The sequence below is a fragment of the Streptomyces sp. NBC_01176 genome (assembly GCF_045039825.1).
GTDB lineage: Bacteria > Actinomycetota > Actinomycetes > Streptomycetales > Streptomycetaceae > Streptomyces.
Genome location: NZ_CP108600.1, coordinates 7,813,407 through 8,044,092, shown reverse-complemented (window position 1 = coordinate 8,044,092; position 230,686 = coordinate 7,813,407). Strand labels below are relative to the sequence as shown.

The 230,686-nt window shown below is 71.5% G+C and carries 204 protein-coding genes, 3 rRNA genes, 3 pseudogenes and 2 riboswitches (1 of these 212 running past the window's edge); of the genes and pseudogenes, 100 read left to right on the top strand and 110 right to left on the bottom strand.

Annotation, left to right across the window (positions count from 1 at the left end; translation table 11 throughout):
* The first annotated feature begins 93 nt into the window (after positions 1-93).
* A complete protein-coding gene (locus tag OG199_RS34980) occupies positions 94-1,047 on the top strand; it encodes a cytochrome c oxidase assembly protein (protein ID WP_356806942.1) in 954 nt (317 codons plus the stop codon).
* A gap of 109 nt (positions 1,048-1,156) precedes the next feature.
* Positions 1,157-1,315, top strand: coding sequence for a hypothetical protein (locus tag OG199_RS34975; protein ID WP_266697170.1), 159 nt, complete (start codon positions 1,157-1,159; stop codon positions 1,313-1,315).
* 12 nt (positions 1,316-1,327) lie between these two features.
* Here the strand turns inward: OG199_RS34975 and OG199_RS34970 are convergent, their stop codons facing one another.
* From OG199_RS34970 to OG199_RS34955, 4 genes are all read right to left on the bottom strand, one after another.
* Entirely contained in the window at positions 1,328-2,542 is a 1,215-nt protein-coding gene (locus tag OG199_RS34970; protein WP_401806319.1) for a sensor histidine kinase, read from the bottom strand.
* Positions 2,539-4,281, bottom strand: a complete 1,743-nt coding sequence (locus OG199_RS34965; protein WP_356806938.1) for a cation acetate symporter — start codon at positions 4,279-4,281, stop codon at positions 2,539-2,541. The genes OG199_RS34970 and OG199_RS34965 overlap by 4 nt, the downstream gene beginning before the upstream one ends.
* 150 nt (positions 4,282-4,431) lie before the next feature.
* The gene (locus OG199_RS34960; RefSeq protein ID WP_356806936.1) at positions 4,432-4,791 is read right to left on the bottom strand and encodes a hypothetical protein; all 360 of its coding nucleotides are present in this window, start codon (positions 4,789-4,791) and stop codon (positions 4,432-4,434) included.
* Between the two features lie 11 nt (positions 4,792-4,802).
* Positions 4,803-5,558: a LytTR family DNA-binding domain-containing protein gene (locus OG199_RS34955; protein WP_356806934.1), complete on the bottom strand. Its 756-nt coding sequence runs from the start codon at positions 5,556-5,558 to the stop codon at positions 4,803-4,805.
* 77 nt (positions 5,559-5,635) lie between these two features.
* Between OG199_RS34955 and OG199_RS34950 the strand changes: the two genes are divergently transcribed.
* The 4 genes from OG199_RS34950 to OG199_RS34935 all read left to right on the top strand — a co-directional run bounded on the left by OG199_RS34950 (position 5,636) and on the right by OG199_RS34935 (position 9,153).
* Positions 5,636-6,148 (top strand): Lrp/AsnC family transcriptional regulator, encoded by a 513-nt coding sequence (locus OG199_RS34950; protein ID WP_266697175.1) that lies wholly within the window; start codon positions 5,636-5,638, stop codon positions 6,146-6,148.
* A 122-nt stretch (positions 6,149-6,270) separates the two neighbouring features.
* Complete coding sequence (gene ddaH, locus OG199_RS34945; RefSeq protein ID WP_356806931.1) at positions 6,271-7,092, top strand: dimethylargininase; 822 nt, start codon at positions 6,271-6,273, stop codon at positions 7,090-7,092.
* Entirely contained in the window at positions 7,089-8,315 is a 1,227-nt protein-coding gene (gene rocD, locus OG199_RS34940; protein ID WP_405832819.1) for an ornithine--oxo-acid transaminase, read from the top strand. The genes ddaH and rocD overlap by 4 nt, the downstream gene beginning before the upstream one ends.
* A 112-nt stretch (positions 8,316-8,427) precedes the next feature.
* Positions 8,428-9,153, top strand: a complete 726-nt coding sequence (locus tag OG199_RS34935) for a lysophospholipid acyltransferase family protein (protein WP_356806927.1) — start codon at positions 8,428-8,430, stop codon at positions 9,151-9,153.
* A gap of 119 nt (positions 9,154-9,272) precedes the next feature.
* Here OG199_RS34935 and OG199_RS34930 read toward each other — a convergent pair whose 3' ends face one another.
* The 8 genes from OG199_RS34930 to OG199_RS34895 all read right to left on the bottom strand — a co-directional run bounded on the left by OG199_RS34930 (position 9,273) and on the right by OG199_RS34895 (position 16,637).
* Entirely contained in the window at positions 9,273-10,883 is a 1,611-nt protein-coding gene (locus OG199_RS34930; protein ID WP_356806926.1) for an alpha/beta hydrolase, read from the bottom strand.
* A gap of 130 nt (positions 10,884-11,013) precedes the next feature.
* Complete coding sequence (locus tag OG199_RS34925; RefSeq protein ID WP_356806924.1) at positions 11,014-11,772, bottom strand: urease accessory protein UreD; 759 nt, start codon at positions 11,770-11,772, stop codon at positions 11,014-11,016.
* Positions 11,769-12,452, bottom strand: a complete 684-nt coding sequence (ureG, locus tag OG199_RS34920) for an urease accessory protein UreG (RefSeq protein ID WP_405832817.1) — start codon at positions 12,450-12,452, stop codon at positions 11,769-11,771. Before ureG ends, OG199_RS34925 begins: the two co-directional genes overlap by 4 nt.
* Positions 12,453-12,685: 233 nt before the next feature.
* Positions 12,686-13,360 carry an urease accessory UreF family protein gene (locus OG199_RS34915; protein ID WP_356801472.1) on the bottom strand — a complete coding sequence of 225 codons (675 nt, stop codon included), beginning with the start codon at positions 13,358-13,360 and terminating at the stop codon, positions 12,686-12,688.
* Positions 13,360-15,081, bottom strand: a complete 1,722-nt coding sequence (locus OG199_RS34910) for an urease subunit alpha (protein WP_356801474.1) — start codon at positions 15,079-15,081, stop codon at positions 13,360-13,362. Before OG199_RS34910 ends, OG199_RS34915 begins: the two co-directional genes overlap by 1 nt.
* Positions 15,074-15,385, bottom strand: coding sequence for an urease subunit beta (locus OG199_RS34905; RefSeq protein WP_405832814.1), 312 nt, complete (start codon positions 15,383-15,385; stop codon positions 15,074-15,076). Before OG199_RS34905 ends, OG199_RS34910 begins: the two co-directional genes overlap by 8 nt.
* 16 nt (positions 15,386-15,401) lie before the next feature.
* The gene (locus tag OG199_RS34900; protein ID WP_356801478.1) at positions 15,402-15,704 is read right to left on the bottom strand and encodes an urease subunit gamma; all 303 of its coding nucleotides are present in this window, start codon (positions 15,702-15,704) and stop codon (positions 15,402-15,404) included.
* A 654-nt stretch (positions 15,705-16,358) separates the two neighbouring features.
* On the bottom strand, positions 16,359-16,637 hold the full coding sequence (locus OG199_RS34895; RefSeq protein WP_356801480.1) for a type II toxin-antitoxin system Phd/YefM family antitoxin: 279 nt from the start codon (positions 16,635-16,637) through the stop codon (positions 16,359-16,361).
* Positions 16,638-16,934: 297 nt separating this feature from the next.
* Between OG199_RS34895 and OG199_RS34890 the strand changes: the two genes are divergently transcribed.
* From OG199_RS34890 to OG199_RS34880, 3 genes are all read left to right on the top strand, one after another.
* Positions 16,935-17,591 (top strand): ATP-dependent Clp protease proteolytic subunit, encoded by a 657-nt coding sequence (locus OG199_RS34890; RefSeq protein WP_405832811.1) that lies wholly within the window; start codon positions 16,935-16,937, stop codon positions 17,589-17,591.
* 7 nt (positions 17,592-17,598) lie between these two features.
* Positions 17,599-17,904, top strand: coding sequence for a hypothetical protein (locus OG199_RS34885; protein WP_356801483.1), 306 nt, complete (start codon positions 17,599-17,601; stop codon positions 17,902-17,904).
* 366 nt (positions 17,905-18,270) lie between these two features.
* Positions 18,271-18,434, top strand: a riboswitch (cyclic di-AMP (ydaO/yuaA leader).
* 3 nt (positions 18,435-18,437) lie between these two features.
* The gene (locus OG199_RS34880; protein WP_356801485.1) at positions 18,438-18,911 is read left to right on the top strand and encodes a C40 family peptidase; all 474 of its coding nucleotides are present in this window, start codon (positions 18,438-18,440) and stop codon (positions 18,909-18,911) included.
* Between the two features lie 60 nt (positions 18,912-18,971).
* Here OG199_RS34880 and OG199_RS34875 read toward each other — a convergent pair whose 3' ends face one another.
* Entirely contained in the window at positions 18,972-19,676 is a 705-nt protein-coding gene (locus OG199_RS34875; RefSeq protein WP_405832808.1) for a LysE family translocator, read from the bottom strand.
* A 116-nt stretch (positions 19,677-19,792) separates the two neighbouring features.
* Between OG199_RS34875 and OG199_RS34870 the strand changes: the two genes are divergently transcribed.
* The gene (locus OG199_RS34870) at positions 19,793-20,704 is read left to right on the top strand and encodes a LysR family transcriptional regulator (RefSeq protein ID WP_356801488.1); all 912 of its coding nucleotides are present in this window, start codon (positions 19,793-19,795) and stop codon (positions 20,702-20,704) included.
* A 34-nt stretch (positions 20,705-20,738) separates the two neighbouring features.
* Here the strand turns inward: OG199_RS34870 and OG199_RS34865 are convergent, their stop codons facing one another.
* On the bottom strand, positions 20,739-21,197 hold the full coding sequence (locus tag OG199_RS34865) for an ATP-binding protein (protein ID WP_356801490.1): 459 nt from the start codon (positions 21,195-21,197) through the stop codon (positions 20,739-20,741).
* Positions 21,198-21,409: 212 nt separating this feature from the next.
* Between OG199_RS34865 and OG199_RS34860 the strand changes: the two genes are divergently transcribed.
* Both OG199_RS34860 and OG199_RS34855 read left to right on the top strand, forming a co-directional pair.
* On the top strand, positions 21,410-22,267 hold the full coding sequence (locus OG199_RS34860; RefSeq protein WP_356801491.1) for a helix-turn-helix transcriptional regulator: 858 nt from the start codon (positions 21,410-21,412) through the stop codon (positions 22,265-22,267).
* A 12-nt stretch (positions 22,268-22,279) separates the two neighbouring features.
* Positions 22,280-22,504 (top strand): DUF397 domain-containing protein, encoded by a 225-nt coding sequence (locus OG199_RS34855; RefSeq protein WP_356801493.1) that lies wholly within the window; start codon positions 22,280-22,282, stop codon positions 22,502-22,504.
* Between the two features lie 12 nt (positions 22,505-22,516).
* On the opposite strand, the gene OG199_RS34850 is transcribed toward OG199_RS34855, so the two are convergent.
* The gene (locus OG199_RS34850) at positions 22,517-23,650 is read right to left on the bottom strand and encodes an 8-amino-7-oxononanoate synthase (protein WP_356801494.1); all 1,134 of its coding nucleotides are present in this window, start codon (positions 23,648-23,650) and stop codon (positions 22,517-22,519) included.
* A 163-nt stretch (positions 23,651-23,813) separates the two neighbouring features.
* Between OG199_RS34850 and bioB the strand changes: the two genes are divergently transcribed.
* The 4 genes from bioB (at position 23,814) to OG199_RS34830 (ending at position 27,765) form a co-directional block, all read left to right on the top strand.
* Positions 23,814-25,007: a biotin synthase BioB gene (gene bioB, locus OG199_RS34845; RefSeq protein ID WP_356801496.1), complete on the top strand. Its 1,194-nt coding sequence runs from the start codon at positions 23,814-23,816 to the stop codon at positions 25,005-25,007.
* Positions 25,000-26,280 carry an adenosylmethionine--8-amino-7-oxononanoate transaminase gene (locus OG199_RS34840; RefSeq protein ID WP_356801498.1) on the top strand — a complete coding sequence of 427 codons (1,281 nt, stop codon included), beginning with the start codon at positions 25,000-25,002 and terminating at the stop codon, positions 26,278-26,280. Before bioB ends, OG199_RS34840 begins: the two co-directional genes overlap by 8 nt.
* Before the next feature lies 1 nt (position 26,281).
* Positions 26,282-26,992: a dethiobiotin synthase gene (gene bioD / locus OG199_RS34835; RefSeq protein WP_405832804.1), complete on the top strand. Its 711-nt coding sequence runs from the start codon at positions 26,282-26,284 to the stop codon at positions 26,990-26,992.
* 74 nt (positions 26,993-27,066) lie between these two features.
* A complete protein-coding gene (locus OG199_RS34830) occupies positions 27,067-27,765 on the top strand; it encodes a class I SAM-dependent methyltransferase (protein ID WP_401806335.1) in 699 nt (232 codons plus the stop codon).
* Between the two features lie 62 nt (positions 27,766-27,827).
* Here the strand turns inward: OG199_RS34830 and OG199_RS34825 are convergent, their stop codons facing one another.
* Together OG199_RS34825 and OG199_RS34820 are read right to left on the bottom strand one after the other, a co-directional pair.
* Positions 27,828-28,202 (bottom strand): fic family toxin-antitoxin system, toxin component, encoded by a 375-nt coding sequence (locus OG199_RS34825; RefSeq protein WP_356801503.1) that lies wholly within the window; start codon positions 28,200-28,202, stop codon positions 27,828-27,830.
* Between the two features lie 4 nt (positions 28,203-28,206).
* Positions 28,207-28,446, bottom strand: coding sequence for a toxin-antitoxin system HicB family antitoxin (locus OG199_RS34820; protein ID WP_385085882.1), 240 nt, complete (start codon positions 28,444-28,446; stop codon positions 28,207-28,209).
* Between the two features lie 148 nt (positions 28,447-28,594).
* Here OG199_RS34820 and OG199_RS34815 point away from each other — a divergent pair, with 148 nt between their 5' ends.
* From OG199_RS34815 to mug, 10 genes are all read left to right on the top strand, one after another.
* Positions 28,595-29,563 carry an ABC transporter ATP-binding protein gene (locus OG199_RS34815; RefSeq protein ID WP_401806337.1) on the top strand — a complete coding sequence of 323 codons (969 nt, stop codon included), beginning with the start codon at positions 28,595-28,597 and terminating at the stop codon, positions 29,561-29,563.
* A 7-nt stretch (positions 29,564-29,570) separates the two neighbouring features.
* Entirely contained in the window at positions 29,571-32,138 is a 2,568-nt protein-coding gene (locus tag OG199_RS34810; protein WP_405832800.1) for an FtsX-like permease family protein, read from the top strand.
* A gap of 58 nt (positions 32,139-32,196) precedes the next feature.
* Positions 32,197-33,087 (top strand): LLM class F420-dependent oxidoreductase, encoded by an 891-nt coding sequence (locus tag OG199_RS34805; RefSeq protein ID WP_356801508.1) that lies wholly within the window; start codon positions 32,197-32,199, stop codon positions 33,085-33,087.
* Positions 33,088-33,292: 205 nt separating this feature from the next.
* Positions 33,293-33,718 (top strand): GNAT family N-acetyltransferase, encoded by a 426-nt coding sequence (locus OG199_RS34800; RefSeq protein ID WP_356801509.1) that lies wholly within the window; start codon positions 33,293-33,295, stop codon positions 33,716-33,718.
* A gap of 220 nt (positions 33,719-33,938) precedes the next feature.
* On the top strand, positions 33,939-35,267 hold the full coding sequence (locus OG199_RS34795) for a hemolysin family protein (RefSeq protein ID WP_401806341.1): 1,329 nt from the start codon (positions 33,939-33,941) through the stop codon (positions 35,265-35,267).
* Complete coding sequence (locus tag OG199_RS34790) at positions 35,264-36,277, top strand: hemolysin family protein (protein ID WP_356801512.1); 1,014 nt, start codon at positions 35,264-35,266, stop codon at positions 36,275-36,277. The genes OG199_RS34795 and OG199_RS34790 overlap by 4 nt, the downstream gene beginning before the upstream one ends.
* A 197-nt stretch (positions 36,278-36,474) precedes the next feature.
* Positions 36,475-37,257: an SGNH/GDSL hydrolase family protein gene (locus tag OG199_RS34785; protein ID WP_356801514.1), complete on the top strand. Its 783-nt coding sequence runs from the start codon at positions 36,475-36,477 to the stop codon at positions 37,255-37,257.
* A 255-nt stretch (positions 37,258-37,512) separates the two neighbouring features.
* Positions 37,513-37,851: a DUF4326 domain-containing protein gene (locus OG199_RS34780; RefSeq protein ID WP_401806345.1), complete on the top strand. Its 339-nt coding sequence runs from the start codon at positions 37,513-37,515 to the stop codon at positions 37,849-37,851.
* 96 nt (positions 37,852-37,947) lie between these two features.
* Positions 37,948-39,390, top strand: coding sequence for an adenylosuccinate lyase (purB, locus tag OG199_RS34775; RefSeq protein WP_356806069.1), 1,443 nt, complete (start codon positions 37,948-37,950; stop codon positions 39,388-39,390).
* The gene (mug, locus tag OG199_RS34770; protein ID WP_401806463.1) at positions 39,387-39,944 is read left to right on the top strand and encodes a G/U mismatch-specific DNA glycosylase; all 558 of its coding nucleotides are present in this window, start codon (positions 39,387-39,389) and stop codon (positions 39,942-39,944) included. The genes purB and mug overlap by 4 nt, the downstream gene beginning before the upstream one ends.
* A 9-nt stretch (positions 39,945-39,953) precedes the next feature.
* Here the strand turns inward: mug and OG199_RS34765 are convergent, their stop codons facing one another.
* Both OG199_RS34765 and OG199_RS34760 read right to left on the bottom strand, forming a co-directional pair.
* Positions 39,954-40,679 carry an ABC transporter permease subunit gene (locus OG199_RS34765; protein WP_405832796.1) on the bottom strand — a complete coding sequence of 242 codons (726 nt, stop codon included), beginning with the start codon at positions 40,677-40,679 and terminating at the stop codon, positions 39,954-39,956.
* Between the two features lie 2 nt (positions 40,680-40,681).
* Positions 40,682-41,617: an ATP-binding cassette domain-containing protein gene (locus OG199_RS34760; protein WP_405832795.1), complete on the bottom strand. Its 936-nt coding sequence runs from the start codon at positions 41,615-41,617 to the stop codon at positions 40,682-40,684.
* Positions 41,618-41,725: 108 nt separating this feature from the next.
* Here OG199_RS34760 and OG199_RS34755 point away from each other — a divergent pair, with 108 nt between their 5' ends.
* The 3 genes from OG199_RS34755 to OG199_RS34745 all read left to right on the top strand — a co-directional run bounded on the left by OG199_RS34755 (position 41,726) and on the right by OG199_RS34745 (position 44,963).
* Positions 41,726-42,874 (top strand): sensor histidine kinase, encoded by a 1,149-nt coding sequence (locus tag OG199_RS34755; RefSeq protein ID WP_405832793.1) that lies wholly within the window; start codon positions 41,726-41,728, stop codon positions 42,872-42,874.
* A gap of 169 nt (positions 42,875-43,043) precedes the next feature.
* Positions 43,044-43,706: a response regulator gene (locus OG199_RS34750; protein ID WP_405832792.1), complete on the top strand. Its 663-nt coding sequence runs from the start codon at positions 43,044-43,046 to the stop codon at positions 43,704-43,706.
* Positions 43,707-43,805: 99 nt separating this feature from the next.
* Entirely contained in the window at positions 43,806-44,963 is a 1,158-nt protein-coding gene (locus tag OG199_RS34745; protein WP_356806078.1) for an ROK family transcriptional regulator, read from the top strand.
* A 214-nt stretch (positions 44,964-45,177) separates the two neighbouring features.
* On the opposite strand, the gene OG199_RS34740 is transcribed toward OG199_RS34745, so the two are convergent.
* Together OG199_RS34740 and OG199_RS34735 are read right to left on the bottom strand one after the other, a co-directional pair.
* On the bottom strand, positions 45,178-45,939 hold the full coding sequence (locus OG199_RS34740) for a GntR family transcriptional regulator (protein ID WP_401806350.1): 762 nt from the start codon (positions 45,937-45,939) through the stop codon (positions 45,178-45,180).
* Positions 45,940-46,189: 250 nt separating this feature from the next.
* Positions 46,190-47,074 carry an RNA polymerase sigma-70 factor gene (locus OG199_RS34735; protein ID WP_405832791.1) on the bottom strand — a complete coding sequence of 295 codons (885 nt, stop codon included), beginning with the start codon at positions 47,072-47,074 and terminating at the stop codon, positions 46,190-46,192.
* A 247-nt stretch (positions 47,075-47,321) separates the two neighbouring features.
* Between OG199_RS34735 and OG199_RS34730 the strand changes: the two genes are divergently transcribed.
* Complete coding sequence (locus OG199_RS34730; protein ID WP_401806355.1) at positions 47,322-48,152, top strand: alpha/beta fold hydrolase; 831 nt, start codon at positions 47,322-47,324, stop codon at positions 48,150-48,152.
* Positions 48,153-48,272: 120 nt separating this feature from the next.
* On the opposite strand, the pseudogene OG199_RS34725 reads toward OG199_RS34730, so the two are convergent.
* Positions 48,273-49,058 (bottom strand): annotated as a pseudogene (locus tag OG199_RS34725) (DMT family transporter); the annotation flags it as partial.
* 47 nt (positions 49,059-49,105) lie between these two features.
* On the opposite strand from OG199_RS34725, the gene OG199_RS34720 reads away from it, so the two are divergent.
* Together OG199_RS34720 and OG199_RS34715 are read left to right on the top strand one after the other, a co-directional pair.
* Positions 49,106-50,617, top strand: coding sequence for a PLP-dependent aminotransferase family protein (locus OG199_RS34720; protein ID WP_405832790.1), 1,512 nt, complete (start codon positions 49,106-49,108; stop codon positions 50,615-50,617).
* A gap of 231 nt (positions 50,618-50,848) precedes the next feature.
* Positions 50,849-52,447, top strand: a complete 1,599-nt coding sequence (locus OG199_RS34715; protein WP_405832788.1) for an alkaline phosphatase D family protein — start codon at positions 50,849-50,851, stop codon at positions 52,445-52,447.
* A gap of 55 nt (positions 52,448-52,502) precedes the next feature.
* On the opposite strand, the gene OG199_RS34710 is transcribed toward OG199_RS34715, so the two are convergent.
* Positions 52,503-52,625, bottom strand: coding sequence for a hypothetical protein (locus OG199_RS34710; RefSeq protein ID WP_405832786.1), 123 nt, complete (start codon positions 52,623-52,625; stop codon positions 52,503-52,505).
* A 370-nt stretch (positions 52,626-52,995) separates the two neighbouring features.
* On the opposite strand from OG199_RS34710, the gene OG199_RS34705 reads away from it, so the two are divergent.
* Positions 52,996-54,486 (top strand): GNAT family N-acetyltransferase, encoded by a 1,491-nt coding sequence (locus OG199_RS34705; protein ID WP_356801172.1) that lies wholly within the window; start codon positions 52,996-52,998, stop codon positions 54,484-54,486.
* 130 nt (positions 54,487-54,616) lie between these two features.
* Here the strand turns inward: OG199_RS34705 and OG199_RS34700 are convergent, their stop codons facing one another.
* The gene (locus OG199_RS34700; RefSeq protein WP_405832784.1) at positions 54,617-55,942 is read right to left on the bottom strand and encodes a trans-sulfuration enzyme family protein; all 1,326 of its coding nucleotides are present in this window, start codon (positions 55,940-55,942) and stop codon (positions 54,617-54,619) included.
* Between the two features lie 81 nt (positions 55,943-56,023).
* On the opposite strand from OG199_RS34700, the gene OG199_RS34695 reads away from it, so the two are divergent.
* Positions 56,024-56,530, top strand: coding sequence for an Lrp/AsnC family transcriptional regulator (locus tag OG199_RS34695; protein WP_356801174.1), 507 nt, complete (start codon positions 56,024-56,026; stop codon positions 56,528-56,530).
* 63 nt (positions 56,531-56,593) lie between these two features.
* Positions 56,594-58,285 (top strand): DUF885 domain-containing protein, encoded by a 1,692-nt coding sequence (locus OG199_RS34690; RefSeq protein ID WP_405832782.1) that lies wholly within the window; start codon positions 56,594-56,596, stop codon positions 58,283-58,285.
* Between the two features lie 118 nt (positions 58,286-58,403).
* Here the strand turns inward: OG199_RS34690 and OG199_RS34685 are convergent, their stop codons facing one another.
* Positions 58,404-58,916 (bottom strand): rhodanese-like domain-containing protein, encoded by a 513-nt coding sequence (locus OG199_RS34685; RefSeq protein WP_401806369.1) that lies wholly within the window; start codon positions 58,914-58,916, stop codon positions 58,404-58,406.
* Between the two features lie 136 nt (positions 58,917-59,052).
* Here OG199_RS34685 and OG199_RS34680 point away from each other — a divergent pair, with 136 nt between their 5' ends.
* On the top strand, positions 59,053-59,499 hold the full coding sequence (locus OG199_RS34680) for an Lrp/AsnC family transcriptional regulator (RefSeq protein WP_405832779.1): 447 nt from the start codon (positions 59,053-59,055) through the stop codon (positions 59,497-59,499).
* Between the two features lie 69 nt (positions 59,500-59,568).
* On the opposite strand, the gene OG199_RS34675 is transcribed toward OG199_RS34680, so the two are convergent.
* The 3 genes from OG199_RS34675 to OG199_RS34665 form a co-directional block, all read right to left on the bottom strand.
* Positions 59,569-62,571: an AAA family ATPase gene (locus tag OG199_RS34675; RefSeq protein WP_401806371.1), complete on the bottom strand. Its 3,003-nt coding sequence runs from the start codon at positions 62,569-62,571 to the stop codon at positions 59,569-59,571.
* 211 nt (positions 62,572-62,782) lie between these two features.
* A complete protein-coding gene (locus tag OG199_RS34670; protein WP_356801179.1) occupies positions 62,783-63,946 on the bottom strand; it encodes an exonuclease SbcCD subunit D in 1,164 nt (387 codons plus the stop codon).
* A gap of 69 nt (positions 63,947-64,015) precedes the next feature.
* On the bottom strand, positions 64,016-64,642 hold the full coding sequence (locus OG199_RS34665; RefSeq protein WP_356801180.1) for a YigZ family protein: 627 nt from the start codon (positions 64,640-64,642) through the stop codon (positions 64,016-64,018).
* Positions 64,643-64,821: 179 nt separating this feature from the next.
* On the opposite strand from OG199_RS34665, the gene OG199_RS34660 reads away from it, so the two are divergent.
* Positions 64,822-66,858, top strand: coding sequence for an amino acid transporter (locus OG199_RS34660; RefSeq protein ID WP_356801181.1), 2,037 nt, complete (start codon positions 64,822-64,824; stop codon positions 66,856-66,858).
* Positions 66,859-66,861: 3 nt separating this feature from the next.
* Here OG199_RS34660 and OG199_RS34655 read toward each other — a convergent pair whose 3' ends face one another.
* From OG199_RS34655 to OG199_RS34640, 4 genes and pseudogenes are all read right to left on the bottom strand, one after another.
* Positions 66,862-67,407, bottom strand: coding sequence for a histidine phosphatase family protein (locus OG199_RS34655; protein WP_356801182.1), 546 nt, complete (start codon positions 67,405-67,407; stop codon positions 66,862-66,864).
* Complete coding sequence (locus OG199_RS34650; protein ID WP_405832776.1) at positions 67,404-68,234, bottom strand: hypothetical protein; 831 nt, start codon at positions 68,232-68,234, stop codon at positions 67,404-67,406. The genes OG199_RS34655 and OG199_RS34650 overlap by 4 nt, the downstream gene beginning before the upstream one ends.
* Before the next feature lie 158 nt (positions 68,235-68,392).
* On the bottom strand, positions 68,393-69,058 hold the full coding sequence (locus OG199_RS34645; protein WP_266697256.1) for an SDR family NAD(P)-dependent oxidoreductase: 666 nt from the start codon (positions 69,056-69,058) through the stop codon (positions 68,393-68,395).
* 85 nt (positions 69,059-69,143) lie between these two features.
* Positions 69,144-69,305: pseudogene (locus tag OG199_RS34640) on the bottom strand (alcohol dehydrogenase); the annotation flags it as partial.
* A 121-nt stretch (positions 69,306-69,426) separates the two neighbouring features.
* On the opposite strand from OG199_RS34640, the gene OG199_RS34635 reads away from it, so the two are divergent.
* From OG199_RS34635 to OG199_RS34625, 3 genes are all read left to right on the top strand, one after another.
* Entirely contained in the window at positions 69,427-70,311 is an 885-nt protein-coding gene (locus OG199_RS34635; RefSeq protein WP_356801184.1) for a helix-turn-helix transcriptional regulator, read from the top strand.
* 172 nt (positions 70,312-70,483) lie between these two features.
* Positions 70,484-70,891, top strand: a complete 408-nt coding sequence (locus tag OG199_RS34630) for a CoA-binding protein (RefSeq protein ID WP_356801185.1) — start codon at positions 70,484-70,486, stop codon at positions 70,889-70,891.
* A gap of 76 nt (positions 70,892-70,967) precedes the next feature.
* A complete protein-coding gene (locus OG199_RS34625) occupies positions 70,968-71,408 on the top strand; it encodes a GNAT family N-acetyltransferase (protein WP_356801186.1) in 441 nt (146 codons plus the stop codon).
* Positions 71,409-71,563: 155 nt separating this feature from the next.
* Here the strand turns inward: OG199_RS34625 and OG199_RS34620 are convergent, their stop codons facing one another.
* Together OG199_RS34620 and OG199_RS34615 are read right to left on the bottom strand one after the other, a co-directional pair.
* On the bottom strand, positions 71,564-72,121 hold the full coding sequence (locus OG199_RS34620) for a YbaK/EbsC family protein (protein WP_356801187.1): 558 nt from the start codon (positions 72,119-72,121) through the stop codon (positions 71,564-71,566).
* 43 nt (positions 72,122-72,164) lie between these two features.
* A complete protein-coding gene (locus OG199_RS34615; protein WP_356801188.1) occupies positions 72,165-72,737 on the bottom strand; it encodes an XRE family transcriptional regulator in 573 nt (190 codons plus the stop codon).
* A 93-nt stretch (positions 72,738-72,830) separates the two neighbouring features.
* Between OG199_RS34615 and OG199_RS34610 the strand changes: the two genes are divergently transcribed.
* A complete protein-coding gene (locus tag OG199_RS34610) occupies positions 72,831-73,688 on the top strand; it encodes an EamA family transporter (RefSeq protein ID WP_401806382.1) in 858 nt (285 codons plus the stop codon).
* A gap of 141 nt (positions 73,689-73,829) precedes the next feature.
* On the opposite strand, the gene OG199_RS34605 is transcribed toward OG199_RS34610, so the two are convergent.
* On the bottom strand, positions 73,830-74,627 hold the full coding sequence (locus OG199_RS34605) for an acyltransferase (RefSeq protein WP_356801190.1): 798 nt from the start codon (positions 74,625-74,627) through the stop codon (positions 73,830-73,832).
* A gap of 119 nt (positions 74,628-74,746) precedes the next feature.
* Between OG199_RS34605 and OG199_RS34600 the strand changes: the two genes are divergently transcribed.
* On the top strand, positions 74,747-75,286 hold the full coding sequence (locus OG199_RS34600; RefSeq protein WP_405832772.1) for a gamma carbonic anhydrase family protein: 540 nt from the start codon (positions 74,747-74,749) through the stop codon (positions 75,284-75,286).
* 84 nt (positions 75,287-75,370) lie between these two features.
* On the opposite strand, the gene OG199_RS34595 is transcribed toward OG199_RS34600, so the two are convergent.
* The 3 genes from OG199_RS34595 to OG199_RS34585 all read right to left on the bottom strand — a co-directional run bounded on the left by OG199_RS34595 (position 75,371) and on the right by OG199_RS34585 (position 77,288).
* A complete protein-coding gene (locus OG199_RS34595; RefSeq protein ID WP_356801192.1) occupies positions 75,371-76,018 on the bottom strand; it encodes a DedA family protein in 648 nt (215 codons plus the stop codon).
* 147 nt (positions 76,019-76,165) lie between these two features.
* Positions 76,166-76,609, bottom strand: a complete 444-nt coding sequence (cynS, locus tag OG199_RS34590; RefSeq protein WP_266697267.1) for a cyanase — start codon at positions 76,607-76,609, stop codon at positions 76,166-76,168.
* Positions 76,610-76,850: 241 nt separating this feature from the next.
* Positions 76,851-77,288, bottom strand: coding sequence for a DUF4442 domain-containing protein (locus OG199_RS34585; protein ID WP_405834764.1), 438 nt, complete (start codon positions 77,286-77,288; stop codon positions 76,851-76,853).
* 164 nt (positions 77,289-77,452) lie between these two features.
* On the opposite strand from OG199_RS34585, the gene OG199_RS34580 reads away from it, so the two are divergent.
* Together OG199_RS34580 and OG199_RS34575 are read left to right on the top strand one after the other, a co-directional pair.
* A complete protein-coding gene (locus OG199_RS34580; protein WP_356801193.1) occupies positions 77,453-78,493 on the top strand; it encodes a hypothetical protein in 1,041 nt (346 codons plus the stop codon).
* Positions 78,494-78,626: 133 nt separating this feature from the next.
* A complete protein-coding gene (locus OG199_RS34575; protein WP_405832770.1) occupies positions 78,627-79,943 on the top strand; it encodes an MFS transporter in 1,317 nt (438 codons plus the stop codon).
* Here OG199_RS34575 and OG199_RS34570 read toward each other — a convergent pair.
* The 3 genes from OG199_RS34570 to tuf all read right to left on the bottom strand — a co-directional run bounded on the left by OG199_RS34570 (position 79,905) and on the right by tuf (position 82,555).
* Positions 79,905-80,750: a fused MFS/spermidine synthase gene (locus OG199_RS34570; protein WP_356801195.1), complete on the bottom strand. Its 846-nt coding sequence runs from the start codon at positions 80,748-80,750 to the stop codon at positions 79,905-79,907. The two genes, OG199_RS34575 and OG199_RS34570, sit on opposite strands and share 39 nt — an antisense overlap.
* Positions 80,729-81,058, bottom strand: coding sequence for a hypothetical protein (locus OG199_RS34565; RefSeq protein WP_405832768.1), 330 nt, complete (start codon positions 81,056-81,058; stop codon positions 80,729-80,731). Before OG199_RS34565 ends, OG199_RS34570 begins: the two co-directional genes overlap by 22 nt.
* Positions 81,059-81,385: 327 nt before the next feature.
* The gene (tuf, locus tag OG199_RS34560) at positions 81,386-82,555 is read right to left on the bottom strand and encodes an elongation factor Tu (RefSeq protein WP_401806390.1); all 1,170 of its coding nucleotides are present in this window, start codon (positions 82,553-82,555) and stop codon (positions 81,386-81,388) included.
* A 760-nt stretch (positions 82,556-83,315) separates the two neighbouring features.
* Here tuf and OG199_RS34555 point away from each other — a divergent pair.
* Entirely contained in the window at positions 83,316-84,095 is a 780-nt protein-coding gene (locus OG199_RS34555) for a VTT domain-containing protein (RefSeq protein ID WP_356801197.1), read from the top strand.
* A 284-nt stretch (positions 84,096-84,379) separates the two neighbouring features.
* Here the strand turns inward: OG199_RS34555 and OG199_RS34550 are convergent, their stop codons facing one another.
* A complete protein-coding gene (locus OG199_RS34550; protein WP_405832765.1) occupies positions 84,380-85,549 on the bottom strand; it encodes a thiolase family protein in 1,170 nt (389 codons plus the stop codon).
* A 102-nt stretch (positions 85,550-85,651) separates the two neighbouring features.
* Between OG199_RS34550 and OG199_RS34545 the strand changes: the two genes are divergently transcribed.
* A complete protein-coding gene (locus tag OG199_RS34545; protein WP_356800361.1) occupies positions 85,652-86,113 on the top strand; it encodes a helix-turn-helix domain-containing protein in 462 nt (153 codons plus the stop codon).
* A 138-nt stretch (positions 86,114-86,251) separates the two neighbouring features.
* Here the strand turns inward: OG199_RS34545 and OG199_RS34540 are convergent, their stop codons facing one another.
* From OG199_RS34540 to OG199_RS34530, 3 genes are read right to left on the bottom strand one after another with little or no spacing between them, the layout of a single operon-like run.
* On the bottom strand, positions 86,252-86,986 hold the full coding sequence (locus OG199_RS34540) for a cupin domain-containing protein (protein ID WP_405832763.1): 735 nt from the start codon (positions 86,984-86,986) through the stop codon (positions 86,252-86,254).
* On the bottom strand, positions 86,980-87,921 hold the full coding sequence (locus tag OG199_RS34535) for a PmoA family protein (protein ID WP_405832761.1): 942 nt from the start codon (positions 87,919-87,921) through the stop codon (positions 86,980-86,982). The genes OG199_RS34540 and OG199_RS34535 overlap by 7 nt, the downstream gene beginning before the upstream one ends.
* On the bottom strand, positions 87,918-89,174 hold the full coding sequence (locus OG199_RS34530; RefSeq protein ID WP_405832759.1) for a Gfo/Idh/MocA family protein: 1,257 nt from the start codon (positions 89,172-89,174) through the stop codon (positions 87,918-87,920). The genes OG199_RS34535 and OG199_RS34530 overlap by 4 nt, the downstream gene beginning before the upstream one ends.
* A gap of 355 nt (positions 89,175-89,529) precedes the next feature.
* On the opposite strand from OG199_RS34530, the gene OG199_RS34525 reads away from it, so the two are divergent.
* On the top strand, positions 89,530-90,405 hold the full coding sequence (locus tag OG199_RS34525) for an undecaprenyl-diphosphate phosphatase (protein ID WP_356800357.1): 876 nt from the start codon (positions 89,530-89,532) through the stop codon (positions 90,403-90,405).
* 240 nt (positions 90,406-90,645) lie between these two features.
* Positions 90,646-90,825 (top strand): hypothetical protein, encoded by a 180-nt coding sequence (locus OG199_RS34520; protein ID WP_266697525.1) that lies wholly within the window; start codon positions 90,646-90,648, stop codon positions 90,823-90,825.
* Positions 90,826-91,043: 218 nt separating this feature from the next.
* Here OG199_RS34520 and OG199_RS34515 read toward each other — a convergent pair whose 3' ends face one another.
* Both OG199_RS34515 and OG199_RS34510 read right to left on the bottom strand, forming a co-directional pair.
* Positions 91,044-92,510 carry a DUF4157 domain-containing protein gene (locus OG199_RS34515; RefSeq protein WP_405832756.1) on the bottom strand — a complete coding sequence of 489 codons (1,467 nt, stop codon included), beginning with the start codon at positions 92,508-92,510 and terminating at the stop codon, positions 91,044-91,046.
* Positions 92,511-92,722: 212 nt separating this feature from the next.
* Positions 92,723-93,463: a glucose 1-dehydrogenase gene (locus OG199_RS34510; protein WP_356800355.1), complete on the bottom strand. Its 741-nt coding sequence runs from the start codon at positions 93,461-93,463 to the stop codon at positions 92,723-92,725.
* A 156-nt stretch (positions 93,464-93,619) separates the two neighbouring features.
* On the opposite strand from OG199_RS34510, the gene OG199_RS34505 reads away from it, so the two are divergent.
* From OG199_RS34505 to lnt, 4 genes are all read left to right on the top strand, one after another.
* Positions 93,620-95,065, top strand: a complete 1,446-nt coding sequence (locus tag OG199_RS34505) for a glyceraldehyde-3-phosphate dehydrogenase (RefSeq protein ID WP_405832754.1) — start codon at positions 93,620-93,622, stop codon at positions 95,063-95,065.
* A gap of 247 nt (positions 95,066-95,312) precedes the next feature.
* A complete protein-coding gene (locus OG199_RS34500) occupies positions 95,313-96,308 on the top strand; it encodes an LLM class flavin-dependent oxidoreductase (protein ID WP_405832752.1) in 996 nt (331 codons plus the stop codon).
* Between the two features lie 93 nt (positions 96,309-96,401).
* A complete protein-coding gene (locus OG199_RS34495) occupies positions 96,402-96,887 on the top strand; it encodes a nuclear transport factor 2 family protein (RefSeq protein WP_356800352.1) in 486 nt (161 codons plus the stop codon).
* Between the two features lie 69 nt (positions 96,888-96,956).
* Complete coding sequence (gene lnt, locus OG199_RS34490; RefSeq protein WP_405832750.1) at positions 96,957-98,549, top strand: apolipoprotein N-acyltransferase; 1,593 nt, start codon at positions 96,957-96,959, stop codon at positions 98,547-98,549.
* Here lnt and OG199_RS34485 read toward each other — a convergent pair.
* Complete coding sequence (locus tag OG199_RS34485; RefSeq protein WP_401806408.1) at positions 98,467-99,378, bottom strand: Gfo/Idh/MocA family protein; 912 nt, start codon at positions 99,376-99,378, stop codon at positions 98,467-98,469. The genes lnt and OG199_RS34485 overlap by 83 nt on opposite strands.
* A 164-nt stretch (positions 99,379-99,542) precedes the next feature.
* Here OG199_RS34485 and OG199_RS34480 point away from each other — a divergent pair, with 164 nt between their 5' ends.
* Both OG199_RS34480 and OG199_RS34475 read left to right on the top strand, forming a co-directional pair.
* Complete coding sequence (locus tag OG199_RS34480; RefSeq protein WP_401806411.1) at positions 99,543-100,055, top strand: DinB family protein; 513 nt, start codon at positions 99,543-99,545, stop codon at positions 100,053-100,055.
* Between the two features lie 170 nt (positions 100,056-100,225).
* Positions 100,226-100,699: a hypothetical protein gene (locus OG199_RS34475; protein WP_401806412.1), complete on the top strand. Its 474-nt coding sequence runs from the start codon at positions 100,226-100,228 to the stop codon at positions 100,697-100,699.
* Between the two features lie 431 nt (positions 100,700-101,130).
* On the opposite strand, the gene OG199_RS34470 is transcribed toward OG199_RS34475, so the two are convergent.
* Positions 101,131-101,694 carry a hypothetical protein gene (locus OG199_RS34470; RefSeq protein ID WP_356800364.1) on the bottom strand — a complete coding sequence of 188 codons (564 nt, stop codon included), beginning with the start codon at positions 101,692-101,694 and terminating at the stop codon, positions 101,131-101,133.
* A 144-nt stretch (positions 101,695-101,838) separates the two neighbouring features.
* Positions 101,839-102,522 carry a uracil-DNA glycosylase gene (gene ung, locus OG199_RS34465; RefSeq protein WP_401806414.1) on the bottom strand — a complete coding sequence of 228 codons (684 nt, stop codon included), beginning with the start codon at positions 102,520-102,522 and terminating at the stop codon, positions 101,839-101,841.
* 540 nt (positions 102,523-103,062) lie between these two features.
* On the opposite strand from ung, the gene OG199_RS34460 reads away from it, so the two are divergent.
* The 3 genes from OG199_RS34460 (at position 103,063) to OG199_RS34450 (ending at position 105,941) form a co-directional block, all read left to right on the top strand.
* Positions 103,063-104,028: a 3-hydroxyacyl-CoA dehydrogenase NAD-binding domain-containing protein gene (locus tag OG199_RS34460; protein ID WP_405832748.1), complete on the top strand. Its 966-nt coding sequence runs from the start codon at positions 103,063-103,065 to the stop codon at positions 104,026-104,028.
* A 52-nt stretch (positions 104,029-104,080) separates the two neighbouring features.
* On the top strand, positions 104,081-104,983 hold the full coding sequence (locus OG199_RS34455; protein WP_405832746.1) for a 3-hydroxyacyl-CoA dehydrogenase: 903 nt from the start codon (positions 104,081-104,083) through the stop codon (positions 104,981-104,983).
* 160 nt (positions 104,984-105,143) lie between these two features.
* Complete coding sequence (locus OG199_RS34450) at positions 105,144-105,941, top strand: crotonase/enoyl-CoA hydratase family protein (RefSeq protein WP_356800344.1); 798 nt, start codon at positions 105,144-105,146, stop codon at positions 105,939-105,941.
* A 200-nt stretch (positions 105,942-106,141) separates the two neighbouring features.
* Here the strand turns inward: OG199_RS34450 and OG199_RS34445 are convergent, their stop codons facing one another.
* From OG199_RS34445 to OG199_RS34430, 4 genes are all read right to left on the bottom strand, one after another.
* The gene (locus tag OG199_RS34445; protein WP_266697549.1) at positions 106,142-106,903 is read right to left on the bottom strand and encodes an SDR family oxidoreductase; all 762 of its coding nucleotides are present in this window, start codon (positions 106,901-106,903) and stop codon (positions 106,142-106,144) included.
* 17 nt (positions 106,904-106,920) lie between these two features.
* Complete coding sequence (fabG, locus tag OG199_RS34440) at positions 106,921-107,682, bottom strand: 3-oxoacyl-ACP reductase FabG (RefSeq protein WP_356800343.1); 762 nt, start codon at positions 107,680-107,682, stop codon at positions 106,921-106,923.
* Between the two features lie 159 nt (positions 107,683-107,841).
* The gene (locus tag OG199_RS34435; RefSeq protein ID WP_356800342.1) at positions 107,842-108,225 is read right to left on the bottom strand and encodes a DUF3037 domain-containing protein; all 384 of its coding nucleotides are present in this window, start codon (positions 108,223-108,225) and stop codon (positions 107,842-107,844) included.
* Positions 108,222-109,085 carry a HipA family kinase gene (locus OG199_RS34430; protein ID WP_405832744.1) on the bottom strand — a complete coding sequence of 288 codons (864 nt, stop codon included), beginning with the start codon at positions 109,083-109,085 and terminating at the stop codon, positions 108,222-108,224. The genes OG199_RS34435 and OG199_RS34430 overlap by 4 nt, the downstream gene beginning before the upstream one ends.
* Before the next feature lie 353 nt (positions 109,086-109,438).
* Here OG199_RS34430 and OG199_RS34425 point away from each other — a divergent pair, with 353 nt between their 5' ends.
* Entirely contained in the window at positions 109,439-110,155 is a 717-nt protein-coding gene (locus OG199_RS34425; RefSeq protein WP_356800340.1) for an N-acyl homoserine lactonase family protein, read from the top strand.
* 128 nt (positions 110,156-110,283) lie between these two features.
* On the opposite strand, the gene OG199_RS34420 is transcribed toward OG199_RS34425, so the two are convergent.
* From OG199_RS34420 to OG199_RS34400, 5 genes are all read right to left on the bottom strand, one after another.
* A complete protein-coding gene (locus OG199_RS34420) occupies positions 110,284-111,072 on the bottom strand; it encodes an ABC transporter permease (RefSeq protein ID WP_405832742.1) in 789 nt (262 codons plus the stop codon).
* Positions 111,069-112,067 (bottom strand): ATP-binding cassette domain-containing protein, encoded by a 999-nt coding sequence (locus OG199_RS34415; protein ID WP_405832740.1) that lies wholly within the window; start codon positions 112,065-112,067, stop codon positions 111,069-111,071. Before OG199_RS34415 ends, OG199_RS34420 begins: the two co-directional genes overlap by 4 nt.
* A 66-nt stretch (positions 112,068-112,133) precedes the next feature.
* Positions 112,134-112,979, bottom strand: coding sequence for a DUF4097 family beta strand repeat-containing protein (locus tag OG199_RS34410; protein ID WP_405832738.1), 846 nt, complete (start codon positions 112,977-112,979; stop codon positions 112,134-112,136).
* Between the two features lie 86 nt (positions 112,980-113,065).
* Positions 113,066-113,596 (bottom strand): hypothetical protein, encoded by a 531-nt coding sequence (locus tag OG199_RS34405; protein WP_401806426.1) that lies wholly within the window; start codon positions 113,594-113,596, stop codon positions 113,066-113,068.
* Positions 113,597-113,920: 324 nt separating this feature from the next.
* A complete protein-coding gene (locus OG199_RS34400) occupies positions 113,921-114,448 on the bottom strand; it encodes a YbhB/YbcL family Raf kinase inhibitor-like protein (protein ID WP_405832736.1) in 528 nt (175 codons plus the stop codon).
* Positions 114,449-115,132: 684 nt separating this feature from the next.
* On the opposite strand from OG199_RS34400, the gene OG199_RS34395 reads away from it, so the two are divergent.
* Positions 115,133-115,609: a Rieske (2Fe-2S) protein gene (locus OG199_RS34395; RefSeq protein WP_356800333.1), complete on the top strand. Its 477-nt coding sequence runs from the start codon at positions 115,133-115,135 to the stop codon at positions 115,607-115,609.
* Positions 115,610-115,621: 12 nt separating this feature from the next.
* On the opposite strand, the gene OG199_RS34390 is transcribed toward OG199_RS34395, so the two are convergent.
* On the bottom strand, positions 115,622-116,260 hold the full coding sequence (locus tag OG199_RS34390; protein ID WP_405832735.1) for a cysteine hydrolase: 639 nt from the start codon (positions 116,258-116,260) through the stop codon (positions 115,622-115,624).
* Between the two features lie 143 nt (positions 116,261-116,403).
* On the opposite strand from OG199_RS34390, the gene OG199_RS34385 reads away from it, so the two are divergent.
* A complete protein-coding gene (locus OG199_RS34385) occupies positions 116,404-116,871 on the top strand; it encodes a pyridoxamine 5'-phosphate oxidase family protein (RefSeq protein WP_356800331.1) in 468 nt (155 codons plus the stop codon).
* A 132-nt stretch (positions 116,872-117,003) separates the two neighbouring features.
* On the opposite strand, the gene OG199_RS34380 is transcribed toward OG199_RS34385, so the two are convergent.
* A complete protein-coding gene (locus OG199_RS34380) occupies positions 117,004-117,906 on the bottom strand; it encodes a LysR family transcriptional regulator (protein ID WP_356800330.1) in 903 nt (300 codons plus the stop codon).
* 75 nt (positions 117,907-117,981) lie between these two features.
* Here OG199_RS34380 and OG199_RS34375 point away from each other — a divergent pair, with 75 nt between their 5' ends.
* The gene (locus OG199_RS34375) at positions 117,982-119,019 is read left to right on the top strand and encodes a DMT family transporter (protein ID WP_405832733.1); all 1,038 of its coding nucleotides are present in this window, start codon (positions 117,982-117,984) and stop codon (positions 119,017-119,019) included.
* A gap of 1 nt (position 119,020) precedes the next feature.
* Here OG199_RS34375 and OG199_RS34370 read toward each other — a convergent pair whose 3' ends face one another.
* Positions 119,021-120,352, bottom strand: coding sequence for an aminotransferase class I/II-fold pyridoxal phosphate-dependent enzyme (locus OG199_RS34370; protein WP_405832731.1), 1,332 nt, complete (start codon positions 120,350-120,352; stop codon positions 119,021-119,023).
* Positions 120,353-120,387: 35 nt separating this feature from the next.
* On the opposite strand from OG199_RS34370, the gene OG199_RS34365 reads away from it, so the two are divergent.
* Positions 120,388-121,077, top strand: coding sequence for a pyridoxamine 5'-phosphate oxidase family protein (locus tag OG199_RS34365; protein WP_405832729.1), 690 nt, complete (start codon positions 120,388-120,390; stop codon positions 121,075-121,077).
* A gap of 117 nt (positions 121,078-121,194) precedes the next feature.
* On the opposite strand, the gene OG199_RS34360 is transcribed toward OG199_RS34365, so the two are convergent.
* Together OG199_RS34360 and OG199_RS34355 are read right to left on the bottom strand one after the other, a co-directional pair.
* A complete protein-coding gene (locus OG199_RS34360; protein WP_401806437.1) occupies positions 121,195-122,232 on the bottom strand; it encodes an EamA family transporter in 1,038 nt (345 codons plus the stop codon).
* 129 nt (positions 122,233-122,361) lie between these two features.
* Positions 122,362-122,922, bottom strand: coding sequence for a Clp protease N-terminal domain-containing protein (locus OG199_RS34355; protein WP_405832727.1), 561 nt, complete (start codon positions 122,920-122,922; stop codon positions 122,362-122,364).
* Between the two features lie 329 nt (positions 122,923-123,251).
* Here OG199_RS34355 and OG199_RS34350 point away from each other — a divergent pair, with 329 nt between their 5' ends.
* Positions 123,252-123,680 (top strand): SRPBCC family protein, encoded by a 429-nt coding sequence (locus OG199_RS34350; RefSeq protein WP_401806440.1) that lies wholly within the window; start codon positions 123,252-123,254, stop codon positions 123,678-123,680.
* 93 nt (positions 123,681-123,773) lie between these two features.
* On the opposite strand, the gene OG199_RS34345 is transcribed toward OG199_RS34350, so the two are convergent.
* Complete coding sequence (locus OG199_RS34345) at positions 123,774-124,436, bottom strand: PadR family transcriptional regulator (protein WP_405832725.1); 663 nt, start codon at positions 124,434-124,436, stop codon at positions 123,774-123,776.
* A 384-nt stretch (positions 124,437-124,820) separates the two neighbouring features.
* Here OG199_RS34345 and OG199_RS34340 point away from each other — a divergent pair, with 384 nt between their 5' ends.
* On the top strand, positions 124,821-125,636 hold the full coding sequence (locus tag OG199_RS34340; protein ID WP_356800323.1) for a PhzF family phenazine biosynthesis protein: 816 nt from the start codon (positions 124,821-124,823) through the stop codon (positions 125,634-125,636).
* A 138-nt stretch (positions 125,637-125,774) separates the two neighbouring features.
* Here the strand turns inward: OG199_RS34340 and OG199_RS34335 are convergent, their stop codons facing one another.
* The gene (locus OG199_RS34335; RefSeq protein WP_405832724.1) at positions 125,775-126,575 is read right to left on the bottom strand and encodes a CPBP family intramembrane glutamic endopeptidase; all 801 of its coding nucleotides are present in this window, start codon (positions 126,573-126,575) and stop codon (positions 125,775-125,777) included.
* 195 nt (positions 126,576-126,770) lie between these two features.
* Here OG199_RS34335 and OG199_RS34330 point away from each other — a divergent pair, with 195 nt between their 5' ends.
* Positions 126,771-128,540: a substrate-binding and VWA domain-containing protein gene (locus OG199_RS34330; RefSeq protein WP_405832723.1), complete on the top strand. Its 1,770-nt coding sequence runs from the start codon at positions 126,771-126,773 to the stop codon at positions 128,538-128,540.
* Positions 128,541-128,746: 206 nt separating this feature from the next.
* On the opposite strand, the gene OG199_RS34325 is transcribed toward OG199_RS34330, so the two are convergent.
* Positions 128,747-130,264, bottom strand: coding sequence for a glutamate--cysteine ligase (locus OG199_RS34325; protein ID WP_356800320.1), 1,518 nt, complete (start codon positions 130,262-130,264; stop codon positions 128,747-128,749).
* A gap of 539 nt (positions 130,265-130,803) precedes the next feature.
* Between OG199_RS34325 and OG199_RS34320 the strand changes: the two genes are divergently transcribed.
* The 3 genes from OG199_RS34320 to OG199_RS34310 all read left to right on the top strand — a co-directional run bounded on the left by OG199_RS34320 (position 130,804) and on the right by OG199_RS34310 (position 133,660).
* A complete protein-coding gene (locus OG199_RS34320; protein ID WP_356800319.1) occupies positions 130,804-131,388 on the top strand; it encodes a hypothetical protein in 585 nt (194 codons plus the stop codon).
* Between the two features lie 421 nt (positions 131,389-131,809).
* Positions 131,810-132,016: a DUF5999 family protein gene (locus OG199_RS34315; RefSeq protein ID WP_266697573.1), complete on the top strand. Its 207-nt coding sequence runs from the start codon at positions 131,810-131,812 to the stop codon at positions 132,014-132,016.
* 543 nt (positions 132,017-132,559) lie between these two features.
* Positions 132,560-133,660: a M23 family metallopeptidase gene (locus tag OG199_RS34310; protein WP_405834761.1), complete on the top strand. Its 1,101-nt coding sequence runs from the start codon at positions 132,560-132,562 to the stop codon at positions 133,658-133,660.
* A gap of 157 nt (positions 133,661-133,817) precedes the next feature.
* Here the strand turns inward: OG199_RS34310 and gcvP are convergent, their stop codons facing one another.
* Entirely contained in the window at positions 133,818-136,703 is a 2,886-nt protein-coding gene (gene gcvP / locus OG199_RS34305; RefSeq protein WP_401806448.1) for an aminomethyl-transferring glycine dehydrogenase, read from the bottom strand.
* Between the two features lie 178 nt (positions 136,704-136,881).
* Positions 136,882-136,977, bottom strand: a riboswitch (glycine riboswitch).
* Between the two features lie 114 nt (positions 136,978-137,091).
* Here gcvP and OG199_RS34300 point away from each other — a divergent pair.
* A complete protein-coding gene (locus OG199_RS34300) occupies positions 137,092-137,463 on the top strand; it encodes a PRC-barrel domain-containing protein (protein WP_401806451.1) in 372 nt (123 codons plus the stop codon).
* A 110-nt stretch (positions 137,464-137,573) separates the two neighbouring features.
* Here OG199_RS34300 and OG199_RS34295 read toward each other — a convergent pair whose 3' ends face one another.
* From OG199_RS34295 to OG199_RS34235, 13 genes are all read right to left on the bottom strand, one after another.
* Positions 137,574-138,980 carry a DNA polymerase IV gene (locus OG199_RS34295; protein WP_356807422.1) on the bottom strand — a complete coding sequence of 469 codons (1,407 nt, stop codon included), beginning with the start codon at positions 138,978-138,980 and terminating at the stop codon, positions 137,574-137,576.
* A 142-nt stretch (positions 138,981-139,122) separates the two neighbouring features.
* Positions 139,123-139,797, bottom strand: a complete 675-nt coding sequence (locus OG199_RS34290) for a MerR family transcriptional regulator (protein WP_405832720.1) — start codon at positions 139,795-139,797, stop codon at positions 139,123-139,125.
* 269 nt (positions 139,798-140,066) lie between these two features.
* The gene (locus OG199_RS34285; protein ID WP_006123076.1) at positions 140,067-140,540 is read right to left on the bottom strand and encodes a bifunctional nuclease family protein; all 474 of its coding nucleotides are present in this window, start codon (positions 140,538-140,540) and stop codon (positions 140,067-140,069) included.
* A gap of 85 nt (positions 140,541-140,625) precedes the next feature.
* Positions 140,626-141,366 carry a MerR family transcriptional regulator gene (locus OG199_RS34280; protein ID WP_356807418.1) on the bottom strand — a complete coding sequence of 247 codons (741 nt, stop codon included), beginning with the start codon at positions 141,364-141,366 and terminating at the stop codon, positions 140,626-140,628.
* A 42-nt stretch (positions 141,367-141,408) separates the two neighbouring features.
* Complete coding sequence (locus OG199_RS34275; RefSeq protein ID WP_266697580.1) at positions 141,409-142,374, bottom strand: FHA domain-containing protein; 966 nt, start codon at positions 142,372-142,374, stop codon at positions 141,409-141,411.
* A gap of 61 nt (positions 142,375-142,435) precedes the next feature.
* On the bottom strand, positions 142,436-143,296 hold the full coding sequence (locus OG199_RS34270; protein ID WP_356807416.1) for a DUF881 domain-containing protein: 861 nt from the start codon (positions 143,294-143,296) through the stop codon (positions 142,436-142,438).
* A 5-nt stretch (positions 143,297-143,301) separates the two neighbouring features.
* Entirely contained in the window at positions 143,302-143,634 is a 333-nt protein-coding gene (locus OG199_RS34265) for a small basic family protein (RefSeq protein ID WP_148007916.1), read from the bottom strand.
* Positions 143,631-144,536, bottom strand: coding sequence for a DUF881 domain-containing protein (locus OG199_RS34260; protein ID WP_405832718.1), 906 nt, complete (start codon positions 144,534-144,536; stop codon positions 143,631-143,633). Before OG199_RS34260 ends, OG199_RS34265 begins: the two co-directional genes overlap by 4 nt.
* Positions 144,537-144,680: 144 nt before the next feature.
* Positions 144,681-147,176, bottom strand: coding sequence for a mannose-1-phosphate guanyltransferase (locus OG199_RS34255; RefSeq protein WP_266697583.1), 2,496 nt, complete (start codon positions 147,174-147,176; stop codon positions 144,681-144,683).
* A gap of 116 nt (positions 147,177-147,292) precedes the next feature.
* Positions 147,293-147,901: a CDP-alcohol phosphatidyltransferase family protein gene (locus tag OG199_RS34250; protein ID WP_356807409.1), complete on the bottom strand. Its 609-nt coding sequence runs from the start codon at positions 147,899-147,901 to the stop codon at positions 147,293-147,295.
* Between the two features lie 186 nt (positions 147,902-148,087).
* Positions 148,088-148,204, bottom strand: a 5S ribosomal RNA gene (rrf, locus tag OG199_RS34245).
* A gap of 86 nt (positions 148,205-148,290) precedes the next feature.
* Positions 148,291-151,412: ribosomal RNA gene (locus OG199_RS34240) — 23S ribosomal RNA — on the bottom strand.
* 314 nt (positions 151,413-151,726) lie between these two features.
* Positions 151,727-153,252 (bottom strand): 16S ribosomal RNA (locus OG199_RS34235).
* Together the 16S, 23S and 5S rRNA genes form the textbook arrangement of a ribosomal RNA operon.
* A 669-nt stretch (positions 153,253-153,921) precedes the next feature.
* On the opposite strand from OG199_RS34235, the gene OG199_RS34230 reads away from it, so the two are divergent.
* Positions 153,922-154,371: a PTS glucose transporter subunit IIA gene (locus tag OG199_RS34230; RefSeq protein ID WP_356800786.1), complete on the top strand. Its 450-nt coding sequence runs from the start codon at positions 153,922-153,924 to the stop codon at positions 154,369-154,371.
* A 77-nt stretch (positions 154,372-154,448) separates the two neighbouring features.
* Entirely contained in the window at positions 154,449-156,119 is a 1,671-nt protein-coding gene (gene ptsP, locus OG199_RS34225; RefSeq protein ID WP_356800787.1) for a phosphoenolpyruvate--protein phosphotransferase, read from the top strand.
* A 72-nt stretch (positions 156,120-156,191) separates the two neighbouring features.
* On the opposite strand, the gene OG199_RS34220 is transcribed toward ptsP, so the two are convergent.
* Together OG199_RS34220 and OG199_RS34215 are read right to left on the bottom strand one after the other, a co-directional pair.
* On the bottom strand, positions 156,192-157,085 hold the full coding sequence (locus tag OG199_RS34220) for a hypothetical protein (protein ID WP_405832717.1): 894 nt from the start codon (positions 157,083-157,085) through the stop codon (positions 156,192-156,194).
* A 253-nt stretch (positions 157,086-157,338) separates the two neighbouring features.
* Positions 157,339-159,306, bottom strand: a complete 1,968-nt coding sequence (locus OG199_RS34215) for an acetoacetate--CoA ligase (protein WP_356800789.1) — start codon at positions 159,304-159,306, stop codon at positions 157,339-157,341.
* A gap of 213 nt (positions 159,307-159,519) precedes the next feature.
* Between OG199_RS34215 and OG199_RS34210 the strand changes: the two genes are divergently transcribed.
* Positions 159,520-161,886, top strand: coding sequence for a TIM-barrel domain-containing protein (locus OG199_RS34210; protein ID WP_405832715.1), 2,367 nt, complete (start codon positions 159,520-159,522; stop codon positions 161,884-161,886).
* A gap of 26 nt (positions 161,887-161,912) precedes the next feature.
* On the opposite strand, the gene OG199_RS34205 is transcribed toward OG199_RS34210, so the two are convergent.
* Positions 161,913-162,446 carry an NUDIX domain-containing protein gene (locus OG199_RS34205; protein ID WP_356800791.1) on the bottom strand — a complete coding sequence of 178 codons (534 nt, stop codon included), beginning with the start codon at positions 162,444-162,446 and terminating at the stop codon, positions 161,913-161,915.
* Between the two features lie 127 nt (positions 162,447-162,573).
* Positions 162,574-163,383 (bottom strand): M15 family metallopeptidase, encoded by an 810-nt coding sequence (locus tag OG199_RS34200; RefSeq protein ID WP_405832713.1) that lies wholly within the window; start codon positions 163,381-163,383, stop codon positions 162,574-162,576.
* A 278-nt stretch (positions 163,384-163,661) separates the two neighbouring features.
* On the opposite strand from OG199_RS34200, the gene OG199_RS34195 reads away from it, so the two are divergent.
* From OG199_RS34195 to glpK, 5 genes are all read left to right on the top strand, one after another.
* Entirely contained in the window at positions 163,662-164,087 is a 426-nt protein-coding gene (locus tag OG199_RS34195; protein ID WP_356800810.1) for a zinc ribbon domain-containing protein, read from the top strand.
* Positions 164,088-164,113: 26 nt separating this feature from the next.
* On the top strand, positions 164,114-165,304 hold the full coding sequence (locus tag OG199_RS34190; protein WP_405834759.1) for a lipid-transfer protein: 1,191 nt from the start codon (positions 164,114-164,116) through the stop codon (positions 165,302-165,304).
* A gap of 99 nt (positions 165,305-165,403) precedes the next feature.
* The gene (locus tag OG199_RS34185) at positions 165,404-167,029 is read left to right on the top strand and encodes an EAL domain-containing protein (protein WP_405832711.1); all 1,626 of its coding nucleotides are present in this window, start codon (positions 165,404-165,406) and stop codon (positions 167,027-167,029) included.
* A 509-nt stretch (positions 167,030-167,538) separates the two neighbouring features.
* A complete protein-coding gene (locus tag OG199_RS34180; RefSeq protein WP_405832710.1) occupies positions 167,539-168,279 on the top strand; it encodes an MIP/aquaporin family protein in 741 nt (246 codons plus the stop codon).
* 13 nt (positions 168,280-168,292) lie between these two features.
* Positions 168,293-169,813: a glycerol kinase GlpK gene (glpK, locus tag OG199_RS34175; protein WP_405832708.1), complete on the top strand. Its 1,521-nt coding sequence runs from the start codon at positions 168,293-168,295 to the stop codon at positions 169,811-169,813.
* 118 nt (positions 169,814-169,931) lie between these two features.
* Here the strand turns inward: glpK and OG199_RS34170 are convergent, their stop codons facing one another.
* From OG199_RS34170 to OG199_RS34150, 5 genes and pseudogenes are all read right to left on the bottom strand, one after another.
* The gene (locus OG199_RS34170) at positions 169,932-170,537 is read right to left on the bottom strand and encodes an ATP/GTP-binding protein (protein ID WP_356800796.1); all 606 of its coding nucleotides are present in this window, start codon (positions 170,535-170,537) and stop codon (positions 169,932-169,934) included.
* A pseudogene (locus tag OG199_RS34165) lies at positions 170,518-174,151 on the bottom strand (hydantoinase B/oxoprolinase family protein). The gene OG199_RS34170 and the pseudogene OG199_RS34165 overlap by 20 nt, the downstream one beginning before the upstream one ends.
* Positions 174,152-174,175: 24 nt before the next feature.
* Entirely contained in the window at positions 174,176-174,571 is a 396-nt protein-coding gene (locus OG199_RS34160; protein ID WP_356800797.1) for a DUF742 domain-containing protein, read from the bottom strand.
* Positions 174,572-174,580: 9 nt separating this feature from the next.
* Positions 174,581-175,021, bottom strand: coding sequence for a roadblock/LC7 domain-containing protein (locus OG199_RS34155; protein ID WP_153291761.1), 441 nt, complete (start codon positions 175,019-175,021; stop codon positions 174,581-174,583).
* Entirely contained in the window at positions 175,018-177,927 is a 2,910-nt protein-coding gene (locus OG199_RS34150; RefSeq protein ID WP_405832705.1) for a nitrate- and nitrite sensing domain-containing protein, read from the bottom strand. The genes OG199_RS34155 and OG199_RS34150 overlap by 4 nt, the downstream gene beginning before the upstream one ends.
* Positions 177,928-178,540: 613 nt before the next feature.
* Here OG199_RS34150 and OG199_RS34145 point away from each other — a divergent pair.
* Positions 178,541-179,236 carry a hypothetical protein gene (locus OG199_RS34145; RefSeq protein ID WP_405832703.1) on the top strand — a complete coding sequence of 232 codons (696 nt, stop codon included), beginning with the start codon at positions 178,541-178,543 and terminating at the stop codon, positions 179,234-179,236.
* A 248-nt stretch (positions 179,237-179,484) separates the two neighbouring features.
* Here the strand turns inward: OG199_RS34145 and OG199_RS34140 are convergent, their stop codons facing one another.
* Positions 179,485-180,750, bottom strand: a complete 1,266-nt coding sequence (locus tag OG199_RS34140) for an NAD(P)/FAD-dependent oxidoreductase (protein WP_405832701.1) — start codon at positions 180,748-180,750, stop codon at positions 179,485-179,487.
* A complete protein-coding gene (locus OG199_RS34135) occupies positions 180,747-181,067 on the bottom strand; it encodes a bifunctional 3-phenylpropionate/cinnamic acid dioxygenase ferredoxin subunit (RefSeq protein ID WP_356800801.1) in 321 nt (106 codons plus the stop codon). Before OG199_RS34135 ends, OG199_RS34140 begins: the two co-directional genes overlap by 4 nt.
* A 214-nt stretch (positions 181,068-181,281) precedes the next feature.
* Between OG199_RS34135 and OG199_RS34130 the strand changes: the two genes are divergently transcribed.
* From OG199_RS34130 to OG199_RS34095, 8 genes are all read left to right on the top strand, one after another.
* Positions 181,282-182,103, top strand: a complete 822-nt coding sequence (locus OG199_RS34130) for an IclR family transcriptional regulator (RefSeq protein ID WP_356800802.1) — start codon at positions 181,282-181,284, stop codon at positions 182,101-182,103.
* A gap of 373 nt (positions 182,104-182,476) precedes the next feature.
* Positions 182,477-183,562, top strand: coding sequence for an S-(hydroxymethyl)mycothiol dehydrogenase (locus OG199_RS34125; RefSeq protein ID WP_405832700.1), 1,086 nt, complete (start codon positions 182,477-182,479; stop codon positions 183,560-183,562).
* A gap of 265 nt (positions 183,563-183,827) precedes the next feature.
* Entirely contained in the window at positions 183,828-186,281 is a 2,454-nt protein-coding gene (locus OG199_RS34120; protein ID WP_405832698.1) for an FAD-dependent oxidoreductase, read from the top strand.
* 38 nt (positions 186,282-186,319) lie between these two features.
* Positions 186,320-187,474 (top strand): N-methyl-L-tryptophan oxidase, encoded by a 1,155-nt coding sequence (gene solA, locus OG199_RS34115; RefSeq protein ID WP_405832696.1) that lies wholly within the window; start codon positions 186,320-186,322, stop codon positions 187,472-187,474.
* Positions 187,475-187,485: 11 nt separating this feature from the next.
* Positions 187,486-188,631, top strand: a complete 1,146-nt coding sequence (locus OG199_RS34110) for an aromatic ring-hydroxylating dioxygenase subunit alpha (RefSeq protein WP_405832694.1) — start codon at positions 187,486-187,488, stop codon at positions 188,629-188,631.
* On the top strand, positions 188,624-190,084 hold the full coding sequence (locus OG199_RS34105; RefSeq protein WP_405832692.1) for an aldehyde dehydrogenase family protein: 1,461 nt from the start codon (positions 188,624-188,626) through the stop codon (positions 190,082-190,084). The genes OG199_RS34110 and OG199_RS34105 overlap by 8 nt, the downstream gene beginning before the upstream one ends.
* 197 nt (positions 190,085-190,281) lie before the next feature.
* The gene (locus tag OG199_RS34100) at positions 190,282-191,844 is read left to right on the top strand and encodes an amino acid permease (RefSeq protein WP_356800808.1); all 1,563 of its coding nucleotides are present in this window, start codon (positions 190,282-190,284) and stop codon (positions 191,842-191,844) included.
* Between the two features lie 49 nt (positions 191,845-191,893).
* Positions 191,894-193,444 (top strand): GMC family oxidoreductase, encoded by a 1,551-nt coding sequence (locus OG199_RS34095; protein WP_405832690.1) that lies wholly within the window; start codon positions 191,894-191,896, stop codon positions 193,442-193,444.
* 99 nt (positions 193,445-193,543) lie between these two features.
* Here OG199_RS34095 and OG199_RS34090 read toward each other — a convergent pair whose 3' ends face one another.
* The 4 genes from OG199_RS34090 to OG199_RS34075 form a co-directional block, all read right to left on the bottom strand.
* Positions 193,544-198,286: a hypothetical protein gene (locus tag OG199_RS34090; protein WP_405832688.1), complete on the bottom strand. Its 4,743-nt coding sequence runs from the start codon at positions 198,284-198,286 to the stop codon at positions 193,544-193,546.
* Between the two features lie 62 nt (positions 198,287-198,348).
* Positions 198,349-199,230: a hypothetical protein gene (locus OG199_RS34085; RefSeq protein ID WP_356809616.1), complete on the bottom strand. Its 882-nt coding sequence runs from the start codon at positions 199,228-199,230 to the stop codon at positions 198,349-198,351.
* Between the two features lie 133 nt (positions 199,231-199,363).
* Positions 199,364-200,881, bottom strand: coding sequence for a hypothetical protein (locus tag OG199_RS34080; RefSeq protein ID WP_356801723.1), 1,518 nt, complete (start codon positions 200,879-200,881; stop codon positions 199,364-199,366).
* A gap of 116 nt (positions 200,882-200,997) precedes the next feature.
* Entirely contained in the window at positions 200,998-201,702 is a 705-nt protein-coding gene (locus OG199_RS34075) for a GntR family transcriptional regulator (RefSeq protein WP_401802553.1), read from the bottom strand.
* A 193-nt stretch (positions 201,703-201,895) separates the two neighbouring features.
* Here OG199_RS34075 and OG199_RS34070 point away from each other — a divergent pair, with 193 nt between their 5' ends.
* From OG199_RS34070 to OG199_RS34050, 5 genes are all read left to right on the top strand, one after another.
* A complete protein-coding gene (locus OG199_RS34070) occupies positions 201,896-203,215 on the top strand; it encodes an MFS transporter (protein WP_405832685.1) in 1,320 nt (439 codons plus the stop codon).
* Between the two features lie 149 nt (positions 203,216-203,364).
* Positions 203,365-204,162 carry a putative hydro-lyase gene (locus OG199_RS34065; RefSeq protein WP_356801724.1) on the top strand — a complete coding sequence of 266 codons (798 nt, stop codon included), beginning with the start codon at positions 203,365-203,367 and terminating at the stop codon, positions 204,160-204,162.
* Positions 204,163-204,191: 29 nt separating this feature from the next.
* A complete protein-coding gene (locus tag OG199_RS34060; protein ID WP_405832683.1) occupies positions 204,192-204,950 on the top strand; it encodes a LamB/YcsF family protein in 759 nt (252 codons plus the stop codon).
* The gene (locus OG199_RS34055) at positions 204,947-205,561 is read left to right on the top strand and encodes an allophanate hydrolase subunit 1 (RefSeq protein ID WP_405832682.1); all 615 of its coding nucleotides are present in this window, start codon (positions 204,947-204,949) and stop codon (positions 205,559-205,561) included. The genes OG199_RS34060 and OG199_RS34055 overlap by 4 nt, the downstream gene beginning before the upstream one ends.
* Positions 205,561-206,430, top strand: coding sequence for a biotin-dependent carboxyltransferase family protein (locus OG199_RS34050; RefSeq protein WP_405832680.1), 870 nt, complete (start codon positions 205,561-205,563; stop codon positions 206,428-206,430). The genes OG199_RS34055 and OG199_RS34050 overlap by 1 nt, the downstream gene beginning before the upstream one ends.
* Positions 206,431-206,471: 41 nt before the next feature.
* Here the strand turns inward: OG199_RS34050 and OG199_RS34045 are convergent, their stop codons facing one another.
* The 5 genes from OG199_RS34045 to OG199_RS34025 all read right to left on the bottom strand — a co-directional run bounded on the left by OG199_RS34045 (position 206,472) and on the right by OG199_RS34025 (position 212,014).
* Positions 206,472-207,452 carry an SGNH/GDSL hydrolase family protein gene (locus OG199_RS34045; RefSeq protein WP_405832678.1) on the bottom strand — a complete coding sequence of 327 codons (981 nt, stop codon included), beginning with the start codon at positions 207,450-207,452 and terminating at the stop codon, positions 206,472-206,474.
* Entirely contained in the window at positions 207,449-208,603 is a 1,155-nt protein-coding gene (locus tag OG199_RS34040) for a glycosyltransferase (protein WP_356801713.1), read from the bottom strand. The genes OG199_RS34045 and OG199_RS34040 overlap by 4 nt, the downstream gene beginning before the upstream one ends.
* On the bottom strand, positions 208,600-209,763 hold the full coding sequence (locus tag OG199_RS34035) for a glycosyltransferase family 1 protein (protein ID WP_356801712.1): 1,164 nt from the start codon (positions 209,761-209,763) through the stop codon (positions 208,600-208,602). The genes OG199_RS34040 and OG199_RS34035 overlap by 4 nt, the downstream gene beginning before the upstream one ends.
* 139 nt (positions 209,764-209,902) lie before the next feature.
* On the bottom strand, positions 209,903-211,321 hold the full coding sequence (locus OG199_RS34030; protein ID WP_405832675.1) for a HEAT repeat domain-containing protein: 1,419 nt from the start codon (positions 211,319-211,321) through the stop codon (positions 209,903-209,905).
* Between the two features lie 300 nt (positions 211,322-211,621).
* Positions 211,622-212,014, bottom strand: coding sequence for an ankyrin repeat domain-containing protein (locus OG199_RS34025; RefSeq protein WP_356801710.1), 393 nt, complete (start codon positions 212,012-212,014; stop codon positions 211,622-211,624).
* A gap of 386 nt (positions 212,015-212,400) precedes the next feature.
* On the opposite strand from OG199_RS34025, the gene OG199_RS34020 reads away from it, so the two are divergent.
* Positions 212,401-212,595, top strand: a complete 195-nt coding sequence (locus tag OG199_RS34020) for a hypothetical protein (RefSeq protein WP_168527119.1) — start codon at positions 212,401-212,403, stop codon at positions 212,593-212,595.
* Between the two features lie 37 nt (positions 212,596-212,632).
* Positions 212,633-214,198, top strand: coding sequence for a hypothetical protein (locus OG199_RS34015; protein WP_405832672.1), 1,566 nt, complete (start codon positions 212,633-212,635; stop codon positions 214,196-214,198).
* 45 nt (positions 214,199-214,243) lie between these two features.
* Here OG199_RS34015 and OG199_RS34010 read toward each other — a convergent pair whose 3' ends face one another.
* Positions 214,244-215,743 carry a PLP-dependent aminotransferase family protein gene (locus OG199_RS34010; RefSeq protein ID WP_356801707.1) on the bottom strand — a complete coding sequence of 500 codons (1,500 nt, stop codon included), beginning with the start codon at positions 215,741-215,743 and terminating at the stop codon, positions 214,244-214,246.
* A 138-nt stretch (positions 215,744-215,881) separates the two neighbouring features.
* Here OG199_RS34010 and OG199_RS34005 point away from each other — a divergent pair, with 138 nt between their 5' ends.
* The 4 genes from OG199_RS34005 (at position 215,882) to OG199_RS33990 (ending at position 219,504) form a co-directional block, all read left to right on the top strand.
* Positions 215,882-216,694, top strand: coding sequence for a YitT family protein (locus tag OG199_RS34005; RefSeq protein WP_405832670.1), 813 nt, complete (start codon positions 215,882-215,884; stop codon positions 216,692-216,694).
* Complete coding sequence (locus OG199_RS34000; RefSeq protein ID WP_401802573.1) at positions 216,691-217,458, top strand: glycerophosphodiester phosphodiesterase; 768 nt, start codon at positions 216,691-216,693, stop codon at positions 217,456-217,458. The genes OG199_RS34005 and OG199_RS34000 overlap by 4 nt, the downstream gene beginning before the upstream one ends.
* A 63-nt stretch (positions 217,459-217,521) precedes the next feature.
* A complete protein-coding gene (locus tag OG199_RS33995) occupies positions 217,522-218,874 on the top strand; it encodes an MFS transporter (RefSeq protein ID WP_405832668.1) in 1,353 nt (450 codons plus the stop codon).
* A gap of 255 nt (positions 218,875-219,129) precedes the next feature.
* On the top strand, positions 219,130-219,504 hold the full coding sequence (locus OG199_RS33990; protein ID WP_405832667.1) for an RNA polymerase-binding protein RbpA: 375 nt from the start codon (positions 219,130-219,132) through the stop codon (positions 219,502-219,504).
* A 515-nt stretch (positions 219,505-220,019) separates the two neighbouring features.
* Here OG199_RS33990 and fxsA read toward each other — a convergent pair.
* The 4 genes from fxsA to OG199_RS33970 all read right to left on the bottom strand — a co-directional run bounded on the left by fxsA (position 220,020) and on the right by OG199_RS33970 (position 224,157).
* Complete coding sequence (gene fxsA, locus OG199_RS33985) at positions 220,020-220,604, bottom strand: FxsA family membrane protein (RefSeq protein WP_401802579.1); 585 nt, start codon at positions 220,602-220,604, stop codon at positions 220,020-220,022.
* 107 nt (positions 220,605-220,711) lie between these two features.
* On the bottom strand, positions 220,712-221,506 hold the full coding sequence (locus OG199_RS33980) for a polyprenol monophosphomannose synthase (RefSeq protein ID WP_356801699.1): 795 nt from the start codon (positions 221,504-221,506) through the stop codon (positions 220,712-220,714).
* A 540-nt stretch (positions 221,507-222,046) separates the two neighbouring features.
* Complete coding sequence (locus OG199_RS33975) at positions 222,047-223,669, bottom strand: amidohydrolase (RefSeq protein WP_405832665.1); 1,623 nt, start codon at positions 223,667-223,669, stop codon at positions 222,047-222,049.
* Between the two features lie 47 nt (positions 223,670-223,716).
* The gene (locus OG199_RS33970; protein WP_168527124.1) at positions 223,717-224,157 is read right to left on the bottom strand and encodes an Lrp/AsnC family transcriptional regulator; all 441 of its coding nucleotides are present in this window, start codon (positions 224,155-224,157) and stop codon (positions 223,717-223,719) included.
* Between the two features lie 268 nt (positions 224,158-224,425).
* Between OG199_RS33970 and OG199_RS33965 the strand changes: the two genes are divergently transcribed.
* A complete protein-coding gene (locus OG199_RS33965; protein ID WP_356801694.1) occupies positions 224,426-224,863 on the top strand; it encodes a hypothetical protein in 438 nt (145 codons plus the stop codon).
* Between the two features lie 11 nt (positions 224,864-224,874).
* On the opposite strand, the gene OG199_RS33960 is transcribed toward OG199_RS33965, so the two are convergent.
* Both OG199_RS33960 and OG199_RS33955 read right to left on the bottom strand, forming a co-directional pair.
* The gene (locus OG199_RS33960) at positions 224,875-225,987 is read right to left on the bottom strand and encodes a phosphotransferase family protein (RefSeq protein WP_401802586.1); all 1,113 of its coding nucleotides are present in this window, start codon (positions 225,985-225,987) and stop codon (positions 224,875-224,877) included.
* Positions 225,988-226,016: 29 nt separating this feature from the next.
* Positions 226,017-227,144: a hypothetical protein gene (locus tag OG199_RS33955; protein ID WP_356801691.1), complete on the bottom strand. Its 1,128-nt coding sequence runs from the start codon at positions 227,142-227,144 to the stop codon at positions 226,017-226,019.
* A 410-nt stretch (positions 227,145-227,554) separates the two neighbouring features.
* On the opposite strand from OG199_RS33955, the gene OG199_RS33950 reads away from it, so the two are divergent.
* Positions 227,555-227,758 carry a hypothetical protein gene (locus tag OG199_RS33950; RefSeq protein ID WP_405832662.1) on the top strand — a complete coding sequence of 68 codons (204 nt, stop codon included), beginning with the start codon at positions 227,555-227,557 and terminating at the stop codon, positions 227,756-227,758.
* Between the two features lie 319 nt (positions 227,759-228,077).
* Here the strand turns inward: OG199_RS33950 and OG199_RS33945 are convergent, their stop codons facing one another.
* Entirely contained in the window at positions 228,078-228,737 is a 660-nt protein-coding gene (locus OG199_RS33945; RefSeq protein ID WP_356801690.1) for a TetR/AcrR family transcriptional regulator, read from the bottom strand.
* Between the two features lie 122 nt (positions 228,738-228,859).
* Complete coding sequence (locus tag OG199_RS33940) at positions 228,860-229,006, bottom strand: SCO1431 family membrane protein (RefSeq protein WP_356801689.1); 147 nt, start codon at positions 229,004-229,006, stop codon at positions 228,860-228,862.
* Positions 229,007-229,231: 225 nt separating this feature from the next.
* Here OG199_RS33940 and OG199_RS33935 point away from each other — a divergent pair, with 225 nt between their 5' ends.
* Positions 229,232-230,686 carry the 5' portion of a M1 family metallopeptidase gene (locus OG199_RS33935; RefSeq protein WP_401802592.1) on the top strand. It continues 45 nt past the right edge of the window, so the window shows 1,455 of its 1,500 coding nt (coding positions 1-1,455); its start codon is at positions 229,232-229,234; the stop codon falls past the right edge of the window.

Below are 230,686 nucleotides of genomic sequence, written 5' to 3'. Positions count from 1 at the left end.
CGCGGAGGCCGACCCCGGCCACAGCGGGAACCGGGGCCGGTTCTACTCTGGTGCGGACAGACAGCACAACCCGTACTAATCAGGAGCCGGCGGATGGAACACAGCGGGCACGGCATGACCATGGATCTGCCGCCGTTCACGCTGGGGCGGGGGCTCGAATGGTCCGCGGACCCGTTCTTCCTCATCGCCTGTCTGGTGGGGCTCGGGCTGTACGGCTGGGGGGTCGTACGGCTCGTCCGCCGCGGTGACAAGTGGTCCGCGGGACGGACCGTCTCGTTCGTCCTCGGTGTGCTGACCGTGCTGCTGATGATGTGCACGAGACTGAACGACTACGGCATGGTCATGTTCAGCGTGCACATGGTGCAGCACATGGTGATCAGCATGCTGTCACCCATCCTGATCCTGCTCGGGGCACCGGTCACGCTCGCGCTGCGCGCCCTTCCGGTGGCGGCCAGGCGGGGCACCAAGGGGCCGCGTGAACTGCTGCTGATGTTCCTGCACAGCCGCTACATGCGGATCATCACGCACCCCGCGTTCACGATCCCGCTGTTCATCGCGAGCCTCTACGGCCTGTACTTCTCCCCCGTCTTCGACCTCCTGATGGGATCGAAGTCGGGGCACACCCTGATGATGTGCCACTTCCTCGCCGTCGGCCTGGTCTTCTTCTGGCCGATCATGGGCGTGGACCCCGGACCGCACCGGCCGGGCTACCTGATGCGGATGCTGGAACTGTTCGCCGGCATGCCGTTCCACGCGTTCTTCGGTATCGCGCTGATGATGGCGTCCACGCCGATGGTCGACACGTACAAGAACCCGCCCGCCTCGCTCGCCATCGACGCGCTCACCGACCAGAACGCGGCGGGCGGCATCGCCTGGGCGTTCAGCGAGATCCCCTCCGTCCTCGTGCTGCTCGCGCTGCTCTTCCAGTGGTACGGCTCCGAGCAGCGGCAGGCCCGCCGCACGGACCGGGCGGCGGACCGCGACGGCGACAAGGAACTCGAGGCGTACAACGCCTATCTGGCCTCGCTCAACGCCCGCAGTCACTGAATCACCTTCCGACCGCTGAATCAGCCCTGGCGAACCGTCTCCCGCCGGGTGAAAATGGCCGCAGGCCACGGCCCGCACAGCGGACCCGCCGGGAGAAGGGTGTGCCGCGATGCCCGGTTCGACGAAGACCATGGGGGTGCTCACCGTCGGTGGGCTGGTTGTCGTGACGGCCTATACGGTCGCGCTCGGCAGCAACGGCTGGCTGTGGTTCGGCTGGGTGGTGCTCGGCCTGATCATGATCGCGATGGTCGCCGCCCGCGGAGCGTGACACGCGCCGCGCTCACTGCCGGGGCAGCCGTCCCGCCGAGTGCACGCCCGGCTGGTACTTGGGCAGCCGGGCCGTGATCTTCATCCCCGCCCCCACCGCGGTCTCGATGACGAGGCCGTAGTCGTCCCCGTAGACCTGGCGCAGCCGGTCGTCGACGTTGGACAGACCGATGCCGTCCGAGGGGCTGACCTCGCCGGTGAGGATGCGGCGCAGCCGTTCGGGGTCCATTCCGGTGCCGTTGTCCTCGATGACGACCAGCGCCTCGGCGCCCGCGTCCTGCGCGGTGATGCTGATGTGGCTCTTGTTCGACTTGTCGGTCTTGCCCTCCAGGCCGTGTTTGACGGCGTTCTCCACCAGGGGCTGGAGGCAGAGGAAGGGCAGCGCGACCGGCAGCACCTCGGGCGCGATCTGCAGGGTCACCGAGAGCCGGTCCCCGAAGCGGGCCCGCACGAGCGCCAGGTAGTGGTCGATGGCGTGCAGTTCGTCGGCGAGGGTGGTGAAGTCGCCGTGCCTGCGGAACGAGTAGCGGGTGAAATCCGCGAACTCCAGCAGCAGTTCGCGGGCGCGCTCCGGATCGGTGCGGACGAACGAGGCGATCACCGCGAGCGAGTTGAAGATGAAGTGCGGGGAGATCTGGGCGCGCAGGGCCTTGATCTCGGCCTCGATCAGGCGGGTACGGGACCGGTCGAGGTCGGCGAGTTCCAGTTGCACCGAGACCCAGCGGGCGACCTCGCCGGCGGCCCGGACGAGCACGGCGGACTCGCGGGGCGCGCAGGCCACGAGCGCTCCGTGCACCCGGTCGTCGACGGTGAGCGGCGCGACCACGGCCCAGCGCAGCGCGCAGTCCGGCTCGTCGCACCGGAGCCGGAAGGCCTCACCGCGGCCGGTCTCCAGCGGGCCGCCGAGCCGGTCCATGATCTCGGTGCGGTGGTGCTCCCCGGCGCCGTCCCAGGCCAGGACGGAGTCCTGGTCGGTGAGGCAGAGCGCGTCGGTGCCGAGCAGGGTGCGCAGCCGGCGCGCGGACCTGCGGGCGGTCTCGCCGGTGAGGCCCGCGCGCAGCGGGGGTGCGGCGAGCGAGGCGGTGTGCAGGGTCTCGAAGGTGGCGTGCTCGACGGGGGTGCCGAGTCCGCCGAGGTTCTCGGGCCGCGCGGTCCGCCTGCCGAGCCAGAACCCGGCGGCGAGCAGGGGGAGCACGGCCACGCACAACCCGGCCAGGAATCCGCTCACGCGTCGGCCTCCTTCGTGTGCGCGGCCGCGCGCACCTGGCCGTCGGACAGTTCCTCGGGAAGGTGGAACCGGGCCAGGATCGCCGCCGTGCCGCCCGGCACCCGGCCCGGCGTCGCCAGCGACACCAGGATCATGGTGAGGAATCCGAGGGGAACCGACCAGAGCGCGGGCCAGGCGAGCAGCGCGTGCAGCGCGCCGGAGCGCGGGTAGCCCGCCATGGTCGCGGCGACCGCCACGAAGGCCGCGCCGCCGCCGACCAGCATGCCCGCGCCCGCGCCCGGCGGGGTCAGCCGCCGCCACCAGATGCCGAGGACGAGCAGGGGGCAGAAGGAGGAGGCGGACACGGCGAAGGCGAGTCCCACGGCGTCGGCGACCGGCAGTCCGCCCACGATCATGCTGGCGGCGAGCGGCACCACCATGGCGAGCACGGTGCCGAGCCTGAAGTGGCGCACGCCGCGCGAGGGCAGCACGTCCTGCGTGAGGACCCCGGCCACCGCCATGGTCAGTCCGGACGCGGTGGACAGGAACGCCGCGAAGGCACCGCCCGCCACCAGCGCGCCCAGGAGGTCCGCGCCGAGTCCCCCGATCACCCGGTCCGGGAGCAGCAGCACGGCGGCGTCCGCGTTCCCGGTGAGGCTGAGTTCGGGGGCGTACAGCCGGCCCAGCGCCCCGTAGACGGGCGGCAGGAGGTAGAAGGCGCCGATCAGGCCGAGGACGGCGACGGTGGTGCGGCGGGCGGCGACTCCGTGCGGGCTGGTGTAGAAGCGGACGACCACGTGCGGGAGTCCCATGGTGCCGAGGAAGGTGGCGAGGATCAGTCCGTAGGTGGCGTAGAGGGGGCGTTCCTCGCGGCCGGCTGCGAGCGAGGTCGACATGCCGCCGTTGTCGGCGCGGTCGGCGGCGGGTACCGGGTCCCCCTTCCCGAAGGTCAGCCGGGTGCCGCGCGCGATGCGGTGGACGCCGGCCGGGAGCCGGACCCGCTCGCTCCGGTAGCGGTGGCCGTCGACGGTTCCCGTCGCGGTGACGGCCAGTGGGTCCGACAGTCTCAGGTCGAGGGTGCCGTCGATACGGACGACCCGCTGCGCGCGGAAGGTCGCCGGTTCGTCGAAGGCGTCGCGCGGGGCGCCGTCGCTCTGCCAGGCGAGGACCAGGAAGATCGCCGGGACCAGCAGGGCGGTGAGCTTCAGCCAGTACTGGAAGGCCTGGACGAAGGTGATGCTGCGCATGCCGCCGGCCGCGACCGTGGCGACCACGACGACCGCGACGAGCACACCGCCGAACCAGCCGGGCGCGTCGGTCAGTACCGCCAGCGTGAGCCCCGCGCCCTGGAGTTGGGGCAGCAGGTAGAGCCAGCCCACGCCGACGACGAAGGCACCGGCGAGCCGCCGGACCGCCTGCGAGCCGAGCCGCGCCTCGGCGAAGTCGGGCAGCGTGTAGGCGCCGGAGCGGCGCAGCGGGGCCGCGACGAACAGGAGCAGTACCAGGTAGCCCGCCGTGTATCCGACGGGGTACCAGAGCATGTCGGGGCCCTGGACGAGCACCAGGCCCGCGATGCCGAGGAAGGAGGCGGCGGAGAGGTACTCCCCGCTGATCGCGGCGGCGTTCAGCCGTGGGCCCACGGTGCGCGAGGCGACGTAGAAGTCGGAGGTGGTCCGGGATATGCGCAGGCCGAACGCCCCGACCAGGACGGTCGCGACGACGACGAGGGCGACGGCGGGCACGGCGTAGTTCTGGTTCACCGGGCGGGGCCTCTCGCGCCACGACCGCCGGGAGCCCTCGTCGCGCGTCCCGCGCATCCCCTCACGCCGCGCCCCTCGACGGTCCTCGACCGCGTCTCGGCGGCCTTCGTCGGTCCTCGCCGCACTTCGATGACGGTCCTGGGCGGTTCCTCAACGGTCCTCGACCAGACGCACGAAGTCCCTCTCGTTGCGCTCCACGCGGCGCACGTACCAGCGGGCCAGCAGGACCAGGGGCGGGTAGACGCAGAAGCCGAGCACGGCCCATTCCAGGCCCGCGCCGTCCGGGATCGCGGCGAAGACCAGGGGCAGCGGTCCGACCAGGAGGACCAGGACGGCGAACACCACGATGGCGACGCGGAGTTGACTGCGCATGAGTGAGCGGACGTAGGTGTGGCCGAGTGTGGTCTGTTCGTCGATCTCGGTCCTGGGCCGGTAGTAGCCGGACGTCCTGCGGGTGCGCCGGGGCGCTCCGGTGACGACCACCCGGCGTTCGGTCGGATCCTGCGGCACGCCGTTCCCCCTCAGCCGGTGGTCCGGCGCATCAGCAGGTCACGCAGTTCGCGCGTGTGCCGACGGCTGACCTGGAGTTCGACGGAGTCCACGAGAACGCTCACCGTACCCGCGTCCAGCCGGAGTTCGCCTATGTGGCGCAGGGCGACGAGGTGGCGCCGGTGGATGCGGACGAAGCCGCGGGACCGCCAGCGTTCCTCCAGGGTGGACAGCGGTATGCGGACCAGGTGGCTGCCCTGGGCGGTGTGCAGGCGCGCGTAGTCGCCGTGCGCTTCGGCGTGGGTGATGTCCTCCACGGCCACGAAGCGGGTCACCCCGCCGAGTTCGACGGAGATGTGGTCCGGGTCGGGTTCGTGGACGGGTATCAGCGGTGCGGTGCGCCGGAGTTGGTCCGCCCGGCGGACGGCCTCGGCGAGCCGCTCCCTGCGCACCGGCTTCAGTACGTAGTCGACGGCCTTGAGGTCGAAGGCCTGGACGGCGAAGCCCTCGTGCGCCGTGACGAAGACGACGAGCGGCGGATGGGCGAATCCGGTGAGCAGCCGGGCCAGGTCGAGGCCGTCGAGTCCGGGCATGTGGATGTCGAGGAAGACGACGTCGATGGCCTCGGGCCCGTCGGGTCCCGAGGCGAGGGCCCGGTTGATCCGGCGCAGCGCCTCGGTCGCGTCGCTCGCGCCCTCGGCGCCGGCGACCCGGGGATCGGCGTTGAGGAGATAGAGAAGCTCCTCCAGGGAGGGTTGTTCGTCGTCGACGGCGAGCACGCGCAGCATGGAAGTGGAGTGTAAGAGCGAATCGTACGTCTGGACATGTGCGGGGCATGGACGTTCTCGCTGGATACAGTGCCGCCATGAACAGCAAGTCCGGGATGTTCGACGAACTCGACCGCAAGATCATCACAGCCCTGATGGCCAATGCCCGGACGAGCTTCGCCGAGATCGGCGCGGCGATCGGGCTGTCGGCGACCGCCGTCAAGCGGCGAGTGGACCGGCTCCGCGAGACCGGCGTGATCACCGGGTTCACGGCGACGGTGAAGCCCACGGCGCTCGGCTGGCGCACGGAGGCGTACGTCGAGGTGTACTGCGAGGGCGCGGCGCCGCCCCGGCGGCTCGCGGAGGTGGTGCGCAACCATCCGGAGATCACCGCCGCCATGACCGTGACCGGGGGCGCGGACGCGCTGCTGCATGTGCGTGCCACCGACGTGGACCACTTCGAGGAGGTCCTGGAGCGGATCCGCACCGAGCCCTTCATCCGGAAGACGATCAGCTACATGGTGCTGTCCCATCTGCTGCCGGAGGCCCCCGAGGCGGGCGCGACCCATGCCGCCCCGGAGGAGGCCCAGGACGCATCAAACGTGCGCTGACCATCGCGATTGCGCAGCGATACTGCGCACACACGCAGCTCTCGTCGCTTGTCGCCCGTATCCCCCGTTTCCTACCTTTGAGGCACCCCCGTCATCACCGCAGGAAGCGGAGGAACCTCTCTGTGCCTGACAGCCGTGTGCCGCGTCCCCGGCGCTTCCTCGTCTGCGAACCCAGACACTTCGCCGTGCAGTACGCGATCAACCCCTGGATGCACCCCGACACCCGGGTGGACGTCGATCTGGCCCATGGCCAGTGGAAGGCGCTGATCAGCGCCTATCGTGCCCACGGGCACACCGTGGACACCGTGGAGCCGGTGGCGGATCTCCCGGACATGGTGTTCGCGGCGAACTCCGCGCTCGTCCTCGCGGGCCGTGTCTTCGGTTCGCTCTTCCACGCGCCCCAGCGCCGCCCGGAGTCCAGCGCCTACGAGACCTGGTTCAAGGCCGCCGGCTTCGACGTCTACCGTCCCGAATCCGTGTGCGAGGGCGAGGGCGACCTCGTTCCGGTGGGCCGCTACCTCCTGGCGGGCACCGGCTTCCGTACGACCCCGGAGGCGCACCGCGAGGTCCAGGAGTTCTTCGGCGTCCCGGTGATCAGCCTCCAGCTGGTGGACGCGCGCTTCTACCATCTGGACACGGCCCTGTTCGTCCTGGAGGAGGGGCCGCGGGCGAACATCGCCTACTACCCGGAGGCGTTCTCGCCCGGCAGCCGCGAGGTGCTGGCACGGCTCTTCCCGGACGCGGTGGTCGCGACCCGCGAGGACGCGATGACCTTCGGTCTGAACTCCGTCTCCGACGGCCGTCACGTCTTCATCTCGCCGCGTGCCGAGGCCCTCGCCGACCAGCTCGCCCGGCACGGCTACGTCCCCGTCCCCGTCGACCTCTCCGAGTTCCACAAGGCCGGCGGCGGCATCAAGTGCTGCACCCAGGAGATCCGCTCATGACCGCTCCCGCCCGTACGCGTACGTCCGCCGAACTGATCCGCGCCGAGGCCCCGGTCCTCGCGCACAACTACCACCCGCTCCCCGTCGTCGTCGCCCGCGCCGAGGGCACCTGGGTCGAGGACGTCGAGGGCCGCCGCTACCTCGACATGCTGGCGGGCTACTCGGCCCTCAACTTCGGCCATCGCAACCCCGTGCTGGTCGAGGCGGCGCACCGCCAGCTCGACCGGCTCACCCTGACCTCCCGCGCCTTCCACAACGACCAGCTGGCCCACTTCGCCGCGTCCCTGGCCCGGCTGACGGGCCTGGACATGGTCCTGCCGATGAACACCGGCGCCGAGGCGGTGGAGAGCGCCGTCAAGGTGGCCCGCAAGTGGGCGTACGAGGTGAAGGGCGTGGCCCCGGACCAGGCCACGGTCGTCGTGGCCGCGGACAACTTCCACGGCCGTACGACCACGATCGTCAGCTTCTCCACGGACGAGACGGCCCGGAGCGGCTTCGGCCCCTTCACCCCGGGCTTCCGGATCGTTCCGTACAACGATCTCGCGGCGCTCGAAGCGGCCGTCGACGAGACGACCGCGGCCGTGCTGATCGAGCCCATCCAGGGCGAGGCGGGCGTCGTCATCCCCGACGACGGCTATCTGGCCGGTGTGCGCGAGCTGACCAGCAGGGCCGGCTGCCTGTTCGTCGCGGACGAGATCCAGTCGGGTCTGGGGCGGACGGGCACCACCCTCGCCGTCGACCACGAGGGCGTCGTCCCGGACATGCTGCTGCTCGGCAAGGCGCTCGGCGGCGGCATCGTGCCGGTCTCGGCGGTGGTGGCGCGTCGCGACGTGCTCGGCGTACTGCGGCCCGGTGAGCACGGCTCCACGTTCGGCGGCAACCCGCTCGCCGCGGCGGTCGGCTCGGCGGTCGTCGAGCTGCTGGAGACGGGTGAGTTCCAGCGCCGGGCGGCCGAGCTGGGCATGATCCTGGAAGGCGGTCTCAAGGGACTCGTGGGCAGAGGGGTGGAGGGCTTCCGCTCGCGCGGGCTGTGGGCGGGCGTCGACATCGACCCGGCCATCGGCACGGGCCGCGAGATCAGCGAGGGCCTCATGCGCGAGGGGATCCTGGTCAAGGACACCCACGGTTCGACCATCCGGCTGGCTCCGCCGCTGACCATCACCGCCGACGAACTCCACTCCGCACTCGCGGCCCTGGAGAAGGTGGTGACGCAAGGGGTCTGATACCGGCCACGGGGCCGCAGGGAGTGATTCCCGAACGGTTACCCCCGGCGACGGGCACGCCTAAACTGATCGCTCCCCGGGGAGGACCCGGAGGAACAGAGGAGCGCCTCAGGTGTTTTATTACGTGCTCAAACATGTGCTTCTGGGTCCGCTGTTGAGGCTGGTGTTCCGGCCTCGGATCGAGGGCCTTGAGCACGTACCGCCGTCGGGGGGCGCCATCGTGGCGGGCAACCACCTGTCCTTCTCGGACCACTTCCTGATGCCCGCGATCCTCAAGCGGCGGATCACCTTCCTCGCCAAGGCGGAGTACTTCACCGGGCCGGGCATCAAGGGCCGTCTGACAGCCGCGTTCTTCCGCAGCGCCGGGCAGATCCCGGTGGACCGGTCCGGCAAGGAGGCGGGACAGGCCGCGATCCGGGAAGGGCTCGGTGTGCTGCGCCAGGGCCATCTGCTCGGCATCTACCCGGAGGGCACCCGCTCGCACGACGGGCGCCTCTACAAGGGCAAGGTCGGCGTCGCGGCCATGGCCCTCAAGGCCCGGGTACCGGTCGTCCCCTGCGCGATGATCGGCACCTTCGAGGCGCAGCCGCCGGGCCAGAAGATCCCGGACCTGCACCCTGTGGTGATCCGCTTCGGCGAGCCCCTCGACTTCTCGCGCTACGCCGGTATGGAGAACGAGAAGGTCATCCTGCGTGCCGTCACCGACGAGATCATGTACGCCATCCTCGCCCTCTCCGGGCAGGAGTACGTCGACCGGTACGCGGCCGACGTCAAGGCCGAGGCGGCCGCCGAGAGCGCGGACAAGGCGCGCAGGTTCCCGCGGATGCCGCTGAGCTGACGGTCCGGCGGGCCGGCGGGACCAGCGGGACCGGCGGGACCGGGGTGGGAGCGCCACCGACGCGCCACAGACGCGAAAGGGGCGGCCGGAGGACCGGCCGCCCCTTCGTGTGCGGTGTGTTACGGCGCCGGCGTGGCGTGCGGCGTGCACGTCACATCGGCCTTGTCCGTCCTGCCGGTGAGCAGGTAGGTGTCCACCCGCGTGTTGATGCACGGGTTGACCAGGCCGGTCACACCGTGCGAGCCCGCGCCGTTCTCGGTGATGAGACGGGAGCCCTTGAAGCGCTTGTGCAGTTCGACCGCGCCCTGGTAGGGGGTGGCGGCGTCACGCGTGGACTGCACGATCAGGACGGTCGGCAGCCCCTTGCCGGTCCTGACCTCGACCGGGGTCTGCTGCTTGACCGGCCAGGTGGCACACGGCAGGTTCATCCACGCGTTGGCCCACGTCATGAACGGGTAGTCCTTGTTGAGCCGCGTGTTGTCCTTGTCCCACTTGTTCCAGCTGGTGGGCCACTTGGCGTCGGTGCACTCGACCGCGGTGTAGACCGCGTTGCCGTTCTCCGAGCTGATGTTGCCCGCGGTGTCGGAGAGGTCCGGAGCGGCGGCGTCCACCAGCGCCTGGGTGTCACCGGCGACGTACTTGCTGAACACCGACGCGACCGGTACCCACGAGGAGTCGTAGTACGGGGCGCTCTGGAAGAAGGAGATCAGCTCGGCGGGTCCGACGACCCCGCCCAGCGGGCTCTTCTTCGCGGCGGCACGCAGCTTCAGCCACTGGTTCTGCACCTTGGCGCGGGTGTCGCCGAGGTGGAAGGCCGCGTCGTTCTTGGCGACCCAGTCCTCCCAGTCCTTCCAGCGGCCCTCGAAGGCCACGTCCTGGCCCAGGTTGGCCTCGTACCAGATGTTCTCCCGCGCCGGGTTGACGACGCTGTCCACGATCATGCGGCGGACGTGCCCCGGGAAGAGCGTGCCGTAGACGGCGCCGAGGTAGGTGCCGTACGAGACGCCCAGGTAGTTGAGCTTCTTCTCACCGAGTGCGGCGCGGATGACATCCAGGTCGCGGGCGGTGTTGGGCGTGGTCATCTGCTGCAGGACGGCCTTGCCACTGCGCTCGGCGCAGCCGTCCGCGTACTCGGCGGCGAGCTTGCGCTGGGCGCGCTTGTCGGCCTCGGAGCCCGGGACCGGGTCGGCCTTGGGCGCCTTCACGAACTCCTGCGGGTCGATGCAGGAGATGGGTGCCGAGTGGCCGACGCCGCGCGGGTCGAAGCCCACGAAGTCGTAAGCCTTCGCGGTGTTGGTCCAGAGCGGGTTCTTGCCGGTGACCCGGGTCGGGAAGCGCATGCCGGAGCCGCCGGGGCCGCCCGGGTTGTAGACGAGGGCGCCCTGACGCTCGGCCTTCGTCCCGGTGCTCGCGACGCGGTCGACGGCGAGCTTGAGCTTCTTGCCGTTCGGGTGGGCGTAGTCCAGCGGAACGCTGACCCAGCCGCACTGGATGGGCTTCGCGAAGCCCCAGTCCGCCGGGCAGTCCTGCCAGTCGATCCCCGCCTTGGCGGCCCGGTCCGCGGCGACCGCGGCACCGCGCTGCTCGCGGCTCTGCCCATGGCTCCGGCCCTGACGTGAGTCGGCGGTGGCCGACGGGGCCGCGACGGCTCCGGCTATCAGGGTCGCCGTGACGAGCACGCCGGCCGAACCGAGCGCCGTCACCCGCTTCGTCGGTCTCTTGGACCTCAAGTGGGACCTCCCCGTACATCGTTGCGATTGGTACGGGGATCCTTTCGGCTGTGAGGTCCCTGAGAACAGGGGTGACCGGGCTTCTTTACTAATCCGATAAGCGGTGTACTGAGCCCCGTTGAGCGGATTCTCAGCCGAACGACCCCAACGCGCCGTCCAGAACCCGTCTCAGTTCGAGCGCGTCCGGCGCCAGCGCGCTCACCAGAACAGCCGGTCCGGCCAGCGGATTGACGGCCGCGCACTCCCCCAGCAACCGCGCCGACGGCATCCGGTCCTCGAACTCCGGCCGCACGATCAGAAGTTGTCCCAGGGCCCGGTGACCCCCCAGGACCGCCGGCCCGTCCCAGCCGCCCGGCGCACCGGGGCCGCACGCCAACTCCTGGTCCAGCAGCGTCCGTCCGCCGAGCCGCAGGGTAAGTCGGCTGGTGAGACGCCCCGGTTGCTCACCGGCACGACCGAGTACCTGCTCCTCACGGAACACGAGCCGCGCGCCACGCTCGAGGTCGATCTCCGAGGCGACGTGCAGGTCACTCCCGTTCGCCGAGATCAACTGCTCCGGAAGCCACCGCAGTTCACCTCCACCGGCGACGCGCAGCCGTACGGCGTAGCGGGCCTCCCCCTTGGCCTGCCCCGGCAGGGCGATGGTCGCGGCGGCCGAACCGACATGCAGGCACGCCCCTGCGCCGACGGTCGCCTCCACGGCGAAACGGTCGTTGCCGAGCGGGCCGCTCATCGCGCCGACGAGCATCACCCGTGCCTCGTCGCCGTGTGCCCGGGTGCGGCGCGGCGCGATCGGTCCCTCGCCGTCCAGCACGGGCAGCGAGGTGCCGCCCCTGCCGTCGGCGCGTGCCCCGATCCGCGCGGTGGCCCGCACGCCCGTTGTCGTCATGCCGTCCACGCGGCGAGCCGCTCCCGTACCCAGTCCGTGACGGCCGTGACGCCGCTCTCGGTCCTCAACGACTGGAGAACCACAGGGAGTTCGGCTCGTTGCGCCTTGGCGTCGGCGGCCATCCGCGCCAGGTCGGACCCCACGTAGGGCGCGAGGTCGGTCTTGTTGACGACGAGCAGATCGGCGGTGGTGACTCCCGGCCCGCCCTTGCGCGGGATGTCGTCGCCGCCCGCCACGTCGATCACGAAGATCTGGGCGTCGACCAGCCCTCTGGAGAACGTCGCCGTGAGATTGTCGCCCCCGGACTCGACCAGGATCAGGTCCAGCGGCCCGACCTCGTCCTCCAGGTCCTCCACCGCTTCGAGGTTCGCCGAGATGTCGTCCCGGATCGCGGTGTGCGGGCAGGCCCCCGTCTCGACGGCGGTGATCCGCTCGGGCGGCAGCACCGCCTCCCGCAGCAGGAACTCGGCGTCCTCGCGCGTGTAGATGTCGTTCGTCACGACCGCGAGGGACAACTCGTCGCGCAGGGCCCGGCAGAGTGCCGCGACGGTCGCGGTCTTGCCGGATCCCACGGGCCCACCGAGCCCGATCCGCAGGGCCCGACGCGAGCCGTCGGGACGCCGCGCGTCGGCACTCACGGCGGACGCCCCGTCGTGACCGTGACGATGGTCGAGATGCATGATTGCGGCTCCGTTTCCCGGCCGAGACCGAATTCCGACGTTTTCGAACCTTCCGGCGCCCGGACGATCCGGACGCCTCGGGCCCTTTGCTGAGCGTGGGACCCTTTGCCCGCGGGCGCTCCGGCCGGCACACCCAGCCCGTCCGGCGTCTGCGGACGAGCCCTTCGGGCGACCCGGGGGTCCGGGGGCGGAGCCCCCGGCGGACGCGCACAGCGACGTCCACCCCGGGCCCACTACGACGCGAACAACCGCACAGCCCAAGCGGCATGCGCCTCCGCACTGATCTCCAGCAACGGAGCACCCCTGACGGGCAGCGCGTCGACACCGTCGACCACCACGCGCCGCGCCGCCTCGGCCGCCTGGTGAGCCACCCGGTCCAACTCCGGCGCCAGCCGGGCGAGTACCGCCGTGGCGTCGAAGGGATCCAGGCTGAGCAACCGCACGGTCGCCGTCGCCGGCCCGCTGACACTCTCGTACACGGAGCAGTACGCGGCGTCCTCGGGCCCGAGCCCGGCACCCCGAGCCGTCACCCCGAGCACCACGGGCTGGTGCGCTCCCTTGGGGAACTCCCGTGCCAGCGCGTCGAGTTCCGTGGACGGCCAGGCCGCCCGCGCCGCCCGCATCAGCTGCCGTCCGAGCCGCCGCGCGGCCCCGCGCAGGGCGGGTGACGGCGTCCGGGCGTCCGCGGCCGAGTCCAGGGCCACCGGGTCGACGCCCAGCGCCGCCGCGGCGGCGAGGGCGGCGGACACCAGCCCCGTCGTGTGCAACCGCCCCAGGCAGAAGTTCTCCAAACTCGCCGCCCCGCTGATCCGCCCCGCCTTGACCGCCGCCTCGGCCCCGCCGGAGTGGGCATGCCCTCCGGCGGGGAAGCGGCCGTCCGCCAGGACGAGGAGTGCCGCGCGGGACATCAGAAGAGGAAGTAACGCTGGGCCATGGGCAGTTCCGCGGCCGGTGTCGCCTCGACCAGCTCGCCGTCGATGTGCACCGCGAAACTGTCGGGATCGACCTGTACGCGCGGCCGGGCGTCGTTCTCCCGCATGTCGGCCTTGGTCACCCCCCGGGTCGAGTCGATCGCCATGAACCTCTTGCTCAGCGAGAGCCGTTCCGGCAGCCCGTCCTCGATCGCGAGCGGTGCCACGAAGTTGAACGAGTTCGCGGCGGGCGCCCGTCCGATCGCCCCGAACATCGGCCGGGGCAGAATCGGCTGCGGCGTCGGAATGGACGCGTTGGCGTCGCCCATCTGCGCGTACGCGATCTGCCCGCCCTTGATGACGAGCTGCGGCTTGACGCCGAAGAACGCGGGCTCCCACAGCACGAGGTCGGCGAGTTTGCCGGTCTCGACGGAGCCGATCTCGCGTGCGAGGCCCTGCGCCAGCGCCGGGTTGATCGTGTATTTGGCGACATAGCGACGTACACGGTGGTTGTCGGCCCGTCCGTCGCCCGGCAGGGCCCCGCGCCGCCGCTTCATCACATGGGCCGTCTGCCAGGTCCGCAGGACGACCTCGCCGACCCGGCCCATCGCCTGGGAGTCGGAGGAGATGATCGAGATCGCGCCGAGGTCGTGCAGGATGTCCTCGGCCCCGATGGTGGACGGCCGGATACGCGACTCGGCGAAGGCCAGGTCCTCGGGGACGGCCGCGTTGAGGTGGTGGCAGACCATCAGCATGTCGAGGTGTTCCTCGGCGGTGTTGACGGTGTACGGCCGGGTCGGATTGGTGGAGCTCGGCAGCACGTGCGGCTCGGAGACCACCGTCATGATGTCCGGTGCGTGCCCGCCGCCGGCGCCCTCGGTGTGGTACGCGTGGATGCCGCGCCCACCGATCGCGGCGAGCGTGTCGCCGACGAACCCGGCCTCGTTCAGCGTGTCGGTGTGGATGGCGACCTGGATGCCGGTGCGGTCGGCGACGGTCAGCGCGGCGTCGATGACGGCGGGCGTGGAGCCCCAGTCCTCGTGCAGCTTCAGTCCGAGCGCGCCGCCGCGGATCTGCGACAGCATCGCGTCGTGCGAGACGGTGTTGCCCTTGCCGAGCAGTCCGAGGTTGAGCGGATACCCCTCCATCGACTCCAGCATCCGGGCCAGATGCCACGGGCCGGGCGTGACGGTGGTGGCCTTGGAACCCTCGGCGGGACCGGTGCCACCGCCCACCAGGGTCGTGATGCCGGAGGCGAGTGCCTCGTCGGCGATCTGGGGGCAGATCAGGTGGACGTGCGCGTCGATGGCGCCCGCGGTGACGATCCGTCCGTTGCCCGCGATGATCTCGGTCTCCGGGCCGATGACGAGGTCGGGGTGGACACCGTCCATGGTGTCGGGGTTGCCGGCTTTGCCGATGCCGGTGATCCGGCCGTCGCGGATGCCGATGTCGGCCTTGACGATCCCCCAGTGGTCGATGATCACGACGCCCGTGACGACCGTGTCCGGAGTGCCCTCCGCGCGTGTGGCGCGCGACTGGCCCATGGACTCCCGGATGACCTTGCCGCCGCCGAACACGGCCTCGTCACCGGCGCGCCCGGGGCCGCCGGAGCGGTCCTCCTCGATCTCGACGAGCAGGTCGGTGTCGGCGAGCCGGATGCGGTCGCCGGTGGTGGGGCCGAACAGATCGGCGTACGCGCCGCGCGAGAGCTCAGGCATCGAGGGCACCTCCGGTCTCGCCGCGCAGACCGGGTACGACACGGGCGCCGGCGAGCGGTACGAGTTCGACGTCGACGGGGATCCCGGGTTCGAAGCGCACGGCGGTGCCGGCGGCGACGTTGAGCCGCTTGCCGCGGGCGCCGGCGCGGTCGAACTCCAGGCCGGGGTTGGCCTCGGCGAAGTGGTAGTGGGAGCCGACCTGGACGGGTCGGTCGGCGGCGTTGAGGACGGTCAGCCGGGTGACTTCGCGGCCTTCGTTGAAGGTGACGGTTCCCTCGGCGAAGAGGATCTCTCCGGGAATCACGGTGCTCGCTCCCCCGTCAGACGATCGGGTCGTGGACGGTGACGAGCTTGGTGCCGTCCGGGAAGGTCGCCTCGACCTGGACGTCGTGGATCATTTCGGGGATGCCCTCCATGACGTCGTCGCGGGTGAGGATCTTGCGCCCGGAGGACATCAGCTCGGCCACGGTGCGGCCGTCGCGGGCGCCTTCGAGGATGTGCGACGTGATGAGGGCGACGGCCTCGGGGTGGTTCAGTCTCACTCCGCGGGCCCGGCGCTTCTCGGCCACGTCGGCGGCCACGTGGATCAGCAGCCTCTCTTGCTCGTGCGGGGTCAGTTGCACGGCGTCCCACCTCACAGTCCTCGCTCCGGACCGTGCGGGGTCCGGTGGCCGCAGCCACCAAAACCCCTGGTGGCATGGATGCGCACGCTAGTTGGCCGTCGTTTCGTGGACGTTAACCGGCCTGTGGTCCACACATGCCGACCCGATGGGCGCCCCGGGGCCGCCCGGGGGTCCGGTGACCGATGGACCCCGACGATCTTCACTCGAACCGCCCGCACCTCGGCGGAGCGGCGCGCCGGGTCACGGCAGACGCGGGACCGCTCGGCGTTCCGGCCCCTCTCGCGACGAACGGCCGGCCGCCTCAGGCGCGGGCGTGGCCGACCTGGGCGCCCGCGGGAACCGGACCGTATACGGCGCGCCCTCGGTCCGCGCGGGTCGACGCCGTGCACGACATGCCGCGCGGGGGCTTCCCACGCACGGCAGACCCAGATCTTTCGCCGCGCACGGCAGACCCCAGGCCCTTCGCCACGCACGGCAGACCCCAGGCCCTTCACCGCGCACGACAGACCCCAGGCCCTTCACCGCGCACGGCAGACCCCAGGCCCTTTGCCACGCATGGCACACCGCACGGGTCTCTCACCGCGTGCGGCACTCTCCGGGAGTCCGCGGCGCCCGGCCCGTGGCTGTCCGCCGACGTCCCCGATCGCCCTTCCCTTACGAGACGTTGGGCCCCTGGTGCTCCGCGGCGATACCGAAGCGCTGGCGCTCCCGCGGCGCGGACGTGACCTCGCGGACGCTGGAGAGCGAGCTGACCACCTGCTCCTCCGCGGACTCCCGGAGCTCTTCGAGCCGCTCCAGGTCGGCGGCGGAGACGAGGGCGACGAGAGGCTTCCCGTGACGCGTCACGACGACACGCTCGCCCCCGTACACCACCCGGTTGATCAGATCGGCGAGCTCAGCCCTGGCTTGCGTCACCGGAATCTCGTAGGCCATGCCCACCAGCTTAAACCGGACCCCCGGCACTCTCCCGAAACGGACGGCGCCCACCGGATCCACCGAAACCGGCACCCCCACCCCCTACGACACCCGCCCCCCGCGTCCCTTCCGCACGGCCGACGCCGCCCCCGCGGAGCACCTCCCTCCTCTTCTCCGCGTACTCCGCGTACTCCGCCTCCGCGTTCTCCGCGGGGTTTTTCGCTGTCGGCCGATTCCCTCGACATGATCTGTACGTCCTGTACGTTTTTTACAAGGAGCGACACACAGGGGAGTCGCCCGGAGGAGGCGCCAGCCATGTACGAACCGTCCGCCCGCCACGTCCTGCCCGAGTTCACCGAGCGCACGACCACGGGACACCGGACCCTCGACCCGTACTCCAAACTGCTCGACGAGCGCATCGTGTTTCTCGGGACACCGATCGACGACACGTCGGCGAACGACGTGATGGCCCAGTTCATGCACCTCGAACACCTGGCGCCGGAGCGGGACATCTCGCTCTACGTCAACTCCCCGGGCGGCTCGTTCAGCGCGATGACGGCGATCTACGACACGATGCGGTTCGTCACCTGCGACGTGGAGACCGTGTGCCTGGGGCAGGCCGCCTCGGTCGCCGCCGTCCTGCTGGCCGGCGGCACCCCGGGCAAGCGGTTCGCCCTGCCGGGCGCCCGGGTGCTGATCCGTCAGCCCTCGCTCCCCGGACCGATCCAGGGGCAGGCGAGCGATCTGGCCCTCCAGGCCGCGGAGTTGACGCGCACTCGGAAGATGCTGGAGGACATGCTCGTACGGCACACGGGGCAAAATCCCGAACAAGTCGCCGCCGACATCGAGCGGGACACGATTCTGGACGCGCAGGCCGCGCTGGCGTACGGGCTGGTGGACGGGATCATCCCGAGCCGCAAGAACTCGCGCACCGCGCCCGGTGCGAGGAACGCCACACCCGACGCGAGGTGATCCGCCGATGGTGCCCGAACTGCCCCCACTGCCCGCACTGACACACGCCGAGGCCGAGCTGATAGACCGCTACCTCGACGTGGTCGACCTGCTCGGCCGCATCAACCCGGCCCGCCCGGGAGACACCTATCGCGGACTGCGCGCCGCCCAGGCACTCGTCGGCAAGGCGACCGCGCTGCGCGACGCCCTGGCCCTGATGCACCAGCGGGGCGAGAGCGAGGTGCACGCGCCGACCCTGGCGCAAGCCCTGCGAGTTCTGGACGGCGAGCGGCGGGCCGCCCGCGTCACCCTGCCGCCCGACTCCGGCAGTTGAGGCATCCACGCCCGGGCCGCCGCTCACGCGATCCGCGGAGCGACCGGCCCGGGTTTCAAACGGACCAGTCGGCGTACCCCCCAATGGCGTAGACGCGCGTCCTTCCGGGTGGCCCCGGAAGTTGCGCAACACGCGTAGCCAAAAGGCGGAATGAAACGTTCCGGTGCTGGTAAGAGCGTTGCCGACGTCCCCAACACCCCTCGAACAGAGGAGTGTCCACCCGAACGGGTGAGTGGTGAGTAACCCCACAAATCACCGGTTCCGCTCGGATTTTCCGACACGCATGCGTGAAGATCCCTTCCGACGACAAGCCCCCGCCACACCGGCGGGGCGGTCCGGGCGGACGCCGAGTCCTGCCGCCGCCCGGATGACCGGTCGACAGATGTGCATCGGCAGGAGTGGAGGACCCAGCAAGACGGGCCGCCGGAGAGATCCGGGCGGTCCTTGGGGTGAAGCCGCGCACGCGGCCGGGCTACTTCGCCAGCCCGAATCCGACAGGTCATCCTTCACAGGCGGTTGACGAAGGGTTGCGCATGACTGCGCTGAATCGTGTCCCGTCGCTGTTGACCCGGGCCGGTACGGCCTCGGCTCTGACCATCGCCGCCGTGGGCGGCAGCCTCGTGGTCCCGGGCGTCGCAGGCGACGCCGAGGCGGCCACACCGGCGACGAGGGCACTCCAGGTCGCGGCATCCAAGAAGGGTGCCCCGTACATGTACGGGGCCACGGGGCCGCGCCGCTTCGACTGCTCCGGGCTCACGCTGTACTCGTACAAGAAGGCGGGCAAGAAGCTGCCTCGTACGGCCGCGGGGCAGTACAACAAGAGCCACCACATCTCCGCCTCGCACCGCAAGGCCGGTGACCTCGTGTTCTTCCACTCGGGCCGGAACGTGTACCACGTCGGCATCTACGCCGGGAAGGGAAAGATCTGGCACTCCCCGAAGAGCGGGGAGGTCGTGAAGCTCCAGAAGATCTGGACGAAGAGCGTCTGGTACGGCCGGGTCAGCTGACCTGTCCGAGGGGCGGCGGCGCCGGGCCGCCGTCCCTCGGGGCACGAACCCGAGAGGCCCTCAGGCCGTCAGGGGCTCCAGGAGGAGCACCAGGCCGAGCACCGCGAGCGCACTCCCGGTGACCGTCTCCACGGCGCGGGCGGCACGCGGTCCGCGCAGCCACCGGCCGAGCCGGTCGACCAGCAGGGCGACCGCCGGGAACCACACCAGGGCGAGGGCCACCACGATCAGGGCCAGCACCAGGGTGCGGGGCATCGCGGGGCTGCCCGCGGGCACGAACTGCGGCAGCAGGCTCAGGAAGGTGATCGGCGCCTTCGGGTTGAGCGCGTTGGTGACGAAGCCCTGCCGCAGCGGCCGGCTCCCGTCCCCCGGCACGCCGGCCTCGGCCCCTGCCCCTGCCCCTGCCCCGCCGGGCGGCGTGCCGCCGGGCAGCGTCTCGCCGGACACCGCCGAGCGCTCCCGGTCCGGCTCCCGCTCGCGCTGCCGTCGCAGACCGGCCAGCGTCCGCACGCCGAGGTACAGCACGTAGCCGCCGCCGAGGAGCTGCAGCGTCCGGAACAGCGCGGGCACGGCCGCGAGGACGGCGGCGACGCCGGCGACGGCCATCGCCGTGTGCAGGAGCAGGCCGCCCGCGACCCCGAGCGCGCACGCCACCCCGGCCCGGCGGGAGACGAGGGCGTTGCGTACGACGACGGTGAAGTCCGCGCCGGGCATGGCGACCATTCCCGCGGCCACTCCGGTGAAGGCGATGAGCTGTGCGTCCATCGCACCAGAGTGTCCGGCTCGGGCCTTCAGCAGGTATGTCGAATATCCTGGGTCTGCCTTAAGCAACCGTTTAGACCTGGGCTCCTCCGTGGGCCCCCGACCCGGGGAGCCGTTCGATGTACGACCCGACCCGGCTGGCGGCCCTGGTGGCGGTGGCCGAGGCGGGATCCATCACCCGGGCGGCCGAACGCCTCGGCTACAGCCCGCCCGCCCTCTCCCAGCAGCTCGCCAAACTGGAACGGGAGGCGGGCGCGCCCCTGCTGGTGCGGTCCCATCGCGGGGCACGGCTCACGGACGCGGGCGAGCTGCTCGTGGCACGGGCCCGCCGGGTGCTCGACGAGATGGAGCGGGCCCGGCACGAACTGGCCCGTCTGACCGGCCTGTCGGGCGGCACCCTGCGGCTCGGCACCTTCCAGACGGCGGGCATCCATCTGCTGCCGCCGGTGCTCAGCGCCTTTCGGCGGGCCCACCCGGACGTGGAACTCACGGTCGCGAACTACGAGCCCCCGGACGGTGTCTCGGCGGTCGCGGCGGGCGAGGTGGACCTCGCGTTGACGCACACCTACGAGCCCGCGGACCCGGTGTCCCTCCCGTCGTCGGTGCGCGCGGAACCGGTGCTGGTCGAGGAGTTGGTGCTGGTGACCGCTCCGGGACACGTCCTCGCGGACGGCGCGGCCCGGCTGCCGCTGGCCGGACTCGCCGGGCAGCCGCTGATCAGCATGGCTCCGGACCATCCGCCCCGGCAGGGTGTGGAGGCCGCGCTGGCCCGGGTCGGGGCCACTCCGGCCGTGCGGGTCGAGAGCCCCGGGTACGCCCTGGTGTGCGCGCTGGTCAGTGCGGGACTCGGGGTCGCCGTGGTGCCGGAGATGGTGGCCAGGACGGCGGCGACCCCGGTGGGGCTGAGGCTGCTGGAACCAGGAGATCTGCGCCGTACGATCTCCGTCGTCCACCGGACCGACCGGCAGACACCCGCGGCCGAGGCCTTCCGGGCCCTGCTGCGCGGCGTGTTCGGGCGTGCCACGCGGTAGGGACGCGGTGGAGGCGCGGCAACTGATCGTTTCCTCAGGGCTCTTGTGGGCCGCCGGCCACCACCGGCTGGGCGGGCACCGTCCACGGCAACTCGATGGAGACCGTCTTGCCGCCCTCCCGGGTGGGACGCACGAGGACCCTGCCGCCGCACTCGGCGGTCAGCCAACGGATGATCACCATCCCCCGGCCGTTGTCCTGTTGGACGGCGGCGGGCAGACGCTTCGGGAAGCGCGGATGGCTGTCGGTGACGCCGATGCGCAGTTGTTCGTCCCGGTCGAGCCGGACGTCCACCGTGAACGTGGGCGACTGACCGAAGGTGTGCTGGACGGCGTTGGTGGCTAGTTCGGACACGATCAGGCGTACGGTGTCCGCGACTTCGGCGTCGCACGGCAGGCCCCATTCGGCCAGCACGTCGACGACGAACCTCCGGGCCGCGGAGACCGAGGCGGGATCGCTCGGCAGAGTGACGGATGCTTCCTGGTGATCTGCCATGGCGACGTCGTCCCTTTCCCACGGGACCGGAGTCCGACACGGAGCGGATGGTTCGAGTACGGTCCCGGACTGGTGCTTCGCGCCAGACTGCCATCACCGGGCCGGTCACGGGCGCGATCCACCGAGATATGCATATATCTGTCGCTCGAAGCGGTGAACTCTGTGGGGGCAGACCGTATTTGGGCGGCTCGGAAGGAGTAAGGAGTACGGCCATGCAGCACGGTCCCGCGGTACGCCGCCGCAAACTCGGTGCCGAACTGCGCGCGCTGCGCGCCGGTGCGGGCCTGACCAGTGGTGAGGCGGCCCGTCTCGTCGGCTGGCACCAGTCGAAGGTGAGCCGGATCGAGACGGGGATCAGCGGGGTGAAACCGGCCGACGTGGAGCGCCTGCTGGACGCGTACGGCGTCCGGGAAGCCGGGTTACGGGAGCTCCTGCTCGGACTGGCCGGATCCGAGGGCAACGGGCGCCACCACTGGTGGCACGCCTACCGGGGTGTCCTGCCGCCCGCCTACCGGGACTTCATCAGCCTGGAGTCCCAGGCCAGCGGTATGCGCACGCTGGAGACGTCCGTGGTGCCGGGGCTGCTCCAGACCCCCGAGTACGCCCGGGCGGTGACACGGGCGGCCGTGGGCGGACTCGAGGACGACAAGCTGGACGCGCTCGTCGAGGTGCGCCTCGCCCGGCAGGACGTGCTGCGTTCGCATCCGCCGCTGGAACTGACCGCCGTCCTGGACGAGGCCGTGTTGCGTCGTGAGGTCGGCGGACCCGAGGTCATGGCACGGCAGCTGGCCCGGCTGCGGGAGGCCGCCACCCTCCCCCAAGTACGCCTCCAGGTCCTGCCGTTCGCCGCCGGAGCGCACGCCGGAGTGACCGGGCCTTTCGTTATTTTCTCATTTCCGAACACAACTGATCTGGACGTGGTTGTTCTCGACCACTTGACGAGTAGCCTCTACCTCGAGCGGAAAGAAGACCTTCAGGCCTACACCGAGGCCTTCAACACCCTTCGGTTTAACGCCCTTTCACCCGAGGACTCGTTGGACTACATCGCCGCGATAGGTGACGGCGTGTAAGGAGGCACCCCCATGACCGCACTGCCTCGGTACGTACCTTCCAGTACTTCACTCCGTGAGGTGAGCTGGCTGCGCAGCAGCCGCAGTACGGGAATGAACAACTGCGTCGAGACCGCACGACCGGGCCCCGGGCCCTGGGCCGGACTCGTCGCGGTGCGCGATTCCAAGAACAAGGCGGGCCCCGCCCTGTTGTTCACCCCTGCCAGCTGGGAGGGGTTCATCGCCGGACTGAACTGACCGCCGCCTCGTTCACCGGTTCTCGGAGATCACCCGTACGGCCTGCTCGATCTGGGCGTCGGTGAGATCCGCGCGGGCGGTCAGCCGCAGCCGGGAGATGCCGTCGGGCACGGACGGGGGGCGGAAGCAGCCTACGGCGAGCCCCGCCTCCCGGCAGTCCGCCGCCCACCGCACGGCCCGCTCGGGGGACGGCGCCCGCACGGAGACCACGGCGGCGTCCGGCCGTACGGCCTCCAGGCCCTCGGCGGTCAGCCGGGTGTGCAGCGCCGTCGCCACCGCACGGGCCCGGTCGGCGCGCGCCGGCTCGCGGCGCAGCAGCCTGAGCGCCGCGAGGGCCGCGCCCGCCGCCGCCGGTGCCAGACCGGTGTCGAAGATGAAGGTGCGCGCCGCGTTGACCAGGTGGTCGATGACCCGTGCGGGCCCGAGGACGGCGCCGCCCTGGCTGCCGAACGACTTGGAGAGTGTGACGGTCACGACGACGTCCGCAGCGCCGGCGAGCCCCGCGGCGTGCGGAGCGCCCCGGCCCCCCTCGCCCAGCACCCCGAGTCCGTGCGCGTCGTCGACGAGCAGCGCCGCGCCGTGCGCGCGGCAGGCGGTGGCCAGTGCGGCCAGCGGTGCCGCGTCGCCGTCCACCGAGAAGACCGTGTCGGAGACGACGACAGCGGGGCCCTCGTGCGTCCCGAGCGCCTTGCGCACGGCGTCGGGGTCGGCGTGCGCGACGACCTGCGTGGCGCCGCGGGCGAGCCGGCAGCCGTCGATGAGCGAGGCGTGGTTGCCCGCGTCCGAGACGACGAGCGAGCCGTGCGGCGCGAGCGCGGTGACCGCGGCGAGATTGGCGGCGTACCCGGAGGAGAAGACGAGCGCGGCCTCGAAGCCGCAGAAGTCGGCGAGCTCGCGCTCGAGTTCGCCGTGAAGTTCGGTGGTGCCGGACACGAGCCGCGATCCGGTGGCACCCCCTCCCCAGCGGTGGGCGGCGTCCGCGGCGGCGGCCGTGATCTCGGGGTGGCGGGCGAGGCCGAGATAGTCGTTGCCCGCCAGATCGAGCAGGGCCGAGTCGGCGGGGCGCGGGCGCAGGGTGCGGACGAGTCCGGCCTGTCGGCGCTGGTGCGCCTGCTCGTCGATCCATGCGAACGGCGATCCGGCCATGCTGGCGCCTCCGGGCCCTGAGGGTGGTGGTTTTGTAGGCAGTGCACAGACCCTAGCGGGACGGCCCGGCACCCAGGATGTGGCAATACCCACACGTCGAACCGACTCTCTTGTGCGATCTCTCCTTGGCCGCACCCGCCCGGATACGTCAGGATCGGATCTCATGGACCTGCTGAACACGCTGGTGGACAAGGGGCTTCGGCGCGAGCTGCCGACCCGTGACGAGGCGCTGGCCGTGCTGGCCACGTCCGACGACGACGTGCTCGACGTGGTGGCCGCGGCCGGAAAAGTCCGCCGTCACTGGTTCGGCCGTCGAGTGAAGCTCAACTATCTGGTCAACCTGAAGTCCGGGCTGTGCCCCGAGGACTGCTCGTACTGCTCGCAGCGGCTCGGCTCCAAGGCCGAGATCCTCAAGTACAGCTGGCTCAAGCCCGACCAGGCCTCGCAGGCCGCGGCGGCGGGGCTGGCCGGGGGCGCCAAGCGGGTCTGTCTGGTGGCCAGCGGCCGCGGCCCGAGCGACCGCGACGTGGACCGGGTCTCCGACACCATCAAGGCGATCAAGGACCAGCACGAGAACGTCGAGGTGTGCGCCTGCCTCGGCCTGCTCTCCGACGGTCAGGCCGAGCGGCTGCGCGAGGCGGGTGCGGACGCCTACAACCACAACCTCAACACGTCCGAGGGGACGTACGGGGACATCACGACCACGCACACGTACGCCGACCGGGTGGACACCGTGCAGAAGGCGCACGCGGCGGGCCTGTCCGCCTGCTCCGGGCTGATCGCGGGCATGGGCGAGAGCGACGAGGACCTCGTGGACGTCGTCTACGCCCTGCGCGAGCTCGATCCCGACTCCGTTCCGGTGAACTTTCTGATCCCCTTCGAGGGAACCCCGCTCGCCAAGGAGTGGAACCTGACACCTCAGCGGTGTCTGCGCATCCTGGCGATGGTCCGGTTCGTCTGCCCGGACGCCGAGGTCCGCATCGCGGGCGGCCGTGAGGTCCATCTGCGCACGATGCAGCCGCTCGCCCTCAACCTGGCCAACTCGATCTTCCTCGGCGACTACCTGACGAGCGAGGGCCAGGCCGGCAAGGCCGACCTGGAGATGATCGCGGACGCCGGGTTCGAGGTGGAGGGCGCGGGCGAGGTGACGCTGCCGGAGCACCGGGCGACGGCGGGCGCGGGCTGCGGCGCGCACGCGGACGCCGGCTGCGGGTCGCACGAGGGCGGTGGGTGCGGGTCGCACGCGGGGGGCGGCGTGTGCGGTGCGGCTCCGGCCGAGGCGCCCGCCGAGGCGCGTACGGATCTGGTGGCCGTGCGCCGCCGAGGTGCCGGAACGGATCTCGCGCCCAATGCCTGACCTGCCCCTGCGGGAGCTGCTCGACCTGGACCGGCGCCACGTCTGGCATCCGTACGGACCGATGCCGGGCCGGCAGGAACCGCTCGTCGTGGAGTCGGCGAGCGGGGTGCGGCTGCGGATGGCGGACGGCTCGGGCGATCTGGTCGACGGGATGTCGTCCTGGTGGTCGGCCATCCACGGCTACAACCACCCGGTACTGAACGACGCGGCGCGCGATCAGTTGGGGCGGATGAGCCATGTGATGTTCGGCGGGCTCACGCACGAGCCCGCCGTGCGGCTGGCGAAGCGCCTGGTCGACATCTCCCCCGAGGGACTGGAGCACGTCTTCCTCGCCGACTCCGGTTCGGTGTCGGTCGAGGTCGCCGTCAAGATGTGCCTCCAGCACTGGCGTTCGCTCGGACGCCCGGCCAAGCAGCGGCTGCTGACCTGGCGGGGCGGCTACCACGGGGACACCTGGCAGCCGATGTCGGTGTGCGACCCCGAGGGCGGGATGCACGAGCTGTGGCAGGGCGTGCTGCACCGCCAGGTGTTCGCCGACGCTCCGCCGGCCGGATACGAGGAGTCGTACGCCGCGCACCTGCGCGAACTGATCGGGCGCCACGCCGACGAACTGGCGGCGGTGATCGTGGAGCCGGTGGTGCAGGGCGCGGGCGGGATGCGCTTCCACTCCCCCGGGTATCTGCGGGTGCTGCGGGAGGCGTGCGACGCGCACGACGTGTTGCTGGTGTTCGACGAGATCGCGACCGGCTTCGGCCGTACCGGCACGCTGTTCGCGGCGGAGCACGCGGGCGTGACGCCGGACGTGATGTGCGTGGGCAAGGCGCTGACCGGCGGGTACCTGACCATGGCGGCGACGCTGTGCACGGCCCGGGTGGCCGAGGGCATCTCGCGCGGCGAGGTCCCGGTGCTCGCGCACGGCCCGACGTTCATGGGCAATCCGCTCGCCGCCGCGGTGGCCTGCGCCTCGATCGACCTGCTGCTCGGTCAGGACTGGCAGACCGAGGTCAAGCGGGTCGAGGCGGGACTGCGGCAGGGGCTGGCGGAGGCCTCCTCGATGCCGGGGGTCCGGGACGTACGCGTGCTGGGCGCGATCGGTGTCGTCCAGCTCGACCACGAGGTGGACATGGCGGCGGCGACGGCGGCCGCCGTGCGCGAGGGCGTGTGGCTGCGGCCGTTCCGCGACCTCGTCTACACGATGCCGCCGTACGTCACCGGCGACGAGGACGTGGCACGGATCGCCCGCGCGGTCCTCGCGGCGGCGCGGGAGGGATGACATGGCTGTCCTGGTGATCACGGGGACGGGCACGGAGGTGGGCAAGACGGTCACCACGGCCGCCGTCGCCGCCGTGGCCGTCGCCGCCGGACGGTCCGTGGCCGTCCTCAAGCCCGCGCAGACGGGGGTGGGTCCGCACGAGCGCGGGGACGCCGACGAGGTGGCCCGGCTCGCGGGGTCCGTGACCACGCGCGAACTCGGTCGCTACCCCGAGCCCCTGGCGCCCGCCACGGCCGCGCGGCGCGCGGGGCTGGCTCCGGTGCGGCCGCGTGAGGTGGCGGAGGCGGCGGCCAAGCTGGCCACCGAGCACGACCTCGTGCTGATCGAGGGGGCGGGCGGTCTGCTCGTCCGCTTCGACGACGAGGGCGGCACGCTGGCGGACGTGGCGACGCTGTTGGACGCTCCGGTGCTGGTCGTCGTGGCGGCGGGACTCGGCACGCTCAACACCACCGAGCTGACCGCGCGTGAGATCCGGCGCCGGGGACTGGACCTGGCCGGGCTCGTCATCGGCAGCTGGCCCGACTCCGCGGACCTGGCGTCCCGTTGCAACCTCGCCGACCTGCCGGTGGTGTCCGAGGCCCCGCTTCTGGGAGCGCTGCCCGCGGGGGCCGGTGCCCGTCCGCCCGCCGAATTCCGCGCCGGGGCGCCGGGTTGGCTGGCACCGGGACTGGACGGCACCTGGGACGCGGACACCTTCGCCGCCACCTGTTGAGAGGCCTCCGAAGGGTGTGACGGGCCTCCACGGGGGACAATCACGGTAGGTTCCGTCCTCCTGGGAGGTCCGTCATGGCGTTCAGGTCGGCCGACTCCGGCAAGGTGTCACGGGATCCGGTGCACCACCCGCTGTTCGCCCGCTACTACGCCCGCGTCAGCGTGGCCGCCGAGACCCGGATGGGCATGGGCGGCGTGCGCGACCGACTGCTCTCCGGGCTCTCCGGGCGGGTCATCGAGATCGGCGCGGGCAACGGCCTGAACTTCGCGCACTATCCGGGTGCCGTCTCGGAGGTCGTCGCGATCGAACCGGAGCGGCGACTGCGGCAGTTGGCGGTTCGGGCGGCGCTGCGCGCGGAGGTCCCGGTCGACGTGGCGCCGGGCGCGGCGGAGGCGCTGCCGGTCAAGAGCGAGGCCTTCGACGCGGCGGTGGTCTCGCTGGTGCTGTGCAGCGTGCGCGATGTGCCGCGGGCCCTGGCGGAGCTCCGGCGCGTGCTGCGGCCCGGTGGCACCCTGCGGTTCTTCGAGCACGGCACCGGCGGTGGTCGCGTGATGGCGGCCGCCCAGCGCGGTCTGGATCGTACGGTGTGGCCGCGGCTCAACGGCGGCTGCCATCTGGCCCGTGACCCGGTCGCCGCGCTGCGCGACGCCGGGTTCGAACTCGGCCCGTACCGGCGCCTGCTGATGCCGGAGAAGGGGCCGCGGCTGCCCACCTCGTACTGCGTGCTGGGCTCCGCGCGCCGGCCCGACGTCCGGGAGACCGGCGCGTCGTAGAGGCCGGCGCGTCACATAGGTCGGCGCGTCACGAGGGGCGGCGCGTCACAGAGCCCGGCGCGTCACAGGCTCCACTGGCGCAGTTCCCGCGCGATGTCGTGCACGGTCGCCTCGCCGCCCTTCACCAGGCGGGCGAGTTCGCGCACCTGCTCGGGCGAGGTGACGACCTTGAGGCCGCTGGCGACGAGATAGGCGTACGCGACGGCCGAGGCGAACATCGCGTTGGAGCGTTCGAGCGCCGGGACGTGCAGGAGGAGCTGGAGCAGTGCGGCGGCGCGGGCGTGCGGACTGTCGTAGACGGGAATGCCGAATATCTCCGCCTCGTGCCGGCTGACGGCGGCGACGAGGGCTCCCCAGTCGGTGACCTGGGGGTCTCCGGGCGTCTTCTGTTCGGCGATCATGAGAAGCCAGGCAAGGTCGACTCTGAGACTGCTCAAGGGATCAACGACGACCTTCGCGGGAGCCTTCGCGGTCCGCGCCGAACTCCTCGGCGAAGACGGACTCGTACTGCTTCATGAAGTCGGAGGCGGCGTCGACGAAGGTGTGGCCCACCTCTCCGGTGTCCTGTCTGACCAGCTCCTCGATGTAGCGGTTCACGCTCATGCCGCGCGCCAGGGCCCGCTCGCGGGCGGCCCGGGCCGTGCCCTCGTCCACCCGCACGTTCAGTTGAGTCTTCGCCATACCTCGAAGCTAGCGCCGAAGTGCTAGCACCCGCAAGGGCCCAAGGACGGCCGACCCAATAACCCGGAGGGATACCCCCTGTGGGCGGGATCACATTACGCTCGGCCGGGACACGGATGCCGGGACACCGACCACCCAGGAGGCGGCCTTGCCCACATCAGCTGCGGAGCACGCCGTCGGTCACGGGGAGGCCGACGGGATCGCGGCCCGCGCCCGCGGCCTGACGAAGGCGTACGGCTCGGGCGAGACGACGGTCCTCGCCCTCGACTCGGTCGACGTGGCCATCGCGCGCGGCCGCTTCACCGCCGTCATGGGCCCTTCGGGCTCCGGCAAGTCCACGTTGATGCACTGCCTGGCGGGGCTGGACACCGTCTCGGCCGGACAGGTGTGGCTCGGCGACACCGAGATCACGGGGCTCAAGGACCGCGAGCTGACCCGGTTGCGCCGGGACCGGATCGGGTTCATGTTCCAGTCGTTCAACCTGATCCCGACGCTCAACGCGGCCGAGAACATCACGCTGCCGATGGACATCGCGGGTCAGAGGCCGGACCAGAAGTGGCTGGACCAGGTCATCGACACGCTCGGGCTGCGCGACCGGCTCAAGCACCGTCCCGCACAGCTCTCCGGTGGTCAGCAGCAGCGCGTCGCCTGCGCGCGGGCGCTCGCCTCGCGCCCCGAGCTGATCTTCGCGGACGAGCCGACCGGCAATCTCGACTCCCGCGCGGGTCTCGAGGTCCTCGGCTTCCTGCGCGAGGCGGTCGACGAGCTCGGCCAGACCGTCGTCATGGTCACACACGACCCCGGCGCGGCCGCCCACTCCGACCTGGTGCTCTTCCTCGGGGACGGGCGGATCGTGGACGAGATGGAACGCCCGACGGCGGAAGCGGTGCTGGAGCGCATGAAACGCTTCGACACCGTCCGGGCGAGCTCCGAGGGCTCCGCATCTCTCGAGGAGGGCTCCCACCCGCGGCAGGGCGGGGCGGGTGCCGTACCTCCCCAGGCGAGCGGCGACCGCGGCACGCCCCCAGGGACGGACTCCGCGGCCGACTCCGCGGCGGGCTCCGGCGGTGTGACGGCCGACGGCGGCGCCGGCCACGTCCCCCACGACAAGGACTGAGGCGGCCGTGCTCAAGGCGACTCTGCGCAGCTTCCTCGCCCACAAGGGGCGGCTGCTCCTCTCCGCGCTGGCTGTCGTGCTGTCCGTCGCGTTCGTCGCCGGCAGCCTGATCTTCTCGGACACGGTCACCCGTACCTTCGACCGGCTCTTCGCCTCCACCTCGGCGGACGTGACCGTGTCGCCCAGGAACGATCTCGACTCCCAGATCCCGACCGGCGCCACCCCGACCCTGCCCGCCTCCCTCGCGGCCCGGCTGGCCGGGGTCGACGGTGTCGCGGCCGCCCATGTCGACGCGGCCGTCGAGAACCTCACCATCGTCGACCGCGCGAACGAGTCGGTCGGGCCGACCTCGGGCGCACCGACCATCGCCACCAACTGGCAGCCCAGTGAGCGCAGTCCGGTGAAGCTGACCTCCGGACACGCTCCGCACGGCGCCGGTGAGGCACTGCTCGACGCGGACACCGCCGACCACAAGCACGTCCGCATCGGCGACACCCTGACGGTGCAGGCTCAGCCCGGCACCTTCAAGGTGCGGATCGTCGGCATCGCCACCTTCACCACCACCAACCCCGGTGCCGCGCTGCTGTTCCTCGACACCCGGACCGCGCAGACCAGGCTGCTGGGCAGCACCGCCGCCGCCACGAGCATCTCGCTGGACGCGGCACCAGGCGTCGACGACGCCCTGCTCAAACAGCGCGTCGCGGCCGAACTCGGCTCCCGGGCGTACGACTTGAAGACGGCCGACGAGCAGGCCAAGGACGCTGCGGCACAGCTCGGCGGCTTCCTGGACGTCATCAAGTACGTGATGCTCGGCTTCGCCGGGATCGCCGTGCTCGTCGGTGTCTTCCTCATCGTCAACACCTTCTCCATGCTGATCGCCCAACGCACGCGCGAGCTGGGCCTGTTGCGTGCGCTGGGCGCCGACCGGCGGCAGGTACGACGGTCCGTGCTGACCGAGGCGCTGCTGCTCGGGCTGGTCGGCTCGACGGTCGGGCTGGCCGCGGGCATCGGGCTCGCGCTCGGGCTGATCAAACTGATGACCGCGTTCGGGATGAACCTGAAGTCGACGGAGATGGTGATCGGTTGGGGAACCCCCGTCGCGTCGTACGTCGTCGGGGTCGGTGTCACCTTCGTCGCGGCGTACCTCCCGGCGCGGCGCGCCGCCGGCGTCTCTCCGATGGCCGCCCTCGCGGACGCCGAGGTCGCGGGGCTGGGACGGCCGTTGCGGGTACGGGCCGTCGCGGGCTCGGTCGTGGGGGTGGCGGGCGTCGCCGCGCTCGGCGGGTGCGTCGCGGCGTCGAAGACCTCGACGGCCGGCTCGCTGCTGGGACTCGGGGTCGTACTGACCCTCGTGGCGACGGTGATCGCGGGCCCGCTCCTGGTCCGGCCGGTGATCAAGGTCCTGGGCGGGGCCTTCCCAGCCCTGTTCGGGTCGGTCGGCCGGATGAGCCAGCGCAACGCGCTGCGCAATCCCCGGCGCACCGGTGCCACCGCCTCCGCCCTGATGGTGGGCCTGGCCCTGGTCGGCGGCATGTCCGTGGCGAGCGCCTCCATGAGCAAGTCCTTCGACCAGCAGATCGACAAGACACTGGGCGCCGACTTCGTCATCCAGAACAGCAACTTCGTGCCGTTCTCCCCGGAGGTCACCGACAAGGTGCGGGGCACGGAAGGCGTCGCTCTCGTCGTCCGGCAGCGGTTCACCCCGGTCGCGGTGCGGCTGCCGGACGGCAAGCGGATCGAGACGACCGCCGCGGGCTACGATCCGCGGCTCGACGACGTCGCCCACCTCACGTACGCCCAGGGGGACACCGCGGCGGCGCTGGGCGCCGGGCATCTCGCCATGGACGCGAAGTTCGCGCGGGAGCACCACGTGCGGGTGGGCAGCACGGTCCCCGTCGAGTTCCCCGCCGGCCGCCACGCCGAGCTGACCGTGGCGGCGCTCACCGACCAGGAGTCCGCCGAGGGGTTCGGCATGCAGGGCGGCCTGTACGTGGGCTTCGGCACCATCGAGAAGTACGTCCCGGGCGGACAGGACTCCACGCTCTACGTGAACGCGGCTTCGGGCACGGGCGCCGACCAGCTGCGTCCGCTGCTGGAGAAGACGCTCGAGCCGTATCCGCAGGTGCAGGTGCGCGATCAGGCCGACTACAAGAAGCTGGTCCACGACCAGATCGCCGTACTGCTCTATCTCGTGTACGCCCTGCTCGGACTCGCGATCGTCATCGCGGTGCTCGGTGTGGTCAACACCCTGGCCCTGTCGGTCGTCGAGCGCACCCGGGAGATCGGACTGCTGCGCGCCATCGGTCTCGGCCGCCGCCAGTTGCGCCGGATGATCCGTCTGGAGTCGGTGGTGATCGCCGTGTTCGGCGCGATCCTCGGACTCGTGCTGGGGCTGGTCTGGGGCGTCTGTGTACAGCAGGTGCTCGCCCTCCAGGGCCTGACGGCGTTCGCGGTCCCCTGGACCACCGTCGTCGCGGTGGTGGTGGGCTCGGCCGTCGTGGGCATAGTCGCGGCGCTGCTGCCGGCGCTGCGGGCGTCGCGCATGAACGTACTGGCGGCGATCGCGCACGAGTGAGGGGCGCGGGTCCGCGCCGCACCCTTGAGACCAAGTCGCCCGTGAGTGAGGAGAGTTCGTGTCATCGTCCGCGCGCCCCTTCCGTTTCGGCGTCAACCTGCTCTCCCCCGCGCCCGCCGACGCGTGGCGCGCGAGGTGCCGTCGGGCCGAGGACCTGGGCTACGACGTGATCCTGGTCCCCGACCATCTGGGGATGCCCGCGCCGTTCCCGTCCCTGGTGGCCGCGGCGGAGGCCACCGAGCGCCCCCGTCTGGGCACTTTCGTGCTCAACACCGGCTTCTGGAACCCCACGCTGCTGGCGCGCGAGGTGGCCGGCACGGACGCCCTCACGGGCGGCCGCCTCGAACTCGGGCTCGGCACCGGGTACATCCGGGCGGAACACGACACGGCGGGCCTCCCGTGGGGCTCCGCGGGAGAGCGCGTCGGCCATCTCCTGCGCACCGTCGAGGAACTCGACCGGCTGCTCGGTTCGGACGACCACCGGCCGCGGGTCGTGCAGAAACCCCGCGTACCCCTGCTGATCGGCGCGAACGGCGACCGGATGCTGCGACTGGCCGCCGAGCACGCGGACATCGTCGCGTTCACCGGAGCGCGCACCACGCCGGGCGGGGCGCTGGAACCGCTCACCGCCGGGGAGCTCGACGAACGAGTCGCCGTGTACCGGGGGCACGCCGCGGGACGCGAGGAGCCCGCCGAGTGCAACCTGCTGATCCAGATCGTCGCCGTCACCGACGATCCCGGCGCCGCGATCCGGCCCTGGCTCTCCCGCCTTCCGGGGCTGACCGAGGACCGGGTCCTGGAGCTGCCGATCGTCCTGGTGGGCACGTTCGAGCAGGTGGTGGAGCGGGTGCGGGCGCTGCGGGAGCGGTACGGGATCTCCTACCTGACGGTGCTGGAGCCGAACATGGAGGTGTTCGCGCCCGTCGTGGAGGCGCTGCGCGGAACGTGACCGGCGATCGGCGCCCGCCGGGGCGCGTCCGCGGCCCCGTCCCGCGGCCCGCCCTCGGGCCGGTCCTGACGAACATGTCCCCGGGCGCGGCTGAGACATGTCCTGACAAGCGCCCTGAGGCAGGTCCTCGACAGGCCGTCCCGATCCCGCATCCCAGATCGTGGAATTCCGGGTCGCCCGGCGGGGCGCGTGATGGGATCGGCGCATGACCGACCTGCTGATCCGGGCCGCGGCGCCCGAGGACCTCGACACCGTGCTGGCCTTCTGGAAGACCGCCGCCGAGGGCACGAGCATCAGTGACGACCGGGACGGTGTGGAGCGGCTCATCGCCCGTGACCCCGAGGCGCTGATCCTGGCCGAGCGCGAAGGGGAGCTCGTGGGGACGGTGATCGCGGGCTTCGACGGCTGGCGCTGTCATCTGTACCGGCTGGCGGTCCATCCCGGGCGGCGGCGCCTCGGCATCGGCTCGGCGCTGCTCACCGCCGCCGAGGAACGGTTCGTACGGCTCGGGGGGCGGCGCGGGGACGCGATGGTGCTGCGACGGAACGAGACCGCGCAGCATGCGTGGCGGGCGGCCGGGTACGCGCCGGAGGAGGCATGGCGTCGGTGGGTGAAACCGCTCACCGGCTAGACCCCGCCCCCACCGGATCGGCACTTTGCTCATCCTTTACCATTGGAGGATCGTCAGATCACCACATCCTCCAACGGCTCAGTCGGCCCGGCCGGCTCAGTCGGTCCAGTGAAAGGTGTGAGCGTCCGCCCATGGGCGAGCCTCCCAGTACCCGGCATCCCCGAGCCCGACATCGCGCGATCCCCCCGCCCCTGGCCGATCATGGGACGGAGGTGACCCGATGACCGAAGTGCTCCTCCTCCTGGTGGCAGTACTGCTCTCCCTGGCCTGCGGTGCCTTCGTCGCGGCGGAATTCTCGCTGACCACGGTCGAGCGCAGCGAGCTTCAGCGTGCCGTCGAACGCGGCGAGCGCGGCGCCTCGGGCGCCCTCAAGGCCGTACGGAACCTCACCTTCCAGCTCTCCGGCGCCCAGCTCGGCATCACGGTCACCAATCTGGTCGTCGGCATGCTCTCCGAGTCGTCGATCGCCAAGCTCATCTCGGGGCCCCTGGAGTCGGCCGGGATCTCCCCCTCCGCGTCGATGTCGGTGGCCCTGGTCATCGGTACGGCGCTGTCGACCCTCTTCCTGATGGTCGTCGGCGAGCTGGTGCCCAAGAACTGGGCGATCTCCGCGCCGCTCGCCATGGCCAGGCGGGTGGCGACGCCGCAGCGCTGGTTCAGCGCCGCGTTCCGCCCGTTCATCACGCATCTCAACAACACCGCGAACCGTGTCGTACGCCGTTTCGGCCTCGAACCCGCCGAGGAGCTGGCCTCCGCGCGCGGGCCCCAGGAGCTGGCGGCCCTCGCCCGGCACTCCGCCAAGCAGGGCGCCCTGGAGGCGGACACCGCGGAGCTGTTCGTGCGCACGCTGAACCTCGCCGACCTGTCCGCGGAGAACGTGATGACCCCGCGCGTCCAGGTCATCGCGCTGGACATCCAGGCGACCTGCGAGGACGTGGCGAACGCGACACGGGCGACCGGCCTGTCCCGCTTCCCGGTCCACCGCGGCAGCCTCGACGCCGTCGTGGGCGTCGCGCACATCAAGGACGTACTGGCGCTGCCCGCCGAGCGCAGGGCCCGCACCGCCGTCTCCCAGATCATGCGCGAGCCCCTGTTCGTACCGGAGTCGCTGACCGTCGACCGGCTGCTCGACCGGCTCTCCGGCAAGCGCACCATGGCCGTGGTCATCGACGAGTACGGCGGCACGGCCGGGGTCGCCACCCTGGAGGACATCGTCGAGGAGGTGGTCGGCGAGGTCCGCGACGAGCACGACCCCCACGAGACCCCCGACCTGGCCCCGGCCGACACCGACAGCGAGGGGCGCAGCCTCTACTCGGCCGACGGGGCGGCCCGCACGGACCAGCTGGCCCGCCTCGGGCTGCGGGTCCCCGACGGCCCGTACGAGACGCTGGCCGGCTTCCTCGCGACCGAACTGGGCCGCATTCCGGCCGTCGGGGACAGCGTGGAGGTCGCCGGGTGGTGGCTCCAGGTGGTGGACGCCTCGGGGCGGCGGGCCGCACGGGTGCTGCTGCACGCGCCGCTCGAACAGCACGAGGAAGGGACGCGATGACCGCCGTACAACTGCTGATCGGCCTGGCGACGCTGGTCGTGAACGCCTTCTTCGTCGGCGCCGAGTTCGCGCTGATCTCGGTGCGCCGCAGCCAGATCGAGCCCCATGCCGAGCGGGGCGACCGCAGGGCACGCAGTGTGCTGTGGGGGCTGGAGCACGTGTCCGCGCTGCTGGCGGCCGCACAGCTGGGCATCACCCTGTGCACGCTGGTCCTCGGCATCGTGGCCGAGCCCGCGATCGCGCATCTGCTGGAGCCGGCGTTCCACGCCGTGGGCGTGTCCCAGGGCGTGGGCCACGTCGTCTCGTTCGTGATCGCGCTCACCCTGGCGACGTATCTGCACATGCTGTTCGGCGAGATGGTCCCGAAGAACATCGCGCTCGCGGAGCCGGTGCGCACCGCGCTGCTGCTCGGTCCGCCGCTGGTCGGGCTCTCCCGGGCCCTGCGCCCGGTGATCTTCACCGTCAACGCCTTCGCCAACGGTCTGCTGAAGCTGCTGCGGGTCGAGACGAAGGACGAGGTCGCCGCGGCCTTCTCCGACGACGAACTGGCCCGGCTGGTCATGGACTCCGGAGCGGCCGGGCTCATCGACGGCCGTGCCCAGGAGCGGCTGCACGACGTCCTGGAGCTCGGACGCCGGCCCGTGCGCGATGTCGTCCTCCCGCTGGAGGGCGTCGTGTACGCGAGCGTGGGCGTCACCCCCGAGGGGCTGGAGCGGCTGTCCGCCGAGTCCGGGTTCTCGCGCTTCCCCGTGGTGGACGAGGGGCGCCGCATCGTCGGCTATCTGCACGTCAAGGACGCGCTGGACGCGACGCCGCGCGACGTGCCGTTCCGGGTGCAGGACATGCGGCCCATCGCGCGTGTCCGGGAGAGCACCCCGCTGGACGACGTGCTCACGGCGATGCGGCGCAGCCGGACGCATCTCGCGGCGGTCATGGGCAGCGACGGACGTCTCGCGGGGCTGGTGACGATGGAGGACGTGCTGCGGGAGCTGTTCGATCAGGCGGTGTGACGCGCCGGGCGGTGCAGGGGCGCCCGAGGCCGGCCCGCACGCCGGGTGCCTCACACCGGGTGCCTCACATCGGGCGCCTCGTACCGGGCGCCTCGTACCGGGCGCCACACGCCGAGCGCCGACCGAGCGCCGAGCGCCATACGCCGGGAGGCCCGACCGACCGACGAGTATGCGTGCGGGTTACCATCTTTTCCGCCATGCAGACGAATGCCACCTACACCAGTCTTGTCGCGGTCGGCGACTCCTTCACCGAGGGCATGTCGGACCTGTTGCCCGACGGCTCGTACCGCGGCTGGGCCGACATCCTGGCCGGCCGGATGGCCGCGCTGACCCCCGGCTTCCGGTATGCCAACCTCGCGGTGCGCGGCAAGCTCATCGGGCAGATCGTGGCCGAGCAGGTGGACGTGGCGGTCGCGATGCGTCCCGACGTGATCACCCTGGTCGGCGGTCTCAACGACACCCTGCGCCCCAAGGTCGACATGGGACGGGTCCGCGGGCTGCTGGAGGAGGCCGTGGAGCGTCTCGCCCCGGCCTGCGAGCAGCTCGTCCTGATGCGCAGCCCGGGCCGCAACGGGCCGGTGCTCGAACGGTTCCGGCCGCGCATGGAGGAGCTCTTCGGCGTCGTCGACGACCTGGCGAAGCGGCACGGCGCGCTGGTGGTCGACCTGTACGGGGCACCGTCGCTCTCCGATCCCCGGATGTGGGACGTGGACCGGCTGCACCTGACGGCCGACGGGCACCGCCGGGTCGCGGAGGCCGTCTGGCAGACCCTCGGCCTCGCGCCGGAGGACCCCCACTGGCATGCGCCGGTGCCGCCCACGGCACCGCCCGGCTGGACGGCCCGCCGCACCGCCGACGTCCGCTTCGCCAAGCAGCACCTGCTGCCGTGGATAGGCCGCCGGCTCACGGGCCGCTCGTCGGGTGACGGACGCCCGGCCAAACGGCCGGAGCTGCTGCCGTACGAGGGCCCGCTGGGCTAGGCACACCGTTGGCGTACGTAGGCCCGCTGGGCTAGGCACACCGTCGCCGTACGAAGGCCCGCTGGGCTAGGCACACCGTTGCCGTACGAAGGCCCGTCGGTGTGGGCATACCGTTGGCGTACGAAGGACCGCCGCCGTAGTCCGTCCCGTAACGAAGGCCCGCGGGCGGGGGTGTATGTGCCGTACGAAGGTCCGCCGGGGCAGAATCCGCTCCGGGCCGGCCGCAGCGACCGCCCTCGGGCCGAAGGGAGTCCCGTGCCGACCACCGTGATCAGTCTCAAGGGCCGCATCCACGAATTCGGCCCCCGGCTCGAACACGCCCCCGCCGACCTCGTCTATGTCGGCCGCCGCTGGACCCTGGGCCACTGGGACCTCCCGCGGCACCCGCTCGCCAACCCTTTCGTCTACGACACCGCCACCCGCAGGCGCGACGGAACCCGCGCCGAGGTCATGGAGAAGTACCGGGCCCATCTGCTCGGACACCCCGAGCTCCTCGACCGGGTGCGCGCCCTGCGCGGCAGGGTCCTGGCCTGCTGGTGCGCGCCCGAACCGTGCCACGGCGACGTCCTCGCGGAGCTGGCCGACACCCGGTAGCACCGCGCGGCCGGCCCGGCCCACGGCGCTTTTGTAGCTTCCGCCGACAAACCCCCCGGCGCTGGCCTGCAGGAATCGCCAGTAGAATCCATCCACGTGACTGCCGCGCCCGCAAAGCCCCGTATCCCCAACGTCCTCGCCGGACGCTACGCCTCCGCCGAGCTCGCCACGCTCTGGTCCCCCGAGCAGAAGGTGAGGCTGGAGCGTCAGCTCTGGCTCGCCGTGCTGCGGGCACAGAAGGACCTCGGGATCGAGGTGCCGGACGCCGCCCTCGCCGACTACGAGCGTGTCCTCGACCAGGTCGACCTGGCCTCGATCGCCGAGCGCGAGAAGGTCACCCGGCACGACGTGAAGGCGCGGATCGAGGAGTTCAACGACCTCGCCGGGCACGAGCAGGTGCACAAGGGCATGACGTCCCGGGACCTCACCGAGAACGTCGAGCAGCTGCAGATCCGGCTCTCGCTCGAGCTGATGCGCGACCGCACGGTGGCCGTGCTGGCGCGGCTCGGCAAGCTCGCGGGCGAGTACGCCGAGCTGGTCATGGCGGGCCGCTCGCACAACGTCGCGGCGCAGGCGACCACCCTCGGCAAGCGTTTCGCCACCGCCGCCGACGAGCTCCTCGTCGCGCACGGCCGGGTCGAGGAACTGCTCGGCCGCTACCCGCTGCGCGGTATCAAGGGCCCGGTCGGCACGGCGCAGGACATGCTGGACCTGCTGGACGGGGACGCGTCGAAGCTCGCGGACCTGGAGCAGCGCGTCGCCGGACACCTCGGTTTCTCGCAGGCCTTCACCTCCGTGGGCCAGGTCTACCCGCGCTCGCTGGACTACGAGGTCGTCACCGCGTTGGTGCAACTGGCGGCCGCCCCGTCGTCGACGGCCAAGACGATCCGGCTGATGGCCGGGCACGAGCTGGTCACCGAGGGCTTCAAGCCGGGCCAGGTCGGCTCGTCCGCCATGCCGCACAAGATGAACACCCGCTCCTGCGAGCGCGTCAACGGTCTGATGGTCATCCTGCGCGGCTACGCCTCGATGACCGGCGAGCTGGCGGGCGACCAGTGGAACGAGGGCGACGTCTCCTGCTCGGTGGTGCGCCGGGTCGCGCTGCCCGACGCGTTCTTCGCGCTGGACGGGTTGCTGGAGACCTTCCTCACCGTCCTCGACGAGTTCGGCGCGTTCCCGGCCGTCGTCGCCCGCGAGCTCGACCGCTACCTGCCGTTCCTCGCCACCACCAAGGTCCTGATGGGCGCGGTGCGCGCGGGCGTCGGCCGCGAGGTCGCGCACGAGGCGATCAAGGAGAACGCGGTCGCCTCCGCCCTCGCCATGCGCGAGCAGGGCGCCGAGCGCAACGAGCTGCTGGACAAGCTCGCCGCGGACGAGCGCATCCCGCTCGACCGCGCGCAGCTCGACGAGCTGATGGCCGACAAGCTGTCCTTCACGGGTGCCGCCGCCGACCAGGTCGCCGCCGTCGTCGCCCGTGTCGAGGAGATCGTGAAGCAGCACCCGGAGGCCGCGGGCTACACGCCGGGGGCGATCCTCTGACGCGGCCGACCCCCGCGGACCTGGAGGCCGCCCGCGACCGGCTCGTGCCGGATGTCGTCACGGACGGCCTCCACGTTCTGTTCTGCGGCATCAACCCCTCTTTGATGACGGCCGCCACGGGCCATCACTTCGCGCGCCCCGGCAACCGGTTCTGGCCGGTGCTCCACCTGTCGGGCTTCACACCCCGCCTGTTGAAGCCCTCCGAGCAGGACGAACTGCTGTCGTACGGGCTCGGCATCACGAACGTGGTGGCGCGGGCGACGGCTCGGGCCGACGAGCTGACCCCGGACGAGTACCGGGAGGGCGGCCGGCTGCTCAGGGCCAAGGTGGAGCGGCTGCGGCCGCGCCGGCTCGCGGTGGTAGGGGTGACCGCGTACCGGTCGGCGTTCGGCGAACGCCGCGCGACGATCGGCCCGCAGGAGCGGATGATCGGGTCCAGCCGGGTGTGGGTGCTGCCGAATCCCAGTGGGCTCAACGCGCACTGGACGGCCGCGACGATGGCGGAGGAGTACGGACGCCTGCGGTCGGCCGCCGCCGAGGACCGGCAGGGTTAGTTCCCGATCTCACGCGTCCCGGCGGCGCACACTCCACGCGCCCGCGAGCAGCGCGCCGGCGGTCCACAGCGCCGTCACCCCCAGCCCGGACCAGGGCCCCGGACCGCCGTCCGGCGATTCGTGCAGCACCGCCTGTCCCGCCTTGTCCGGCAGGAAGTCGGCCACGGTGCCCGAGGCTCCCCCGACGACGAAGGACACGATCAGGAGGAACGGGACGAGGATGCTCAGGGTGGCGACTCCGCTGCGCAGAACGGCCGCGAGTCCCACCGCGAACAGGGCCATCAGCGTCAGATAGACGGCACAGCCGACGACGCCGCGCAGTTCCTCCTTCCCGCTCAGCCCGCTCGCCCTGTCGCCCAGCACCGACGTGCCCACGACCAGGCTCGCGCCGCCCGTGACCAGACCGGTCACCAGCGCGGGTCCCGCGACGGCCACCGCCTTGGCGAGGAACCACCGCACCCGGTCGGGGACCGCGGCGAGCGAGACGCGCAGGGCGCCGCCCTGGAACTCGGCCGAGACCGCCTGCGCACCGAAGGTGATCGCCGCGATCTGCCCGAAGCTGACGCCGAAGAACACCGAGAACAGCGGGTCGAAGTCCTGGTCGCCCGGGTCGTCGAGGCCGGCGAGCGCGGAGAAGGCCGTCGTGGCCAGGAGGACGGCGACCAGTCCCCCGACGAGCGACCGCAGTGTTCGGATCTTGATCCATTCGGCGCGGAGCGCGGGTACGAACGTCATGGTCAGGCCTCCTGAGGCTGCGTCGGGGTCGGCGTGGCGGCGAACTCGGTCTCGTCCGTCGTCAGATCCAGGTAGGCCTGTTCCAACGTCGCCTCCTCCGCCGCGAGTTCGAGGATCGGCAGGTTCGCGGCCGCCGCGAGACGCCCGATGTCCTCCACCCGTGCGTCGAGGGCGGTCCAGCGTCCGTCCTCCCCCTGGACGGCCTCGATGCCGTGCCGGGCGAGCAGGCTGCCCAGCGCGGCCCCCTCCGTGGTGCGCACCCGCACCCGGGGCTGCACGCGCGCGTCGATGAACTCGCGCATGGGGGTGTCGGCGAGGAGCCGGCCCCGGCCGAGCACGACGAGGTGGTCGGCGAAGGACGCGGTCTCGTTCATGAGGTGGCTGGACACGAGGACCGTGCGGCCCTCCCGGGCGAGCCCGCGCATCAACTCCCGGATCCAGATGATCCCTTCGGGGTCGAGCCCGTTCGACGGCTCGTCCAGCAGCACCACGGGCGGGTCGCCGAGGAGCGCGGCGGCGATGCCCAGACGCTGGCGCATGCCCAGGGAGTACGTCTTCACCCGGCGCCGCGCGACGGACGCGAGTCCCGCCTCCTCGAGGAGCTCGTCCACACGGCGTTCGGGGACGCGGTTGCTCGCGGCGAGCGCGCGCAGATGATCGCGGGCGGTCCGCGATCCGTGCGCGGCCCCCGCGTCGAGCAGGGCACCGACGCGGCGCAGCGGCTCGTGGAGGCCGGCGTAGGCGCGGCCCCCGATGCGGGCGCTGCCGGACGTGGGCCGGTCCAGGCCCAGGACGAGCCGCATGGTGGTGGACTTTCCGGCGCCGTTGGGGCCGAGGAATCCGGTGACGCGGCCCGGGAGAACACGGAAGGTGAGGTGGTCCACGGCGCGCCTGCCGCCGTACTCCTTGGTCAGGTCTTGGACGTCGATGCTGGTCATGTGCTCAGCGTGGCCGTCGCCGACCGGTCGTCACCTCCCCCGCGGGTGGAGATCGTCTCCCCCGCCCGGGGGAGGCCGACCGCCGGTGCCGCCTGGCACGATGGCGCGATGGCCCGCCTTCTGCGCCCGCTGTGCCGGGGGACGACGTACACACGCCTGCTGCATCTGTGGGTGCCCATGCTGTTCGTCAGCGTGTGGCTGTTCATCGACATGTCGAAGCCCTGGGTGCCCGCGGCCCTGCTGATCCCGCTGGGGCTGATCCCGGCCGTACGGCGCGGCGAGGGGGTGCAGGCGCGCCACATGCTGGCGCGCGACAGCGAGGACACGGCGCTCTCGGTCACGCCCTCGGCCACGTGGCGGGACAGATGGCGGACCGTGCTCTGGCTTGAGGCGCGGATGGCGATGGGTGCGGCGGCCTGCGTGCTCACCGTCTGGCTGCCGGCGACCGCCTTCGACGTGCTCAGGGCGGCGTGGAGCCCGGTCGACGGCCCGGTCGTGTCGGTGTCCCACCCGCACTGGGCCTACGCGCTCCTCGTCCCGTTCCCGCTGCTCGCCCTCTACGGAGGGGTGGTCGGCCTCGGCGAGCTGACCACGGCCGTCGCGCGCCGTCTTCTCGGTCCGTCCCCCGCCGAGCGGCTCTCCGCCCTGGAGGAGCGCACCGAACAGCTTCTGGAGCGCACGCGCATCGCCCGTGAGCTGCACGACTCGATCGGTCACGCGCTGACGGTTGCGGTGGTGCAGGCGGGTGCCGCGCGGGCGGCCGGCGATCCCGCGTTCACCGAGCGGGCCCTCGGTGCCATCGAGGACACCGGCCGGGCCGCCCTGGAGGACCTGGAACGGGTACTGGGTGTGCTGCGCGAGCCGGGGCGCCCGGCGAGCGGCAGACCGACGCTGGCCGAGGCCGACCGGCTCCTGGACTCGGCGCGCGCCTCGGGGGCGAAGGTCGACGCCGAGGTGACGGGTCCGCTGGAGACCGTGCCGGGGCCGGTGTCCCGCGAGGGGTACCGCATCCTCCAGGAGTCCCTCACCAATGTGCTGCGGCACGCGGGCGGTGTGCCGGTCCGGGTGCGCATCGCGGTCGACGGCGGCAGCCTCGGCCTGGAGGTCCGCAGTCCGCTGAACGGGGAGGTCCCGGGGCCCGGCCGGGGCAGCGGCCTGCGCGGGATTCGGGAGCGGGCGGCGCTGCTCGGCGGACGGGCGCGCACCGGACCCGACGAGGGCGACTGGCAGGTACGCGTGGACCTGCCGCTGCGCTGATCCGTCCGGGCGGGCATCCACGGACCCGTGCCGGTCGACACCGGCTGATCCATGCACAGGGATCGGTATCGGAATCGGAATCAGTATCGGAATCGGCTGCGCACGGCGGTCCGGACCCGCGCCGGGCCGCGCCCCTGACGGCCCGTAGGACGTGATCTACGCTGGGCCGATGCCGGTCACCGTTCTCCTCGTCGACGACGAACCCCTCGTACGGGCCGGGCTGCGCGCCGTCCTGGAGTCGCAGCCGGACATCGAGGTCGTCGGAGAGGCGGCCGACGGCGCCGCGGTGATCCCGCTGGTACGGCAGTTGCGACCGGACGTGGTCGCGATGGACGTCCGCATGCCCCTCATGGACGGCATCGACGCCACCCGCGCGGTGCTGCGGACCATCAGCGATCCACCGAAGATCCTCGTGGTGACGACGTTCGAGAACGACGAGTACGTCTACGAGGCGCTGCGCGCGGGTGCCGACGGATTCCTGCTGAAGCGGGCACGGCCCGCCGAGATCGTGCACGCCGTACGGCTGGTCGCCGCGGGCGAGTCACTGCTCTTCCCCGCTTCCGTACGGCAGTTGGCCGCCGCCTACGGCAACGACGCGGGCAGTCCCGCGGCACGGGCGGCCATGGAGCGGGCCGCGCTGACCGAGCGGGAGGCGGACGTGCTGCGGCTGATGACACGAGGGCTGTCGAACGCCGAGATCGCGGCGCGGCTGGTGGTCGGCACGGAGACGGTGAAGTCGCACGTCAGCGCCGTACTGGCGAAACTGGGCGCCCGGGACCGCACGCAGGCGGTGATCGCGGCGTACGAGTCGGGGTTCGTGACCCCGGGCTGAGAACGACTCGCCGGTGGCCAAGGGGTCCCCGGCCCTCGCCGGAGCGCGCCGCGCCGAGTACGATCCGGCCAACACGCGCGCTAGCTGGGAGGACGGACGTTGGGGCGGTTGACCGGCGGGGACCCTTCTCTGCTGCGACGGATCAATTCAGCGGTGGTGCTGCACGCGCTGCGGGCCACCGAGTGCGCGACCCTCACCGAGGTCACCCGCGTGACCGGGCTGTCGCGGCCGACGGTCGAGGGTGTCGTCGAGGGGCTGATCGAGGCCGGGCTCGTGGTCGAGAAGGCCGCCGAGGAGGGCGCCGCACGGCGCCAGGGCCGCCCGGCACGCCGGTTCAGGTTCCGGGCGGAGGCGGGGCATCTGCTGGGTCTGGAGATCGGTCCGCACCGGGTCGCTGTGCTCCTGGCCGATCTGGACGGGCGCGTACTGGGCGCGATCTCCAAGGAGGTCGACGAGACCGCGCCGGCGGACGAGCGACTCGACCGGCTGCGCACCGCGGTCGCCGAGCTGCTGCGCCGGGCCGGCGTCGCCCGCAGCTCCCTGCGCGCGGTGGGCGTCGGAAGCCCCGGGATCGTCGAGGCGGACGGCACCGTACGGCTGGGCACCGCGCTGCCGGAGTGGACGGGGCTGCGGTTGGGTGAGCGGCTGAGCCGTTCCTTCAAGTGCCCGGTGCTGGTGGAGAACGACGCCAACGCGGCGGCGGTGGCCGAGCACTGGAAGGGCTCGGCCACCGAGTCGGACGACGTGGTGTTCGTGCTGGCCGGACTGAGCCCCGGCGCGGGTTCGCTGATCGGCGGGCGGCTGCACCGGGGATACGGAGGCGCCGCCGGAGAGATCGGGGCACTGCATCTGCTGGGCAGTGAGGCGACCCCCGAGACGCTGCTGTCGACCACGGACGAGCCCCTGCACCCGCTCGACGAGCAGGCCGTCGCCGAGGTCTTCGCGCTCGCCAAGGGCGGCGACCAGCGGGCCCGCGCGGCGGTCGACCGCTTCATCCAGCGGCTCGTGCACGACGTGGCGGCCCTGGCCCTCGCCCTCGATCCCGAACTCGTCGTGATCGGCGGCTGGGCGGCCGGTCTGGACGGCGTACTGGAGCCGCTGCGGCGCGAGTTGGCCCGCTACTGTCTGCGGCCGCCCAAGGTGACGCTCTCCCTCCTGGGCGAGGCCGCCATCGCGACGGGTGCCCTGCGGCTGGCCCTCGACCATGTGGAGGAGCAGCTGTTCGCGGTGGAGGGGACCGTGACGGCGCGCCGCTGATCGACTTTCGAGGCCGGTCCTGCTCGACGCCTGGGACCGCGCGCCCGTGGCCGGGTGCCGAAGCCGCGCGCCGATGACCGCACGCCAAGTGCCGTTCACCGAGGCCCGGTTGGCGAAAAGCCGTCGCGCCCCGGTGTCCGGGGCGCGACGGCTACGGCTCGGCGGCAGCCCGAGCTTCAGGACTTCGGACTTCAGGACTTCGGACTTCAGGGCTTCATGAGGCCCGGCGTTCGGGGTCGTGGTGGATCTCCACGCCGCCGGAGTCCCCGAAGGTCAGCCGGCAGGTGTCGGCGCGGTACGTGGCCACGGAGACCGCCGCGGTGCGCCCCCGGGCGTAGAACCGGGTCGTGACGACGAGGACGGGCGCTCCGGGCAGTCGGTCCAGCTCCTTGGCGTCGTCCGCGCGGGCCGAGCCGAGCTCGACGGCACGGTCCTGGCCGTCCAGGTCGAGGCGCTGCAGTTCGCGCAGCACGGCACGCGCGCGCGCCGCCCCCGCGGGCGCGTCTATCGCCGAGAGGTCGGGCACCGAGGCCGCCGGGACGTACAGCAGCTCGGCGGCGACCGGCTGGCCGTGCGTACCCCGGGAGCGGCGGATGGTGTGCACCGCGACGTCGTGGCCCGTCTCCAGGGCGTCGGCCACCGCGGCGGGCGGAACCGCCGTCACGCAGTCCGTGGGCTGCCAGGCGTCGCCGACGGCGCCCGGCCACACGTGCTGCTCGGATCCGACGGCCACGCCCACGCGCGGCGGGGCCACGGTGGTGCCCACTCCGCGTCGCCTCTGCAGACGCCCCTCCAGCTCGAGCTGTTCGAGTGCCTGGCGCAAGGTGGCCCGGGCGACTCCGAACCTGGCGGCGAGATCGCGCTCGTTGGGCAGGATCTCACCCACCGAGAACTCGGAGTCCAGTGCCTCACTGAGCACCGTCCTGAGATGCCAGTACTTAGGCTCCGGCACCGTTTCCAGCTGCGTGGTCCCCACCCTGTCCTCCGCAATCGCCGTGGCCCGGCGGCGTTTAGCGCCCTTGTTTATTAAAGGTTCCTGCACTATCTCTGCGACCATAAAGCCGCCCTCACCCTTGGTCAAGACCAATCCTCGATCCCTTACGGATTGCATAGGCGGGTGCCGCGGAGCGTTCACAGACCGTTCGCGCTGGGCGATGTTCGTGACATGACGCCGAAAGCCCCCGTCCGCAGAACGGGGGCTTTCGACTGGTAAGGGGACGGTGCGATTACTGGTTGCCCAGGGACACCAGCTTCTCCGGGTTGCGCACGATGTAGACGCACTGGATCCGGCCGTCCACGACGTCGAGCTGGAAGACGCTGTCGGGCTTGTCGCCGGACAGGGCGAGCAGCGCCGCGCCGCCGTTGAGCTCCAGGAGGCGGAACGAGAGGTCGGGGGCGCCCTTCCGGGCTGCGCCGAGCAGGAAGCGTGCCACCTTGTCGGCCGTTTCGATGACCCGCAGCGGCGCCTTGGACAGGCCACCGCTGTCGCCGACCAGCCGGACGTCCGGGGCCAGCAGGGACATGAGGCCCTCCAGGTCCCCCTCCGCCGCCGCGGCGAGGAACCGTTCGGTCAGATCACGGCGTTCGGCCGGGTCGACCTCGTAGCGCGGTCGCCTTTCCCCGACGTGCTTGCGGGCCCGCCCGGCGAGCTGGCGCACCGCCGGCTCGCCGCGGTCCAGGACGGCGGCGATCTCCGCGTACGGGAAGCCGAAGGCCTCCCTGAGCACGAACACCGCGCGTTCCAGGGGGGACAGGGACTCCAGGACGACGAGGACGGCGAGCGAGACGGAGTCGGCGAGCACGGCCCGCTCGGCGGTGTCCTCGACGGTGTTCCCGAAGTCGGTGACGTACGGTTCGGGCAGCCATGGGCCCACGTACGCCTCCTTGCGCGCCTGAACCTGGCGCAGCCGGTCGATGGCGAGACGGGTGGTGACGCGCACCAGGTAGCCGCGCGGTTCACGGACCTCGCTCCGGTCCGCGCCCGACCAGCGGAGCCAGGCCTCCTGGACCACGTCCTCCGCGTCGGCCACCCGCCCCAGCATGCGGTAGGCGACGCCCGTGAGGACGGAGCGGTGTTCTTCGAAGACCTCGGTCGCGGTGTCGGTGGTCACGGCTCCATCCCAGCCGACGCGTCCCGTCCTGTCCAGGCGGCACGGGTTCCGTCCGGAGCGGCGCGACGGAAGGCCGATCCGGATGTGTGCGCGGGGAGTTGACGGCGTACGCGGGGTGGGCGCGGCGGGCACGCGCGCGTGTGTCGTGCGGTTCCCGGCCACCGGGGGCTACCCGTCGGTAGCGGTTGCTGACAAGCTGTCTACGACGTTGGTTCCGGCAGTGTGCCACCAGACGAGGAGCAGCATCATGTCCGCCACGGTCTCCTTCAGCCTCCCCTCCGCGCACGGCCCGAAGACCGTGACCGTGTCCTACGCGCGCGTGGGCACCGGAGAACCGCTGCTCCTGCTGCACGGCATCGGTCACCACCGGCAGGCCTGGGACCCGGTCGTCCACATCCTGGCCGCAGAGCGCGAGGTGATAGCCGTCGACCTGCCCGGATTCGGCGCGTCCCCCGCGCTGCCCGACGGACTCACGCACGACCTCGGCACGGTGGTACCCGTGCTCGGCGCGCTGTGCGAGGCGCTGGAGCTCGACCGTCCGCACGTGGCGGGCAACTCGCTGGGCGGACTCCTGGCCCTGGAACTGGGCCGCGAGAAGCTCGTACGGTCCGTCACCGCGCTGTCGCCCGCCGGTTTCTGGACGACCGCGGAGCGGCGGTACGCCTTCGGAGTGCTGATGGCGATGCGGCTGGGTGCGCGGCGCCTGCCGCTCCCCGCGGTCGAACGCCTCTCGCGCACGGTGGCCGGGCGGGCCGCCCTGACCAGCACCATCTACGCCCGGCCCGGCCGCCGTTCACCCGAGGCCGTCGTCGCCGAGACCCTTGCGCTGGCCCACGCCGAGGGATTCGCCGAGACGCTGCGGGCCGGTATCAGCGTCCAGTTCACGGACGACGTCCCGGGACTGCCCGTCACCGTCGCCTGGGGCACCCGGGACCGGCTGCTGGTGCGCCGTCAGGGGATCCGAGCCAAGCAGATCATTCCGCGGGCCCGGCTGGTGCGGCTGCCCGGCTGCGGGCACGTCCCGATGAACGACGACCCCGCGCTCGTCGCCCGCGTCCTTCTCGACGGCAGCAGCTGAACACGGCGCGGCGGCGGCCGGGGCGCGTCTCCCGGCGCTGAGCCCCCGCGCTCCGGAGCCGAGGGCGACTCCCGTACCGACCAGCACGCTGCCGACGGCCTGCGCGGCGCCGTACGTGCCCGTGCCGACGAGCGGCGCGGTCCAGGCCGCAGCGACGGGGATGAGGCCGGAGAAGAGCGTGGCGCGCTCCGCGCCGATGCGCTGCATGCCCATGTACCAGGCCACGAAGCCGACGACCGTGACCACCACGGCCTGCCACAGCAGCGCGGTGGCCTCGGCGGCGTCCGGCGTCCGCAGCCATCCGCCGCCGCCGGCGAGGATCCCGGCCGCCGCCGACTCGAGCGCGGCGATCCCGCACACGGTGGCCGACAGGAGCCGGGGGCCCAGCGGGCGCAGCACCGGCACGGCGAGGACCGCGAAGCCCACCTCGCCGGCCAGCGCGCACCCGGACCACGCGATGCCGACGCCGTCGGTACGGCCCCAGCCCTGGACGGTGGCGGCGCCCAGCGCGACGAGCGTCGCCCCGTACAGGACCCGGCGCCGCGGACGGCGTCCCTCGGCTAGGGGGACGAACACGGCCACGACGACCGGGGCGCAGCCCACGAAGACCCCGGGGACAGCCGGTTCCGCCGTGCGTTCGGCCGCGAGCACGGCGAGGTTGAAGCCGACCATGCCCACGGCCGCGAGCAGCGCGAGCCGCACCCACTGGCGGGGCGCGAGCCGGCGCAGCGGTGCCGTGCCGTGCCGGCCGGAGAGGGGCAGCAGCAGCGCGCACGCCAGGCCGTAGCGCAGGAACTGGCCGCCCGCGTACGGGTAGTGGCCCAGAACACTGTTGGCGGTGAAGGAGCCTCCGACGAGGACACAGGCGAGGGCGGCGAGCAGCGACCCCTTGGTGGTGGTGTTCATGCCGGTGACGCTACGAAGGGCCGCGGTCCGGTTTAAGGTCCACTTCCATGACGCCATCGGGGACCAGTCACGGCGAGCCGGACGGCGCCGCCCCAGGTGCCCCGGCCCCGCCCGCCCCCGCCCCGGGCGGCCACGGCCCCGCGGGCCCCGCCCGGTGGACCGCCGCCTGGGAACTGCTCCTGCCGGCCGCTTCGGCACCGGCACGCGCGCGTGGCCGTGCTCTTCAGGCCGCGCTGCGGGAGGCGGTCCGTACGGGCCGGCTGGCGCCGGGTACCCGGCTGCCGTCCAGCCGTGAACTGGCCGTCGATCTCGGTGTGTCGCGGGGACTGGTCACCGAGACGTACGAGCAGTTGACCGCTGAGGGGTATCTGCGCAGCGACCGGGGCGCGGGGACCTGGGTCGGCGACGCCGTGCGGGCGGGCCGCCCGGCCGCCCGCGATCTCGCCCCGCGCCCCACCGGGGCCGGCACCGACTTCCTTCCCGGGACACCGGACCTGTCCCTGTTCCCGCGGGCGGCTTGGGCCGCCACCCAGCGCGGGGTGCTCGCCGAACTGCCGCACCACGCCCTGGGCTACCCGGATCCCCGGGGTCTGCCCCGGCTGCGCACCGCCGTGGCGGAACTGCTCGTGCGACGCCGTGGCGTGGTCGCGGACCCGGAGCGCGTCGTCGTGGTGTCCGGGGTCGCGCAGGCGATGACACTGCTCGGATTCGCGCTCCACGCGCGCGGGATGCGGGCCGTCGGCGTCGAGGACCCCGGCAGCCCCGAGCACGGCGCCCTGTACGCCTCGGCCGCGGTCGGCACCGTACCGCTGCCGCTGGACGGGGAGGGGCTGGCCATGGGACCGCTGCGGGAGTCGGGCGTACGGGCGGTGGTGACGACGCCCGCCCATCAGTTCCCTTCGGGGATCGCGTACACCGCGCGGCGCCGCGCCGACCTCCTCGACTGGGCGCGCTCGGTGGAGGGGCTGGTCATCGAGGACGACTACGACGGGGACTTCCGCTACGACCGGGCTCCCGTGGGGGCACTTCAGGGGCTCGATCCCGAACGAGTCGCCTACACCGGGTCGGTCAGCAAGTCGCTCGCGCCCGGTCTGCGGCTCGGCTGGCTGCTCGTACCGGCGTCGCTCGCCGCGGAGGTCGTCGCGCGCAAGCGCACCATGGATCTGGGCAACCCCGTCGTCGACCAGGCGCTCCTGGCGCGTTTCGTGGAACGGGGCGACTACGACCGGCAGTTGCGCCGCTGCCGGCGCGCCTACCGGGAACGGCGGGACGCCCTCGTCGCCGCCCTCGCGGAGTACTTTCCCGGCACGGAGGTGTCCGGGATCGCGGCGGGTCTGCACGTCATCGCCGCGCTGCCCGCACGGTACGGGCCGCTCGACGAGTTCCTGCTGCGGGCCACCGCGGCGGGGGTGGCGGTGCGTCCGCTGACGGACTACGAGCGGGCCGTGAGGGCGGGTGGCGTGCGTCTGGTCCTCGGTTACGCGCACCGGTCCCCCGCGCGGATCCGTGAAGGGGTACGGCTGCTGGCGAAGGCGGTGCGGGCCGGCGCGGCCGGGTGAGCGACGCGGGCGGGTGAGCGACGCGGGCGGGGAGGTCGGACGCGGGTTCACGGGAGACTCCCGGCTCACCTTCCTGTGCGACCGCGGGCCGCTGCACGTGAGACCCGGGAGACCGGCGCCGATTCCGTTGCCCGCAGGGCCCGTTGTTCACTTGCGGTTTCCGTACGCGCTGCGGCACACCAGTAGTTGTGGCCTTGCACACCGGCCGAATCCGTCCCTGGAGGCGCATTCATGTCACACCGTCCGCAAGGCCCCCATCCGCTCCCCGGCCGCCGCAGCGTGCTGCGCGGCACGCTGGCCGCCTCGGCCGCACTGGCGCTGCCCACCGCGCTCGGCGCCGCCCCGGCGCTGGCCCTGTCCGGACGGCCGAGGGCCGGGTGGGGGGTCCAGGCCGGGGACGTGACCGCGGACTCCGGTCTGGTGTGGGTCCGTTCCGACCGTCCCGCCCGGATGATCGTCGAGACGTCCGCCACCGAGTCGCTCCGCAACCCGCGCAGATGGCACGGTCCGCTGCTCGGCGCCGACACGGACTTCACCGGTACGACACGGCTGCGCGGGCTGCCCGCGGGCGAGCAGATCCACTACCGCGTCCTGCTCGCCGACGCTGACGACCCACGGCGTACCGGCGAGCCGGTGACGGGCACCTTCCGCACCGCGCCCGCGAAGCGGCGTCGGGACGTGCGCTTCGTCTGGTCCGGTGACCTGGCCGGACAGGGCTGGGGCATCAACGAGTCGATCGGCGGTTACCGGATCTTCGACGCCATGGCGAAGGTGGACCCGGACTTCTTCCTGTGCAGCGGCGACAACATCTACGCCGACGGCCCGATCGCGGCCAGCGCACCGCTTCCGGACGGCAGCGTCTACCGGAGCGTCACCACCGAGGAGAAGTCGCACGTCGCGGTCACCCTGGCCGACTACCGGGGCAACTTCCGCTACAACCTGCTGGACTCCGCGCTGCGCCGCTTCAACGCCCAGGTGCCGAACATCATCCAGTGGGACGACCACGAGGTCCGCAACAACTGGTACCCCGGAGAGGTCGTCGGGACCGGCACGCCCTACCCGGCCGGTACGGCGCTCGACGACCTGGCGGTCCACTCCCGGCGTGCCTTCTCCGAGTACTTCCCGATCTCCACGATCAGCGGGCGCCCGGACGGCAGGATCTACCGGACCGTCCACCACGGCCCGCTCCTGGACGTGTTCGTGCTGGACATGCGCACCTACCGGAACGCCAACTCGCCCGACGACCAGGCCGCCGACCCGCAGGGCATCCTCGGGCGCGAACAGCTGGAGTGGCTCAAGCGCGAACTGGCCGCGTCGCGCGCGGTGTGGAAGGTGATCGCCAACGACATGCCGCTCGGGCTGGTCGTGCCCGACCCGAACGAGGGCAAGCCGAACTTCGAGGCCGTGGCCCAGGGCGACCCGGGCGCTCCGCTCGGCCGCGAGCTGCAGATCGCGGAGCTGCTCCGGTTCATCAAGCACCGGAGGATCACCGGAACGGTGTGGCTGACGGCCGACGTGCACCACACCTCGGCACAGCACTACCACCCGTCGCGGGCCGCGTTCAAGGACTTCGAGCCCTTCTGGGAGTTCGTCTCCGGACCGCTCAACGCGGGCGCGTTCCCGGCGAGCGCCCTCGACGGCACCTTCGGACCGGACCGGGTCTTCGTCAAGGCGCCGACGGCCTCCAACGTCTCGCCGGCCGATGGCTACCAGTTCTTCGGTGAGGTCGATATCGACGGCGACAGTGGGGAGTTGACGGTGCGTCTGCGCGAACAGGACGGCAGCGTGCTCTTCACCCAGGTGCTCCAGCCGGGACGTGTGGGTCAGTAGCTCCACGGCCCCTCCAGACTCCCGTACCCTCGACATGTCGGGTCGCGCACCGGAGTCATCCCCCGGTGCGCGCCCGCGTGGCCGCACGCGCCGCCCCTGCTTCGCCGGGCACCTCGCGGAGCGCGCCCTCGCCCGCCAGCGAGCGCCAACCGCCGTTGTCCACAGACGTGCTGATCATGCCTCAGATGTCCGCCGCCGGGGTTCCCGCCGCCGCGGAGGTACGGCCGGCCCTCCCGTCGTCGCCGGTCCGCCCGGCAGTTCACCGCGGCGTCCGCCGGCGGTCCGGGGCGCGTGGTGATCTCGTCCAGCTCGCGCAGACGGCTGACCGAGGTGACTCGTCCAAAGGAGTGACACAGGCTCGTCGGCGCCGGACCGCACCGACCCCGCGGCGGGGCGCCTGACCAGGTGCGTAACTCAGGTGCTCCGAAGGAGGCAAAACAACCGCAAAAAGAACTACAAAAGGGATAGAAGGACACTTTACCGATCAGTCACAGACCGTTCGTGATCACGCAACACCAGTCCTTCACAGTGGCTCCATGACTCCAGACATGTCTGATGTGACCCGTGCGAGGCACGGCCGTCCTGTTCACCACTGGCGGCGGGATCTCGTGGAGCTCGCCGCACTGTTCACCGCCGTCGCGGTCGCGGACGCCGTCGCCAACCTGATCGGACACGGCCCCGACGGGCCGGCCCTGCTGGTGATCTCGGCCGCCGCCCTGGTCGCCACGGCCGGATTCCACACATGGTGGGCACGCCGCCACGGTCACGCGCCGCCGCCGGACCATACCGGTGCCCGGACACTCGCCGACGGGCGGCGGTCCGGGCGGCCCGAGAAGGCGGGGGCGACCGAGGAGACCGAGGAGGCCACGCGGTCCGGGGCGGCTCCGGGGGCCGCCGACGGGGCGACCGTGCTGTGGCGGATGCGGACGACGGTCAGGGACGAGCCGGGTTCGCTGGCCGCGCTGTGCACGGCGCTTGCGCACCGGCAGGTCGACATCCTCAGCCTGCAGACACACCCGCTCGCGGAGGGGACCGTGGACGAGTTCCTGCTCCGCGCGCCCGCGGGGCTGCCCGCGTCCGAGATCACCCGCGCGCTCTCACGGGCGGGCGGCACCGGCACCTGGATCGAGCGGGCCGACGCCCACGACCTGGTGGACGCACCCACACGCGTCCTCGGCCTGGCCACGCGAACGGCTTTGGACGCGGCGGAACTTCCACTGGCCCTCCGGCAGTTGCTCGGTCGGTGCACCATTCGTTCGCTGCCCGCCAGGTCTCCTGGGTCGGGCCGGTCGGAAGAGGGCGCGCCGGTCGAAGGAGCGCTGGAGGACACGGTGATGCGGTTGCGCGCACCGGAGGGTGGGGTGATCACGGTGGAGCGGCCGTACCTGCCGTTCACGCCGACCGAGTTCGCGCGGGCGCGGGCGCTGGTCGAGCTGGACGCGCGCCTGGGTCCGCGCATCCCCAGGGGCCAGGACATGCTGACGCTGCCCGAGGGCAACGAGATCACCGTGCGCCGCGCCGACGTGTCCGACCTGGAGGCCGCGAAGGCGATGCACGAGCGCTGCTCGTCACGCACGCTGACCATGCGGTACCACGGGCCGGTCGGGGACGCGGACCGCTATCTGAACCACCTGCTCAGCCCGCGCTTCGGCCGCACTCTCGCCGTCCGGACGCCGTCGGGGCGCATGGTCGGGCTCGGCCATCTCCTCTGGGACGGTGACGAGACCGAGATCGCGCTGCTCGTGGAGGACGACTGGCAGCGGCGCGGTATCGGTGGCGAACTGCTCGGCCGTCTGGTGGCGATGGCGGTCGAGGCGGGGTGCGAGAGCGTGTACGCCGTCACGCAGGCCTCCAACACCGGGATGGTCGCCGCGATGCGCAGCCTGGATCTCCCTCTCGACTACCAGATCGAGGAGGGCACCCTCGTGATCACCGCGCGCCTGGACACGGCACCGGTGACGTCCCCGCTCCCGTACGTCCACGGGCAGGAGCAGGGCCGGCACGGGTCGCCGCGCGGTGAGCGGGTCACCCGGGACTAGGGCGGGTTGCGAGCGTCCCGCCTGCCTCGCGACGCCCGGCACGCCCTCTCGGCGCACCCGGCGGCCTTCCCCACCACCGGTGCACGCACCTCTCGGAGGCCCCGGGCACCTCGCCCGGGGCCTCCCCCCTTCATTCTGTGGCCGAACCCGCGTGTTCCTCCCGCAGGTTCCGGCCCCCTCCCCCCGCCGTACGTACCTCCGTCGCGCGTCCCAGCGCGTCGTCCAGGTCGGCCCACAGGTCCTCGACGTCCTCCAGCCCGACCGACAGGCGCAGCAGGCGGTCGCTCACGCCGGCGCCGCGACGGTCGCCCTCGGCGACGATGCGATGGCTGATGGACGCCGGATGCTGGATCAGGCTGTCGACGCTGCCGAGACTGACCGCGGGGGTGATCAGACGGACTCCGGCGATGACCTCGTGCGGGTCCCCGTGCACCTCGAAGGCGATCATGGCGCCGCCGATCCGCGGGTAGTGGACGCGGGCGACGCGTGGGTCGGCGGCGAGCCGGCCGGCGAGTTCCGCGGCGCTCGCGGAGGCGGCCCGGACCCGTACCGGCAGGGTCGACAGTCCCCGCAGCAGCAGATACCCGGCCAGCGGATGCAGGACGCCACCGGTGGCGAACCGCACCTGGCGCAGCCGTCCGGCGAACTCCTCGTCGCAGGCGACCACTCCGGCCATGACGTCCCCGTGCCCGCCCAGGTACTTGGTGGCGCTGTGCAGGACCAGACGCGCGCCCTGCTCGGCGGGGCGTTGCAGCACCGGCGTGGCGAAGGTGTTGTCGGCGAGGAGCGGTACGGAACCGCAGGCGTGCGCGACGGCGCGCAGGTCGATCTCGGCGAGCGTCGGGTTGGCCGGGGACTCGACCATGACCAGCCCGGTGTCGGGGCGCAGGGCGTCCTCGATGCCCGCCGGGTCGACCCAGGTCACCTCGGAGCCGAGCAACCCGGCGGTGAGCAGGTGGTCGCTGCATCCGTACAGGGGGCGCACCGCGACGACGTGGCGCAGGCCCATCGCGTTGCGTACGAGCAGGACGGCGCTCAGCGCGGCCATACCGCTGGCGAACGCGACCGCGCTCTCGGTTCCTTCGAGCCGGGCGAGGGCGGTCTCGAAGCGCGCGACGGTCGGGTTGCCGAGGCGGCCGTAGACGGGCGGGCCCTCCGGTTCGGCGCCGTCGGCCGCGAACGCGTCGATGCGGGCGGCCTCGCCCCGGCTGTCGTACGAGGGATAGGTGGTCGACAGATCGATCGGTGCGGCGTGCAGCCCCTTCCGGGCGAGGTCCTCCCGCCCCGCGTGCACGGCCTCGGTGGCCAGAGCGCGGGTACGTGTGCGGGATTCACCCCGCGGGCCGGGGATCCCCGTGCCGGTGAGCCCGGTCCCGGTGAGCCCGGTCCCGGTGAGCCCGGTCCCGCTGTCGGAACCGACGCCGGTGTCGCGCGTGCCGCGTATGTCCGCGTCCATGTCATCTCCGCCGAAGTCCATGCACAGCAGCCTGAACACCGACCGGGGTCGTGGCGTCGTAACCCGTGTTACGTTCGGGCCATGGCCGATTCCGTCGTACTCGATCCGGTGGATCTTCATCTGCTGCGACTGCTGCAGAACGACGCCCGGACGACGTACCGCGATCTCGCCGCGCAGGTCGGGGTCGCGCCCTCGACCTGCCTGGACCGGGTGACGCGACTGCGCCGCGCGGGAGTCATTCTCGGCCATCAGCTGCGGCTCGATCCGGCGAAGCTCGGCCGGGGCCTGGAGGCGCTGCTGTCCGTGCAGGTCAGGCCGCACCGCAGAGAGCTGGTGGGTCCGTTCGTGGACCGGATCAGGGCACTGCCGGAGTCGCGGACGGTCTTCCATCTCACCGGTCCCGACGACTACCTCGTGCAGGTCGCGGTCGCGGACATGGCCGACCTGCAGCGGCTGGTTCTCGACGAGTTCACCTCCCGGCGTGAAGTGGCCCGGGTGGAGACCCGGTTGATCTTCCAGCAGTGGGACTGCGGCCCGCTCCTGCCGCCCACCGGGCCCGGAACGACGCCCACAGCGAAATCGGGCTGATGCGGACCAAAAGCCCGCTGTGACGGGCTGACGGGATGCCTGTTCCCGTATGAGGATGTCGGCATGTCAGAGACGAAGAATCCGCTGCCCCGCGAGGTCGCCGACGCGTATGTCGACGACCTCATCGCCCTCGACCCGGTCCTCGGTACGTACCTCGGTGTGAAGGAGAGCGCCGGCAGGCTCCCGGATCCCTCTCCCGCGGGGCAGCAGGCCCTCGCGGAGCTGGCGCGGGCGACTCTCGCCCGCCTCGACGAGGCGGAACGGCAGCCGGGCGCGGACAGCGACTCCGAGCGCCGCTGCGCGCGGCTGCTGCGCGAGCGGCTGACCGCCGAACTGGCCGTGCACGACGCCGAGGAGGGGCTGCGGGCGGTCGGGAACATGCACACCGCCGCGCACGCCGTCCGGCAGGTGTTCAGCATCGCGCCGACCGGGACGGACGAGGACTGGGCGGCGATCGCCGAGCGGCTGCGCGCGGTGCCGGCCGCGCTGGCCGGATACCGCGAGTCCCTCGCCCTCGGTCTGGAACGCAAGCTCTACGCGGGTCCACGCCCCACCGCGACCTTCGTCGACCAGCTCACCGAGTGGTCGGCTCCGGACGCGCACGGCCGTGCCTGGTTCGAGGACTTCGTGTCCGCGGGCCCCGACTCCCGGCGCGACGAGCTGGACACCGCCGCGCGGACGGCCACCCGGGCCCTGGTGGAGCTGCGCGACTGGATGCGCGACGTGTACGCGCCCACCATCCAGGGCGCGCCGAACACGGTGGGCCGGGAGCGGTACGCGCGCTGGGCGCGTTACTTCAACGGTACGGATCTCGACCTCGACGAGGCGTACGCGTACGGCTGGGCCGAGTACCACCGGCTGCTCGCCGAGATGAGGACCGAGGCCGAGAAGATCCTGCCCGGCGCCGAGACGCCCTGGGTGGCGCTCGCGTACCTGGACGAGCACGGCACGCACATCGAGGGTGTCGACGAGGTCCAGACATGGCTGCAGGGCCTGATGGACCAGGCGATCGACGCTCTGGACGGCACGCACTTCGAACTCGCCGAGCCGGTACGGAGGGTGGAGTCCCGGATCGCGCCGCCGGGCAGTGCCGCGGCTCCCTACTACACCGCGCCGTCGTCGGACTTCTCCCGGCCCGGCCAGACCTGGCTGCCCACGATGGGGCAGACCAGGTTCCCCGTGTACGACCTCGTCTCGACCTGGTACCACGAGGGCGTTCCCGGGCACCACCTCCAGCTCGCGCAGTGGGTGCACGTCGTCGAGGACCTCTCCCGCTACCAGGCGACCGTGGGCCTCGTGAGCGCCAACTGCGAGGGCTGGGCGCTGTACGCGGAGCGGCTGATGGACGAGCTGGGCTTCCTCGCGGACGCCGAGCAGCGCCTCGGCTATCTGGACGCGCAGATGATGCGCGCGGCCCGGGTGATCGTCGACATCGGTATGCACCTCGAGCTGGAGATCCCGGCGGACTCGCCCTTCCACCCCGGCGAGCGCTGGACGCCCGAACTGGCGGAGGAGTTCTTCGGCGCGCACAGCAGCCGGCCCGCGGACTTCGTCGAGAGCGAGCTGACCCGCTATCTCTCGATTCCCGGTCAGGCCATCGGCTACAAGCTCGGTGAGCGGGCCTGGTTGCAGGGCCGCGCGAACGCGCAGCGGCGCCACGGGGACGGCTTCGACGCGAAGGCGTGGCACATGGCGGCCCTGTCGCAGGGCTCGCTGGGCCTGGACGACCTGGTGGACGAGCTGTCCCAACTCTGACCGCCACCGACGGCAGCCGGGCCCGGACGCACGGCGGCTCGGCCGTACGGCCCGGGCCTGCCGCCGGGGCCCGGCCGCCGTCGGCGGTCTCGGGCGGGCCGGGCTGATCCGCCCCCGCTCAGCAGCCGCAGTCCTCCGTGCCCACGGGCGCCGTCAACGGGTCCGGCGCGCGCCGCTCACGCCCCTGCCAGGTCTCGAACTCGAAGCCCTCACGCACCCAGTACTCGAACCCGCCGAGCATCTCCTTCACCTGGAAGCCGAGTTCGGCCAGGGCGAGGGCGGCGCGGGTCGCGCCGTTGCAGCCGGGTCCCCAGCAGTAGGTGACGACGGGCACCGACCTGTCGAGGAGTCGCTCGGCCTGCTCGGCGACGAGCGCGGTCGGCAGATGGACCGCGCCGGGTACGTGTCCCTGGTCCCACGACTCGGTGGAGCGGGAGTCGAGGACGACGAAGCCGGGGTCCCCGCCGGCCGCGAGCGCGGAGGCGACGTCGGACACGTCGGCGTGGAAGGCGAGGCTCGCGCCGAAGTGGGCGGCGGCCGCGGCCGGAGCGGCGGGGGCGACGCGCAGGACGGCGTTCGTCGCGAGCGGCGTGCCGCTGGTCATGGATGCCCCACGTGTCACGGATGCCATGGGTGTCGTGGGTGGGGGCGTCACGGGTGTCAGAGGTGTCATGGCCAGAAACCTACGGGCGGTGATCCCGTTCCTGAAGTGGTGATCCACGGCCTCCCTCTTGATCCGCCGGGGATTTCCCTGCTATTCCTCGCTCATGACCTCGTATTCCCCGGACGCCACCGACTGGCGCATCCTCGACGTCCTCCAGCGTGAGGGGAGGGTCAGTTTCGCGGAGCTGGCCCGTGCCGTCTCGATGTCCGCGAGCGCGGTCACCGAGCGGGTGCGGCGGCTGGAGGAGGCAGGCGTCATCCAGGGGTACGCGGCCGTCGTGGCGCCGGAGAACATCGGCCTGCCCATCCTCGCCTTCGTCCGCCTGCGCTACCCGAACGGCAACTACAAGCCGTTCCATGATCTCGTCGACGCGACGCCCCAGATACTGGAGGCCCACCACGTCACCGGCGACGACTGCTTCGTCATCAAGGTCGCGGCCCGCTCGATGAGTCACCTGGAGGAGATCTCGGGCAGGATCGGCACGCTGGGTTCGGTGACGACGAGCGTCGTCTACTCCTCGCCGGTGCCCCGGCGCCCCCTGGGGCACTGACCCGCCGCCCTGCCCCACCGACCAGGCACGGCGGTGACGGCCCGCGGCGCCCACCACGGGCTGGGCGTCTCAGTCGTGGACGCCCCGCTGCCGTACGACCGATCCCGTTCTCCCCTTCACGACCTCCAGCTGAGCGTGGATACGGCGCCGCAGGTCGGCGACATGGCTGACGATGCCGACGCTGCGGTCGCGCTCCCGCAGCGAGTCGAGCACGTCGAGGACCTCGTCGAGGGTCTGGTCGTCGAGGCTGCCGAAGCCCTCGTCGATGAAGAGCGTGTCGAGCCGCACCCCGCCGGCCTCGTCCGTGACGACGTCCGCGAGGCCGAGGGCCAGCGCGAGCGACGCGAAGAACGTCTCGCCCCCCGAGAGCGTCGCCGTGTCCCGCTCCCGGCCGGTCCAGGCGTCCACCACGTGCAGTCCGAGCCCGCTGCGGCCGCGGCCCGCACGGTCGTCCGAGTGGACGAGGGTGTAGCGCCCGGAGGACATGCGCTGGAGCCGTACGGTCGCGGCGGCGGCGACCTGTTCCAGGCGGGCGGCGAGGACGTAGGACTCCAGGCGCATCCTGCGTTCGTTCTCCGCCGAGGTGCCCGCCGCCAGCCCCGCCATGCGCGCCACCCGGTCGTACTCCTCGCGCAGCGGTCCCAGACGGCGTACCGACGTGGTCGCGCGCGCGGACAGCCGGTCCAGTTCGGCGCAGCGCCGGGCGGCCGCGTCCTGGGCGGAGGCGACGTCCCGCAGCCGGCGGGCGGCGGCCTCGGCGGACTGTTCGGCCGCCCGCAGATCGACGGCCGGGCGCCGGGCCGCGGCGGTCGTGTCGGCCTCGGCGAGCACGGCGCGGACCGCGGCCTCCTCCGACTGCCAGGCGTCGAGGCGCCGTTGCAGGTCGCGGTGGGCCTCGTCGTCGAGCAGTGCGGCGGCCGCGGCCTGCGGTGTGGAGAACCCGGCGCGGAAGGCCGCGTCGGCGAGGCGCGCGTCGGCGTCCTTGAGCCGCTGTGCGGCGTCCTCGGCCGCGCGGACGGCGTCCGCGGCCTCGGTGAGCAGGGCGGCCCGCCGCTCCAGCTGCGCGGCCCGCGCGGCGACACTCTCGGCGGCGCCCCGGGCCTGCGTCAACTCCTCCTCCAGCAGGGCCCTTTCGCGGTCGAGGGTGTCGCGGTGGGACACCCGGGCCGCGGCACGCAGTTCGGCCTTCTGCCGGGCGGCGACCCGTCGTTCGTGTTCGAGTTCGGCCTGGGCGAGACGCTCGCGGGCGGCGTGCAGCCCGGAGGCCGCGGCGCGCGCCTCGCCGTGCTCCCGCTCCAGTTCCGCTTCCTGCTCGGCGAGTCGATCGGTCGGTGTGTCGCCCGCCTCGGCGGAGGCGGCGGCGAGCGCCTCGCGTACGACGCCGAGCCGGCGCTCGTCCTCGGACGCCTTCTCGTCGGCGCGCTGATGGACGGCGAGGGCGCGCTCCTCCGTCTCCCGGTCGACGTGTCCGGCGACCTTCCGCGCGGGCGCCGGGTGTTCGGTGGCGCCGCAGACGGCACAGGGATCTCCGTCGACGAGTCCGGCGGCGAGCTCCGCGGCGATGCCCTTGAGCCGCTCCTCCTTCAGGTCGAGCCAGTGGGCGCGCGTCTCCGTCGCGTGGGCGCGGGAAGCGAGAGCGCGCTCGTGGGCGTCGTCCGTGTCGCGGGCGAACTGGTCGCGCTCGCGGGCGGCCCGCAGCCTGGCCCGGGCGGGGTCGCGCCGCACGGCCAGCTGCTCGGCGCGGGTGGCGGCCTCCTGCGCGGTCTCGATACGTGCCTGGAGGCCGGCGCGGGTGGTCTCCCAGGTGGCGAGCCAGCTCTCGGCGTCCTGCAGGACGTCCTCGTCGGCACGCTCCTGGCGGTCCAGGCCGGCGCGCTCCTCGGTGAGTTCGCCGAGCCGGCGCTCGGCCCGACGGGCCGAGGCCAGGCCACCCAGTTCCTCGGCCGCCCTGCGCGCGTCCGCCGCGAGCCCGGGGGCGCCGGCGTCGGCGAAGGATGCCGGGAGAGCGGCACGCGCGTGTGCCTCCGCCATGACAGCGCGCCGGTGCTCGGCCTCGCCCGCGTCGCGCAGGTCGAGAGCGGGGGCCACCGCCTCGGCCTTGCGGCCCCGCTCCATGCGTTCCTGCGCCTCCCGGTGGGAGTCCGAGCGCTCCTCCAGCCGCGCGGCGCGCTCCCGCGCCTCGGTGAACCGGCGCTGCAGGCGGGCCACTTCCCGTACGTCGTCGAGTACGCGGTCGGCGGCGGCCTGCGCGGACTCGGCGGCCGTCACCGCGCTGTGCGCGAGGGTCAGCCGCTCGCGGGCCGTGCCGCGGGCGACGGCGGCCCAGGCCAGGACGGCCTCGGCGAGGCCCGGGTCACCGGGCGCGAGGTCGGGCAGTGCCACCTCCGCGATGTCCCCGGCGGCCTGCTGCATGCGGTGGGCGTCGGCGAGCAGCGCGGCGTCCCCGTCGCGCACCTCGGCCTCGGCGGCACGCCGGCGCTCGGTGAGGCGTTTCTCGACCTCGGCGAAGCGGTGGGTGTCGAAGAGGCGGCCGAGGAGCTTGCCGCGGGCTTCGGCGTCGGCCCGCAGAAAGCGGGCGAAGTCGCCCTGGGGCAGCAGCACGACCTGACAGAACTGCTCACGGCTCATGCCGAGCAGCTGGGTGATCTCCTCGCCGATCTCCTGGTGGGAGCGGCTGAGGTCCTTCCAGGTGCCCGCCGGTCCCTCGTACTCGCGCAGCCAGCTCTGGGCCTTTTCGGTGGTCGTGCCCGTGCCGCGCTTCTTCGGACGGGCCCAGGGGGGCTGCCGGGTGATCTCCATCCGGCGTCCGGCGACGGTGAGTTCGAGACGGATCTCGGTGCGGGTGGCGGGGGCCGCGTGATCGCTGCGCAGGGTGAGTCCCTGACCACTCTGGCGGGCGCCCGGTACCGCTCCGTACAGCGCGTAGCAGACGGCGTCGAGGACGGAGGTCTTGCCCGCGCCCGTCGGTCCGTGCAGCAGGAAGAGTCCGGCGGCCGACAGCTCGTCGAAGTCGACCTTCTGGGTGGTGCCGAAGGGCCCGAAGGCGGTGATGTCCAGACGGTGCAGCCTCATCGGCCCCCCTTGCTGTCGTCGAAGCGGTCCCCGTCGCGGCAGTTCGCGTCGCGGCAGTTCGCGTCGCGGCAATTCGCGTCGCGGCAATTCGCGTCGCGGCAATTCGCGTCGCGGCAGTTCGCGTCGAAGCGGTCGCCGCCGAAGTCGTCCCGGTCGGTTCGGGCGGCGGGGAGGTGGGCGGCGGCGACGCCGGACCCGCGCGGTGGTGGTGTCACCGGGCGACCTCCCGTACGGCCTCGTCGGCGTGGACGGCGTCGAACGCGTCCCGCAGCACGGCCCGTTCCCGGGGGTCGGGAGCCGTGCCGCGCACATGGGCCACGAAGTCCTCGGCGATCTGCTGTTCGCTGCGGCCCGCCAGTCGCCGGGCGTACGACACGTCCGGGTCCTCGGGAGCCCGCTCGGGGTCGAAGACCAGGCTGAGGGTGTGCGGGAAGCGCTCGGCCAGCCGGGCCATCGGCTCGGCCGGGCGCACCGGATCGGTGAGGGTGGCCTCGACCCACGCCTCCTCGTGACGCGTCAGCTCCGGGTCGGCGAGCAGGTCCTCCAGCCTCCCCCGGACGCGGGCGAGCGCCCGGGGTACGGGGCAGTCGACGCGTTCGGCGTCGAGCGAGCCGTCCGGGCCCAGGTCCACCAGCCACATGCTCTTGCGGTGGTCCGCCTCGGAGAAGGAGTACGGCAGCGGGGAGCCGGAGTAGCGGACCCGCTCGGTGATGGTCTGGCTGCCGTGCAGATGGCCCAGCGCCACGTAGTCGACGCCGTCGAAGACTCCGGCGGGGACGGCGGCGACACCGCCGACGGTGATGTCCCGCTCACTGTCGCTGGCCGCTCCTCCGGTGACGAAGGCGTGGGCGAGGACCACGGACCGGGTGCCCGGCGGGCGCGTGGCGAGGTCGGCGCGGACGCGGTCCATGGCGGCGGCGAGGACGGATTCGTGCCCTGCCCTGTCCACCCCGAACTCGTCCTTCACCAGGGCCGGTTCGAGGTACGGCAGGCCGTAGAGGGCGACGTCGCCGTGGGCGTCGGCGAGGACCACGGGTGTGCCGGCCGCCGAGGGCTCGGTCCGCAGGTGGATACCGGCCCGCCCGATCAGCCCGGCCCCGACGCCGAGTCGGCGCGCCGAGTCGTGGTTCCCGGAGATCATCACCGTGGGCACGCCGAGGTCGGCCAGCCGGTGCAGGGCGTCGTCGAAGAGCTCCACGGCCGCCAGCGGCGGGACCGCCCGGTCGTACACGTCCCCGGACACGACCACCGCGTCGACGCCGCGCTCGCGCACGGTCGTGACGAGATGGCCGATGAACTCGGCCTGGGCGCCGAGCAGGGTCACCCGGTGGAATGCCCGGCCGAGGTGCCAGTCGGACGTGTGCAGAAGCCTCATGATCCCCGAGACTAACGGGCGGGTCGGACATCACGGGCGGCTACTCCCGTATCGGCCCGCGCTGCCCGTCTACGCGTCCCCGTACGCCTCTCCGCCCAGTTCGAACCCGGCCGTCCCGGCCGTCGCGTCCGCGAGCCAGGCCCGGAACGCCGTGACGTCGGCGTCCGGCAGTCCGATCTCGATCGTGACGGCCTCGCCGTAGCGCACGTCGCGCACCTCGCGCCCGGTGGCGCGCAGGTCGTTCTGTACCTTGCCCGCGCGCTGGTGGTCCACGGTCACCGTGGCCAGCCGGAAGCGTCTGCGTGTCAGTGTGCCGAGGGCGTCCAGCGCCTCGCCCACCGAGCCGCCGTACGCCCTGATGAGTCCCCCCGCGCCGAGCTTGACCCCGCCGTAGTAGCGGGTGACGACGGCGACGACGTACCGCATGTCGCGGCGCAGCAGCATCTGGAGCATGGGGACGCCCGCGGTGCCGCCGGGTTCGCCGTCGTCGCTCGCCCGCTGGACGGCGGCGTCGGCTCCGATGACGTACGCGAAACAGTTGTGGGTGGCGTCCGCGTGCTGTCTGCGGACGCCCGCGACGAAGTCCTGGGCCTCCTGCTCGGTGGCCGCCGGGGCGAGGGCGCACAGGAAGCGGGAGCGGTTGATCTCGGTCTCGTGCACACCCGCGCGGGCCACTGTGCGGTACTCGTCCTGCATCCGGCCAGCGTATGCGCTGCACGCGCGCGTGCCGGACGGCGGAGCCCGGAGGTGACGTCCTGCGCGCCGTCTTCCGCGCGGTCGCCCCGGCGCGGGCCCTCGCGACGCCGTGGTGGATACTCGCTCCTCGTTGCCCGAAGCCGGACCGCCGGCCCGACCGATCGCAGGGAGATCGCAGCATGACCGGCACCCAGGTGGACAACGCGCACAACCCAGACAACGCCGACAACGCCGACAACGCAGATAACGCAGACCCTGCCGGACCCGCGGATCGTGGGCCCTCGGCCGCCGCGCCCCGCTGGCGGGCGTGGCTCCTGGAGGGGCTCAGTGAGCAGTCGGCCCGGCACCCGGGCCCGCACGCCACCCCGGACACCGAACACCAGGGCCACACTTGGTGGCGGGTGATGTGTCTCACCGGCGTCGACTACTTCTCCACTCTCGGCTACCAGCCGGGCATCGCCGCCCTCGCGGCCGGTCTGCTCTCGCCGCTCGCCACCCTCGTCCTGATCGCGCTGACCCTGCTCGGCGCGCTGCCGGTCTATCGCCGCGTCGCCAAGGAGAGCCCGCACGGCGAGGGTTCGATCGCGATGCTGGAACGGCTGCTTCCCTGGTGGGCGGGGAAGGTCTTCGTCCTGGTGCTGCTCGGCTTCGCGGCCACCGACTTCCTGATCACGATCACCCTGTCCGCGGCGGACGCCTCCGCGCACGTCGTCGAGAACCCCTTCGCGCCGCACTGGACGCACGGCGCGAACATGTGGATCACCCTTCTCCTGGTGGCCGCGCTGGGCGCGGTCTTCCTGAAGGGCTTCAAGGAGGCCATGGGCATCGCCGTGGCGCTCGTGGCGACGTATCTCACGCTCAACGTCGTCGTCCTGGTCACCGCCGCCTGGCAGGTGCTGAGCCACCCGCACAAGGTCGGCGACTGGACGGACGCGATGACGGCGGAGCACTCCTCGCCGCTCGCGATGATCGGTGTGGCGCTCCTGGTCTTCCCCAAGCTGGCGCTCGGCATGTCCGGCTTCGAGACCGGTGTGGCGGTGATGCCGCAGGTCAAGGGTGATCCCACGGACACGTACGCGAAGCCGGCGGGCCGGATCCGCGAGACCCGGCGACTGCTCACCACGGCCGCCGTGATCATGAGCTGCTTCCTGCTGCTGTCCAGCCTGGCGACGACGATCCTGATCCCGCAGGGCGAGTTCGAGAGCGGCGGCTCGGCGAACGGCCGCGCGCTCGCCTACCTCGCGCACCAGTACCTGGGCGAGGGATTCGGCACGGTCTACGACATATCGACCATCGCGATCCTGTGGTTCGCCGGAGCCTCCGCGCTCGCCGGCCTCCTCAACCTCGTCCCGCGCTATCTGCCCCGCTACGGCATGGCTCCCGAGTGGACACGCGCCGTCCGTCCCCTGGTGCTGGTCTTCATGGCGGCCGCGGTGCTCATCACCCTGTGGTTCGACGCGAACGTCGACGACCAGAGCGGCGCGTACGCGACCGGTGTGCTGGTCCTGATGCTCTCCGCGTCGTTCGCCTCGGCGGTCGCCGTGCACCAGCGCGGCCACCGCGCCGCGGCGATCGGCTTCGGCGCGATCACCGCGGTGTTCGGCTACACGCTGGTCACCAACGTCATCGAGCGCCCCGACGGCATCAAGATCGCGCTGATCTTCATCCTGGCGATCCTGCTCACCTCGTTCGCGTCCCGCGTCCGCCGCGCCTTCGAACTGCGGGCCGCCGAGGTCACGTTCGACGAGGCGGCGGCCCGGTTCGTCGACGAGGCCGCGGCGAGCGGTCCGCTGCTGCTGATAGCGAACGAGCCGCACGAGCACAGCACCCGGGAGTACCGCGCCAAGGAGTACAGCCAGCGCGAGCAGACACACATACCGGACGGCCGTCCGGTGCTGTTCCTCGAGATATTCGTGACCGACTCCTCGGACTTCACGGCCGACCTCGCCGTGCACGGCGACGAGAAGCACGGGGTGCGCAGGCTGCGCGTCGAGGGCGCCACCGTGCCCAACACCATCGCGGCCGTCATGATGCGGTTGCGCGACCGCACCGGCCAGGTCCCGCACGCCTACTTCAACTGGACCGAGGGCAACCCGCTGAGCCACCTGGTCCGCTTCCTCGTCTTCGGCGACGGCGAGGTCGCCCCCGTCACCCGCGAAGTGCTCCGCCGCGCCGAGCCCGACCCCGAGCGGCGGCCTCGCGTCCACGTGGGCTGATCCTCAGGGCTTCTTCCTGCCCCGCGGCACGATCATGTCCGTCAGCAGGGCCACCCCCGGGGCGAGCGCGCCCCAGGAACTTCCGTGCCAGGCGAGGACGGCGACGGCCGAGGTCGGGAACTTCGTCCGTACGTCGTCCAGCGCGTCGTCGAGACTGTCCCCGGCCAGTTCGAGGACCAGTTCCTGAAGTCCCGGGTTGTGTCCGATCAGGAGCAACGTCATCATCTGGTCGGGGACTTCGTGCACGGCCGCGAGCAACTCGGGTGCGTCGGCGCCGTACAGCCGACGGTCGAACCGCGCGGGCGGCGGCGTACCCCACTGCTGCGCCGCCAACTCCCAGGTCTGGCGGGCGCGTACGGCGGTGGAGCACAGGGCGAGGTCGGGCAGGCAGTCGGCGTCCGCGAGGGCGCGACCGGCCGCCGGGGCGTCGCGACGGCCGCGCGGGGCGAGCGGCCGGTCGTGGTCGCCGATGCCGGTGGGCCAGGCGGACTTGGCGTGTCTGAGGACGACGAGTCTGCGCAGCGGGCCCGCTCCGGCGCGTGTGATCACCACTGCGTCCCGATGTCACGGGTGAGTTCGAGTCCGAGCAGCCGGTCCGCGTAGGCGTACGTCTCGAAGCGGGCTCCGTCCGGCACGTCCTCGGCGTGCTCGACACGTCGCAGCGCCTCCAGCACGGCGGGTACGTCGAGGTCGTCCTCCCACGCGGCGCGCAGCTCCTGGCGTACGTGCTCGGGAACGGGCCTGGACGGCCGGGTGGCCCAGCCGGCGACGGCCTTGCGCCAGCGCCCGAGCGTCTCGCGGGCACCGTCGAGGTCCGCGGCGGCGAGGTCGAGGGCCTGCCGGCGCGGGGTCGCGAGCAGGATCATCCGCAGCAGCGAGTGGTCCGCGGTGCCGCTCACCGGGGCGACCTCGATGCGGGCGCCGTCGAGGCCGGCGTCCGAAGGCCCCGGGATCTCGGGGTCCTGGTCGGCGGGGGCCGGGGCCGTGGACGTCGGGGCCGTGGACGTCGGGTTCATCGGGGCTGTTTCCCCGCGGGCTGAGCGGCCGGCGGCCGACTGTCCGGGGGCCGGGTCCTCAGGGGCGCCGCCCGCGGACACGAGCACGTGCAGGGCGGGGCCCGCGCCGCCCCGCTCGCCCTCGGCCCGGCGGATGCCGAGCGCATCCGCGCGCGCCCGGAGTCCCGGGGGCGGGTCGGCCACCGTGACGACGGGGGTTCCGCCGAGTTCCAGGGCCCTGGCGAGGACGTCGGCGACCAGCAGGACCCGCAGCGCGGACAGATCGTCACGCTCCACGTGCGCCTCGACGCGGGTCAGACCCCGGCGGGCGCGGACGGCTTCGACGGTCTCGCCCGTTCGGGCGTCGGTGATACGCAGCACGAGGTGAGCGTAGGCGGCCGGAGGGCCGGGCGCAGGAAGGCGGCCCCCATTCCAGACAGTCGGCCCGCCGACCACCGGGCGGACCGGGAGGCCGGCGGGCGGGGTGGCGAGGTCACCCGCCTGCCGCCCCTGCACCCCGGCCGACCGGGGTCGTCGGGTCAGGCGTCGAGGTCGTCGGCGAAGTGCCGGTACCCGTGCCGGTCCCGGTGGATGGTCCACAGGGCTTCCGCGAGGGCGTCGGGGTCCTTCCTCGGGTGCCCGGGGATGATCGCGCCGGGGATGACGAACTGCGCGACATGGATGCCGTCGGGGGCGAGCGCCTCGTGCAGCAGATGGCCGTAGGCGCTTTCGGCGGCGAAGGCGATGGAGGTGCCGGCGCGCTCGGTGTGCGGGATCGCGGCGGTGCCGCCGTTCACGAAGAGGACGGTGCCGCGGCCCAGCTCCCGCATGCCGGGCAGCACCTGGCGCACGGCGACGACCGGACCGTACACCGAGAACTCGATCGGGCCGACGAGGTCGGCGGCGTCGGTCTCCAGGACGGGTCGCATGAAGTCCCGGTGCGGGACCGGGCTGTACTGCAGGACCTCGATGGGCCCCAGCGTCGCGGTGGCGGCGTCGAGAGCCGCCTCCAGGGCGGCCGGGTCGCGGACGTCGGCGGCGAAACCACTCGCCGTCAGACCCTCGCCGGCCAGCTCGGCGGCGAACGCACGTGTCCGGTCCGCGTCGCGCGAGATGAGGGCGACGTCGAAGCCCGCGCGGCCGAACCGCCGCGCGACCGCGGCTCCGAGACCGGGTCCGGCTCCGACGATGGCGATGGTGGTCATGGTCTTCCTCGGTGGTCTCGGGGCGGACGGGCGGATCCGGGCGAGCGTACAAGTCCGAGCGGTGAGAGTCGGGGCGCGCCTCGCGTCAGCCCGGGGTCGAGGTGTCGGTCACGAACCGGCAGCGCACGTCCGAGGCCATGACGTGCTCGTACGTCTCGTTGATCTGCTCGGCCGGAATGAACTCGACCTCCGCGCCGAGGCCGTGCTCGGCGCAGAGGTCGAGCATCTCCTGCTTCCCTGAGCTTCCCGCCTGCCGTCCCTGCCCGCATCCCGGCAGACCGCGGGGTGCCGGGGAAGGACGTCCGGGGGTGGGACACGACCCTTCGCTGTCCTGCCGCGCAGGTCACAGGGCTGACACACTGGTGCCCATGGCACGTGAGCGGCAGAACGGCAGCAGCGGCGGCACGGATCTGGGGAGCTTCCTGCGCGCCCGTCGTACCCATGTGTCCCCGGAGGAGGCCGGTCTCCGGATCGGCCCCGCCCTGCGCCGCCCGCCCGGACTGCGCCGTGAGGAACTGGCCATGCTCGCCGGGGTGAGCATCGACTACTACACACGGCTGGAGCGCGGCCGGGAGACCCGTCCCAGCCCCGCGGTCGTGGACGCCCTCGCCGGTGCCCTCCATCTGGACACGCAGGAGCACGAGCACCTGCGCGACCTCGTCGCGCGCGCCGCCCGCGGTGCGCCGCGGGTACCGGCGACACCCAGCCGCTCCGTGCGGCCCGGCGTCAGGCTGCTCCTGGAGAACCTGCGGCCCAACCCCGCGCACGTGGTCAGCCGTACGTCGGACGTGCTCGCCTGCAACCCGGGCGGGATGCGGCTCCTCGCCGGCCTGGACAAGTGGCCGGTGCGCCGGCGCAACGTGGCGCGCTATGTCTTCCTGCACCCGGCCGCGCCCTCGCTGTTCGACGACTGGGACGAACAGATCCGCGCCTGCGTCGGCCGGATGCGCGCCCTCGCCGGCACCGACCCGGACGCCCCCGACCTGGCCGAACTCGTCGACGAACTCCTCCTCAAGAGCCCCGATTTCGCCCGTCTGTGGGACCACTACGACGTACGGCTGCGCTCGCACGGCCACCGGACGTTCCACCATCCGGAGGTGGGCGACCTGACCCTCGGCTACCAGTCCATGCACCTCGAAGGCACCCCCGGCCACCGGCTCGTCGCGTACTACGCCGAGCCCGGCACTCCCGGGTACGACGCGATGGCCCTGCTCGACCGTCCGGGACCTCCTCCAGGCCCACCGTGCGGTTGAGGACACGGCCCGGCTCGATGGTGCCGAGCAGGTCGTCCGGCACGAGCTCCTCGATGCGGGCGCGGGCCGGAGGCGTGCCGCCCTTCCGGGCCATCGGGAATCACCGTGTGCCGTCCGCTGTTTCCCGGCTGAACGCGATGAATTCCACGGCAGGCACCCCAGGAGGACGACCGTGTACGGCGACCAGGCGACGATCCGCAAGATCCTGAACGAACTCGGCGACACCTGGGCGATCGTCGGCCTCTCGTCGAACGAGGGGCGTGCGGCGTACGGAGTCGCCGACGTCCTGCGGCGTCACGGCAAGCGGATCGTCCCCGTGCACCCGAAGGCCGAGACCGTCCACGGCGAGAAGGGCTATCCCTCGCTCGACGCGATCCCGTTCGACGTCGATGTCGTCGACGTCTTCGTCAACAGCGACCTCGCCGGGGCCGTGGCCGATCAGGCCGTCGCGATCGGCGCCAAGGCCGTCTGGTTCCAGCTCGGCGTCGTGGACGAGGCCGCGTACGACCGCACCCGCGCCGCCGGGCTCGACATGGTCATGGACCGCTGCCCCGCCATCGAGATCCCCCGCCTCGGCTGACCGGCCCCGCACCGGCCCGGTCACGTGTCGTCGAACCCGGTTGACGCCGCGCCCCGCGGCCGGGTTTGCTGCGGCGGTGTCCACTCTTCACTTCCGGCGGGCGCACGACGAACCCGCCCTCGATGCCTGGCGTCACGTCCACAACGTGATCGTCCCTCCCGCCGCCCTGTCGCCCGACGAGGTCCGGGAGCGGGCGGGCCGCAACCTCCTGGAGGTCGTCCACCTCGGCGACGTCCTGGTGGGCTGCACGACCGTGCGCCCGCCGAAGGACGACACCTCGACGGCGACGGTGATCGCACGGGTGCTGCCCGAGCACCGCGGGCGGGGGTTCGGCGGGGAGCTGTACAAGCGGGGGCTGGGGCAGGCGCGGGCCCTGGGCGCCGAGGTGATCGAGACGGTCGTCCTCGCCGCGAACGAGGACGGGCTGCGCTTCGCCCTGAAGCACGGATTCACCGAGATCGAGCGCTACGTGCTGCCGGGCGACACCACGGAGTGGATCGATCTGCGGCTGAGCTGATCCGGCGCGTCACCCGACAGGGCCTTCACCCGTCGCCGCGCCCGGCCGAGATACGCCACGACGGTCTCCGCGAAGAACGCGGGGGACCGCCGCCGGACGGACGGAGCACCGGCTCGCCCTCCCAAATGACGCGGGGCGGGCCGGGTTCCGGTCCGTCAGGCGACTCCGAGCCCCTCGATCACCACGGCGTTCGGCAGTTCGCCGAAGGCCTTGCCCGGCACCAGCAGCTTGCCGCGCCGCCGGCCGCTGCCGACCAGGACGTAGGGCAGTTCGACGACCGCCGCGTCCACCAGTACGGGCCAGTCACCGGGCAGCCCGACGGGCGTGATGCCGCCGTACTCCATGCCGGTCTCACCGGTCGCGGTGTCCATCGAGGCGAACGAGGCCTTGCGGGCTCCGAGTTGGCGGCGGACGACACCGTTGACGTCGACCCGGTGGGTGGAGAGGACCAGACACGCGGCCAGCGTGTTCTCCCCGCCACGCCTGCCCGCGACGACCACGCAGTTGGCGGACTGTTCGAGCAGTTCCCTGCCGTAGTGCTCGACGAAGGTCGCGGTGTCGGCCCAGGCGGGGTCCGTGTCGACGTACACGATCTGCTCGGCGGGGACGGTGCCCTGCCAGGCGCGTACGGCGTCGGCGACCGGGCCGACGAGTTCGCCGAGGCACTCGGGAGCGGGCGTGGCGTGGTCGAAGTGTCCGATGGGGGCGCGCATTCCCGCACGGTAACAGCCGTCCGGGGAAGCCCGGGTGGGGGTCTCAGTGCACGAGCGGGACCGAGACCGCCATGACCATCTCCACGGGTACGTCGCCGTCATTGCCGTACCGGTGTGGGGTGTTGGCCTCGAAGGAGGCACTCGCCCCCTCCGGCACGCGGTGGGGCACGCCGTCGACGGTGAGGGTCAGATCGCCGGCCGTGACATGGACGAGCTCCACGGTGCCCGTGGGGTGCGGGTCGGAGGGGCTGCCGTCGCCCGGCATCAGCCGCCAGTCCCACATCTCCAGCGGGCCGGGGGCCTCGGTGCCCGCGAGCAGCCGGTTGTAGCTGCCCGCGTCCGTGTGCCACAGCCGTACGGCCTGCTCGGCCGGGACGATCCGGACCTTGGGACCCTGTTCGTAGTCGAGGAGCGTGGTGATGCTGACGCCGAGCGCGTCGCCGATCTTGACGACGGTGCCGAGGCTGGGGTTGGTCCTGGCCTGCTCGATCTGGATGAGCATGCCGCGACTGACTCCCGCGCGGGCCGCGAGCGCTTCCAGGGTGAAGCCGCGCTCGGTGCGCCAGCGCTTCACGTTGCGCGCCAGGGACTGGGTCAGCAGGTCGAGATCCGACACGTTCCGTCCAATATTCTGAATGACAGAGTTCAATAAAGTGAACTATGGTGTGGTGCACCCGATCGTTCACCGAACTGTACTGCGAGGCGACTCATGACAGCGCTCTTCGCCCTGGCCACCAGCCTCCTGTGGGGCCTGGCCGACTTCGGCGGAGGCCTGCTGACCCGGCGGACGCCCGCCCTCACCGTGGTCGTCGTCTCGCAGGCGGTCGCGGCGGGCGTCCTCGGCGTGATCGTCGTCGCGACCGGCGCCTGGAGCGAGGCAGGACCGAGGCTGTGGTTCGCGGCCGCGGCCGGCCTGGTGGGACCGGTCGCGCTGTTCTCGTTCTACAAGGCCCTCGCCCTGGGCCCGATGGGCGTGGTCTCGCCGCTCGGTTCGCTGGGCGTCGCCGTCCCGCTCACCGTGGGCCTCGCCCTCGGTGAGCGTCCCGGGCCGCTGCAGTTCGCGGGCATCGCGGTCGCCGTCGTCGGCGTGGTGCTCGCGGGCGGTCCGCAGTTCAGGGGCGCCCCCGTCCAGCGGCAGGCGATCCTGCTGACGCTGCTCGCGGCGCTCGGCTTCGGCACGGTGTTCGTCCTGATAGCGGAGGCGTCCTCGTCGGTCACGGGACTGTTCCTCGCCCTGTTCGTGCAGCGGGTGACCAATGTGCTCGCGGGCGGCACGGCGCTATGGGCCTCGGTGCGGCACGGCTCCGCCGGGCTCCCCGACGGCGGCTTCCCGTGGCCCGCGCTCCCGGCGTTCGCCTTCGTCGGCCTCGCCGACGTGGCGGCCAACGGCACCTACTCCGTCGCCGCCCACCACGGCCCGGTGACGGTGGCCGCCGTGCTCGCCTCGCTCTACCCGGTGGTCACGGCCCTGGCCGCGCGCGGCTTCCTCAGCGAACGGCTGCGCGGCGTCCAGGCGGCGGGCGCGGGCCTGGCACTGGTCGGCACGGTCATGCTCGCGACGGGTTGAGCCAGGGACGGCCACGCTCACGACGAGCCGGGTCGGTCGGACCGGGTCGGGTCGGTCGGGTCGGGTCGGTCGGTCGGACCGGGTCGGGGGGCGGATCGAGTGGTCGGGTTCAGCGCGGTCATGCTGGCACGACGGGTCGGGTCAGGACTCGGCGCGTACGTCCGCGGCGGCTTCCCCGGCCGCGAGGTCCAGCTCCGCGAGCCGGGCCACGGCCTCCTCGTCCAGCCCCGACAGAGCGAGCAGCTGTTCCGGCGTGACGCCGTCGGGGATCGGCACGGGCGCCGGCGTCCGCAGCGGCGGCTGCCATCCGACCGCCGGATCCCAGCGCCGTACGACCCGGGCGGGAGCGCCCGCCACGACCGCGTGGTCGGGCACCGCGCCGCGTACCACCGCTCCGGCCGCCACCACCACGTTCCGCCCGATCCGCGCTCCCGGCAGGATCACCGCCCCGGTGCCGATCCAGCAGCCGGGACCGATCTCCACCGGCTCCATCCGGGGCCACTGCTTGCCGATGGGCTCGTGCGGATCGTCGTAGGAGTGGTTGGTGGACGTCACGTACACGTACGGCCCGAAGTAGCAGTCGCTGCCGATGGTGACCGTCGTGTCGGCGATGACATGGCTGCCGCGGCCGAGCACCACGCCGTCGCCGAGGCGCAGGATCGGGTCGGGGCCGAGGTCGAGGTCGGGCATCAGCCCCGCGGTGAGGGTGACCTGCTCGCCGACGATGCAGTGGTCGCCGAGGTGGATCCAGGGCTCTCCGAAGACGGTGCCGAGCGGGAAGGCGAGTCTGGTGCCCGTTCCGATCGCCCCGAAGCGCAGCCGACCCGGGTGTTCGGCCGTGACCGAGGCGGTGCGCTGCATCCACGCCCAGCCCGCGTGGACGGCGCGCTGCACGAGGCGGCGCCGCCATGACGAGAACGCGTTCCTGTTGCTGGGCACTCGCTCACGGTACTCAGGGGGACAACGGGCCAGCAGAGATCACGGCTGTGATCTTCGCCCCACCGGGAGGCGGAGATCATGGCATACGGTGCCGCTGTACCGACGACGAGGAGGCGGCGATGACGCAGCAGGCGCTGATCATGGGGATCGGCGGCAAGGATCCACGGGTGGACCCGGAGGCGTTCACGGCGCGCACGGCGGTGGTCATCGGGGACGTCACCCTGCGGGCGGGCGCGAGCGTCTGGTACGGCGCGGTGCTGCGGGCCGACTGCGGGCCGATCGTCATCGGCGCCGACAGCAACATCCAGGACAACTGCACCCTGCACGTCGATCCCGGCTTCCCCGTCACCGTGGGCGAGCGGGTCTCGGTCGGGCACAACGCCGTGCTGCACGGAGCAACCGTCGAGGACGACTGCCTGATCGGGATGGGGGCCACGGTCCTCAACGGGGCGGTGATCGGCGCCGGTTCGCTGGTCGCGGCCCAGGCCCTGGTCCCGCAGGGGATGCGGGTCCCGCCCGGTTCGTTGGTGGCGGGCGTACCCGCGAAGGTCAAGCGCCCGTTGACGGAGGAGGAGCGCGAGGGCCTCACTCTCAACGGCACCTTCTACGTGGAACTGGCGAAGGCCCACAAGGACGCGACGGAGAACGCCGGGAGCTGAGACGCACCCCTCGGAGGCGCGGGGAACGGCGTGACCGGTCGCGCCGGGCCGCCGGTGCCGCGGCACCGGTCCCGGTGACGGGTCCTACTCGGCGGCGGCGGGCTCCGGCTGTGCCTCGTCCAGCTCGGCGGACACCCGCTTCGCCCGGCGCTTGACGACCAGCATCGAGGCGAGCCCGATGAGCACCGCCATCGCCAGTCCGACCCACGAGAACCGCTTCAGCCAGGATTCGGCGACGACACCGACGTAGTAGATGACCGCGGTGGTGCCTCCGGCCCAGACGACCCCGCCGAGCACGTTGGCGATCAGGAACTTCCAGTACGGCATCTTCAGCACACCGGCGAGCGGCCCCGCGAAGATGCGCAGAAGGGCGATGAAGCGGCCGAAGAAGACGGCCCACATGCCCCATTTCTGGAAGGACCGCTCGGCCGTCGCGATGTGTCCGGGACCGAAGTGCCGGGGGAACTTCCCGCCGAGCCAGGCCAGCAGCGGCCGCCCGCCCTTGCGGCCGATCGCGTAGCCGATGGAGTCGCCGACGACCGCGCCGAGGCTGGCGCACGCGCCGAGGATGACGGGGTTGATCCCCGAGTGCTGGGAGGACAGCAGCGCCGCCGAGACCAGGATGATCTCGCCGGGCAGGGGTATGCCCAGGCTCTCCAGGCCGATGACGAGGGCCACCAACGCGTAGATGCTGACCGCGGGCACCGTCTCGAGCCACTCCTGGACGTGCAACGCCGGTTCCTCCCCGTCACGTGTCTCCCGGCACGCGCTCGTGCGAGCGCATGCCGGGAAGCCTACCGCTCGGCCGAGCGCGACGGAGTCCCGCAGTTGACACCGGCGCTCCCGCTGTACAGCCGCGCTCCCCCGACGGCGGGCTCGCTACCACTGATAGGGCAGGTACTTCCCGTCGAGGGTGATGACGACCCGGTCACCCTCGGGGTCGGGCACCCGCCGCACGTCGAGGCGGAAGTTGATGGCGCTCATGATGCCGTCGCCGCACTGCTCGTGGATCAGCTCCTTGATCGTCGGACCGTAGACCTGCACGACCTCGTAGAGCCGGTAGATCGTGGGGTCCACCGGGACGGCGGTCTCCAGGGCGCCTCGGGTCGGCTGGAGCTGGAAGGCGAGGACGGCGTCGTCGCCGAGTTCGAGGAGCGCCGCGGCGGTCGCCGCCTCCTCCTCGCGCATGGGGTGCTGCCCCAGCAGCGCGGCCGTCGTCCACGCGAGCGGCTTGCCGACCGCTTCGGCCAGTTGGGCCCAGGTGACTCCGGTCTTCACTTTGGCCTGACGGACGGCTTCGGCGGCCTCACGCTTGCTGAGCATGCGGATCTCCGTTCCCGGGCAACGACGTCGACACGTCGGGCCAGACTAGGAGAACGCCCATTCTCTGACAATGGCGCCGGGCGGACACCGACTGCCCGGGATCGCGAGGGAGGCGCCGGGAACGGCAGCACAGCAGAACACGGCAGCAGCGCGGAACGACAGCACCGCGGAAGGGCGGAACGGCGGACGACCCCGGCCGGCTCGGTGCCGGAGGGGCCGTCCGCCGTCGCGGGTGGTCCGCTCAGCCGTTCGGCCGCAGGGTCCAGACGACGGTCATCTCTCCGGTGACAGCGCCGTCCGCGCGCTGGATGGCGATGGCGACAGGGAATTCGGGGCGCTGTCCCGCGTCGAGTTCGGCCACGACGTCGGCGGCCGGACGGCCGAGGGTCGCGGTGGCGGTGACCGGCCCCATGGCCAGCTTCTTGTAGGCGATCTCGGCGCGCACCGCGAGGGGCACGGCACGCGAGAGCTGCTCCCCGAAGGCCGCGAGGACGATCGCCCCGCTCGCCGACTCACCCAGGGTGAACATCGCTCCGGCGTGCGGGCCGCCGACGTGGTTGTGGTAGTCGCTCTGGTCCGGGAGCCTCACCACGGCCTTCTCCGGGGAGGTCTCCACGAACTCGAGATTGAGGGTCCGGGCCATCGGGACCGTGGCGGCGAGCATCTCGCCGATCGTCATCTGGTCTGCGCTCATGCCCGAATGTTACCCGTGAGTAGAAAATCTTGGCCAGCACCTGGGCATGTGAAGAAAACGAAAAAATCCGCTCCCGATTCCTGACCGGTACATGGCTGAAGGCGAGCAGTGACCGAAACGTGGCACAGCCGCTACTAGGGTTACTGCCCATGTGGCCAGGACAGCAGCCGCCCGGGGGCGAGCAGAACCCGCAGAACCAGAATCCGCAGCAGCCCAACCCGTACCAGCAGCCGGGGTACCAGCAGCCGAATCCGTATCAGCAGCCCGGATACCAGCAGCCGAATCCGTACGGGCAGCCGCAGTGGGGGGCCGGGCCGGAATCGCCCGGGGCGCCCACGGTGCCCGGCGGGCCGGGAGGCGGAAACGGGGGCGGCAACCGGACGAAGATCACCGCCATTGTCGCGGCCTCGGCCGTCGTGATCGCGGCGGGCGTCACCGGCTTCCTCGTCCTGGGCGGCAAGGACAAGGACGACAACGCGGGCGGCGATCCGTCCACGTCCTCGTCCCCGAAGACGCCCGCGCCGACGTCCCCGAGCACGGGCGGGAGCGACGACAACCCGCGCGGCGGCGACGACGAGAAGCCGACCGTCGCGGGCTGGAAGGTCGTCGTCAACCCCAAGTGGGGCACCGCGTTCGACGTGCCGGCGGACTGGAACGTCGAAACGCCCGGCACCTTCATCGGCTTCGAGGACAAGAAGAAGGGCGACGGTTCCGCGCTCATCGGCATGTCCGCGCCCGCTTTCCTCAAGGAGAAGTGGTGCACGTCCGACGACGACAAGGACGGTCGTACGGACGACACGGCGCTGGCCGCCGCGGGCACCAAGGGTCAGAGCGGCGCGAAGAACACCGACGACGTCGCGCGCAACGACTCGGCCTGGTGGGTCTTCGGCGGCTACACCGACCAGAAGGACGCGTCGAAGAAGCTACTCAAGATCGGCAAGCCCGCGGCGTACACGACGGCTTCCGGGATCACGGGCAGCGTCGCCACGACCTATTCGGCCGGCGTCCCGAAGAAGGGCAAGTGCGACTCGGACGGAAAGGCGACCACGTTCGCCTTCAAGAACTCGGCGGGCGACTTCGTGTCCTGGACGCTCTACAGCGCGAAGGGGGTCGGCGAGGAGGTCCCCGACGCCACGGTCCGGAAGATATTGAGCACGGTCCGGCTGCACGGTGAGCCGACGGGGTCGTGAGCGTCGCACGGTGAACCGACGGGGTCGTGAGCGGCCCCGGGGAGACCTGAGTCGCCGTTCCGATGCGTGAGCGGTGTCCGGAGGGCGTGCACCGGGTTTGGCAAGTCGGGCACCGGGCGGCGAAAGTGGCCCGGTGACCTCTGCCGCCGACCTCCGTCGACACCCGCGCCGTCCTTCCTGGGCGGGCCGGAACTACACCCTGCTGACCGCCGCCGCGGTCGTCACCAACCTGGGCAGCCAGGGCGCGCTGATCGCCGCGGCGTTCGCGGTGCTCGAAACGGGCGGCGACGGCGGTGACGTCGGCCTGGTGGCGGCGGCGCGGACCCTGCCGCTGGTCCTCTTCCTGCTGATCGGCGGCGCGGTGGCGGACCGGCTGCCGCGCCATCGGGTGATGGTCGCGGCCAACGCCCTCAACTGCGTCTCGCAGGCGGCGTTCGCGCTTCTGGTGCTGTCCGGCGAACCGCGGCTGTGGCAGATGCTGCTGTTGTCCGCGCTCGGCGGCACCGGGCAGGCGTTCTTCAGCCCGGCCGCCGAGGGCATGCTGATGTCCTCGGTCGACGGAGAGCAGGCGAGCCGCGCCTTCGCCATGTTCCGGATGGCGATGCAGGGCGCGGGACTCGGCGGGGCGGCACTCGGCGGGGCGATGGTGGCGGTGATCGGACCCGGCTGGGTACTCGCGGTGGACGCGGTGGCGTTCGCCCTCGCCGGGGCCCTGCGCTCCTTCCTCGACGTGAGTCACATACCGCCGCGCCGGCCCGGCGGCGGGCTGCTCTCCGATCTCCGCGAGGGCTGGCAGGAGTTCGTCGGACGGCCCTGGCTGTGGACGGTCGTCGCGCAGTTCTCCGTGGTGGTCGCCGTGGTGGGCGCCGCCGACGCGGTCTACGGTCCGCTGGTCGCCCGGGACAGCCTCGGCGGGCCGGGGCCCTGGGGGCTGGCCCTCGGCGCGTTCGGTGCGGGCACGGTCGGCGGCGCGCTGCTGATGACCCGTTGGAAGCCGCGTCGGCTGCTGCTCGCGGGCACCCTCTGCGTCTTCCCGCTCGCCGCGCCGGCCGCCGCGCTCGCGGTGCCGGTACCGGTGGTGCCGCTGTGTGCCGTGATGTTCGTCAGCGGGGCGGCGATAGAGGTGTTCGGTGTCTCGTGGATGACCGCGCTGCACCAGGAGATCCCCGAGGACAAGCTCTCCCGCGTCTCGGCGTACGACTGGTTCGGGTCGATCGCCATGGTCCCGCTGGCCACGGCCCTGGCGGGCCCGGCGGAGCAGGCCTTCGGTCGGACGGCCGCCCTGTGGGGCTGCTCGACGCTGGTCGTCGTGGTCACGGCGGCGGTGCTGTTCGTACCGGACGTACGGAATCTGACCCGGCGGACGAGGCCGGTGGCACAGGGATCGCCGCCGGTGGACGTCGGGCGCGTGTCAGCCGATGCCGAAGGCTCCGCCGGGCGGCTCGGGTGAGGGAACCGCGTCCTCGTCGCGGACAGGTGCGGCGCCGCCGATGAACCTCCGCAGCGCGGAGCCGTGTTCCACCCGCGCCGGGAACGCGTCCGAGGCGGTGCGGCGGGCGAGAGCGGCCGTGTCGAGCGGGTGGTGGGAGGCCACCAGCACCGCGTTGCCGAAACGCCGTCCGCGCAGCACACCCGGTTCGGCGATCACCGCCAGCTCCTCGAACACCTCCGAGAACGTGGCGAGTTGGGAGCGCAGGAAGGTGAAGGGGGCGGAGTCGGCGAGGTTGGCCAGGTAGACGCCGTCGGTGCGCAGGACCCGCCCGGCGGCATGCGCGTACGCCGTGGACGTCAGGTGCGCGGGGACGCGCGAGCCGCCGAAGACATCCGCGATCACGATGTCGACGGAGGCGGGCGCGGCGGATTCGAGCCACTCCCGGGCGTCCGCGCCGTGCACGGTGATACCGGCGTCGTCGGCCACGGGCAGGTGCTCGCCGATCAGGGCCAGCAGACCCCGGTCGGCCTCGACCACGTCCTGCCGTGCGCCCGGCCGGGTCGCGGCCACATAGCGGGGCAGTGTCAGCGCGCCCCCGCCGAGGTGCAGCACGTCCGGGCGGTGTCCCGGTGCGACGACGGTGTCCAGCACGTGCCCGAGCCGTCGCGCGTACTCGAACTCCAGATGCGTGGGCTCGTCCAGGTCCACGTACGACTGCGGTGCCCCGTCGACCGTCAACAGCCAGGCCCGCCTCCGGTCGACGTCCGGCATCAGTTTGGCGGTCCCGTGATCCACGGCCCGCATCACGGGTATCGGCTCGTCCACGCGTCCATTGTGCCGCCCCGGCCGCCGCCACGGCCCGGTGCCTCTGTACGGCCGATCTCCCACCACGACACAGCCCCCGGGAACCGGTCCCCCGGTCCGGACCGCGCGGCACGGTCGGCCGGCCGGCCGCCCGACGCTCCCTCGCCCTCCTCGCCCTCCTCGCCCACCTCGCCCTGCTCGCCGCTCGCGCCCACCTCGCCGCTCGCGCCCTCCTCGCCCACCTCGCCGCTCGCGCCCTCCTCGCCCACCTCGCCGCTCGCGCCCTCCTCGCCCACCTCGCCGCTCTCGCCGCCCCGACGACCTACCACGGGCCGACTCCCGGCCCGCTGGTCCATCCGCCGGCCGGCCCCGACCGCGTTACCGACCGGTCCCCGACCGCGTTGCCGACCGGCCCCGACTCGAGCCACCCGCCCGCCCGCACGGCACCCGCAGGACGCCCGGCCCCCGGAGTACGCCTGCTCCCCTCGCGCGCGCCCGCCGCCCCGACGACCGATCCCCCGCCCGGCGCCACGACGGCAGGCGCCCCCGTGTGAGCCTTCCGCCGCCAGGCTCACGCGGGGGCGCCGACACCGGGCGGTACGGGTGCCCGCTCCTTTCGCAGCGGGATCCGTACCGCCCGTACCGCTCCCCGGCCGTCAGCCGACCGAGGTCACCGTCCCCGCGCCGACCGTCCGGCCACCCTCACGGATCGCGAAACCCAGGCCGGGCTCCAGCGGCACGTCGCGTCCCAGCTCGACCGTCATCGTCACGGTGTCGCCGGGCCGGGCGACCGCCCGCTCGCCGAGGTCGACGTCGCCGACCACGTCCGCGGTACGGATGTAGAACTGCGGCCGGTACCCGGTGGCGACCGGCGTCGTCCGTCCGCCCTCGCCCGACGACAGGACGTACACCTGCGCCGAGAAGCGGCGGCCGGGCACGACGCTGCCCGGCGCGGCGACGATGTGCCCGCGCCGTACGGCGTCCCGGGGCACCCCGCGCAGCAGCAGCGCCACGTTGTCCCCGGCCTGCGCCTCCGCCATGGGCTTGCCGAAGGTCTCCAGACCCGTGACCACCGTGTCGACGGCGGCCCCGAGCACTTCGACACGGTCGCCGACCCGGATCGTGCCGCGCTCGACGGCGCCCGTGACGACGGTTCCGCGCCCGGTGATGGTGAGCACGTTCTCGACCGGCAGCAGGAACGGCGCGTCGACGTACCGCTCGGGCATCGGCACGTACGTGTCCACCGCGTCGAGCAGCGCGTCGATCGCCGCGGTCCAGCGGGGGTCGCCCTCCAGCGCCCTGAGACCGGAGACCCGGACGACGGGGACGGACTCGCCTCCGTAGCCGTGCGCGGAGAGCAGTTCGCGAACCTCCAGCTCCACGAGGTCGGTGAGCTCCTCGTCGCCCGCGTCGGCCTTGTTCAGGGCGACGACGATGTGGTCGACGCCCACCTGCCGGGCGAGCAGCACGTGCTCGGCGGTCTGCGGCATGATCCCGTCGAGCGCGGAGACGACGAGGATCGCCCCGTCGAGCTGCGCCGCGCCGGTGACCATGTTCTTGACGTAGTCGGCGTGGCCCGGCATGTCGACATGCGCGTAGTGCCGGGTGTCGGTCTCGTACTCGACGTGCGCGATGTTGATGGTGATGCCGCGCGCGGCCTCCTCCGGGGCGCGGTCGATGCGGTCGAAGGGCACGAACGTGCCGGAGCCGCGGTCGGCCAGAACCTTGGTGATGGCGGCGGTCAGGGTGGTCTTGCCGTGGTCGACATGACCCATGGTGCCGATGTTCAGGTGCGGCTTGGTGCGCACGTAAGCCGTCTTGGGCATGGCTGTACCTCGAAGCCTCTTGGATGTCAGCGGAGCTGAGTGAGGGCCCCGGCGCTCACGGCCGGGACGGGGACCCCGAGGATCTGCCGACCCTCCCCCTGCGGGGTCCGCCGGACAATCCGGGAAGGGTCAGCTTCGGGCGCCGTCGACGGCTGCCGCGATGATCGGGACGGCAGCCTTCGGCGCATCCGCGACTGCGGATGCTGCGAAGAGGAAGGCGTGCCGGAACATGAGGCGATCATCGCCGACATGTCCGGCCACGTCGAATGGTTTTTCGCGCCACCGGGTCGCGTGCCGGGGTGGGGTGCTGCCGGTGCGTCAGGGGCGCACGGCCCAGGGCCTGATGCGGGGGCGAAGGGCCACCGGCGGGCGCCCGGAGGAGAGTTGCCTCACACGGCGGCGCGCCCGGTCGACAGCGCGGCGGAGGAAGCGATGCCTCGCCGTCGGCCGGCCGCGTGGGCCGCGGAGACGCGGTCCGCGTCCGCCGGGGCCGCGCCGCCGGGAAGGAGCCCGCGGGACCGCGTGCGGCGATCGGGCGTGGTCAGACCGGGGAAGGGGCGACGTGATGCATGGACGGCCGCTTGGCCACGGCCCGTTGCGGATCGTCCGCCGCGACGCCGGCGATCGTGAACCGTGCCGGCACCGTGTCTTCGAGGTGCCGTCCGGCATCTCGAACCCGGCATCCGCTGTTCCCGAAGCTGTGACGCCCGTGAGACGAACCATACGGCGATCACACACACGGGTCGGTTAGTGTCGCCGAATGCTCGATGCCACCACCCGCTCTGGGGGCACCGCCACGGCCGTCCCCGCGGCCCCCGCCACGGAGCTCTCCCTCGCCGCGGAGCTCGCCGTCTCCACTCCCACGGGCCTCGCCGCCCGGTGCACGAGAGTCGTGCTCTCCCCCTGGTCCCGGCTCTCCCTGTTGCTGGTACTGCTCGCGGCGTCCGCGGCGAGCGTGTTGTTCTTCGAACCGCAGCGACTGCTCTCGGACGGCTGGCCACCGCAGCTCAGCGGCGCCGCGGCCGCCATGGTCTTCGGTGTGGCGTACGGGCTGTGCACGGTGGCGTTCGTGCCCCGGCCGCTGCTCAACCTCGCCGCCGGCGCCCTGTTCGGCTCCCAGCTCGGTCTCACCACGGCGCTCGCGGGTACGGTGCTCGGCGCCGGGATCGCCTTCGGGCTCGGCCGGGTCCTCGGGCAGGACGCGCTGCGGCCACTGCTGCGCGCCCGTTGGCTGAAGGCGGCCGACGGACAGCTCAGCCGGCACGGCTTCCGCACGATGATGATGGCCCGTCTCTTCCCCGGGGTGCCCTTCTGGGCGGCGAACTACTGCGCCGCCGTCTCCCGCATGGGCTGGCTGCCGTTCCTCCTGGCCACGGCCCTGGGTTCGGTCCCGAACACCGCCGCGTACGCCGTCGCCGGCGCCCGCGCCTCGGCACCGACCTCGCCCGCCTTCCTGATCGCGATGGGCTTCATCGCGCTGCCCGCGCTGGCCGGCGCCGTCGTTGCCTGGCGCAAGCGCCACCATCTGCGCGGACACTGACACCACGGACCCGGGACGCTCGCGAAGAACGCCGAGCATCCCGGAACCGACGACTGTACGGATGCCCCGAACGCCCGGGAATCCGCGACCTGAACGGACGTCGCCCGAACTCCCGGGAATCCGCGACCCGAACGGACGCCGACCGAACTCCCGAGCATCCGCGACCTGTACGGACGCCGACCGAACGCCCCGGGACCCGGGGCCCGTACGGACATCGCACACCGCCCCGGGACCCGCGACCGGCTCGAGCCGAGCCGGCCCCTCCGCGCTACACCGCCTCCGCGCTACACCGCCTCCAGCACCATCGCGTTGGCGAGCCCGCCCGCCTCGCACATCGTCTGCAGGCCGTAGCGGGCTCCGCGGGCGCGCAGGGCGTGCACGAGGGTGGTCGTCAGCCGGGCGCCGCTCGCGCCGAGCGGGTGGCCGAGCGCGATCGCGCCGCCGTGCACGTTGACCCGGGAGAGGTCGGCACCCGTCTCCTGCTGCCAGGCCAGGACGACGCTCGCGAAGGCCTCGTTGACCTCGAAGAGGTCGATGTCACCGAGTGAGAGCCCAGCCCTGCGGAGCACCTTCTCGGTGGCCGGGATGACGCCCGTCAGCATCAGCAGGGGGTCGGATCCGGTGACGGCGAAGCTGTGCAGGCGCGCCAGGGGGCGCAGACCGAGGCGGGCCGCGGTCTCGCTCGACGTGATGAGCACGGCGGACGCGCCGTCGTTGATGGGGCTCGCGTTGCCCGCCGTGACGGACCAGTCGATCTGCGGGAAGCGCTCGGCGAGGGCCGGGTGGTAGTAGGCGGGCTTGAGCCCGGCGAGTGTCTCCGTGGTGCTGGCGGGGCGGACGCTCTCGTCGCGGGTCACACCCTGAAGGGGGGCGACCTCCGCGTCGAAGAGGCCGTTCTCCCAGGCCGCGGCCGCCTTCTGGTGCGAACCCACCGCGTAGGTGTCCAGCTGCTCGCGCGACATGCCCCACTTCGCGGTGATCAGTTCGGCACTGATGCCCTGCGGCACCAGGCCCTCGGGGTAGCGCTCGGCGATCCCGGGACCGAAGGGGCCTTCGGTCCCGAGGATGTTGGACCCCATCGGCACGCGGCTCATGGACTCCACTCCACAGGCCACCGCGATGTCGTACGCCCCCGACAGAACCCCCTGTGCCGCGAAGTGCACGGCCTGCTGGGAGGAGCCGCACTGCCGGTCCACGGTGGTCGCGGGCACCGACTCCGGGAAGCCGGCCGAGAGCACCGCGTACCGGGTGAGGTTCGCGGCCTGTTCCCCGACCTGGGTGACGGTGCCGCCGATCACGTCGTCGATCAGTGCCGGGTCGATCCCGGAGCGCTCGACGAGGGTGCGCAGCGTGTGGGCGAGGAGCTCCACCGGGTGGACATGGGCGAGAGAACCGTTCGGCTTGCCCTTGCCTACGGGCGTGCGGACGGCTTCGACGATGACGGCATCACGCATGGCTGCTCTCCGGGGTCATGGAGTTTGCTTTCCCAACTCACTAAGTGACTCCAGAGTAACCTAGTCAGTTGGACATTCCAACCCACCCGGTAGACTGACGGCATGAAGGACGCCCGCCCCTGTTCGATCGCCGAGACCCTGGCCCTCGTCGGCGAGAAGTACTCCCTGCTGGTCATGCGGGAGGTGACCCTCGGAGCCACCCGCTTCGACCAGCTCGCCCGCAACATCGGCGCACCGCGCGACGTGCTCACCGCGCGTCTGAAGCGACTCGTCGACATCGGCGTGCTGGAGAAGGCCGAGTACAGCGACCGCCCGAAGCGCTACGAGTACCGGGCCACGCGAGCCGGGCTGGAACTGCAACCGGTGCTGCTGACGCTGATGGCGTGGGGCGACCGTCACCTCCAGGAGGACGGTTTCCGCCCGATGGTGATGGAGCACACGTGCGGCCATGAACTGGTCCCGCTGGTGGTCTGCGGGGAGTGCGGCCAGGAGATCGAGCACGGCGGACTGACGGCCCACCCGCAGTCCCCGGGCTGGACGGTGACGGGGCCCGCGGTGGCGTAGACAAGGGGTCCGGTGGCGGCCCGTCCGCGCGGGCACGGGTTCCCTCGCAGCACGGAAGCCCTCGCCTCCCGCTCCCGGTCCCCCTGTGCTCCCCGTCTCCTTTGTCGCCGGTGCTCCCTGTGCCCTGCTGTCTCCCGCCTAGTCGTTCCCCTTGTAGACATCCAGCCGTCCGCACATGCCGAACCGGCCGTACGCTGCGGGCTGTTCGGCCCGGACGACGGCCTCGCCGAGGTGGGAGGTGTCGCCCCGCTCCAGCCGGGCGAGCTGCTCACCCGTGACCGCGGCGGCGGCCTCGGCACCGCGCCGCCACCGCTCGCGCCACTCGGCGAGCCGGGGCCGCACCAGCGCGGCCGCGGCCCGATGGAACGCGGCGAGCCGCTCGGGGCCTTGCGCGGCGCGGAGCGCGCGGTAGCCCTCGACGGCCAGATCGCGTCGGGCCCGGACGATCCGTTCGCGCTCCTCCTCGGGCGCGTCGTCCGGGACGACCGTCGCGGCGGCGTACGTCCGCGGGTCGGCGAGATACTCCGGGGGGAGGGTGAGCACGGCGTCGCCCGCCTCCGGAAGCCCACCGTTCTGCATCAGGACGGTGATGCGCAGATCGCCTTCGTCGACGAGCCGGTGGATGGTGCCGGGCGTGAACCAGGCGACCGTACCCGGCGTGAGGGGCGTGACCTCGTACCCCGACGCCGTCAGCGTTTGGACGGCACCGCGTCCGCCGGTGACGACGTACGCCTCCGAGCAGGTCAGGTGCAGGTGCGGGGTTCCGCCGGACACTCCGTCGGCGGCGGGCCAGTCGTAGACGCGGAGGTGGGAGACGGCGACGGCACCGGGCAGGCCGGTGAAGCCCGGGATCTCCTGGAAGCCGTTCACCACGGGTGTTCCTCCAGGTACTCGGCGATCTCCTCGCGCTCCCAGGCCCCGTCGGCCACGACCACCCGGTAGCGGCGGGTGAGGGTGTCCCCGGGGGCGAGTTCCAGTTCGTCGAAGAAGGCGAGCGACGGGGCGACGGCGGCGAACGGTTCGTTGCGTACGAACCAGTGGGCCGGGTGGCCGCCAAACTCTCCGGCGTGGTCGTTCTCGGGGGCGTGCGCGAAGACGAGGGTCGCGTGGCCGTCGGTCCCGTCGTGCTCGCCCGAGTACGCGAGCCAGGGTGACTGACGCCCCATCAGTCCGGGCCCTTCACTGTCGGGGCCGACGATCCGCCCGTTGCGGAAGGCGCGCGGTCCGCGCCAGAACAGCCCCGTGTAGCCGGCCATCTCCCGCCCCGCGGTGGTCGGGCTGCCGAAGCGCAGCGGTTCGTCGCGCCGGTTGGTGACCGCCGTGGTCCAGGTGAGCGCCCAGGAGCCCGACACGGGGTCGAGGTCGTGCACCTCGACCCGGCGCTCCTCCTCGGCCCACAGGTCACCGTCGTGCGGATGCCAGGTGAGGCGCTCCGCGATGACCGCACGGTGGCCGTCGGACCCGACCTCGTCGAAACCCGCGTGCGCCATCGATCCGACCCGTTCGGGGAGTTCGAGGTATCCCCGCCCGTGGACATAGGTGTTGCCGCCCCACAGGTTCTGGCCGGAGAGGTGCGAGGCCGTCATCTGCAGGCCCTTGTGCCAGCGGTGGTCGTTGGGCCGGTAGTCGGTGACGACGGCGCCCGCCGGCGTCCTGAGCGGATGCAGATACGGTTTCGGGGCCTCCCACGCCGCCTCGGCACGGTAGACGTAGCTCAGCAGCTCGACCCCGGTGCCGGCGTCGGCGATCGTGACGCGGTCGCCGTGCGCGTGGACGATCCGCAGGCCGTCCCGTACGGACGTGGTCATGCCGTCACCTCCTGGCTCGCGCCGGGCACGGACGGCCCGGTGGACGGCGCGGCCGCCACCGCGGCGGGCGGCGCCCAGCCGGGGGCGCCGCCGTGCAGCGCCGTGTAGTACGGGTCGCCGGGTCCGACCTCTCCCGCGCGGACGGTCGTGTCCGTGAACGCCGACTTGTAGAGCGCGGTGATCAGCTCCAGGCCGGCGCGTCCGTCCGCGCCGCTGCTGCGCGGCCGCTCGGCCGCGCGCATGCTCGCGACCAGGTCCCGCAGCTGGGCGAGATGCGAACTCGGCACGTCCGGACCGAAGTTCCGCCAGACCGCCACGTCGTCCTGCGGTACGTCCGGCGCCGGAGTGATGCGCCAGTCGGCGTTGGCGTGCCCGTACAGATGGGTGAGTTCGACGGTGGCGCGCTCGCAGTCGATGCGGATGCGGCTCACTTCGTCCGGGCTCAGGACGCTGTTGACGACGGTGGCCAGCGCCCCGCTCCCGAAACGGACGAGGGCGGTCGAGACGTCCTCGGTCTCCACGTCGTGCACCAGGCGGCCGGCCATCGCCCGCACCTCGCTCCACGGCCCCATGAGATCGAGCAGCAGGTCCATCTGGTGGATACCGTGCCCCATCGCGGGTCCGCCGCCCTCCGTCTCCCAGCGGCCGCGCCAGGGCACCGCGTAGTAGTCGGCGTCGCGGTACCAGGTGGTCTGGCAGTGCGCGACGAGCGGGCGGCCCATGGCCCGCTCGCCGAGCAGCCGCTTCACGTGCCGGGCGCCGGAGCCGAACCGGTGCTGGAAGACGACGGCCGCGTACGGGCCGCCTTCCCCGCCCTCCTCCGCCTCCACGGCGTCGAAGTCGGCCAGGGTGAGCACCGGCGGCTTCTCGCACCAGACCCAGGCTCCGGAGCGCAGCGCGGCGACGGTCTGGCCGCGGTGCAGGGTGGGCGGGGTACAGACGGTGACCAGGTCGGGCCGCTGCTCGGCGAGCATCCGGTCCGGATCGGTGTACGCGTGCGGGATGCCGGCCTCGGCACAGAACTCGCGGACGGCGTCCTCGGCGATGTCGGCCGCGGCCACGATCTCCGTCTCACCCTCCTCGGCGAGCCGGGCGAGCGCGGGCACATGGCTCCCACGCGCGATGGCGCCCGTACCGATGACGGCGACCCTGATGCGGCGGCCGTCGAACGGGGTCGCGGGGCGGCTCAGGGAGGTCTCGGGGCCGGTCGAGGAGATCTCGGGGCCGGCGGCCGCGTGGCGGGATGTGCCCATGTACCTGCTCAGCGCTCCCTCGGACGTGCCGTCGGACGATGGCCGGCGCGTGGTGTCCCCCGAGGCGGAGCCGGCGGCAGCAAGCGCTTTCTCCTGCAACGAAACGTATGCGGCGGCGCGGCGACCGGTCAACACCCCGGCCCGCCGGGACCACCGAGGTCACCGCCCGCACGGGACGCACCCACGTTCGTACGACCAATCGAACAGTTCCTCTAGTAAAGGCAAACCCCTGTGGCCGGACGGCTCCGGCGGGGCGCTACGCTGCCTCCAACACCCGTGATCACCGCGCACCGCGAACCTCCACACGGCGTGTCCGCCGGCCCGTCCTCGATCAGCGCTTGGACCACCTCACTTCATGTCTTGGTTTGAATCCCTCATCCTCGGACTCGTCCAGGGGCTGACCGAGTTCCTCCCCGTCTCCTCCAGCGCGCATCTGCGCCTGACCGCGGCGTTCTCCGGCTGGCACGACCCCGGAGCGGCCTTCACCGCGATCACGCAGCTCGGCACGGAGGCCGCGGTACTGATCTACTTCCGCAAGGACGTGGGCAGGATCCTCGCGGCGTGGTTCCGCTCGCTCACGAGCAAGGCGATGCGGAAGAACCACGACGCCCAGATGGGCTGGCTCGTCATCGTCGGCTCCATACCGATCGGCGTGCTCGGGGTGACGCTCAAGGACCAGATCGAGGGTCCGTTCCGCGATCTGCGGGTCACCGCGACCATGCTGATCGTGATGGGCGTGGTCATCGGTGTCGCCGACCGGCTCGCGGCACGCGACGAGTCGGGCGGCAAGCACCGGGCCCCCAAGCAGCGCAAGACCATCGAGAACCTGAACACCAAGGACGGCCTGCTCTTCGGCCTCTGCCAGGCGATGGCCCTGGTCCCCGGTGTCTCCCGGTCCGGCGCGACCATCAGCGGCGGCCTCTTCATGGGGTACACCCGCGAGGCGGCGGCCCGTTACTCCTTCCTCCTCGCCATGCCGGCCGTGCTCGCCTCGGGAACCTTCGAGGTGAAGGACGCCACCGCGAACGGTCACGTCTCCTGGGGGCCGACCCTCTTCGCGACGGTCATCGCGTTCGTGGTCGGGTACGCCGTGATCGCGTGGTTCATGAAGTTCATCTCCCACAAGAGCTTCATGCCGTTCGTCTGGTACCGGATCGCGCTCGGCATCGTCATCATCGCCCTGGTGGCGGCCGGCGGACTGAGCCCTCACGCCGCCGAGTCCGCGGGCTGACGATTCGACTTCCCCGCGCTCGTGGCGTGACGGGCGTGACGGGTATCAGGGCGAGCGCCCGGGATTCCCACACGCTCCGCGCCCTGCGGCGGGCGGCGCGGCCGGCGTCACCCGGGAGCGGTCGGACGGGGTCTCGTCCCGGCCTCCCGGCGCGGCGCCCCGCGGGCCGTGACGAAGCGCATACGGCATGAGTAGCCGACCGGTAGCGCAGTGTCAGTCCATGCCCCTAGGCTGGTGCGCATGTCCCCCGACTTCGCGTTCTCTGGTTCCGTGCGGTCCGCTGCCGCGTTAAACGAGCAGATCCGCGCCCTGTGGATGCGCGCCGGTGGCTCCTTGTCCGCCCAGGAGCGCGCGGAGTACGAGCTGTTGGTCGTGAAATGGGCGGAAGCGATCCGCGGTGAGGTCATCGAGGCGGCCTGACCCTCTCCACCCCGCAGGACGTCGTGCCGGTCGGCGCGCACCGTCCGCGGGAGCGACCGGAGCGGCACGAGCGCGGTGACCGCCCGCCGGGCCCCGGCGCGCATCAGCGCCCCACTTCACCCGGGCGAGCAGGTGCTGCATCCCGTCCGGGGCGGCTTCCCCCGGAGGTTCCCCCTGCCGCAACTCGGCGACGGAGCCAGCGATCCACGGCCGGCGTACTAGTCCTGGAACACCGACCTCTTGTACGCAAGAATCTTCATGGCCTCATCCTTCTTCTTTCCCCCCTCGAACTGACTCATGTGGGCCGCCATTGCGGCCGGGTCCTGCACCTTGAGAAGGTACTCGGCCATTTCCTCCTTCTTGACCGCTTCGCGGAATTCACCCTCGGTCAGCGGGGCCACACCTTCCTCCAGTGAATCCTTTCGCTCGATCGCGACGATGTCGTAGGGTGCGCCCTGTTTCGCGATCCAGCCATGCTCGGAGCCGGTGGCACCCTTCGCCAGGTACTTCCTCTTGATCCGGATGGTGAGCACGTACCCGAACCGGGCCTCCGACGCGAATTTGGTCGCTATTTCAGCGTCCGTGGAAAATTCGATCAGACTCGCGGTCTCCTCGTTACGGTGCTGACTCACGTATCCTTCGACGTGCTCACGCTCGGGCTTCGTAGCGTGCTCGTCAGGCTTCTGGACCATCTTCGGGAGGCTGACGAAAGAGCCGCGAATCACCTCCTTCTGGAGATGCTTCCTCTGCGTGGGCGTCACACCGCGCTTCAGATAAACTTCCTGTTCGCTGTCCTCGGGCAGCGCCGCGATGTGGTCTTCGGCGCTGAGTTCCCGAGGCTGATCCTGCAGAGCGATCCGCCTGCCGGCCTCGGCCCCCTCCGACTGCTCGCCCTCTTCCGTCATCCGCTGCACGGGTCCGTGCATCCGCTGCACGGGTTCGTGCGAGCCGTTCGCCGCTTGGCGCGGGGCGGTGACGGAGGGGGCAATCGTCTCCCCCGCGGCGTAGGCGTGGCCGTCCCTCTCCGCTGCTCGTTCGGAGTCCTGCTTCGGGTCGGTGACGGTGACTCCGGCGCCGTTGCTGTGACCCTTCTCGGGCATGCCCTTGAGGTTCTTGTCGACATGGCTGAGCTCGTGACCGATCAACTTCTCGTCGCCTACGGACCCGGCCGAGAGGAAGATGTGGTTACCGACGGTCATGGCCTGGGCCCCCAGCGCCGCGGTGGCACGTTGGGCCACCGCGTCACGGTGGACGCGTGTGGAGGAGAGCCCCTCGTTCTGATAGAACGCCCCGGCCTTGGCCACCACCGACGAAGGCAGCGACTCGCTCGACGAGTTCATGGCCGCGGCCAGCAGGGCGCCCTGCCCTTCCGGGCTGCTGTCCTGCACCCTGCCGCGGACGGGTCCGTCCTCCTCCTCGGCGCGTGCGACGGTGGCGCCGTCCAGGGAACGCTGCACCGGAGGTTCCTGTGCCTGGTGCCCGCATCCCAGACCGTGCTGATGCCGGTCCTGCGCTCCCGGGTGCCCGGCCCGCCGCAGCATCTCGGCGACCGCCTTGTTCCCGGTACGCCCCTGCAGGGCAAGCATCCGCTGCACGGCCGTTCCGGCGAGTGTCGGCGTCGCCCGCGGGCGCCGAGGTGCCGGCCCTTCCCCCGTCGTGGTGTTCTCTTCACGGGCCAGTCCCATACGTCTTCCTCCGGCATCAAAGACGACCAACCGCGTCACGCTCGCACGGAAGCGGCCACGTTCCCAGGGCCGCAGGGGCAGAGTTGCAGCCCTGCCGGCGGTCGTCGCAACGTCCGTACGGACTTCGATCGAACCCCGCCGACGAAGGGGATCTGTGCCGGCACCGTCGTAACCGCCCCGCGAGCCCCCACCGCCGGGGGTCCGCCGGTGATTCACCGGCCTCCGGACACCCGCAGCACCGCCCCCGTGGCGTACGAGGCGTCAGGCGACATCAACCACGCGACGGCGGCGGCGACTTCCTCCGCCCGGCCGACCCGGCGCAGCGGGATCGAGGAGGCGGCGCGCTCGGCGCGGCCCGGGTCCCCCATGGCCGCGTGCATCTCGGTGTCGATCATGCCGGGCGCGACCGCGTTGACCCGGATCCCGTCCGGGCCGAGTTCCTTGGCGAGGCCCACCGTCAGGGCGTCGACGGCGGCCTTCGTGGCCGCGTAGTGGACGAACTCCCCGGGGCTGCCGAGGGTCGCCGCCGCCGAGGACACGTTCACGATGACGCCGCTCCCCCGGGCCGCCATGGACCGGGCGGCCCGCCGCGAACACAGCAGCGTGCCCAGCAGGTTGACGTCCACCACGCGCCGCAGGTCGGCGGGGTCGGTGTCCGCGAGCCGTCCGAGCGGACCAGTCACACCGGCGTTGTTCACCAGCCCGCTGACGGGCCCGAGACGGTCCGCCGCCGTGTCGAAGAGCCGCTCCACGTCGTCCGCGTCGGAGGTGTCCACCCGTACCGTGACACAGCGCGACCCCGCCGCCCGGACCGCTGTCGCGGTCGACTCCGCGGCCGCGCCGTCCCGTACGTAGCCCACCACCAGATCGTGTCCGTCCGCCGCCAGGCGGGCGGCGATCGCGGCGCCGATCCCCCGGCTGCCACCCGTGACCACAGTGACCGGGCGTGTCATGCGTACCTCCTCCTCGCGGGCACTCCCACATTACGCCCGCTCCCGATCATGACTCCGGCCTGCGCACCCCTCCAGACACCGGCTGTACACCCCTCGGATGATCAGAACAACGGACGGGTTACCATATGAGCGCCGCCTAGCTCGAAAGATAGACCTGTGACTGTCAACGACGACTCGTTCACCAACTGGAAGACCCGCGAGGAGATCGCGGAGTCGATGATCCCGATCATCGGGAAGCTGCACCGGGAGCGGGACGTCACGGTCCTCCTCCACAGCCGCTCCTTGGTGAACAAGTCGGTGGTCAGCCTTCTCAAGACCCACCGGTTCGCCCGCCAGATCGCCGGCGCGGAGCTCTCCGTCACCGAGACGCTGCCGTTCCTCCAGGCGCTGACCACGCTCGATCTCGGGCCCTCCCAGATCGACCTCGGCATGCTCGCCGCGACGTACCGGAGCGACGACCTCGGGCTCTCCGTACAGGAGTTCACCGCCAGGGCCGTCGCCGGTGCCACCGGCGCGGGCAAGATCGAGCGCCGCCAGCCGCGCGACGTCGTCCTCTACGGTTTCGGCCGCATCGGCCGGCTCGTCGCCCGCCTGCTGATCGAGAAGGCCGGCTCCGGCAACGGTCTGCGGCTGCGCGCCGTCGTCGTCCGCCAGGGCGGGGACCAGGACATCGTCAAGCGCGCCTCGCTGCTGCGCCGCGACTCCATCCACGGCCAGTTCCAGGGCACGATCACCGTCGACGAGGCGAACAGCACGATCATCGCCAACGGCAACGAGATCAAGGTGATCTACGCCGGCGACCCGAGCGAGGTCGACTACACGGCGTACGGCATCAAGGACGCCATCCTCATCGACAACACCGGCAAGTGGCGTGACCGCGAGGGTCTGTCGAAGCACCTGCGCCCCGGGATCGACAAGGTGGTGCTCACCGCACCCGGCAAGGGCGACGTCCCCAACATCGTGCACGGCGTCAACCACGACACGATCAAGCCGGACGAGCAGATCCTGTCCTGCGCCTCCTGCACCACCAACGCGATCGTCCCGCCGCTGAAGGCGATGGCCGACGAGTACGGCGTCCTGCGCGGTCATGTGGAGACCGTCCACTCGTTCACCAACGACCAGAACCTGCTGGACAATTACCACAGCTCCGACCGCCGGGGCCGCTCCGCGCCGCTCAACATGGTCATCACCGAGACGGGGGCCGCCTCCGCCGTCGCCAAGGCGCTGCCCGACCTCAAGGCCCCGATCACGGGCAGCTCGATCCGTGTCCCGGTGCCGGACGTCTCGATCGCCATCCTCAGCCTGCGGCTGGGGCGCGAGACCACCCGTGAGGAGGTCCTCGACCACCTCCGCGAGGTGTCGCTGACCTCGCCGCTCAAGCGCCAGATCGACTTCACCACCGCGCCCGACGCGGTGTCGAGCGACTTCATCGGCTCACGCCACGCCTCGATCGTCGACGCCGGCGCCACCAAGGTCGACGGCGACAACGCGATCCTCTACCTCTGGTACGACAACGAGTTCGGCTACTCCTGCCAGGTCATCCGGGTCGTCCAGCACGTCTCCGGGGTCGAGTACCCGACCTATCCGGTACCGGCCGTCTGATCCGGCGTCAGGGCCGACCGTCTGATCCGGCGTCAGGGCCGACCGTCTGATTCGGCGTCAGGACCGGGCGTCCGTACCCGACGTCCCGGTCCCGCGCCTCGTCCGGCCCACGGGGCGGCCGCGTACGGAACGCGGTTGCCCCCGGCGCCCGTTCGGCCTTCGCAGGCAGGAGGGTGGACGCCGAACGAGGCGGACCGGGGCCGACGGACGCCCACGGCGGCCGACGGTCGCTTTCTATACTGAGCAGATGATCACTGTGCCGCTCAGCGCGCTGGAAGTAGCCATGGTCCAGACGGGCGCCCCGGCCGCCGACACGCTACGCGACACCACCGAGTTCGCCCGGGGGCTCGAAGACCTCGGATACCAGCGGCTCTGGTACGCCGAACACCACCATTCCCCCGCCATCGGAGCGTTCCCGCCGGTCGTCCTGACCGCCCACGCGGCCGCGTCGACCTCGTCCATCCGTCTCGGCTCCGGCGGCGTCCTCGCCCCGAACCACGCCCCGATCATGCTCGCGGAGCAGTTCGGCACGCTGGCCGCACTGCACGACGGCCGGATCGACCTGGGCATCGGCCGCGGCCCGGGCACCTTCGACGAGTCCACGGCGCGGGCCCTGCGACGCGGGGCCGGACCGACCACCGACGACGAGTACCGCGACGACCTGTCGGAGACTCTGCGGTACCTGGTGGAGGAGGTCGCGCTCGACCCGCTCCCGGAGCCGTGGCTGCTGTCCTCGAGCACCGCCGGTGCCGCGCTCGCCGCGGAACTCGGGCTGCCGATCGCCTTCGCCCATCACATCCGTCCCGACAACACCCTGGCCGCGCTCGACCACTACCGGGAGCGCTTCTCCCCCTCCCGCTGGTGCGACCGGCCCCGCATATTGGTCTGCGTGGAAACGGTGTGCGCCGACACGCGGGAGGAAGCCGCCCGGCTCGCGGGCCCGATGGACGTCGTCAAGGCCGGACTGCTCAAGGGGCAGGGCGACATCCCCTTTCCCACGCCCGAGCAGGCAGCCGCCCACTCCTTCACCGCGCAGGAGGCGCGGGCCCTTGCGGGCTTCCGCTCCCACCAGGCGCACGGCACCCCCGACACCGTCGCGACACACCTGACGGAGCTGGCGGACGCGACCGGTGCGGACGAACTCATGCTGGTGACACCCGTCTACACGCTGGCCGACCGCCTGAAGTCCTACGCACTCGTCCGGCAGCACGTCATGACGCCTCCGCGGCAGCTCCCGCAGTAGATCGCGGGGCCCGCTGCGGACACCCACGGTCCGGGCGGCGAATGTCGCTGCACGCCCCTTGGCTGCGCAGGCCCGGTGGCCAACACTGAGCCGATGACGCAGCGTGTGGAGCTCGCGACCGTGATGGACCGGTTCGCCGTGGACGAACTCGTCACCGAGTACGCGGTGGCCGTCGACGACGGCGACTGGGGGGCGTACCGGCGGCTGTTCGCGCCGGACGGCCGCGCGGACTACCGCTCGGCGGGCGGTATCGAGGGGGACGCCGACCAGGTCGCGGGATGGCTCGCGCGGAGCATGGAGCTGTTCCCCATGCGCCAGCATCTGATCGTCAACCGACGCGTGCGGTTCGGCGTACTGGACCAGGACAACGGCGACACGGCCCGGGTGCAGGCCGACTACGTCAACCCGATGCGCCTCGCGGGCGACGAAGGGGGATCCACCGCACCGGACTTCGTGTGCGGCGGCCGGTACGCCTTCGGGCTGGTGCGTACGGAACTCGGCTGGCGCCTGCGCGAGGTGGTCGTCCAGGAGAAGTGGCGCCGCATGCCGCAGCCGCGCCGGGAACCCGCGGTCACCTGACCGGACGCACCCTGTCGGAGATCGTCCCCGAAGCGCACACTGGAGGCAGCACCGGGGAGGAAGGCGCAAATGACGAGGTTCGACCGCTGGCTCACCTCTCCCTGGCGCCGTGCGGTCGTCGCCGTACTGGCGGGTTCGCTGCCGGTGTTCGCCTTCCCGGCCCCGTCGTGGTGGTGGTTCGCCTACGTCGCCCTCGTGCCCTGGATCCTGCTGGCCCGCACCGCCCCGACGGGGAAACGCGCCGCGTACGACGGCTGGTTCGGCGGCCTGGGTTTCATGCTGGCCGTGCACCACTGGCTGCTGCCCAGCCTGAATGTCTTCACGGTCGTGATCGCGGGACTGCTCGGGACGCTGTGGGCACCGTGGGGCTGGCTCGTACGGCGGTTCCTCGGCGGTGTGCCCTCGGCGGGGCGGGTGGGGGCTGCGCTCGTGGTGCTGCCGTCGAGCTGGCTGGGCGTCGAACTCGTCCGGTCCTGGCAGGGATTGGGCGGACCGTGGGGCCTGCTCGGGTCGAGCCAGTGGCAGGTGGCGCCCGCGCTGCGGCTCGCCTCGGTCGGCGGGGTGTGGCTGCTGAGCTTCCTGGTGGTGGCCGTCAACGTCGCGGTCGCGGTCCTGATGGCCGTGCGGCCGTCGCGTGTGCCCGTCGTCGCCACCGCCGTCACCGGACTCGTCGCCACCGCCGCCGCCACCTCGGCGGCCTGGGTGTGGTCCCCGCGCCCGGACACCGACGGCCAGGTGCGCGTCGCCGTCGTACAGCCGGGCGTCATGGGCGGCGGCGCCGGAGCGGGCGCGGAGAAGCGCTTCGCACGCGAGGAGGCCCTCACCCGCACACTCGCCGGACGCCACGTCGACCTCGTCGTCTGGGGCGAGAGCAGCGTCGGAGTCGACCTGGCCGGCCGCCCCGACCTGGCCGACCGGATCACCGCGCTGTCCCGCGAGACCGGCGCCGACCTCCTCGTGAACGTCGACGCGCGGCGCTCCGACCGGCCGGGGATATACAAGAGTTCGGTGCTGGTGGGACCGCAGGGACCGACCGGCGCCCGCTACGACAAGATGCGTCTCGTCCCCTTCGGTGAGTACATACCGGCGCGTTCCCTGCTCGGTTGGGCGACGTCGGTCGGCAAGGCGGCGGGCGAGGACCGCAGGCGCGGCACCGAGCAGGTGGTGATGGACGCCGGGCACGGGCTGCGGGTCGGACCGATGATCTGCTTCGAGACGGCGTTCCCGGACATGAGCCGGCATCTCGCGCAGGACGGCGCCGACGTCCTGCTCGCCCAGTCGTCGACCTCGTCGTTCCAGCACAGCTGGGCGCCCGAGCAGCATGCCTCGCTGGCCGCGCTGCGGGCCGCCGAGACCGGCCGCCCGATGGTGCACGCGACCCTGACCGGTGTCTCCGCCGTCTACGGCCCGAGCGGCGAGCGGCTCGGCTCCTGGCTCGGCACGGACGCGAGCGAAGCGGCGGTGTACGAGGTGCCACTGGCGCGGGGGGTCACCCCGTACGTCCGGTACGGGGACTGGCCGGTGCACGGGGCGCTGCTGGTACTGGCGGCGCTGTGCGCCACGGAGGGCGCCCGCGCGCTCAGGCTGCGGCGGACCGCTCCTGGACCGCTCGCACCACCCGCTCGCACAGTTCATGAGTCGCCAGTGCGTCCCGGGCGCTGAGCACCTTGCCCGCGCGTACGGCGTCGAGGAAGACGAGCACACCCTGCTCGATGCCGCGCTGGCGGGCCACCGGCACCCAGTCCCCGCGCCGCCGCACGCTGGGCTGGCCCTTGTGGTCGATCACCTCGGCGAGGTTGAGCACCTGACGCTTGGTGTCCTGGCCGGACACCTCGAGGATCTCCTCGGCCGAGCCGCTGAGCCGGTTCATCACACCGAGCGCCGTGAAGCCGTCGCCCGCGAGCTGGAGGACGACGTGGTGGAGCAGTCCGTCCTCGACGCGGGCCCGCACCGTCACGTCGTCGACCGGCCCCGGCGCCAGGAACCGCAGTGTGTCCACGACGTGGATGAAGTCGTCGAGGATCATCGTGCGCGGCACCTCGGGCAGTCCTATGCGGTTCTTCTGCATCAGGATCAGCTCACGCGGATGCTCCAGGCACTGCGCGTACCCGGGTGCGTGGCGCCGGTTGAAGCCGACGGCGAGGCTGACGTCGCGCTCCTCGGCGAGCCGGACCAGTTCCTCCGACGCGTCGAGTTCGTAGGCGAGCGGCTTGTCGACGAACGTCGGTACGCCCGCCTCCAGGAGCCGCGCGACGATCTCGGGGTGCGCCACGGTGGCCGCGTGCACGAACGCCGCGTCGAGATCCTGGGCCAGCAGCTCCGTCAGGTCGGTGTGCCGCTGCCCCTGCGGAAGGTGGAGGCTGTCGGCGACCCGGGCGAGCGTCTCGGGCGTCCGGGTCTGCAGATGCAGCTCGACCCCCGGCTGGACCCCGAGCACCGGCAGGTACGCCTTCTGCGCGATGTCGCCGAGTCCGATGCAGCCGACCTTCACGAGGTCTCCTTCGTTCGCCGATGCTGACCTGGTCGGAAGCATACGGGCGTCACGGATGCCGCCGGCCGGCGATGCCGGGTCGGCGGCCCGGTCCGCCCGGTCCGCCCGGCTCCCGGAGGGAAACTCCGTGGCGGCCGGCGGCCCCGTCCATGGAAGATGCGCGCATGACAATTCAGCGCACCAAACCCGCCACCGACGCCGGCGAACGAGCCATGCTGGAGGGCTGGCTCGACTTCCACCGGCAGACCCTCGAGGCGAAGTGCGAGGGCCTGGACGACGCGCAGCTCAGGACCGCCCCGGTCAAGCCGTCAGAGCTGTCCCTGCTCGGTCTGGTGCGGCACATGGCGGAGGTGGAGCGAAGCTGGTTCCGCCGGGTTCTGGTGGCCGACGACGCGGGCCCGATCTACTACAGCGACGAGGACCGGGACGGGGAGTTCCACCTCACCGAGGCGGACACCTGGGACGAGGCCTACGCCACCTGGCAGGCCGAGATCGCGGTCGCCCGGGTCAACACGGCCCGCTTCACGCTGGACGACACCTCCGAGGGCCGGACCAGGTTCACCGAGGCCCCGCTCAACCTGCGGTGGATCTACACCCACATGATCGAGGAGTACGCCCGTCACAACGGTCACGCCGATCTGATCCGTGAGCGGATCGACGGCAGCACCGGCGAGTAGGACGTGCCAGGCGCCGCGAGGCAGGCGGGACCTTCGCAACACGCTCGGGTGCCGCCGCGGGTCATCCTGCGGCCTCCGACACCCGCCGGAGGAGCGGAAGGATCACCCGTGCGGGGCATCCTGCGCTTGTCGGCTCCCCAAAGCGGTCCGGACGCAGCAGAGTTGCGCCCGTGCATCGAACGACGACGACCGCGACGCTCCTGGTCACCGTGGCGGTCACCGCCCTCGCCGGCTGTGTGACCGTCCAGCGGCCCTCCACTCCCGGCCCGCCAATCGCTCCCTCCCTGCCGTCGCCGCGTGCGGACGACAGAGCCGGGGAGCAGGTCGTGCAGGCTCCGGCGCGGGAGGCGCTCGAGCTCGTCGGACCGTCGCGGAAGCCCGCGCCGGGACCGTCCCGTGCCGCCGCGCGACAGCACCCCGCCGCGCCCACCGAGGCCGCACCGCAGGTGCCCGCCCCACGTCACGCCCCCGTCGCCCCGCACCTCCGGCCCAAGCCGCACCGACCCGCCCACCACGCCGCCGCACCGGCCCCGGCGGCGAAGCCGCCGAAGGCCCAGGACGTGTGCGCCCTCGGCAGGAAGTACGGGGGCTGGAAGCCGGGCAGTCCCGAGGCGGTCATCTGCAAGGGGACGTACGGGAATTGACCCGTCCGTCGCCCCGCCTCCGGCCTCGGCCCCCGGAGGTCCCGTGCCTCACGTCCGGCAGCCCCCTCCGACGCCACCGCGTCCGGCGCCACCGCGTCCGACGCCACCGCATCCGGCGCCATCACATCCGCCGCCACCACGTCGGGACCATGTCCGAGGGCACTCCGCCCGGTGACGTCACGTCCCGGCAGCCCCAGTCCGGCAATTCGCGTCCGGCAGCTCACGTCCGGCGTCACCGCCCGTGGCGCCGCTCCGGGACGCCGAGGGGTGTCCCATGAGAGGGCCGTTCCGAGATTCCCGCTGGATCAGCGCGTGACGTCGGATGCGGGTGGGCCGCAAGGTGGCGGGAGGGTCGACCTCGTCCCGGGCGTGCCCGGACGATCCGACCGCGCGGCGGCGTGCCCCAGTCGTCGTCACGCGCCCCGCGCGGATCAGGGCCGCCGGCGCGGTGGCCCCAGCGTCTCCCCTCCCGGCCCCCCGAACCGGCCGGGGCCCTCGCCCGGCGTCTCCTCCGACGGTCCTTCGCCTTCGAGCCTCAGCTCCAGCCGGCCGATCGCCGCGCGTACCCCGTCTCCGTAACGGTCGTCACCGAGGAAGCCGACCGCGCCGCGGGCCCGGCGCAGATGGCTGCGGGCCGCGTCGGAGCGGCCGAGTTTCACGTAGTCGGCCGCCAGGTTCAGGTGCAGCGACGGGTAGAACGCCCGTACCGCGGGCGACCTGTGATGCTCCGCGACCCGGTCGTCCCCGAGTTCGTCGGCCGCCGACAGTGCGCGCAGGTCCCACGCCAGCTCGTCCGAGGGGTCGTCCTGGGTGTCCGCCAGGTAGTGCGCCAGGGTGCAGCGGTGCAGCGGGTCGCCGTCCTCACCGATCTCCGACCACAGGTCCAGAAAACGGCCCCGGGCCTCCTCGCGGTCGCCTCCGTGGTGCAGCATGACGGCCTGGCCGATCCGGGTCATCATGGCGTCCGGCGCCGTCTGCTCCTGCTGCTCCGCCACCGCGTCCTCCAGGCTCGTCACTGTCTCTTCCGACGCTAACGGCAGCCACTGCCAAACCGGCTCAGGCGCCCCCGTACGCCGCCGGACCGGGCCGGGGAGGGCCGGACCGACCCCCCGCCCGGCCCAGCCGTCCCCGCCCGCGGGTCAGCCGAGGTCCGGGATCCGCCAGTCGATCGGCTCGTGGCCCTGCCGGGCCACGGCCTCGTTGATCTGTGTGAACGGCCGGGAGCCGAAGAACTTCTTGGCGGAGAGCGGCGAGGGGTGCGCGCCCTTCACCACGATGTGCCGGTTCTCGTCGATGAGGGGGAGCTTCTTCTGGGCGTAGTTCCCCCACAGCACGAAGACCGCCGGGTCGGGCCGGTCGGCCACGGAGCGGATCACCGCGTCCGTGAACCTCTCCCAGCCCTTGCCCTTGTGGGAGTTGGCCTCACCGGAGCGCACGGTCAGCACCGCGTTGAGCAGCAGGACGCCCTGCTCGGCCCACGGCATCAGATAGCCGTTGTCCGGGATCGGGGTGCCGAGCTCCTCCTTCATCTCCTTGTAGATGTTCCGCAGGGAGGGCGGGGTCCGCACTCCGGGGCGCACCGAGAAGCACAGGCCGTGTCCCTGGCCCTCGCCGTGGTACGGGTCCTGGCCGAGGACCAGCACCTTCACCCGCTCGTACGGTGTCGCGTCGAGCGCGGCGAAGACCTCCTCGCGCGGAGGGTAGACGGGACCCTTGGCTCGCTCCTCCTCGACGAACTCGGTGAGTTCCTTGAAGTAGGGCTGCTGCAGTTCGTCGCCCAGGACGCCGCGCCAGGACTCGGGCAGCATGGCGGTGTCGGTCACGTCAACTTCCTCCGATGTACGGTCACTTCCAGGCCTCAGAACCTACAGGCGACCACTGACACCGGAGCCCGCACCCCTTGCCACCAGCGGCTCTCCCCTGTCACCCGACGGGTCCGGTCCCCGCGACCGGCAGCTCCGGCCCTCTCCGGCCACCGTCTCCGACCTCCGTTTCCACCCCGCTGACTGGGGGTCTCCCGGTGCGGCTCGCACGTCGTCATGATCGTCGACGACGACCCGCCGGGCCTCCGGGCCTCCGGGCCTCCGGGCCTCCGGGCCTCCGGGCCTCCAGGCCGCCGGGAACCGCTCGACGGCGGCTCTCCGGCGGTCCCCGAGATGCCCCGGGCGAGCAGGCGCCGCACCCTGGAACTGAGCCCCTACGGCGTCACCGCGCCTCTCCCCCGACGTGTGGCGCGGCGGGTCCGCGTGCCCGCGGCGCGACCGACCGGCCGCGCCGCACGAGCGGTCCGGTCGCGGACTGCCGCCGCCCACGTCGCCCGCACCGTCCACCGTCCGACCGACACCCAGGAGCGACGACGAGCCATGAACGCACACAGACCCGTCCAACGCGTAGCGATCGTCGGCACCGGCACCATCGGTGCGAGCTGGGCGACGCACTATCTCGCCCGGGGCTTCGACGTCACCGCGACCGACCCCGCCCCCGGCGCGGAGGAGGCGCTCAGGGCGTACGTGGCCGGAGCATGGGACGCGGCGGCCGCGCTCGGTGCCGAGCCCGGGACCTCACCCGACCGTCTGCGGTTCACCCCCGACATGCGGGAGGCCGTCGCGGACGCCGATTTCGTCCAGGAGAACGCGCCGGAGCGCCCGGAGCTGAAGGTCGGGCTGTTCGCCGACATCGACGACGCGACGCCGCCGGACGCGATCATCGCGTCGAGCTCGTCGGGCATCACGATGAGCGTCATCCAGGCCGAGTGCCGGAATCCGCAGCGCACCCTCATCGGGCATCCCTTCAACCCCCCGCACATCATCCCCCTCGTCGAAGTCGTCGGCGGAGCGAAGACCTCCCCGGAGACCGTCCGGGACGCCATGTCCTTCTACAGCGCGATCGGCAAGAAGCCGATCCACCTCAAGAAGGAGCTCCCCGGGCACGTCGCCAACCGACTGCAGGCCGCGTTGTACCGCGAGGTCGTCCACCTGATCGATCAGGGGGTGCTGGACGTCGCGGACTCCGACGACGCGGTGTCCTGGGGTCCAGGACTCAGGTGGGGTGTCATGGGCCCCAACCTGCTGTGGCATCTCGGCGGAGGCGCGGGCGGCATCCAGCACTTCATGGAGACCCTCATGCCGGGGATGGCCGGGATGTGGCGGGAACTGGGCAGTCCGGAACTCACGCCCGAGCTCAAGGAGAAGATCGTCGGCGGGGTGCTGGAGGAGGCGGACGGCCACTCCGTCGACGAACTGGCCGCCCGGCGTGACGCGATGCTGCTCAGTCTGCTGGCCGTGCGGGCATCCGGCTCGCCCGCCGACACCCTCGGCGGGCCGGCATGAGACCGCACGCGTCACCCCCGGGGCGGCGGGCCCACGCCCGAGAGGAGGAACCGTGACGGAGCGCCGGCGGAAACTGTTCGTGCTCGAACTCAGCGGTGACGGTCGCGTGTTCTCGGTGAACCCCGACGGCACCGACAAGCGGGTCGTCGTCTCGGGATGCAGGTTCCCCGACGGTGTGGCCGTCGACGCCGAGGCGGGGCACATCTACTGGACGAACATGGGCTGCCCGCCGGTCGACGACGGCTCGATCGAGCGTGTCGACCTGGACGGAGGCAACCGGACGACGATCGTTCCCGACGGCGGCACGCACACCCCGAAACAGCTGCACCTCGAGGCCGTCGGCCGCAAGCTGTACTGGGGTGACCGCGAGGGGATGCGCGTCATGCGCTGCGACCTCGACGGCTCGAACATCGAGACGCTCGTGCAGACGGGCCGGACGGACAGCGACCGGCGCGACGAGACCAGGTGGTGCGTCGGAGTCGCCGTGGATCCTGACGGCGGGCACCTGTACTGGTCGCAGAAGGGACCGAGCGACGCGGGACTGGGGAAGATCCTCCGGGCCGGGATCGACCTGCCCGCCGGCGAGTCCGCGGCCGGCCGGAGCGACATCGAGGTGCTGCTCCAGGGGCTGCCGGAGCCGATCGACCTGCAACTGGACCTGACGGAGCGCACGCTGTACTGGACCGACCGGGGGGACCCGCCGCGAGGCAACTCCGTGAATCGCGCGCCGATGGATCCGCCGGGCGGACAGCGGGAGCCCGAGATTCTGTGGACGCACCTGATGGAAGGCATCGGCATCGCTCTCGATCTGGACGACGGCCGGATGTTCGTGACCGACATGGCCGGAACCGTCTACGCGGCCGATCTCGACGGGTCGAACCGCCGGGAGATCCTCATCGCACAGGGCAACCTCACCGGGATCGCCCATGCCGTGCTTCCCACCGAGGAACCGTAGCCACGGGTCCGCACCCGGCAGTGGGCGGACGACGCCGCCACCGCGGTCCCCGAGGCCGAAGACCGCCACCGCGGTCCCCGAGGGCGAAGGCCGCCACGAACACCCCGAGCCGTCAACGGTCAACAGCCCGGCCCGGGCGGCGAGACAAGGAATGTCCGACATGAACACCGAACCCCCCACCGGCACCCCGACCGGCACTCCCACCGTGCACACCGAAGAGCAGGACGCGGTCTTCGTGATCACGATCGACCGACCGAGGGTACGCAACGCCGTCGACGGCGCCACCGCACGGGCACTGGCTGACGCCTTCGACCGACTCGACGCCCGCGACGACCTGATGGTCGGTGTGCTCACCGGAGCCGGCGGCACCTTCAGCGCGGGCATGGACCTCAAGGCGTACGCCGCCGGAGACACCCCGATCATCCCGGGGCGGGGCTTCGCGGGACTCACCCGGACCCCGCTGCGCAGCCCGCTCATCGCGGCCGTCGAGGGCTGGGCGCTGGGCGGCGGCACCGAGATGGCCCTCGCCTGCGACATGATCGTGGCAGCGCAGGACGCCACCTTCGGTCTCACCGAGGTGACGGTCGGCCTGGTCCCCCCTGAAGGCGGAATCGTGCGCCTGCCCGAACGCATCCCCCGCAACATCGCCGTCGAGGTCCTCCTCACCGGCGATCCCCTGCCCGCCGAACGGGCCCATCAGCTCGGCCTCGTCAACCACCTCACCCCCTCCGGCGAGGCGCTCGCCAAGGCCGTGGAGGTGGCTCACCGCATCGCACGCAACGCACCGCTGTCCCTCGCAGCGGTCAAACGCGCGGTCAACGAGCGGACCGCGTACGGCGACCAGGACGCGTTCCGCCAGCAGGACCGGCTCGTCGCACCGGTCCTCGCGTCCCACGACGCACAGGAAGGGGCTCACGCCTTCGCCGAGAAGCGCTCACCCCACTGGGAAGGCCGCTGACCGCAGCCCCTTTCCCCGAACCTCGGTGCGCCACGACCAGGTGCCGGCAGAGCATACGGCGGTGCCCCGCCGGGCAACCCGTGTTCCCGGCGGGGCACTTGATCAGCGCGTCGGTGACCGCGCGGGCGGGACGGCGGGCGTGCGTGGAGCCCGGACGCGGGCGCCGTCCGGGTCCGTCCGCACCCGCGTCCAGGCGTCCGTCAGCCCACTCCGGCGTTCAGGAAGATGCCGCCGTCGACCACGAGCGTCTGCCCGGTGATCCAGTCCGACTGTGCCGAGGTGAGGAACGCGGCGGCGCCTCCGATGTCGGAGGGCACGCCGAGCCGGCCCAGCGGGTAGGCCGCGGCCGCCTCCTCCTCGCGGCCCTCGTACAGGGCCTGCGCGAACTTGGTCTTGACGACGGCGGGCGCGATCGCGTTGACCCGCACCTTGGGCGCGAACTCGTGCGCCAGCTGCACGGTCAGGTTGATCATGGCGGCCTTGCTCATGCCGTACGCGCCGATGAACGGCGAGGGGGAGATGCCCGCGACGGACGCGATGTTGACGATCGCGCCGCCGTTCTCGCTCTGCCAGGCCTTCCAGGTCAGCTGGGCGAAGCCGAGCGCCGAGACGACGTTCGTCTCGAAGACCTTGCGCGCCACGTTGAGGTCCAGGTCGGCCATGGGGCCGAACACCGGGTTCGTACCGGCGTTGTTGACCAGGTAGTCGACGCGTCCGAAGGCCTCCATGGTCCGCTCGACGGCGACGGCCTGGTGGGCCTCGTCGTGCGCCTTGCCCGCGACACCGATGACGCGGTCGGCACCGAGTGTCTCGACGGCCTCCTTGAGAGCGTCCTCGTTGCGGCCGGTGATGCACACGCGGTCACCGCGGGCGATGAGGGCCTCCGCGACGCCGTAGCCGATGCCGCGGCTCGCGCCGGTGACGAGGGCGACCTTGCCGGAGAGTTCGGGAAGTGCGGTCATTGTCTGTGTCCCCGGCCTTAGTTGAGCGGTCCGCCGGCCACGTACAGCACCTGGCCGGAGACGAATCCGGCGGCCTCGCCGGTGAAGAAGGCGATGGCATTGGCGATGTCGTCGGGGTTGCCGACGCGCTGCACGGGGATCTGGGTGGCGGCGGCGGCCTGGAAGTCCTCGAAGCCCATGCCGACGCGGGCGGCGGTGGCGGCGGTCATGTCGGTGGCGATGAAGCCGGGCGCGACGGCGTTCGCCGTGACGCCGAACTTGCCGAGCTCGATGGCGAGCGTCTTGGTCAGGCCCTGCAGACCGGCCTTGGCGGCGGAGTAGTTGGCCTGGCCGCGGTTGCCGAGAGCGGAGGAGGACGACAGGTTGACGATCCGGCCGAACTTCGCGTCCACCATGTACTTCTGGCAGGCCTTCGACATCAGGAAGGCGCCGCGCAGGTGCACGTTCATGACGGTGTCCCAGTCGGACGCGGCCATCTTGAACAGCAGGTTGTCGCGGAGCACGCCCGCGTTGTTCACCAGGATCGTCGGCGCACCGAGCTCCTCGGCGATCCGCTCGATCGCGGCCTCGACCTGGGCCTCGTCGGAGACGTCGCAACCGACCGCGAGGGCGCGGCCACCGGCGGCGGTGATCTTCTCCACGGTGTCCTTGCACGCGGCCTCGTCGAGATCGATCACCGCGACGGCGCGGCCCTCGGCGGCCAGTCGTACGGCGGTCGCGGCGCCGATGCCGCGCGCGGCACCGGTGACTACGGCGACGCGCTGCTCAGTGGTGGACATTGCTGGTTCTCCTCGCCCTTGAAAAGCCCTGCGGCCTGACATGCCCTGCGGCTCACACGGTACGCCCGTCCGGTGAGCGACCGCTTAGTACCTTCAGCAGACGTGACGCTAGAAGCCCTGGCACCCGGTGTCAACGGCACACGGCGCGGGTGTGATCCATTACCTGACCAGCAGCGCGAGCAACCGCTCCGTCTCCGCCTCCGGATCGGCGGTGAGCCCGGTGTGCACGGGTCCGGGCTGCAGGACCGTCGAGCGCGGCGCGATCAACCAGCGAAAGCGCCGACCGGCATCGTCACCCGCAGCCTGACCTGCCGCTTTCCCGCCCGCGCAGATCCCTTCCACGGCGCGCAGCGCGGCCCGTACGCCCGCCACGTCGGCCTCCGGGTCCAGTGCGCGCAGCTTCGTCTCGTCCAGATGGGTGCGCGCCGCCACGAAGGACTTGGCGCGGCAGTACACCAGTACGCCCGCGTTGAAGTACTCGCCGCGTTCGACGCGCGGCACCACCCGCAGCAGCGCGTACTCGAAGACGTCCCGCTCGCTCACTCGTCCCCCTCGGTGACCCTGGTGCCCTTGACTCCCTTGCCGTCTCCGGGACCCGCCGTGCCTCCGGGAGCCTCGCCGCTCGTGCGGCCCTCCCCGGCTCCGCGGCCCTCGATGCCCCTGACCCGCTCGTGGATGACGGGGGCGCGGGCGAGGAGCGGCTCCGCGTAGGCGCGCCGCAGCGCCTCCGTGGAGTCGAAGCCCGGCTCGTCGGCCAGCCACTCCTCCGGGATCGCGGCGGTCACCTCGGCGAGCAGTTCAGCGGTCACCAGCGGCGCCAGCTCGGCCGCCGCCGAGGCGACGTCCGGGCCGAAGGGCGCGAGCGCGTGGTCGGAGGCGTCGTACGGCTTGGCGGCGGAGGCCCGGGCACCGGGCCAGTGGTGGTGCCAGATCATGGTGGCGCCGTGGTCGATGAGCCACAGGTCGCCGTGCCACATCAGCAGGTTGGGATTGCGCCAGGAGCGGTCCACGTTGTTGACCAGCGCGTCGAACCAGACGATGCGCCCGGCCTCCCGCGCACTCACTTCGAAGGCGAGGGAGTCGAAGCCGACGGCGCGGGAGAGGAAGTCCATGCCGAGGTTCAACCCGCCGCTGGACTTGAGCAGTTCCTGGACCTCCTGGTCCGGTTCACCGAGCCCCATGACCGTGTCGAGGCCGATCGTCACCAGACCGGGCACGCGCAGGCCCAGCCGTCGGGCGAGTTCACCGCAGACGACCTCCGCGACGAGCGTCTTGCGCCCCTGCCCCGCGCCGGTGAACTTCATGACATACGTCCCGAGATCGTCGGCCTCGACGAGCCCCGGCAGCGAGCCACCCTCACGCAGCGGCGTGATGTAGCGGGTCGCGGCGACCTCTTTCAGCACTTTCCCAGGCCACCAATCTCTTCAAGTGTGCAGTCCACGGCCGACTTCACAGGGGCTCAGCAGGGGAATCACTCGTCGACGGACCCGGGGACAATCTGGGGAGTCCCGGCCGGCCTGCCGATCTCCCCGTTCTCCAAGCAGTCCGTCGACGCCGGTGTGCCCCTCGCTGCCCGCCTCCGGCATGAAGTGAGCATAGTAACCGAGGGTGATCGCGGGCGAGGGTGCCCGATCACGAGCCCCGGCCGCCGCCCAGGCCACCACGGGTCAGGTGCGGGCCGATGGACGTCGTGGTCCGCGACTCTGCTGTCGGCAGACCCGCTGGACGGCCCGTCTCGGCCTGTCAGGATGGCCGCATGGGGAAGAATTCGGCGATCCGGCGACTCGACCTGGGGTACTTCATCAGGCCGGCTTCAGAGACAGGCGGCCCGCAACCGCGAGTTGAACCCGTGCTCGCCTATCTGGTGCGACACGACCAGGGACTGATCCTCTTCGACACCGGCATCGGCAACGCCGACTCCGAGACCGAGGCACACTACCGACCCCGACGCCGTGCACTGCGAGAGGCACTGTCGGCGGCCGGAGTCACCCTCGGCGACATCTCTCTGGTCGTGAACTGCCATCTTCATTTCGACCACTGCGGCGGGAATCCCCTGCTGGGCGGCAAGCCGATCCTGGTCCAGGAGGTCGAGCTGGCCACCGCCCGCCGGGGCGACTACACCATCGAGGAGCTCGTCGACTTCCCCGGCGCGTCCTACGAGGAACTCGCCGGTGAGACCGAGGTCCGGCCGGGCCTCTGGATCATCCCGACACCCGGGCACACCCAAGGACATCAGTCGCTGGTCGTCCGGCAGGGCGACGGCACCGTGATCCTCGCCGGCCAGGCACACGACTTCGCATCCCGGTTCGCGTCGGACCAACTGGCCCGCCAGGCCGCACTCCACGGCGTCGAACAGCCGCTTCCCCACTACGAGCCCTGGGTGGAGCGGCTTGCCGACTTCGACCCGCGCCGTGTGCTCTTCGCCCACGACTGCTCGATCTGGGAACCCTCGGACGGCGTCTTCTGGAACTGACCCGGCGACGCCGAACCGCGTCGTTCGGAGGTTGCGGTGTCGGAGTACGCCGTCCTGCGGCGGGACGGTCTGCAGGCTGCGGGCCGCAGCCCCCAGCCTGCTGCCCCCAACCTGCTCCCTGCTGCCCGCTACTTCGGGTCGCGGTTGAACACCGACTTGGACCATACGTAGCCGAGCACGGCCAGTCCCAGGCACCAGCCCACGGCCAGCCACCCGTTGTGGCCGATCCCGGTGCCCAGCAGCAGCCCGCGCAGGGTCTCGATGGCCGGGGTGAACGGCTGGTACTCGGCGATCGGCTGGAACCAGCCCGGCATCGCGTCGACCGGGACGAAGGCGCTGGAGATGAGGGGCAGGAAGATCAGCGGCAGTGCGTTGTTGCTCGCGGCCTCGGCGTTCGGGCTGACCAGGCCCATGCCGACCGCGATCCAGGTGAGCGCCGTGGCGAAGAGCACGAGCAGTCCGAACGCCGCCACCCACTCCAGGACGGTGGCATCGGTGGAGCGGAAGCCGATGGCCACAGCGACGGCGCCGAAGACGACCACGCTGATGACCGACTGCAGGACGCTGCCGATGACGTGTCCGATGATCACGGAGCCGCGGTGGATCGCCATGGTGCGGAAGCGGGCGATGATCCCCTCGGTCATGTCGTTGGAGACGGAGACCGCGGTGCCGATCGTGGTGCTGCCGACCGTCATCAGAAGGAGGCCGGGGACGAGATAGGCGACGTACTCGGAGCGGTCGGCGCCGCCGCCGATGCCCGCGCTCATGGTGTCGCCGAAGACGTAGACGAACAGCAGGAGCAGCATGACCGGCGTGAGCAGCAGATTCAGCGTCATGGACGGATAGCGCCGCGCGTGCAGCAGATTCCGCCGCAACATCGTGGACGAGTCGCGCACGGCGAGGGAGAGGGAGCTCATCGGACGTCCTCCTTGGTCTTGCCGGGTGTGCCGGAGCCGGTCAGTGCGAAGAACACGTCGTCGAGGTCGGGGGTGTGCACGGTCAGCTCGTCCGCCTCGATGCCTGCCGAGTCCAGCCAGTCGAGGATCGAGCGCAGCTCGCGCTGGCTGCCCTCGCTCGGGATTCGCAACGACAGTGCTTCGTCGTCCCGGGTCGCCTCGCGCAGCGTGGAGGCGGCGGTCCGGTACGCGGTCGGGTCGGTGAAGCGGAGGCGGACGTGTCCGCCGGGGATCAGTCGCTTCAGCTCCTCGGCGCTGCCCTCGGCGACGATCTTGCCGTCGTGCAGCAGGGCGATGCGGTCGGCGAGTTCGTCGGCCTCGTCCAGGTACTGGGTGGTGAGGAAGACGGTGACGCCGTCGGAGACGAGTGCGCGGATGATCTGCCACATGTTGTGGCGGGCGCGCGGGTCGAGGCCGGTGGTCGGTTCGTCGAGGAAGATGATCCGCGGGCTGCCGACCAGGGTCATGGCGATGTCGAGGCGGCGTTTCATACCGCCGGAGTAGGTCGAGGCCGGTTTCTTCGCGGCCTCGGTGAGGTCGAAGCGCTCCAGGAGTTCGGCGGCGACGCGCCGGCCTTCGCGCTTGGGCAGGTGGTGCAGGTCCGCCATGAGGAACATGTTCTCCTCGCCGGTGATCAGGCCGTCGACGGCGGAGAACTGGCCGGTGACGCCGATCGCGGCGCGGGCGGCCTGCGGGTCGGCGGCCAGGTCGTGGCCCCCGACGCGGGCCTGGCCGTCGTCGGCGGTGATGAGTGTGGAAAGGATCTTCACGGCGGTGGTCTTGCCGGCGCCGTTCGGGCCGAGCAGTGCGAACACGGTCCCGGCCGGGACGGTCAGGTCGATGCCGTCGAGCACGTTCTTGTCGCCGTAGGCCTTACGCAGCCGGACGGCGGAGACGGCGGCGGGCGGCTGCAGACCATCGCTCTTTCTGGGCGTGGGCATGACAGAAGAAGGCATGGAGCTCTCCCGTTCGAAGGGGCGGTGAAGGGTGAAGCGGCCTGGGCTGTGGAGCGGTCGGGCGGGTCAGGGCCGGGCGCGGCGGATGTCGATGTTGCCGTAGCGGGTGCGGGCCTTGACCTCGACGGTGTCCTCGGACTCGTCCGGGCTGTCGGACGCGGTGAGCGCGTTGCGCACCTGCCCGTTGCCCGAGCTGACGTCGAGCCAGGCGGCCGTCCCCTTGCGGATGCCGACGTCGATGGCGCCGTAGGAGGTCTCCAACTGGACGGTGCCGCGGGCCACGTCACCCACCCGCAGGGTGCCGTGGGCGGTGGTCGCGGTGACCGAGCTCTCGGCGCGCTGGATGTCGATGTCCCCGTTGGCTCCGCTCACCCGCAGCTCGCCGATCGCGGCGCCGACGGTCGTGCTGCCGTGCGAGTTCTTCAGGACGGCCGGGCCGTCCACCACGCCGACCCGCAGGCTGCCCGAACTGGTGGTGATCTCGGCCAGGCCCTCGACCTGGTCCACGGTGATCGAGCCGTGCGACGCGGTCAGCTGCAGCGGGCCCGTCACATCCAGGCGCACGTCACCCGACGACGTCTTCACGCGGACCTCACCGAGCCGGCCCTCGCCGATCACCTGGGTCCAGGAGCCGGTCGTGTCGACGCGTGAACCGGTGGGCAGTTCGACCGTCACGTCGACGCTGCCGGTGGGCCCGACGAGGTAGCGCCCCTTGGGCGTCCTGACGGTCAGCACGCCGCTCGCGTACGTGACCTCGGTCTGCTCGGCGACCCGCACGTCCTTGTCCTTCTTCGGGTCGCGGGGTCGCACCTCGACGACCGTGTCGAGACGGTCGCTCGCGGAGAACTGGATGGAACCGGCGGCCACGTTGGCGGTGACCGAGATCGGCTGGGGAGTGTCGAAAGAAGGCATGGCTGTCCCGTCCTCTTGGGTCTTCGCGGTGTCCCTGCTGGTGGGACGTGGTGTGAGTGGAGTGGAGTAGAGGGGCCTTGGCGCGGCTAGTGCACCCAGCCCGTGAGGCTCTGTCCGACGGTGCGGGTGGTGCGGGTCTTCTCCGGCGTACGCGGCGGGGCGCCGCCGTCGACCGCGGCCGACACGGCTCGTACCAGCCACGCGTTGACCGACAGGCCCTCGCGGCTCGCGGCCTCCTCGGCGCGCGCCTTGAGGTGGGCGGGCAGGCGCAGATTGACGCGGGCGGTGCCGCCGTCGTCGCCCTCCGCGGGCGCCGGGGCCGAGGCCCTGAGCGGCTCGGCGGGCCCGCCCTGGTCCTCGTACACCTCGTCGGCCGCCGGCCGCGTCACCACGAAGTCGGGGTCGAGCCCGCGCAGTCGTACGTCGACCGAGCCGGGGGCGAGTTCACGGGTGATCTCGTCCATCGCGGCGGAGAGCACATTGAGCAGCGTCAGGCGGGTCGCCGACTCCAGGGGAGCGGTGAGCCGCTCGGCCAGCTCACGTGCCTCCTCGCCACCGGCTTCGGCGGCCACCGCGAGTTCGCGGCGGAGGTTGTCGACATACGGCATGAGGTCCATGACGCCATAATGGCACCATTATGGCGCCACCCGCAAGCAGGTAGGGCGAGCGATCCCGGCCCAGTCTCGGCTCCATGGCGCTGAGCTGCGAAAACATTCCCACCATGGAGTTGCATCAACGCGACGCCACCGCATTTTCGCGACCCCTCCGCGCTCCCACACCCTGGGCACCACGCACGCCGCCACCGAGGACCCCGATGACGCCACACACGTGCCACTGTGGCACCACCGAGGTGGCAGTCCCCCGACACATCGACCGCGACGCATTCCTGAAGACGTCCCAAAGACGCCCGGGGGCTCCCTGAAACGGAGTGCCCCGGGCGCTCACCGTTCGTAGGTGCCGTACATGGTCGCCCGCGCGATCGCGTGGGTGAACAGGAGGAAGTCCATGAGGGCGGGGGTCGCCGCCTCCGACACCTCCAGCCGTTCCACGTCGACGGCGTGGACCACGAGGAAGTAGCGGTCCGGGCCGTTGCCCGGCGGTGTCGCCGGGCCGAGATACCTTTTGTGGCCGGCGTCGTTGGCCAACGTCACCGCGGCGCCGGGCAGGTCGCCACCGTCTCCCGCCCCGGCCGGAAGGTCGGTCACAGAGGCGGGCAGGTTGGCGACGGCCCAGTGCCAGAAGCCCGAGGCCGTGGGCACGTCGGGGTCGAACATCGCGACAGTGAAACTCCGCGTCTCCTCGGGAAAGCCGGACCAGCTCAACTGCGGTGAGATGTCCGATCCGCCCGCTCCCAGGACGCCGCTCACCTGCGCACGGGCCAGTGGCCCGCCGTTGACCACGGACTCCGAGGTCAACGAGAAGGTGCTGATCGGCGGCATGAAATCGTACGGACCGTAGGGTTTGATCATGGCGATCCCTCGCATCTGCACGCAGCCGGCGATGGGAGTGGAACGGGAGACGACGGACGTCGCGGTACACCGGGTCGAAGGACGCACACCGGTCAGCGGTCCGCGACAGCCACGACCAACGCTAGGACCAGCGCTACTGGTCGGCAATCCGGTCAGGCTCCGGATGCGCGGGAAGGGCAGGCACAGGAACCTCGGCCCTGGGGCGCGGCGACATCGTCGGGCGGCAGGTCATCGTCTTCGAACGAGTGCCCGTCGCGGCTCGTAGCCGTCCTCGCTCCACAGGTTCGAGCCCGAGCCGCAGGGGCCCGCCGGTGATCTCCAGTGCCTCCTCACCGGTCACAGGACTCGTGGTCGCCATGGCCATACGTGAACCATGTGGCCGCCGTCCGCGTGGTGCAATCCACGCTTTTCCGGCGTTGCCGTAGTCTCCCGAAAGTCTCCCGAAGTCGTCCGTCACCACTCCCCCGGCCCGCGACGAGGGTCGTTCCGAACGCTGCCCGTGGGCGTCCGGCACACTCGGACGCCCTGGGGACCTCAGCTGCCGGCGAGCTCTCGACCGGGGCGGACAAGCTGTCGGCCCGCTGTGGATCAGGTCAAGAAGTCGCCGCCTCCTGAACAGGTCACGACGCCGGGCCGTACTTCTGTACGGATCAACCCATCACACCCATCGGAGGGAAAGTCAGCATGACCAGCGAATCGCTTCACCCCGCCCCGGCTCCGGCACGCCGCACCGTCGTGGCGGCGGTCGGCGCGGCGGGGCTCGCCGTCGCGCTGACCGCGTGCGGGTCGGACGACAAGTCCTCCGGCTCCTCCTCCAGCGCGAGCAGCGGGGGTTCGGGCGGCGGCGACAACGGCGCGGCCAGGAACGCGGGCGGCACGGTCCTCGCCAAGACCGCCGACATCCCGGAGGGCGGCGGCAAGGTCTTCGCCGACCAGGGCGTGGTGGTCACGCAGCCGACGGCGGGCACCTTCAAGGCCTTCTCCTCCAAGTGCACCCACCAGGGCTGCGCCGTGAAGGACATCGCGAACGGCGTGATCACCTGCCCCTGCCACAACAGCCAGTTCTCCGCCACGGACGGCAGCGTGAAGAAGGGGCCCGCGACGCAGGCCCTGGCGGCCGCCGACATCAGCGTGGACGGGGACTCCATCAAGCTCGCGTGACCCCCGCGGGCTTCAGTGGCGCGGTCGCGCGAAACAGGCCAGCACGTCCTCGGTGGCGGTGACGGTGGCGACCAGGGCGAGCGTGTTGCGGACCATCGCGGAGGTGTAGTCGGAGGGCACTCCCGCGATGGCGTCCGCGGGCACCACGACGGTGTAGCCGCGGTTGACGGCATCGAACACGGCATTCGGGACGGCCACGTTGGCGGAGACACCGGTCACCACGAGCGTGCGGCAGCCCAGGTTGCGCAGCAGCGCGTCGACGTCCGTCCCCGCGATCGGGGAAAGACCGTGCAGACGGCGTACGACGAGGTCCTCCTCGGCGACCTCGATCGGGGCGGCGACCCGGACCGCCGCCGTCCCCGACAGCTGGCGTACGGGAAGCCGTCCGGCCGCCCGGAAGAGCCGGGCGTTGCGATTGGCGCCGCGCCCGTCGGGCCGCCGCTCCGCGACCGCGTGGATCACCTGCACCCCGCCCTCGTGCGCCGCGGCCACCAGCCGGGCCACCTGCGCCAACGCCCCCGAGGAGCGGGCCTCATCGGCGAGTTCGGGCAGTGCGCTGCCGGGGCCCACCACACCCTGCTGGCACTCGACGGTGAGCAGCACGGTGGTGGCGGGAGCGAGGAGTTCACGGAGCTGTTCGTACGACGGCACGGTTCCCCCTTGTCGTCGAGGGTCGGGGCGGGGGAGCGTAACGACCATTGCGTGGGGACGGAAGACACCCCATGCTTTTTCTGACGCGACGTCAGAGGATCTCTGTCGACGTACCAGGCCGACGTGGAAGAAGAGGTGACCGTATGACCGTCACTCAGCGCAGGGGTCGGAAGATCATGATGACCCCCGGCGAGCTGGACGAGTTCCTCACCACCCAGCGCACGTGCCGCGTCGCGACGGTGTCGCAGGACGGCGTCCCGCATGTGAGTGCCCTCTGGTTCGCCTGGGACGGCACCTCGCTGTGGCTGTACTCCGTGGTACGCAGCAAGCGATGGGTGCAGTTGCGGCGTGACCCCCGGGTCGCGGTGGTCGTCGACTCCGGGGAGGAGTACGACCAGTTGCGGGGCGTCGAGCTGTCCGGGACGGTGGAGTTCGTGGGCGAGGTCCCCCGCACCGGGGATCTGTGCGCCGAACTCGACGTCCCGGAGACCCTGTTCGCCCGCAAGAACTTCGGCCTGGAGGAGATGCCGCACGACGGCCGTCACGCGTGGGCGCGGCTGACTCCGGCGGCGATCGCCTCCTGGGACTTCCGGAAGCTGCCGCCGCTGTAGACAAACGGGGGGAGGCGCGCACGTCCGACATCACTACAGTCGGTCGGATCGTTCGGGTCGGGTCGGGTCGGGTCGGGTCGGGGGACCAGACGCTACGCCCATGGGCCAGGCCGGTCAGTCAGGTGAGTCAGATCAGCGGACCCCTTCCCCGGCCGCCCGAAGTGCCTCCACCGCCGCCCTGATGGACGGGCGGCGGTCGGCGTCCGCCCGCCAGACGACGTACACATGGCGCCGGACGCGCTGGCGCAGCGGCACCGTGACGACCCCCTCCGCCATCGGACGACGCCCGAGCACCGGCGCGATGCAGACGCCGAGCCCCGCGGCGACCATGCTGAGCTGGGTGTGCGTCTCGGCGGCGCGGTGGCCGACATGCGGCTCGACGCCCTTGGAGCGCAGCGTGAACATCAGCCACTCGTGACAGAACTCGCCCTCGCCCCAGGTGATCCACTCGTCCTCGGCGAACTCGGCCAGGTCGACCTCCGCGCGGTCCGCGAGCCGGTGGCCGACCGGCACCGCCACATCGGCCGGGTCGTCGAGGATCGACGCCTTCACCAGGCCGTCGGGCAACGGCATCGGCTTGTTGTACCAGTCGAGCACCACCGCGAGGTCGAGGTCGCCGCGCACCACGCCCGCGACGCCGGCCTCGGGCTCCAGTTCGCACGAGCGCACGCGCAGCCCGGGGTGGTCGGCGCGCAGTGCGGCGAGCGCGGTGGGGAACAGCCCGCGCGCGGCGGTCGGGAACGCCGAGAGCCGCAGCTCACCGACCACCTGGCCGCGCTGCGCCTCCAGGTCGGACTGGGCGAGTTCGACCTGCGAGAGGATGCGCGCCGCGTGGTCGGCGAGGAGCCGGCCCGCGTCCGTGAGCCTTACCCCCCGCCCGTTCTTGGCGAGCAGCTGCTGCCCCACCTCGCGCTCCAGCTTGGACATCTGCTGGGACACGGCCGACGTCGTCACGTGCAGCCCCTCGGCCGCGCCGCTCACCGAGCCGTGCCGGGCGAGGGCGTCGAGGGTACGCAGGCGCTCCAGATTCAACATGTAAGCAATGCTACGAGATATCGCTCGAGAAATCTCGCTTGTGCTACGAGATCGTTCTGCTGCATCGTTACGCCCATGACCACCGTCGCCACGCCGGGCACCGCCTCCCCCGAACCGAACTCCCTCGAACCGACCTCCCTCCGACCGGCCTCCGCCGAGACGATCTCCGCGCAGCCGATCTCCCCGGAGCAGGCCTCCGCCACCCCGACCTCGACCGGCCGCGCGCCCGCCCGCCGTGCCGCGCTCGACTGGCGGATCCGCTTCGGCGCGCTCTCGCTCATCTGGGGGTTCAGCTTCCTGCTCATCAAGGTCGGCACGGAGAGCTACGCGCCGTTCCAGGTCACCCTCGGGCGACTGGTGTTCGGAACCGCGGTGCTCGCAGCCGCGATGGCGGTGAAGCGGGAGCGCCTGCCGCGCGGCGCGCGCACATGGGGACATCTCGCGGTCGCGGCCCTCCTGCTGAACGCGCTGCCGTTCTCGCTCTTCGCCTACGCGGAGCTGTCGATCCCCTCCACGCTCGCGGGCATCTGCAACGCGACCTCGCCACTGTGGGGCATGGCCCTGTCCATGGTGGCCCTCTCCGAGGACCGGCCGACCCGACGCAGGGTCGCGGGTCTGGGCCTCGGCTTCCTCGGCGTCCTGACGGTCCTCGGCGCGTGGCAGGGTTTCCACGGCCTGGACGCCACGGGTACGGCGATGGCCCTGCTGGCTTCCCTGAGCTACCCGGTCGGCTGGATATACGTCCGCCGCACCCTGGCCGGCTCCGACCACTCGCACCTGTCCATGACCGGCGCCCAGCTGCTCCTGGCCACCGCCCAACTGGCCCTGGTCACCCCGCTGTTCACCACCGTGCCGAGCCACTTCCCGCTGATCCCGCTGCTGGCCACGGCCGCCCTGGGTGCCCTCGGCACAGGCTTCGCCGTCCTCGTCCAGTACGGCCTGGTCGCCGAGGTGGGCCCGACCACCGCGCAGATGGTCACGTACTTCATCCCGGTCATCGCCACCGCGGCGGGGGTCGCCGTCCTGGGCGAGTCGCTGACCTGGTCGACGCCGGTCGGCGCGGTGATCGTCCTGGCCGGCGCGGCGCTCACCCAGACCAGGGCCCGCCGGTGACTCACACGTAACGGCGGGCGGGCGCGGGACCGGCGGCGGAGGCGACGGCGTCCGCCAACGGTCCGATGTCGTCCGGCGTGAGCGTCGAGACGGTGATCCGGATGCCGGGCGGCGCGCTCATCCGGAAGCGTGCCCCCGGTGCGACCGCCCAGCCCGCGTGCAGCAGCCGCGCGACCGCTCCGGTCTCGTCCGGGACGGGAATCCAGACGTTCATCCCGCTGCGCCCGTGGGCCTCGATGCCACGCTCCGCGAGGGCGGCGATCAGCGAGTCCCGGCGCCGCCCGTACGCGGCCGACACCGCCGGCACGTCCACCGCACCGCTCGCCCACAGGTGTGCGACCGCCCGCTGGAGCAGCCGGCTCACCCAGCCGGGGCCGAGCCGCTGCCGCCCGTGCACGCGGTCCATGGTGACGGAGTCCCCGGTGAGCACGGCGAGCCGCAGGTCGGGTCCGTACGCCTTGGCCACGGAGCGCACCAGGGCCCAGTGGTGGGTCACTCCGGCCAGCGGATACAGGGGCAGGTCGACGATCCGGTGTCCGTGGTCGTCCTCGACGAGCAGGGTGCGCGGGTACTGCGCCAGTACGGAACGCAGGGCACGCGCGCGCGTGGAGGTCACGGCGGCGCCGGTCGGGTTCTGCGCCCGGTCCGTGACGATCAGCGCGCGGGCGCCCGCCTCCAGCGCACCTCGGACGTCGTCGGGCAGCGGGCCCTCGTCGTCGACGCGCACCGGGACCGTTCGCAGTCCGAGCGCCGGCGCGAGGTCGAACACGCTGCCCCACCCCGGGTCCTCCACGGCGACCGCGTCACCCGGCTTGAGATGGGCCGCCAGGACGCGCTCGATGCCGTCGAGCGACCCGGACGTGACGACGACGGGGCCCTCCGGCACCCCGTCCGCGTCGAGGTCGGCGCGCGCGAGCCGGCACAGTTCCGGCTCCACGGCGGCGTCCCCGTACAGCACGGGGTCCCGGTCCGACTGGCCCGCCGCCGCTGCGAACGCCTCCGCGAGGCCGGGCAGCAGAGCGCGGTCCGGGTTGCCGTCCACCAGGTTCCGCACACCGTCCGGCACCTCGACCCTGATGTACTCGCGCCCCGTGGTGACGGGCTTGGAGCGAACACGGCTGCCTCGGCGGCCGTCCGTCTCGATCACCCCGCGTTCACGCAGCACGCGGTACGCGGCGGCCACGGTATTGGGGTTCACCCCCAGCTGCGCGGCCAACTCCCGCATCGGTGGCAGCACCTGTCCCGGTTCGAGCGCACCGGCGCCCACCGCACGCTCGACGCTCGCCGAAATCTCGGCTGCGCGACGCCCTTCGATCCGATACTCTCCTAGCACAAACAAGATTATGCACTAGTGCAATGGGGAGCGCAATGCCGGAGACGAGCACACAGCCAGGGACGGCGCGGCCCGCCGCCTACACCCCGACCGACCGCACCGTCCCCACCCGCTCCAAGGAGCGCGCCGCGTACGACCATGAACTGGTCCACGCGATACTCGACGAGGGGTACGTCTGCCACCTCGGCTTCGTCCGGGACGGCGCGCCGGTCGTGCTGCCCACCCTCTACGCGCGAGTCGGCCAACGCCTCTACGTGCACGGCTCGACGGGCTCGCGGCCCCTGCGGATGACCGGCGGGGCCGAGCCCGGTCTGCCGGTCTGTGTGACCGTCACCCATGTCGACGGTCTGGTCCTGGCCCGGTCCGCCTTCCACCACTCGATCAACTACCGCTCCGTGGTGGTGCACGGCGTCGCCCACCAGGTGACGGATCCGGACGAGAAGCGGGAGGCCCTGGACGCGCTGGTCGAACAGGTCGTCCCCGGCCGCTCGTCCGACTCCCGCGCGGCCAACGCCAAGGAGCTGGCCGCCACCGCGGTGATCAGCCTCGACCTGGACGAGGTCTCCGCGAAGCTCCGCACCGGCGATCCGAGCGACGATCCCGAGGACCTGGCCCTCCCCCACTGGACCGGCGTCGTTCCCGTCACCAAGGGATACGGCACCCCGGTCCCCGCCGCCGATCTCTCCCCCGGCATCGAGCTTCCCGACTACCTGACGGGCCGGTAGCGAGGCACGTCGTCCGGAGGCGTCGCTCCCGCCGCCGCGTCCCCGCCACCCGGTGAGCGGGGTCGCCGGCGGGACTCTCCTGGTGTCGGGAGTCCGATCCGTCCATGACGACGTCCGTCAGTTCCGGGCCGGGGCCGTGCCGCCCGGGGCAGCCAACTCCCTTTCGGGACCGTCCGCCCCGACACCGGCCGCGCCGCCCAGGACCGGCCCGTCCGAAGGCTTCACCGGCGCCGACGACTGCGCGATGAAGGCACCGGCCAGCACGACGGCACCGCCGACGATCTGCGGAGCGGACAGGTGCTCACCGAGCAGGACCCAGGCCAGCACCGTCGCGATGACCGCCTCCAGACAGGCCACGACGCCCGCGACCTGCGGGGAGAGCCTGCGCACGGAGAGCACCCCGGTGACGTAGGCGACGACGGTCGCGATCAGCACGATCCAGCCCAGGAGCAGGGCGGCCGGGACGGCCGTCCCGTTCATGTCCGCGTCGCCGCCGAGGACCGACCAGTCCATCGTCCAGGGCCGTGCGACGAGCGTCAGCACGAACGAGCCGACGAGCAGTCCGTACGCGATGACGCCGAGCGGGTCCGGTGCCTCGTCCCCCGCGTCGCTGCCCTGGTCGGACAGCACGAAGTAGCCGACCTGGCAGCATGCGGCGACCAGCGCGAGCAGCAGCCCGAGGGCGTCGAAGCCGAGCCCGGACCACACCTCGACGACACAGGCGAGTCCGCCCACCGCGAGGACGACCCCGAGAGCCGCGGCACGCGTCACGGGCCTGCGCTGCACGAACCGCACCCAGCCGAGCACGAGCGCGGGCGCCAGGTACTCGACGAGCAGGGCGACGCCGACGGGTATCCGGGAGATCGCCGCGAAGTAGCAGGCCTGGACGCCGGCCACGGCGAGCAGACCGAACCCGGCCAGCAGCGCGGGGCGCCGGCGCGGCAGCGCGCGATGCCGTACGGCCAGCGGCAGCATCACCAGGGCGGCGCCCGTGACCCGCAGCCACACCACGTGGAGCGGGTCGAGACCCGCCTCGATCAGCGGTTTCGCCGCGACACCCGATCCACCGAAGGCGACCGCCGACGCGAGGGCGAGGCCCAGGCCGACGCCCTTTCCACGATTGCCCTGACTGCCCTGAGACGTATGCACCGGCACATGATGACAGGCGACGACATGAGCGTCACCCTCGATGACTCCTGTCTCAACGACTGGACTCCGCGCCCCCGAACACGCCCCGGTGGCCGCCCGAACCCGTCGGATCATGCGGTCCCGGTACTCATGGGCTTATTCGTCCGCGCATCCGTCCGCGTACCCGTCCGCGTATTCGTTGCGCAGCGCGCTCTCGATGCGCGGCAGCAGCACCCTGACGTCCGCGCCCGCGCGCCGGAGTACCTCGACGGCCCGTGCCTGCGGATCGGCGACGATCGCGGCGAGCAGGTCGAGGCAGTGGGCCCGTGCCTCACCGCGCAGTCCGGCGCGTGCGCAGGCGCCCTCCATGGCACCGGCCGCCACCGGGGACCAGCCCGCCTCGACCACCACCGGTACGGCGCCGGAGTCCTCCACGGCGCTCTGCCAGCGCAACCCGTATCCGATGCTGCGCTGGACGAGATAGCCGAGCAGCCGGGCCACCTGAGGGGCACCGTCGAAGACGGCGCGCACCCGTGGGTCCGACTCCAACAGCGAGTGCAGCAGATGGGCCGTGTCGATCTGCCGGTCCCCGTCCCGCAACGCCCGCCTGCGCGCGGCGGAGACCACCGAGGCGAGCTCGTCGCTGAGCCCGGCCTCGAGTTCCGTACGGTGGGAGCCGCTCTCGGCGGCCGACTGCGAGGGGATACGGGGTGGCACATACCCCACCCCATCAGCCCCCTGGGTCCGGGTCATCCCCGGAGGGCAGCATTTCCACGTCCCACACAGGGTGGGCAACCGTGAGCGAGTTCTCCTCCTCAAGGATGACTTCGCACGGATTTCTCCCCCGGGCGCGCGCCGCCTTGCGCCGCGCCCCGCACGCGACCGCGCCACGGCGCTCCGCCCCCGGACCGCCGCCGCTCACCGCGCTCTCCCGGCCCCCCTGCTTTCTGACGGTTCATCAGTCTTGAATCTTCCAGGGCCTGCGGCTACCTTCCGCGACACCGTAGTTGCGCCGGGCGCAGCGCCCGACACGAAGGGGTGGTCGCATGGCCGAAGTCAGCGCGGAAGCACGCATCGAGGCGCCGGCCGAGAAGGTGTGGGCGCAGCTCACGGACTTCTCCTCGTACGGCGAGTGGAACTCGACCCACACCAGCTTCCCCAAGGGCGGTCCGGCCTCACTCGAGGTGGGCGGGACCTTTGAGGAGAACATGAAGCTCATGGGGTTCCCGGCCGAGGTCGGCTGGACCATCGAGGAACTGGAGCCCGCCCGTGTCCTGGCCATCCGCGGAAAAGGCCCGATGGCCGTCACCGTCGCCACCCGCTACACCCTGACCCCCGACGGCGACGCCACCTCGTTGCGCATCGACGGGGAGTTCACCGGCGCGGCCGTCTCCCTGATGGCCGGCAAGCTCAAGGACTCGGCGACGGCCGCCCTCAACGAGTCGTTGCGCAAGCTGGGCGGACTGGTGACCTGAGTCCCGCACCTGTTCCGAGGCCCGCCCCGTAGGCGGAAAGGCGCCCCGCGAAAACACTTCCACGGGGCGCCGTCAGGTACCACAGCATGCCCGTCAGTCCTCGTCGGCGAGGATCAGGTACAGCCTCTTGCGGGCTTCGTTGATGACCGCCAGCGCCTTGTCGCGCTGATCCTTGCTGCCGGTCTTCCAGACCTGACCGAAGGCCTCCATGAGACCGAAGCCCGCCTGCCGGATCTCATGCAGCGTCTCCCAGTCCACCCCGCGCCCGGCCTCTTCCCAAGGAGCGTCGGGTCCCTCCTCGGCCGCGCCGCGGCCCTCCTCGGTGAGCGAGAACAGCTTCTTGCCGCCCTCGGCCGCGCTCGTGATGAGACCTTCGTCCTCCAGCAGCTGGAGGGTCGGGTAGACCGAACCCGGGCTGGGCTTCCACGCCCCGCCACTGCGCTCGGCGATCTCCTGGATCATCTCGTAGCCGTGCATGGGCCGGTCCTTGAGCAGGGCCAGGATCGACGCGCGTACGTCACCGCGCCGCGCCCTGCCCCGGGGGCCGCCCCGGCCACCGCGCCCGCCGCCCCAGGGGCCCGGGCCGAAGCCGGGTCCGCCGAAGCCGCCAGGACCACCGGGGCCGCCCGGACCGAAGGGCCCGAAAGCCCCGCGCCGCCCCTCGAAGAGACCCCGGCCCCGCTGACCGTGTCCGCCGTGTCCGCCGTGTCGGCCGTGTCCACGTTCGAATCCGAATTCCTGTTCTCCGGAACGCATCGTCACCACTCCATCCGTTCGTTCGTTGATCGACCCATCCGTTCGTTGATCGGTCGCGATGCGTCAACGATATATCGGAACAGCTCGCTTGACAACCCTCGGCCGCTGAGTGCGCCGGAGACCCGGCGCGGGAGGAAGCCGCCTGCGCGTACGGCCGGGACAAAGGCGCCGGGGACCGCGACACGGGAGCGACAGCCTGGGGGCGAGCGGGCTCGACCCGGGGCGAGGTGGGCAGGAACCCGGATGCGGTGGCCGCGACACAGGCGCGAGGGCTGGAACCAGGGCCAGACGGCTGGGAACCCGCTCGAAGGGCGCCCCGGAACCGGGCCAGATCCCGGGAATTGGCCTTGTTCCCCGGCTCCCCGCGGCGGCTAGCGTCGGGGCATGCGGATTCGAATCGTCGACGCCTTCACCGACCGTCCCTTCACGGGCAACCCGGCCGGGGTCCTCCTCCTCGGCCCCGACGGCTTCCCCGAGGACGACTGGCTGCAGAACGTGGCTCTGGAGGTCAATCACGCGGAGACGGCGTTCGCGCATCCCCTGCCCGAGGGCGGTGACGCCGACTGGGCGCTGCGCTGGTTCACTCCCGCGAGCGAGGTCGCGATGTGCGGGCACGCGACACTGGCCACCGCACACGTCCTGCGCACGACGGGCACCCGCACGGGAGCGGTGCGGTTCGCCACCCGCAGCGGCGTACTCCTCGCCACGCCCCGGGACGACGGCACTCTCACGCTGGACTTCCCGACCGCGCCGCTGACGCCGGTCGACGTACCGGACGGTGTCGCGGAGGCACTCGGCGCCGACCCGCTCACGGCCTTCGACACGGGCCCGAACACCGGAGACCTGCTGATCGAGGTCGCCGACGAGAAGACGGTGCGCGGGCTGGCTCCCGACCTCAGGGCCCTGGCCCGGTACTCGGAGCGCGGCATCATCGCGACGGCCCGCTCAGCGGACCCCGCCCGGGGCTACGACTTCGTCTCGCGGTGTTTCTTCCCGAACGTCGGCATCGACGAGGACCCGGTCACCGGCAGCGCCCACACGGCCCTCGCGCCCTACTGGTCCGAGCGTCTCGGCCGCCCCGACCTGACCGGTCTGCAGGCCTCGCCGCGCTCCGGTCTGGTCCGCACCGGGCTGCGCGGCGACCGTACCCTCCTGACCGGCAGCGCGGTCACGGTCATCGAGGGCGAGCTGCTCGTCTGACGGTGTGCGGACGACAGGGCCACGGCATCCGGACGGCGCACGGACGGCCTGCGGACGGCGTACGGACGAAACCGGCGCAGCACCCATGGCGCGCCGGTCACGCCGTTCGCCGGTCCCGCAGTTCACCGTTCACGCCGCTCACGCCGTGGGCAGCCACCCCACCTTCCCCGCCAGCAGCGCGTACCCGACGAACGCCCCGATGTCGAGCAGCGAGTGCGCGACCACGAGGGGTCCGACCCGGCCCCACCGCCGGTACAGGTAGACGAAGACGACGCCCATCACCATGTTGCCGACGAAGCCGCCGATGCCCTGGTAGAGGTGGTACGAGCCACGCAGCACCGCGCTCGCCACCAGGGCGGTGCCCGGCGTCCAGCCCAACTGGCCCAGCCGGCGCAGCAGATAGCCGACGACGATGACCTCTTCCAGCACGGCGTTCTGCACGGCCGACAGGATCAGCACCGGGTACTTCCACCACACGTCGGGCAGCGCCTCGGGCACGACCGTGAGGTTGGCCCCGAACCCGCGCGCCAGCAGATAGAAGGCGATGCCCGTACTGCCGATCACCGCCGCGACGGCGGCCCCGCGTCCGAGGTCGGGCCAGGGCCGCGTGCGGTCGAACCCGATCACGCGCAGCCCCTGGCCCTCCCGCAGCAGAAGGTGCGCGACCAGCGCGACCGGCACCAGGGCCGACGCGATACCGAACAGCTGCCACGCCAGGTCCAGCCAGGGCCGGCCCGGCGCGGCCGATGCGTTCAGCGTGGCGGCCTGGTCCTTGAGACCGCCCGGTTTGGTGACCGATCCGACAAAGCTGATCAGCGCGGACACTCCGCTCGCACCGAGCGAGAGACCCAGGACGAGCAGAGTCTCGTCCCGGAAGGTCCTTCGCGTCAGCCGCTCTCCAGGAAAAGAACCGGCCGGCGACCCCGCCTCCACCTGCACTCCCGCCTCCAGTTGAGTAATCCCGCCTCATCCCCATCTTCGCCCCGCTAGGGTCTCGAAAGAAGTTGCGAAGATCGTGCGCGACAGGCCGTCGGGGGACGGACGCCGTACGGGCGTGCCTCCCCTTCTCGCCCTCTCCCGGCTTTCATACGGCTGTCTCGCGGCACCGGCTCACCCACGGAGGGCACCACCGTCATGGGACGTCACAGCTTGCCCCACCCTTCCGGGGCGGGCGCGGCCGACCCCCGTCCGCGCCCGCGCCGCCGCACGGTGGCCGTCGCGACGGTACTGGTCCTGACGGTCGTCGCGGGCGCTACGGCCGCGGTCGACGGCGGTCTGTTCTCCATCGGTTCGTCCTGCCAGGACAGCGCCGTGCACATCACGGTCGCCGCGTCGCCCGACGTGGCGCCCGCCCTGAAGGCCCTCGCCGACCACGCCCGTGAGGGCCGCATCACGTCCGACGGGCGCTGCATCGACGTCACCGTGACCGCCCGCGAGTCGTACGAGGTCGCCGACTCGCTGCGGTCGGGCAAGCCCGCCGGCATCCAGGCGTGGGTGCCGGACTCCGACGTGTGGGTGGACGGGGTCACCGCACGAAGCGGGGCGATCCAGGTCACCGAGGCGGGCAACGTCGCGTCCTCACCGGTCGGTGTCGCGATGGTCCCGTCCGCCGCCACGTCACTCGGGTGGCCCACCAAGACGTACACCTGGACCGAACTCGCCGACGCCTCGATGCGCGACGACAAGCTCAGGCTGGGCGCGGCCGATCCGGCGCACAGCGCGACCGGCCTGCTCGCCCTGACCCGGCTCGGCGGCGCCGCGCACGGGAGCGAGGGCGGCGGCATTCGGGCCGCGGCCCTGGCCAAGACGCTCTCGCCGCGCACGTCCGACAGCGACCGCCAGGTACTGGACACCCTCCCCCGCGACTCCTCCGGTGCCGAACAGAGCGACCCGAAGCGCAACCAGGCGCTGTTCCTCTCCGAACAGTCGGCGTTCGTCCACAACTCCTCGTCCGACCACGGACTCGGGCTCGACCTGTTCTATCCCAAGGACGGCTCACCGCGGCTCGACTACCCCTTCGCCCTCGTCGACCGGCCACGGCTGAGCACCGACGAGAGCCGGGCCGCGCTGCGCTTCATGACGCTGTCGGGCGAGTCGGAGGGGCAGCGGATCCTTCAGCGGTCCGGGTTCCGCACGGACGACGACGAGGTGCCCGGCCCGCTGGTCGCCAAGGCCGGCGGCCGTGCCCCGCAGCCCTTCGACCTCGCCGCGGCCGAACCCCTCCCGGAGAAGGCGGTCGAAGAGACGCTCGGCACGTGGACGATCACGGTGCAGAGCGCCCGGATCACCGCCGTCGTCGACGCCTCCGCGTCCATGTCGCAGCAGGTGCCGGGCACCGGCCGGACCCGTATGGACGTCACCAAGGCCGCCCTGCTCCAGGCGCTCGCCACCTTCACGACGGAGGACGAGATCGGGCTGTGGAAGTTCTCCACCCGTCTCGACGGCGACCGCGACTACCGCGTACTCGTGCCGACGGGACGGCTCGGCGACCGCGAGGGCGGCAACGCCCAGCGGGCGAGACTGGCGGCGGCCTTCAACGCCCTGAATCCCGTGCCGAACGGGGCGACGGGCCTGTACGACACCACCCTCGCCGCGTACAAGGCGGCCACCTCCGGCTATGCGAAGGGCAGGTTCAACGCACTGGTCCTGCTGACCGACGGCGTCAACGAGGACCCGGGAAGCATCTCGCGCGCCGCTCTCGTCTCCCGACTGCGGCAGCTCTCCGACCCGCGGCGCCCGGTGCCGCTGATCGCGATCGCGGTGGGCCCGGACGCGGACAAGGCGGAGGTCGAGGAGATCGCCAAGGCGACCGGTGGCTCGGGCCAGGAGGTCAGCGATCCCTCACAGATCCACTCGGTGATCCTCAGAGCCATCGTGCGAGCGGCCGCCCGCAGCCAGGACTGACGGCCCTACCCGCACCCGCGGCCGGGGCTGCCGGCCGTACGCACACCCGCCGCCGAGGCGGCCGGCCGTGCCCATACCCGCCGCCGAGACCGCCGGCCGTGCCCACACCCGCCGCCGAGACCGCCGGCCACCGGCCGCCGTACCCACACCCACCGCCGGCGCCGGCGCCGGGATACTCACATCCTCAGCCGGCGCCGAGCCGGTGCTCACCCGAGAGGTACCGGCTCCGGCAGCCCCACCGGCCAGGTGTGCACCGGCTCCCCGAGGTGCATCAACTCGCCGTAGCGCCGGGTGGTCGCGGCCAGCGCGGCCTCCCGGCCCAGTCCCTTCTCCAGGGCCTGGTGGAAGGTGGCCGCCTGCCAGGTCGCCCCGTTGACGCGCAGCCGGCACCGGTCCTCGATCACTCCGAGGTAGAAGTCCCGGTCGACGGGCTCCACCCCCCAGGCGTCCAGCCCCACGGCGGCGAGCGGCAGCAGTTCGTCACGGACCAGGGTGACGGCGTCGACCTCCGCGATGCCGCCGTACCGACCCCGTCGCGGCCACTCCAGGCGCGCGTCGATGCCGTGGCGGCAGGCGGCGTCGAAGTTCGCGGCGGCGGACGCGAACGGCAGCCGTGTCCACACCGGCCGCGCCTCCTCGGCGAGGGCGCGGACGAGCCCGTAGTAGAAGGCCGCGTTGGCGACGACGTCGGTGACACTGGGCCCCGCGGGCAGCACGCGGTTCTCGACGCGCAGATGCGGGACCCCGTCGGCGATGCCGTACACGGGCCGGTTCCAGCGGTACACCGTGCCGTTGTGCAGGACGAGTTCGGCGAGCTTGGGAACGCCTCCGGCGTCGAGGACCTCGAGGGGGTCCTCGTCGTCGCAGATGGGCAGCAGGGGCGGGAAGAAGCGCAGGTTCTCCTCGAAGAGGTCGTACGCCGAGGAGATCCACCGCTCGCCGAACCAGGTACGCGGCCGCACCCCCTGGGCCTGCAGTTCGGGCGGACGGGTGTCGGTGGACTGCTGGAACAGCGGCGGCCGCGACTCGCGCCACAGCTCACGGCCGAACAGGAAGGGCGAGTTGGCGCCGACCACGACCTGCGCGGCGGCCACCGCCTGCGCCGCGTTCCACACGTCAGCGAAGCGTGCCGGGGTGACCTGGAGGTGCAACTGCACCGAGGTGCAGGCCGCTTCGGGCGCGATGGACTTCGACGTGCACACCAGGCGTTCCACACCGTCGATGTCGAGCGCGAACTCCTCACCGCGGGCGGCCACGATCTGGTCGTTGAGCAGCGTGTAGCGATCACCGTCCGACAGGTTCGACGACACCAGGTCGTCACGGTCGATCGTCGGCAGAATCCCGATCATCACGATTCCGGCATCGACCTCGGCGGCTTTCCGGTGCGCATATGCCAGTGAAGTACCTAGCTCCTCCGCGAGCTGGTCGAATACCCGGCCGCCCAATCGGTGTGGAGCTATGTTGACTTCCAGATTGAACATGGCAAGTTCTGTTTGGAAATCTCGGCTCGCAATCCTCTCGAGTACTTGCGCATTCATCATCCTGGGCATGCCGTCGGGTCCGGCGAGATTCAGTTCGATCTCCAGGCCCATGAGATTCTTCGGGCGATCGAACCGCTTCTCCTCCAGCAGCCGCGCCAGCCCCGCCAGACACTCCCGGAGCTTGCCACGGTAGCGCTGGCGATCGGACAGGTCGAACGACCCTGCCACGACCTTCTCTCCCATCGAAGTGTCCCTCCTCGAAGGGCGGGCCGACCCTCGGACCCCCGCCGTCCCGGTGGATGATGCCCAGGCAGGCCGATCGATAACGCCCTGGAGGGCCCCGTCGGCCGCTACGCTGTGGGCAGGTGTCCAGCGGCACATTCACGAGGCATGGACCACTGCCTGTTTTCAGCCTGACATGATCTCGTGAAAAACGCCGACGAGAATCGGCCGACCGCTCGCGCGAAGTATTCCGAGGTCATCGTCGCACATCGCCGTGGAACCGGGATGAACCCTCTGCTTTCGCCGACCGAATACCGCCTTGCTCTTCATATTCGGACCGACTAGACGAAACACCGTCTGAACACCTGTCGTATAAACTCCGCAAACGAGGCAGAGAGTTGGCGCTCGCGGTCCCAGGTCCTGCCGTCGAGGTGACACGCGGCAGGCGACACCCCCGTCGGCAGATCCAGACCCCCCGCCCCTCCGACCCGAGAGCTGACAGCGCCGTCCGCCCCCGCCCCCTCGCGCCACTGTGCCTGTCGAATGAGAGGCGACCCACCATGCCGCTGCACGTACCTCCGGCTCCCGCGCCCGCCCTGCGCACCGTTCTCACGGCACTCGGTTCCCCCACCGCAGTCCGCGAGGCCCGCACCCCGTCCCTGCGGATGGCCGAGGGGCCGGTCACCCCCGAACTCCCTCTGCCCGTACACGTCCTGGACCGGAGCGATCCGGCGGGTACGTCCACCACACGCCTCGCCGCGTGGCGCTTCCTGATCCGCTGCGGAGAGCGCTCGGTGGCGGCGGCCGACACGATGCTCACCCCCGACGGCTGGGCCTTCTCGCACTTCTTCGAAGGCCCCTACATCACCGCCACCGAACGCGCCCTGCGTCAGGCCGAGAACATGAAGCAGTCGTTCCAGGCGCGCCTGCTGTCGGTGCCCGAGCTCTACATGCTCACCCTCTGGCTGCACGGGGACTGCGCCGCCGACGGCGCCACCGGCCATCCGGCCCCCACCGACCTCCTGGTGCCGCTGGCACCCGCACCGCCCGGCATCGCCGCCCACCGCCCGCATCGCGTCGCCGAGTTCCTGCCGGTCCTCACCCATCGTCTGACCGCCGCACCCCTGCTCAGTTCCCCCGCGTAGCCACGCGCGCCCCTCATTCGCGTCCGTCCGCGTGCCCCGCAGCCGTTCTCCGGCCGCGGGGCACGTCGCCGCGCCGCGCGACGGTCGGCCGGCACACGGGCGGACCGGGTCCGAACCGGCCCGCTCGTTCGGGCCCAACCCTGCTCGTACGAGGGGAAACGCGCCTGTGACCGTGCCTGACTAGCCCCATCCGACCACCGCGAACCCCCCGAAGGGACGGTGCAGTTGCGATGAACCGTCCGCGCGGGTGACGCGTCTCCAACCTGTGAGGAGCGCTGCTGCGAAATCCCTGCGGATTGACGCCCGTAGGGCAACACTGGGTTCCAAACACACACCACGGGGGGCGGCCATGAGCAGTTCGAGCCGCGAATCAGACACCACGACCAGCACACACCTCTCAACCCAGCGAAAGATCCCACCCATGTGCCAGCACCAGCCACCCTGTCCGTCAGCCGAATCAGCCGACCGGGAGTCCGCGCGTCTCGCGGCGCACCACCCGGAGCAGGGATGGAGCCTGCTGTGCAACGGCGTTCTGCTCTTCGAGGACACCGGTGAGCTCCTGCCGGACGGCCAGATCATCGCGCCGCACCGCCCGCTGGGCAGCGAGCACGTGATGACGGCCGCCTGAGCCGCACACACGAAGGGCGACAGCCCGGACAGAACGAGGGGCCGGCCGGAGACACACTCTCCGCACCGGCCCCGACGCATGTCCGGACGCGATCACTCCCCGTGACTCCACGAGGACCCTCCGATCCGGACATGGTCCACGCGGCGCTCCACCCCCACGCCCGCCTACCCGCCTACCTGCCTACTACGGTCTGCCCGAACGGACATCCCCCTCTGCCTCTCCACCTCCTGAAGTGCCGCGGACGAAACGCTAGCGTCCCTTCGTGAGCCTCCGGGCAGCCGGATAACCGTGCCGGACCCGGCCTCGGGCCCCGCCCCGACGACATCCGGTTCACCTCTACGGACCTCCCCAGAAGCGAGCAAGGCGGTCATGGGACTCCTGCACTCCCCCGATCGTGGGCAGCACCACCCGACGTCCGGTGACCGCACCGCCCAGGAGGACCCCGCGGCGCTTCAGGAACCGGTGAACGATTCCGTGCTGGGCGCGGATCGGGCAGGCGTGCCGCCGGTGGGCTTGGGGCCCGTCGGCATGGAACCCGTCGGCATGGGGCCGGTGAACGGGGCGCCGTCGGACGAGCGGCCCGAGCGCACGCGCCGCCGTCGCCGCCCCGGCCCGTTCACCCTGCTGGCCCTGCCGGGGCTGACCGTCGTGCTGGGCTTCGCGGGGTTCATGGCCGCGACGGGCCGTCTGCCCTCGGCCTGGTCGGAGGACTCGGACGGGCACACGGCGACCGCGGGCGACACCGCGACGGACCGAGTCGACGCGTCGTACGTCCCGTGGCTGCGCGAGGCGGCCAGGACCTGCGCCCTCCTGAAACCGTCCGTCCTCGCCGCCCAGATCGACCGGCGTTCCGGCTGGAACACCGACCCGGCCACGCTCTCCGGCACGGTGGGCATCGCGGGCTTCACCGAGAGCCAGTGGCACACCTGGGGCAAGGACGCCGACGGCAACGGAAGGTCCTCACCGCGCGACCCCGTGGACGCCATCATGGCGCTCGCCCGGCAGGACTGCGCTCTCGCCGAGGACGTCACCCGGCTCAGAACCCGTGGCACCGTGTCGGGGGACCTTCTCGACCTCACCCTGGCCGCCTACACGGTGGGCACGGACTCCGTGACGCGGGCGGGACGCGTGCCGGCGACGGCGCGGACGTATCTCACCGAGGTCAAGGACCTGTCCGCGCGGTACAGGACCTTCGACCGCGAGGAGAACGCGAACCCCGGCAGCGGCAAGGCGAGCGGAGTACTGGCCCCGCCGGTGACCACCCTGGTGATCAGCTCCCCCTTCGGATCGCGCAAACACCCCCTCACGGGCGTCACCAAGCTGCACACGGGCGTGGACTTCGCCGCTCCGCGGAACGCGCCGGTGTCCGCCGCACGGCAGGGGCAGGTCGTGTTCGCGGGAATGACCAAGGCGTACGGCAACCGCGTCGTGATCGATCACGGCACGATCGGCGGCAGGCGGCTGGAGACCACGTACAGCCACATGTCGTCCCTGCTGGTCAGGGCCGGTCAGAGCGTCGAGAGCGGGGCCGCGGTCGGGTTCGTCGGCTCCACGGGCCTGTCGACGGGCCCGCACCTGCACTTCGAGGTGCTCGTCGACGGCGCGTACACCGACCCGATGCCGTGGCTCGCCGTCGCCCACTGACCGGCGGGACGACGGACACGGAGAAGGGGACGTGCCCCGGCTTCAAGCCGGGGCACGTCCCCTTCTGATTCCCGAACGACTCCGGTCCCCGAGGGTCCAGCAGCCGTTCCTGGCCCGTGAGGGCCGGTCCTCAGGTCATCGGCCGGCCCTCGTCGGCCTAGTCCTCGTAGGCGTCCAGCGGCGGGCAGGAGCAGACCAGGTTCCGGTCGCCGTACGCCTGGTCGATCCGGCGCACCGGCGGCCAGTACTTGTCCGCGGCCGCGACCCCGGGCGGGAAGACGGCCTGCTCACGCGTGTACGCGTGCTTCCACTCACCGCCGAGCGCGGCGGCGGTGTGGGGCGCGTTCCGCAGCGGGTTGTCGTCCACCGTCCAGTCGCCCGAACCGACCTTCTCGATCTCCGCACGGATGGCGATCATCGCCTCGCAGAACCGGTCGAGCTCGACCAGGTCCTCGGACTCGGTCGGCTCGATCATCAGCGTGCCCGCGACCGGGAAGGACATGGTGGGCGCGTGGAAGCCGTAGTCGATGAGCCGCTTGGCGACGTCGTCGACGCTGACGCCGGTCGCCTTCGTCAGCGGACGCAGATCGATGATGCACTCGTGGGCGACGAGCCCGCCGGGACCGGTGTACAGCACCGGGTAGTGCGGCTCCAGACGCTTGGCGATGTAGTTCGCCGACAGCACGGCGACCTGCGTGGCCCGCTTGAGGCCCTCGCCGCCCATCAGCCGGACGTACGCCCACGAGATGGGCAGGATGCCCGCGGAGCCCCAGGGCGCGGCCGAGATCGGGCCGACACCGGTCTCGGGACCGGCGGCGGGCTGCAGCGGGTGGTTCGGCAGGTACGGCGCCAGGTGCGCGCGCACGCCGACCGGGCCGACGCCCGGACCGCCGCCGCCGTGCGGGATGCAGAACGTCTTGTGCAGGTTGAGGTGCGAGACGTCACCGCCGAAGTGGCCCGGCTTGGCGAGGCCCACCAGCGCGTTGAGGTTGGCGCCGTCGACGTACACCTGGCCGCCCGCCTCGTGCACCTGGGCGCAGATGTCGGCGACATGCTCCTCGAACACACCGTGCGTCGAGGGGTACGTGATCATCAGCACGGCCAGCTCGTCGCGGTGCTGCTCGATCTTGGCACGCAGGTCCGCGATGTCGATCTCGCCGTCCTCGGCGGTCTTCACGACGACGACCTTCATGCCGGCCATCACGGCGCTCGCGGCGTTCGTGCCGTGCGCCGAGGACGGGATCAGGCAGACGGTGCGCTGCTCGTCGCCGTTGGCCCGGTGGTAGCCGCGGACGGCGAGCAGACCGGCCAGCTCGCCCTGCGAACCGGCGTTGGGCTGCAGTGACACCTTGTCGTAGCCGGTGACCTCGGCGAGCCTCGTCTCCAGCTCCTCGATGAGCGTGAGGTAGCCCTGCGCCTGCTCGGCGGGGACGAAGGGGTGCAGCTGGCCGAACTCGGGCCAGGTGACCGGCTCCATCTCGGTGGTCGCGTTGAGCTTCATGGTGCAGGAGCCCAGCGGGATCATGCCGCGGTCCAGCGCGTAGTCACGGTCGGAGAGTTTGCGCAGGTAGCGCAGCATCGCGGTCTCGGACCGGTACTGGTGGAACACCGGGTGCGTGAGGTAGTCGTCGGTGCGCAGCAGCGCCGCGGGCAGGGTGTCCTCGGTGCTCGCGTCCAGCGCCTCGATGTCGCCCTCGACGCCGAACGCGGCCCACACGGAGCCCACTTGCCTGCGGGCGGTGGTCTCGTCACAGGCGATCGACACGTGGTCGGCGTCGACGAGGTGGAGGTTGACACCCTGGTCTCGCGCGCTCGTGACGATGTCGGCGGCGCGGCCCGGCACGCGGACGGTCAGTGTGTCGAAGTACGCGCCGTGCACGACCTCGGCGCCGCCGGCCTTCAGCCCCTCGGCGAGGAGCGTGGCGTAGCGGTGGGTGCGGCGGGCGATCGTCCTCAGTCCGTCCGGCCCGTGGTAGACGGCGTACATGCCGGCCATCACGGCGAGCAGCACCTGCGCGGTGCAGATGTTGCTGGTGGCCTTCTCACGGCGGATGTGCTGCTCGCGCGTCTGCAGGGCGAGCCGGTACGCCTTGTGTCCGTCCGCGTCGACGGAGACGCCGACCAGCCGGCCGGGCAGGCTGCGCGCGAACTGCTCGCGCACCGCCATGTATCCGGCGTGCGGACCGCCGAAGCCCATCGGAACGCCGAACCGCTGGGTGGTGCCGACCGCGATGTCGGCGCCGAGCTCGCCGGGCGAGGTGAGCAGGGTCAGGGCGAGCAGGTCGGCGGCGACGGTGACGACCGCGCCGAGCTCGTGCGCCTGCTCGATGACGGGCTTGAGGTCGCGTACGGCACCGGAGGCGCCCGGGTACTGGATGAGCACGCCGTTGATCTCGCGCTCGGCGATCGCGGCCGGGATGCCCTCGCTCAGGTCGGCGACGACGACCTCGACGCCGGTGGGTTCGGCGCGGGTCTCGATGACGGCGACGGTCTGCGGCAGGGCGTCCGCGTCGATCAGGAAGAGGCCCTTCTTGTTCTTGCCCATGCGCCGGGACAGCGCCATCGCCTCGGCGGCCGCGGTGCCCTCGTCCAGCAGCGAGGCGCCGGAGGTGGGCAGGCCGGTCAGCTCGGCGACCACGGTCTGGAAGTTGAGCAGCGCCTCCAGGCGGCCCTGCGAGATCTCCGGCTGGTAGGGCGTGTAGGCGGTGTACCAGGCCGGGTTCTCCATGACGTTGCGCAGGATCACCGGCGGCGTGAAGGTGCCGTAGTAACCGAGGCCGATCATCGGGTCGAGAACCTGGTTGCGGTCCGCGAGGGAGCGCAGCTCGGCCAGGACCTCGGCCTCGGTGCGCGCGCCCGGGAGCTCGAGCGCCTCGGCGTTCTTGATCACGTCCGGCACGGCGGCGGCCGTCAGTTCGTCCAGCGAGCCGTACCCGACCTGCGCGAGCATCTTGGCCCGGGCTTCCGGGGCGGGCCCGATGTGGCGCTGCTCGAAGGGGATTCCCTGTTCGAGCTCGGAGAGCGGAATGCGATGGGCGGTCATTGCGGAGGCCTCCTGGTCACACACGACCTTCGAGGGGCACCACGGCGCGGGTGCCCCGACGGCCTCCCCCTCTGTCATCTGACCTGAGAGCTTCACCGGTCCGCCCGCTCGCTGCGACCCGGCTTTCACCGTCGGTGAGAGCGGAAGGCGTCAGCCCCGCTCTGCTTTCCAGAGTGACCTCGTCCGTGCGGTACGTGAGCCTGAGAGATTCCGGGGAGGATTTGCTCCTTCGGCGCCTCCGATGGTGTCTGGAGGACTCTCCCGCACGGGATCAGCAGCCGTTTGCCAGGGTACCAGCGTGAACAACGCACGGGCTTTCGAGTGGCCACCGTCACGAATGTGCTCTTTCGTAGTGCCTACGGATGAGTTGCAATCGAGTGGAGGGCCCGTGCAGACCGACATCGATCCGCGCAATCTGATCGGCCGCAAGGCGCTCGACCGCAATGGCGCCAAGATCGGCACGGTCGACGAGGTCTACCTGGACGACGCGACCGGCATACCGGAGTGGGCCGCCATACGTACGGGCCTGTTCAGCAGGGACGCCTTCGTGCCCCTGGAGCCCAGCGAACTCGTCGAGGGCAGCCTGCGCGTCCCCTTCGAACGCGCCCTGATCAAGGACGCCCCCGATTTCGGCGTGGGCCGTCATCTCTCTCCGGAGCAGGAACTCCAGCTGTACCACCACTACGGACTCGACGTGACTCCCCCGGCCCCTCCGCCGGACCGCGACTTCGGCCGCCTGGCGGGAACGGACGATGTCTGAGGCACCCCTTCGGCAGCGCGGGTGACCGCGTCCGGCGTACGGCGGACCTGGCGACCGGCCGCCGACGGCCCGCGCCGCCCGGCCCGTCCCCGGCCGAATGCCGGACGGGCTCATGCCCTCCCGGGCGCAGCGGCGGACACACCGGACGAGTCCTCGGGTCTTCGGGGCACCAACGGCAGCGGGTCCGCCGGCTCCAAGGCCGCGTCGTCCGTACGGAACGTCCGCACCCGCCCCGGTTCCGAGTCGGGCGTCTCGAACCGCACCGTCACCCTTCCCAGCCCGCTGCCCTGCACCCACCCGTGCCCGTACTCGGCGTGGTGCACGTCGTGCCCCGCGGGCCAGCGCCGCTCGGCCGCCGGCACCTGTTCGGCGGCCGGTTCCTCCGGCGCCTCCTCGTCGGGGTGTTCCTGCGCCGCCGTCTCCTCCTGCGCGGCCCTGGCCTGTGCCTGGGCCTGCGCGAAGAGGTCCTCCTGCGTGTAGTCGGCGAGCCCCGAGACGCCGACACCCAGCAGGCGTACGCCCCCCGTCGTATCCACCGCCTCCAGGAGCCGCCCGGCCGCCTCCCGGACGACCGCGGGGTCGTCCGTGGGCCCCCGGAGCGTCTCGGACCGGGTCAGCGTCGAGAAGTCGTATCTGCGCACCTTGAGCACGATGGTCCGTCCCGACAACCCCGCCCGGCGAAGCCGCTGCACACACCGGTCGGCGAGCCGCTGCACCTCGAGCCCGACCCGTACGCGGTCATGGATGTCCACGTCGTAGGTGTCCTCGACCGAGACGGACTTCGTCTCCCGCTCGGCCACCACGGGCCGCTCGTCGCGCGCCAGCGCCATCGCGTACAGCGCGTGCCCGTGGGCCTTGCCCAGCAGCCGTACGAGCTCGTCCTCGCCCGCCTCGGCGATCTCGTCGACCGTGTTGATCCCGCCCCGCCGCAGATGATCCCCGGTGGCGGGCCCCACGCCCGGCAGCGTCCGCACCGGCATCGGTCCGAGCATCGCGCGCTCCGTCCCCGGCTCGATCACCACCAGGCCGTCGGGCTTGGCCTGCTCGGAGGCGATCTTGGCGAGCATCTTGGAGGCCGCGAGCCCCACGGAGCCCGTCAGGCCCGTGACGGCCCGGATGTCCGCGCGCAGCTTCACCCCGGCCAGCCGCGCGGAGGCGTCGTCCCAGGCCGTTCCCCCGGCCTCCAGATCGACGAAGGCCTCGTCCAGGCTCAGCGGCTCCACCAGGGGGGACAGCGTCCGCAGCAGCCCCATCACCTGGTCGCTGATCTCCCGGTAGAGCCCGAAGCGCGGCACGAGATACGCGGCGTTCGGCGCGAGCCTGCGCGCCTGGGCCATGGGCATCGCCGAGTGCACCCCGAAGACACGGGCCTCGTAGGAGGCGGTGGCTACCACGCCGCGCAGTCCGAGGCCGCCCACCACGACGGCCTTCCCCCGCAGGCTCGGCTTGGACGCCTGCTCCGCAGAGGCGAAGAAGGCATCCATGTCGAGATGCAGGATCGTGGGCGCGTTTCTCACACCCCCGATGCTGCCCTACGCCACTGACATCCCCCGGCACTCGGGCGCCCCCGCTCACCGCGCCGCCCGCCGAACCGGGCAACATCGCGACGCCGGAACGCACCGACCCCCGGCCGCGCGGACCGTCGGACCGCCCCGGCCCTCAGACCGCTCGGTTGCGCCGGCGTGCCAGCTCGTCCACGGGGTTGTGTCCGACGAGCGTCTCGCCCGTGTCCACCCGCTCCCCGTGCAACTGGGAGAGGGCGTTCTCGACGTCCCGCCACACCACGCCCACGGCGATCCCGAAAACGCCCTGGCCGCCCTGGAGCAGGGCGTGGACCTCGTCGGGCGAGGAACACTCGTAGACGGTCGCGCCGTCGCTCATCAGCGTCATCCGCTCCAGGTCCCGGAAGCCGCGCTCCCTGAGGTGCTGGACCGTGGTGCGGATGTTCTGCAGCGACACTCCCGTGTCGAGGAACCGCTTCACGATCTTCAGGACCACCACGTCCCGGAAGCTGTACAACCGCTGCGTCCCCGACCCGTAGGCGGGCCGCACACTCGGCTCGACCAGACCCGTCCTGGCCCAGTAGTCGAGCTGCCGGTAGGTGATGCCCGCGGCGGCGCACGCCGTGGGTCCCCGGTAGCCGATCTCCTCGGCAGCCGTCCCGCCCTCGCCCGGCACCGCTGTCGGCCGCTGTGGAACGTGGTCGGCCGTGCTGTCGTGATGGGGGTACCCCCTGCTCGAGCCGAGCCGAGAGCTTGGGGGAGGGTACGGGCCGCTCTCCCCCAGACCGCGTCCGGGGGCACCCCCAGCCGTACCGTCGCCGCTGCTTCTCACGCCGACCTCCGTCCTTGACCTGCCTTCTCGACGGTAGGCAGTCACCAGGGGTGCGTCAACGATCGCCACACTCGGCACGCCGAGTGATAATCACCCTGAGAGTGGTTTCCCGTGTCCCACCGCGGGGAAAGGCTAGCCGAATGCTCTCGGAGTGAGCCGCAGCGCGCCACAGTCGCCACGGGCAATTGCCGACCGGACTACTCCGATCCCGTGACGCGGCACAGCTGCGGGAACGGGTGTCCGGGCGCCCGGCCGCGGCACCCGCCCCGTCACTGGCTGTTGGTCCCGAAGTCCTCGGGCGAGATCTGGTCGAGGAACTCCCGGAACTTCTCCACCTCGTCCTCCTGCTCGTCCGGAATCGCGATTCCCGCGTCGTCGAGCACCCCGTCACTGCCGTAGATCGGCGTTCCGGTGCGCAGCGCCAGCGCTATGGCGTCGGACGGACGGGCGCTGACCTCGACCCCGCTGGCGAACACCAGCTCCGCGTAGAAGACCCCCTCGCGCAGATCGGTGATGCGCACCTCGGTGAGCTCCTGGCCGACGGCTTCCAGCACGTCCTTGAACAGGTCGTGGGTCAGCGGTCGTGCGGGGGCCATGCCCTGCTGGGCGAAGGCGATCGCCGTCGCCTCCCCCGGTCCGATCCAGATGGGGAGGTAGCGATCGCCTCCCACTTCACGCAGGAGCACGATCGGTTGGTTGGAGGGCATTTCGACCCGGACACCTACGACATCGAGCTCGTTCACACAGCAACCCTAGGCCGTGCCCGGGACGTTTGGGTAGTCGAGCACAGAACGGGTGGGCGATCCGGCCGACTGTCAGGCCCCGAGGTCAGGGCAGCCTTACGCCCAGCGCGGTCTGCACCAGTGCGGCGTGCAGCCTCACCGTGAGCCCCGCCAGCTCCTTCGTACGCGCTTCCGCGTGCGCCCTGGTCTGCGGATTGCGGTGGCGCCTCAGCGGGGCCACCACCTGGTCCACCAGCCCCGCGTCCCGTTCGGCGGCGGCCTTCATCGCCCGCAGATGGCGTGGCTCGATACCGAACCGCCCCAGCTCGACGACGAGTGCGGCGACCGTCACCGCCTCGGCGTCGTACGTCCCCTCCGCCAGTGGGGCGATGAGCCCGTACGACTCCCACTCCTGCAGCTCCTGCTCGCCGATCTCGGCGGCGGCCAGCAGCTCCGACCGGCCCACCCGCACCGCCGTGGGCGCGTCGGGCTCCGGCAGCTCCGCGTCGCCCCCGTCGCGCTGACGTCCCAGGGAGGGCAGTCGTACGGGCTCGCCGCGCTCCAGGGCGTCCAGGTGCTCGCGGATGACCTTCAGCGGAAGATAGTGGTCCCGCTGCATCCTCAGGACGTGCCCGAGCCGCTCGACGTCGTCCGCGCTGAACTTGCGATACCCCGAGGGCGTCCGCCGCGGCTCGATGAGCCCCTCCGACTCCAGGAACCGGATCTTGGAGATGGTGACCTCGGGGAACTCGTCACGCAGCGCGTTCAGCACCGCGCCGATGCTCATCAGCCCACTGTCCGCTGCGGCGGTACCGTTGCCGGCACCGCCGCTCGGTGTTCGAAGCATGGACCTTCCTGGGGGTCCCCCCGGACGGAGTCTGGGGAAGGGTCAGATACCTCGCTGGCTCGCGTAGAAGACCAGCCGGTACTTACCGATCTGCACCTCGTCGCCGTTCGACAGCGGAACCGAGTCGATCCGCTCCCGGTTGACGTACGTCCCGTTCAGGCTGCCCACGTCGGCGACCGTGAACGAACCGTCCGCGGCACGACGGAACTCCACATGCCGACGCGACACGGTCACGTCGTCGAGGAAGATGTCGCTCTGCGGATGGCGCCCGGCCGTGGTCAGCTCACCGTCCAGGAGGAAGCGGCTGCCCGAGTTCGGACCGCGGCGGACCACCAGGAGCGCCGAGCCGAGCGGCAGGGCGTCGACGGCGGCCTGCGCCTCCGGAGAGAGCGTGGGCATCTGCGTCTGACCGGTGACCTCGGCATCGTAGGCCTCGAGGCCCGAGATGGAGATCGTCGACGTCGTCTCGGACGCACGCTCCGGGACCGCCCCGGGCCGCAGCGGCGCACCGCAGTTCGAACAGAAACGGCTGTTTTCCGCGTTGCGGTTACCGCACCTCGTACACACCAGGGCCGACATGGGATCCTCCTGCCGCGGCTGCCCCCCAGGGACATGAGACGCGTACGGGTCGGCAGCGAACCCTCCACCCGTACTTGAGGCTGACGGTTCCCCGAAACCTATGCGGCCGGACTGGGCAGGGTCAACAGACGGCGCGCCCTGACCACCGGAAATGTCGCCGCCCGGACCAGCGACCTGGTCCCGGAACAGCGGGCGCTCGCCACCCTGGCCCTCCACGTCTCCATGGCGTGGTGCACGGTGCCGGGCGTTGTCGCCGCCCTCGCGTGCGCTCTTGCCGAACAACTTCGCAAACAACTTCACGGGCGATTCCCCTTGACCGAAACAGACCCGCCCGTGGGGCAGGACGAACCCTGATTGCACACACCGGTCGACCCGGACATCCTCACAACGTCCGTATCCACCAGACAGTTTCCACCACGCACCACCCATTCGGTGCGCCGACCCCCCGCAACCTCATGCCCTCGCCGCACCACCCCCATGCGCCCCCGGCTCACTGGGAGGAGGACCGAGCGTAGTCAGGCAGCTTCGCGGCCCGCAAGGCATCCACAACGATCTTCGTCGCACGCTCCACCGTGACGGTGGCCTGCTCCTTCTCCAGAGTCTGCACCACGCCTCCGGGGATGTTGAGCGCCGGCTCGAGGTCCTGCGGCTTGCCGATGACCTTGAAACGATAGGGCTGGGTGATCTTGTTCCCGTCCACGCTCACGCCCTTGCCGGAATCGCTCAGATAGGTGCTGGCGACAACCCGCACACCGTTCACCTGAATCGCCTCCGCACCGGCCGCGCGCAGCTCCTGGATCGCGTCAAGCAGCATGTCCGCCTTGACCGTCCCCTTCGTATCGTTGATCGTCAGCGTGATGCCGGGTCCCTGCGCCGCCACCGTGCCCGCCAGAATGCCGAGTTGCTTCTCCTTCTCGGCCGTCTGCTTGCGCGCCTCGGCAGCCTGGTTCGAGCTGTTCTCCAGCTCGGTGCGCTGATCTTCGAGACCCTGCTTCTCGTCTTCAAGACGCTGAGTACGGTTGTCGAGTTCATCGAGGATACGTACGAGATCCTCTTGACGTGCGCCACGCAGCGCGCTGCCACTGTCGCTGTTGGACGCCACCTGGACGGCCAGGCCGAAGCCGAGGCCGAACAGCAGCAGCGCGACGATGAGTTGCGCACGGGACACTCTCGGCGGCCACACCCCCTTCACCAGCCGCTGACGGCCGGTCAGCGCCGGGACGCCCTCCGCGTCGTCCGGCGGGGGCGCGCCCTGCTGTCGGGGAGCCGAGTTCTCGGCGGCCGCGGCCGGAACCTCCTCGGGAAGTTCCCTGCGCAGTCGGTTGTCGGGGGTCTCATCCTCGTTGCTCATCGGCCTCACGCCCGGAACACGTGCCGACGGATCGCCGCGGCGTTGGAGAAGATACGGATACCGAGGACGACCACGACACCGGTGGAGAGCTGGGCACCGACGCCCAACTTGTCGCCCAGGAAGACGATCAGCGCCGCGACGACCACGTTCGACAGGAACGAGACCACGAAGACCTTGTCGTCGAAGATGCCGTCGAGCATCGCGCGCAGGCCTCCGAAGACGGCGTCGAGCGCCGCCACGACGGCGATCGGAAGGTAGGGTTCCACGATCACCGGAACCTCGGGCCGGACCAACAATCCAGCCACGACTCCCACGACGAGGCCCAGTACGGCGATCACGATGTGCCCTTCTCTGTGCTCGGCTGTGCTGTACGTACGATCACACTTGGTGCGGCGGACAAACGGACGTCGTCGTCGACGGAGATGCTGGTCCGGATGCCGTAGTTCTCCTGAAGGGCGTGAAGATACAGCCCGTCGGCACTGTTCTGGAACCTGGTGCTGAGCCGCTCGCCGTCCCCCACCGCGAGCACCGTGTAGGGCGGCACCAGCGGCTTGTTGTCGACCAGTATCGCGTCTCCGGCGGCCCGGATCGCCGAGAGCGCCGTCAGCCGCTGTCCGTTGATCGACACGGCCTCCGCGCCGGACTCCCAGAGCCCGTTGACGACCCGCTGCATGTCACGGTCGCGGACCCGGCCGGTGTCCGAGAACCCGTTGGTCTCACGCGGATCACCGTCACCGCCCTGGGTGGCTTCCTTGGCGTCGTTCACGACCAGCTTCACGCCGGGACCGTGCACGGCGACGGCACCCGACAGGACGTCGACCAGGTCGGCCTGGTCGCCGCCCCCCTGCTTCTTCAGTGCCTCGCGCTGCCGGGCGCTCACGTCGTCGCGCAGGGCGTCGACACTGCTCTCGAGCTTGTCCGCGGACGAGGTCTCGCGTTGGATCCGGTCGATGAGCTCCTGGCGCTCCTTGGCCACAACGGGCGCCGCGATCCGCGCGTTGGCCGCTCCCACGGTCACGACCAGGGCGGCGAGCACGAGACCGGCGGCGAGACCGAGCTTCGCCCGTACCGTCTTCGGCATGCCGCCGGCGCCCTCGGTCTTCTTGCGGGCGGCCGCCTCGGCGTATCCGTCGTCGAGGCTGTGGTCCATGACGTTGGTGAGCAGCGACATGGAGGCGTCCGGGCGCGGGGGGCGCGGAGGTGTGCTCCGAATGGGGGGCTGCTGCGGCATGCCGCACATCGTCGCACGTCGTGGGTGCTACCTCCGAATGGCCCCACCCACGTGCCGGGCAGGCCCCCTTGGGGACACCTGTCCGGCATGCGCGTGTGCCGGCTCCGAGGCAGGCGGCGTTCGCTCGACAAGGCGAACGCCGCCTGTTCGCGGCTAGCGGCCGGCGCTGTCCACGACGGCGGCCCACTCATCGAGCAGGGCCTCCGCCGACGCGACGTCGGGGCCCTCGGCCCAGAGATGCGTCACGGCCTCGGCGGGGTCGGGCAGCACCATCACCCAGCGCCCGTCGGCCTCCACGACGCGAACACCGTCGGTGGTGTCCACGAACCGGTCCCCCGCTTCCTCCACGACCCGGCGCATCACGAGGCCCTTGACCGCCCAGGGAGTCGCGAGATCTCGCTTGAGCACGTGCGCCCGCGGAATCCGCGCGTCGATCTGGCTGAGCGTGAGCTGCGTCCGCGCCACCAGTCCGATGAGGCGGACGAAGGCGGCCGCACCGTCGAACACACTGCTGAACTCCGGGATGATGAAGCCGCCGCGTCCGTCACCGCCGAAGATCGTCGACTCGTCCCGTCCGACCCGGGTCAGGTCGTCCGGCGACGTGGTCGTCCACTCCACCTGGGTGCCGTGATAGGCCGCCACCTGCTCGGCGATGCGCGTGGTGGTCACCGGCAGCGCCACTCGCCCGCTGCGGCGTTCCGCGGCCACCAGGTCGAGCATCACGAGGAGAGCCCGGTCGTCCTCGACGATCCGTCCCTTCTCGTCGACCAGCGAGAGCCGCTCGCCCACCGGGTCGAAGCGCACTCCGAACGCGGCGCGCGCGGACGCGACGATCTCGCCGAGCCGTACCAGTCCGGCTCGCCGGGTGTCGGCGGTCTCCGTCGGCCTGGACTCGTCGAGGCCGGGGTTGATGGTCAGGGAGTCGACACCGAGCTTGCCCAACAGGCTGGGAAGCACCAGACCGGCACTGCCGTTCGAGGCGTCCACGACCACCTTCAGCCCCGACTCGGCGACACCCGTCGTGTCCACGTTCCTGAGCAGGGAGCCCGTGTACGAGTCGAAGACGCTGGCCGGGAAGTACAGGTCCCCGATCTCACCGGGGAACGCGCGCCGGTACTCCTGTCGCGCGAACACCCGGTCGAGCTTGCGCTGCCCACCCTGTGACAGGTCGGCGCCTTCCCCGTCGAAGAACATGATGTCGACGGAGTCCGGCACCCCGGGTGTCGTGCGGATCATGATCCCGCCCGCGCTGCCTCGCGCCGTCTGCTGCCTGGCCACGGGCAACGGTACGTTCTCCAGGTCGCGTACGTCGATGGCGCTGGCCTGCAGCGCCGAGATGACCGCCCTCTTCAATGCCCGCGCGCCTCGGGAGTGGTCACGGGCCGTGGTGACCGTGGAGCCCTTCTTGAGCGTCGTCGCATACGCTCCCGCGAGGCGCACCGCCAGCTCCGGAGTGATCTCCACATTGAGGATGCCGGACACACCGCGCGCTCCGAAGAGATGCGCCTGACCGCGCGACTCCCAGATCACCGAGGTGTTGACGAATGCGCCGGCCTCGATGGTCTTGAACGGGTAGACGCGTACGTTTCCCTGAATGATCGATTCTTCGCCGACGAGGCATTCGTCGCCGATGACGGCGCCGTCCTCGATCCGTGCGGCCCGCATGATGTCGGTGTTCTTGCCGATGACACAGCCTCGAAGATTGCTGTGCTGGCCGACGTACACGTTGTCGTGCACGACGGCTCGGTGCAGGAAGGCGCCGCTTTTGACGACGACGTTGGAGCCGATGACCGTGTGTTCACGGATTTCGGCGTCCGCTTCGACCTTCGCGTAGTCCCCGATGTAGAGCGGGCCGCGCAGCACGGCGTCGGGGTGCACTTCGGCGCCCTCGGCGACCCACACGCCCGGGGAGATCTCGAAGCCGTCGATCTCGACGTCGACCTTGCCCTCCAGGACGTCGGCCTGCGCCTTCACGTAGCTCTCGTGGGTGCCCACGTCCTCCCAGTAGCCCTCGGCGATGTATCCGAAGACCGGCTTTCCTTCCTTCATCAGCTGAGGGAAGACATCGCCCGACCAGTCGACGGAGACATCCGCCTCGACGTAGTCGAAGACTTCGGGCTCCATGACGTAGATACCCGTGTTCACCGTGTCCGAGAAGACCTGACCCCAGGTCGGCTTCTCCAGGAAGCGCTCGACCTTGCCCTCTTCGTCGACGATGGTGATGCCGAATTCGAGGGGGTTGGGGACACGCGTCAGGCAGACGGTGACCAGCGCACCCTTTTCCTTGTGGAAATTGATGAGATCCGTGAGATCGAAGTCGGTCAGGGCATCGCCGGAGATCACCAGGAAGGTGTCGTCCTTCAACGCCTCTTCGGCGTTCTTGACGCTACCGGCAGTACCGAGTGGCTTCTCCTCATTGGCATAGGTGAGCTCCATGCCGAGCTCTTCGCCGTCACCGAAGTAGTTCTTGACCAGAGAGGCCAGGAACTGAACAGTCACGACGGTCTCGTTGAGCCCATGCCTTTTGAGCAGCCTGAGCACGTGCTCCATGATCGGGCGGTTGGCCACGGGCAGGAGCGGCTTGGGCATGCTTGAGGTCATGGGACGAAGGCGAGTACCTTCGCCTCCGGCCATCACTACGGCCTTCATGTCGGAAGCGTCCTCCTTTAAGAGACGACGGACTAGCCGACTTCACCCGTCCAGATTGTCCCGCAGTTTTCGAGCGCGGGCCATCGGGGGGCTTCAACTGCCCCTTCGGGCCGAGCTCAATCGGCCATGGTGTCCGTCCGGACAAGCCGGCGGACCTGCACCATGTACAGGACTCCTGCCCACCAGTACAGGGTTGTACCCCACCCGGCGAACGCCCATCCGAAAATCGCACCGAGTGACGCGATCCATCCGTGTCCGTCGCTGAGCAGCAACAACGGGAAGGCGTACATCAGGTTGAAGGTGGCGGCCTTCCCCAGGAAGTTCACCTGCGGCGGCGGATAGCCGTGGCGCCTGAGGATGCCCACCATGACCAGCAGGACCAGTTCGCGCGCGAGAAGTGCGGCGGTCAGCCAGATCGGCAGAATCTCGCGCCAGGTGAGGCCGACGAGAGTGGACAGGATGTAGAGGCGGTCGGCCGCGGGATCCAGCAGCCGGCCGAGGCTGCTGATCTGGTTCCAGCGCCGTGCGAGCTTCCCGTCGAGATAGTCACTGATGCCGCTCAGCATGAGCACGAGCAGGGCCCAGCCGTCGCTCTTGGGGCCTCCGAACTCCGGCCTGAGGATCAGCCACAGGAAGATGGGTACGCCGACCAGGCGTGCCATGCTGAGGATGTTCGGGATGGTGAGGACCCGGTCCGTCTGAACGCGGGTCTCCTGGACCTCCACCCGGGGGCCTCCTGTGGGAAATGTGCCAACGATGCCCCCTGACCTTACCCGCAGCCCTGGCACCGCGACGCGGCGGGTGTGCGCCCCGCCGCGAAACACCCTTGCAGGACGGCTGGGAAAGCCTGGAAAACAAAAAAAGCTCCGGCTCTCGGGCGTATTTGCCCGAGAGCCGGAGCTCTAAAATTTGTTCGGCGGCGTCCTACTCTCCCACAGGGTCCCCCCTGCAGTACCATCGGCGCTGTAAGGCTTAGCTTCCGGGTTCGGAATGTAACCGGGCGTTTCCCTCACGCTATGACCACCGAAACACTATGAAACTGTCAACCGGAGCCGTGGCAAAGCTACGACGGTTGTTCGTGGTTTCAGAACCAACACAGTGGACGCGAGCAACTGAGGACAAGCCCTCGGCCTATTAGTACCGGTCACCTCCAGCGGTTACCCGCCTTCCAGATCCGGCCTATCAACCCAGTCGTCTACTGGGAGCCTTAACCCCTCAAAGGGGGTGGGAATACTCATCTCGAAGCAGGCTTCCCGCTTAGATGCTTTCAGCGGTTATCCCTCCCGAACGTAGCCAACCAGCCATGCCCTTGGCAGGACAACTGGCACACCAGAGGTTCGTCCGTCCCGGTCCTCTCGTACTAGGGACAGCCCTTCTCAATATTCCTACGCGCACAGCGGATAGGGACCGAACTGTCTCACGACGTTCTAAACCCAGCTCGCGTACCGCTTTAATGGGCGAACAGCCCAACCCTTGGGACCGACTCCAGCCCCAGGATGCGACGAGCCGACATCGAGGTGCCAAACCATCCCGTCGATATGGACTCTTGGGGAAGATCAGCCTGTTATCCCCGGGGTACCTTTTATCCGTTGAGCGACGGCGCTTCCACAAGCCACCGCCGGATCACTAGTCCCGACTTTCGTCCCTGCTCGACCCGTCGGTCTCACAGTCAAGCTCCCTTGTGCACTTACACTCAACACCTGATTACCAACCAGGCTGAGGGAACCTTTGGGCGCCTCCGTTACTCTTTAGGAGGCAACCGCCCCAGTTAAACTACCCATCAGACACTGTCCCTGATCCGGATCACGGACCCAGGTTAGACATCCAGCACGACCAGACTGGTATTTCAACGACGACTCCACCATGGCTGGCGCCATGACTTCAAAGTCTCCCAGCTATCCTACACAAGCCGAACCGAACACCAATATCAAACTGTAGTAAAGGTCCCGGGGTCTTTCCGTCCTGCTGCGCGAAACGAGCATCTTTACTCGTAGTGCAATTTCACCGGGCCTATGGTTGAGACAGTCGAGAAGTCGTTACGCCATTCGTGCAGGTCGGAACTTACCCGACAAGGAATTTCGCTACCTTAGGATGGTTATAGTTACCACCGCCGTTTACTGGCGCTTAAGTTCTCAGCTTCGCCAAACCGAAGTTTGACTAACCGGTCCCCTTAACGTTCCAGCACCGGGCAGGCGTCAGTCCGTATACATCGCCTTACGGCTTCGCACGGACCTGTGTTTTTAGTAAACAGTCGCTTCTCGCTGGTCTCTGCGGCCACCCCCAGCTCACCGAGTAAATCGGATCACCAGTGATGGCCCCCCTTCTCCCGAAGTTACGGGGGCATTTTGCCGAGTTCCTTAACCATAGTTCACCCGAACGCCTCGGTATTCTCTACCTGACCACCTGAGTCGGTTTAGGGTACAGGCCGCCATGAAACTCGCTAGAGGCTTTTCTCGACAGCATAGGATCATCCACTTCACCACAATCGGCTCGGCATCAGGTCTCAGCCTTGATGTGCGACGGATTTACCTATCACACGGCCTACACCCTTACCCCGGGACAACCACCGCCCGGGATGGACTACCTTCCTGCGTCACCCCATCACTCACCTACTACAGGTCTGGACCATCGGCTCCACCACTCCCCTTTGCCCGAAGGCTCCAGGGCGGCTTCACGGACTTAGCATCGCCTGGTTCAATGTTTGACGCTTCACAGCGGGTACCGGAATATCAACCGGTTATCCATCGACTACGCCTGTCGGCCTCGCCTTAGGTCCCGACTTACCCTGGGCAGATCAGCTTGACCCAGGAACCCTTAGTCAATCGGCGCACACGTTTCTCACGTGTGTATCGCTACTCATGCCTGCATTCTCACTCGTGAACCGTCCACCACTGCCTTCCGGCGCGGCTTCACCCGGCACACGACGCTCCCCTACCCATCACAGCAGGCGTTGGCCCTATTGCTGCAATGACACGACTTCGGCGGTACGCTTGAGCCCCGCTACATTGTCGGCGCGGAATCACTAGACCAGTGAGCTATTACGCACTCTTTCAAGGGTGGCTGCTTCTAAGCCAACCTCCTGGTTGTCTGTGCGACTCCACATCCTTTCCCACTTAGCGTACGCTTAGGGGCCTTAGTCGATGCTCTGGGCTGTTTCCCTCTCGACCATGGAGCTTATCCCCCACAGTCTCACTGCCGCGCTCTCACTTACCGGCATTCGGAGTTTGGCTAAGGTCAGTAACCCGGTAGGGCCCATCGCCTATCCAGTGCTCTACCTCCGGCAAGAAACACACGACGCTGCACCTAAATGCATTTCGGGGAGAACCAGCTATCACGGAGTTTGATTGGCCTTTCACCCCTAACCACAGGTCATCCCCCAGGTTTTCAACCCTGGTGGGTTCGGTCCTCCACGACCTCTTACAGCCGCTTCAACCTGCCCATGGCTAGATCACTCCGCTTCGGGTCTTGAGCGCGCTACTAAATCGCCCTATTCGGACTCGCTTTCGCTACGGCTTCCCCACACGGGTTAACCTCGCAACACACCGCAAACTCGCAGGCTCATTCTTCAAAAGGCACGCAGTCACGAGATATGTGCAAGCACATATCCGACGCTCCCACGGCTTGTAGGCACACGGTTTCAGGTACTATTTCACTCCGCTCCCGCGGTACTTTTCACCATTCCCTCACGGTACTATCCGCTATCGGTCACCAGGGAATATTTAGGCTTAGCGGGTGGTCCCGCCAGATTCACACGGGATTTCTCGGGCCCCGTGCTACTTGGGTGTTTCTCAAACGAGCCGTTGACGTTTCGACTACGGGGGTCTTACCCTCTACGCCGGACCTTTCGCATGTCCTTCGCCTACATCAACGGTTTCTGACTCGTCTCACGGCCGGCAGACCGTGAAAGAGAAATCCCACAACCCCACATACGCAACCCCTGCCGGGTCTCACACGCATATGGTTTGGCCTCATCCAGTTTCGCTCGCCACTACTCCCGGAATCACGGTTGTTTTCTCTTCCTGCGGGTACTGAGATGTTTCACTTCCCCGCGTTCCCTCCACTTGCCCTATGTGTTCAGGCAAGGGTGACAGCCCATGACGACTGCCGGGTTTCCCCATTCGGAAACCCCCGGATCAAAGCCTGGTTGACGACTCCCCGGGGACTATCGTGGCCTCCCACGTCCTTCATCGGTTCCTGGTGCCAAGGCATCCACCGTGCGCCCTTAAAAACTTGGCCACAGATGCTCGCGTCCACTGTGCAGTTCTCAAACAACGACCAACCACCCATCACCCTGCCCTGAAGGCAAGTTCACTGGGGCCGGCACTGAAGGCAGCCAAAATCGGCCGTACCTTCAGACACCCAACAGCGTGCCCGACACCCTCGCCACTCATGATCAGCTTTCCACGCTCCGAAGAGCAGTACTGGCAGCCCGAGATGACTGAAAGTGCCGAATAATCAACGTTCCACCCATGAGCAACCACCGTCGAACGTTTGCCGACGTAGTGGCCTCTGACCTCACCCCGGAGGGATCGGTAAGAAGTGCTCCTTAGAAAGGAGGTGATCCAGCCGCACCTTCCGGTACGGCTACCTTGTTACGACTTCGTCCCAATCGCCAGTCCCACCTTCGACAGCTCCCTCCCACAAGGGGTTGGGCCACCGGCTTCGGGTGTTACCGACTTTCGTGACGTGACGGGCGGTGTGTACAAGGCCCGGGAACGTATTCACCGCAGCAATGCTGATCTGCGATTACTAGCAACTCCGACTTCATGGGGTCGAGTTGCAGACCCCAATCCGAACTGAGACAGGCTTTTTGAGATTCGCTCCGCCTCACGGCTTCGCAGCTCATTGTACCTGCCATTGTAGCACGTGTGCAGCCCAAGACATAAGGGGCATGATGACTTGACGTCGTCCCCACCTTCCTCCGAGTTGACCCCGGCAGTCTCCTGTGAGTCCCCATCACCCCGAAGGGCATGCTGGCAACACAGAACAAGGGTTGCGCTCGTTGCGGGACTTAACCCAACATCTCACGACACGAGCTGACGACAGCCATGCACCACCTGTACACCGACCACAAGGGGGGCACCATCTCTAATGCTTTCCGGTGTATGTCAAGCCTTGGTAAGGTTCTTCGCGTTGCGTCGAATTAAGCCACATGCTCCGCTGCTTGTGCGGGCCCCCGTCAATTCCTTTGAGTTTTAGCCTTGCGGCCGTACTCCCCAGGCGGGGAACTTAATGCGTTAGCTGCGGCACCGACGACGTGGAATGTCGCCAACACCTAGTTCCCACCGTTTACGGCGTGGACTACCAGGGTATCTAATCCTGTTCGCTCCCCACGCTTTCGCTCCTCAGCGTCAGTAATGGCCCAGAGATCCGCCTTCGCCACCGGTGTTCCTCCTGATATCTGCGCATTTCACCGCTACACCAGGAATTCCGATCTCCCCTACCACACTCTAGCTAGCCCGTATCGAATGCAGACCCGGGGTTAAGCCCCGGGCTTTCACACCCGACGTGACAAGCCGCCTACGAGCTCTTTACGCCCAATAATTCCGGACAACGCTTGCGCCCTACGTATTACCGCGGCTGCTGGCACGTAGTTAGCCGGCGCTTCTTCTGCAGGTACCGTCACTTTCGCTTCTTCCCTGCTGAAAGAGGTTTACAACCCGAAGGCCGTCATCCCTCACGCGGCGTCGCTGCATCAGGCTTTCGCCCATTGTGCAATATTCCCCACTGCTGCCTCCCGTAGGAGTCTGGGCCGTGTCTCAGTCCCAGTGTGGCCGGTCGCCCTCTCAGGCCGGCTACCCGTCGTCGCCTTGGTGAGCCACTACCTCACCAACAAGCTGATAGGCCGCGGGCTCATCCTTCACCGCCGGAGCTTTCAACCCACCCAGATGCCCAGGCAGGTATTATCCGGTATTAGACCCCGTTTCCAGGGCTTGTCCCAGAGTGAAGGGCAGATTGCCCACGTGTTACTCACCCGTTCGCCACTAATCCACCCCGAAGGGCTTCATCGTTCGACTTGCATGTGTTAAGCACGCCGCCAGCGTTCGTCCTGAGCCAGGATCAAACTCTCCGTGAATGTTTTCCCGTAATCGGGACGACACCACGAGAGCGGAACCAGGAAGAGGAATAATCCTCCCGGTTCACAGCGTCCTCGCTGTGCGCCCACCCCAGTCAAGGAGCGGGACTTTTTCAAAGGAACCTCGCCCCGACCGATCGGCCGGAGACGGGGTATCAACATATCTGGCGTTGATTTTTGGCACGCTGTTGAGTTCTCAAGGAACGGACGCTTCCTTTGTACTCACCCTCTCGGGCTTTCCTCCGGGCGCTTCCCTTCGGTCTTGCGTTTCCGACTCTATCAGACCGTTTCCGTATCCGATTTCCTCGGCGCTTTCCAGGTTTCCGCTTTCGCGTTTCCCTTTCCGGCGGTTCCAAACACTATCAGTGTTTTCCTGTCTCTCTGACCACCGTCCTGCAGACATGCAGAAGGAGACCCCGAGATAGGATCTGACAAGTTGGGTGCTGCCAGGCAACGACGCTTGGACGCGCCGCTCAGCCTCAAGCAGGAGTACGACTGTACAGGGGGCCTCGGAGCGGGCGCAAATCGTTTGCGCCGTGCTCTACGTCTGTCAACCGGAACCTCTCGTGCAGAACCGGCACTTCATATGACATACCCTGCTCAAACAGTGCGCCGTCCCGGACAGGCAGTGACGGCCCCTCATGCATCTCCACCCCCGGGAGGCTTCCCATGACCACCGTTACGTCCCCTCTTGCAGGACGCGCCATCGGACTCGCCGCGGTACCCGATCCCGTCTTCTCCGGGGCGATGGTCGGCCCCGGTACGGCGATCGATCCCGTGCGTGAGCCCTCGGAGGCTGTCTCTCCCGTCGACGGGGTAATCGTGTCGCTCCACCCCCACGCCTTCGTCGTCGTCGACGAACAGGGTCACGGGGTGCTCACGCACCTGGGCATCGACACCGTGCAGCTCAATGGCGAGGGCTTCGAGCTGCTCGTCAACAAGGGAGACACCGTGACGCGCGGTCAGGCCGTGTTGCGCTGGAACCCGGCTGCGGTAGAGCAGGCCGGCAAGTCGCCGATCTGCCCGGTCGTGGCACTCGAGGCCACGGCCGACTCCCTCTCCGACGTCCGCGAGGACGGCGACGTGAAATCCGGCGACACCCTCTTCGCCTGGCAGTGACCTCCGTGCCGTCCTCGACGGCACATCGCACAACCACCGCGGCGGCGGGACCCGCCGCACTATCGGAGACGGGTGAGATGGAGACAACGCTGCGAGGCGTCGGCGTGAGCCACGGTGTGGCGATCGGCGAGGTTCGGCACATGGGAACGGCGGTCCTTGAACCGCCTGCCAAGCAGATCCCAGCAGAAGACGCGGAGCGCGAACAGGGGCGCGCCCGCAAGGCCGTCGAGGCGGTGGCGGCCGACCTCATTGCGCGCGGCAATCTGGCGGGCGGCGAGGCCCAGCACGTACTAGAGGCGCAGGCCATGATGGCCCAGGACCCCGAGCTGATGGCGGACGTCGACCGGCGTATCGCCGTCGGCAGCACGGCCGAACGCGCGGTCTACGACGCATTCGCTTCCTACCGGGCTCTGTTGGCCGGTGCCGGCGAGTATCTCGCCGGTCGTGTGGCGGACCTCGACGACGTGCGGAACCGCATCGTCGCCCGGCTGCTCGGCGTACCCATGCCGGGAGTCCCGGACAGTGACGAGCCCTACGTCCTCATCGCCCGGGACCTCGCCCCCGCGGACACGGCACTGCTCGACCCCACCCTCGTGCTCGGCTTCGTCACCGAGGAGGGCGGGCCGACCAGCCACAGCGCGATTCTGGCGCGGGCCCTCGGCGTGCCCGCCGTGGTCGCGCTGCCCGGTGCAGGTGAACTCGCCGAGGGCACCGTGATCGCTGTGGACGGCAGCACCGGTGAGATCTTCGTGGAACCGAGCGCCGAGAAGAGGGCGCAGCTGCAGGCCGCCGCGGAGGAGCGCAGGGCGGCGCTGTCCGTCTCGACCGGTCCCGGCGCCACCTCCGACGGACACAAGGTGCCGCTGCTCGCCAACGTCGGTGGACCGTCCGACGTGCCGGCCGCCGTGGAGGCCGGTGCCGAAGGTGTCGGTCTGTTCCGTACCGAGTTCCTCTTCCTGGACGACAGCAAGCAGGCGCCCTCGGAGGAGAAGCAGGTAGAGGCGTACCGGCAGGTGCTCGAGGCGTTCCCCGAGGGGCGTGTCGTGGTGCGTGTGCTGGACGCGGGCGCGGACAAGCCGCTCGAGTTCCTGACTCCGGCGGACGAGCCCAACCCGGCGCTGGGCGTGCGCGGTCTGCGCACGCTGCTCGACCACCCCGACGTGCTGCGCACGCAGCTGACGGCGCTGGCGAAGGCCGCGGAAGGGCTGCCGGTCTACCTCGAAGTGATGGCTCCGATGGTCGCGGACCGCATCGACGCCAAGGCGTTCGCCGACGCGTGCCGAGCCGCCGGTCTGCGGGCGAAGTTCGGTGCCATGGTGGAGATCCCGTCGGCCGCGCTGCGGGCGCGATCGATTCTGCAAGAGGTCGAGTTCCTGTCCCTGGGCACCAACGACCTCGCGCAGTACACCTTCGCCGCGGACCGGCAGGTGGGCGCGGTGTCGCGGCTGCAGGACCCGTGGCAGCCCGCGTTGCTCGACCTGGTCGCGCTGTCCGCCGAGGCGGCGAAGGCCGAGGGCAAGAGCTGTGGTGTCTGCGGTGAGGCCGCGTCGGACCCGCTGCTCGCGTGTGTCCTGACCGGTCTGGGGATCACCTCCCTGTCGATGGGTGCCGCGTCGATTCCCTACGTCCGGGCGACGCTCGCCAAGTACACGCTCGCGCAGTGCGAGCGTGCCGCCGCGGCCGCACGTGCCGCGGACACGGCCGAGGAGGCGCGCACGGCGGCTCAGGCGGTGCTCTCCGGCGAGTGACGGGCCTCCTCGCCCAGCGAGGTTCGCCTGACGAGGGGCGCTCCACCTGCGGGTGGGGCGCCCCCTTCGCGTTCAGTGGGTGTGGTCCGTCGTCCTGCCTTCGGGGCCGAGGTCGGGCGGTACGCAGTAGTCGACGCCCGACTCCGGTGGGACGAGGTCTCCGGACGCGACGTCGGTGCAGTAGGCGTCGAAGACCTCGCCGGCGGTGAGGGGCTCCAGTCCGTCGGCGCGCAGGCGCCACCCGTAGACGCGGTCGGTCATGCCGGGGGCGGTGGTACGCATGACGAGGCCGCCGGGGCTCCCGGTGGCGATGCCGAGGGCGAGGACCGTGGTGAATTCCAGGGCTTCCGCTTCGTCGAGGCGGGCGGTGCCCTCGGCGTCGTCGTGGGCTCGGAGCGCGGCGACGAGTGCTTCGGGTGCGGTCGAGACGCTGCACACGAGATGGCGCTCGCCGGGACCCGCGGTGTCGAGGACCCGGGCGAGCAGGCGCGAGGCCCGGGCGAAGGACGCGCGTCCGATGTCCTCTCCACAGGAGGCGCAGGTGCCGACGCGGGCCAGGAGCGTCGTCGCGTACTCCCAGGTCGCTTTGCGGACGGCTTCGTCGATCAGGTCCGGAACGAGTTCGGCGAGAGGCTGGCCGCGGTAGGGAACGGTGGAGCCGGTGGCGGCCAGTTCGGCGGTGAACCGGGTGCGGCTGGCGGCGGCGTCGGGTTCCAGGCCGTTGTCGACGCAGAACTCCGCGTACTCCTCGGGGTCGAAGAGTGCCACCGTGGTGTGGCTGCCCTGGGCGGCGAGGGTCCGCAGCAGGGCTTCCACCTGCTGGAGGTAGGCCGTGTGGTCGTCGAAGGTGAAGGTGCGGTAGCGCCGCATCGCCGTGAAGTCGTGCGCGTCGGTCAGGAGACCGATCGTGCCGGCGATTTCGCGGCGCAGGACGCGTCGCATGGTCGGGTGGTCGGTGTGCGCCATTGTTTCCCCCTGTGTGCACAGTCGATCAATGCTCACTCACAGTAACCGGCGGCACTGACAACGGTCCGCGGGCGAGGTGCTCGCGGACCGTTTCGTGAGGGAACAGGCAGGTCACAGGGGTGGATGGGTGGGCCGAAGCTGTGCGGCCGGCGAGCGCGGCTCGACGGGCGCGGTGACAGCGAGTCGACCGGTGCCGCGCCGGGCGGGCTGTGCGAGACCGAGGCCGTCCGAGCAGGTTGGCCGCGCCGGCCGGTCAGCCGCGCTCGCGGGCCAGTTCCTCGTAGAACCTCAGCAGTTCGACGTTGTCCACGGAGCCGACGTTGACCGCCTTGTCCAGGGGAGCGCCCTGCAGCAGGCGCTTGACCGGGACCTCGATGCGTTTGCCGGTGAGCGTGTGCGGGACGCCCGGGACCTCGATGACCTCGTCGGGGACATGGCGCGGGGAGAGCTGTTCGCGGATCGTCTGCTTGATGCGGTTCAGCAGGGCTTCGTCGAGTGCGGCTCCGGGGGCGAGGTGGACGAAGAGGGGCATCCAGTAGCCGCCGTCGGGCTGTTCGATGCCGATGACGAGCGACTCCTTGATCTCGGGGAGGCGTTCGACGGCTTCGTAGATGTCGGCCGACCCCATGCGCACGCCCTGGCGGTTGAGCGTGGAGTCCGAGCGGCCATGGATGATCACGGAGTCCCGCGAGGTGACGGTGATCCAGTCGCCGTGACGCCACACTCCGGGATAGGTGTCGAAGTAACTGTCGTGGTACCGGCTGCCGTCGGGGTCGTTCCAGAAGCGAATGGGCATGGAGGGCATCGGGTTGGTGACCACGAGCTCACCGACTTCGTCGATGAGGGGTTTGCCGCTGGGGTCCCAGGACTGGAGGTCCGTGCCGAGGCCCGCCGCCTGGAGCTCGCCGATGTACACGGGGAGGGTGGGCACGGCGCCCGCGAAGCAGGAGCACACGTCGGTCCCCCCGCTGACGGAGGCGATCCACAGGTCCTCCCCCACTTCGTCGTGCAGCCAGCGGAAACCGTCGGGCGGCAGGGGCGAGCCGGTGGTCGCGACGCATCGCACGCGCGTGAGGTCGACGTCGCGTGAGGGGTGCACCCCCGCCTTGCGGCACGCCATGACGTACGCGGCGGACGTACCGAAGAGGGTCGCTCCCGTACGTTCGGCGATACGCCACTGGGCGCCGGTGTCCGGGTAGCCGGGGCTGCCGTCGTACAGGACGATCGTGGTGCCCGTGAGCAGGCCGGAGACGAGGAAGTTCCACATCATCCAGCCGGTGGACGTGTACCAGAAGAAGCGGTCCTCGGTGCTCAGGTCGCAGTGCAGTCCGAGCTGCTTGAGGTGCTCGACGAGGATGCCGCCCTGGGACTGGACGATCGCCTTGGGCAGGCCGGTCGTTCCCGAGGAATAGAGCACCCACAGTGGGTGGTCGAACGGCACCGGTTCGAAGACCGGTTCCACGTCGGCGGAGGTCAGCGCGGACCAGTCCAGGGCGCCTTCGGGGGCCTCGGTGCCGAGCAGCGGGATGTGTACGACGGCGCGCAGGGTGGGCAGTTCGCCACGCAGCTCGGCGACCACGTCGCGGCGGTCGTGCTCCTTGCCGCCGTAGCGGTAGCCGTCGACCGTGAAGAGCACGACGGGTTCGACCTGCTGGAAGCGGTCGAGGACGCTGCGGGCTCCGAAGTCGGGGGCGCAGGAGGTCCACACGCCTCCGACGGCGGCCGTGGCGAGCAGGGCGACCACGGCCTGCGGAACGTTGGGGAGATAGCCGCTGACGCGGTCGCCCGGGTGTACTCCGAGGGCGCGCAGCTCGGCGGCCAAGGAGCCGACCTGACGGCGCAGCTCGGACCAGCTCACGGGGGTCGGCTCGTGGGTCTCGTCGACGTACAGGAGCGCCGGTTCGTCCGCGCGGGTTCCGGCCGCGCGCAGGGCGTGCTCGGCGTAGTTGAGGGTCGCTCCGGGGAACCATTCGGCGCCGGGCATCGACCGGTCGCCGAGCACGCGCGCGTAGGGGGTCGAGAAACGCACGTCGAACCACTCGGTGACGGCTTTCCAGAACGTGTCCAGTTCGTCCACCGACCAGCGGTGCAGTGCCGCGTAGCCACCGTGGGACGGGGCTCCGTGGTGCTCGGCCGCCCAGGCCTGGAACTTCGTGATCCGTGCCTGGGCGATGCGCTCCGGATCGGGCTCCCAGAGCGGTGAGGGGTTCGCGGTGGACATGGGGCGGCTCCCGGACTGTGCGCGTCGTGTGCGTCGGTCGCGCACGAGCTGGGGTGTGCGCGTCGCGCGGCTGACAGGGACGATGCCATGTGATCGACTTCAGCACCAGGGTGCGCCACACATAGTCGGCGACATGAAGATGTGCCCTCACCACGGGTGAACGGAAGTTGAACGACTCACCCGTTCAGTGGAGGCAATGGCAGGGTGAGCAGCATGGATGGTCGTGACCTGGTGCGTTCGGTGAAGGCGGTCGGTTCGACGGGGGCGGCCCAAGGGGTGCGGACCGTGCGGGCCGCATGGCGCAGGCGGCGTGCCGATGCCGCCGGCCTGCCGCGGCGGGGTGCCGAGCGTGCGCGGGTGCCGGGCCCGGTGCAGGCCGTGGAACCTGGGCCGGGCGGCGGTGTCGTGCGGTTCACCCGATCCGAACTGCGGATCATGGTCGCGGTGAGTGGCGCGGTGTTCTGGGGCTGGGACGGCGCCGGTCCGGAGCCGTCGTACGGGCTCGCCGGCCGTTGTCCGGAGCCGGACCCGCGAGCCGTCCTGGAGCCCGACAAGGACGGCGGGTGGCGGGTGGTGGCCGAACGGGTGACGGTCGCCGTCTCGCGGCACGGCGCCGTCGAGGTGCGCACCCCTGGTGGGGTGATCCTGCGCCGCGATCTGCCGCCCCGCTGGTGGGAGCCGGTCGGCGGGGGCGCGGCGCGCTGGATGCAGCGTTCGGAAGTGGCCGCCGACGCCCGGTTCTTCGGTCTCGGCGGCCGCGCGGGGGGTCCCCGGCTGCGCGACGGCACGTACCGGTTGTGGAACACCGATCCGGGGCGTGCCTTCGCGCCCGGCGAGGACCCGCTATACATCACCATGCCCGTGCAGATGGTGGTGGCCGACGCGGCCACCCATCTCGTGTTCCACGACACCTCGTGGGACGGCACGGTGGCCCTGCGCGAGGGCGAGGAGGGTGCGGGCTCCGGCCATGACCGGGCCGGGACGTGCGAGCTGCGGGTGGACGGCGGGCCACTGCGCTGCTGGGTGATAGTGGGCACCCCCGCGCGCGTGCTGCACGCGTGGGTGTCGCTGGCCGGAGCGCCCGCGCTGCCGCCCGCCTGGGCGCTGGGGCACCATCACGCGCGCTGGGGCTTCGGCAGCGAGCAGGAGGTGCGGCGCATCGTCGCGGGCTACCAGGAGCGTGATCTGCCCCTCGACGCGGTCCATCTGGACATCGACCACTACGACGCGCACCAGGTGTTCACGGTCGACCGGGAACGGTTCCCGAAACTGCCGGCGCTCGCCGGGGATCTGCGTCGTGACGGCATCCGGTTGGTGTCGATCGTCGACGCGGCCGTCAAGGCCGAGCCGGGCAACGCGGTGTACGACAGTGGCGTCGCCGAGAACGCCTTCGTGAGGGATGCCTCGGACCGGCCCGTACGGAGTGTCGTGTGGGCCGGGGACTCGGTCCATCCGGACTTCACGGACGCGCGCGTGCGGCAGTGGTGGGGCGGTCTCTACGAGGAGCGGCTGGCGCAGGGGTTCGCGGGCTTCTGGCACGACATGAACGAGCCGACGTCGTTCACGGCTTTCGGGGAGTCGACGCTGCCTCGGTCGGCGCGGCACTCTCTGGAGGGGCGCGGGGGCGACCATCGTGAGGCGCACAATGTGTACGCCCTGGGGATGGCCCGGGCCGCGTACGAGGGTCTGCGCCAGTTGGCTCCCCAGGAGCGGCCGTTCCTCTTCTCGCGCTCCGGGTGGGCCGGAATGCAGCGCTACGGAGGGACCTGGTCCGGGGACGTGGCCACCAGCTGGCCCGGTTTGCGAGCGTCGCTGTCGTTGGTGCTGGGGCTCGGTCTGTGCGGGGTGCCCTACTCGGGGCCGGACGTGGGCGGCTTCGACGGGAGTCCGTCGCCGGAGCTGTATCTGCGGTGGTTCCAGCTCGGCGCGTATCTGCCGCTGTTCCGTACGCACGCGAGTCTGCGGGCGGGGCGCCGGGAGCCCTGGGAGTTCGGTGCCGACGTTCTGGAGCACGCGCGCGTGGCGCTCGTCGAGCGGCGGCGACTGTTGCCCTACTTCGTGACGCTCGCGCATCTGGCGGCCCGGACCGGAGCACCGTACGTGCGTCCGGTGTGGTGGGGCGCGCCCGAGGACCGGGCGCTGCGCGACTGCGAGGACACCTTCCTGCTCGGTGACTGTCTCCTCGTGGCACCGGTGCTGGACCACGGGGCGGACCGTCGTGCGGTCCAGCTGCCGCGGGGGCGCTGGTACGACACCGTCACCGAAGAGGCGTACGAGGGGCCGGCCCAGGTGCTGCTCGACGCCCCCTTGTCGCGGATTCCGGTTCTGGCGCGCGCGGGTGCCGTTCTGCCCGTCCGGGGCGATGACGGCGCTCTGGAGCTGGAGGTGTGGGCCCCCGCGCGCGGGAGGACCGGTGGTGGCCTCGTGGTGCCCGACGAGGGCGACGGCTGGGACGAGCCGGAGGTGGAACGCTATGTGACGCGCTGGGAGGGGAAGCGCGTGGTCGTCCGGCGCGAGGGGGACAACGGCACGAGCGAGCCGGGGCGTCCCGTTCGGATGCGGGGTCTCGGGACGCCCTGAAGGGCCCTACGGGGCCGAGGGTCTCCTCAGTACCGTCCCTCGAACCATGCCCTGGCCGCCAGGGTGTGCAGCGGGAAGGCGAGTTCGGCCGGCCTGCGCAGCAGGTGCCAGCCCTCGGTCTCGTCCGTGGCGGCGGAGGCAGGAAGGTCGGCCGCGGGGCGCTCCGGGAGGAGACCGAAGAGCAGCAGGTGGCCGGCGGGAGAGCTCATCGCGTCGGCGAGGCGAACCTCGCGGCTGGCGGCGTCGATGCCCGTCTCTTCCCTGAGCTCCCGGACGACGGCGTGCCGCCAGTCCTCCCGGTCGTCTATGAAGCCGCCGGGCAGGGCGATACCCCCGCGCGCGGGGGTGATGGTCCGGGTGATGACGACCAGGGCGGTGCCCTGGGCGTCGTAGACGGGCTGCAGGGCCACCGCGACCGGCAAGGGGTTGCGGTAGGCGACGGCTCCGCAGGCGGGGCAGGTGCGGGGCCAGCCGGAGATGCCCTCTCCGTAGGGTGCTCCGCAACTCGAACAGTGCGAGTCGGGGGCGAAGTCGGCAGGCGGGTGCGGGGTTTCGGACACGCCGGGACTGTAGCCGATCACCCGGCACCGGCTTCGGGCGCCTCTGTCTTCGGTCCGTCTTCGGCCCGTCCGCGGTCGCGATGCCGTGCGGCGTGCCCGCCCCGTCCTCACGGGGCGGGCTACCGGCTCAGCGGGTCGAGGTCAGCGACCTGTCGGACACGGGGAAGTCGAAGTAGGTGTCCGGATAGGGCTCGGGCTTGTAGGTGTAGTGCCACCATTCCTCGGCGAGGTTGACGAACCCGAGGCCTTCGAGGGTGTCCTTCAGGAGCAGCCGGTTGGTGCGCTGCGCTCCCTGGATGCGCGGGTCCAGGGTGTGGGCGAGCGTGTCGAAGCAGTCGAAGCCGGTGCCCATGTCCAGCGAATTGTCCGGGAACCGCTCGCCCTTGGAGGCGTAGCAGGGTACGAGGGTCTGTCCGGGAACGTACGGCCTGGTGGGCTTCGCCGGCAGTCCTACGATCGTGAGGTCCATCGTCGAACCGCGGCTGTGTCCGGACTTCTCGGCGATGTAACCGTCCTCGAACAGACGGGTCTTGTCGACCTGGGGATAGAACTCGGGCTTCATCGCCTGGTCGTCGAGGTTCTCGGCCCAGCGGACGAAGTGGTCGACGGCTCGTTGCGGCCGGTAGCAGTCGTACACCTTGAGGGTGTAGCCCCGGCGCAGCAGTCGCGTCTGCGCCTTGTGGAGGGCCTCGGCGGCGGGCCGGGTGAGGATGCAGACGGGTTGCCGGTAGCCGTCGACCCGCTCGCCCACGAAGTTGTGCGGGGTGAAGTAGCGCATCTCCTGGACGATCGTCGGGTCCACGGACCTCAGGGCGACGAAGTCGTCGGGGGCCTTCGGCTCGGGCGTCGCACGGGCGGTGGCGGAGGCGGCGGTCACGGCCAGCAGGGCGGCGAGCGCGGTCATGAGGCCGCGCACGGCGCCGGAGAGTCGTGTCATGCCCCCTGCGTCTACCAGGTATGGGCTTCGACGGGGAAGGGGCCGCATACGTCCGGCCGTGTCGGGCGACCGATTCACTGCGGGCCCCTGAGCGTCCCCGCCGCAGGGACGGCCGGAACCACCCCCGTGGGCCCCGGCCGTCCCTCCTGTACTCCGACGCCCCGGGGGCCTGCGTGGTTCTCTTCCGACGCTGCCCATTTTCCGTTGCCCGTGGCACACTTCTGACGTTCCGTCAGATCCACTGCCATGGAGGGGTCTTGTCGCGTACACGCACACCCGTGGTCGCCGGATGGTTCGCCGGAGACGGGGACGGGTTCCATCTGCTCGGCACGCGCTGCTCGGCGTGCGCCTCGGTCTTCTTCCCCCGCGAGGACGCCTTCTGCCGCAATCCCGGCTGCCCGGGCGGTGACCTGACCGAGGTCCCGCTCTCCCGACGCGGTCGCGTCTGGTCCTACACGGACAGCCGGTACCGGCCTCCGTCACCGTATGTGACCGATCCGGAACTCTCGTGGGAACCCTACGCGTTGATCGCTGTGGAGCTGGAGTCCGAGCGGATCGTCGTCCTCGGTCAGACGGTTCCCGGTGTCCGCGCCGTCGATCTGGCGGTGGGCATGGAGGTGGAGGTCGTCCCCGGCGTGCTCAACGAGGACGAGGAGACGACGTGGACGACGTGGCACTGGCGGCCGACGGGGGTGACGGCATGAGCGGAACGCGGCACGGGGGTGACGGCGTGAGCGGCGAGGTGGCGGTGCTCGGCGCGGGCATGCACCCCTGGGGCAAGTGGGGACACGGCTTCGTCGAGTACGGGGTCGCGGCGGCCCGCGCGGCGCTGGCCGACGCGGGAGTCGACTGGCGGGACGTCGACTCGGTCGTGGGCGCGGACACCGTGCGCGGAGGCTATCCCGGACATGTGGCGGGCGCGACCTTCGCGAAGGCGCTCGGCTGGCAGGGTGCGCGGGTGACCAGCGTGTACGCGGCGTGCGCCTCCGGAGCGCAGGCCGTCGGCACCGCGCGGGCGCAGATCCTGTCGGGACTCGCGGACCTGGTGCTCGTGGTGGGCGCGGACGCGGCACCCAAGGGGTTCTTCCGTCCGGCGGGCGGGGACCGGCCGGACGATCCCGACTGGCTGCGGTTCCGTGTCCTCGGGGCGACGAATCCGACGTACTTCGGGCTGTACGCGCGCAGGCGGATGGCCGTCCACGGGGACACGCTGGAGGACTTCGCGCAGGTCAAGGTGAAGAACGCCGCCTTCGGGGCGCTGAACCCGAACGCGCGGTACCGCAAGAGGGTCACCGCCGAGGAGGTGGCCGGCTCCGCGGTCGTCGCCGATCCGCTGCGGCTGCTCGACATCTGCGCGACCTCCGACGGCGGTGCCGCCCTGGTGCTGTCGAGCATGGAGTTCGCACGACGGCACGGGACACCGCACCCCGTGCGGATCCGCGCGGTGTCGACGGTGACACCGCGCTATCCCAACACCGTGCTGGATCTCCCGGACATCGCCACGGACTCCGCCGTCGCGGCGGAGCCCGCGGCGGACACCTTCCGCGCCTCGATCGCGCGGGCGGCCTACGAGGAGGCGGGCATCGGTCCCGAGGACCTGTCGCTGGCCGAGGTGTACGACCTGTCCACGGCGCTGGAGTTGCAGTGGTACGAGGATCTCGGGCTGTGCGCGGAGGGCGAGGCGGCGAAGCTGCTGCGGGAGGGCGCCACGGCACTCGACGGCCGGATACCGGTCAACGCCAGCGGCGGCCTGGCCTCCTTCGGTGAAGCCGTTCCGGCACAGGCCATAGCCCAGGTGTGCGAGCTGACCTGGCAGCTGCGGGGCCACGCGGGCGACCGGCAGATCACGGGAGCACGCGTGGGGATCACCGCGAACCAAGGCCTCTTCGGACACGGGTCGTCGGTGGTCGCCGTCCGCTGAGCCGGCAGACTTTCGCACTCTCTGTGACGACTCGGGAATCCCGCGTGAACAGCTCGTGAATCGAGCCCGGGCGCGCGCGGACGGCGCCAGTATGCTTCCGTGCCCTCCTGGACGGATACTGTCCGCTTCGCCTTCCAGCCGGTCGTCAACCTGACGACCGGAGGGGTTGCGGCGCTGGAGATGCTCGCCCGTCCGGAGGCCGGCGACATCCTCGCGCAGGCCCGTCGCGATCCCGAACTCGACGGCCGGCTGGCCGCGTTGGCGATCCGCGCGGCGGCCCGCCAGGAGACGCTGCTGCCGCTGCACGTCAACGTGTTCGCCGGGACACTGGCCGATCTCGGCGGACTCGCGGCGCTGCGCGAGGCGGTCCGCGCGGCCGGACGGCTGCCGTGGGAGGTGACGGTCGACATCGGTCCGCCGTACACGCATGTCCCGCAGCACGCCCTGCTGGAGGCGGTCGCCACGCTGCGCGGCGACGGCTTCCGGATCTGCGCGGACGGCGTGGGCGACGGCGACGTACCGCTGCGCCTGCTCACGGATCTCGCGCCCGAGCTGGTGAAGCTCGACGTGTCCCTGCTGGCGCGCCCCGCGGCCGTGCGGGCGATGCGGACGCTGTGCGAAGAGCTGGGCGCGCTGTTGTCCGTGGAGGGCGTCGAGACGGAGCTGCAGTGCGCGGCCGCGGTGTCGGCGGGCGCCCAGCTGGCGCAGGGCGACCTGTTCGCGCCGCCCACCCGGCTGCCCGCGGCGGACGTATACGTTCCGGCCCTCTCCCCCGGCGTCGCCCCGACGCCCCCGTCCGGGCCTTCGGTGCTGCAGTTCGTCCGGCCCGCCGCGCTGCTGCCCGCGACGGCGTCCGCGAAACGGGTACGCGCGCTGCTCACCGGGTCGCCCGACGTGTCCGGGGTGCTGCTCGTGGACTCCGCCGGTATCCCGGTCCGCTCGGTGCACCGGTCACGATTCCTGCTGTCCATGTCCGGTCCCTACGGGCACGCGCTGTACGCCGACCGTCCGGCCGCCAAGCTCGGTGATCCGCCGCGCACGGTCGGCGTGGACGCCACCGCGTGGGAGGTCCTCGACGTGGTGGCGGACGGGGAGCGGGACCGTACGTCCGACGATGTGGCGGTCGTCGACCGCTACGGGCGGTGCGTGGGGGTCGTACGCCTGGCCGATCTCGTGCGAGCGCTCTCCGAGAGCCGGGTCGAGGAGGCGGCGGGGCTCAACCCGTTGACGAGGCTGCCCGGTTCGGACGCGATCACCACGGAGGTGGACCGGCGGATCGCCCACGGCCTGGTGTTCGCGCTCAGCTGGCTGGACGTCGACCATTTCAAGCAGGTCAACGACGGGGCGGGGTTCGCTGCGGGCGACGAGCTGATCCGCGCGGTCGGGCGGGCTCTGCAGCTCGCGGCGTCCGAGGCCACCCGAGTGGGGCACATCGGTGGCGACGACTTCCTGGTCCTGGCGGACCCGGACATGCTCGACCCGCTGGCCAAGTCCGTGCTCGACGCGCCCTGGTCGGCGGGCGGACGGCCCGTCACGCTGTCGTTGGCCACGGTCCTGTGCGCGCCGGGAAGCGTGAGCGACCACCGGCAGGCGGCGGCCTGTCTGGCGCCGCTGAAGCAGGCGGCGAAGGCACTGAACGGGGCGAGCTGGGTGCTGGGGCGTGCGGGTCTGCCGGGCTGTGAGATCCGCCGCGGTTCGGGCGCGGCGCAGGCGCAGGCGGGCTGAGCGGCAAGGGGCCGGGAGGAGTGGTTCTCCCGCGGGCCGGTGCGGCGACCGGGTGCCGGGTGACTTGCGGGAACGCGGGAGCCGCCTGGAGCGCGGGGGTACTAGAGCCGCGTGACGGGCTGCGACCCGGGAGCCGCGTGACGGGCGGTGCCCTGGGGGCGGCGGCCCGCAACGAGTGGGCCGGAAGGCCCGTGCGGCGTGCCGATCCTGGCTCGTTCACGGCCCTCAACCGTTCCCGTCACCGACCTTGACGCCCCCTGGGCACCGGTGAACACTTCCGGGTGTCAGTCGGCATCGCCGCGTTCGGGCCTCTCCAGGCACCGCGCCGCTCGGGTTCCCGACCTGTGCCAAGGCCGTACCCCCACAGGCGATTCCGCTGCGACGGCACGCTCGTCACGGACGCCGGGCGGGGCGCGGGATCTCCCTGCCCTCGGCTGAGGTGGCCATGGGAAACGCACCCTGCACGGTGGCCCGGGGCGGTCCGCTCCGGGCGAGGCCTAGGAGCCGCCATGAGCAACGGCGACATATTTGTCGGCGAGTTGATCGGCACTGCGATTCTGATTCTGTTCGGCGCGGGCGTCTGCGCCGCTGTCACACTCGACAAGTCCAAGGCGCAGGGCGCCGGCTGGGTGGTCATCGCCTTCGGGTGGGGATTCGGCGTGCTCGCCGGCGCGTACACCGCCGCGCCGCTGTCCGGGGGCCAGATCAACCCGGCCGTGACCATCGGTTTCGCCATCGAGGGCTCGACCAAGTGGGAGGACGTGCCCTTCTACCTCCTGGGGCAGTTCGCCGGAGCCGCCGTCGGCGCCATCCTCTGCTGGCTGCTCTACCTCGGCCAGTTCAACCTCAACGCGGACGAGGACAACGCCATCGAGACGCTGGGCATCTTCTCGACCCGGCCCGAGATCGACAACCCGGTCCAGAACCTCCTCACCGAGACCATCGCCACCGTCGGCCTGATGCTGCCCATTCTGGCCATGGTCGGCGGCCACAAGCACGTGGCGGGGATCGGCGACGCGGGACTTCCGGTACAGCTCATCGCGTTCCTCGTCGTCGGTATCGGCCTCTCGCTGGGCGGCCCCACCGGGTACGCCATCAACCCGGCCCGCGACCTGGGACCACGCCTCATCCACGCACTGCTGCCGATTCCCAACAAGGGCACCTCGCAGTGGAGCTACTCCTGGATCCCCGTGGTCGGCCCGATCGCGGGTGCCGCCATCGGGGCCGCGATCTACAACGCAGCCTTCTGACGAAGGGGACGTCATGACGGACAACGCCGAGAAGTACGTCGCCGCAATCGACCAGGGCACCACCTCGAGCCGCTGCATCATCTTCGACCGGAGCGGCGCGATCGTCGCCGTCGACCAGCGCGAGCACCGCCAGATCTTCCCCAAGCCGGGGTGGGTGGAACACGACGCCACCGAGATCTGGTCCAAGGTGCAGGCGGTGGTGGCCGGCGCGATCGCCAAGGCCGGCCTGCGCGCCGACCAGCTGAGCGCGCTCGGCATCACCAACCAGCGCGAGACGACGGTCCTGTGGGACCGCGCCACCGGCAAGCCCGTGCACAACGCCATCGTCTGGCAGGACACCCGGACCTCCGCGCTCTGCCACGAACTGGGCGGCACGGACGGCCAGGACCGCTTCCGCGAGCAGACCGGCCTGCCGCTGGCCAGCTACTTCTCCGGGCCCAAGGCCGCCTGGCTGCTGGACAACGTGCCGGGCCTGCGCGCGCGTGCCGAACGCGGCGAGATCGCCTTCGGCACCATCGACTCCTGGCTGATCTGGAACCTGACGGGCGGCACGAACGGCGGACGACACGTCACCGACGTCACCAACGCCGGGCGCACGATGCTGATGAACCTGGAGACCCTCCAGTGGGACCAGTCCATCCTCTCCGCCATGAACGTCCCCGAAGCGGTGCTGCCCGAGATCAGGTCCTCCGCCGAGGTGTACGGCACCGCCGTGGGCCAGCTCGCGGGCGTCCCCGTGGCGTCGGCGCTCGGCGACCAGCAGGCGGCGATCTTCGGGCAGGCCTGCTACGACGTGGGGACGGCCAAGAACACGTACGGAACGGGCAGTTTCCTGCTGCTCAACACCGGCAACCGGCCCGTACCCTCGAAGAACGGGCTGCTCACCACCATGGGGTACAAGATCGGCGGTGAGGCGCCCGTCTACTGCCTCGAGGGGTCGATCGCGATCACCGGCGCCCTGGTGCAGTGGTTCCGCGACCAGCTCGGCATCATCCGTACCGCCGACGAGATCGAGCCGCTGGCCGCGAGCGTCGAGGACAACGGCGGCGCGTACATCGTGCCCGCGTTCTCCGGCCTGTTCGCCCCCTACTGGCGCTCCGACGCCCGCGGTGTCGTCACCGGCCTCACCCGGTACGTCACGAAGGCGCACCTCGCCCGTGCGGTCCTGGAGGCGACGAGCTGGCAGACCCGGGAGGTCGTGGACGCCATGTTCCAGGACTCCGGGGTGCAGATCACCACCTTGAAGGTGGACGGCGGCATGACCAAGAACAATCTGCTGATGCAGCACCAGGCGGATGTCCTCGGCGTGCCGGTGATCCGCCCGAAGGTCTCCGAGACGACGTGTCTGGGAGCGGCCTACGCGGCCGGGCTCGCCACCGGCGTGTGGAACGACCTCGACGAGCTGAAGTCGCACTGGCAGAAGGACGTCGAGTGGACACCGGCCATGGAGGCCTCCGTACGCGACCGCGAGTACCACAACTGGCGCAAGGCGGTGGAGAAGAGCTTCGGCTGGCACACGGACGACGTCGGCTGAGAACGAGGTCCACGCGCGCGTGGCCCGTGTGAGGCGCACGCGCGCGTGCGCAGCTGCGGCCCGTACCCCGGTCGGCGGGGGTACGGGCCGCGTCCGACGTGCCGCGCGTGGGCCCGGGTCAGGTCGTGACCGGTTCGCGTCGGTCGGCCGCGGTGGCCAACGCGTGCTGGACGACCTCGATGAGAACCTCCTTGGCCGACTCCCGGTCCCGTGCGTCGCACAGGACGAGCGGCACGTCCGCGTCGAGGTCGAGAGCCCGACGCACCTCTTCGACCGGGTGGCGGGCCGCTCCTTCGAAGCAGTTGACCCCCATCACGAACGGGATGGAGCGCCGCTCGAAGTAGTCGACGGCGGCGAAGCAGTCCTCCAGGCGGCGGGTGTCGGCCAGCACGATCGCGCCGAGCGAACCGGTCGCCAGTTCGTCCCACAGGAACCAGAAGCGGTCCTGTCCGGGCGTCCCGAAGAGGTACAGCACCAGGTCCTCGCGGAGCGTGATGCGGCCGAAGTCCATGGCGACGGTGGTGGTGTTCTTGCTCTCCACACCGCTGGTGTCGTCCACGGGCCGGCCCGCCTCGGTGAGCACCTCCTCGGTGCGCAGCGGCTTGATCTCACTGACCGCGCCGACCAGGGTCGTCTTGCCCACGCCGAAGCCGCCGGCCACCAGGATCTTGAGCGTGACGGGCTCGACCGGGGGCTTGCCGCGCTCAGAACGCCCGAAGATCATCGATCTCTACTCCTGCTTGATGGGGAATCGTGCGGCGGTGGGCCGTAGCCCCCGCCGCCGGGGGTTTCGATGACGAGTACGTCGCCGGGGCCGACATCCGTCGTAGCACTTCCGCCAAGTTCGGTGACGGTGCCGTCGGCGCGCTCCACCCGGCCCGCGCCGAGTGCTCCCGGCTCGCCGCCCGCCATACCGTAGGGCGCCATCCGGCGGTGCTGGGAGAGCGTGGAGACGGTCATCGGCTCGAGGAACCGGATCCGGCGCACGGCGCCGTCCCCGCCGTTCCAGCGTCCCCGTCCTCCGCTGCCGTGCCGGACCGCGAACTCGTCGAGCCGGACCGGCAGCCGCCACTCCAGCACCTCGGGGTCGGTGAGCCGCGAGTTCGTCATGTGGGTCTGCACGACGGACGCGCCGGGGAAGCCGTCACCGGCCCCCGATCCGGAGGCCACGGTCTCGTAGTACTGGTAGCGCTCGTTGCCGAACGAGACGTTGTTCATCGTGCCGGAGCCCTCGGCCTGTACACCCAGGGCTCCGTACAGCGCTCCGGTGATCGCCTGGGACGTCTCCACATTGCCGGCGACCACGGCGGCCGGGGACTCGGGGGCGAGCATCGAGCCGGGCGGCACCACGATGTCGAGGGGGCGCAGGCAGCCTTCGTTGAGCGGGATGTCGTCGTCGACCAGGGTGCGGAAGACGTAGAGAACCGCGGCGTCGACCACGGAGAAGGGCGCGTTGAAATTGGTGGTGAGCTGCGCGGACGTCCCCGTGAAGTCGATGGTCGCGGAGCGCTCGCGGCGGTCCACCCGCACGCCGACCCGGATGACGGCCCCGGAGTCGGTCTCGTAGGCGAACTCGCCGTCCTCCAGGGCGTCGATGACGCGTCGCACGGCTTCCTCGGCGTTGTCCTGCACGTGGCGCATATACGCCTGGACGACGTCGATGCCGAAGTTCTCGATCATGCGGGCGACTTCGGTGACGCCCTTCTGGTTGGCGGCGATCTGGGCGCGCAGGTCGGCGAGGTTGGTCTCCGGGTCGCGCGAGGGGTAGGGCGCCTCGGTGAGCAGGGCCAGTGTCTCCGCCTCGCGGAACCGGCCGTTCTCGGCGAGCGGCCAGTTGTCGAAGAGGATGCCTTCCTCGTCGATGGTGCGGCTGTTCGCGGGCATGGAACCCGGCGCGATGCCGCCGATCTCGGCGTGGTGGCCGCGCGAGGCGACGTAGAAGAGGATCCGCTCACCCTCCGTGTCGAACACCGGGGTGATCACGGTGACGTCCGGCAGGTGTGTGCCACCGTGGTACGGGTCGTTGACCGCGTAGGCGTCGCCGGGCCGCATGCCGTCGCCGCGCCGTCGGACGACCTCCTGCACGCTGGTGCCCATGGAGCCCAAGTGCACCGGGATGTGCGGTGCGTTGGCCACCAGGCTGCCGTCGGGGTCGAAGAGGGCGCAGGAGAAGTCCAGGCGCTCCTTGATGTTCACCGACTGGGCGGTGGACTCCAGTCGGGCGCCCATCTGCTCGGCGATGGACATGAAGAGGTTGTTGAAGACCTCCAGGAGGACCGGGTCCGCTTCCGTGCCGAGATCGGAACTCTGCGTAACCGCCACGCGTTCCATGACCAGATGCCCGTCGTCGGTCGCCGCGGCCCGCCAGCCGTCGTCGACGACGGTCGTCGCGCTGGCCTCGGTGATGATCGCGGGTCCGGTGACGGTCTGCCCGGGGGGCAGTTCCTCGCGGCGGTGCAGGGGCACGTCGCGCCAGGCGCCCCCCGTGTGGAGGCTGACCGCCTCCGCCGCACCGGGGGCGGACGAAGAGGGGACGAGGGCGGAGAGATCGGGGGGTTCGGTGAGACCGGTGGCCTCCACGGACAGGGCTTCCACGACGACCGGACGATCGAGGGTGAAGGAGTAGGTGGCGCGATGGAGTTCTTCGAAGGCCCGGGTCATGGTGTCGGGCCGCGTCAGCTCGACGGTGAGCGCCGTGTCGGTGCCGTCGTAGCGGAGCTGGGCGCGGCGGGTGACACGGATGCGGTCTCCGGGCACGTCCTCGGCGAGGAGTTCGGCGCGCGCCGCGCCTTCCAGGTCGTCGGCGGTCTTGAGGACACCGGGCATCGCGGAGGCCGCCAGGGGTGCCTCCACGGACTGCTCGCGCATGGCCGTGGTGTCGGCGAGCCCGATGCCGAGGGCGGAGAGGACACCGGCCATGGGCGGGACGAGGACGGTGCGGATGCCGAGCGAGTCGGCCACCATGCACGCGTGCTGACCGCCCGCGCCGCCGAAGGTGGTGAGCGCGTACCGGGTGACGTCGTGGCCCTGCTGCACCGAGATCCGCTTGACTGCGTTGGCGATGTTGGCCACGGCGATCTGCAGGTACCCCTCAGCCACCTGTTCGGGGGTGCGGTCGTCGCCGGTCTTCTCGCGGATCTCGCGCGCGAGAGCGGCGAACCGGCCGCGGACGAGCGTGTCGTCGAGGGCCTGGTCGCCCTCGGGGCCGAACACCTGGGGGAAGTACGCGGACTGGATGCGGCCGAGTGCCACGTTGGCGTCGGTGACCGTGAGCGGGCCACCACCGCGGTAGGAGGCGGGGCCGGGAGCGGCGCCGGCCGAGTCGGGTCCGACGCGGTAGCGGGAGCCGTCGAAGTGAAGCACGGAGCCGCCCCCGGCGGCGACGGTGTGGATGTCCAGCATGGGTGCGCGCAGCCGGACCCCGGCGATCCGCGTGGTGAAGACGCGTTCGTACTCGCCCGCGAAGTGCGAGACGTCCGTGGAGGTGCCGCCCATGTCGAATCCGATGACACGGTCGAAGCCCGCGAGCTGCGACATCCGGGCCATGCCGACGATGCCGCCCGCGGGCCCGGACAGGATGGCGTCCTTGCCGCGGAACTGGCCGGCTTCGGTGAGCCCTCCGTTGGACTGCATGAACATCAGCCGCACGCCGCGGAGTTCGTCGGCGACGTGCTGGACGTATCGGCGCAGCACCGGCGACAGGTAGGCGTCCACGACCGCCGTGTCGCCCCGCGGGACCAGCCTCATCAATGGGCTGACCTCGCTGGAGAGCGAGATCTGCGGGAATCCGACCGTGGCCGCGAGTTCACCGACGGCCTGTTCGTGGGTGGGGTGGAGGTGACTGTGCATGCAGACGACGGCGACGGCGCGGATGCCGGAGTCGTACGCCTCCTGGAGGGGCGCGGCGAGGGCGTCGAGGTCGGGGGCGCGCAGGACGGTGCCGTCGGCGGCGATCCGCTCGTCGACCTCGACCACGCGCTCGTACAGCAGCTCGGGCAGTTCGATGGCGCGGGCGAAGATCCGGGGGCGGTTCTGGTAGGCGATGCGCAGGGCGTCCCGGAAGCCGCGGGTGATGACGAGAAGGGTGCGCTCTCCCTTGCGTTCCAGGAGGGCGTTGGTGGCGACGGTGGTGCCCATGCGGACGGCGTCCACGGGCGTGTCCCGGAGATCCCGGCCGTCGTCGCCGAGGAGTTCGCGTACGCCCGCCACCGCCGCGTCGGTGTACCGGGCGGGGTTGTCGGACAGCAGTTTGTGCGTGAGCAGACGGCCGTCCGGGCGGCGCGCGACGATGTCGGTGAAGGTGCCACCCCGGTCGACCCAGAACTGCCAGCCAGTCACTTATGTTCCCCGCTTCCGCCCAGCTCAGAGCGCTCGGAGGCCGTTGATCACGTCGCGCAGAATACTCTCGTCCGGCAGCTCGGCAGGGGGTACGGGACGTGTCACATGGACCATTTCCTCGTGCACGAGGTCGCCGATCAGGACCCGTACCACTCCGACGGGGAGGTCGAGCTCGGCGGCGAGTTCGGCGACCGACTGGGGCGTGTCGCGGCAGAGTTCCACGATGTCCACGTGTTCCGGGGACAGGCTGTGGTCCGCTTCGGGGTCGTCCGCGTGGGGTTCGGCGACGACCACGGCGATCAGGTCGAGGCGGTGCTGGGCCGGGCTGGTGGTGCGGCCGCGCGTCATCGCATAGGGCCGGACCACCGGTCCGGCGTCGTCGTCGAACCAGTGGCTTGTTCCCTGACCGTCTCCGCTCATGCCATCCCACTACCCGCCGGAGGGCAGATCGGTGCGCGGAGCGGCGGCCAGATGTGCGCCGACCCGCTTCACCAGGAGGGTCATCTCGTAGGCGACCTGCCCTACGTCGGAGTCGGCGTCCGAGAACACGGCGAGGCAGCTGCCGTCGCCGGCTGCCGTGACGAAGAGGAAGGCGTTCTCGAGCTCGACGACGGTCTGCCGTACGCCGCCCGCCTCGAAGTGTCGTCCGACCCCCTTGGCCAGGCTGTGGAAGCCGGAGGCGACCGCGGCCAGGTGCTCGCTGTCCTCGCGGGTCAGGTCCTTGGACGCCCCGGTCGGCAGGCCGTCGCCGGAGAGCACGATCGCCTTGCGGATACTGGCGACGCGGTCCACCAGGTCGTCGAGGAGCCAGTTCAGCTCTCCCGACGCCGTGCCGGTCTCGGTGGGCCCTGTTGTCTTCGGCGCGGTCATCGGCCGTCCCCCTCTGTGGTTCCTGGTGCTGTGCCGTCCTGGGCCTGGTCGCCCGCGGCGTTCTCCTCGCGGCCGCGCCGCCAGCCGCGCTGGAGCGAGGCCATCCGGTTGCGTACCTCTTCGGCGTCACGGTCGGCGGGATCCGGCCCACGGAGGGCGCCGGCCCCCTCGCGCTCCCCGCGCCGCTCGGGTCCGTCCTTCAACTGCGGCGCCAGATGGGCCTGTCGGACGCGACGGGGCAGGGGGCTCGTACCCGGTTCGGACGCTTCGGGCACGGTGTCGGAGCTCGGGACGGTCCCGGGTGTGACCGGTCGAGAGGTGCGACGGGTGCGCCTCGGCAGCGCGGGGGTCTCCTGGCCGGGGCCCGGCGTCTCGGACCGGGGGCCCGGCAGGCCGGAGCGGCGGCCCGCGCCCTGGGCGCGTTCGCCCTGGCGGCGCGCAGAGGTGTCGGTGCGTTCGGTGCGCCGGACGGCCGACGGCTTCGCGCTCCCGCGCTCGGCCACGCCCGCGACACCGGGCAGTTCCGGCTCCGGGCCCTTGGCCGGATCCTCGGCGTCGGCGGTCCGCTCGTCCTTCTCGGCGGTCCGCTCGTCCGTCTCGCCGCGCCGGGGCCGCGTCCGGGTCACGGGACGTCCGTGCGAGCTGACGAGTTGGGGGGACCTGCGCCGCGGCAGCGGCACCGGGGCGGGCGGACGGTCCTCATCGGTGCGGGCCGTCTCGTCCTGCCCGTCAGGGGCCGGCTGCTGGTGCTCGACCGGTCCACCGGCGATGGAGCGGCGCGGCCCGAACAGACCGTCCTGTCCGGTGTCCTCGTCGAGAGCGTCGGGGAATCCGCCGAGGGCGTCCAGCTCCACCGGCGCCTCCAGTTCGACCGGGCCGTCCAGGATCGAGGCGGGCAGGCCTGGCAGGCGCACCGGGACCTCGGACAGCGCCGTCTTGCGGTCCGCCTCGACCTTGCCCTCCTTCGAGGGCAGCGTGCGGTCCAGACGGAAGCCGATGCCGTTGGTGTCCGGGACGTCGTCCGTGAGCAGCGCGTCCGGAAGGAAGACGATGGCGGTCGTTCCGCCGTACGGGGAAGGCTGGAGGGAGACGCGCACGTTCTGCCGCTGGGCGAGCCTGCTGACGACGAAAAGACCGAGCCGGTCGGTGTCGGAGAGCTCGAACTCGGGGGTTTCGGCGAGCCGCAGATTGGCGTCGAGGAGTGCTTCGGCCGCCATGCCGAGGCCGCGGTCGTGGATCTCCAGGGTGAAGCCGTTGGCGACGCGTTCGCCGATGACCTGCACGGCCGTGTGCGGGGGCGAGAACACCGTGGCGTTCTCCAGGAGTTCGGCCACGAGGTGGGTGATGTCGGCCACCCCCGGTCCGGTGACGGCGACGCGGGGCAGCCGGCGCACCTCGATGCGCTCGTAGTCCTCCACCTCGGCGACGGCGGCGCGGACGATGTCCATGAGCTGAACGGGCTTGCGCCACTGCCGGGAGGGGGCGGCGCCGGAGAGGATGACCAGCCCCTCGGCGTGCCGGCGCATACGCGTGGTCAGGTGGTCCAGGCGGAACAGGTCGGCGAGTTCGTCGGTGTCCTCGGTCCTGCGTTCCATGGTGTCGAGGAGGGTGAGTTGTTTGTGGAGCAGCACCTGACTGCGGCGGGCGAGATTGACGAAGACCTCGGAGACGCCGTCGCGCAGTTCGGACTGTTTGACAGCGGCCTCGACAGCGGCGCGCTGGAGGGTGTTGAGGGCCTGGCCGACCTCGCCGATCTCGTTCCTGTCGTACTCCAGGCGCGGTGCTTCGGTCTCGGCGTCGACCTGTTCGCCCGCGGAGAGCCGGCGCATCACGCTGGGCAGGCGGACGCCGGAGGCCTCGTGGGCCTCCAGACGCAGTCGGCCCAGGTCGCGGATGAGGCCCCGGCCGATGCGGACGGACATGATGACCGAGACCAGCAGGGCGACGAGCCCGAGGACGCCGGCGATGGCCGCCTTGACGACAACTCCCGTGGCCACGGGCCGGATCCGGTCGTGGTAGCGGTCGCTCGCCGTGTCGTCGAGGTCGCCGAGTTCGTCGAGCACATGCCCGGCGGCCCGGTCCCAGCTCTTCGCGGTGACGCCGTGGGGCGAACCGGCCGGGGAGGTGACGACGGCCTGCTCGGCCACGCGCAGGGGTGCCGTGTCGGCGTTCTTCCAGTAGCTCTCGTAGCGCTCGCTCTCCGAGTCGGGCAGCAGCGGCAGGCTGACGTCGTAGAGCAGCGTGCGCTGGGCGACGAGATCGGAGATGTCACGGATCTCGTCGCCGGTGACGCGTCCCGCGACCAGTGCGGAACCGAGCAGGGCGTCCTCGCGGGAGAGCAGCTCGCGGGCGTTGTCGATGTCGACGAGGGCGCGGCCCTGCTTGTCCATCTCCACGTTGTCGACGAGATGGAGGTTGGAGACCAGGGTGTAGCAGGGGTCGACGAGACGGTTGTAGAGGTCGAGGGCCTGGGCCCGGTTGACGGTGCCCTCCTCGACGCTGCGGCGCAGCGAGTCGATGCCGTCGAGGGCGTCCAGCATGACGGTGAGGCGCTCGGCGGTGCCCGCGCCCATCTTCTCGTGCATGCCGTCGCTCTTGGCGTTCCTGCGGACCTTCGCCACGGCCCGGTCCGTGACGGTCCGGCTGTGCCGCAGCGCCGCGAGCGCGTCGGACGCGCGGGGATCGGCGAGATAGACGAGTGTCTGGCGGCGCTCCTGCTGGAGGACACCGACGGTGTCCTCGGTGGGGTAGCCGATCTTCTCGACGACATCGGACACGTTGAACAACTGGTTCGCCTCGCGCCCGGTGATGACCGTCGCGAAGGCCCAGATACCCGTCAGGGAGAGGAGCGGCACGAGGAGCAGCGCCACGATCTTCCGGCGGATGGACTTCCCGCGAAAGCGCATGGCCTCCCCCAGCTCGGCCCCCTCCGGCCCGGGGGCACACCTGTGCGTCAACAAACGGCGTGAGCCTACTACTGACTCACAGGTAACTCGAAGGGCTGTCCGGGCGGCCGCCCGCCGCGAAGGTCACGGACCTCCGCGCTTCCGGGAACCGGAGATGGGCAGTTGTCCGTTCATTGGGGGAGATTGCCTCCCTGATTCCAGCACGCGTGAGCGAATCGCATCGGACCGGTGAACTTGGTCAGTTGGCCGGATTTTTTCGCTGGTTGGGAATCTTCGGGGTACTCCGTTCGTCTTTCTTTGTGGGAGATGGGGGCGGAATCGGCCACAGGGGTCGCATGCCGCGTCCAGGCGGCGTAAAGCAGCGCAAGCCGGGCAGCCACTGGGGAGCAGGTGTCGTACGGCACCCGTGCGAGAGGTCTGCTGGGCGGTGGGGAGTGACGAGTTGATGGGCACGGCGGAGCGGCACGGGACGTCCGGGAGCGGTGTTGCGGCACCGGTGGCGGAGCGTGGAACCGCACAGGCACCGGATCGCGACAGCCCGTTGGACGGGCACGATCGAGGGGACGGGCGGCACGCGGGGACGGGCGGACCCGGCGAAGCGGGCGGACGGGGAGTGGCCACGGCCGAGCGCGAGCGGTCGAGCGGGCGGGGCACCTCGCATCAGGAGCAGGATCCCGTGATCGGGCGGCAGCCCGGCGCGCGGGACGGAGGCAACCACACCGGCGTCGGGAGTGGATCCGCACGACGGGGTGGCCCTGCCACGGCGTCCCGTGAGCACGAGCACGCGGGCAGACCGGGCGGTGCGGCCGACGGGTACGGGCAGGTGCAGGAGACGGGAGCGGCCGCCGGGGTGCAGGGGGCGGCGAGCGCGCGCGGCGCGGTCGGCCGGGGCGTCGCCGCGCGCGAAGCGCAGGCGTACTACCGGCCGTTGTGGATCGAGGAGCCGGCGCGCCGTCGGCGGTTGCCCGACCCCGTGAGAACGGCGGCCGTGCGGGCGGTCCTCATCATCGCCGTGACGCTGATCCAGGCCGTGACCGCCTTCCTGTCCACGATGGCGGAGTCCTGGCTGGCCTTCCCCATGGTCCTGAGCAGCGTGGCCAGCACGGTCGTGGCGACCTGGGCCGTCCTCGACGTCTGGGTCACCCGACAGGTGTGGAACCAGCGGAACGGGGTCGTGTCCGAGCCGAGCAGCACCGCCAGGGCCCTGCGGCGCGAGCGTCGTCGGGCGCGACGCCAGGCGCGCTCGTCGGAACGGGCGCAGGAGCGGATACAACGGCGGGGCGGCGCCGGGCGGTTGTCGCACCCCTGAGGCGGAGGCGCTGAGGGCGGCGTCGGCACCTCTGAACCCTCCGAGGTCGGCGCCCCGAGGTCGGCACGGTCGACAGCTCTGATGTCCGTGCCCGAGGCCGGCTCTCGCGACGCGGGACTCCGGGGGCTCGCGCTCCCGGGGTCGCGTCCCGGGCGCCGGGCCGGGGCCGGTCGGTCGGACCGGCCCGCGCCTCGCGCTCATCGGGTCACCGTCGGATCGTCGTCGAGAAGATCGACGTCGAGGCGCCGTCAGAGGTTCGCGGTGGCTTCGACCTGCTCCACCGGGCCCTGTTCGTACGCCAGTTGGCGCCGTGCCCTCATGAAGGGGCGCGGGCGGTCCATGGAGAGCACGGCGGTGGTGCGGCCGTCGCGTTCGTACAGGGCGAGGAAGCCACCCTCGCCCGGTGCGCCGTCCACGACGGTGCCCTCGGCGATCCGGACGGTGTCCGCCTTCCGGCGGCGCCCCGCGAACTGGATGCGCGCGCCGTACTGATCGGACCAGAAGTAGGGCAGGGCAGTTACGGTCCCGACGGTGCGTCCGGCGAGCAGGTTGCCCACGGCGACGCGGGGTTGTTCCGTGGCGGAGGTCCAGTGCTCGGATCGGGTGCCTCCGACGCGGGCGACGTCGCCGACGGCGACCACCTGAGGCAGCCCGGTGACGCAGCCGTCGTCACACAGCACGCCGTCCTGCAGTGCGAGTGTCGAGCCGGCCAGCCAGCCGGTGTTCGGGGTGGCGCCGATACCGACGATCACGACGTCGGCGGGCAGGACCCGTCCGTCGGAGAGCTCCACTCCGGTGACGGTGCGACCGGCCGGGCCGTCCTGGGCGTGCCCCGGACCGGTCGTGCCCAGGTCCCGGCTCGCGCCGCCTCCGCTCCTCCCCCGTAGCGCGGCGACCCCGGTGCCCGTCACCAGCTCGACGCCGCCGCGTCGGTGCAACGCGGCGCACAGCGTGGCCATTTCGGGGCCGAGTGGGGCGACAAGAGGCAGCGGGGCGGCTTCGACGACGGTGACGTCGTGACCGAGTCCGGCACAGGAGGAAGCGGTCTCGGCGCCGATGAAGCCGCCGCCGATGACGACGACGCGGCGCGGTCCGTGGATGAGTTCCTCGCGCAGGGCTCGGGCGTCGTCGAGGGTGCGCAGGGTGTGCACACCGGTGAGATCGTCACCCGGAAGACGGCGGGCCGAGGCGCCGGTGGCGATGACCACGCCGTCCGTGGAGACGGTACGGCCGTCGTCGAGGAGGACGGCGCGGCCGCGGGCGTCGAGGCCACGAGCACGTACGCCGAGCAGCCACTCGGCGTCGAGTCCGGCTCTCTCCTCCGCGTCGGTCAGGGCGAGTCGGGCCTCGTCGGCGCGGCCGGTGAGGAAGTCCTTGGACAGGGGCGGACGGTCGTACGGGGCATGGGCCTCGTCGCCGACGATCACCAGGCGGCCGTCGAAGCCCTGGGCCCGTAGTTCCCGGGCGGCGTACAGACCGGAGAGCGAGGCGCCGACGACGGTCACGGTCCTCATGCGGCGGTGCCCTCCTCCGCGACCAGGTGGACGTGGATGATTCCGTCGTCGACGGTGACGCGATGGGTGCGGACGGGACGCCGTGCCGGAAGACATGTCGGCTGCCCCGTACGGAGATCGAAGGAGGCGGCGTGCAGGGGGCACTCGACCAGACAGCCCTCCAGCCAGCCTTCCGAGAGGGAGGCGTCCTGGTGGGTGCAGGTGTCGTCGATGGCGTAGAGCTCGCCGTCGGCGTTGAACACGGCGATGGGTGGCGTGGTGTCGACACGGACGGATGCGCCCGCGGGGAGGTCGGCAAGGCGGCAGACGGGAATCATGGGCCCCCCTCTCGGTCCGGGACTCGGCGTCCGGGACCTCCTGGTCCAGATGGTCCGGGCACCTTTCCGGTTCCGGACGCTTCGGTAACATGATGTTTCGCATGGCGCACGAGGGAGCGCTATGCGCAACAGAATCCGTGCGGGGGTCCCGTCACGTCAAGGGCTTCCCGCAGATGCGGCCCAAACAGGGCTGCCAGGTGGTGAGAGTTGAGCTATGACCCGCACGCAGAAGCAGGCTGAGCACTCCGAGGGTTTTCCCGAGAAGCGGAACGGCAGGGGCGCGGGCAGTGCCGTCCAGTCGGTGGACCGCGCCGTGAGCGTGCTGGAGATCCTCGCCCGGCTCGGCGAGGCCGGTGTCACCGAGATCGCCGAAGAGCTGGACGTGCACAAGTCCACCGCCTTCCGCCTCCTCGGCGTCCTGGAGAACCGCGGTCTGGTGGCCCAGGCCAAGGACCGCGGGAAGTACTACCTGGGGGCCGCCGTACTGCGCCTGGCCGGAGCGGCGGCGGTGCGTCTGGACATCTCCCAGGAGGGCGTCCCGGTCTGCCGCGAACTCGCCGACGAGCTGGGCGAGACGGTCAACATCGCGGTCCTCGACGACGACGCGGCGGTCAACATCATGCAGGCCCGTGGCACCGCGTCGGTCACCGCGCAGAACTGGCTGGGCAGACGCACCCCGCTGCACGCCACCTCCAGCGGCAAGGTGCTGCTCGCGCACATGCCTCCCACGCTGCGCGAAGGCCTGCTCGCGAGGCCCCTGCCGCGCTTCACGGAGCGGACGATCACGGGCCCCTCCACCCTGCGCGCCGAGTTGGAGGCCGTGATCGAGCAGGGCTACGGCATGACCATCGAGGAACTGGAGCTCGGCCTCGCCGCCGTGGCCGCGCCGGTCCGCGCGCACGACGGCAAGGTGATCGCGGCGATCAGCGTGTCGGGACCGGTCTACCGGCTGAACGCCGACCGCCTGCCGGAGCTGTCCAAGCGGACGGTTGCGGCGGGGGCCGAGTTGTCGCGGCGCATGGGGTACGGCTTCTGAGAGCCGCCCGAGCCGCCGGCGGCGCGCCGCGCCAACGGGGACGGTGGCGACGGGGACGGCGGCAACGGGGACGGCGGCGACGGGGACGGGAACAAGGGCCGGTTCCGGCGCCTGCCCTCGCCCCGGCGAGGCCCGTACGCGACCCCCAAGGGGTGTGCGCCGCGGCGGAATCGTGCGGATCCGCCGCCTCACCACGACGCTGGGCCCGGGACGATCCCGGGCCCCGCTGCGCTGTGTGTCCGTCAGGTTTCGGGCGCCCCGTTCCTTTTGCCAAGGGTTAACTCCCACCTCTTGACGGCTCGCTGACGGCGTTCTCAAGATGTTCCTCATCGCGCAACCCATAGTGCAATGCGCAACAGCAGAGGAGCTTGTCGTGCCACACGAGGTCCGTGCCGTAGTCGCTGTCAAGAAGGGTGCACCGGTGGAGGTGCGGACCGTCGTCGTTCCCGATCCGGGCCCCGGCGAGGTGCTCGTCGACGTCCAGGCCTGCGGGGTGTGCCACACGGATCTGCACTACCGGGAGGGCGCGATCACCGACGACTTCCCCTTCCTCCTCGGCCATGAGGCGGCCGGCACGATCGAGGCGGTCGGTGAGGGCGTCACCGACCTGGTCCCCGGCGACTACGTCGTCCTCGCCTGGCGGGCACCGTGCGGAACCTGTCGCTCCTGTCGCCGTGGCCGCCCCTGGTACTGCTTCGACTCCCGCAACGCCACCCAGCCCATGACGCTCCTCGACGGCACCGCGCTCAGCAACGCCCTCGGCATCGGCGCCTTCGCCGAGAAGACCCTCGTGGCGGCCGGTCAGGCGGTGAAGATCGACCCGGCCGCCCGCCCGGAGGCCGCGGGCCTGATCGGCTGCGGAGTGATGGCCGGATACGGCGCCGCGGTCAACACCGGCAACGTGGGCCGCGGTGACACCGTCGCCGTCATCGGATGCGGCGGTGTAGGCAACGCGGCGATCGCCGGCGCCTGTCTCAACGGCGCCATGAAGGTCATCGCCGTCGACATCGACGACAAGAAGCTCGACCAGGCGGAGAGGTTCGGCGCGACCCACACGGTGAACTCGCGCGGCACGGACCCGGTCGAGGCCGTGCGGGCCCTCACCGGCGGCTTCGGAGTCGACCTCGCCATCGACGCGGTGGGCCGCCCGGAGACGTACAGACAGGCCTTCTACATGCGCGACCACGCCGGTGTGCTCGTCCAGGTCGGTGTCCCCGATCCCGAGATGAGGATCGACCTTCCGCTGATCGACCTGTTCTCGCGCGGCGGCGCGCTGAAGTCGTCCTGGTACGGGGACTGCCTGCCGAGCCGGGACTTCCCGTACCTCATCGACCAGTACCTGTACGGACTGCTGGACCTCAACGCGTTCGTCTCCGAGACCATCGCGCTCGACCAGGTGGAGGAGGCGTTCGCGAAGATGCGGCGGGGTGAGGTGCTGCGCTCGGTGGTGGTCCTGTGACCGCCGTGACCGCCGTGACCGCCGAGCCGTCCGACGCCCGCGCGTCCTAGTACCACGCGCTCCCGCAACCACGCCTGTTCGCGCATCCACACCCGCTCCCGCAACCACGCCTGTTCGCGAATAACACCCGTTCTCGCGCCCACACCCGTTCCCACAACCACACCCGCTCCCGCATCCACGCCCGCTCCGGTCAGCGTCCGCTCCACCGGGGCGCTCTCTGCCCGCACCCCCAGCGCGTTCGCTCCCCACCCCGGCAAGGAGGGGCATGTCCAGCACGCCCGCAACCCGTCCCCGTGTGGTCGTCATCGGCGCCGGCATCGTCGGCTGCTCCCTCGCCGACGAGCTGACCGCCCGCGGCTGGACGGACGTCACCGTTCTCGACCAGGGGCCGCTGCCCGCCCCGGGCGGCTCCACCTCGCACGCACCGGGCCTGGTGTTCCAGACCAGCCCGTCCAGGACCCTCACGGCGTTCGCCCGCTACACCGTGGAGAAGTTCACCTCCCTCCAGGTCGACGGCGTCCCCTGTTTCGACCCGGTCGGTGGTCTGGAGCTCGCCACCACGCCCGAGCGCCTCGCCGACCTGCACCGCAGGGCCGGGTACGCCGCCGCCTGGGGCGTCCGGGGCGAGATCGTCAGCGCGGCGCGCTGCGGGCAACTGTGGCCGCTCCTCGACCGGTCGGTGGTGCTCGGGGGTTTCCACACCCCCGACGACGGCCTGGCCCGCGCGGTGCCCGCGGCCCGCGCCCAGATGGAGCGCGCCACCGCACGGGGCGCCCGCTTCCTGGACCGTCACACGGTCGTCGGTATCGAGCGTGAGGGGGGCAGAGTCACCGCCGTCGTCACCGACCGCGGCGCCTTCCCCGCCGACCACGTCGTCTCGGCGGCCGGATTCTGGGGGCCGGTCATCGGGCGGATGGCCGGGGTCGACGTACCTCTGCAACCGCTCGCGCACCAGTACGCGAAGACCAAGCGGCTCCCCGAGCTGGCCGACGCCACCGCCGAGGCCTCGAAGCCCATCCTCCGCTTCCAGGACCGCGACCTCTACTTCCGCGAGCACACCGACCGCATCGGCATCGGCAGCTACGCCCACAGGCCGCTGCCCGTCGACCCGTTCGGCGTCCTCCCCTACGACGAGGCACGCGCGAACGACATGGCGATGCCGTCCTCGTACCCCTTCACCGAGGAGGACTGGGCGCCGAGTTGGGAGGACTGCCGCTGGCTGCTGCCCGCCCTGCGCGGGACCGAGATCGAGGAGGGCTTCAACGGCGTCTTCTCCTTCACCCCGGACGGCATGCCGGTGCTCGGCGAGTCGCGCGCCCTGCGCGGTTTCTGGCTGGCCGAGGCCGTCTGGGTCACCCACTCCGCGGGGGTGGCGAAGGCCGTCGCCGAGTGGATGGTCGACGGTCGTGCCTCTCTCGACCTGCACGAATGCGACCTCACCCGCTTCGAGGACGCGCAGCGCTCACCGTCGTACGTCCGTGAGCGCGGTGCGCGGCAGTTCGTCGAGGTGTACGACGTCCTGCACCCGCTCCAGCCGATGGAGGACCCCCGTCCGCTGCGCGTCAGCCCCTTCCACACGAGGCAGCAAGAGCTCGGCGCGTACTTCCTGGAGGGCGGCGGCTGGGAGCGCCCGCACTGGTACGAGACGAACGCCCCCCTGGTGGACGGCATCGAACTCCCCGCACGGGACGCCTGGTCGGCGCGCTACTGGTCGCCGATCGCGGCGGCCGAGGCGAAGGCGACCCGCGAGAGGGTCGCGCTGTACGACATGACCCCACTGCGCCGCCTCGAAGTCACCGGCGCCGGTGCCCTCGACTTCCTCCAGCGCATGACCAGCAACAACCTCCGCAAGAAGCCCGGCTCGGTCACCTACACCCTGCTGCTCGACGCCACGGGCGGCATACGCTCCGACCTCACCGTCGCGCGCCTCGCCCCCGACCGGTTCCAGGTGGGCGCCAACTCCCCCGCCGACCTGGACTGGCTGACCCGGCACGCCCCCGGCGACGTGCACATCCGGGACATCACCTCCGGCACCTGCTGCGTCGGCGTCTGGGGGCCGCTCGCCAGGGACCTCGTCCAGCCACTGACGCGCGACGACTTCTCGCACGAGGGCTTCGGCTACTTCCGCGCGAAGGAGACGTACCTGGGGCACGTCCCGGTGACGGCGATGCGGCTGTCGTACGTGGGTGAGCTGGGCTGGGAGCTCTACACCACCGCGGATCTGGGGCTCAGGCTCTGGGACACCCTGTGGGAGGCGGGGCAGCCGCACGGCGTGGTCGCGGCCGGCCGGTCGGCCTTCAACAGTCTGCGGCTGGAGAAGGGGTACCGGGCCTGGGGCACCGACATGACGGACGAGCACAACCCGTTCGAGGCGGGCGTCGGCTTCGCGGTCCGTATGGACAAGGACGGTTTCGTCGGCCAGGAGGCACTGCAGGGCCTCGCGACGGCGGAGCCCGCCCGCAGACTGACCGCGCTGCTCCTGGACGACCCGGCGTCCGTCGTGCTCGGCAAGGAGCCCGTCCACGTCGACGGCGCCCCGGCCGGGTACGTGACCAGCGCCTCGTACGGCTACACGCTGGGCCGCTGTGTCGCCTACGCCTGGCTGCCGGCGCTCCCGGCCGGCACAGCCGTGCACATCGAGTACTTCGGCGCGAAGATACCGGCCACCGTCGCCGACGAGCCGCTCTTCGACCCGAAGATGACCCGCATCCGCCGCTGAGAAGCCCGCACACGCCCCAACACGCCCAGGAGGTCCCCGTGTCCCCCACTTACGACGTGATCGTGATCGGTCTCGGCGGCATGGGCAGCGCCGCCGCCCACCATCTGTCGGCACGCGGTGCCCGCGTGCTCGGCCTGGAGAAGTTCGGCCCGGTCCACAACCGCGGCTCCAGCCACGGCGGTTCGCGCATCACCCGGCAGTCCTACTTCGAGGACCCGGCGTACGTACCCCTGCTGCTTCGCTCCTACGAGCTGTACGAGGAGTTGGAGCGGGCGACGGGCCGGGAGATCGCCACCCTCTGCGGCGGGGTGATGATCGGCTGTCCCGACTCGCGGACGGTCTCCGGCTCGCTGCTCTCCGCCGAGCGGTGGGACCTGCCCCACGAGATGCTGGACGCCCCGGAGATCCGCCGCCGCTTCCCGACCCTGAACCCGGGCGACGACGAGGTCGCGCTGTACGAGGCGCGGGCCGGGCTCGTCCGCCCCGAGAACACCGTCGCCGCGCACCTCCAGCTCGCCACCCGGCAGGGCGCCGACCTGCACTTCGAGGAACCGATGACGCGCTGGGAGCCCTACCGGGACGGGGTGCGCGTCCACACCGCCGAGAACACCTACACCGCGGGCCGGCTGGTGATCTGCCCGGGCGCCTGGGCGCCGCGGCTGCTGACCGACCTCGGGGTGCCGTTCACCATCGAGCGGCAGGTCATGTACTGGTTCCAACCGAGGGGCGGGGTCCGGCCGTTCCTGCCCGAGGAGCATCCCATCTACATCTGGGAGGACGCCGCCGGAGTCCAGGTGTACGGCTTCCCGTCCATCGACGGGCCGGAGCTGGGCGCCAAGGTCGCCTTCTTCCGCAAGGGCGTCGTGACCACCCCGGAGACCATCGACCGGACGGTCCACGAGGACGAGATCCGGGCCATGGCGGATCACATGTCCCGCTGCATCCCCGACCTGCCCGGCACCTTCCTCAAGGCCGCCACCTGCATGTACTCCAACACCCCCGACGAGCACTTCGTCATCGCCCGCCATCCGGCGCACCCGGAGACCGTGACCGTGGCCTGCGGGTTCTCCGGGCACGGCTTCAAGTTCGTGCCGGTCGTCGGCGAGATCCTCGCCGACCTCGCGCTGACCGGCACCACCGATCACCCGATCGGGTTGTTCGACCCCCACCGCCTCGCCGCCGCGCCCGCCTGAGGAGTACGCACGTGAAGACGACCCCCGTCTCCCGGTCCCCGCTCTCCCCCAGCCTGATCGCCACCCTGCCCGGCCATTACTACACCGACCCGGAGATCTTCCGGCGGGAACAGGAATCCCTGTTCGAGTCGATGTGGTTCTGTGCCGTCCGCTCCGCGGACCTCGCGCGGCCCGGCGCCTTCCGTACCGTGCAGGTCGGCCGGGAGAGCGTCCTGGTCACCCGCTCACGCACGGGTGAACTGCGTGCCTTCCTGAACGTCTGCCGGCATCGCGGGGCCCGGCTGTGCACGCAGGAGTCGGGCGAGGTCCGACGCAATCTCCAGTGCCCGTACCACGCCTGGACCTACGGCCTCGACGGGAAGCTGGTCGCCGCGCCGAACCTGGTGCGGATGCCGGACATCGACCGGGTCGCGTACGGCCTGATCGGGGTCGCGCTGCGGGAGTGGCTCGGCTACGCCTGGGTGTGCCTGGCCGACGAGCCGCCCTCCTTCGAGGAGACGGTGCTGGGCGCGGCCGTGGAGCGGCTGGGCGACGCGGCCGCGATCGAGCACTACGGCACGGAGAAGCTGGCGCTCGGCAGGCGCGTCCGGTACGACGTGAAGGCGAACTGGAAGCTGATCGTCGAGAACTTCATGGAGTGCTACCACTGCGCCACGATCCACCCCGAGCTCACCGACGTGCTCCCGGAGTTCGCCGAGGGGTACGCCGCCCAGTACTACGTGGGGCACGGCGCCGAGTTCGGCGAGGACGTCCGGGGGTTCACGGTCGACGGCAGCGAGGGCTTCGGCCGGCTGCCGGACGTGGCGGACGACCAGGACCGCCGCTATTACGCGATCACGGTGAAACCGACGGTCTTCATCAATCTGGTCCCGGACCATGTCATCCTGCACCGCATGTTCCCGCTTGCCGAGGACCGCACGGTCGTCGAGTGCGATTGGCTCTACGCGCCGGAGGTCGTGGAGTCCGGCGCCGATGTGTCCAGGTCGGTCGAGCTCTTCCACCGGGTCAACGAACAGGATTTCGAGGCCTGCGAACGTACCCAGCCGGCCATGGCGTCGCGGGCGTACCGGAACGGTGGTGTCCTGGTGCCCACCGAGCATCACATAGGGATCTTCCACGAGTGGCTGATCCGGCAATTGGGAGGCCCCAGTGCCTGACCTGTTCATCGACGGTACATGGCGGGGCGCTCTCGACGAGCGCACCCGCGAGATCCGCTGCCCCGCCGACGGCTCCCTGGTCGGGGTCGTCGACGAGGCGGGCGGCAAGGACACGGTGGAGGCGATCGCCGCGGCGCGCCGTGCCTTCGACGAGGGGCCGTGGCCCTCGACCCCGGCGACGGACCGCGGCGACCTGCTGCTGCGCGTCGCCGACCTCCTCGTACGGGACAAGGACGCGCTCGCCCGCGCCGAGTCGCTCGACACCGGCAAGCGGCTCGTCGAGAGCGAGTACGACATCGACGACATCGCGAACTGCTTCCGCTACTTCGGCCGGGCCGCCTCCGTCGAGACGGGCCGGATCGTGGACACGGGCACGGCGAGCGTCGACAGCCGGGTCGTGTACGAGCCGGTCGGGGTCTGCGCGCTGATCACGCCCTGGAACTATCCGCTGCTGCAGACGGCCTGGAAGGTCGCTCCGGCGCTCGCGGCGGGCAACACCTTCGTGCTCAAGCCGAGCGAGCTCACCCCGCACACGGCGATCCATCTGATGCGGCTCCTCGAGGAGGCCGGGCTGCCGGCCGGAGCGGCCAATCTCGTGCTGGGCGCGGGACCCGAGGCGGGCGCGCCGCTCGCCGACCACCCGGACGTGGACCTCGTCTCCTTCACCGGCGGCCTGCACACCGGGCGGCGGCTGATGGCCGCGGCGGCCGGGACGGTGAAGAAGGTCGCCCTGGAGCTCGGCGGCAAGAACCCCAACATCGTCTTCGCCGACGCCGACTTCGAGACCGCGGTCGACATGGCGCTGACCGCGGTCTTCCTGCACTCCGGGCAGGTCTGCTCGGCGGGGGCCCGGCTGCTGGTCGAGGACGCGCTGCACGACCGGTTCGTCGACGAGGTCGTCCGCCGGGCCGAGCTGATCCGGCTCGGCGGACCGTTCGACGAGCAGGCGCAGACCGGACCGCTGGTCTCGGCGGCGCACCGCGCCAAGGTCGAGGCGTACGTCGAGCGGGGCATCGCGGAGGGCGCGGTGCTGCGTTGCGGCGGAAGGCGCCCCGAGGGGCTCGACGAGGGGTTCTACTATCTGCCCACCGTGCTGGACGAATGCACGGGCGACATGTCCGTGGTCCAGGACGAGTCCTTCGGTCCGGTGCTGACCGTGGAGCGCTTCCGCGACGAGGCGGACGCCGTGCGGCTCGCCAACGACACGATCTACGGCCTGGCGGGCGCCGTGTTCACCACGGACGAGGCCAAGGCCCAGCGGGTGGCGGCGCGGCTGCGGCTCGGGACGGTCTGGATCAACGACTACCACCCCTATGTCCCGCAGGCCGAATGGGGTGGCTTCAAGCAGTCCGGTTTCGGGCGTGAACTCGGACCGGCCGGCCTCGCCGAGTACCGCGAGGCGAAGCACATCTGGCGCAACACCGATCCGTCTCCGCAGGGCTGGTTCGCGTGATCCACCGGTGATCCCCTGACGGTCGCCCGATCCACCTCCCGGAACCCCTACCCAGCCGCCGCCTCCTCCCGAGTCCCCCTGTCCCCCCTGTCCCCGTTCCCCCGCTGCCCCCCGACTCCCCCGTCCACCCACCCGCAGCCACCCCCCGACTCCACCCGCACGAGCCGCGTCCCTCTCCCCGATCCAGGAGGCCGCTCATGACCACCCGTCCACCGACCACCGACCAGGACGACGACGCCGAACTCTCCGAGTTCGGCTACAAGCCGGAACTGAAGCGCACCCTCGGCAACTTCCACACCTTCGCCGCGGGCATCAGCTACATCTCCATCCTCACCGGCACCTTCCAGCTCTTCTACTTCGGCTACGGCAGCGGCGGTCCCGCCTACTGGTGGTCCTGGCCGATGGTGTTCATCGGCCAGTTCATGGTCGCGCTCTGCTTCGCCGAACTCGCCGCCCGCTACCCGGTGGCCGGTTCCGTCTACAACTGGTCCAAGAAGGTGGGCAATCCGCACATAGGCTGGCTCGCGGGCTGGATGATGCTGCTCGCGTCGATCGTGTCGATCGCGGCCGTCGCGCTCGCCTATCAACTGACGCTTCCGCAGATCTCCTCCACCTTCCAGTTCGTGGGCGACGGCACCGGAAAGTACGACGTCGCCACCAACGCCGTACTGCTGGCGGCCGTACTGATCCTGTTCACCACCCTGGTCAACGCCTTCGGCGTGAAGCTGATGGCGACCATCAACACCGCGGGTGTCTTCATCGAGTTGATCGCGACCGTCGTGCTGATCATCCTCTTCGCGGTGCACATCACGCGCGGCCCCCAGGTGGTGATGGACACCCAGGGCACCGGCAACGGGCAGTCGTTCGGCTATCTCGGCGCGTTCCTGGTGGCCTCGCTGGCGTCCGCCTACGTGATGTACGGATTCGACACGGCCTCGTCGCTCGGTGAGGAGTGCCTCGATCCCTCGCGCAACGCTCCGCGCGCCATCATCCGCGCCATCGTCGCCTCCTTCGTCCTCGGCGGGCTCGTGCTGCTCCTCGCGCTGATGAGCGTCTCCAGCCTGAAGGGCGAGAAGCTCTCGACGGACGGGCTGCAGTACATCGTCCTCGACGTGCTCGGCCCGACGGCCGGCAAGGCGATGCTGTGGTGTGTGCTGATCGCGGTCACGGTGTGCGCGCTGGCCGTGCACACGGCGGCGGTCCGGCTGGCCTTCGCGATGGCCCGCGACACCAACCTGCCCGCCTCTTCCAAGCTGGCCAAGGTCAACCCGCGGTTCCGGACGCCGGTGCTGCCGACCGTGATCATCGGGCTCCTCGCGCTGGCGATCCTGGTGGTCAACATCCGTCAGCCGCAGATCTTCACCGTGGTCACCAGCATCGGCATCATCATGATCTACCTGGCGTACCTCATGGTCACGGGGCCCATGCTGGTCGCCCGGCTGCGGGGCAAGTGGCAGCCGGCGGGCGACGGCAAGTTCTCACTGGGCCGCTGGGGACTGCTCGTCAACATCGTCGCCGTCGTCTGGGGCACGGCGATGACGGTCAACCTCATCTGGCCGCGTTCCGCGGTCTACAACGCGAGCGCCCCGTACCACTGGTACCTGCGCTGGGGCGCCGTCCTGTTCGTGGCCGTCGTCGCCGGCGGCGGCTTCGCCTACTACTGGTTCGTGCAGCGACACCGCACCGGGGTGCTCGCCGAGCACCAGCTCCGGTCCGATGCGTCCGCCGCCTCTCCCCTGATCGCCCCCGCCGCCGAGTGAGGCCCGGCGGACAACCAGTCGAAGAGCAACCCGAGGAGGTCGACTCTCCATGAGTGTCGATGAGTTCGACTATGTAGTGGTAGGCGGCGGTACGGCGGGCAACGTGGTGGCGGCCCGGCTCTCGGAGGATCCCTCCGTCACCGTGTGCGTGCTGGAGGCGGGGCCCAGCGACGTCGGCGACGACGACGTCCTGAAGCTGGAACGCTGGATGGGGCTGCTGGAGTCCGGCTACGACTGGGACTACCCCGTCGAACCGCAGACCAGCGGCAACAGCTTCATGCGGCACGCCCGCGCCAAGGTGCTCGGGGGCTGCTCCTCGCACAACTCCTGCATCGCCTTCTGGGCCCCCGCGGAGGACCTGGACGACTGGGCCGCGGCCGGCTGCACGGGGTGGAGCGCGGCCGAACTCTTCCCGCTCTACCGGCGGCTGGAGTCCAACGACGCTCCCGGCGACCACCACGGTCGCACCGGCCCGGTGAAACTGCGCACGCTGAAGGGCGCGGACCCCTGCGGTACCGCACTCCTCGAGGCGTGCGCCCAGGCGGGCATTCCGACCACGGCCTTCAACACCGGCACGACCGTGGTCCGCGGCGCCAACTGGTTCCAGATCAACTCCGACGAGAACAACATCCGCCAGTCCTCGTCCGTCGCGTATCTGCACCCGGTCATGGGCAAGCGGCCGAACCTCTCGGTACGGACGGGGGTGCGCGCCAGGAAACTCGTCCTGGCGGGGCGGCGCTGCGTGGGCGCCGAGTACCTGGACCCGGACCTGATCCACACCCGGACGGTGCGCGCCCGCCGCGAGGTGATCGTGTCCTGCGGGTCCATCGACACGCCCAAGCTGCTGATGCTGTCGGGCATCGGGCCGGCGGCGCATCTGCGCGAGGTCGGTGTCGACGTCGTGGTGGACTCGGCGGGTGTCGGCGAGAACCTCCAGGACCATCCCGAGGGCGTCATCATGTGGGAGGCCCGGCAGCCGATGACCACCACGTCCAGCCAGTGGTGGGAGGCGGGCATCTTCTACGACACCGAACCGGGCCTGGACCGGCCCGATCTGATGTACCACTACGGCTCGGTGCCGTTCGACATGAACACCGCGCGGCACGGATTCCCCACGACCGAGAACGCCTTCTGCCTGACCCCGAACGTCACCCGCGCGAAGTCGCGCGGCACGGTGCGGCTGCGCACCCGCGACTACCGGGACAAGCCGATGGTCGATCCGCGCTACTTCACCCACGAGCACGACGTGCGCGTGATGACGTACGGGCTGAAGCTGGCCCGGGAGATCGCGTCGCAGCCCGCGCTGAGCGGGTGGACGGGGGCCGAACTGGCTCCCGGTCCGGACATCCGGACGGACGACGAACTGCTCGACTACATCCACAAGACCCACAACACCGTCTACCACCCCTCCTGCACCGTGAAGATGGGCGCGGACGACGACCCCTCGGCCCCGCTCGACGCGCGACTGCGGGTCAAGGGCGTGGAGGGTCTGCGGGTCGCGGACGGCTCGGTGATGCCGGATCTCATCTCCGTCAATCCCTGCATCACGACGATGATGATCGGCGAGAAGTGCGCGGACCTGCTGAAGGAGGACGCGTAGGAGCACTCCGCAAGGGGCGGGGGGCCGTGGCCCCATGCGGCTCTGCCGCGTGGGCGCGGTGCCGCGGACGGGCCGCGGTTCCCCACGGCCCTCCTCCCCCTACGGAGCGATCGGCGCCGGGCGCTTGAACATCCGCGTCGCCGTGATCTCCGTGTGCACGGCCTCCCCGGCGGGAGCCTCACGCGGAAGTCCCGGCCGGAGGTGTTCCTCCACGCTGATGTACTTCAGCCCGGCGCGCAGGTCGGCGTCGTTGCGCAGTCGGATGACGAGGGGGAACTCGGCGAGCGCGGTCGTGTCGAACAGGCCGGTGGTGTAAAGGAGTTGGACGCCGAGCGCGTCCGAGACGGCCCGCTGCAGCTCCAGCAGGTACGTCGCGTTGGCGCGCCCGATGGGGTTGTCGAGGAAGAGCGTGCCGGCGTGCCGGTGCTTGTCGCGGCCCCGGTCGTTGCTGCGCAGTGCCGCCATCGTGCAGTAGAGCGCGATGGCGGCGGTCAGCAGCTGCCCGCCGGAGAACACGTCGCCCATCTGTCCGACGGGCACCCGCTCGGCGCGCAGCACCGCGTCCGGCTTCAGGATCTCGACCGCGACCCCCTTGGGCCGGAGCGCGGCGCCGACGCCCCTCAGCAGGAGCGACATGCCGTCGCGGCGCATGTCGGAGTTCTTCTTGACCGCCGCACGGGTGGCCTCGTCGACGACCTCGCCGAGCCGTTCGGTCAGCGTGGCCTGGTCGGGTTCCTCGAAGCGGATGCGCAGGAACTCCTGTCCCGACCACTCGCCGAGCCCCTCGGGCAGCCGGGACAGCCGCTGGGCGGAGCGCAGGGTGGCGAGGGAGGACTCCACGAGCCCGCGCAGCCGGTCGACGATCGAGTCCCGGTTGCGCTCCAGCTGCTCCAACTCGTCGGTGAGGACCCGCAGCCGGGGCGCGAAGGCGTCCGCCCACTTCTGGGCGTGCTCGGGCAGCGCGGAGGCGGGCAGCTCGCGGATCTGCTGCCGGGCCGGGGTGCGCACCTGCTCGTAGCGCGTGGAGTTGGCGTGCCGTACGAGGATGTCGCCGGCCTCACGGACGGCGCCCTCGGCGGCGGAGAGGTCGGCGGCGCAGCCGCGCAGGGAGCGGCGGGTCTCGGTGGCGGCGTGCCGTGCCTCTTCGAGACTGCCGGGGTAGGGCTCCTGCTCGTCCTGCTCCTCGTCGGAGTGCTCGCGCAGCAGGTCGCGCAGCAGGGCTGCCGTCTCGTCGAAGCCGCCGGCCGCGTCCTCGGCGGTGCGGTGGGCGTCGAGCAGTTCGGCGTGCGCCGCTCGGGCCTGGTTCAACGCCTCGGCGCGGGAGGCGAGTTCACCGGTGGCCGTGCGCAGCAGGGTCTGGGCGTGCTCGGCGTCGCGCGGGACCAGTTCCTCGGACAGTTCCGTGTGGACACCGCCGTCCTCCGGCGCGTGCCGCTCGGCCTCGCCGCGCAGCCGCCCGAGCTGCTCGCTCGCGGTCGACATCCGGGTCTCCAGGAGCTGTACGAGTTCCTCGGCGCGGGCGGCGGCGGCCTGCCGGGACGGCCCGTCGGACCCGTCCGGGGACTCCAGCAGCTGTGCCGCGCGGGTGCGCACCTTGTTGCTCAGCCGGTCCAGTTCGGCCAGCGCCGCGCTCTCGTCGCTCTCGGCCCGCGCCTGCTCGGCCCGCAGGTCGGCGCCGACGCCGACCTTCTCGTACAGCTGCGACGCGGCTCGGTAGGCCTCGCGCAGGGCGGGCAGCGACGACTTCGCGGCGTCGGGCGCGTCCTGCGGTACGTCGTCGGGGGCGCCTGCGATCTCCGCGCGCTCGGCGCGCAGCGCGCGGGCCGTGCGGCGGGCGTCGTCGGCGGCGCGCTGGGTGGCACGGCGGTCCTCGTCGGCGGCGCGGGCGCGCTCCAGGCAGGCCTGGGCGCGGGCCTCCGACTCCGATGCCTCGTCGGCGAGTTCGCGCAGTTTGACCTGCCAGCCCGCGCGTTCGCGCAGCCGGAAGGCGAGGCCCGCGAGCGCATCGGCGGCGCGCCGGGCGCGCTGCGCGGTGTCCTGGCGTTCGTCGCGTACGAGGGCGGCCTCGGCGGCGGTCTCGTCGGCCTCGGCCCGCACCGTACGCGCCTCGGCGAGTTCGGCCTCGGCCTCCTCGGCGAAGGCGCGGGCTTCCTGGGCGGCACCGGCGAGTTCGACGAGCCGGCCGGCCGGACATCCGGTGCGCCAGGACGCGAGCCGCGCCGCCAGCTCACGGTCCTTGGCGAGCCGGCCGGCCAGGACGCGGATCTCCTCGTCCCGACCGGTGGCGCGGGCACGCAGCGTCTGCCGTTCCTCGTCGGCGGCGTGCTCGTCGTGCATGGCCGGGTTCGGGGGGACGAGGAACACCCCGCTGTCTCCGGCGTCGGCGGCCGGGGTCGGGGCGAGCAGTGCGGCGGCGGTGCCGACGGCGACGGCGGAGCGCGGCAGCAGCGCCGCCTCTCCGAGTGCCTCGCGGGCCCGTGCGTGCGTGTCCGGGTCGGTGATGATCACGCCGTCGACGAGTTCCGGGCGGGCGGCCAGCACGCGCGCGTGGTCGACCGGGTCGACGGCCTGGGCGAGATAGCGCCAGCCGGGCAGTGCCGGGATGCCGTGCTCGCCGAGGTACTCGACCGTGGCCAGTACGTCCGGGCCGGGCGGCAGGAGTCCGCCGTCGCCGAGGGCACCGAGGATGCGTGCGTCGTCGGCCGCGGCGGTCCGCAGCTCGAACAGCTGGCGTTCGGCGGAGGAGACACCGTCGTCGAGGAGCGTGCGCAGCTCGTCGGCGTACTGGTCCAGCTCCTCGGGGGTGAGGGCGTCTTCGGCCGCGGTCCAGGGTTCGGCGGAGGTGTCGCCGCCGTGGCCGCCGGACGCGGAGTGCCCGGTGCGCCCGGTCGTGTCGTCGCCAGCGGCCGCCTGCCGGCCGAGGCGGCCGGTCGTCGCGTCGGCGGTGTCCGCGCCCGCCCGGGGCAGCGGCACTCCGCCGCGCGCCCTGGCTCCGGCGCTCGGCAGGCTGAGCAGTTCCGCGAGCCGCTCCTCCCCCGCCAGTCCCTCCGCCGTACGGCGCTCCCCGTCGTACGCCCGCTCGGCCGCCGCCGCCGCGTCCGCCGCGCGGGCGGCCGTCAGCTCGGCGCGGGACTCGGTGGACGCCGCCTCCCGGGCGTGCTCCGTGGCCCGTCGCGAGGCCTCGCGCGCGGTGTCCCAGGCCGCGACGGCGGTCTTCTCCGCGTCGCTGGCGGCGAGCGCGGCGCGGGCCGGGTCGGCGTCGGGGGCGGTGTCGTCGAGCCAGCCCGCGCGGACCGCCTCGGCGGTCTCCTGCTCGACCTCGCTCAGCCGCTGGCGCAGGTGTCCGATCTCGCTGCGGGCGCGCTGGGCGGCGGTGGCCGCGGCGGTGGAGTCGGCGTACGCGGTCTCGCCGACGTCCTGGAGCCCGGCGGAGCGCTCCTCCTCCTCGTTGGCGAGTGCCTCGGCGCCCTCGGCGGCGCGGTGCAGGGCGCGGACGAGGTCGACGGCGGCCCGGGCGCGGGCGGCGAGCGCGGGCGCGGCGTCCCGTTCGGCCTCGAGGATCGCGGCGGCCACGCGCGCGGAGCGGTCGGCGGCGGCCCGGTGGCGCAGGACGAGTTCGGCGGCCTGCCACGAGGCGTGCAGCGTGCGCGCGTCGGCGAGTTCGCGCTTCTGCGCGGCCGCCGACTTCTCGGCTCCGGCGAGCGCCAACGAGGCATGCCGGTAGGCGAGTTCCGCGGCGATCAGCGCACTGCGCTCGCGGGCGCCCTCGGCATGGGTGACGGCGTACGCGGCGGCGGTGACGCGCTGCGCGAGCTCTCCGGCGCGCACCCGCTCCCGCACGGCCCGCGCGGACAGTCGCCGGGCCAGCGTCCGGGTGCGCCGCTCGGCGGCCGCGTGGATGTCACGGGCGCGGGAGCGGGCGTCGGCGGCCTCGACGATGCGTCCGAGCAGGTCCGCGGAGCCTGCCGTGAAGTCCCGCTCGGCGATCAGCTCGGAGCGCCGGCCCAGTTTGTTGCCGAAGCCGCCGACGAGGTCGGCGAGTCCGTCCGTGTCGCGGGTGTCGGTGACGGCGCGCAGCAGCAGGTCGGTGAAGTCGGAGTCCTTCTTGACCGCGAAGAGACCGGCGGCCTCGCCTTCGTCGGCGTTCATCTCCCGCTGGTAGCGGAAGAGTTCGGGGTCGAGGCCGAGGTCGCCGAGGTGTTCGTTCCAGCGGTCGTGGATCTCCTCCCAGTGCACCTCCAGGTGCGGGTAGGCCTTGCCGGCCTCGGTGATGGCGTCCCGGAAGCCCTTCATCGTGCGGCGCCGTCCCTGCGCGCCGGACGCTCCCTCGACGGACGGACGGACGGTGGTCGCCTCGGCGACGGGCAGACTGTCCAGGCTCAGGCCCGGTCCGGGCCGGAAGGAGTACCAGGCCTCGGCGAACTTCCGCGGGTCGTTGGAGACCTGTCGTCCACGCCACTCGCTGGCCTTGCCGACCACGACGCACTCGCCGGTGAGGGTGTGCTGCCACTCCAGCGCGACATGGCCGCAGTCGTCGGCGAGCAGGAACTTGCGCAGCACACCGGAGCTCGCGCCGCCCAGTGTGTTGCGGTGCCCGGGCAGCATCACCGAGAAGATCAGCTTGAGCAGTACGGACTTGCCGCCGCCGTTCTCCAGGAACAGCACGCCCGCGGGCGCGGGGCGGCGCGGCGGCCCGACGGGCTCGTCCTCGAAGAACTCCGCCTGGATGGGCGCGGGGTCGGGCACGGGCTCGCCGACACCCCGCAGATCCAGCACGGTGTCGGCGTAGCGCGCACCGGCCGGCCCGATGGAGTAGAGGCGGACCCGGGACAGCTCGTACATGGCGGCGGACTCTCGTCGTCAGTCTTCGGATACGTAAGGAGGTTCTTCGGCTACGTGGGGGGTCAGGAGTGGAACGGCAGCCCGGCGCCGGCCACCGGCTCCAGTTCGTCGCCGTCCTCGGCGGGCAGCAGACTCGCGGAGCCGTCGGTCACCGGGACGACGCCCAGCTCCAGCAACTCGGCCATCGCGGCGCTGCCCGCCATGTCCCGGACCTGGAGCTGGTAGCGCGCCGTCGTCCGGTACGTGCCGCCCGCGTCGTCGCCGGTGCGCTGCAGGAAGCCGGAGTCGGTGAGGAACGCGACGGCCTTGCCGACGATGCCGGTGGTGGAGCCGGCGAGTCTTCGCGCGTCCTTGGTGGCGCCGGTGGAACTGCGCCGCGCCCAGGTCCGCCAGGCCGCCTCCAGCCCCGGGGCCTCGGTCGCCGGATCGGTGTTCTCGCCCAGTTCCTCGGCCCGCTCCTCCAGCCGGCGGCAGGCCTGGCGTACGAACGCGTCGACTCCGTTGACCGAGACGCGCCCGATGTAACCGTCGTCGGCCAGGTCCTCCGGTCGCGGGAAGGCCAGGGCGGCCACGGCGAGGTGGGCGAGGCCGTGCAGGAAGCGGTCCACGGAGTCGGCGGAGGTACGACGCGCGTAGTCGCCCATGCGGACGGCGAAGACGGAGTCCTCGGCGGCGGTGACCGCCATCCCGGCGCGTGCGGACACCTCCAGGACGACCAGTCCGAGCCCGGCGGCCACGGCGTCGGCGAGGCGGGCGAAGGGCGGGTCCTCGCGGTAGCGCCGCAGCAGTTCCGCGTACTCCTGGTCGCGCGCGGGCTGCAGTTTGGGCTGCAGTCCGAAGGCGACGAGCCGCGCCGCGTCGGCGGCGTCGGCGGGCGTGACGGGGGCGTTCGCCGGCGCGGCGACGACGTCCGGCTCGCTCCACTCGACGTGCTGCTCGGTCACGGAAGGGGCTCCTTGTTCAGAGGTACGGGGGCGGGGGCGCCCCGGTGCGGGGTGCGGCCGGCCGCGCGGCCGGCCACGACCGGCCGGCGGGCCGTGCACGACCCGCGGCTCCCCGGCGCTTGCGACGAGGTGTTCACTTCCGGTCCGCCGCCATCCCCGCCGCGTCCAGCAGGGCCATTCCCACGATGAGATCGGCGCCGCCGAACTCCGGGTCGTCCAGCTCGGTCCCGTCGTCGACGGCGAAGAGCAGCTTCTCCTCGCCCTGCCGGTAGGCGGTACCGACCGGCGGGCTGGCCGCGTGGACAGCCAACAGCGCCACCAGATAGGGAAGTTCGGGATCGCGGTGGCGTGCCTCCGCCAGCAGCCCGGACAGCCGCCGCGGCGCGTCGGCGGGCAGGTCGAGCAGGTCCATGGCGCTCGCGAGCTGCTCCTCGCTGAAGCGGCTGTCGTCCGGGGTGGCGATCAGGTCCGGCTCGGGCATCTCGGCGCCGAGGTGCTCCCGTTCCACGGGCGGGGTCAGCAGGAGGTCGACGAGATCCCCGACGCGGACGGAGACGGGGGTGCGCAGGCCGGTTCCGCGCGCGAAGAAGGCGTCGGTCACGCGCCGCGCCTGCTCGACGGGCAGCGGCAGCAGGGGGGCGACCAGGTGACCGTAGAGGTCGATGCCCGCGGTCGTCATGGGGGTGGCGAAGGCCTGCCGGTCCTGCTCGGCGCGGAACAGCGGGCCGGCCTCCAGGAGCCGGGACTGCAGCTGTGTGTGCCGGCGGATGCAGTCCTTGACGATGTCGACGAGCTCGGCGGCCCGTCGCTTCTGCTCGGGGTCCTCGGACTCGTCGCGGGCCTTGCGGATGTTGGTGAGGATCGCGTTCTCGTGGCGATAGCGGTCCGCGACGTGGTCGAGGGCCTCGGCGATCATGTCGGGCACGGCCCGGAGCCAGTCGACGGCCCGCACATTGCGCCGGGTGGCGTCGAGCGCCCTGCGGAGGGTCTCCGAGTACTGCACGGTCCGGTAGCGGGCCTGTTCGGCGGCGAGCTGGGCGTCGGCGAGCCGGCCGCGGCTGATCAGCACCTCCAGCTTGACCTCGGCGGCGATCTGCGCGCTGGTGACGTCGGTGTCGAGGGCGCCGACGAGGACGTTGACCGCCTCGTCCGTCGTACGGAGGTAGACGGTCCCCCCGTACCCGGGGACCTCCTCGATCAGCTTGAAGTCGTAGTCGCGGCGCACATAGGAGCCGTCGGGCGCGAACGTGCCGTACACGGCCCGGAAACCGCGGTCGACGCTGCCGACGTTGATCAGGTTCTCCAGGACCCAGCGGGCCACCCGCTCGTGCTCGGCGACGGGGCGCCGGGGTGCCTGCGCGGTGATACGCGGGATGAGCCTGGCCACTATCTGGTCGTGGTCGGCTCCGGTGTCGAAGTCCATGTTCAGGGTGACGAGGTCGATGGCGGCGAGGGCCACCTCGGCCATGCCGTAGACCGTGTACTCACCCGCGAGATTCGCCTTGCGCACGTCCAGGTCGTGCAGCGGCGCAGTGCAGGCGAGCGCGCGCAGCCGCCGCGCCAGGCCCTCGTCGGCGGCCGGACCCGGAGCCGGGCGCGGCGCCGCGCTGAGCTGGGGCGGAACACGGTCCGTCGATGCAGGCGAAGTCACGGTGCACAGACTAGGTCCTCGGTCTGACAACGGTCGAAACGGCGCAGAAGCGACCGCCGTCACCGGGTTCGCGGCGCACCCCCTCGCCGGCCCCCGCCCGAAGGCCCGCCCTCGCGTCAGTCGATGCCCTGCGCGCCGTCCGCCACCCGCCGCGCGTAGACCTCCACGACCCTTTCGAGCGAGTCGTCGAGGTAGACGGCGAGCAGGCGCTCGGCCGCGCCGCGGTCGCCCTCCCGAAGCGTCTCGAGGATCTCACGGTTGCGGGTGAGGTACGGCTCGTGCAGCCGCCGCGGGTCGTCCACCACGTGGAAGGCGAGGCGCAGTTCGGCGAAGACGCTGCGCATCACCTCGTCGGTACGGGAACTCCCGGCGAGCGCGACCAGCTCCCGGTGGAAGTGGATGTTGGCCGTGCCCACGGCTTTCCAGTCACCTTCGCGTGCCGCCCGCTGTCCCTCCTCGACGGCGCGGGCGAGATCGTCGAGGGCGTACGGCGGCTCGCCGAGCCCTCGGACCACGGCGCACTCGACGAGGGTGCGGGTGCGGTAGATGTCCTCGACGTCCTCGACCGTCAGCACCCGTACGAAGACACCGCGGTTGAGCTCGTGCACGAGCAGCCGCTCGTGCGTGAGCAGCCGGAACGCCTCGCGCAGTGTGTTGCGCGACACACCCAGCGCCCCGCCGATGCTGTCCTCGGACAGTCGCGTCCCGGGCAGGAAGTACCCCTCGGCGACACGGCTCCTGAGGATGTCCGCCACCCGCTCGGCGGTGCTGGTGCGGCCCAGCAGGGCGCGGTCGTCGGCCAGTCCGGTCAGCTCTGCCATGCCCGGAATTCAATCGTAGATACAGGAACGAAACAACACGGGTATTGAAGGATCGTTCAACGATCCTCTACCTTGACGGTCAGACGACGCCGCAACGGCCCCACCGCCCGCTCGAACGCGGCGCCCGTCCCTTCCGCACGGCACGGCACGGCTCAGTCCACACGCACCCTTCGTCCCTCACTGCGAGGTGCCCATGAGCACGACCCCTCCCTCCCATGACCTGACCGCCGACACCCGCCCAGGCACGGGTGAACCCGGCTCCCGGGAAGGCGCGTTCGCCTGGCTGCGCGCCCTCGGCCCACGGGGCCGCCGGGCCTTCGCCGGCGCGTTCGGCGGCTACGCCCTCGACTCGTACGACTACTTCACCCTGCCGCTCAGCATGGTCGCGCTGGCGGCGTACTTCGGTCTGGACAGCGGGCAGACCGGTCTGTTCACCACCGTCACCCTGGTCGTCTCGGCGGTCGGCGGCGCGATCGCCGGGGTGGTCGCGGACCGGATCGGGCGCGTCAAGGCACTCATGATCACCGTGATCACGTACGCGGTGTTCACCGTGGCCTGTGGATTCGCGCCCGACTACGAGACGCTGCTGGTCTTCCGCGCCCTTCAGGGCCTCGGGTTCGGCGGAGAGTGGGCGGTCGGCGCGATCCTGGTCGCCGAGTACGCGAGCCCGAAGCACCGCGGTCGCACGCTCGGCGCGATCCAGAGCTCCTGGGCCGTCGGCTGGGGGCTGGCGGTACTCGTCTACACCCTCGTCTTCCAGTTCCTCGGAGACGACCTCGCGTGGCGCGTGATGTTCTGGACCGGCGCGCTGCCCGCGCTGCTGGTCCTCTGGGTGCGCCGCCGGGTGCAGGACGCCCCTGAGGCGGCCGCCGCGCGCGAGAGGAGCGCGGACAAGGGCTCGTTCGCAGCGATCTTCAAGCCGGCCAGGGGCGAGGACCCCGGGCTGCTGCGCACCACGTTCTTCGCGGTGCTGCTCTCCACCGGAGTCCAGGGCGGCTACTACACCCTGGCCACCTGGGTGCCCACGTACCTGAAGACGGAGCGGGGTCTGTCCGTCGTCGGCACCGGCAGCTATCTCACGTTCCTGATCTCCGGAGCCTTCATCGGCTACCTCACCGGCGGGTATCTCACCGACAGGCTGGGCCGCAAGCGGAACATCCTGCTCTTCGCGATCCTCTCCGCGGTCTGCGTCCTCACCTACGCCAACCTGCCGAGCGGCGCCAACACGCTTCTCCTCGTGCTCGGATTCCCGCTCGGCTTCTGCATGTCGGCGATCTTCAGCGGCTTCGGCTCGTTCCTCAGCGAGCTGTATCCGTCGGCGGTGCGCGGCACCGGGCAGGGCTTCACGTACAACACCGGGCGCGCCGTGGGTGCCGTCTTCCCCACCCTGGTCGGCTTCCTGGCCGACAGCTGGGGTGTGGGCGGCGCCCTGGTCTTCGGCGCGATCGGCTACGCGCTCGCCGCCCTGGCACTCATCGGCCTCCCCGAGACCCGTGGAAAGGAACTCCTGTGACGTCCGTGGCCTCCCTGTCCTCCCCGGTGCCCCTCTCCACCCCGGCCGCCCTGTCGGCCCCTGTCCCCGCGGCTGCCGCGGGTCCGGCGACACCCGCAACTCCCGCGGTCCCCGCACCTCCCGCGCAACGCACGTCCCAGGAGCGCCCGTTGCACCCGCTCGGCGAGCACGCGCACGCGTGGACCCCCAAAAAGGCGCGCGCCCGGTTCCGTTCGGGCGTGTCGGGACCGACGGCCGGGATCGCCGCGGGACACACCCAGGCCAACCTGATCTCGGTGCCCGCCGACTGGGCGTACGACATGCTGCTGTTCTGCCAGCGCAACCCGGGGCCCTGCCCGGTCCTCGACGTCACCGACGCCGGCTCCTGGACCACCCCGCTCGCCGAGGGCGCGGACCTGCGCACCGATCTGCCGCGCTACCGGGTGTGGGAGGACGGCGAGTTGGTGGACGAGCCCACGGACGTCGTCGACCGCTGGCGCGACGACCTGGTCTCGTTCCTGATCGGGTGCAGCTTCACCTTCGAGTGGGCGCTCACCGAGGCGGGCGTCCCGCTGCGCCACATCGAACAGGGCCGCAACGTCTCCATGTACGTGACCGCGCGCCGGTGTCGGCCGGCCGGGCGGCTGCACGGCCCCGTGGTGGTGTCGATGCGTCCGGTCCCGCCCGAACACCTGGCCGCGGCGATCCGGGAGAGCAGCCTCATGCCCGCGGTGCACGGCAGCCCCGTGCACTGCGGGGAACCCTCGGTGCTGGGCATCCGCAGTCTCGCGCACCCGGACTTCGGTGACGCGGTGGACACCGAACCGGACGACATCCCGGTGTTCTGGGCCTGCGGAGTGACTCCGCAGGCGGCCGTGATGGCGTCCCGCCCACCGTTCGCGATCACCCACGCACCCGGGCAGATGTTCCTCACCGACGCCCGTGACGAGCAGTACCGCGTGGCCTGAAGCGGCCCGGAAAGGAGAGACTGCGCCTCATGACCCCGATCGATCTCAACGCCGACCTCGGCGAGGGCTTCGGCCGCTGGCGGCTGACCGACGACGAGCAGCTGCTGTCCGTCGTCACCAGCGCCAACGTGGCCTGCGGATTCCACGCCGGGGACGCGGTCACCATGCGGCGGGTGTGCGACCTGGCGGCCGAACGGGGCGTACGGATCGGCGCCCAGGTCTCCTATCGCGACCTGGCGGGTTTCGGGCGGCGCGCGATGGACGTGCCGCCCGACGAGCTGACGGCCGAAGTGGCCTACCAGATCGGCGCCCTGGAGGTCTTCGCGCGTGCCGCGGGCGCGCGCGTGGCGTACGTGAAGCCGCACGGCGCTCTCTACAACCGTGTCGTGCACGACGAGGAACAGGCGGCGGCGGTCGTCGACGGCGTCCTGCTCGCGGACGCCGGACTGCCCGTCCTCGGTCTGCCGTCCTCCCGCTTCCTGAAGCTGGCGGAGCGGGCCGGACTGCCCACGGTCACCGAGGCGTTCGTGGATCGCGCATATACCGCGGAGGGCACCCTCGTGCCGCGCACCCGGGAGGGCGCGGTGATCACGGACGCCGAGGAGGTCGTCGAACGCTCCCTGGGCCTGGCCCGGTTCGGCACGGTGACGTCCCACACCGGGGAGCGCGTCCCGGTCCGCGCCCGCTCGCTGTGCCTGCACGGGGACACTCCCGGCGCGGTGGAGCTGGCGCGCCGGGTCCGCGCACGTCTGGAGTCCTCGGGCGTCCGTGTGGAGGCCTTCGTATGAGGGCGTTGCCGGTCGGCGAACACGCCCTGCTCGTCGAAGTCGCCTCCGGCGAGGCGGCCCAGGCCCTGCACGCCGAGCTGCTGCGCCGCCGCGCGGACGGTTCCCTCTCCGTCCGGGAGATCGTCCCGGCGGCCCGCACGGTCCTGCTGGACGGCCTGGACGACCCGGTGCGCCTGGCGTCACACCTCCCCACGTGGGAGATCCCGCCGCTGCCGGCACGCGCGGAGGGCGCGATCGAGATCCCCGTACGCTACGACGGCCCCGATCTGGCCGACGTGGCGGCGCGGTGGGGAGTGACGGAGCGCCTGGTGCCGGAGATCCACGCGGCGGCCGAGTTCCGTGTCGCCTTCTGCGGGTTCGCGCCCGGATTCGGCTACCTCACCGGCCTGCCCTCCCGGTACGACGTGCCGCGCCGGGCGACTCCGCGTACCTCGGTCCCGGCGGGTTCCGTGGCCCTGGCGGGCCCGTACACGGGCGTGTACCCGCGCTCGTCGCCGGGCGGCTGGCAGCTGATCGGCACGACGGACGCGGTGCTGTGGGACCACGCGCGCGTGCCGGCCGCGCTGCTCGCCCCGGGCACCCGGGTCCGGTTCGTAGCGGCGGGGTGCTGATGAGCGACCGGGCCCTGTCCGTCGTGCGCGCCGGGGCCCTGACCACCGTCCAGGACCAGGGCCGTCCCGGCCACGCGCACCTCGGTGTCCCCCGCTCCGGCGCGCTGGACGCGCCCGCGGCGGCGCTGGCCAACCGTCTCGTCGGCAACCCCGTCGAGGCGGCCGTCCTGGAGACGACCCTCAACGGCTGTGCCCTGCGCCCGCGTTCGGCGGTCACGGTGGCGGTCGCGGGCGCGCCCAGCCCGGTCACGGTGGACGGACGCCCGGCTCCCTGGGGTGCGCCGGTACGCGTTCCCGCCGGGGCGCTGCTGGACGTCGGCGCCGCTCGCGCGGGACTGCGCGGCTATGTGGCCGTGTCCGGCGGAGTCGCCGTGGACCCGGTCCTCGGCAGCCGCTCCACGGACCTCCTCTCGGGCCTGGGCCCGCCACCCCTCACGGACGGTGCGGTGCTGCCGCTGGGGCACCCCTGCGGCGTCCCCGCCCGCGTGGACGTGGTTCCGCACCCGGGTCCGCCCGCCGAGCTCGTCCTGCGGGTGACACCGGGTCCGCGCGACGACTGGTTCACCGCCTCCGCCCTGCGCACCCTGGCGACGGCCGCCTACCGGGTGGCCTCGGCGAGCAACCGCATCGGGCTGCGTACGGAAGGGCCCTCACTGGAGCGGGCCGTTTCCGGCGAACTCCCCAGTGAGGGCATGGTCCTGGGCGCCGTGCAGGTGCCGCCCGACGGCAGACCGGTGGTCTTCCTCGCCGACCATCCCACCACCGGGGGGTACCCGGTGATCGCGGTGGTCCGTACGGCCGACCTCCCCGCGGCCGCTCAGGCGGTCGCGGGCACGCCGGTCCGTTTCCTGGTCGTGCGCCGCCGCTGAGAGGCCGGCGGTCCGTCCCGCTTCCTCATGCGGTCATGCGGTCATGCGGCGTCCGGCTGTTCGCCCCCCGTCAGAGCGGCCAGCGCGGACGCCACGGCGTGCGAGGCACCGAGGTCGAGCCGGGCGCTGGTGCCGCGTGCCCGGTGGCGGACCTCGGCGGCGGCCAGGGTGAGCAGTTGGGGCAACAGGTCGGTGCACCGCCGGGCCACCCATCCCGTCCCCGCGGTGGCCAGCCACCACAGGCTCGCCGAGCGGGTGGGCACGGGGAACTCGGGCTCGGCCGACGGGGCGGGCCCGGTGGCGACGCCCTGTTGTGCGAGGGACGCGTGGAAGCGCAGGGCGAGTTGCCGGTGCCCGCGCTCCCCCGGGTGCAGCCGGTCCGCGCTCCACAACGCGCGGTCCGTCAGCCAGGCGCCCTCCGCCGCGTGCACATGCACTGCCCCGTAGCGCTCGGACAGCGCGTGCACGACCGCGTTGACGGCCCGTTGGCGCCGGGCCAGCGGACGGGCGAGCGCCCCCGGCAGCCCGAGCATCGCACCGGGATCCGGCAGACAGGCGGTCAGGAGCACGGCGCCCTGGTCTCGGAAGGCCGCGAACACCTGGTCGAGCCGGGCCGCCACGGCGTGGATGTCGAAGGTGCACCGCAGGGTGTCGTTCACCCCGATCACGACGGACACCACGTCCGGGCGCAGGGCCAGCGCCTCCGGCGTCTGCCGTTCCAGGACGTCGCGCGTCTGAGCGCCGCTCACCGCGAGGTTGGTGAACTCGACGGACCTGCCGGAGCCGTCGGACGGGCCTCCTCCGAGCCCGACGAGCGCCTCACCAGGCACTCCGTCGGGCACCCCGCCAGGCGCCCCACCCGGCAGTCCCTCGGGCACCCCGCCAGGCAATCCCTCGGGCACCCCGCCCCCGGACAACCCGTCGGCGAGCAGCGCCGCCCAGCCCCGCCAGGCCTCTCCCACGGGGTCGCCCACGCCCTCGGTCAGCGAGTCCCCGAGGGCCACGAACCGAAGGGGTCTCATCCGACGCCCTCCTGAAGTCGGGGCCGCACCTCGACGGTCGCGTCGTGCGCCGCGAGGAAGGCCTTCACGGCGGTGTCCCAGCCGAAGCACTCGGCACGCGCGCGTGCCGCTTCCCGGCGCTCGGTCTCGGTACGCCCCAGGAGCAGCCGCACCGCGTCCGCGAAGGAGTCACCGCTGTCCGCGGCGGTGGCCCCCGCGGACCCGACGATCTCGGGCAGCGCGGACAGCGCGCTGGCCACCACGGGGGTACCGCAGGCCATCGCCTCCAGGGCGGCGAGTCCGAACGTCTCGGCGGGCCCCGGGGCCAGACACACGTCGGCCGAGGCCTGCAGCGCGCCGAGCAGCGCACGGTCGGCGACATGGCCGAGGAAGGTGACGGGCAGCCGCCGTTCGGCTGCCCGCTGTTCGAGCCGGGCCCGCAGCGGCCCGTCCCCGGCGACGACGAGCACGGCCCGTTCGCCGCGCCGCAGGAGCGCCTCCAGCGCGTCGAGCGCGGTGCCGGGCCGCTTCTCCACGGACAGCCGGGAGCACATCACCAGCAGGACCTGGTCCGCGCGCGCGTAGCGGTCGCGGACCGCGGGATCCCGCAGCGAGGGGTGCCGGCCGGCCAGATCGACGCCCAGCGGTGCCCGTACGACGTTGCGGGCGCCGATGCGGACGAACTCGCGCTCCGCGAACTCCGTCGTGCACACGACCCGCGCGTAGGAGTGCGCCGTACGGATGTTGAGGGCGTCGGCGGTCCTGCGGGCCATCGCCTCGGAGAGCCCCCAGGTCCGCAGCACGCCGTCGGCGGTCTCGTGGGAGACCATCACCGCGGGCACCCGGGCCCGCCGTGCCCACACCCCGGTCCAGCGCAGGGTGGTCCGGTCGGAGACCTCCAGGCGGTCGGGGGCGAGCGACTCCAGGAGGCGGGCCACGCGCCGCTTGTCCGTGAGCACGCGATAGCCGCCGGTTCCGGGCAGCAGCGGACCGGGCAGCGTGATCACCCGTCCCTGCTCGGTCTCGGTGTCGCTCACACGCTCGCCGGGGACGACCAGTACCGGCTCGTGCCCGGCGGCCCGGTAGCCGGTGCCGAGCTCCCGCAGGGCGGTCCGCAGGCCTCCGGAGGCGGGGGCGACGAAGTTGGCCAGCCGTACGATGCGCAGGCTCATGCCGCCACCACCGTCCGTGCGGAGAGCACCTCGGCGTAGTGGCCGATGAGCTGGTCACCGACGGCCGCCCAGGTGCGGCCCTCGACGGTGGCCCGTCCGGCGGCGCCGTAGTCGGCCCGGCGGGCCGGATCGGCCGCCAGGGCCGCCACGGCGTCGCGTACGGCGTCCGCGTCGCGGGGCGGCACCAGCAGCCCCGTCCGGCCGTGTGCCACCAGGTCGAGCGGTCCGCCCGCGGCGGGTGCGACGACGGGGACCCCGCTGGCCATGGCCTCCTGCACGGTCTGGCAGAAGGTCTCGAAGGGGCCGGTGTGGGCGAAGACGTCCAGCGAGGCGAAGATCCGGGCGAGTTCGCCGCCGGTGCGCCGCCCGAGGAAGACGGCGCCGGGCAGCGCCTCACGCAGCGATGTCTCGCTGGGCCCGTCACCCACGACCACGACGCGTACGCCGTCCAGGCCGCAGACCCCGGCGAGCAGTTCGACCTGCTTCTCGGGGGCGAGCCGGCCGACATAACCGACGATCAGCTCGCCGTTCGGCGCCAGTTCACGCCGGAGCGCCTCGTCCCGGTGGTCCGGGCGGAAGCGGACGGTGTCCACTCCGCGCGGCCACAGCCGTACCCGGGGCACGCCGTGTGCCTCCAGGTCGTGCAGAGCCGCGCTGGAGGGGGCGAGCGTCCGGTCGGCGGCGGTGTGGACGGAGCGGATACGCCGCCAGGCGGTGGCTTCGCCCGCACCCATGTACGTACGGGCGTATCCGGCCAGGTCGGTCTGGTAGACGGCGACGGCGGGGATGCCGAGCTTGGCGGCGGCCGCCATGCCGCGCACGCCGAGGATGAAGGGGCTGGCCAGGTGGACGACGTCCGCCCGGTGTTCGACGAGGGCGGCGGCGACGCGTCGGCTGGGGAGGGCGACGCGGACCTGGGGGTAGCCCGGGAGCGGAAGGGAGGGGACACGGACGACGGGACACGGCGCGAGGGCGTCGGGCCCGCCCCCGACGGGGGCACCACCCTGTTCGAACGAAGCCGCGAACTTGGCGGAGGTGGTCGGAGCGACGACAAGGGGAGCGTGACCGCGATCGACGAGGTGCCGGGCGGTCTGGAGCGCGCAGTGGGCCACGCCGTTCACATCGGGGGGAAAGGATTCGGTCACGATGACGACACGCATACCGGTGTTCTCGCCGTGCTGGACGTGGCCGCGTCAACGTGGATCTTTCCAGCCGGGGAACGCACTGTGAGCGTTGTCTCGCACACCTGTCCAGGTCAGCCCGTGGCCATGCCCTCCTGACCCCCGGGTCACTTCTCGTTCATACGGCGGGTGCGTCGGGCCCGATGCGGCTGCGGACGGCCGTCTGGACCTCCGCCTCCTCGGCCGGATCCGATGCGAGCCGGCGCAGCTGATCCACGACGCGGGCGTCACCCGTCTCGGCGTGGCGCGCGGCGACTTCCCGGGTCGACTCCTCGCAGTCCCACAGGCACTCGACGGCGAAGCCCGCGGGGAAGGAGGGGTCCGTGGCGGCGAGCGCCCGGGCGGCCCGCCCGCGCAGATGGGACGAGGCGGTCTCGCGGTAGATGTGCCGCAGCACGGGGGCGGCGCAGACGATGCCGAGCCGACCGGCGCCGTCCACCAGGGTCCACAGCGTCGGCGCGTCGGGGCCTTCGCCGCGTACGGCCTCCCGCAGCGCGCCCAGGACCAGTTCGCTGTCCTTGGTGCCGCCGCGGCAGGCGAGCATCCGGCCCGCGGCGGCGCCCAGGGCGTCGGGTCGGTGCGCCCAGCCGCGTGCCCGGTCGACGGCGGCGACACTGCGCATGCGTTCGAACGCGTCGACGGCGGCCTCCGCGACCGCCACCGTGCCGTCGCCCGCGGCTGCCTCGATCAGCGCCAGGGCGTCCGGATCGTTGCTGTCGGCGAGATAGCGCAGGGCGGTGCACCGGGCTCCGTCCCCGCCGCCCCGGGCGGCCTCGACGATCTCGGGCCGGTCCTCGGGGCCCGCGACGGCCGTCAGACAGCGCGCGGCCGGCACATGGAGTGCGGCGCCGCGGTCCAGGCCCTGCTGCGCCCACTCGAACACGGCCCGTACGCTCCAGCCCGGCCGGGGGCCGGCGGGCCGCATCTGCCGTTGCCATCGGTCGAAGGAGCCCTGCTCCTGGGCCGCGCGCACGCGTGCGGCGATCGCCGCACGCGGATCGTCGGCCCACAGCCGCCAGGGCCGGGGCTCGAAGGCGTCGCGCACCTGGGCGGCGAGCGCCGCCTCGCCCTCCGGGTCGGCGGGGAAGCGGGCGAGCACGGGCTCGGCGAGGGCCCGCAGACCCGCGTCGTCGTCGCGCAGGGCCAGTTCGTCCAGGGCCCAGGCCCAGTTGGTGCCCGAGGCGGCGTACCGGCGCAGCAGCTCCAGGGCGTCCCGCCGGCCGTACGAGGCGAGGTGCCCGAGCACCGCGAGGGCGAGCCCCGTGCGTGACTCGCAGTCGTCGAGGATGTCCTCGGCGTCGAAGAGATGCCGCTCGATCTCGTCGAGCTCACCGCTCAGATCGAGGTAGAGACGGGCGTAGTACAGGGAGCGGTTCTCCACCTGCCAGTCGTGGCGGGGATCACTCAGCACACAGTGGTTCAGTGCCGCGAGCGCCTCGGCCCGCGGTGCGGTGAGCGCGTGCAGCGTGCCGTCGCCGCGGCCCCTCTGGAGCAGGCCGAGCAGCGTTCCGCTGGGCGCTATGACCGGATCGAACATAGGAAACAGCCTCACATCAAGCGTCGACGCAACCGGGATCCTGCATTACCTGGCCGCGTGACAACACGTCGGAGCGTCCGCCGTTTCTTGCTTGCTGTAGACCATCTTCCTCTGCCTCTCGTCGGTGGCCCATGCGGGCCGCATCACGGCCCGCGCGGTGCGGCAACACCTGCCCAGCCATCGCGTCCGTGAATCACGACGTCATGATGACCCGGCAGTTCTTCCTGCCGCGACCGTATTTCCGGCGGCCCCGTACCGCCTCCCCCGTTTTCCGTGTCGTGCCTGGTCAGCGTGGTCGGATCAGTGTGCGCCGAACAGTTCGAGCAGTTCCGTCCTGCCGAACATCCGGGCCGTGTCGACGGCCGAGGGGGTGCCCGCGGCCGGATCGGCGCCGCTGTCGAGGAGCACGCGGATCACCGCTTCCTCGCCCTTGAAGACCGCCCCCGCGAGCGGCGTCTGCCCCCGGTCGTTGATCCGGTCGGCCTCGGCGCCGCGCTCCAGGAGGGCGCGCACCGCTCCGGCGTGACCGTGGTACGCGGCGAGCATCACGAGGGAGTCGCCACGGTCGTTGGTGAGGTTGGCCGGAACGCCCGCGTCGACGTACGCCACGAGCGCCTCGGTCTCGCCCCGGCGGGCCAGATCGAAGATCTTCGTCGCCAACTCCACGACCTCGGGGTCGGGGGCTTCACTCATCGGCCGGACCACCTCTCACAACGGCGACAACGACAGGAACTGCGACGACAACGACTGACACGGACGGCGGGAGCCTACGACAACACGCGGAGTGTCATGCGCAGGTTCGTACGACAGCGGGATGTGCGGCCGTACGGGTGAATCGTCAGCGTACTGGCTCCGGCGGCACATGACCGGCCGCCACCGAGGCAAGGATCAGCAGGATTCCACCGGGAGAAACCGGGAGGCAACGGGATTCGACAGGCCCGCTCCGTCATACCGGAAGAGCTCAGCCGATCGAGTGAAATCCCGAGAAATCGACCCATTTGCACCTTTTATCGTATGGATACATCCTGTGATCCTGGAACAACTCATGGTGACTGTCCCCGCGAACCAGGAGAGCACAAATGATTCTGTCCATGTCAGGTGTCGTCCTGCTCGGCATCATCGTCTTCCTCTTTTTCCGCAAGGACGGACTCAAGGCGTCGCACGCCATGACGTCCGCGCTCTTCGGCTTCTACCTCGCCAGCACGGCCATCGCGCCGAGCATCAAGGCCGGCGGCGAGAGCCTGGCGAGCCTCCTAGGCGGGATCAAGTTCTGACGTCCCCGCCCCTCGCACGCACCTTCAGGAGACAGCAGTGGCCCGGCGCCCCCTCCCCCGCATCCTCAGCAACGGCAGCGCACAGATCGCCCGGAGCCGGGAGCTGGCCCGGACGGCAGCCGACAGCGCCACCGACGTTCTCCAGCCGCTGATCACGGTCGCCCGAGGACTGCGCCACCTGGCAGGTGCCGCGCAGCGCAAGTGGGCGGAGACCCCCAAGGACCGGCGCGGGCCGCTGCTGTTCCTGCTGGCCTCGGTGATCCTGGTCGTGGCACTGGTGTCGTACGGACCGCTGCTCGCCGCCATCACCCTGATGGCGGCGGCAGCCTGGTACGGCCGGGACCGCACCCCGCCGGCGCCCACGGGCCCCGACGAGGCGCAGGTCCAACGCCTCCAGTCGCTCTACGAGGCACTCGTCCCGTACTTCTCCGTGGCCGAGGACCCCGCTCCCCTCTACGCCCACGGCGGCGACTGGGAGAAGGCCTTCCCCACCCACGACTTCGACGAGGACGGCCGCGTCTCCCGCCTCCTCGTCCGCTATCCGGCGTACTTCAGGGACGGGGAGGCGATCTGCCGGGCCCGGATCGAACAGCTGCTGCAGGCCAAGTCGGGCCGTGGCCGCGAGTACCACTTCGCGTGGGAGCAGGAGGGCAACGAACTCACGGTCACCGTGCTGCCGCCGCTCCCCACCGAAATCGCCGCCCAGCGGTTCGTCACCGCGCCCGGTGAGACGGTCCTCGGCTTCACCGACCCGGCCGACGTCCAGCGCACGCTCCCCCTCGGTTTCGGCGAGGCCCAGCGCGACGTCCCGCCGGTCGTCTGGCGCACCGGCGCCCGCTCGACGGAACCGCATCTGCTGGCCGCGGGCGAGCCGGGCAGCGGTCTGTCCACGCTGCTGCGCTCCATCGCCCTGCAGGCCCTTCAGTACGGTGATGTGGTCATCGTCGACGGCGGCGGCACCGGCGAGTACGCGTGCCTGACCGGCCGGGACGGTGTGCTCGCCGTCGAGTCCGGCCTCGCCGGGGCGCTCGCCAGTCTGGAATGGGCGGCGCACGAGACGGAGCGGCGGCTGATCTCCGCGAATCACGCCCGACAGGCCGGGCATCCCGCGCCGGAGGACACCAAGAACCCGCTCTGGATCCTGCTGGACCGTCCGGGCACACTGGGGCACCTCGCCGCCGCCGACGGCCACCGGGATCCCCAGGACCTTCTCGAGGTGCCGCTGCGGCACGGGCGCGCGGCGGGCGTCACGGTCGTCGTGGCCGAGCAGTTCGACAGCCTCGAGTCCCTCGGCGAGGCCGTCCTCCAGCACACCCGCGCGCGCGTGGTGCTCGGTTCCGCGACGGGCCCGCAGCTGGAGGCCGTGCTCGGCGCGCCGCCGCACACCACCCCACCCCAGCACGTGCCGCCCGGCCGCGGATACGCCCGGCTGGGCGCCGGCCCCGTCCTGCGCCTCCAGGTCCCGGCCACCCCGGACCCCTACGACGACGCGACGAGCGAGACGCAGCGCCGCGCGGTACTGGACCTCCTGCCGGTCCGGACAGCCCCGGCCGACCCGGAGCCGATCCCGGCCGCGGCGGAACCGGCCGCGGCGGAAGGCTGACCCTCCCTCTCGGACGAGGGGCGGGCCGGCCACGCCGACCCGCCCTCAGGCCACGAACGTGCGAGGACCCTCGTTCCCCGCACTCGCCCCCGTCTCCACCAGCCGCGCCGCCGCGGCCAGCCGCACCGCCGCCTCCTCCGCGACCGCGCCCCCGACCGTGAACGGCAGCCGCACATAGCCCTCGAACGCCCCGTCGACCCCGAAGCGCGGCCCGGACGGCACCCGCACACCCACCCGCTCGCCCACCTCGGCGAGCCGCGACCCCGACAGCCCCCCGGTGCGCACCCACAGCGTCAGTCCGCCCCGCGGAACGGAGAACTCCCAGTCGGGCAGCTCCCGGCGTACGGCGGTGACGAGCGCGTCCCGGTTCTCCCGGGCCTGCTCCCGCCGGACCGCCACCGCCTGTTCCCAACCTCCCGTACTGAACAGCCAGTTCACGGCCAGCTGCTCCAGCACGGGCGTGCCGAGGTCGGCGTACGCGCGCGCGGCGACGAGACTGCGGATCACGTCGGGGGCCGCCCGCACCCAGCCGATCCGCATCCCCGCCCAGAAGGCCTTGCTGGCCGACCCGACCGTGATGACCGTGGACCCGGCGGGATCGAAGCCGCACACGGGGCGGGGCATGGAAAGTCCGTCCTCCAGGTACAGCTCGCTCATCGTCTCGTCGACCACCAGGACGGTCCCGGCGGAACGGGCGGCGTCCACCAGCCGGCGGCGCTGGTCCTCGTCCGCGAGGGCCCCCGTGGGATTGTGGAAGTCCGCGACGACATAGGCGAGCCGGGGCGCCGCGTCGCGCAGTACCTGCCGCCAGCGGTCCATGTCCCACCCGGCGAGCCCCTCGGCCATCGCGACGGGTACGAGCCGCGCACCGGCCTCCCGCATCAACTGGAGGATGTTGGCGTACGAGGGCGACTCGACGGCGATGCGCTCGCCGCGCCCTGCGAAGAGATGGCAGATGGCGTCGATCGCGCCCATCGCACCGGTGGTCACCATGATCTGCTCGGGCATGGTCGGAATGCCCCGCCGCGTGTACCCCTCGGCGATCATCGCGCGCAGCGCGGGCAGCCCCGCCGGATAGTCGCCGTGCGTGTGCGCGTACGGGGGCAGTTCCTCCAGGGCGCCCTGCACGGCACGGGTGAGCCACGGCTCGGGCGCGGGCAGCGACGCGCAGCCGAGGTCGATCATGGACCCGAGGGCCTCCGGAGGCAGCGGTTCCAGGCCGCGCGCGGGCAGCGGGTTCCCGGCGGGTACGGCGGTCCAGCTGCCGGCTCCCCTGCGCGACTCCAGGAACCCCTCGCCGCGCAGGGCCTCGTAGGCCGCCGCGACCGTCGTGCGGCTGACGGACAGGGCCAACGCGAGTTCCCGCTCGGCGGGCAGCCGCGCGGCGACCGGTACCCGGCCCTCCAGCACGAGCAGCCGCACACCGTCGGCGAGCGCGCGATAGGCGGGCGGCCGTCGGGTGCCCGGCCCCGGAGGGCGTTCCTGCTGGGAGTTGAGCAGCCGGGCGAGCTGCGCGGCACCCATCGCCGATGTCCACTGCGCCATGATTCCCAGTCCACCTTCCCCGGATTGGCCTTGGATGGCGTCCTCCATCAAGCCACAGAATGGCACGAGCCAGGCCACTGGCACCACTGCACGCCTCACCAGAGGCACCACTACGGGCATCACCCAGGGGGGCACGTCATGTCCACACCCGCCGACTCCGCGCCGGCCGAACCCGCACCGGCCGCTCGCGCCGCCGGCTCTCCGGCCGCCGACTCCGCACCACCCGCATCCCCGGCAGCCGACTCGGTCCCCGCCGAACGCCCGCGCGCCCGGCCCGCGGAAACCGGGCCGACCCGCCCCGAAAGCGGACGCGGCCTCCCGCGACGCCTCGTCCAGCTGTACGTCGGCCTCGCGCTGTACGGCGCGAGTTCGGCCCTGCTCGTGGAGGCGGGGCTCGGTCTGGAGCCCTGGAACGTGCTGCACCAGGGGCTGGCCGAGCTGACCGGTCTGACGATCGGCGTGGTGTCGATCTTCGTGGGCGCGGCGGTGCTCCTCCTGTGGATCCCGCTGCGTCAGCGGCCGGGCCTCGGCACGGTCTCGAACGTGTTCGTGGTCGGCATGGCGATGGACGGCACGCTCGCCCTGGTACCGGACACGCACACGCTGGCCGTCCGCGTCCCGCTGATGCTGGCGGGCATCGTGCTGAACGGACTCGCGACGGGTCTCTACATCTCCGCCAGCTTCGGTCCGGGTCCGCGCGACGGTCTGATGACGGGTCTGCACCGGCGTACGGACCGCTCGATCCGACTGGTGCGCACGGTCCTCGAGGTCGCCGTGGTCGCGACCGGCTTCGTGCTCGGCGGCACCGTCGGCATCGGCACCGTGCTGTACGCCGTCGCGATCGGCCCCCTCGCCCAGCTCTTCCTGCGGGTGTTCGCCGTCCGCCGGGCACCGACCGGCAGCACGGTCGTTGCCACCGGTCAACCGGAGGGCGCGATACTTCCAGGGTGAGCACGCGCATACGCCATCCGTACCTGGACCACCCCGGCCCGATCGCCTTCGCCCACCGCGGCGGGGCGGCGGACGGCCTGGAGAACACCGTCGCCCAGTTCCGGCGGGCGGTGGAGACGGGCTACCGCTACATCGAGACGGATGTGCACGCGACGGCGGACGGCAGGCTCGTCGCCTTCCACGACTCGACCCTCGACCGGGTGACGGACGGCGCGGGCCGCATCGCGGACCTCCCGTGGGAGGACGTGAGCCACGCGCGCGTGGCGGGCAAGGAGCCGGTCCCTCTCTTCGAGGAACTCCTCGAGATCTTTCCCGAGGTGCGCTGGAACGTAGACGTCAAGGCGGAGCCCGCCCTCCATCCCCTGCTCAACCTCATCGGCCGCACCGACGCCTGGGACCGCGTCTGCGTCGGCTCCTTCTCCGAGGCGCGCGTCTTCCGCGCCCAGCGCCTGGCGGGTCCGCGCCTGGCCACCTCGTACGGCACCAAGGGCGTCCTGGGGCTGCGGCTGCGGTCGTACGGCATACCGGCCGCGCTGCGCGACTCGGCGATCGCCGCCCAGGTGCCCGAGTCCCAGTCGGGCGTGCCGGTGGTCGACCGGCGCTTCGTGCGCGCCGCCCACGCGCGCGGCCTGCAGGTCCACGTGTGGACGGTGAACGATCCCGATCGCATGCACCGGCTCCTGGACCTGGGAGTCGATGGCATCATGACCGATCACATCGACACGCTGCGCGAGGTCCTGGAGGACCGGGGCACCTGGGTCTAGCCGACTCGCGCGGTCCGTTCGGGGTTCGTTCAGGGATGGTTCAGCCGGAAGCGAGGGGCACGGGTGGGCACCGACACCGTGCGGGCACGGGCGACCGACGAGGTCGCCGAGCGACGCCGTGAGCAACACGGCTGGTACTTCTACGACTGGGCCTGCTCCGTCTACTCGACGAGCGTGCTCACCGTGTTCCTGGGTCCCTATCTGACGTCGGTCGCCAAGCACGCGGCGGACGCGGACGGATTCGTGCACCCGCTGGGGATCCCGATCCGGGCCGGCTCCTTCTTCGCCTACTCGGTCTCCGCCTCCGTCATCCTGTCGATCTTCGTGATGCCGATGGCCGGCGCGGCGGCCGACCGCACGGGCCGCAAGAAGCCGCTGCTCGCCGCCTCCGCCTACCTCGGCGCCGCGGCGACGACGGGCATGTTCTTCCTGGACGGGGACCGCTATCTGCTCGGCGGACTGCTGCTGGTCGTCGCCAATGCCTCGGTGGCCGTGTCGATGGTGCTCTACAACTCCTACCTGCCGCAGATCGCGCCGCCCGAGGAGCGCGACGCGGTCTCGTCCCGCGGCTGGGCCTTCGGCTACGCGGCCGGCTCGCTGGTCCTGATCGGCAACCTCGTCCTGTTCACGGCCCACGACTCCTTCGGCGTCTCCGAGTCGACGGCCGTCCGCATCTGTCTGGCCTCGGCCGGCATCTGGTGGGGCGCCTTCACGCTCGTGCCGCTCAAGCGGCTGCGCGACCGCCGTACGACGCCGGGCGGCGGAAGGGCGCCGGCGCACGGCTGGCGGCAGCTGGCGGCCACCGTGCGCGACATGCGCGGCAAACCGCTCACCCTCTCGTTCCTGTTGGCCTACCTGGTCTACAACGACGGCATCCAGACGGTGATCTCGCAGGCGTCGGTGTACGGGTCCGAGGAGCTCGGCCTGAGTCAGTCGACGCTGATCGTCGCCGTGCTGCTGGTGCAGGTGCTCGCGGTCGGCGGCGCACTGGGCATGGGACGGCTGGCACGCACGTACGGGGCCAAACGGACCATCCTCGGTTCACTCGTCGCCTGGACGGTGACACTCGCCGCCGGGTACCTCCTGCCGGCCGGCGCGCCGGTGTGGTTCTTCGTCCTCGCCGCCGGCATCGGCCTCGTCCTGGGCGGCAGCCAGGCCCTGTCGCGCTCCCTGTTCTCGCACCTCGTACCGAGCGGCAAGGAGGCCGAGTACTTCTCCGCGTACGAGATGAGTGACCGGGGGATGAGCTGGTTGGGGCCGCTTCTGTTCGGTTTGACCTACCAGCTGACGGGAAGTTATCGGGACGCGATCATCTCGCTCGTGGCCTTCTTCGTCATCGGATTCGCGCTGCTGGCGAGGGTTCCGGTGCGGCAGGCGATCCGCGACGCGGGAAATCCCGTACCGGACAGGATTTAGCACCGGAGGCCAAAGGACGGTAGTGTACGCGTTTGGCCTGCCAGGCGTACCGTTACTGCGCGTCAAAGATACTGAAGCGTTGGGTGACATCTGCTGCCAGATGTGACAAACCGGGTGCCGGTGGGTACAACAAGGGGCGGCTACGACGGCGACGCATGACCCGGAACGGGAATCTTTACCGCCGACCGGACGTTGACCGGATGACGACGACAGCGACACCTGTCCTGTGGGCGACAAGCCCGGGAGGCACGATTCATGAGTGAGCGAGCTCTTCGCGGCACGCGCCTCGTGGTGACCAGCTACGAGACGGACCGCGGCATCGACCTGGCCCCGCGCCAGGCCGTGGAGTACGCATGCGAGAAGGGGCACCGGTTTGAGATGCCCTTCTCGGTCGAGGCGGAGATTCCGCCGGAGTGGGAGTGCAAGGTCTGCGGGGCCCAGGCACTCCTGGTGGACGGCGACGGCCCTGAGGAAAAGAAGGCCAAGCCCGCGCGTACGCATTGGGACATGCTGATGGAGCGGCGCACCCTCGAGGAACTCGAAGAGGTCCTCGAGGAGCGCCTGGCCGTTCTGCGCTCCGGCGCGATGAACATCGCGGTGCATCCGCGGGACAGCCGCAAGTCCGCGTAGCCCCTCCGGGGGCTGGGTGGCATACACCGCACGCCGAGACCGCGAGCACCGTACGTTCTGTACGGGGCCCGCGGTCTCGTGCGTTTCGGCGCCGCGGGCGGCACGGGTGAGCGTGATCCCCGGCGCACTCCCGGATGCCCGGCGGTACGGAGGGTCTCCGACGGGAGCACGGTCTACTCCGGGCATCCAGCGGCGCGGGCGCCCCCGACGGGAGCACGGCCCTTCTGCGCAGGAGCGCGGCCCTTCTGCGGGGGCACCGATGGCGCCGGACGGCTCTGGTTTCCCGTCACCCGAACGAGGTCACTCCCGAGCGCCGGACGGACAGCGGTACGCCGGCCGACAGCTCAGAAACTTGTGCACCCGCCCACGCGGCCGGGCTGGGCCGGCTCGCCGCGCAAAGTCGGCCCGACCAGCCCCCCGCACGTTCCTCCGGCACAGGTCCACCGGCCGGCTGCTCAGCGGTCCACCGGTCGGCCGTCCCTGGTCAGTGGCCCACCGGCCCACGGGCCGACCCGTCAGCCCGTCAGCGGGGGGTGCGGTCCCGGGCGGGAGGCCGGGTCCGGGCCCCGGGGGGTGTCGTCCCTGATGACCTCGCCCTGGACCACCTTGCCGTCAGGGCGATGGATGCGTGCCTGCTGGAAGGCGTCACCGACGCTGCCGGGGGCGGCCTCGCGGATCCTGCGTTCGATGGCGCGCTCGGTGTAGCGGCTCAGCGCCTTCTGGACGGGCGGGATCAGCAGGAGCAGGCCCACGACGTCCGAGAGGAGGCCCGGCAGCATCAGCAGCAGCCCGCCGAGCATCATCAGCCCGTTGCCGTCGCCGCCCCCGCCCGTGGGGGCCACACCGCTCTGCTGCTGTTGCAGCGTCTCGCTGAGGTTGCGGAAGGCACGGCGGCCGGCCCGTTTGACGATCACGGAACCGAGCACGAAACCGGCGACCAGCAGCAGGAGGACCGCGAAGCCGCTCGCCGCACCCGCGACCACGGTCAACAGCCAGATCTCCAGCACCAGCCAGACGGCGATGCCGAGCGGCAGAAACGTACGCAGCCGGGATCGCCGCGGCCGGGCGGGGTGCGTGGGAGTCGGTACGCCAGTCGTCATGCACCCAGTGTGCCTGGGCGCGGCTCAGTACGGGATAAGCGGATGATCAGCCCCGACCGTGCACGGGACGCGGGTCGACGGGAACCTCGGGAAGCGTCCGGAAGGCCCTACGCGGACGGCTTGCGTCCGGTGATCCGGCCGACCCGCTCCCCCACACCCCACGTGGTGACCCGCCACAGGGCCTCCACGAGGATGTCGCGGCTCATCTTGGAGTCACCGAGTTCACGCTCGACGAAGGTGATGGGCACTTCCACGACGTGGTACCCCGCCTTGACGGCACGCCGGGCCAGATCCACCTGGAAGCAGTACCCCTGGGACGCGACCTCGCCGAGTCCGAGGCCCTCCAGGGTCTCCCGCCGGAAGGCCCGGAAGCCGCCGGTGACGTCCCGGATGGGTACGTCGAGCATGAGCCGGGAGTACATGCTGCCGCCGCGCGAGATGAACTCGCGGGACTTCGGCCAGTTCACCACCCGGCCGCCCGGTACCCAGCGCGAGCCGAGAACGAGGTCGGCGCCCTTCAGCGCGGTGAGCAGCCGGGGCAGCTCCTCCGGCTGGTGCGAACCGTCCGCGTCCATCTCGACCAGGACGCCGTAGCCGTGCTCGAGGCCCCAGCGGAAGCCGGCGAGATACGCGGCGCCCAGGCCTTCCTTGCCCTTGCGGTGCAGTACCTGGACGTGGTCGTCCTCGGCGGCCAGCTCGTCGGCGAACTTGCCCGTGCCGTCGGGGCTGTTGTCGTCCGCCACCAGGACGTGCGCGTCGGGCACCGCGGCGCGCACCCGGCCCACGATCTTCTTGATGTTCTCCGCCTCGTTGTAGGTCGGAATGATCACCAAGGCCGTGCCGAGCGGGCCGAACCGCCTCGCCTGGGCTCCTGCCGCGAGGGTCCCGTCGCCGTCGTTCACTACTGCCCCTTCAAGTCCGTACGCAGGGGTCCACCATAGTGGTCACAGCCTGCACTGACGCGTCGGTGCGTCAGTACAGGGGTGTCGATTCGACAAGAGCCGGGTAAGAGCGCCCTTCCCGCCCCGGAGCACCACGCCTGCGGATGGGGGCCCGGCGCCCTTCGGGCCGACCAGGGACCCGCTGGCTGCGGGTCGACCGAAAGCCGTTGTCTACTGGACGTCCGGGCCCCACCCGGGTCACACCCTGCCGACAGGGGTGAACGTTCCCTCGCCGTGGCGCCGCCGCTGAGCCTGGCTCCCAGTGGTGGTGCGCCGGTGCGGCACACCGCCCCTGACCCAGCGGCGCTCCGGCGACTGTCTGGAAGTTCTCCGGTCGGACGTCCGGTGGTGGACCCGGCCGAACCTACCGGCCCGCTGCGGCCAGCTGTCAATACTCTCCTGAACTGCGGGCTTTCCCTCTCTGACCTGGTCAGCGAGGAGGATGCGCAGGTCGCGCGACGGGACGGCGGGGGCCGATCACCACCCCGCCGCCCCAGGAGATCACTCGCCCGGCCGTACGAAGACCGTCCGCCCGCCCACGACGGTGCGCAGACAGACGGGCAGGTCGCCGCCGGGGCTCAGATCCGGCAGTCCGGGGGTGCCGGAGCGCGGGTCGGTGGACCAGCGGGCGACCCGGTCGTCGGGGGCCTGCACCACCAGTTCCTCGGTGCGCCACACCGCGTAGTCCGCGGGCGCGCCCGGCACCAGGACACCCGCGTCGTCGCGTCCGATCGCGCGCCATCCGCCCCGTGTGTGGGCCGTGAAGGCGGCGCGCACCGACACCCGGTGTTCCGGGGTGCGATGGAAGGCCGCGGCCCTGACGGTCCCCCACGGGTCGAGGGGGGTGACCGGGCTGTCGGAGCCGAAGGCCAGTGGCACGCCGGTGCGCAGCAGGGCCGCCAGCGGGTTGAGGGTGCGGGCCCGCTCCGCACCGAGGCGCTGGGCGTACATGCCGTCCTCCCCGCCCCACAGCGCGTCGAAGGCGGGCTGCACGGACGCGGTGAGGCCGAACTCGGCGAAGGAGGCGATCGTCTCCGGCGTCAGCATCTCGGCATGCTCGACGCGGTGCCGGGCGGCCCGGACGCGTGCCAGGCCGACCTTCTCCGCGGCCGCGCGCACGCCCTCGACCACCGAGGTCACGGCGGCGTCCCCGATGGCGTGGAAGCCCGCCTGGAGGCCCGCCTCGGTGCAGGCGATCACGTGGGCGGCCACGGCGGCGTCGTCCAGGTACGCGGTGCCGGTGTGCCCGGCATCGGCGTAGGGCTGGTGCAGACAGGCGGTGTACGAGCCGAGGGAGCCGTCGACGAAGAGGTCGCCGGCGGCGCCGATCGCGCCCAGTTCGCGGGCCTTCGCCACGCCCTCCTCGCCCTGCTCGGCCCAGTAGCCGACGACCCGGGGGCCGCGCTCCTCGGCGGCGAGCCGCAGCAGACCGGTGAGGTCGTCCTCGGAGGAGATGTCCGGGCCCGCGCACTCGTGCACGGAGCCGATGCCGAGGGAGGCGGCGTGGACGAGGGCCGCGCGCTGGGCCTCGGTGCGCTGCGGTGCGGTGACGGCGCCGAGGGCGGCGGCGCGGACGGCGTGGTGGGCGTCCCGGGTCAACGGGCCGTCCTGGTATCCGGCGCGACCGGTGACTCCGGGGACCAGGTCCAGGAGCGCGGTGGTGGCCACGGCGGAGTGCACGTCGATGCGGGAGAGGTAGAGCGGACGGCTGCCGGTGGCCTCGTCGAGTTCGGCGCGCGTCGGGGGACGGCCGCCGGGCCAGCGGGCCGCGTCCCAGCCGTGGCCGAGCAGGACCCGGTCGGCGGGGCGGGCGGCGGCGAAGTCGCGTACGAGGGCGAGGGCGGCCTCCAGGGAGGGCGCGGCGCTGAGGTCGAGGCCGGTGAGCGCGAGGCCGGTGGCGGTGGAGTGCACATGCGCGTCCGTGAAGGCCGGGGTGACCAGCGCGCCTTCCAGGTCCACGACCTCGGCGACCCCGTCGGCGAAGGCGTCGGCGGCGCCCTCCGAGCCGACCCAGGCGATCTGACCGCGTTCGACGACCATCGCGGTGGCGAAGGGGTCGGCGGGGCTGTGGACTTCTCCACCGCGCAGCAGCACGGTGTCGGACGGGGCGGTGCTCTCACTCATGGGGAACAGTCTCGCGCCTGCCGGGCACGGTTCGTCGCCCGGGTGGGTCAGATGCGGGGCGGCCGTGCCTCGTACGGCGTCGACAGGACCACCGTCGTCCGGGTCGACACGCCCGCGAGGGTCCGCAGCCGGGCCAGCAGCTCCTCCAGTTCGTGCGGGGTCGAGACCCGCACCTTGAGGATGTAGTTCTCGTCGCCCGCGACGCTGTGGCAGGCCTCCAGCTCCGGTACGTCCGCGAGGCGTTCCGCGATGTCGTCCGGGGCGCTCGGGTCGAACGGTTTCACCGAGATGAAGGCGGTCAGGGGCAGCCCGACGGCCTCCGGGTCCACGACCGCGGCATAGCCGCGGATCACGCCGCGCTGCTCGAGCCGGCGCACCCGCTGGTGCACGGCGGACGTGGAAAGGCCCGTGGCCTTGCCCAGGTCGGTGTAACTCATCCGCCCGTCTGCGACGAGCAGCTGCACGATCTGTCGGTCCAGCTCCTCCATGGCGCAAGAACCTACAGTGCGCCCGATCCCGTCGGATACCTCAGCAGTGCAGGTCATACCCGGTTTGTGATGTGCGGAGGCGCGGCTCGGGGGCCGCTCGGGGGGACAAATCCACCGTGCAGGGCATCTGCGGGCGGCATGTGACGAACGACACAGTGTCTCAACCGGGTCCGTGATGTTCTCGTGATTACCGCGGAGACGGGACGGGAAATGCTTGCTGTGGTCGAGGTCGCAGCGCCTTGTCGGCCCACCCGAGGGGGAGAAACCCATGCAGAGTCTCAAGCGCCCTGGTCGTACCGCGTTCAAGCGGCAGCAGGCCGCCGTCGAACCCGAGCCGGAGGGCGTCGACGCGGACGCCGTCGACGGCGAGGACTTCGACGCGTACGACACTTTCGAGATGGTCCGGGTGATCTGCCCGGACTGCGCGCAGCCCATCGCGCTCCTGGCGGACGAGGAGGTCCTGCCGGAGCACGCGCTGTGCGCCTCGCCGTGGAACCCGTTCGGACTCACGGTCTGCGCCGGTACGGGCCGCGCCGCGGCCGACGCCCGGTCCGCCGACGAGACCATGGAGCTTCAGGAGCAGGACACCGCACTCCTGTTGACGCTCCCTCAGGGCCTCGACTGGCGGACACAGCCGTTCTCGCACGTCGGTGGGCCGGGCTCGCGCCCGATGCGGGTCCCCGAAATGCGGCGCCAGGCCGCCTGAGCCGCGCGCGTTCAGCGGCCGGCCTCCGGGCCGTCCCAGTAGCCGCCCTGCACCATGGCCCGCAGGCTGTCGTGGTGCAGGATCAGGATGTCGGGGTCCGGGGGTACCGCGATCTCACCGAAGTGCACCTGGCGGTAGGCGATGCGCAGCATGACGACGGCGTGCCTCAGGGCCGCGTACAGCGTGTAGAAGTCCATGTCGCGCGGTGCGTGGCCGGTGAGTTCGGCATAGCGTCGCTCCACCCGGTCGCGGCGCAGGAACCCGGGCAGTCCGCGCTGGCCGAAGCTCACCGTGAGGTCCTGGAAGAAGCGGTGCAGATAGACGGTCCAGCCGAGGTCGACCTCGCGCGGGGCGGGCGCCGCCATCTCCCAGTCGAGGACGGCCGCGGGTTCGAAGCCGTCGTAGACGACGTTCCCGATGCGCGCGTCGCCCCAGTTGAGCACCGTCTCGCCCTCGTCGCGCGGCCACAGCTCGTCGAGCCGGTCGAAGGCGCTCTCGATGAGGGGCGAGCGCGCGCGTCCGTCGACGACCCATGCGTAGTAGGCACGTTGCGCCTCGACGTGCCGGCGCAGGGGGCTGCCGTCACCGGGAAGGGCCAGGAACCCCGCTGCGGCGATGGGTACTTGGTCGTGGAGCCGGGCGAGCAGTCCCACCGAGGCGGCTTCCAGTCGCGCCCGTTCCCGGTCGCTCGCCGCGTGCAGCCAGTTCCCCTCGTACGTATAGGGCATGACGTCGGGCGGTACGCGCCCCTCGACCCGTTCCATGACGAAGAAGGGCGCGCCGAGCGGTCCGGGATCCTCCTCCAGCCACAGCACCCGGGGCACGGGAAGGTCGGTGTGCTCGGCGACCAGCCGCATCGTGCGGTACTGCCGGGGCAGGTCGTACACGGGGAAGACGGTGTACGCCGCCGGGTCCGCCGCCAGCCTCAACGCACAGCCCACCAGGGGTGGTTCGGGGTGCTCGATGTCGAACAGCAGGGTCTCGCTGGACATGCCGTTGGTCGCGGGGACGGTGATGCCGGCCGCCTTGGCGCCGGGGAGGCGTGCGTCGAGCCAGGCGGTCAGTCGCCGGCCGAGTTCGTCCCGGTCGCGGGTGGTCGTGCGCGGGCGGGGTGCCGTGGCCATGTCCACTCCCTTCGGGGCACGTACGGAGGTCAGGGCGCGACCGAGTCGAATCCGGTGAAGCCGCTCGGGTCGTGACGGCCGAACGAGCCGTGCTCGAAGATCCCGTGTCCGACCTGCCCGTCCAGCGTGCAGCGGGCGGCGTGGTCGACGACCCCGTACGCGGCGCGCGGATGCGCGGCCGGATCGGAGAGGTCGTAGGTGCGGCGGTCGGTCCAGCCGCGCCCGCGCCAGGTGCCGTGCTGCCAGTCGTCGGCGGGCGGATAGCCCGCCCCCACGGCGAGCGGCGAGGAGGTGAGTACCTCGACGTCCAGCCGCAGCGGTGACCGGTCCCGCGGCCGGGCGAGGTGGACGACGGCGGAGGTGGGTCGGCGGGTGCCGGAGCGGTAGGTGATGTCGACCTGGGGCCAGCCGAGTTGGAGGTCGCGCGCGCCGTCGCGCACGAGCGTCGCGTCGTTCAGCGACCGATGGCCGTCGGCGTCCTCCTGGACGACGACCATCAGGAACCGGTCCTCGAACCGGACCGGGCACCACACCCAGTGGAAACCCTCCGCCGGATCCTCTTCCGCGAACCTGCCGCCCTCCTCCCCCGGGACCGGCCGCACGCCCCAACTGCGGTCGCGGGTGCCGGTCCACCGGCCCGGGGTCAGGAGGATCTCCTCGCCGCCGCTGCGGATCCAGCCCTCGCAGTGGCCCGCCTGCACGAAGCGCCTCCCTTCCAGGGTGAGCCGGCCGCCACGCCGCTGGAGGTGGTGCGGCTCCCAGAGCGCGGGGAAGTCCGCCGTCCAGGTGACCTCGTACGACAGGCCGTCGGGGTCGTCGGGATCGGCCGCGCAGCTCAGCACGAACCGCTTCAGGGGACGCTCGACGCGGATCCGGAGCGGGCCGACGGCCAGTTCCGTCCGGTCGTCCCCGAGCGCGTCCGACGCCCGCACCGCGTGCAGGAGGTCACCCCGCCGCAGGGTGGCGTACGCGTCGATCACCCCGAGGTTCGGATAGACACCGAGTCCCAGGATCAGCAACGCCCTTCCCTGGTGGTCGAGGACGTGGAAGATGCAGCGGTCGTAGGCGTTCCGGTCGCCGGTCGCGACGTGCTTCATGGACAGGGGCACCTGGTGCACGGGGTACTCGTCGAGGGCGACGGGGCGGTCGTCGGACATGTCAGGCCTCCCTGGGGGCACGGCAGTCGACCTCCGGGCGGAGGAGTGCGGCCCTCGGCAGAGGAATTGACGGTACGTCAGATACGGTGGGAGGGCCAGACGCCGTACCCCGGCCCGCCCGCCCCACCGGCAGCCGACGACCCTCGCGCCGACCGACCGCGCCCCGCGTCCAGACCGGTCCCGAACCCGCCGCACGAGCCGGTCCCGACCCGGCGCGGGGACGGGTCCCGGCCCTGGAACGGGGACGGGTCCCGAACCCGCCGTACGGACCGGTCCCGCCCCCCGTACGAGCCGGTCGCGAACGCACGCCCGATTGCGCGGGCCGGTGACCTGTCCGGCCACCCGCGCGTTGCCCCGGTATGACCCCCACATATTCGGCGACCGGGCGTGGGCGCCAGATCTTCATCCCCGTGTCGGCAGAATCGGTGCGGCAGGTCCCCCCGCCCCCGCCGGTCCCGGATCCCCCCATCTACCGGGCCCTGCTGCGCACATGGGCCGACCGCGGCCGTACGCTGCCGGGGCTGCACGACCCGGAGTGGGTCCGGCTGGCGACGCCTCCGGTCTCCTCGTACCAGCTCAGCGCGGGTCGGGACCCGCGGGATGACGGGCGATGAGCAGCCGCCGGATCCGATGGGTGCCCTCGACGGCCTGCGGCACCAAGGCTTCAGGACACCGGGACAGCAAGGCGCCCAGGGCGGGGCGACCGGCACCGTCGGCGGCACGGCCTACGCCAAGTGCGGCGACGACCGGGGGAGTTACGACACTCCGTCGCCCATCGCCGCGAGGACGACGTACAGAAAGCGGCAGGGTCCGCGCGGCACGTTCTTCTGGGAGTCCGACGGCGACATCCCGAACGGTGAGCCGATCAGCCCGGTCGACGAGCCACCGGGGCAACGCACTTGGGGCGGGGGGCCTCCGACCCCCGCCCTTCGCTCAGGAGTCCCGGCGGGCGGACTGCGGGGCCCGGTAGGAGGGGTCGATCTCCTCGACCGCGCGCATCGCGCCACCCAGCGTCTTCACCAGCAGCTCGCGCATCGTGTCGCGGGGCAGGTTCGGGTGGCCGATCCAGTCGAGGGTCGCGCCCTCGACGCTGTAGAGCCAGGCGAGCAACGCCATACGGGGCAGCGGCGCGATCCTGCGCGTGCCGTAGGCCCCTTCGGCGATGGTCTCGACGATGACCTCGCGCACGCCCTCCCGGATGGCTTGCACCTCGGTGTCGAAGCCGACCCCGCCCGTGATGATCGTGCGGTACGCGGCCTGGTTGTGCTCGGCGTAGCGGAGATAGCCGTCGATGGTGCGGTGGACCCGCTCGGCCGGGGGCAGTTCGAGGCCGCTCGCCGCCCGGGAGACCAGGTCGGCGACGGAGTCCTCGACGATCGCGAGGTAGTAGCCGCGCTTGGACTTGAAGTAGTAGTAGATCAGCCCTTTGGCGACGTGCGCCTGTCGCGCGATGTCGTCCATCGACAGTGCGTCGTAGGACGTGTCCGCGAACAACTTCCGCCCGATCGCGATCAGTTCGGTACGGCGCGCCAGCGAACGATCGGTGCCGCGCGCCCGAGGGCGGTCGACAGCACGCTGTTGACTATGATTCAATTCCGGCCCTAGTCTCCGACTGCCAGCGGGACGTTGGCAGTATGACAGAACGATGCCACCTGCTCATTCGACTCCGATCGACTGGCCGGACCCGCTTTCGGCGGGGTGCCGGAGCGATCAGCTCACAGCAGGCCCAGCTGGGTGACGAGCATCGCCAGAACCACGACAAAGGTCCAGCCCACGACGTGTTCGAGGATCTTGGGGCCGTCGTCCTTGGGGCCGCCGGTGCGGGCGCGGACACGGGAGGCGGTGGCGGAGGTCGCGGTCATGGCTTCTCGCAGACGTAGGGGTGCGGTCGTTTCCCCGCCCCTCACCGGCTCCCCACCGACCAGACCACCTTGCCATCGGAACGGGTTTCACCGGTAGAGACCTTAGTCACCCCTCGCCGCGCCCGGACACTTCGACCACCGTCGAATCGCTCCGGTTTCCGCAACGGTGCGCCACAGGTGTGGGTCTCCTCACAGGACAGTGGTCAGCCAACCGAAAGGTCCTCGATGAGCACGTTCCGGACGCCTCGCCGCAGAGCCCGCCTCGCCCTGGCGGCGGCGATCACGGTGGCAGCCGCCCTGACGGGTCCGGTCTCACAGGCCGCGACCTCCGCAACCGCCGGCTCCTCCCCCTCCGCATCGCCCTCCCCGGGTGCCGCGGGCCTCGGCGACCCGGTCTTCCCGCTCGACGGCAACGGCGGCTACCGGGTCGGCCGCTACCTCCTCGACTTCGACTGGCAGGCACCCGGGACGCCGTTCGAGGCGGCCACGACGGTCAAGGCGACCGCCACCCAGGCCCTGTCCCGCTTCGACCTGGACTTCGCGGGCAACACCCTGCACACGGTGACCGTGAACGGGACGACGGCCGCGGCCGTGCGGGACGGCGACGAGCTGGTGATCACCCCGGCCAAGCCGCTCGCGCAGGGCAAGCCGTTCACGGTCAAGGTCACCTACACCGCCGATCCGACCCAGATCCGCCACCGCGACGACGCCATCGAGGACTACGGCTGGATCCCCACGCCCGACGGCACGGTGCTCTATCCGCAGCCCGACGGCGCCAAGATGATCTTCCCTTCGAACGACCACCCGAGTCAGCGCGCCCCGATCACCTTCCACATCACGACCCCGCCCGGTCTGACCGCCGTGGCCAACGGGAAGCTCACCGGCCGCACCGAACAGGCGGACGGCCGGGTGCGGTGGACGTACGACTCCGGGCAGCCGCTCGCGACCCAGCTCGCGCAGCTCGCGATCGGCCGGTTCACCTTCGTCGACAGCACCGGCCCGCACGGGCTGCCCCTGCGCGATGTGGTCCCGGACGGCCTGGTCGCGGCCACCGAGCAGTACCGCAAGCTCACCGCCGACCACATCGCGTGGCTGGAGGAGCGGCTCGGCCCCTACCCCTTCGACCGGTACGGCCTGCTCGTCGGCGACACCGACCTGGGCGTCGCCCTGGAGACCCAGACGCTCTCCCTGATCCCGAAGGCCGACCTGCTCGGCGACCGGGTGAGCGCCGAACGCAACCTGGTGCACGAGCTCACCCACCAGTGGACCGGCGACAGCGTCGGCATCAGGACCTGGTCCGACCTGTGGCTGAGCGAGGGACACGCCCGCTTCTACGAACGCCTGTACTCGGAGGCGCATGGCGGCGACAGCTTCGAGGCCACGATGAAGACGGCGTACGCCGCCCACGACCAGTGGCGCCACGACTACGGAGCCCCGGCCGAGCCGACCGAACCGAACCTCTTCAAGCGGATGCGGTACGACGGCTCGACCCTGGTCCTGTACGCCCTGAGGGAGAAGGTCGGCCAGACGGTCTTCGGGAAGATCGAGCGGGCCTGGGCCACCCAGTACCGCGGACGGATCGCCGGTACACAGGACTACATCGACCTGGCCTCGAAGGTCGCGGGCCAGGACCTGGACGGATTCCTGCACCCGTGGCTGTACGGCGCGAAGACCCCGCCG

Coding starts and splice junctions, on each gene's coding strand:
- OG199_RS34980 (WP_356806942.1), top strand. CDS start 94: ATGGAACACAGCGGGCACGGCATGACCATGGATCTGCCGCCGTTCACG.
- OG199_RS34975 (WP_266697170.1), top strand. CDS start 1,157: ATGCCCGGTTCGACGAAGACCATGGGGGTGCTCACCGTCGGTGGGCTG.
- OG199_RS34955 (WP_356806934.1), bottom strand. CDS start 5,558: ATGCTGCGCGTGCTCGCCGTCGACGACGAACAACCCTCCCTGGAGGAG.
- OG199_RS34950 (WP_266697175.1), top strand. CDS start 5,636: ATGAACAGCAAGTCCGGGATGTTCGACGAACTCGACCGCAAGATCATC.
- rocD (WP_405832819.1), top strand. CDS start 7,089: ATGACCGCTCCCGCCCGTACGCGTACGTCCGCCGAACTGATCCGCGCC.
- OG199_RS34925 (WP_356806924.1), bottom strand. CDS start 11,772: ATGACGACAACGGGCGTGCGGGCCACCGCGCGGATCGGGGCACGCGCC.
- ureG (WP_405832817.1), bottom strand. CDS start 12,452: ATGCATCTCGACCATCGTCACGGTCACGACGGGGCGTCCGCCGTGAGT.
- OG199_RS34915 (WP_356801472.1), bottom strand. CDS start 13,360: ATGTCCCGCGCGGCACTCCTCGTCCTGGCGGACGGCCGCTTCCCCGCC.
- OG199_RS34910 (WP_356801474.1), bottom strand. CDS start 15,081: ATGCCTGAGCTCTCGCGCGGCGCGTACGCCGATCTGTTCGGCCCCACC.
- OG199_RS34895 (WP_356801480.1), bottom strand. CDS start 16,637: ATGGCCTACGAGATTCCGGTGACGCAAGCCAGGGCTGAGCTCGCCGAT.
- OG199_RS34890 (WP_405832811.1), top strand. CDS start 16,935: ATGTACGAACCGTCCGCCCGCCACGTCCTGCCCGAGTTCACCGAGCGC.
- OG199_RS34885 (WP_356801483.1), top strand. CDS start 17,599: ATGGTGCCCGAACTGCCCCCACTGCCCGCACTGACACACGCCGAGGCC.
- OG199_RS34880 (WP_356801485.1), top strand. CDS start 18,438: ATGACTGCGCTGAATCGTGTCCCGTCGCTGTTGACCCGGGCCGGTACG.
- OG199_RS34875 (WP_405832808.1), bottom strand. CDS start 19,676: ATGGACGCACAGCTCATCGCCTTCACCGGAGTGGCCGCGGGAATGGTC.
- OG199_RS34870 (WP_356801488.1), top strand. CDS start 19,793: ATGTACGACCCGACCCGGCTGGCGGCCCTGGTGGCGGTGGCCGAGGCG.
- OG199_RS34865 (WP_356801490.1), bottom strand. CDS start 21,197: ATGGCAGATCACCAGGAAGCATCCGTCACTCTGCCGAGCGATCCCGCC.
- OG199_RS34860 (WP_356801491.1), top strand. CDS start 21,410: ATGCAGCACGGTCCCGCGGTACGCCGCCGCAAACTCGGTGCCGAACTG.
- OG199_RS34855 (WP_356801493.1), top strand. CDS start 22,280: ATGACCGCACTGCCTCGGTACGTACCTTCCAGTACTTCACTCCGTGAG.
- OG199_RS34850 (WP_356801494.1), bottom strand. CDS start 23,650: ATGGCCGGATCGCCGTTCGCATGGATCGACGAGCAGGCGCACCAGCGC.
- bioB (WP_356801496.1), top strand. CDS start 23,814: ATGGACCTGCTGAACACGCTGGTGGACAAGGGGCTTCGGCGCGAGCTG.
- OG199_RS34840 (WP_356801498.1), top strand. CDS start 25,000: ATGCCTGACCTGCCCCTGCGGGAGCTGCTCGACCTGGACCGGCGCCAC.
- bioD (WP_405832804.1), top strand. CDS start 26,282: ATGGCTGTCCTGGTGATCACGGGGACGGGCACGGAGGTGGGCAAGACG.
- OG199_RS34830 (WP_401806335.1), top strand. CDS start 27,067: ATGGCGTTCAGGTCGGCCGACTCCGGCAAGGTGTCACGGGATCCGGTG.
- OG199_RS34820 (WP_385085882.1), bottom strand. CDS start 28,446: ATGGCGAAGACTCAACTGAACGTGCGGGTGGACGAGGGCACGGCCCGG.
- OG199_RS34800 (WP_356801509.1), top strand. CDS start 33,293: ATGACCGACCTGCTGATCCGGGCCGCGGCGCCCGAGGACCTCGACACC.
- OG199_RS34795 (WP_401806341.1), top strand. CDS start 33,939: ATGACCGAAGTGCTCCTCCTCCTGGTGGCAGTACTGCTCTCCCTGGCC.
- OG199_RS34790 (WP_356801512.1), top strand. CDS start 35,264: ATGACCGCCGTACAACTGCTGATCGGCCTGGCGACGCTGGTCGTGAAC.
- OG199_RS34785 (WP_356801514.1), top strand. CDS start 36,475: ATGCAGACGAATGCCACCTACACCAGTCTTGTCGCGGTCGGCGACTCC.
- OG199_RS34765 (WP_405832796.1), bottom strand. CDS start 40,679: ATGACGTTCGTACCCGCGCTCCGCGCCGAATGGATCAAGATCCGAACA.
- OG199_RS34760 (WP_405832795.1), bottom strand. CDS start 41,617: ATGACCAGCATCGACGTCCAAGACCTGACCAAGGAGTACGGCGGCAGG.
- OG199_RS34755 (WP_405832793.1), top strand. CDS start 41,726: ATGGCCCGCCTTCTGCGCCCGCTGTGCCGGGGGACGACGTACACACGC.
- OG199_RS34750 (WP_405832792.1), top strand. CDS start 43,044: ATGCCGGTCACCGTTCTCCTCGTCGACGACGAACCCCTCGTACGGGCC.
- OG199_RS34730 (WP_401806355.1), top strand. CDS start 47,322: ATGTCCGCCACGGTCTCCTTCAGCCTCCCCTCCGCGCACGGCCCGAAG.
- OG199_RS34720 (WP_405832790.1), top strand. CDS start 49,106: ATGACGCCATCGGGGACCAGTCACGGCGAGCCGGACGGCGCCGCCCCA.
- OG199_RS34715 (WP_405832788.1), top strand. CDS start 50,849: ATGTCACACCGTCCGCAAGGCCCCCATCCGCTCCCCGGCCGCCGCAGC.
- OG199_RS34710 (WP_405832786.1), bottom strand. CDS start 52,625: ATGATCAGCACGTCTGTGGACAACGGCGGTTGGCGCTCGCTGGCGGGC.
- OG199_RS34705 (WP_356801172.1), top strand. CDS start 52,996: ATGTCTGATGTGACCCGTGCGAGGCACGGCCGTCCTGTTCACCACTGG.
- OG199_RS34700 (WP_405832784.1), bottom strand. CDS start 55,942: ATGGACGCGGACATACGCGGCACGCGCGACACCGGCGTCGGTTCCGAC.
- OG199_RS34695 (WP_356801174.1), top strand. CDS start 56,024: ATGGCCGATTCCGTCGTACTCGATCCGGTGGATCTTCATCTGCTGCGA.
- OG199_RS34690 (WP_405832782.1), top strand. CDS start 56,594: ATGTCAGAGACGAAGAATCCGCTGCCCCGCGAGGTCGCCGACGCGTAT.
- OG199_RS34685 (WP_401806369.1), bottom strand. CDS start 58,916: ATGGCATCCGTGACACGTGGGGCATCCATGACCAGCGGCACGCCGCTC.
- OG199_RS34680 (WP_405832779.1), top strand. CDS start 59,053: ATGACCTCGTATTCCCCGGACGCCACCGACTGGCGCATCCTCGACGTC.
- OG199_RS34675 (WP_401806371.1), bottom strand. CDS start 62,571: ATGAGGCTGCACCGTCTGGACATCACCGCCTTCGGGCCCTTCGGCACC.
- OG199_RS34670 (WP_356801179.1), bottom strand. CDS start 63,946: ATGAGGCTTCTGCACACGTCCGACTGGCACCTCGGCCGGGCATTCCAC.
- OG199_RS34665 (WP_356801180.1), bottom strand. CDS start 64,642: ATGCAGGACGAGTACCGCACAGTGGCCCGCGCGGGTGTGCACGAGACC.
- OG199_RS34660 (WP_356801181.1), top strand. CDS start 64,822: ATGACCGGCACCCAGGTGGACAACGCGCACAACCCAGACAACGCCGAC.
- OG199_RS34645 (WP_266697256.1), bottom strand. CDS start 69,058: ATGACCACCATCGCCATCGTCGGAGCCGGACCCGGTCTCGGAGCCGCG.
- OG199_RS34635 (WP_356801184.1), top strand. CDS start 69,427: ATGGCACGTGAGCGGCAGAACGGCAGCAGCGGCGGCACGGATCTGGGG.
- OG199_RS34620 (WP_356801187.1), bottom strand. CDS start 72,121: ATGCGCGCCCCCATCGGACACTTCGACCACGCCACGCCCGCTCCCGAG.
- OG199_RS34610 (WP_401806382.1), top strand. CDS start 72,831: ATGACAGCGCTCTTCGCCCTGGCCACCAGCCTCCTGTGGGGCCTGGCC.
- OG199_RS34600 (WP_405832772.1), top strand. CDS start 74,747: ATGACGCAGCAGGCGCTGATCATGGGGATCGGCGGCAAGGATCCACGG.
- cynS (WP_266697267.1), bottom strand. CDS start 76,609: ATGCTCAGCAAGCGTGAGGCCGCCGAAGCCGTCCGTCAGGCCAAAGTG.
- OG199_RS34585 (WP_405834764.1), bottom strand. CDS start 77,288: ATGACGATCGGCGAGATGCTCGCCGCCACGGTCCCGATGGCCCGGACC.
- OG199_RS34580 (WP_356801193.1), top strand. CDS start 77,453: ATGTGGCCAGGACAGCAGCCGCCCGGGGGCGAGCAGAACCCGCAGAAC.
- tuf (WP_401806390.1), bottom strand. CDS start 82,555: ATGCCCAAGACGGCTTACGTGCGCACCAAGCCGCACCTGAACATCGGC.
- OG199_RS34555 (WP_356801197.1), top strand. CDS start 83,316: ATGCTCGATGCCACCACCCGCTCTGGGGGCACCGCCACGGCCGTCCCC.
- OG199_RS34550 (WP_405832765.1), bottom strand. CDS start 85,549: ATGCGTGATGCCGTCATCGTCGAAGCCGTCCGCACGCCCGTAGGCAAG.
- OG199_RS34545 (WP_356800361.1), top strand. CDS start 85,652: ATGAAGGACGCCCGCCCCTGTTCGATCGCCGAGACCCTGGCCCTCGTC.
- OG199_RS34535 (WP_405832761.1), bottom strand. CDS start 87,921: ATGACCACGTCCGTACGGGACGGCCTGCGGATCGTCCACGCGCACGGC.
- OG199_RS34530 (WP_405832759.1), bottom strand. CDS start 89,174: ATGGGCACATCCCGCCACGCGGCCGCCGGCCCCGAGATCTCCTCGACC.
- OG199_RS34525 (WP_356800357.1), top strand. CDS start 89,530: ATGTCTTGGTTTGAATCCCTCATCCTCGGACTCGTCCAGGGGCTGACC.
- OG199_RS34520 (WP_266697525.1), top strand. CDS start 90,646: ATGTCCCCCGACTTCGCGTTCTCTGGTTCCGTGCGGTCCGCTGCCGCG.
- OG199_RS34515 (WP_405832756.1), bottom strand. CDS start 92,510: ATGGGACTGGCCCGTGAAGAGAACACCACGACGGGGGAAGGGCCGGCA.
- OG199_RS34510 (WP_356800355.1), bottom strand. CDS start 93,463: ATGACACGCCCGGTCACTGTGGTCACGGGTGGCAGCCGGGGGATCGGC.
- OG199_RS34500 (WP_405832752.1), top strand. CDS start 95,313: ATGATCACTGTGCCGCTCAGCGCGCTGGAAGTAGCCATGGTCCAGACG.
- OG199_RS34495 (WP_356800352.1), top strand. CDS start 96,402: ATGACGCAGCGTGTGGAGCTCGCGACCGTGATGGACCGGTTCGCCGTG.
- lnt (WP_405832750.1), top strand. CDS start 96,957: ATGACGAGGTTCGACCGCTGGCTCACCTCTCCCTGGCGCCGTGCGGTC.
- OG199_RS34480 (WP_401806411.1), top strand. CDS start 99,543: ATGACAATTCAGCGCACCAAACCCGCCACCGACGCCGGCGAACGAGCC.
- OG199_RS34460 (WP_405832748.1), top strand. CDS start 103,063: ATGAACGCACACAGACCCGTCCAACGCGTAGCGATCGTCGGCACCGGC.
- OG199_RS34450 (WP_356800344.1), top strand. CDS start 105,144: ATGAACACCGAACCCCCCACCGGCACCCCGACCGGCACTCCCACCGTG.
- OG199_RS34445 (WP_266697549.1), bottom strand. CDS start 106,903: ATGACCGCACTTCCCGAACTCTCCGGCAAGGTCGCCCTCGTCACCGGC.
- fabG (WP_356800343.1), bottom strand. CDS start 107,682: ATGTCCACCACTGAGCAGCGCGTCGCCGTAGTCACCGGTGCCGCGCGC.
- OG199_RS34425 (WP_356800340.1), top strand. CDS start 109,439: ATGGGGAAGAATTCGGCGATCCGGCGACTCGACCTGGGGTACTTCATC.
- OG199_RS34420 (WP_405832742.1), bottom strand. CDS start 111,072: ATGAGCTCCCTCTCCCTCGCCGTGCGCGACTCGTCCACGATGTTGCGG.
- OG199_RS34415 (WP_405832740.1), bottom strand. CDS start 112,067: ATGCCTTCTTCTGTCATGCCCACGCCCAGAAAGAGCGATGGTCTGCAG.
- OG199_RS34410 (WP_405832738.1), bottom strand. CDS start 112,979: ATGCCTTCTTTCGACACTCCCCAGCCGATCTCGGTCACCGCCAACGTG.
- OG199_RS34405 (WP_401806426.1), bottom strand. CDS start 113,596: ATGGACCTCATGCCGTATGTCGACAACCTCCGCCGCGAACTCGCGGTG.
- OG199_RS34400 (WP_405832736.1), bottom strand. CDS start 114,448: ATGATCAAACCCTACGGTCCGTACGATTTCATGCCGCCGATCAGCACC.
- OG199_RS34395 (WP_356800333.1), top strand. CDS start 115,133: ATGACCAGCGAATCGCTTCACCCCGCCCCGGCTCCGGCACGCCGCACC.
- OG199_RS34385 (WP_356800331.1), top strand. CDS start 116,404: ATGACCGTCACTCAGCGCAGGGGTCGGAAGATCATGATGACCCCCGGC.
- OG199_RS34380 (WP_356800330.1), bottom strand. CDS start 117,906: ATGTTGAATCTGGAGCGCCTGCGTACCCTCGACGCCCTCGCCCGGCAC.
- OG199_RS34375 (WP_405832733.1), top strand. CDS start 117,982: ATGACCACCGTCGCCACGCCGGGCACCGCCTCCCCCGAACCGAACTCC.
- OG199_RS34365 (WP_405832729.1), top strand. CDS start 120,388: ATGCCGGAGACGAGCACACAGCCAGGGACGGCGCGGCCCGCCGCCTAC.
- OG199_RS34350 (WP_401806440.1), top strand. CDS start 123,252: ATGGCCGAAGTCAGCGCGGAAGCACGCATCGAGGCGCCGGCCGAGAAG.
- OG199_RS34345 (WP_405832725.1), bottom strand. CDS start 124,436: ATGCGTTCCGGAGAACAGGAATTCGGATTCGAACGTGGACACGGCCGA.
- OG199_RS34340 (WP_356800323.1), top strand. CDS start 124,821: ATGCGGATTCGAATCGTCGACGCCTTCACCGACCGTCCCTTCACGGGC.
- OG199_RS34330 (WP_405832723.1), top strand. CDS start 126,771: ATGGGACGTCACAGCTTGCCCCACCCTTCCGGGGCGGGCGCGGCCGAC.
- OG199_RS34325 (WP_356800320.1), bottom strand. CDS start 130,264: ATGGGAGAGAAGGTCGTGGCAGGGTCGTTCGACCTGTCCGATCGCCAG.
- OG199_RS34320 (WP_356800319.1), top strand. CDS start 130,804: ATGCCGCTGCACGTACCTCCGGCTCCCGCGCCCGCCCTGCGCACCGTT.
- OG199_RS34315 (WP_266697573.1), top strand. CDS start 131,810: ATGTGCCAGCACCAGCCACCCTGTCCGTCAGCCGAATCAGCCGACCGG.
- OG199_RS34310 (WP_405834761.1), top strand. CDS start 132,560: ATGGGGCCGGTGAACGGGGCGCCGTCGGACGAGCGGCCCGAGCGCACG.
- gcvP (WP_401806448.1), bottom strand. CDS start 136,703: ATGACCGCCCATCGCATTCCGCTCTCCGAGCTCGAACAGGGAATCCCC.
- OG199_RS34280 (WP_356807418.1), bottom strand. CDS start 141,366: ATGCTTCGAACACCGAGCGGCGGTGCCGGCAACGGTACCGCCGCAGCG.
- OG199_RS34275 (WP_266697580.1), bottom strand. CDS start 142,374: ATGGGTGGTGCGTGGTGGAAACTGTCTGGTGGATACGGACGTTGTGAG.
- OG199_RS34270 (WP_356807416.1), bottom strand. CDS start 143,296: ATGAGCAACGAGGATGAGACCCCCGACAACCGACTGCGCAGGGAACTT.
- OG199_RS34260 (WP_405832718.1), bottom strand. CDS start 144,536: ATGTGCGGCATGCCGCAGCAGCCCCCCATTCGGAGCACACCTCCGCGC.
- OG199_RS34255 (WP_266697583.1), bottom strand. CDS start 147,176: ATGAAGGCCGTAGTGATGGCCGGAGGCGAAGGTACTCGCCTTCGTCCC.
- OG199_RS34230 (WP_356800786.1), top strand. CDS start 153,922: ATGACCACCGTTACGTCCCCTCTTGCAGGACGCGCCATCGGACTCGCC.
- ptsP (WP_356800787.1), top strand. CDS start 154,449: ATGGAGACAACGCTGCGAGGCGTCGGCGTGAGCCACGGTGTGGCGATC.
- OG199_RS34220 (WP_405832717.1), bottom strand. CDS start 157,085: ATGGCGCACACCGACCACCCGACCATGCGACGCGTCCTGCGCCGCGAA.
- OG199_RS34215 (WP_356800789.1), bottom strand. CDS start 159,306: ATGTCCACCGCGAACCCCTCACCGCTCTGGGAGCCCGATCCGGAGCGC.
- OG199_RS34210 (WP_405832715.1), top strand. CDS start 159,520: ATGGATGGTCGTGACCTGGTGCGTTCGGTGAAGGCGGTCGGTTCGACG.
- OG199_RS34200 (WP_405832713.1), bottom strand. CDS start 163,383: ATGACACGACTCTCCGGCGCCGTGCGCGGCCTCATGACCGCGCTCGCC.
- OG199_RS34180 (WP_405832710.1), top strand. CDS start 167,539: ATGAGCAACGGCGACATATTTGTCGGCGAGTTGATCGGCACTGCGATT.
- glpK (WP_405832708.1), top strand. CDS start 168,293: ATGACGGACAACGCCGAGAAGTACGTCGCCGCAATCGACCAGGGCACC.
- OG199_RS34170 (WP_356800796.1), bottom strand. CDS start 170,537: ATGATCTTCGGGCGTTCTGAGCGCGGCAAGCCCCCGGTCGAGCCCGTC.
- OG199_RS34160 (WP_356800797.1), bottom strand. CDS start 174,571: ATGAGCGGAGACGGTCAGGGAACAAGCCACTGGTTCGACGACGACGCC.
- OG199_RS34155 (WP_153291761.1), bottom strand. CDS start 175,021: ATGACCGCGCCGAAGACAACAGGGCCCACCGAGACCGGCACGGCGTCG.
- OG199_RS34150 (WP_405832705.1), bottom strand. CDS start 177,927: ATGCGCTTTCGCGGGAAGTCCATCCGCCGGAAGATCGTGGCGCTGCTC.
- OG199_RS34140 (WP_405832701.1), bottom strand. CDS start 180,750: ATGAGGACCGTGACCGTCGTCGGCGCCTCGCTCTCCGGTCTGTACGCC.
- OG199_RS34135 (WP_356800801.1), bottom strand. CDS start 181,067: ATGATTCCCGTCTGCCGCCTTGCCGACCTCCCCGCGGGCGCATCCGTC.
- OG199_RS34130 (WP_356800802.1), top strand. CDS start 181,282: ATGACCCGCACGCAGAAGCAGGCTGAGCACTCCGAGGGTTTTCCCGAG.
- OG199_RS34120 (WP_405832698.1), top strand. CDS start 183,828: ATGTCCAGCACGCCCGCAACCCGTCCCCGTGTGGTCGTCATCGGCGCC.
- OG199_RS34100 (WP_356800808.1), top strand. CDS start 190,282: ATGACCACCCGTCCACCGACCACCGACCAGGACGACGACGCCGAACTC.
- OG199_RS34095 (WP_405832690.1), top strand. CDS start 191,894: ATGAGTGTCGATGAGTTCGACTATGTAGTGGTAGGCGGCGGTACGGCG.
- OG199_RS34090 (WP_405832688.1), bottom strand. CDS start 198,286: ATGTACGAGCTGTCCCGGGTCCGCCTCTACTCCATCGGGCCGGCCGGT.
- OG199_RS34075 (WP_401802553.1), bottom strand. CDS start 201,702: ATGGCAGAGCTGACCGGACTGGCCGACGACCGCGCCCTGCTGGGCCGC.
- OG199_RS34070 (WP_405832685.1), top strand. CDS start 201,896: ATGAGCACGACCCCTCCCTCCCATGACCTGACCGCCGACACCCGCCCA.
- OG199_RS34060 (WP_405832683.1), top strand. CDS start 204,192: ATGACCCCGATCGATCTCAACGCCGACCTCGGCGAGGGCTTCGGCCGC.
- OG199_RS34055 (WP_405832682.1), top strand. CDS start 204,947: ATGAGGGCGTTGCCGGTCGGCGAACACGCCCTGCTCGTCGAAGTCGCC.
- OG199_RS34050 (WP_405832680.1), top strand. CDS start 205,561: ATGAGCGACCGGGCCCTGTCCGTCGTGCGCGCCGGGGCCCTGACCACC.
- OG199_RS34045 (WP_405832678.1), bottom strand. CDS start 207,452: ATGAGACCCCTTCGGTTCGTGGCCCTCGGGGACTCGCTGACCGAGGGC.
- OG199_RS34040 (WP_356801713.1), bottom strand. CDS start 208,603: ATGAGCCTGCGCATCGTACGGCTGGCCAACTTCGTCGCCCCCGCCTCC.
- OG199_RS34035 (WP_356801712.1), bottom strand. CDS start 209,763: ATGCGTGTCGTCATCGTGACCGAATCCTTTCCCCCCGATGTGAACGGC.
- OG199_RS34030 (WP_405832675.1), bottom strand. CDS start 211,321: ATGTTCGATCCGGTCATAGCGCCCAGCGGAACGCTGCTCGGCCTGCTC.
- OG199_RS34025 (WP_356801710.1), bottom strand. CDS start 212,014: ATGAGTGAAGCCCCCGACCCCGAGGTCGTGGAGTTGGCGACGAAGATC.
- OG199_RS34020 (WP_168527119.1), top strand. CDS start 212,401: ATGATTCTGTCCATGTCAGGTGTCGTCCTGCTCGGCATCATCGTCTTC.
- OG199_RS34010 (WP_356801707.1), bottom strand. CDS start 215,743: ATGGCGCAGTGGACATCGGCGATGGGTGCCGCGCAGCTCGCCCGGCTG.
- OG199_RS34005 (WP_405832670.1), top strand. CDS start 215,882: ATGTCCACACCCGCCGACTCCGCGCCGGCCGAACCCGCACCGGCCGCT.
- OG199_RS33990 (WP_405832667.1), top strand. CDS start 219,130: ATGAGTGAGCGAGCTCTTCGCGGCACGCGCCTCGTGGTGACCAGCTAC.
- fxsA (WP_401802579.1), bottom strand. CDS start 220,604: ATGACGACTGGCGTACCGACTCCCACGCACCCCGCCCGGCCGCGGCGA.
- OG199_RS33975 (WP_405832665.1), bottom strand. CDS start 223,669: ATGAGTGAGAGCACCGCCCCGTCCGACACCGTGCTGCTGCGCGGTGGA.
- OG199_RS33970 (WP_168527124.1), bottom strand. CDS start 224,157: ATGGAGGAGCTGGACCGACAGATCGTGCAGCTGCTCGTCGCAGACGGG.
- OG199_RS33965 (WP_356801694.1), top strand. CDS start 224,426: ATGCAGAGTCTCAAGCGCCCTGGTCGTACCGCGTTCAAGCGGCAGCAG.
- OG199_RS33960 (WP_401802586.1), bottom strand. CDS start 225,987: ATGGCCACGGCACCCCGCCCGCGCACGACCACCCGCGACCGGGACGAA.
- OG199_RS33955 (WP_356801691.1), bottom strand. CDS start 227,144: ATGTCCGACGACCGCCCCGTCGCCCTCGACGAGTACCCCGTGCACCAG.
- OG199_RS33940 (WP_356801689.1), bottom strand. CDS start 229,006: ATGACCGCGACCTCCGCCACCGCCTCCCGTGTCCGCGCCCGCACCGGC.